Below are 225,240 nucleotides of genomic sequence, written 5' to 3' on the forward strand. Positions count from 1 at the left end.
CCGTCGCGCCCAAACCAAGCCGCAATCGATGGCGACATCTGCCAGGCCAACCAAAGCCCGGTTGCAACCTGCACCAGCAAGGCCGGCATGCCGACTTTTTCATAGCCTTGCTCGAACCTAAGCAAAATGCCGGGATCGCGTGCCTTAAGCGCGCGTGGCAGGACCGTCGTGGCCAGCACAATATGCCCGCCCGTCCAGATAGCCGCGCCCAGAAGATGCAGGGAAAGAATGACATAATGCATGGCGGTCCTCGTGCGTTAATGAAGCCACCTTAGCCATCTTCACGCGGGCTGACTTGATCTAAGCCAAGCCCAGCCCGATATGGACAAACGCCCCGCAGTATGAAAGACGGGCCGCCAAGGAGACACAACCCATGACGACCACCCGTTTCGCCCCGTCGCCCACCGGCTATATCCATGTGGGCAACCTGCGCACCGCGCTTTTTAACTACCTGATCGCCGCCAAGGCGGGCGGGCAGTTCATCCTGCGTCTTGACGACACCGACCCGGAACGGTCGAAACAGGAATATGCCGATGCGATCATGGAAGATCTGGAATGGCTGGGCCTGACATGGGACCGGGTGGAAAAACAGTCCGACCGGCTGGACCGCTATGAAGCCGCCGCGCAGGAACTGCGCGACAAGGGCCGTTTCTATGAGTGTTTTGAGACCCCGACCGAGCTTGACCTGAAGCGCAAAAAGCAGCTCAATATGGGCAAGCCGCCGGTCTATGACCGCTCGGCGCTGACGCTGTCCGAGGACGAAAAAACCGCCCTGCGCGCAGAGCGTGGGCAGGGCCATTGGCGCTTCAAACTGGATCACGCGCGGATCAACTGGACCGACGGCATTCTGGGCGACATCTCGATTGATGCGGCTTCCGTTTCAGACCCGGTGCTGATCCGTGGCGACGGGCAGTTCCTCTATACGCTCGCTTCGGTTTGTGACGATATCGACTTTGGCATCACCCACGTGGTGCGCGGGTCCGATCACGTGACCAACACCGGCACGCAAATCCAGATCATCGAAGCCCTTGGCGGCGCGGTGCCCAGCTTCGCACACCATTCGCTTCTGACCGGTCCGCAGGGCGAGGCGCTGTCCAAACGTCTGGGTACGCTGGCCATTCGCGACCTGCGCGACCAGGGTGTCGAGCCGATGGCGCTCTTGAGCCTTCTGGCGCGGCTGGGGTCCTCGCAGCCCGTTGAACTGCGCAGCTCGCTGGACGAGATCATTGAAGGCTTCGACCTGTCCAGCTTCGGTGCTGCGCCCACAAAATTCGACGTGCAGGACCTGTTCCCGCTGACCGCACGCCATCTGGCATCGCTGCCGCTGTCCGCTGTGCAGTCCAAGCTGGACGAAATCGGCGTGCCCGCGGAACTGGCCGAGGCCTTCTGGTCCGTCGCGCGTGAAAACATCACGACGCTGGCTGATCTTGATGGTTGGTGGGCCCTGTGCCGCGACGGCGCTGCCCCGCTGATCGACGACGAAGACCGCGATTTCATCGCTCAAGCCATGACCCTTTTGCCCGACGCGCCTTATGATGGTGACAGCTGGTCAAACTGGACCACAGCCGTGAAAGAGGCGACGGGCCGCAAAGGCAAGGGCCTGTTCATGCCGCTCAGAAAAGCTGTCACCGGCATGGAACGCGGCCCGGACATGTCATCACTGATGCCTTTGTTGCAGGTCATTCGGGCAAAAGCCTGATCCGCGCAGAAAACCACCAGAAGGCCACGCAACCTGCGTGGCCTTTTTCGTTGCAACGCCGCACAAGTGATGTGCAGGAAGAGCACTGGTGGCACAACCCGTTCTGCGTCATGGTAGGCGGCAGGGAACAGGCGAGGTAACACCCATGGCAGAAGCTCAGGCAAAGTTTCTCGAAGGCAGTCTTTTCAGGCATATCACGGTCATGTCTTTGACCGCATCGGTTGGGTTGATGGCGATCTTCCTTGTGGACCTCGTCGATATGATCTTCATTTCGATGCTGGGCCGGGACGAGCTGGCGGCGGCCGTGGGCTATGCAGGCGGCATCCTGTTCTTCACCTCGTCTTTCGGGATTGGCATGTCGATTGCGGCAGGCGCTCTGGTGGCGCGTGCGCTTGGCGAAGGAGACGCCCAAACCGCCCGCCGCCGCGCCGCGACTGCGCTGTTATACGGTGTGGTGCTTGGGGCTGTTTTCACCGCGGCGGTCTGGGCTTATGCGCCATTTCTGGTCGCGCTTCTTGGCGCGTCTGACAACACGCTGAACCTTGCCACATCCTACCTCAGGATCATCTTGCCCAGCCTGCCTGTACTGATCATCGGCATGGTCGGAGGCGCCATCTTGCGCGCCCATGGGGATGCACGCCGGGCCATGATGGCGACCATTGGTGCGGGCGTCGTGAACGCCATTCTGGACCCGATTTTGATCTTCGGCCTGAACCTTGATCTGACCGGTGCGGCACTCGCATCGGTCGCGGCACGGATCACCATGGCAGCGATGTCCATCTATCCGATCTATCGGTTCTATGGCGGGTTGGACCGCCCCACCCGCGCCGAGTTCCGTCTGGACTTCACCGCCATCGCCACTATCGCCCTGCCCGCCATTCTGACCCAGTTTGCCACCCCCATCGGGCAAGCCTATGTCACCCGGTCCATGGCCGAGTTTGGCGAGGATGCGGTTGCCGGAATGGCCGTGATCGGGCGCCTGGTACCCGTGGCCTTCGGGACGATCTTTGCCCTGTCAGGTGCCATCGGCCCCATCGTCGGACAAAATTTCGGCGCGGGCCGGATTGACCGGGTGCGCGGCGCGATCCGTGATGGTTTGATATTCGTCGCTGTGGTTACTGTTTTGGTCGCGGTGCTGCTGTTTCTTGCGCGCGGCGCGATTGCAGGGCTTTTCAACGCACAGGGCCTGAGCCGCGAGTTGATCTTCCTGTTTTGCGGCCCGCTTGCCTTGGCGTGGTATTTCAACGGTGTGATCTTCGTGACCAATGCAAGCTTCAACAACCTTGGTCACCCGTTCTATTCCACATGGGTGAATTGGGGGCGGCAGACGCTGGGCACCATTCCATTGGTGATGCTGGGCGCGACCTATTGGGGCGCGCCCGGTGTTCTGATCGGACAGGCTGCAGGCGGGCTGGCCTTTGCCGGTGTTGCCCTGTTTCTGTCCGCGCGGGTTCTGCGCAAGGCCGAGGCCGGTCTATGTCCGGGTGCCGCGCATCCGTACCAGCGACAAACGCGTCTCATCTCGCTTTTTCACAACCGCCGATAACCGCGAAAGCCCTTCGTCGACCAGTGCGGTTTCCTCGGCTGTCAGCATCTGCGCGCGCGGGTAAATAGGATCCGCGCGGTCATCCAGAATGGGGGCGTTCCAACCTTCGGTCGTTTCAAAGAAATGGGTCACACCATCCACTCCGAACTCGCGGAAATAGCCCTGCACCACCACGTCGAGATAGCTTAGAAGCACCGGGTTTTCATCGGTGGGCGGATGGTGTTCCCCCGGAGCGATGGCATAGATGGCCGTCTCCAGCGCCGTGCCATCATGGGACAGCTCGGACCCCAATGCGATCCGCGTATAAGCCCGTTCCCGTTCATCTAATGCTGCCCAATCCGCGCCGGGGACCGAGGCAATCAGCCCCTCGATATAGTCGGAACTGTCGGGCACCGCGGTCAGGTAGCACAGCGCACGATGAGGTGATCGCCGCCATGCCCGATGCCACCCCGTCACGCGCGCGGCGCGCGGGTTTTCATAGCTGTGCGTTTGCCGGTTCACCAAAGAACCATAGCCAAAGAAATGCGGGTCGTCGGTCGTATTGCTCATGCCGGCAATCTGCACTTGCATGCCGTTGGGCACAAGCTCTTGCCGCCACGCGCGCGCGGCGCTACGGTCGGACCAAACGCCTGAGGAGTGACCCATATGAAATACACTGAAGAACACGAATGGCTGCGTGAAGAAGATGGCGTTTACGTCGTTGGCATCACCGCGCATGCCGCCGAACAACTGGGCGATGTGGTCTTTCTTGAACTGCCCGAAGTGGGCGACACGGTTTCGAAAGATGACGAGGTTGTGGTGATCGAAAGCGTGAAGGCTGCGTCGGATATTCTCAGCCCGCTGGACGGCGAAATCACCGAAGTAAACGAGACGATGGTAGACGAGCCGGGCAAGGTGAATGATGACCCTGAGGGCGAGGCGTGGCTCTTCAAGATCAAAGCCTCGGACACCAGCCCGCTGGACGATTACATGGACGAAGCAGGGTACAAGGACTTTATCGCCTGATCGTTTTTCAAGGACAGGAAAGGGGCGCGCACCAGACCGGTGCGCGCCCCTTTTATTTGTCCTGCCGTGGGGGTCAGTCCTTTGACCGCTCCAACATGCCAAACAGATCGCGCGGATCGTCGGGATCAGCCAGCATATCCAGCCGGGTGAAGAAGGCTGTGCCCTGAATGGCGTTCGAGATGTAGCGCAGGGCCGAAAAATCCTCGATCGCGAAGCCTACGCTGTCGAAAAGCGTGATTTGCTTGCCTGAGGTGCGCCCTTTGGCCTGTCCGGTGATGACCTTCCACATCTCGGTGATCGGATGATCGTGATCCAGCTGCTGGATTTCACCCTCGACCCATGTCTGTTCGGGGTATTCCACGAAAATATCCGACCGCAGAAGGATGTCGCGATGCAGTTCCGTCTTGCCCGGGCAGTCCCCGCCGATCGCGTTAATATGCACGCCTTCGCCGATCATATTGTCGGTCAGGATCGTGGCATATTGCTTGTCGGCGGTGCAGGTGGTGATAATCTCGGCCCCTTCCATGCTTTCTTCACCCGATGTGCAGGGCACAACGGTCAACCCTTTGCCCGCCAAATTGCGCGCAGCCTTTTCCGTCGCCGCCGGGTCAATGTCATAAAGGCGCACAGTGTCGATGCCGCAGATCGCCTTGAAGGCCAGACACTGAAACTCAGACTGCGCGCCATTGCCGATCATCGCCATGGTGGTTGCGCCCTTCGGGGCCAAATGCTTGGCGACCATCGCGCTGGTGGCGGCGGTGCGTAGCGCAGTCAGCACGGTCATTTCGGACAGAAGCTTTGGATAGCCCGAGTTCACATCGGCCAGCAGGCCAAAGGCGGTCACGGTCTGCAACCCCTCTTTGGTGTTCTTGGGATGGCCGTTCACATATTTAAAGCCATACATCTCGCCATCCGAGGTGGGCATCAGCTCGATCACGCCCACATCCGAGTGGCTGGCCACGCGGGGGGTCTTGTCGAAAAGCTCCCAGCGTTTGAAGTCGTTTTCGATCTCGGCCGCCAGCTCGCGCAGCACGGTTTCAATGCCGATATGGTGCACAAGACCCATCATGTGTTCGACCGACACGAAGGGGACATAGGCAAGTTCAGAAGGAAGAGGGGGCATCTTTGGACCTCAATAGCTGGTGGTGAAACGGTCAAGCACGCGGCGACCAAAGAGGCTCGCCGTCAGGTCGACCATCAGCCGCGCGGTGCGGCCGCGTTCGTCTAGGAAGGGATTCAGTTCGACAAGATCAAGCGAGGTGACCAACCCGCTATCATGCAACATTTCCATGATCAGGTGGGCTTCGCGGAAAGTGGCGCCGCCCGGCACGGTGGTGCCGACAGCGGGCGCAATATCCGGTTCGATGAAATCCACATCCAGACTGACATGCAAAAGCCCACCTGCCTGCGCCACCTCATCCAGAAACGGGCTGAGCAGGCGCACAACGCCGTGTTCATCCATCGCACGCATGTCATGGGCCTGCACGCCCGAGCTTTGCAGAAGCTCGCGCTCGCCGCGATCCACCGAGCGCAGACCCAGCATACACAGTTTGCTAGGATCAAGTTTGGCCGGAAGCGGTTTGCCCAGAAGGTTCGGGAACCCGTCCAGCCCGCAGGCATAGGCCATCGGCATGCCGTGGATATTGCCCGAGGGCGAGGATGCGGGCGTGTTGAAGTCAGAGTGCGCATCCAGCCAGAGCACATATTGCGGCCGTCCCATCTGGGCCGCCGCCGCGACATGGCCGGTGACCGTTCCCAGTGCCAGCGCGTGATCACCGCCCATATAGATCGGCAGCGCATCACCCTGCGCCATATCATACGCGTGGCGGTGCAGACTGCGGGTCCAACCCGCCACTTCGGGCAGAAACTTCAGGTGTTCGTGTTCGGTGGCAATCGCGTCCACCCTGTCGGGATCTGCGTCGCCCAGATCAATGACCTCGTGACCCAGCAGCGCCAGCTCGTCGGCCAACCCAGCCGTGCGATAGGCAGCCGGCCCCATGATGCAACCGCGCCGCCCCGCGCCTTCTTCCATCGGGACACCAAGAAGGTGGATTTTGGTCATGCGGCTTCTCCTTGCAATGAGGCGGTAGGGCGTGGGCTCAGGTGGATACCGGCGATGGTGCAGCGCACCGACCCGCCCGCCATTTCGATGGTCGGTATGTCCAAAGGCAGGATCTTCAAGTGGGCCTCGATCCGCCAGCGCTGCTCGGGCTCCAACGCGTCCACGGCACGCCGCGACATGGCAAGGATGCGTCCGTCACGCCCCTGCAGCTCGATGGCATTGCCCGCAAAATCTGCAATCTGTGCGTGACTGAGCGCAATCACGTCACGCCCGCCGCGCGCCAACCGCTCGTGGATTTCCTCACGGCGGGCCACGTCCAGAATGGTGTCCAGCCCGATCAGTGCCACATCGGTGCCAATGCACATCAGCACATTCGTATGATAGATCGGCAGGCCCGCAGCGTCATGGGCATCAAACACCATCGGCTCATAGTTGAAATGAGTGCAGAAGCGCTCCAGAAGCACTTCACTGGTGCGTTTGGAACGCGCCGCATAGGCCACACGCTCGACGTGATCCAAGACCATTGCGCCGGTACCTTCCAGGAACAGCCCATCCTGCTCAAGCCCGGAATAGTCGATAATGTCCTGCACCCGAAACCGGGTCTTCAACAATTCGAGCACGTCCTGCCGCCGCTCGATCCGGCGGTTTTGGGAATACATTGGATAAACTGCCACATGGCCACCGGGGTGGGTCGAAAACCAATTATTTGGAAACACCGCATCCGGTCGATCGTCGCGGACATCCTCGAACAGGGTCACGTCGACACCGGCCTCACGCAGGGTCTCTACCGCGCCTGTCACCTCGTCATAGGCGCGTCTGGTCATGGCCTCTTCGCTGCCCTTGGGGGCGACGCTCTGAAAGCCGTTGTCCCGCGCGGTTTCCGCGTTGGGACGGAAATGATGCGGTCGAATCATGATCACGGCGGCAGGGGCCTGAAGCGAGGTCTGGGGCATGGGGGTCTGACTTTCCTGTTGCGCGCCCCAGATTAGCATGCGCATGTTTTCACAATGAATGCGCTAGAGTAATAGGTTGCATGCTATTTCTTGTCATTTTGCATAGCTTCATTTATCACCTTGCTATGCATATCTTTGACGATCTCGACCGAAACCTCATCGCCATCCTGCGCGAAGACGGCCGGGCGCCGGTCTCGAAACTGGCAACCATTCTGGGCGTGACCCGTGCCACGGTACAGGCGCGGCTGGACCGGCTTTTGGACAGCGGGGCGGTGCTGGGCTTTACCATCCGTGCGCGCGAGGATCACGGGCCGGACGGGGTTCATGCGATCATGATGATCGAGGTCTCGGGCCGTTCGACATTGGCGGTGATCAAGAAGCTGCGCGGCCTGCCGGAGTTGCGGTCCCTGCATTCCACCAACGGGAAATGGGACCTTGTCGCGCAGCTCACCGCCGAGAACCTACCGGATTTTGACCGGGTGCTGCGCGAAGTTCGCATTGTGGACGGGATCACCAACAGCGAAACGAGTATTTTGCTAAGCACGGTGTGACCCGCCACATCATCCGTAGTTCCATTATAGGTTGACTGTCCGGCGTGCCGGGATCAGGATGTTCAAAGCGTTTCGACTTATTGTTGAGACACAACAATGAGACGAAACGCGCGGACCCTACCAATGTTGTGGGCGTTTCGAAATCAACTTGTGTCTCAAGTTAATCTCGAAACGCTTTAAGCAAATTCTGTTGCGCCCACAGTTGGCCTACACATATTTTTTGGAACTATATCAATGCTTACATTTAGCTACGCTGCTTCTGAAACATCACAAGCAACAATCACTCAGGCACATTTCGGCGCCAATCTCGTTGCCCAATTTGAAAGCCCAGGCGACGCGTTTGGATGGCAAAGCTACGACGAGGTTGCCAATGCAGTGGGTGTCACCACCATTCGTTGGCCCGGTGGCGTTGATGCAGAAAGAAACCACGAAGAAAATGTGCCCATCACAAGTTATACAGGCGCTGGCCAATCCTCAGCCCAAAGCTACCTGAACGATGTGAATACCGATGGTGACACATCATTCCGCGAAGCCGCAAGATTTGCTGCGGAGGATGGCAGGGACGTCACCTTCATTATTCCAACCAATCCTTTGGTGAAAGAAAATGGCTGGCTCAAAAAAGACGCCGAGCTTGCAGAAGCCAAAGAGCAGCTCGCCACCTATCTGGAGCAGGTTCTAACAATCGCGCAAGAGGAAGGGGTGGATATCACTGCTTTTGAGATCGGCAACGAGTATTGGGGCACAGCATGGGCGGGCGCGGGCGCGTATGGTGAGGGTGCCGCCATCGTTGCTGATGTGCTCGATCAAGTGCTTAGCGAACAGATGCCTGCGGTAAGCGATCCCAGTGTTTTGCTCCAAATCTGGGGAGATTTCCCCAACGGAAACACATATGGGCTCGACAATCTGGAAAGCCGCAATGATTCGATGATCAAAGGGTTCGCGGAATGGCAGCAAGGCGACCTTGACCTGATCGACGGCATAGCGGCGCATTACTACTTTCAGCCCGGCAAAGAATATGGTTCCGACGCAGACAGCCATGGCGTTATTGAACATACGTATCAGAATATTTCAGAGCAGATTGCGTTCTTTGATCAGCTGAGAAACGCATGGGAAGCGCACCCCGACGGCCACCCAATGAGCATTCATTTCACCGAGTGGAACGTGTCACATGTTCCTTTGGTCAACAACATCAGCCTGAACGGATCTGATCATGAGCAGGTTGCATTTGGCCTAAAACAGGTTGCTCCGATGCTCGAAATGTTCTCGGCCATGCTGATGATCGGCACAGAAGCCGCCCAGATCTGGTCCGTTCAATACCATGCCGCCGCGCTTCAAGCCGGCGGCAATACGGATCTGACTGTGATGGGTCAGTTCTTTGCACAAGAGCTTACGGCTCTTGAAGGCAAAACCTACGTCGAACTTGCCGGGGGGGACGCCGATCGCGAGCAAAGTTACGATGTCCATATGTTCACGCAGGACGTGGCAGATGCAAAAACCGGGGTGCTGTATCTATCCTCGTTGCAGGAACAAGGACAGACGCAGGCGCTTGACCTTCTGGCGCTTATGGCAATTCCAGGCACTGTCAGTGTTTCGATTCTGGGTGTGGTTGATGCGTCAGATGCAACAATTTCATACAGTGGCTATACGTTCGACGATGTGCCGGATTTCCTGCAACCCGGTGCGACACTGGAAACCAAAGCCATCGCAGACCCCGACATAGATATTTTTGCGGGCACGTTGAACGATATTGTGCTGGACAGCTATGAACTCGCCCGCATCACATTTGACATGTATGAGCACCGCATTGATGGCAGCAATCAGCCCGACGAGCTTTTGCAAGAGCTGGCGACCGACGACATGGTGTTTGGCAAAGACGGCGACGACTGGATCAGAACAGGTGATGGCCGCGACTATGTAAGTGGTGGTGTGGGAGATGATGATATTTTCGGCGGGCTTGGCGAAGACACGCTGTCTGGCGGAGCAGGCAATGACTACATTCGCGGTGGGAACGGGGCCTTCTCTGATCACATATCAGGTGGCGACGGCAACGATCAGCTTTTTGGCGACGGTGGGGACGACGTGCTGGTTGGCGGCGCCGGGGATGATGTCCTGACCGGCGGTGGCGGGGCGGATGTTTTTGTCTTTTCGCCTGACACCTCTGTCGACCAGATTGAGGATTTCGAAATCGGCACCGACAAAATTCTGCTCTCAAACGGCTCGGGTCTTGTGTCACTGCAGCAAGACGGCGCTGACACTCTGGTTTTGCTTGATGGTGCCAGTTTTGCGCGGCTGATTGGGGTCGATGCGGCACAGTTGAGCGAGCAGAGTTTCGAGCAGCAAGACGGCACATATACGTTCGATCTGGGTCCGGATTCTTTGGAGGAACAGCACATCATCGGTTCAGGTGATGGCACGACCAAAGCAACCGGAGCGGATGGCACGATTGACATCTTTTCGATCAAGTCGGGCAGCGGCTTGAAACTGCGGATCCATGGCTTTGAAGATGGCGAAGATCTGATTGACCTGTCAGCGCTTGATGGCGGCGGGGCAGGTGATATTGAGATCTATGACAAGGGAAACTACCAGCAAATCAACTACGCTAAAGAAAAGATCCTGGTCTACGGCGTCCCGAACGAGGCCCTTGATCCGTCAGATTTCATCTTCTCAAACAACGCCACTGAAACACATCAGATCGGCGGCACGTTTGGCTACTCGGCAACGGGGACGCAAGGTGTTGTGGATCGCTTTGAAGTGCATGACAGCGATGCAAACTACCTTAGCATCAACGGATTTACAGACGGAGAGGACATAGTGGACCTAGCGGCTTTCAATCTGAGCGGAACAGAAAGTCTGGCCTTTTATGACAAATCCAATTTCGTACAGGTCAATATTGGTGGCGCGCAGAAACTCAAACTCTACGGCATTGAGTTCGCGCAGCTAGACGCTGACGACTTCCTGATTGCCTAAAGCGTTTCGAGATTAAAGCGTTTCGGTTTTAACCTGAGTCAGGGGAAAACCGAAACGCGGCAAGAGATATCAGCATAGTGGGCGTTTCGGGATAAACATGTGCATCAAGTTTATCCCGAAACGCTTTAATCGGGTCTTTGGCATTGGCCTCATAGGCGGGACAACTTGCCACAACACTTTCCATAGTGTTTTTGTCGGTTATTCTTTACCTCTTCTCGCGGGCGGCATAAAAGGGCGCAAACCGGAGCCACAACATGCGTCACACCCTGCCCGCCGCCCTTCTGATATTGCTGCCTTTATCCTCGCTGCCCTTGGCTGCCGAAACGGCCGGGCCTTGGGGGGAACCGCATCTGAACGCCCTTGCGCGCACCCCGGCGGAAGCCACGCGGGTCGCGACGGTCGTGGCCCCTCCAACAGATTTCGACACATCCTCGGCCTATGAGGCGCGCAGCGCCGGGGCAGCGACGCAAATGAACCCGCCCGCCCGCGCCGCCTTTTCGACGCCCGCGCCGACTCTGCCCCCGGACAAGGCGCTGGATTTCACCCTGGGCGAGGCGATGTTTGAAAAGCTCTGGGTTGTGGCGCCATCGTCAACCATTTCGTCAGACGGGTTGGGGCCGCTTTACAACACGCGCGCCTGCTCCGCCTGCCATATCGGGGATGGCCGCGGCCATGTCAGCGCCACGGGCAGTCAAACCGGTCTGGTGCTGCGACTGTCCCTGCCCGCGCAGGGCATGCAGCCTGAACCGACCTATGGGTTTCAGCTGCAAGATCGCGCCATCACGGGCCATGCCGCCGAGGGCACGCTGTCAATCCACTACGAAGATCAGCCGGTCCGCCTTGGCGACGGCAGCACCGTGATGCTGCGCGCACCAGACTACCGGGCCAACAATCTTTCAGATGGTCCGCTGGCAGACACCACCCTGACCTCGCCCCGCATGGCCCCGCAGATGATCGGGCTTGGGCTTCTGGAAGCCATCCCAGAAGCCGATATCCTTGCGCTGGCGGATCCTGATGATGCCGATGGCGACGGCATTTCCGGGCGCCCGAATTCTGTCTGGTCGCGTGAGTTTGACCAACTGATGCTGGGCCGTTTCGGACATAAGGCCGGCAACCCGACCCTGCGCCAGCAGTCAGCCGATGCGGCGAATGGGGATATCGGCCTGTCCTCGACATTGTTTCCCGCTCATTGGGGCGATTGCACTGTCACGCAAACCAACTGCCGTAAAGAGCGCCACGGCGGCACTGCCAGTCAAGATGGGGTCGAGCTGGGCGACAAGGCGCTCGACGTGTTGACCACATATGTCGCAAATCTTGCGGTACCTGCACGCAGGCAGGCGGACGCCCCGGATGTGTTGCGCGGCAAAGAGCTATTTCATACCGCCGGATGTGCGGCCTGCCATCAGCCCGCATTTGTCACACATCGCCTGCCAGATGACCCGGAACGCAGCTTTCAGCTGATCTGGCCCTATAGCGACATGTTGTTGCATGACATGGGAGAGGGGCTGGCAGATCACCGGCCGGAATGGCAGGCTGACGGGCGTGAATGGCGCACCGCGCCGCTATGGGGTCTTGGCATGACAAAACAGGTCAACGAACGGGCAGGATATCTGCATGACGGGCGCGCCCGCACCCTGCTTGAAGCTGTGTTGTGGCATGGCGGCGAGGCAGAGGCGGCGCGCGAAACGGTGCGCTTGATGAGCACGCCCGACCGCGCCGCGCTGATATCGTTTCTGGAGTCCCTATGATGACGCGTCTCATTGCCATCCTTGCGACCTGCCTTCTGCCCGCGCTTGCCAGCGCACAGGCCGCGCCCGTTGACCACAAGGCGCTGTCAGAGCGTGTGCTGTTGGTATTTGAACACCAGTTCAGCGCATTCCGCGACAGCGCCACGGCGATGAACAATGCCGCCAACGCCTATTGTGACGCAGAAGAAAACGCTGAAATGCACGCACTGCTGTTGGAGAGCTTCCAGGCCACCTATCTCGCCTGGGCACCACTGGATGCATATCAATTCGGACCGATTGAAAGCCGCGCCGCCGCGCTTAAGGTGAACTTCTTTCCTGACAAGAAGAACTTCACCGGGCGCGCCCTGCGCGGGCATCTGAAACGCCCGCTCGAAGAACAGGGGGATGCAGCTGTCGTTGGCGCCTCAAGCGCAGCGCTTCAGGGTCTGCCTGCCATAGAGCGTTTGCTCTATACCGATCTACCAACCTGCCCGACCATTCAGGGGATTGCCGCCAATATGGCGACCATGGCGGGCACGCTTTATGAAGACTGGTTTGCCCCGGACGGTTGGGCCGATCTGGTGCGCCGCGCCGGGCCTGAAAACCCCGTTTACCTGTCGCATCGCGAGTTTAGCCAGCAAGTCTTCACCGCACTTGGGTTTTCGATCCTGCGCATGAAAGAACACCGGCTTGGGCGCCCTTTGGGCAGCTTCGAACGTGCCTTTCCAAAACGGTCCGAGGCCTGGCGGGCCGGGCTGTCCACCGCGTTGATCGCAGCGCAGTTCAGTGGGTTTCAAGACCTCTACACCGAAGGGTTCGCTCCCATCACCCCGCAGGCGATGCTCGACGACATCCTGCCCATCCTTTCTGAAATCGGCACGCGGCTCGGTGCCATCGGCGCCCCTTTGCCTGAGGCGGTCGAAGACCTGTCCATGCGGGTGCGCATTGAAGGATTGCAAACCAAACTAGGGCATCTGGATCTGATCCTGTCGACCGAGTTGGGACCAGAGCTGAAACTTGGCGCGGGCTTCAGCGCTGGCGACGGGGATTGATCAGTGCTGCGGCGTGATTTTCTGAAACAGGTGGCGATCAGCGCCGGCACCGCGGCCGTTCCCCTTTCGGGATGGGCCGCCGCCGGAGCACCGGATTTTGTAACCGCCGCCAACCGCGCCGATAAATCCACATGGCTGATTGGCCTGACACGCGCCGGTGGAGTGACGTTTGAAATCCGCATCCCCGGTCGAGGCCACGCCGCCGCGCTGAACCCCATCAAGGCCGAAGCCATCGCATTTGCCCGCCGGCCGGGCCGGTTTGCGGTGGTCATAGATTGTGCCGAAGGGCGCGAAACCGCGCGGTTGGACAGCCCCGAGGGCCGGCATTTTTACGGCCATGGCGCTTTTTCGGCTGACGGCAATTGGCTCTTCACAACGGAAAACAACTTCGACGCGCCTGCGGGTGTCTTGGGTGTGTGGGATGCATCGGATGGCTACAGACGCGTGGGCGAACTGCCCTCGGGCGGGATTGGTCCGCATGAAATTCTGGCCCACCCCGGAGGTGGTTTCGTCGTCGCCAATGGCGGCATTCAGACCCATCCTGATATGGGTCGTACCAAGCTGAACCTGCCCGACATGCAGACCAACCTAACCTATCTGAATGCCGCCGGTGACATCACCGACCAGGTCGTTTTGTCGGGCGATATGCACCAAAACTCGATCCGCCATATCGCTCTGGACCCTCAAGGCGATGTGATTGCTGCCTTGCAGTGGCAAGGGGCACCGACCAGACGCGTGTCCTTGGTGCTCAGGCATCAGCCCGGTGGCGCTGTGCAGTTCCTGTCACATCCCGACGAGGTGCGCCTTAAGACCTATGCAGGTTCGATCGCCAGTTGCGCCCACACGGGCGAGATCGCGGTCACCGGCCCAAAGGGCAACCAAGTTCTGTACTTTGATGCAGACGGCACCCCGGCGGGCAGCGCATCACATGGCACGGCGGCAGGGGTGGCGCGCGATGCACAGGGCGGGCTGATGATCACGTGTGACGGAGGCCTGATCCACCGGCAAAACGGGCACGAACGGTTTATTCCGGTCGCAGGCAACTGGGCTTGGGACAATCATCTTGTGGCGCTTTAGTCCAGAAACTCCCAGCTTTCGGCCCCGTCAAAACGGCGAATGGTCAGAGCGTCCATGACCTCAAGCGGCGCCATTCGCATATTCACGGCAATCCGGTCCTGATCCGTGTTCTGACCCGGACCCCAATGCGTGATGCAGCCGCATGTCTTGCAAGCGTGGAAGTCGATCATATGATCGCCCCAGCTGTATGTTTTCGTGTGGTCCTGCCCCGTAAGAATTGCGCCCTCATTGGGTGGGCAATGGGCCCAAAGAGCACCATAGCGGCGGCACATGGAACAGTTGCACGAGACAACGAACTTCGGTGCGCTCACCTCGAACGACACCGCGCCACAGTGACACGACCCGTTGATTTTCTCTGCCATAGCTGTCTCCTCTGGATGTCATTCTGACACCTGCGTCCAGAAGAACAAAAAGAAAACACACAGTCAACAGCACAAATAAAAACGGCCCCGCGCGGGGGCCGTTTCAATCTGATTTGATCCGGTCAGCCGTTGACGCGGATCGTTTCGTTTTTCGGGTCATAGGGGCTGTCGACCGTGACCTCGGCGTCATAAAGCCCGCCCATGATCTTGACCTTCAGCTTCTGGCCCGGCACCGCCAATTCCGGCGGCAGATAGCCCATGCCGATCGACTTCTCAAACGCGACCGAATAGCCGCCCGAGGTCAGACGACCCACTTTCTTGCCATCCAGGAACAGCGCCTCGCGGCCCCACGGATCGGCATCATCCGGCCCGTCGATCAAAAGCGTACAGCACTTCACGCGCACACCGGTTGCGACCATGGCGTCCTTGCCGTGGAAGTCCTTTTCCAGATCGATGAAGCGCGGCAGGTCAGCCTCGGCAGGGGTCGCGTCACGGCCCAACTCGGTGCCGAAAGCGCGGTAGGATTTCTCCTGACGCAGCCAGTTTTGCGCCCGCGCGCCAACCAGCTTCATGCCGTGCTTTTCGCCTGCTTTAAGCAGCAAATCCCACAGATAGTTCTGCATCTCGATCGGGTGGTGAAGTTCCCAACCCAACTCGCCGGTATAGGCCACACGGATCGCATTCACCGGGCACATGCCCAACTCGATCTGCTTGGCGGAAAGCCACGGGAACGCTTTGTTGGTCAGCGCGTTTTCCGGGTCTGCATCTACGATGACCTCTTTCAGAACATCACGCGATTTCGGACCTGCGATGGCGAAGACGCCCCACTGGGTGGTCACGTCCTGGATTTCGATGTAGCCGAATTCCTCCATCTTGTCCTCGGCCGCCTTGCGCAGGAAGTCGGCGTCATATTCGGTCCACGCACCGGCAGACACGAGGTAGTAGTTGTTCTCGCCGTTGCGCACGATGGTGTATTCGGTGCGGGTGGTGCCGTGCGAGGTCAGCGCATAGGTCAAGTTGATGCGGCCGACGCGCGGCAGTTTGTTACAGGTGAACCAGTCCAAGAACTGGGTCGCGCCGGGGCCTTTGACCACATGCTTGGTGAAGGCGGTCGCGTCGATCAGGCCAACGCCTTCACGCACGGCTTTCGCTTCGTCGACAGCATATTGCCACCAACCACCACGGCGGAACGAGCGGCTTTCTTCGTCGAAGTTCGACGGAGCATCGACGGGACCGTAATAGTTCGGGCGTTCCCAGCCGTTCACCCAACCAAACTGCGCGCCTTTTTCCTTCTGACGGTCGAAGGCGGGCGAGGTGCGCAGGGGCCGACAGGCCGGGCGCTCTTCATCGGGGTGGTGCAGGATGTAGACATGCTCGTAGCATTCTTCGTTCTTGCGCGCGGCAAACTCGGTGGTCATCCAGCCCGACGAATACCGCTTGGGGTCAAGCGAGGCCATGTCGATCTCGGCTTCGCCATCGACCATCATCTGGGCGAGGTAATAGCCGGTGCCGCCAGCCGCGGTGATCCCGAAGCTGAAGCCTTCGGCCAGCCACATGTTGCGCAGACCGGGGGCCGGGCCGACCAGCGGGTTGCCGTCGGGGGTGTAGCAGATCGGGCCGTTGAAATCGTCTTTCAAACCGCTTTCAGCACAGGACGGCACGCGCTCGGCCATCGCCATGTATTGATCCGCAATCCGGTCCAGATCCAGCGGGAACAGGTCGGCACGGAAGCTGTCCGGTACGCCATGCTCAAAGCGGGCGGGGGCACCGCGTTCATAGATGCCCAAGATCCAGCCACCACGCTCTTCACGGGCATAGCTTTCGTTGTCGGCGTCGCGCACAACGGGGTGCTCGGGGTTGCCCGCTTCGCGCCATTTCACCAGCTCAGGGTCTTTGTCCATGACGATGAACGTGTGCTCGACCGGGATAGCGGGCATCTTGATGCCCAGCATCTTGGCGGTGCGTTGGGCGTGGTTGCCAGATGCGGTCACGACGTGTTCGGCAGTGATCACCACCTTCTCGTCGCTCTCGATCAGGTTGCCGCCCTTTTCCACCATCTTGGTGCAGGTGACTTCCCAGTGGGTGCCGTTCCAGTGGAAGTCGTCCGCCTGCATTTTGCGGTGGATTTCCACGCCACGCTGACGCGCACCTTTGGCCATCGCCTGCGTCACGTCTGCCGGGTTAATGTAGCCATCTTCGGTGTGGTACAGAGCACCCTTCAGGTCGCCGGTTTCGATCAGCGGCCAACGTTCCTTGATCTGCTCGGGCGTCAGGAATTCATAATTGATGCCCACAGTGTCCGCGGTCGAGGCATAGAGCTGGTATTCATCCATACGCTCGTCGGTCTGCGCCATACGCAGGTTGCCCACCACGGCAAAACCGGCGTTCAGACCGGTTTCTTCTTCCAGCGTTTTGTAGAACTTGACCGAGTAGTCGTGGATGTGGGTCGTCGCATAGGACATGTTGAAGAGCGGCAAAAGACCGGCAGCGTGCCAGGTCGAGCCCGAGGTCAGCTCGTCTCGCTCGATCAGCATCACATCATCCCAGCCAGCTTTGGCCAGATGATAGGCGATCGACGTGCCAACGGCACCACCGCCGACGACAAGCGCTTTTACATTGGTTTTCATGGGGCGACTCCCTTGGGAAAAATCTGTTGCATCATAGATGCCGTAAGGCGGGGTCAAGGTCCGAACCTGCCCGACCTTACACAGAATGAAAACGACATGAGCGTCGGATTCAACGCTTTAAGGCCTGCGAAAGCTGGTCCACAGGGATCACGGGCGTGATCAAGGCCTCGACCTCCTTGCGGCGGGGATGGTTGGGCACGAAAAGCGTCATGCACATGTAATCTTCGACCAGAGCGGCCTGTGCCTCGAAGTTGTAAGACAGATAGGCGCCTGCCTCGCGGCCCGGCCAATAATAGGGATCGCCGGGCTGAAAGCTCTCGGCGCCGGACTTGAAGGGCGTATACCCCGTGCGGGCGCGGTTTTGCCATTGCCAGACATGCACCAGCTCATGCGCCATCAATAGCGCGTGTGGCATGGGCAGGCTTTCGGGCCAGCCTTCGAACATATCATCACGATAATAGTCGCGCTTCAGGAACACCTGATTCCACAGAACGAACCCCGCCGGGAAAGTCCATTTGCGGTCGGGTTGGGCGACGCGGTCACACACGGTTTCCGGAATATCGCGCGGGGCGACTTTGGGCGCGTCTTGCGTGACCGGTTCAGGGTTTGGAAGCGGCAAAATCCCAATGCCCGCCCGCACCCGCACCTTATCCGTGTCCAGACTGTCGCCAAACATGGTGCGCGACATTTCGACCTCGGTCGAAGAAAGCGGGCGCGAACAGCCGGCCACCAGCATGAAAGCGGCCAGCCCAAGCGCTATGATGCGAGATGAGCGCACCCCGCTCTAAAGCAAACCCGGCACCACCTGATCGGGCGGGCGATGGCCATCTGCAAAGGTCTTGATGTTGATCAGAACCTTTTCGCCCATTTCGACACGACCTTCGACCGTGGCAGACCCCATATGCGGCAGCGCCACAACGTTGGGCAGATCACGCAGGCGGGGGTTGATCTCGTTTCCATGTTCGTAAACGTCCAGCCCGGCCCCCGCGATATCGCCCGCGCGCAACAGGCGTGTCAGCGCGTTTTCGTCGATCACTTCCCCGCGCGAGGTGTTCACGATCACCGCATCCGGTTTCATCAGCTTCAATCGCCGCGCATTCATCAGGTGGAACGTCGACGGCGTGTGCGGGCAATTGATGGAAATCACATCCATGCGCGCCACCATCTGATCAAGGCTTTCCCAATAGGTGGCTTCCAACTGTTCCTCGATCTGCGGGTGCAGCCGTTTGCGGTTGTGGTAATGCACCTGCATTCCAAAAGCGCGCGCACGGGTGGCGACGGCCTGACCGATGCGGCCCATCCCCAAAATGCCCACGCGGCGCCCCTGGATGCGATGTCCCAGCATCGCCGTGGGGGACCAGCCTTCCCATTTTCCCGAGGCCATCGTGCGAATGCCTTCGGGGAAACGACGGGTCACGGCGAGAATCAGGGCAATGGCCATATCGGCCGTATCATCCGCCGACACGCCCGGCGTGTTCGACACCAGAACCCCGCGTTCTCGTGCAGATCCAACATCGATATGATCCACACCAGCGCCGTAATTCGCGATCAGGCGAAGCCTGTCCCCTGCGCCCGCAAGCATGTTGGCATCAATCTGGTCATTGATCGTTGGCACCAGCACATCGCAGCGTTTCATCGCCTCTGCCAGTTCTGCGCGCGTCATTGGCGTATCATCCGCCCGCAATTCGACATCGAACAATTCCATCATCCGTGTCTCGACAACTTCCGGCAACCGTCGCGTGACGACAACACTCAGACGTTCTGCGGCCATGCCCGCCCTCCCTGTGGCTTTTCTTTTGCGCGTCTCGGTGTCAGAGTGACAAGGAACGAGGCAAGGTACAAGCCCGACCGGATCGCAGACGAAATAAAATTGCGCGAACGATTGGGCAACAGGTGGGAACGAGGGCAGAAATGCTGAAATCCGGCAAAATGGCTTGGAGTGTTTTGGCTGTTGTTGTGGCATTGGGCGCAGGCCCCGCCATAAGCGACACGGACACACCCGAACGGGGGGCGGTGACCAACCTGCCCATTCCGCGTTTCGTGTCCCTGAAGACATCCGAAGGGAATGTGCGGCGCGGCCCGTCGCTCAGGCACCGGATCGACTGGGTCTATAAGCGACGCGGTATGCCGCTTGAAGTCACCGGAGAGTTTGGGCATTGGCGGCAGGTGCGCGACCGGGATGGCGTGGGCGGCTGGGTGCACTATTCGCTCTTGTCCGGAGCCCGCACGGCGATCATCGATGCTGATCTGTCCCCCCTGTTCAACCGCGCCGATGACGCATCTCAGATCAACGCCTATCTCGAGGCGGGCGTGATTGCACGGATTGAAACCTGCGGCATAAGCTGGTGCCGGATCAAAGCGGATGGCATTCGCGGCTGGACCGCAAAAGGCAATCTCTGGGGTGTGAGAGAAAGCGAGGTGATCGACTAGTGTCGCTGCTTGACAACTTGCGCACGAAACCTGCGTCGAGGGGTCGACGGGTCACCGTGCACGGATCACAGGAATGGCTGCGCGCCATCGCCGCTGAAGAACAGGAGTTCTTCTCTAAACTTGCGCCGCATCTTGTTAAGAACGGGGTGCGCATGGACACCGTTTTGGAAGGCAGCAAGGCCGCTGCGGCGGCGTTTGACGATCCGAACTGCCTGAACCTGCTGATCAATCACCCCCCTGCTTATGGCCCGCGCATCTTGCACGTGAACCCCGCGCCGATCCTTGGCTTTTGGCATGTCGACGAAGTTGGCCCGGCCCAACATTCCAGCCTGCGCCTGTCCGAATTTGATCCAACCCATGTCGACGCCGACAAGGCCACCTATTTCTTCAATGGTGTCGCGGGCTACATGATCCGCGAAAATGTTTCCCCGATACGGCAAGCGGATCGGGCACATAACGGGCTACATTCGGCGCGCGCCGTGGTTTTCTGCGGCGCCGATGACGGCACGGTTCCGACCCTGTCCTATCTGAACCATGAAACCATGATCCGCACCTGTGCGGAACAAGACCGTAACGCGTTGATCTATGTGAAGCTGCACGCCGACCAGGGCAAAGAAAACCGCCGTCTGGTTATGGATGTCTGTCGCGACTATCAGAACGTAAAGATATCCGAGGCCAGCCTTCACGACCTGATCGAGGCCTCTGATCTGGTGGTCACGCAAAACGCGCCCGCCGGGTTTGAAGCCTTGATGCACAAACGCCCCGTGATCACCTGTGCGAAATCAAGCTACTGGCATGCGAGCCTGACCGCGCGCAACCGATCGGATCTGAAGCAAGCACTGGAATTCGGCGCGGATCTGATGGCGGATTTCCCGTACGAGAAGTATTTCTTCTGGACCCTCGTCCGGCATGGGCTGGAACCCGCAAAAGACGATTTTGCCAAGCGCGCCTGGGCGCGACTGCGCGACAAGGTGTTATGGTAGTGGCGCCTAAAAGCACAACTTCCACTTGCGCCCTCCCTTGGCGATAGGCTAGCCCGACGCCATGCAGACCAACCGCATCAAACTGAACCTTTCAGCCGGCGTCGCCTCGGCGCTGGTGGCACTGACCCTTGTGGGGCTGAAACTTTGGGCGCTTGGCGAAACGCAAGCTCTCTCTGTCGCCGCCTCGCTGGCCGACAGCGCAATGGACCTGATGGTGTCACTGGGGGCACTGGCGGCGATTTGGTACGCCGCACGCCCCGCCGATGAAGACCACACGTTCGGCCACAGCGCGGCCGAAGATCTGGCCGCACTGGGTCAGAGCCTGTTCATCATGGTGTCCGCAGGCATCATTGCCTGGGCCGCAACCGCCCGTCTTCTGTCTGGTGAGCCCGCCCCGATCATGGCACATGAAAGCGGCATCGCGGTGATGGGTGCCTCTATCGTGCTGACCCTTGGCCTTGTGCTTTGGCAACGCCATGTGGCCGCCCAAACCGGCAACGCGGTGGTCAAGGCCGACAGCCTGCACTATCTGGGCGACCTGATCCCGAACATCGGCGCGATCCTGTCGCTTTGGGCCGCACAATGGTTCGGGATGGAGCAAATCGACAGCGTGGTCGCCATTGGTGCTGCAATCATGCTCGCCGTCGGGGCACTCCGCATCTTCAAGACCGCATGGGACGGGCTGATGGACCGCGCCGCCGACCCGCGCGTGATCGACGGGGTTTCAGAGATTGCGCGCAATCACCCCGGCGTTTACGGATTCCACGACCTGAAAACCCGCCGCTCTGGATCGGTCACATTCATCAACATGCACATCGAACTGGACGGACGCCAAAGCCTTGAGGACGCCCACGCCATCGGCGCCAGCCTGCGCCGCGCCATCCTGCACGCCTTCCCCGGATCAGACGTGATGATCCACAAAGACCCGGTCGGCGTCGAACCACATCCCGACGATCCATCGCGCAAAACGGATGGCTAAAGCGTTTCGGGATAGGCCTGAGACACATGTTTATTCCGAAACGCCTTAAGCCTCTCCCGGCCCTTATTTTCTTGTCATAAATACCTTCGCCGAAGGCCTGAAATCTGCCGAGCGCAGCGAGGCCACCCCCAACCCGACACGCCCACAAAGGGGGCATGTCGGGGCGGGTGCACTCAAGCGTTTCGACTTATTGTTGAAGCACAATAAAAAGGCAAAACGCGCGGGACCTACTGGTGTTGTGGGCGTTTCGAAATCAACTTGTGCCTCAAGTTAATCTCGAAACGCTTTAAGCCAACCCACGCCCTTTCAAAAGTGGCGCCACCCCGGGCATGCGCCCGCGAAACGCCCTGTAAAGCTCTTCAGCATCCACCGACCCGCCCTTCGACAGAATATGCTCTTCAAGCTTCGTCGCCATGTCAGGATCAAACGCGTTCCCAACCTCGATAAACGCTTCAAACGCATCTGCATCCATCACCTCGGACCACATGTAGCTGTAATAGCCCGAAGAATATCCATCCCCGGCAAAGACATGTGCGAAATGCGGCGTTGCGTGACGCATGTTGATCGCCGCTGGCATCTTGATCCGCTGGAGCGTTTCGTCCTGCATCTGCATTGGATCTGCCGGGGCCGTCCCATCGTGGAAATCCAGATCCACGATGGCCGAGGCCAGAAACTCCACCGTCTGAAATCCCGTGTCATGGGTCGACGCCGCCAGCAAGCGGTTCAGCAACGTCTCGGGCATGGCCTCGCCCGTCACGGCGTGGGTGGCAAACCTGCCCAGAACTTCGGGCACTTCCAGCCAATGTTCATAAAGCTGGCTGGGCAGCTCGACGAAATCGCGCGCCACAGAGGTGCCCGAGATGGACGCGTAAGTCACATCCGACAGCATTTGGTGAAGCGCATGACCAAACTCGTGAAACAGCGTGCGCGCATCATCCCACGACAAAAGCCCCGGCTGCCCGTCTTCGGGTTTCGCAAAATTGCAGACATTCACCACAATCGGGCGAATGTTGCCTTCAAGCTTCTGTTGGCTGCGCATCGCCGAACACCATGCCCCTGACCGCTTGGACCCGCGGGCAAAATAATCGCCTATGAAAACAGCCACATGCTGGCCATCTCGCGTGACCTCCCACGCGCGCGCATCCGGGTGGTAAAGCGACACATCCAACGGCGCAAACTCCAGCCCGAACAGGCGCTGCGCCACGTCAAAAGCCGCTGCGATCATCCGATCAAGCTGCAGATACGGCTTGATCTCGGCCTCATCCAGATCATGCTCGACCTCACGCCGGCGCTCTGCATAATAGTGCCAGTCCCAAGGGGCCAGATCCCCGTTATGGCCATCCGCATGCAGCATATCGGTCATCAAATCCGCATCGGCCAGCGCCGCCTCACGCGCGGGTTCCCAAACCTGCATCAACAGCTCACGCACACGTGCGGGTGTGCCGGCCATCTCTGTTTCCAGCTTGAACGCCGCAAAGCTCTCATAGCCCAAAAGACGCGCGCGTTCCTCGCGCAGGGCCAGGGTCTCGGCGGCAATCGCACGATTGTCGGTTTCGCCACCATTGGCCCCACGCGCCACATAGGCGTCATAGGCGCGGCGTCGCAGGTCCCGAAGCGGTGAATGCTGCAGGAACGGCGTGATGACCGACCGCGCCAGGGTGATGGCCGGGCCGTCAAGCCCCTTCTCTGCCCCGGCACCGCGCGCGGCATCGACAACGAACCCGGGCAAGCCTTCCAGATCCGCTTCGCTCAGCGCCATGTGCCAGTCACGTTCATCTGCCAGAAGGTTTTGCGTAAAAGCGGTGCCAAGCTCTGCCAGACGTTCACCCACCGCTTTCAACCGATCCCGATCCGCGCCCTGAAGCTGGGCGCCCGAGCGGACAAACCGGCGACGGGTCAGCATCAGAACCCGCGCCTGCTCTGCGCTGAGGTCAAGGCCATCCCTGTGCCGCCAGAGACTGTCGATCCGCTCGAAGAGCGCCGCGTTCAGCGTCACCTCGGCCGAGAAGGCGGCCAGACGCGGCGCCAGCTTGCGTTGCAGGTCTTCGCGCGCGGGCGTGCTGTCAGCACCTGCCACATTGTAAAACACGCCCAACACCCGGTCGAGCGGCGCATCGGCGCGTTCCAAAGCCTCGATTGTATTGGCGAAATCCGGCGCGTCTTGGCACTGCGCGATGGCGTCTATCGCAGCGCGTGTCTTGGACAGCGCCGCATCAAAGGCGGGCTCGAAATCAGCATCGCTGATCTGGTCGAAAGGCGGCAGGTCGAAGGGTGTGTCCCAAGCGGACAAAAGCGGGTTGGTCATGGGGTCTCCTTTGTCACGACGCTACGCAAGGCGCACGCGGAATGCCAGAGCCTGCCGCAGTTAGTCGAGGTCACGTCGGAACGTATCGCAGGCCTTGTCGCCGATCCGTGCGCTGCCCGTGTGCAAAAAACCGTTCTTTTCCAACACACGCCTCGAGGCCGGGTTGCCTGCCAGCACGCGCGCCTCGATCGCCCAAAGCCCTTGGGCACGTGCTGCCTCCAACACCATGCCAACCGCCTGCGTCGCCAAGCCTTTGCCGCAATGATCTTTACCCAGCCGATAGCCAAGCTGTGCGACGCGCGCGTCAATTCCCGTCAGATTGACCCGACCGATGATCCGCCCACCAAGCTTCAAAAGATACATCAGCTCGCCCGCGGCCACCTGCTCCATGACCACCGCAGACAGGCCTTCCAGCGTCAGATAGCTGTCAGGGCGCGGACCGACATGGGCTTCGAACCACGCCTTGTTCTTCTTTTCAAAGACGAACAGCGACGGGGCATCCAGTTCGGTCAGGCGTTCCAGTGTCAGGTCATCCACAGCCAGCGCATCCTTTGCGACGTTTGGTGCGGATCATGCGGGTGTCCGCATACATCGCGTCATAGATCATCATGCGCCCGCGCAGGCCTTCGCCCGCCCCGGTGATTTCCTTCACTGCTTCGGTTGCCATGATGCCGCCAATGACTGCAGGCAAGGGACCGACAACGCCGGCTTCAGAACAGCTGGGCGCCAGGCCCGCTGCGGGGGCCTCGGGGAAGATGCACTCATAACAGGGCGCGTCGCGCGCGGGGTCAAAGGTCGACACCTGCCCTTCCCATTGAGAGAGCGCGCCGCCGATGACGGGGATACGCAACTGTGCCGCGGCGCGATTCACCAGATAGCGCGTTTCGAAATTGTCCGAACCCTCGATCACCAGATCATAGTCACACAGAACAGTCTCAGCGATGTCAGCAGTCAGACGGCGGTGATAGGGGCGCACCGTGATGGCTGGATTTTGCGCCATCATTGCCGCTTGCGCCGAAAACACTTTGGGCATCCCGATATCTGCATCCCGATGGATCACCTGCCGCTGCAGGTTCGAGTTGTCCACCACGTCATCGTCAATCACGCCGATGGTGCCCACCCCGGCCGCCGCCAGATACAACAAGACCGGAGAGCCAAGCCCGCCAGCGCCAACCACCAGAACACGCGCGTTTTTCAACGCCACCTGCCCCGGACCGCCGATTTCACGCAGCACGATATGGCGGGCATAGCGGTCAAGTTCCGTGTCGGTGAAGGGGCCATCATCCGTGTCGGATTTCGGCGCTTCGGGCACCCGTGCCTTCAGCCATGAAAGCCCGCGCCCATAAAGCGCCGCAAGTGCGATGCCCGCGAAAAACACCGCCCAGATCGCGAAGTTCCCGCCTAGCGCCACGGCAATCGGATTGCCCGCAGGTAAGACGGACAGGCTGAGCAGCACAACCACCGCCAGAAGCCCCGTCAACACCCAGCGCTGCCAGACCGTCAATTGCATCAACCGCCCGCCCAGCCAGATCACCGCCAGTGCCAGAAGAACCCAGAGCATCGACTAGCCACGCCCCGTTGAACCAAACCCACCGGACCCACGCGTCGTTTCGCCCAGCGCGTCAACAAGCGCATAGTCTGCCTGAACCACGGGGGCGATCACCGCCTGCGCGATCCGGTCCCCATGTCCGATGGTGAAAGGCTCCGCCCCCAGATTGATCAAGATCACCCCCAAAGGGCCGCGATAGTCACTGTCAATCGTGCCGGGCGCATTGGCCAGCGTCACGCCATGTTTGGCCGCCAGACCCGAGCGCGGGCGGATCTGCATTTCGAACCCATCGGGGATTTCGACCCGTAGGCCCGTGGGCACAATGCGCCGTTCCATCGGGGCAAGGGTCCAGCCCGCTCCGCGGTCGGCGGCGGGCAGATTGGCGCGCAGGTCTGCCCCCGCAGCCCCTGCTGTTTCATAGCTGGGCAGCGCTACAGAGGTGTCGCTGCCCTCGTCGTGCAAAACCTTGACGACCGGCATCACGCGTTCCCCGTCAGAGCATCCGCGATCCTTGCCGCCAATTGCCGGGCCACGGCGTCTTTGCCCATGCGCGGCCAGGCCTCGGCACCTGCGTCGGAAATCAACGTCACGGCGTTTTCCGCCCCGCCCATGATCCCGGTTTCCGGGCTGACATCATTGGCAACAATCCAGTCGCACTCTTTGCGCGCCCGCTTGGCGGTCGCATTGGCGATCACATCATCGGTTTCAGCCGCGAAGCCAACCACAAGCCCCGGCCGGCCCTTCTTCATCTGGCTGACCATGGCCAGAATGTCCGGGTTCTCGGCAAACTCCAGAACCGGCAGCTTGCCCGATCCGTCTTTCTTGATCTTGCTGTCCGAGGCAGAGGCCACGCGCCAATCCGCCACCGCGGCTGCGAAAACGGCCGCATCCGCGGGCAGCGCGGCCTTGACCGCGTCCAACATCTGTTGCGCGGATTGCACCTTTACCACATTCACGCCGTCGGGCGGGGGCACATCGGCGGGACCGGTCACAAAGGTTACCTCGGCGCCAAGGGCGGCCAAAGCGCGGCCCAGCGCCGTGCCCTGCGCGCCTGATGATCGGTTGGCGATATAGCGCACCGGATCTATCGGTTCATGGGTGGGTCCAGAAGTCACCAGCACATGTTTGCCCTTGAGCGGACCATCCGCCAGCGCTGCTTCGATCGCCGCAACGATTTCCAGCGGTTCGGCCATGCGCCCCGGCCCGTATTCACCGCAAGCCATGTCACCTTCATTCGGGCCCACGAACAACACGCCGTCTTCCGTCAAGGTCGCCACATTGCGCTGGCAGGCGGGGTGCTGCCACATGCGCACATTCATCGACGGCGCCACCAGCACGCGTTTATCCGTGGCCATCAGAAGGGTCGAGGCCAGATCATTGGCCAAACCGCCCGCCATCTTGCCCAGCAGGTCCGCCGTTGCAGGCGCCACCACCACCAGATCGGCGGCGCGGCTGAGTTCAATATGCCCCATCTCGGCCTCGTCGGTCAGGTCGAAAAGCTCGGTATAAACCTTGCGCGCGGCCAGCCCCGAGGCGGACAAGGGCGTCACAAACTCTTGCCCAGCCCGCGTGATCACCGGGGTCACGCTGGCCCCGCGCTCGCGCAGCCGCCGGATCAGGTCCAGAGATTTGAAAGCCGCGATACCGCCGCCAATGATCAGAAGGATATGTTTGCCAGCCAGCATGACCGTCCCCTTTGAAGCGTCTTCAAACAGTTACGGGACCCGCGCCGTGCTTTCAAGCCACGCGCATTGCCTATTCGAATGCGGCGCAAGGGTCCGGCCTGTCCACGGCGGGCGCATCAAGATAGATGTCGAAGCCGCCTTCAGGCAGCACACCTGCTTCTGCTTGCCCGACCGCAACCAGTTTCAGCGATGGCCTTAGCCGTGCCAGATAGGCCGGCACGCCCCAGTCTTTGCGCGCATGGCCGTTGCCGGTGATCACCACGACGGGGCCGCCATGGCTGTCCAGCGCTTCGATCACCTTCGCCGCCAATGTGGCGTCGCGCAGGCGCTGAACCTCGATCATGCCACCAAGGGCCTCTCGCGGCATCGCTTCGCAATGGGCCGCGTATTGAAGGTCAAGTCGCGCGGCATGTTGATCGGCGGGCAGTGGCTGGTCCAGCCCATAGGCCGCAGCATCACCGGTGAAATGCGCCGAAACCCCGTCGGCATAGGTTGCGCGCGCCACTTCCCGAGACACGCCCGCGCCAAGGATAGGTCCGTCATGCGCGGTGAAAATCGGAAGATACATCGCATAGTCAGGCCAGCTCGCGGCCTCCCAGCGCGCCGCGAAACCGGCCTTATCGGCTTGCAAGTCATGGGCCTCCTTGGCGCTCAGCATCTCGATCACCAAGGCAGTCGGGTCCAATGCCGCAACCGCGTTTGCCTGAACCATATGGTGCGTTGGGTTGTCATGCACCTCGCCCAGAAGCACCACATCGGCAGCGCGCATCCGGTCCAGATCAGCCGCGCTCAGCTCTGTCTGCGCCGCCCATGCAGGCGTCGAAAATGCGAACATGATTGCCAGGAAAATCTGTTTCATACCTGAAACCTAGGGGTGCAAGCCGCCGCTCTCAAGCGGTTTGCGCTTGACGGACCCCATGTCGCAGTGCGACCTCACGCCTATGGATATGACCCTTCCTTCGATGACCTTGGTGCTGGGCGGCGCGGCCTCTGGCAAGTCGGATTATGCTGAACGGCTGGTCTGCGCCGCGAGGCGGCCGATGGTGTATATCGCCACCGCAATGGCCCATGATGACGAAATGTCTGACAAGATCAGCCGCCATCAGGTGCGCCGCGGGTCAGGCTGGCGCACGGTCGAAGCGCCCACGGATGTGGTGTCTGCCCTGGCCGGGGTGAGCGCAGAGGAGGTGGTGCTTTTGGACTGCGCAACCATGTGGCTGTCCAATCACATGTTCTCGGATATGGATGTCGAGGCAGCAGAGCGCCTTTTGATCAACGCCATTTCGGACTGCCCCGCCCCGGTTGTCGTCGTCTCGAACGAGGTCGGCGCGGGCATTGTCCCGGAAAACGCGCTTGCACGGCGGTTTCGGCAGGCGCAGGGCGAATTGAACCAACGCCTTGCCGCACGCTCTGATCTGGTGCTGACCGTCATGGCTGGCTTGCCGCTGGCGTTAAAAGGCACGTTGCCCAAGGGGGCACCATGATGACCAGCTGGTGGTGGGTGCGTCACGGGCCGACCCATGCGAAAACCATGGTGGGCTGGCGTGACCTGCCTGCGGACCTGTCCGACCACGCAGCGATTGGCCGGCTCTCTGATCACCTGCCAGAGCACGCGGCGATGATATCGTCCGACCTGATCCGCGCGGCGGCCACCGCCGACGCCATCGCGACCCCGACCCGCCACCGCCTGCCCCATGACACCAATCTACGCGAGTTTCATTTCGGAGATTGGGACGGGCTGGACTGGCAACAGGTTTCCGCACGCGACCCGGAATTGTCGCATGCTTTCTGGGAAGACCCCGGCCACCATACGGCCCCGAATGGAGAAAGCTGGAACCAACTGTCTCATCGCGTGTCAAACGTGGTCGACGGGCTGAATGACGCAGGCCATGCCCATGTGATCGCCGTGGCACATTTCGGCGTGATCCTGACCCAAATCGCCCGCGCCATGCAAACAACACCATACGAAGCGCTTGGGCATAAAATCGACAACCTGTCGGTCACGCGGCTGGACTGGGACGGTGCAGGTTGGCATGTGGGGGCGATCAATCATCTGCCGTGAACAACTTCTTCACAAATGAAGCATTGATTGATGGCTGCAGGCGCAGCAAACATATGCCCATGACTTATGATCTTTATATTGGCGACCAAAGCTTTTCCAGTTGGTCGCTGCGCGGTTGGCTGATGTTTGAGAAATTCGACATTCCCGCGCGTACGCATTTGGCCGGACTTTATTCCGGCACGCTCAAAGAAGACCTCGAAGAGCTGGCGCCTGCCCGCTATGTGCCCGTGATGCGCACACCCGAGGGCGTGGCAATTGGTGATACGCTAGCCATGGGGGAAACACTGGCCGAACGTCACCCCGAAGCCGGCCTGTGGCCCTCGGGCCCGGATGCCCGCGCGCTGGCACGTTGGCTGGTCGCGGAAATGCATTCGGGTTTTGGCGCTTTGCGCGGCGATTGTCCCATGCAGCTTCTGGGTGTTGTGGAAGGTTTTGTTCCCTCGGATGCTGTACGCGCTGACCTCGAGCGGATCGAAACACTTTGGACCCTTGCGTGGGAAAAATTCGGACGCGATAACAGCCCATGGCTGTTTGGCGACTATTCGCTGGCGGATGTGTTCTATGCGCCCGTGGCCGCACGGATTGCCGGGTTTGGTTTGCCAATATCAAAACCGGCCCAAGCCTATATCGCAGCACATCTGGATGATCTTGCCTTTCGGCGCTGGCGTGCAACTGGACTGACCAAAAGCTATGATCCGGTACCCTATATCGACGGCCAGTCGCTCGCCGCATGGCCCGGCCCGACACCCCGCAGGGCAAAGGCCGCCGAAGGCCCGTCGCTCAACACGGACTGCCCCTATTCCGGGGCGCCCGTGACGGATTTTCTGGAGCTGGACGGACAGGTCTGGGGCTTTTGCAACCCAACCTGCCGCGACAAGACCATGAACGATCCGGATGCCTGGCCCGCCTTTGTTGCAATGGTCAACAGGCTCACGCGTTAACCACTTGGTAACCACGTTGCCCCTACCCTGTCCGAAAGACGGGGTAGCGGCACGATGGTTGCACGGATCAATACGGTGGCATTTGACGGGATCGACGCCCGGCTGGTCGAGGTGGAATGCGCCTTCACCCCCGGCCTTCCCAGCTTTGCCATCGTGGGCCTTCCGGACAAAGCCGTAAGCGAGGCCCGCGACCGCGTACGCGCCGCGCTTTCAGCCATGTCCCTGACCCTGCCCGCGCGCAAGATCACGGTAAACCTGTCCCCCGCTGATCTGCCAAAAGAGGGGTCGCATTTCGACCTGCCCATTGCCCTTGCGCTGTTGACCGAAGCGGGCATGCTGACGCCGGAAGACACGGGAAATCTGCTGGCTCTGGGCGAATTGTCACTTGATGGAACATTGCAACCCGTCACCGGCGCCCTGCCCGCCGCCCTGGCGGCCGCCGAACACGAACTTGATCTGGTCTGCCCCAAACCCTGCGGTGCAGAAGCTGCGTGGATCGACACGACCAAAGTGCTCGCCGCCCCTTCACTGGCAAGCGTCCTGGCACATTTCACCGGCCAATCCCCGCTGGAACCAGCACGTACAGGCCGGATCAACAGTCCCCCTCAGACAAAAGACCTGTCCGAGGTTAAGGGGCAAGAACGGGCCAAACGCGCTTTGGAGATTGCCGCCGCGGGACGCCACCATATTCTGATGGTCGGCCCTCCCGGATCAGGTAAATCCATGCTGGCGGCGCGCCTGCCCGGCATCATGCCGCCGCTTACGGCGACCGAGGCGCTGGAGATGTCGATGATACACTCGGTCTCGGGCTTGCTTGAACCGGGTGGGATATCACGCGACCGCCCGTTTCGAACGCCGCATCACACCGCCTCGATGGCCGCGATTGTGGGCGGGGGGCGCGGAGCAAAACCCGGAGAGATCAGTCTGGCGCATACTGGTGTGCTGTTCATGGACGAATTCCCGGAGTTCAGCCGACAGGTTCTGGAAACCCTTCGCCAACCGCTGGAAACCGGTGAGGTCACCGTCGCCCGCGCCAACGCCCATGTACGCTATCCCAGCCGGTTCCTCCTGGTCGCTGCCGCCAATCCCTGTCGGTGCGGGTATTTGACCGACCCGTCGCGGGCCTGCAACAAGGCACCGATCTGTGGTGAGGACTACATGAAGAAGATATCGGGGCCTCTTCTGGACCGGTTCGACTTGCGCCTTGATGTCCCTCCGGTCAGCTTCCAAGACCTCGACCTGCCCGCAAACGGAGAGCGCTCAGACGTGATTGCCCAGCGCGTGGACGCCGCGCGTGCCCGGCAAGAGGCACGATATGCCGACCACAAAGGGGTCACAACAAATTCGGATATCGAAGGTGCGCTGTTGGACGAGGTCGCAACGCCAGATGCGGATGGGCGGGACATTCTGATGCGCGCGGCCGACCGGTTTCACCTGTCTGCGCGGGGATACCACCGTGTTTTGCGGGTGGCACGCACCATTGCGGACCTTGACGGCGCGACACAAGTGGGGCGGCAACATGTGGCCGAAGCGCTCAGCTTTCGCCTTGTGAGCCACCGTGAAGCACTTGCCGGATAAACCCGGCCGCACGCCGCAGCCCTTCCCGTGCTTCGGGCAAACGTCCATCCATGATCACCCAGACATGAGGCGCATCGGGCCATTCATCCAGTACCACCTGCCCGCCGACCTCTTTCAAACGCGCAGCCATACGCAGGCTTTCATCGCGCAGAATTTCCGTCGTTGAAAACTGAAAGAACACGGGCGGCGGCGTCTTGAATTCGTACAGGATTGGGGATGCCGCCGGGTCGCTGGCATTCCCTTCGGCAAGATAGTGATCCAGCACTAGATCGCGCCTTTCAGAAGGCAAAAGCGGATCAGCTGATCTGTTTTCTTCAAAAGACGCCGAGGTAAACCGCAAGTCCACGATGGGCGAAAAGGTGACAATCCCCGCAGGTTTCAATCCGCGTTTTTGTAGCGCGCCCAGCACAGAGAAACACAGCCCGCCCCCGGCGCTGTCACCGCCCAACAGGATGTTTTGCGGGGCGTAGCCTTGCTCCAGCAGCGCTTCAAATGCCGTCAGGCAATCCTCAACGGCTGCGGGAAACCGATTTTCAGGCGCTTTACGATAGTCAGGCGCACATATTTTTGTTCCAGACAGTTTCGACAACCGCGCCAGAAACTTGCGATGCGTGTTAGGGGACCCTGCGACAAACCCACCCCCATGCAGATACAGCAGAACTTTATCAGCAGGCACCGGTCGCGATGCCGGGCTGACCTCGATCCAAAGCGCAGGAATTTTTCCAGCCAGTCGCGTTTCACGATACCAAGTGAAAGGTGGCGCACGAAACAAGACAGAAACCGCGCGTTCCAGCTCGCGCCGCGCCTTGGGCACATCCGTCAGATGCCGCAAACGCGGTTTGACAACCACCCGCATGAAACCACGCGTGATGGCCAGTCGGATGCTCATGCGCGCCGTGCCTCGATCGCTTGCCAGATCTTTTCGGCCACGTTGGTGCCATCGAACCGCTCCAGCTCCTGAATGCCGGTGGGCGAGGTCACGTTGATCTCGGTCAGATAGTCGCCAATCACATCGATGCCGACAAAAACCTGTCCCTTCTCACGCAAGAGCGGCCCAATGGCTGCACAGATTTCACGATCACGCGCGGTGAGGCCAACCTTCTCGGGCCTCCCCCCGACATGCATGTTGGATCGCGTTTCACCCGCAGCTGGCACGCGGTTGATCGCCCCAACTGGTTCGCCATCAACCAAGATGATGCGCTTGTCGCCGTTTGAAACATCAGGCAGGAATTTCTGCGCGATCAGGGGCTCACGGTTGATGCCCGCAAAAAGCTCGTGCAGAGATGCCAGATTGCGGTCGTTGTGATCCAGCCGGAACACACCTGCGCCCCCGTTTCCATAAAGCGGCTTCAGAATAATATCGCCATGCGCCTCTTTGAAAGCCTTCAGCGTTTCCAGATCACGCGCAATCATGGTTGGAGGCGTGAGGTCCTGAAACGCCAGCACAAGTAGCTTTTCGGGGTAATTTCGAACCCAGAAAGGATCGTTCACCACAAGCGTTTCGGGATGGATCATGTCCAGCAAATGCGTGGTGGTGATATACCCCATGTCAAACGGAGGATCCTGCCTGAGCCAGACCACATCCATCGTAGACAAATCCAGATCCTGCATGTCTCCAAGGGTGAAGTGGTTCCCCTGTTCGCGCCGCACTTCCAGCGGCCAACCGCGGGCCTTCACGACACCTTCCTGATAACTCAGTTGGTCGGGCGTATAGTAAAATAACGAATGCCCACGCGCCTGCGCCTCTTCCGCGATGCGGAACGAGCTGTCCGCATTGATATCGATATGATCAATCGGATCCATCTGGATCGCAACCTTCAGGGACATTGCACGCTCCTTTTTTGCTTTCCCCCTAGATGGGGCAGAGCGCGCGTCTGTGCAATGGTCTTCAGAAACCTATGGCGTTTTCGACGATCTGAATCTGTCCCGAAGCATTCACAAGCGCCACGTCAAACCGCGACGGCGTCATCTGTCCGCGCGGTTCGCCACACAGGAATTCACTGGCGGTGCTATATATCCGTTTCAACTGTGCACGGGTCAGTCTTTCGGCGGCCCGCAGAAAGTCACGTGATTTCTTGACCTCGACAAAGACCAATTCGTCCCCGTCACGCACCACCATATCAATCTCACCATAGGTGCCCCGCCAACGTCGCGCAGCGACGACCTGGCCCTGACGCACATAATGTCGCGCAACGCAGTCTTCTGCGGCGAGCCCTGCAAGATATGAGGTTTTTCCGCTCACTTTTCCTCTCCGATGGACAGAGCCGCCTGATAAATCTTTCTTTTGGGCAAGCCGGTGGCTTCTACGACTGCAGCCACCGCATCTTTCAAGGACATATCTGTCATTGCATGTTTCAGCATCGCTTCGAAATCCATGTTGTCCGCATCATTCACACCCGGTCCCAGAACCAGAACAATTTCGCCTTTCAAAGTGACCTCTGACAGTGTTTCTGCAAGGGAACCAACAGTTCCGCGCCGAACCTCTTCAAATCGTTTCGTCAGTTCCCGGCACAGCGCAGCAGGTCTTTCTGCGCCTTCAACAGAGCAGATATCAGATAAGATACGGTTAATGCGCTTGGGGCTCTCATAGATCACCAGCGTGGCTGGGATGGCGAGGATTTCTTTCAACCACTTGATCCGCGCAGATTTTGCCGTTGGTGCAAACCCGGCAAAACAGAACCGGTCCGAGGGCTGTCCGGACAAGCTGAGGGCCGCAATTGCTGCAGAGGCACCGGGCAGAACGGTGACCGGGTGCCCCGCCTCGGCAACGTCGCGCGCCAGCGCATAGCCCGGGTCTGCCACCAGAGGGCTGCCTGCTTCACTGGCATAGGCAACCGATTTGCCGTCTGCGATCAGTTTGATCAGCCCTGCGCGCGCGGAAGCGCCCGAATGATCATGATAGGGAATCAATTTGCGCCCAGACAACGCAATCCCGTGGATATCCATCAATTTGCGCGTGGTACGTGTATCTTCGGCCGCGATCACATCGGCCGAGGCCAGCACATCCATCGCCCTGAGAGTAATGTCACGGGCGTTGCCAATTGGGGTGGCCACCAGATAGAGGCCAGCATCGAGAGGGGTAATAAGGGCTTTCACTCTGGACCTGCCTGTTATGGGGGCTATTATGCCCGTGTCTGCTTGGAGCGCCTGTGCGCCCGCCCGGGAAAGGATTTTTGTATGTTTGCTGTTTTTGCTCGCGCCCGCAAGGCGCTGGGGCCCTTGTTATCACTCGCCGCACTGTCCGCACTGGCGGCCTGTAACGTTTCGGTCCCCCAGGTTGGCCAGAATATCAACACCTCTAAGCCTGTTCCCGTTGCGCTTCTGGTGCCCGGAGGATCCGGCAATGCCAATGACGTACATCTTGCAAAATCCTTGGAAAATGCCGCGCGTCTTGCCGCATCCGAGCTATCAGGCGTGCAGATCGATCTGCGGGTCTACAACACGGCCGGAAATGCGAATCAGGCAGGCGCGATGGCCACTCAGGCCGTGAATGACGGCGCCAAGATCATTCTTGGCCCGGTCTTTGCCCAAAGCGCCAATGCAGCCGGTACCGCGGTCGCAGGCCGCAATGTGAATGTTCTGAGCTTTTCAAACAACCCGGACATCGCCGGCGGCAACGTGTTCATCATGGGCAATACGTTCAAGAACACCGCCAGCCGCATGACCCGCTTTGCCCATCGTCAGGGCAAGGGCAAGATCATGATCGTGCACGGCAACGATCAGGCTGAAGTTCTGGGTCGCAACGCCATTCAGGCGGCAATCTCGAACTCGGGCGCTTCCCTTGCCGGCGCGACCTCGTTTGAGCTTTCCCAAAACGGCATCGTGCAAGCGGCCCCGCAAATCGCTGCTCAGGCGAAAAGTTCAGGCGCACAATCCGTGTTCTTCACCTCGGGCACATCCGGCGCCATGCCGTTTCTGGCAGGCCTGTTGCCTCAGAACGGCCTGAGCCCGGCCAACGTCCAGTTTATCGGTCTGCAGCGTTGGGATATCCCTTCGAACGCGCTGGCACTGCCCGGCCTTCAGGGGGGGTGGTTTGCCCTGCCCGACCCGAATTTGAGCGCGCGTTTCTCGAGCCGCTACCAAGCGAAATACGGCTCTACGCCACACCCGATTGCCGGTCTTGCCTATGACGGTGTTGCCGCCATTGGCGCCCTGGTGCGCGCGGGCAAATCCAATGCGCTGACCTCCACCGCACTCACCCAGCCTCAGGGCTTTGTCGGGGTGAATGGCATTTTCCGCCTGCGCGGGGACGGCACGAACGAGCGCGGCCTTGCAGTCGCCCAAATCCGCAACAATCAGGTCGTGATCATTGACCCTGCACCCAGAAGCTTTGGCGGTGCCGGGTTCTGAGCCAGCCCGGGACACCCCGGCCCACCTGACGACAGACCTGATCTGCCCAGCGCGCGACATCTTTGACGCTGCCGCGCTTTGGGCAGAGCTGTCGGCCGCAACCGAAGATGCGCGCGACGCAGCCGAGGTGCGCAACCTGACCGTAACGGCCCTGCGCGCGGCGATGAAATCCGGGCGCGCGGCCATTGCCGAAGCCCTGGCCGCCACCCCGTTCGACGCCCATGGCGCGACGGCTTCATATTCCCACCTGACGGACGGCATTGTCGCCACGGTGCACCGCATGGCAACCGAGCGCCTGCACCCGCTGCCAACCCCCACCGCATCCGAACGCATCTCGGTCCTGGCGGTCGGAGGTTACGGGCGCGGCGAGATGGCACCACAGTCGGATGTCGACCTGCTGTTCCTGACGCCTTACAAGATCACACCCTGGGCAGAGAGCGTGATCGAAAGCATGCTCTACATGCTTTGGGATTTGCGCCTGAAAGTCGGCCACGCGGCGCGCACGATCGACGACTGCCTGCGCCTTGGGGCCGAGGATATCACAATCCGCACCGCCCTGTTGGAAAGCCGCCCGGTTTGCGGCGATGAACCTCTTGCGCGGGAGCTGGACGATCGGCTTTGGTCTGACCTTTTCAACGGCACGTTGGCCGAATTCATCGAAGCCAAGCTGGCCGAACGGGATACGCGCCACGAAAAGCAGGGGCAGCGCTATGTTGTCGAACCCAATGTGAAAGAAGGCAAAGGGGGTTTGCGCGATCTGCAAACGCTCTTTTGGGTTGCCAAGTATCAGCATCGCGTGAACCACCCGTGGGAACTGGTCTCGAAAGGTGTCTTCACCGAAGAGGAGTTCGACACGTTCCGCGAGGCAGAGAGCTTTCTTTGGGCGGTGCGCTGCCAGTTGCATCTGCTGACCAATCGCCCCTCGGATCAGCTGACATTTGATCTGCAGGTCGAAGTGGCCGACCGGCTGGGATTCGAAGACACCGCTGGCCGCCGCGGGGTCGAACATTTCATGCAGGCTTATTTCCGCCATGCCACTCAGGTGGGTGACCTGACCCGTATCGTGCTGACCGCGCTGGAAGCCCAGCACCTGAAACAGGAACCACGCCTGATGCGGCTGCTAAAGCGCCGCAAAAAGCTGAAACATGGGTTCGTCCAGAAACAGGGGCGCCTTGATGTGGCAGATGAAACCCAGTTTCTGTCCAACAAGCTGAACCTCTTGCGCATCTTCGAAGAGGGGTTGCGCACCGGGATGCTGATCCACCCGAATGCCATGCGTCTGTTGTCTCACAACCTCGACCTGATCGACGACGAAATGCGCAAGGACAAGGAAGCCATCCGCATCTTTCTTGACCTGTTGCTCAAGCACGGCAACCCCGAACGCGCGCTTCGCCGGATGAACGAGCTGGGCGTTCTGGCCGCCTTCATCCCCGAATTTGAACCCATCGTCGCGATGATGCAGTTCAACATGTACCACAGCTATACGGTGGACGAGCACACGATCCAGGTGATCTCTAACTTTGCGCAGATCGAGCGCCACGAGCTGGAAGACGAGCTGCCGATCAGCTCGGAAATCATCGACAAAGGTGTGAACCGCAAGACGCTGATGGTGGCGATGCTGCTGCATGATATCGGCAAAGGCCGACCGCAGGACCACTCCATTCTGGGTGCGCAGATTGCCCGCAAAGTTGCCCCACGCCTTGGCCTGACCACGCGCGAATGCGAGACGGTGGAATGGCTGGTGCGCTATCACCTTCTGATGTCTGACATGGCGCAGAAGCGCGACATCGCTGACCCGCGCACGGTGCAGGACTTTGCCAAGGCCGTGCGCTCGGTCCGGCGGCTGGACCTGCTAACCGTGTTGACCGTTTGTGACATTCGCGGCGTTGGGCCGGACACGTGGAACAACTGGAAAGCCACGCTGATCCGCACGCTGTACAATCAGACCCGCAGGGCTTTGGAAGACGGGATCGAAGCGCTGAGCCGTGAAACCCGCGGCACCGAAGCCAAGCGCGCCTTGCGACAAGCCCTATCGGACTGGAAACCCAAAGACCTGAAGACGGAAACCGCACGGCACTATGATGCCTATTGGCAGGGGCTTCATGTCTCGGCCCATACGGTGTTTGCCCGCATGCTGAAAGACATTGATGTCGACGAGGTGCGCGTCGAGCTGGAACCGGATGAAGACCGTGACGTGACCCGCGCCTATGTGGTGCTGGCCGATCACCCGGGCATCTTCTCACGCCTTGCGGGCGCTTTGTCGGCGGTGGGGGCCAACATCGTGGATGCGCGCACCTATACGTCGAAAGACGGCTATGCGACCGCCTGTTTCTGGCTGCAGGACGCCGAGGGCAGCCCCTATGACGTGGACCGCAAACCGCGGTTGATGCGCATGGTTCACAAGATGCTGAAAGGCGAAGTCATCGCCCATGAGGCCATCGCCGGGCGTGACAAGATCAAGAAGCGCGAACGCGCCTTCAAAGTGCCCACGACCATCACGTTCGACAATGATGGGTCCGAGATTTACACGATCATCGAGGTCGACACCCGCGACCGGCCCGGCCTTCTGTATGACCTCACCCGCACATTGGCCAACACGAATGTCTATATCGCTTCAGCGGTCATCGCGACCTATGGGGAACAGGTTGTGGACAGCTTCTATGTGAAAGACATGTTCGGTTTGAAATTCCACGCTGAACACAAACAAAAACTACTGGAAGACAAGCTGCGCAAGGCGATTGAAAAAGGCGCGGAAAGGGCGCGGGCATAATGGCTTCACGATTGGCGCGCGGCTTTATGACGGTCGGTGGCTGGACCATGGCCAGCCGCATTCTGGGATTTGTCCGCGATATCCTGATCGGCGCCTTTCTGGGCTCAAGCGCCGTGGCCGAGGCCTTCCTGATCGCCTTCTCGCTGCCCAACATGTTTCGCCGTTTCTTTGCGGAAGGCACATTGAACGTGGCCTTCGTGCCGATGTTTGCCAAGAAACACGAAGGCGGCCCGACCGAGCACAAAGCCGCGCTGGAATTTGCCCGCGATGCCTTTTCGGGGCTTGCCTTCATTCTGGTGATTTTCTCGATCGTGGCGCAGATCTTCATGCCGGCCCTTGTCTATGCCATGGCATCCGGCTTTTCAGATGATGGCCGCTTTGACCTGGCCGTCACCTACGGGCGCATCGCCTTTCCGTATATCCTGTTCATCTCGCTGGCCGCGCTGCTGTCTGGCGTGCTGAATGCCACCGGGCGTTTCGTGGCCGCCGCTGCCGCTCCCGTGCTCCTGAATGTGATTTTCATTGCTGCGATGTATCTGGCGCATCTTGGCGGCTATGATATCGGCACGGCGCTGGCCTGGACCGTGCCGGTTGCGGGCATTGCACAGGTGGCACTGGTCTGGGTGGCCGCCAGTCGCGCGGGCTATCGCCTGATCCCCCGCATGCCTCATATGACGCCCGAGTTGAAACGCCTTGCCATCATCGCGGCCCCGGCCGCGCTGGCAGGCGGCGTCACACAGATCAACCTGCTGGTCGGTCGTCAGGTTGCAAGCTTTTATGAAGGCGCGGTGGCGTGGCTCTACTATGCCGACCGGCTTTACCAATTGCCGCTGGGGGTCGTTGGCATCGCCATCGGCATCGTGCTTTTGCCGGAACTGTCGCGCAATCTGCGGGCCGGCGAAACAGTGGCCAGCCGCGAGGCCTTGAGCCGGGCGGGAGAAATGTCATTGGCTCTGACCATCCCGGCAGCCGTCGCGTTGGTGGTCATCCCAACCCAGTTGATCGACGTGCTGTTTCAACGCGGTGCCTTCACCGCATCTGACACAGGCTGGACCGCGCTGGCCACTGCGATCTACGGGATCGGCCTGCCAGCCTTTGTACTGCAAAAAGTCCTGTCATCGGTCTATTTCGCCCGCGAAAACACCCGCACGCCTTTCTATTTTGCCTTGATCGGCATGGTGGTGAATGCAGGTCTTGCCATCGGGCTGAGCTATCATCTGGGCTTCATTGCAGCGGCCATCGGCACCACTTTGGCAGGATGGGTCATCACCGGGCTGACATGGATCGGTGCGGCGCGCATGGGCGAAGAGGCCCGCTTTGACGCGCGTTTCTGGGCACGCCTTCTGCGGATATGTGCGGCCAGCGGCATCATGGGGCTGGCGCTTTGGGGCATGGCTCTGGCGCTTGCGCCGCTCTTTGCTATCTCGGGGTTGAAAGTCGCAGCCCTGACCGTTCTGGTCCTGGGTGGCATCGCCATCTACGCCATCGCAGGTCAAATCCTTGGCGCTTTCCGCCTGTCCGAGGTCAAATCCGCCTTCCGTCGGGGCGGCTAACCCCTTCCCCGGACGTATGCACGCTAGCGCTGGCGCAGCTTGGCCAGAACCCGCGACCAGCCACCCGGACTGACCAGAAAACTCAACCCAAACCCGGCGAGGAACCCGGCGATGTCACTGACCCATGTCAGTCCCGCCCCAAAGAGCAGCCCGAAGATCAACTGAAGCCCCATCAGAAAGGCAATGATGCGAAAGGCGGACAGCTGATTGCCCCCGGTCGCGCCCAATTGCACCCACAGGATGAAACTGTAGGCCCCGATCAGCCCGTAGACCGCCGGGTAGCCGCCAAAGAGCACCACAGAGGTGTCCCAGACAAGCCAGTAGGCCAGCGCACCGGCAATGGCCGAACCGAAGAACACCACAAGGAAAGCGAAGGCCGAAAAGACCTCGCCCACCATTTTTCCCAGTGCCAGAAGGAACACGAGCACAAAAAGCAGATGTGTGAAGCTGAGATGCAGGAACGGATAGGTGAGGAAGCGCGCCATGTCGCGCAGGGGGAAGCGCGCATTTTCAACCATCCAGGCAAAAAGCGGTTCGCGAAAGCCCCAGTCCTCGATCGTGGCGATGCGCCAGCCTGCCGCTTCGGCCCCTCCGACCAGCCCACGGCTGCCCAAAAAGAACACCAGCTCGATCCCCACCAGAAAAACCGACAGCGCAACCACAACAGGGGGCAGGGGATTGACCGGGCTTTCCTCGCGATACTCGCTCATATTCACGCTCTCCTCACGCTTGGGCACCATATTCGAGGCGGTTTCCTTGACGCCCCTTTCCGCTCTAGGTAAGCGACAAAGAACCATTAATCCAGACGGAGTGGAAACATGACCAATCACACACCGCGCGTCTTTTCGGGGATCAAACCCTCGGGCGGGCTGACGCTGGGCAACTACCTTGGGGCCATCAAGCGGTTCGTGGACATGCAGGCACAGGATTTCGAGACCATCTATTGCGTCGTCGACCTGCATGCCATCACCGTCTGGCAAGACCCCGAAGAGCTGCGCGATGCAACCCGCGAAGTGGCCGCAGGCTTTCTGGCAGCGGGCATTGATCCGGCACAGTCGATCCTGTTCAACCAAAGTCAGGTCTCGGCCCATGCCGAGCTGGGTTGGCTTCTGGGCTGCGTGGCACGCGTGGGCTGGATGAACCGCATGACGCAGTTCAAGGACAAGGCCGGAAAGAACGCCGAGAAAGTGTCACTGGGGCTTTACGGCTATCCTGCGCTGATGGCGGCAGATATTCTTTTGTATCACGCCACCCATGTCCCCGTGGGCGAGGATCAAAAGCAGCATGTCGAGCTGACGCGTGATATTGCGACGAAGTTCAACCATGATTTCAAGGCGGAAGACTTCTTCCCGCAGCCCGAGCCGATCATCGAAGGTCCGGCAACACGGGTGATGAACCTGCGCGACGGCACCAAGAAGATGTCGAAGTCGGGCGAAAGCGACATGGAACGCATCAACATGACCGATGATGCGGACAAGATCGCCAAGAAGTTCAAGAAGGCGCGCACGGACCCCGAGCCTTTGCCGGAAACACTGGACGGTTTGAAGGATCGCCCCGAGGCCAAGAACCTTGTCGACATCTATTCGGGCCTGTCCGGTATGACCCCGGAAGCCGTGATCGCGGAATATGCGGGCGCGGGTTGGGGCAAGTTCAAACCAGCCCTGGCTGATCTGGCGGTGGAGAAACTTGCACCGATCTCGACCGAGATGTCACGCCTGATGAGCGACAAGGGCGAGATCGACCGCATTCTGGGCGAAGGCGCTGACAAGGCCCATGCAATCGCCCAGCCGATCCTGGATCAGGCCTATGACATCACGGGCTTCCTGCGCTCGCGCAAGCGCTAAGCGGTATTGGTGGCTCACTTCGTGAGCCTGAGGGGCTTTGCCCCTTGAGTGACCCCCTTGCGGGGTTCACTCTACCCCAAGGTATTTTCCACAAGAAAATAGAGCGGCGGGTCATCGGTGCATGGGATCGTGATTTTGCGTTCATACTTAGCTGAGTTAAGCTGACTTTATGCCAGCGAAGGAGCCAGCCATGACACGCAAAGAATATACCGGGCAAGACATCACCGTGACGTTTGACCTTGGACGCTGCATTCATGCGCGCAACTGTTTCTTGCAGCTGCCCGATGTGTTTGATCCTTCCAAACGTCCATGGGTGCAACCTGACAACGCCAGTCCCGAAGAGGTCGCGGCAATGATCCGCACCTGCCCTTCGGGGGCTTTGGCGTATAAGCGTGCGGATGGCACCGATGAGAAACCGCCGAAAATCAACCGTTTGGCTGTGTTGGAAAATGGGCCCGCCGTTCTTGTGGGCGAGATTTCGGTCGAGGATCAGCCCAGTGAAACACGGGTGGCGCTCTGCCGGTGTGGGTTGTCAAAGAACAAACCCTATTGCGACTACAGCCATGTGGAAGGTGGTTTCACAGCGACGGGCGAGCCTGCGCCGAAAACGCCTGCAGACGCAGAAGGCGTGGGTGGGGTTGCACGGGCGGCGCGAAAGCCTGATGGGCCATTGCTGATCGATGGTAACCTGGAAATCTGTTCAGGCACGGGCAAGCGAATTGCCAAGACTGAAAAGGCATTTCTGTGTCGATGTGGCGCGTCAAAAAACAAACCGTTTTGCGATGGCAGCCATAAGGCTGTCGGCTTCACAGACGGGGAAAGCTAAAGCGTTTCCGGCTATTGCCCGATCACAGCATTAATTGGAAACGCCAAACACCTTACATGTTGCGCGGCGTTTCCAGTACGCCTCGTTTCAACGTGATCTGCAAATGCTTCATACAAAGCCCTGCGCACAGCCGGCTGGCTGCGACGCTTTAGCGATTCAGCCCCAGTTCTTCCGTCAATTTGGCAAGGGTCGCGCGATCCTCTTCCGACCAAACCGCCTTGCGTGACTTGAACAGAGTCGCCTGGCTTTTGTGCACGGGCGGTCCAATTAGAATCTTGAGGTGGTTGGCCCGCAGGGTTTCCCCGGTCGAGGTGATGTCGGCCACGGCCTCAGCCGTTTCGTTCTTGACGGTGCCTTCGGTCGCGCCCTGGCTATCCACAAGCTGATAATCCGCCACACCATGGTCACGCAGGTGGTCACGGATCAAGCGGTGAAATTTTGTAGCGATGCGCAGGCGGAAACCATGGCGCGCCCGGAATGCCGCGGCGACCGCATCCAAGTCATCCAATGTATTCACATCGACCCAGCATTTTGGCACCGCGATGATCAGATCAGCGTGTCCAAAACCCATCAATGCCATCTCGGACACCTTGTCGGCCCATGCCCCCAACTTCTCGCGCACCAGATCAGACCCGGTCACCCCCAGATGAATCCGGCCTGCTGCCAATTCACGCGGGATTTCGCCAGCGGACAGCAAAACAAGCTCCAGTCCTTCGATCCCCTTCACAGCGGCGGCATATTCACGATCTGAGCCGGTTCGGGCCAGCTCAATGCCGCGTGCGCCGAACCAGTCGAAGGTCTTTTCCATCAGACGGCCTTTGGAGGGCACACCCAGTTTCACAGTCATGCCTGTTCTCCTGCGCCAAGTTCCAACAGAAGCTCGGGGCGGATCACGCCGCCCACTGCGGGAATCTCTCCGCTGCCGTTCTGATTGCCCAGAACGCGGGTCAGCGCATCATAGCGCCCGCCGGTTGCGACGGGGGGCAGGTCGGGGCGGGCCTCAGCGTAGAAACCAAAGACGAACCCGTCATAATACTCCATCGAGGTACGGCCATAGCTGCCCTCGAAATCGAGCATATCCACGTCGACGCCACGTTTGGCCAACGCCTCGGCACGCGCTTCCAGCCGGTCGACCGCGTCGGCGATAGCGGGCATGTCTACAGCGATGTCACGCAGGTGCTCCAACACATTCGAGGTGGTTTCGCGCAGCGCCAAAAGATCATCGAGCAGCTCTACCTCCTGCACGGAAATTGGTGCGGCAGAGGCATCTTCACGCAGAGCATCGATCCGTTCGGCAATCTCAGACGCACTGCGCAAACCGATTTGCGGGCCGCTATTCGCCATCGGATCTTCCAGAGCCAACATCGCCTCGCGCCCTTCGGGCAGAGGAGCCCGGCCGGCGAACCGGTCCAAAAGCGCGCGGAAACGGCGTGGTCGCCAGATATGACGCAGAAGGGCGGCCTTGCGGCGTTCGGTAGTCTTCAACCCACGCACGGCAGCCAGAAGCAGACCCATATCGCCCGTCGCGGCCCGCAAGGACAGCGGCTCCAAAGCCTCGCGGATCATCGCAAAAACCTCAGCGTCCGCGTCAATCGGCGCGTCACGGTCAAACACCTCGTAGCCCACCTGGAAATACTCAGCCGCCCGCTGGGCGACCTCTTCCTGCGCGCGAAACACTTCGCCCATATAGGTATAGCGCGCGGGTTCAGCGCCTTCGGCCATATGCATCTGCACCACCGGGACGGTGAAGTCCGGGCGCAGCATCACTTCGCCGCGCATGGGATCATGGCTGGTGAAAGCGCGCGCGCGAATATCCTCGCCATAAAGGTCCAGAAGCGTGCCCGCAGGTTGCAGGATGTCCGCTTCGACCACCTGAGCGCCACGAGCTTCGAAAACGCTTTGCAGACGCGCGGCTTCGGCTCGGATCTTCGCCTTGTCAGCCATCTTCTGCCTCGATGATCTCGCGCACGCGGGCGACCATGTCCGCGCGATCGCATTCGAACTGGCTGGGGCGGGTTTTCCATTCTTCCAGCGTGGCGCTTTCAGCGATCTTCGCCCCCAGAACGAGGTCCTTGATCTGCACTTTGCCCGCATCAAACTCGTCAGAGCCTGCAATCACCGCAACGGGTGAATTGCGCTTGTCGGCGTATTTCAACTGGTTGCCGAAGTTCTTGGGGTTGCCCAAGTAAACCTCGGCACGAATGCCCGCATCGCGCAGTTCGGACACCATGGACTGATAATCCGCCAGCCGCGTTTTATCCATCACGGTGACCACAACCGGCCCAACAGCTTTACCGCCCATGCGGCCTTTGGCGCGAAGCGCGGCCAGCAGGCGATCCACACCGATGGAAATGCCCGTGGCGGGAACAGCCTGCCCGGTGAAGCGCTTGACCAGATCGTCATAGCGGCCCCCACCGGCGACCGAACCGAACTGCCGCGGGCGGCCTTTTTCATCGAGGATTTCAAAGGTCAGCTCGGCCTCGAACACCGGGCCGGTATAGTAGCCAAGACCACGCACGACCGAGGGGTCGATCTCGATCCGATCAGGGCCATAGCCTTGCGCGTCCAGAAGCTCTGCAATCTGTTCCAGCTCGTTGATGCCTTCGGCCCCCACGGCGTTATCCCCCACAGCGGCACGCAGATTGGCAAGCGTCTCGGCGGCTGTGGCCCCCTTTGAGGTCAGGAATGCGATCACGGGTTCAGCCTGATCATCGGACAGGCCAACACCGTCGATATAGGCCCCCGACGCATCCAAACGCCCCTTGCCCAACAGCTCGCGCACGCCAGCCTCGCCCACCTTGTCGAACTTGTCGATGGTGCGCAGAACCGCGTCACGTGTTGGGCCTTCGTCCACGCCCATGACCTCGAGCACGCCGTTCATGACTTTGCGGTTGTTCACCCGCACCAGATAGTCACCGCGCGGGATGCCCACGGTTTCCAGCGTATCGGCCAAAAGCGCGCAAATCTCGGCGTCTGCGGCCATGGACGACGTGCCCACCGTATCCGCATCACATTGATAAAACTGCCGAAAACGCCCCGGACCGGGTTTTTCATTGCGCCAGACCGGCCCCATCGCATAGCGGCGATAGGGTGCCGGCAGATCGTTGCGATGCTGTGCATAGACGCGCGCCAAGGGCGCTGTCATGTCATAGCGCAGCGCCATCCAGCTGTCGTCTTCGTCCTGCCAGGCAAACACGCCCTCGTTGGGGCGGTCCACATCAGGAAGGAACTTGCCCAGCGCCTCGACCGTTTCCACAGCCGAGCTTTCCAGCGCATCAAAGCCATAGCGATGATACACCGCCGCAATCTGGTCGAGCATATGTTTGCGCTCGTCCACTTCCGCTCCGAAATAGTCGCGAAATCCCTTGGGCGTGATTGCCTTGGGGCGGGGCTGCTTTTTCACTTTGGCCATGTCTGGTCCCGGTTCACAATGGTGTCGCGGGCGGTCTAGCGGATGGGGGCGTCAGGGGCAAGGAAAGCCTTTGTAAAAACGCCCCCGGCATCCCTTACGGATACACGATCTTGCAGATAAATTTTGAATAGACCCACCCCGATATCCCATCATACGACCAATCCTGGATATCGCGTTGCACGATCACTTCGCGCCAGCCTTTGGTGGCCACGGGCTCCATCGTGATCAGGAACGTGCCGGGGCCAAGCGTGCGTTTCATCTCGCAGCTGGATGATCCGCAGCTGCGCAACGCCAGAAAATTGTCACCATCCGGGTTCAGGTTGCACACCACATATTGCTCGCCATCATAGGCCAATGCCGCTGTGCTCAACAGGCTCAGACATGCCGCCACAAACGCCGTTTTGAACTGTCTCATTCTTCCCTCCTTTTTGGGGGCAGTCTGAACGAGATCAAAAACAGGGGCTATGACACCGATCAGCTTCGCGCTATCAGGACCACATGTCGCAGGACCGTATTACCCAGCTGGAAGAAACCATCGCGCATCTGACCCTTCTGGTCGATGAGCTGAACGAGGTTGTCACCAAACAGGACGCCGAACTGGCGCGCCTGTCCCATCTGGTGCGCATTCTGACCGAACGCGAAGCCGAGCGGGAACAGGGCAATTCAGGCGGGGTGGTTCTGGGCGACGAACGGCCGCCGCATTACTAGAATGCGGCGGACAACAGTCTAGAAATTACTCGGCATCTTGCATGCGAACATACAGCTTTGGATATGTGAACTTGCTGCCCTCTTCCGGCGCAATACCGCGCGCCAAGCTCGCACCGATTGCTCCGCCGACCAAAAAGCCCACGGTCACCGCCTCTCGCTGTTGAACACTTTTGGGCTCAAGCTTGGTACGCCCAATTGCTCCCGGGGCAACACAAACCACGTCATATGTTGGGGATTTTGTGCTGTAGTCAGGCAAGGCAACCTTCGTAGGCGTGGTGATGGTGAAGGTATCGAATTCACTTTGAAGCGTGCATTTTGCAGGAATGTCCTTGCCATCGTGCTTGGTGTTGGCACTGATTTCGATCAGTCGAGTTGGAGCGGGTGCACCTTGAACCGTTCGGCGAGTCGGTGCCGCGGCCTGTACAGGGGCTTGCGAAGCTGAAACCGTGGCGTCGTTTTCAGGTGAAGTCGACGCGGAAGGAGCGGTCGCTTGATTAGATTGGCACCCTGCCAAAACAAGGCCAGCCGCAACAAACACAAAAAAGGTATTCTTCATTTGGAAATTCTCTTCTTAGACTCAACACTGAGTTGCAATACCTGCGTTACTAAACCTCTTCAACATCGATCACGCCGTTCAGCGACTTTAAAGCCCCTTTGATCTGGGGGTTTAGCGGATAGGGCTGGCCCAAGGTCATTTCGACCTCTCCGGGCAGGCTTGGGTCCATCAGGCAGACTGAAACCTCACCGGGGCGCACGTTTTTGGCCTTGTTTGCCGCATCATTCAAAAGCGAGGCGACCTGTTCCAGCACCGAAGGCTCTTCGAGGTAGAGCTTCAACGCCATGCCGCCCACATCAGACACCACGTTGTCGATGGGCGAGATTGAGCGGGCCAGAAGTTTCAGCTGATCAGCTTCCATCGTGGCCTCAACAGTGACCACCACATTGGCGCCCGTTTCCAGGTAATCGCGACACTTTTCCAACACGTCCGAGAAGATCGTGACCTCATATTGTCCTGTCGGATCAGTCAGTTGCGCGAAGGCAAATCGGTTGCCACGCGCGGATTTGCGTTCCTGCCGCCCGGCGACCGTGCCTGCAATCTTTGCAATGGACGCGCCGCGTTCGGCCTTCTTTTCCAACTCGGCCAGCGACATGACCTGCTTGCGCTTCAGCGCCGCCATATAGTCGTCCAGCGGGTGGCCAGACAGGTAAAAGCCAATCGCTTTCTGCTCTTCCGCCAGCCGTTCACTGGGCAACCAATCCCCGACCGGGGACAGACGCGGTTCGGGCAGATCATCACCCGCCTCGCCAAAGAGCGACACCTGATTGGACGCGCGCTGTTCATGGATCGCGGCGGAGTAGCTGACCAACCCGTCGAGGCTGTCAAATACCCGGCGGCGGTTCTGGTCGAGCTGATCAAAAGCACCGGCGCGGGCCAGCATCTCCATCGGGCGTTTGCCGACGCGTTTCAGGTCCACGCGGCGGGCAAAGTCAAAGAGCGTGGCGAAGGGCTTGTCGACGCCATCCACCTTGCGGCCTTCGACCACCAGCTTCATCGCCTCGACACCTACATTTTTCAGCGCACCCAACCCGTACACCACGCGCCCCTGATCTACGCTGAACATCTCAAGCGATCGGTTCACGCAAGGCGGCACAATCTCGATATCCATCCCGCGCCGCACTTCATTGGCATAGACGGACAGCTTGTCAGTCAGATGGATATCGCAGTTCATCACACCGGCCATGAACTCGACCGGGTGGTTGGCTTTCAACCATGCGGTTTGATAGCTGACCACGGCATAGGCGGCGGCGTGGGATTTGTTGAAACCATAGTTGGCGAACTTTTCCAAAAGGTCGAAAACTTCCGACGCTTTCTTGGCAGGCACACCGTTTTCAGCAGCCCCTTTTTCAAACTTCGGACGTTCGGCGTCCATCGCCTCTTTGATCTTCTTACCCATCGCGCGGCGCAAGAGGTCGGCGCCACCAAGCGAGTAACCCGCCATGACCTGAGCGATCTGCATAACCTGTTCCTGATAGACGATAATGCCTTGAGTTTCTTCAAGAATATGGTCGATCAGAGGGTGGACAGATTCAATCTCTCGCTGCCCGTTCTTGACCTCGCAATAGGTCGGGATGTTCTCCATCGGACCGGGACGATAGAGCGCCACGAGCGCCACGATGTCCTCGATACAGGTGGGTTTCATGCGCCTGAGCGCATCCATCATGCCGGTCGATTCCACCTGGAACACGGCGACGGTTTTCGCGGCGGCATAGAGCTTGTAGGTCGGTTCGTCATCCAGCGGGATGGCGTTGATTTCATTGACCGCACCTTCGGGCGGCTCATAGAGCGCCTCTCCATTCGGCCCCGTATGGAGATCCCGCCCCTGCCCGCGAATCAAATCCACAGCATTCTGAATGACCGTCAGCGTTTTCAGGCCCAGGAAGTCGAACTTGACCAAGCCCGCCTGTTCCACCCACTTCATGTTGAACTGGGTCGCAGGCATGTCGGACCGCGGATCCTGATAGAGCGGCACCAACGCATCGAGCGGCCGGTCCCCGATCACAACGCCCGCCGCGTGTGTCGAGGCGTTGCGCAACAGCCCTTCGATCTGCTGACCATAGGTGAGCAGCCGCTCGACCACTTCTTCGGCCTTGGCTTCTTCGCGCAGACGCGGTTCATCCGCCAAGGCTTTCTCGATCGACACGGGCTTTACGCCTTCAACCGGGATCATCTTGGACAGGCGATCCACCTGCCCGTAAGGCATCTGCAGCACCCGGCCCACGTCGCGCACGGCAGCTTTGGACAAAAGCGCACCAAAAGTGATGATCTGTCCCACTTTGTCGCGGCCATATTTTTCCTGCACATACCGGATCACCTCTTCGCGCCGGTCCATACAGAAGTCGATATCGAAGTCGGGCATCGACACACGTTCGGGGTTCAGGAAACGTTCGAACAGAAGCGAATAGCGCAGGGGATCAAGGTCGGTAATCGTCAGCGCATAGGCCACCAGGCTGCCCGCACCAGACCCCCGCCCCGGCCCCACTGGGATACCCTGATCCTTGCCCCACTTGATGAAGTCGGCAACGATCAGGAAGTAGCCGGGGAAACCCATGCCTTCGATAATGTCGAGTTCAAAATCGAGGCGCTTTTGGTACTCCTCGACGGAAACCGCATGGGGGATCACGGCCAAACGGGCCTGCAGGCCCTCGTTCGCCTGACGGCGCAGCTCGACCACCTCGTCATCTGCAAACTTTGGCAAGATCGGGTCGCGACGATAGGCCATGAAGGCGCAGCGTCGCGCGATTTCCACCGTGTTTTCAATCGCTTCCGGCAAGTCCGCAAAAAGCGTGATCATCTCTTCGGGAGACTTGAAATAGTGCTGCGGTGTCAGGCGGCGGCGGCCGTCCTGTTGGTCGACATAGGCACCTTCCTTGATGCAAATCAGCGCGTCATGCGCTTCATAGAGCTTTTGGGCCGGGAAATAGACATCATTGGTCGCGACCAACGGAATGCCCAGCTTATAGGCCATTTCCACAAAACCACGTTCGGTCAGACGCTCTGGTTCAGTGGGCTGCCCCCCCTCGCCCGGATGCCGCTGAAGCTCGACGTAAAGACGATCCCCAAACGCCGCTTGCAAACGGGTCATCAAGGCCTCTGCCTTTGCAGCCTGCCCGGCCTGAAGGAACCTGCCAACAGGTCCCTCTGCCCCGCCGGTCAACGCAATCAGGCCGCTTGAATGCGCCTCCAGCTCGTCCAGCGTGACCTGCGGTGCGGCGCCAAATTTATCCACGTAAAGACAGGAATTGAGCTTCATCAGATTCTCATATCCGTCTTCATCCTGCGCCAGAAACACCATCGCGGCGGGCGGTTTGGCGTTTTCGCCCGGTGCGGGCGGATCATAGGCCACATCGACCTGACATCCGATGATCGGCTGCACCCCTTCACCCGCCGCCGTGACCGAAAACTCCAATGCGGCAAACATGTTATTCGTGTCAGTGATCGCAACAGCGGGCATGTCATGGGCGGCACAAAGACCGGGCAATTTCTTGACCGGAACCGCGCCCTCAAGAAGCGAATATTGCGTATGGGTGCGAAGGTGAATGAATCGGGGTTGGCTGCTCATTTGTGCACCCTAAACCAGCACCGCGCCCGGTAAAAGATCGCTCTGCCGCGAATGGCGAAATCACCTCGGGGCTTGACCGATGGCCCCTTTCCCGGCTTTGCTAACCCAAACAAAAGACACCCCGCGCGTTTTCTACGCCGCATCGAGGACGCCAAATCCGGGGCCACCAACAGGGTAACGCGGCAGGACGATTTCATGAATATCGCCTTTCTTCTGAACGGAGAGAGCGTGGCGCTGACCGGCGTCGACCCAACACGCACCGCGTTGGATTGGCTGCGAGAGGATCGCGGCCTGACCGGCACGAAAGAAGGATGTAATGAAGGCGATTGCGGCGCCTGTACTGTGATGGTGCAGGATGAAAATGGCGCGCAATCCATGAATGCCTGCATCCTGTTTCTTGGCCAGCTTGACGGCAAAAGCCTTACCACGGTCGAAGCCTTGTCCAATGGGCCGGATTTACACCCGGTGCAAGACGCGCTGATAGCGGAACACGGGTCGCAATGTGGGTTTTGCACACCGGGAATCGCCATGTCCCTGGCCACGGCACATCTGAATGGGGATGCCAATCACGACGATGTTCTGGCCGGAAATCTCTGCCGCTGCACAGGTTATGCCCCAATCATTCGTGCAGCAAACCGGGCGGCAAATGACCCTGTTCCTGACGGTTTCGGCACACCGGAAGGGCCGCCCTTGGCGGACCCTGACGCGAGCAAGGAGGCGGAGGCGGCCAGACCGCGTTCCACCGACGCGCTCGCCCATGCGCTGATGTCCAATCCCCACGCCACGCTGGTCGCGGGTGCGACCGATGTTGGCCTATGGGTCACCAAGGGCTTGAAAGACCTGAACCCCGTGATTTTTCTGGGCGGGATCGAGACGCTCAAACAAGTCGAGATCACCGATAGTCAGATCCATGTTGGCGCCGGTGTCAGCATCGAAATGCTGCGCAGCATTCTGGCCACCGATTTCCCGAATTTCTCGGAAATGCTGCGCCGGTTTGCCTCTTTGCAGGTGCGCAATGCGGCCACGATTGGCGGAAATATCGCCAATGGCTCCCCCATTGGGGACACGCCGCCCCCTTTGATCGCGCTGGGGGCGACCCTGCATCTGCGGCGCGGCGACAACCGCCGTCAGATCGCGCTGGAGGATTTCTTCATCGACTACGGCAAGCAAGACCGCAGGCCCGGCGAGTTCATCGAAGCATTGTCCATTCCGCGCAGAGAAAACGCGCTGAAAGTCTACAAAATTTCGAAACGGTTCGATCAGGATATCTCGGCGGTTTTGGCGGCCATTGATATCACGACTGATGCGAGCGTGATCACTCGAGCGCGACTGGCTTTCGGTGGTATGGCAGGTGTTCCAAAACGCGCCGTTCACGTCGAACGCGCGCTGCAAGGGCGCCCCTGGTCACTGGATACGCTCACCGCAGCATTGCCTGCTTTTTCACAGGATTTCACCCCTTTGTCCGACATGCGGGCCTCTGCGAGTTATCGTCTAAAGTCCTGTGAAAACATGCTGTTGCGGTATTGGCACGAGGCAAATGGTGACACCGTTTCGGTGCTGGAGGTGACGCCATGACCTTGCAAAAACCCGCCGGAAAATCCTTGCCGCATGATGCGGCAGCACTGCACGTAACAGGGGCCGCGCGGTATGTAGATGACATCCCGACACCATCAAACTGCCTGCATCTGGCTTTCGGATTAAGCCATGAGGCGCGCGGCGTCATCACGCGCGCCGATTTCTCCGCCGTGCGCGACGCACCGGGTGTTGTTGCGGTGCTTACGGCGGCTGACTTGCCCCATGCCAACGACGTGTCGCCATCGGTGCATGACGAACCTCTGCTGGCGCAGGGCGAGGTTTTTTATCACGGTCAGCCGATTTTTCTGGTCATCGCCACCAGCCACCTAGCGGCGCGCAAAGCCGCGCGACAGGCCAAGCTGACCATCGACCCGCGTCCTGCCATCCTGACCATCGACGATGCGCTTGATGCAGACAGCCGGTTTGAATCCGGCCCGGTCATCTGGTCCCGCGGCGATGCGGAGGCAATGCTACATACGGCACCGTATGTAATTGAGGGCAGTTTCGAGCTGGGCGGACAAGAACATTTCTACCTAGAAGGTCAGGCCGCCTTGGCCATCCCGCAAGAGGCCGGGGATATGCTGGTGCACAGCTCTACCCAGCATCCAACCGAAATACAGCACAAGGTCGCAGAAGCCATTGGCGCCCCAATGAACGCGGTTCGGGTCGAAACCCGCCGGATGGGCGGCGGGTTTGGGGGTAAGGAAAGTCAGGGCAACGCGTTGGCCGTAGCCTGTGCGATTGCGGCGCAGAAAACCGGACGACCCTGCAAAATGCGGTATGACCGCGATGATGATATGGTCATCACCGGCAAGCGACATGACTTTCGAATGTCCTATCGCGCTGGTGTGGATGACGAAGGGCGGTTGATTGCACTTGATGTGACCCAACTGGCGCGATGCGGCTGGGCGCAGGACCTGTCGCTTCCCGTCGCGGACCGCGCCATGCTGCATGCAGATAACGCCTATTACCTGCCGAATGTGCGGATCGAAAGCCACCGGTTGAAGACCAACACCGCTTCCGCCACGGCGTTCCGGGGGTTTGGCGGCCCGCAAGGCGTGTTCGCGATCGAACGTATTCTGGATCATGTTGCGCAGGTGCGCGGGCTTGACGCTCTGACCGTGCGGCAGGTGAATTTCTACCGTGACGGGCAGACCACCCATTACGGGCAAACAATCGAGGATTTTCACATCCCTGCCATGACCGAAACGCTTCTGGATCAGGCAGATTTCACCAATCGCCGCGCAGAGGTCGAGAAGTTTAATCGCGAAAACCCTATATTAAAGAAAGGCTTGGCCTATTCACCGGTCAAGTTCGGCATCAGCTTCACCCTGACCCATCTGAACCAGGCGGGCGCGCTTGTGCATGTGTATCAGGACGGCTCGATCCACCTGAACCATGGCGGCACCGAAATGGGACAGGGGTTGTTTCAAAAGGTGGCGCAGGTGGCGGCAGCCATGTTCGGCGTGCCGTTGGACATGGTCAAAATCACCGCAACTGACACGGCGAAAGTGCCCAATACCTCGGCCACGGCGGCCTCGTCCGGGTCAGATCTGAACGGCATGGCCGTGCGGGTTGCCTGCGCGACCATACGCGACCGTATTGTATCATTTCTGGCCGATCGCTGGGGCTGTGACCCTGCCTGCATCCGCTTTGAAGACGGTCACGTTCTGGGCGATGAAACCCGCAGCATTTCTTTCGCCGAGGCCGCAAGCTGGGCCTATCAGAACCGCATCTCTCTTTCCGCCACCGGGTTTTACAAGACGCCCAAGATCACATGGGACCGTGTAAAGGGTCAGGGCCGCCCGTTTTTCTATTTTGCCCTTGGCGTGGCACTGACCGAGGTTGTGATCGACACGCTGTCTGGTGAAAACCGAATATTGCGCACCGATATCATCCATGATGCCGGGCAAAGCCTGAACCCGGCACTGGATATTGGGCAGGTCGAAGGGGCTTTTGTGCAAGGCGCTGGCTGGCTGACCACGGAAGAGCTGGTCTGGGACGACAAGGGCGTGCTGCGCACTCATGCGCCCTCTACCTATAAAATCCCCGCCTCATCCGACCGCCCACGCGTTTTCAATGTGGAGCTTTGGAACCGGCCAAACCACGAAGACACGATCTATCGCTCGAAAGCGGTCGGCGAGCCGCCGTTCATGCTGGGCATTTCGGCCTGGCTTGCGCTGGCAGACGCGGTATCGAGCTGCGGCGACCGCTACCACGCGATGAACGCCCCCGCGACCGCCGAAGAAGTGCTGGCTGCCGTAGAAAGGGTGCGCGATGGCGGTTGACCTCACAGCCCTGCGCGCAGCGCTTGAGACCCGCCCTGCCGTGGTGCGGGTGGTGATCGCCGATGCCGCCGGATCGACCCCGCGTGACGTCGGCGCGTCAATGCTTGTTTGGGAAGACGGCCAGTCCGGCACCATCGGCGGGGGCGAGCTGGAGTTTCGTGCCGCAATGTCCGCGCGCGCGCAGCTGAGGACGGGCAACAGCCCCACCATAGAGCGCCTGCCGCTTGGCCCCGCATTGGGGCAATGCTGCGGGGGCGCCGTGACGCTGTTGTCCGAGGTCATGACGCTCGACGATGTTCGCGCGCTTGAAAACAACGTGCTGCACGCCAGACCCATCGATGGGTCCAGTGGCATGCCTTTGGCCATCAAACGACAGATGAAATCGGCACGTAACCAAGGCACACAGCCCCAGGCGGCGCTTGTGCAGGGGTGGATGGTCGAACCCATCGCCCGCCCGACAGATCAGGTCTGGATTTATGGCGCGGGACATGTCGGGCGGTCGCTGGTGGCCACCCTTTCGCCCTTGCCGAACCTACAGATCACATGGGTCGATGTGGCTGCGGATCGCTTTCCAGATGACATCTCAGCCAATGTCACTGCCCTGCCCACAGCGAACCCCGCCACGGCGGTACAGCTTGCACCGGATAACGCCCATCACCTTATTCTGACCTATAGCCACGTCATGGATCTGGAGATCACCCATGCGATTCTATTGCGGGACTTCGCAAGCGCCGGGCTGATCGGATCGGCCACCAAATGGGCGCGTTTTCGAAAACGACTGGCGGCTTTGGGCCATAACAGCACAAAAATTGATCGGATCACCTGCCCAATCGGTGATCCAAGCCTTGGAAAACACCCACAAGCCATTGCTCTGGGGGTCTCGACCGCGCTACTTAAGAGCGTGGCACAAAACAAAAAAACAAATACCACGCATCACGACAGGGGGATGTCATTTGACAGGGGATTTGCGCCAGACTGACGCGCTCATGACGCTTAACGGGCTGACGAAAGCCTATCCGGGCGTTGTGGCAAACGATCAGGTTTCGTTTTCGCTGCTGCCCGGCGAAGTTCACGCCCTGTTGGGCGAAAACGGCGCGGGCAAATCGACTTTGGTCAAGATGATCTATGGGCTGGTGAAGCCCGATGCGGGGCAAATGACCCTGAAGGGCGAGGCCTTCACCCCCGTGAACCCAGCCGCTGCACGCGCCGCGGGTGTCGCCATGGTGTTTCAGCATTTCAGCCTGTTTGATGCACTGTCTGTCGCCGAAAACATCGCGCTTGGCATGGATAATCCGCCCTCTCCGCGTGAGTTATCGGCCCGCATCCGCGAGGTCAGCCAGGCCTATGGGTTGCCTCTGGACCCCGATCGAACCGTGGGTGATCTGTCGGCCGGCGAACGCCAGCGGGTCGAGATCATTCGCTGCCTTTTGCAAAATCCCAAGCTTTTGATCATGGATGAACCGACCAGTGTTCTGACACCACAAGAGGTTGATATTCTTTTCGAAACCCTGCGCAAGCTGACAGCTGAAGGCACCGCGATCCTATATATCTCGCACAAGCTGGAGGAAATCCGCAGCCTGTGTGAACACGCCACGATCCTGCGCCATGGCGTGGTGGTGGACACCTGCGACCCGCGGGAAAAATCAGCCCGCGAGCTGGCCGAGATGATGGTGGGCGATACGCTGCACGTGCCATCGCGCGAACACTGGGAGCCGGGGGAAGAAGCCCTGTCATTGGACGCGGTTTCCATGACCTCTATCAACGAGTTTGGCGTGAACCTGAAAAATGTCAGCCTGAGCGTGCGCAAGGGCGAGGTTCTGGGCATTGGCGGTGTGGCCGGCAACGGGCAGGACGAGCTGCTGGCGGTTTTGTCTGGCGAAGCGCGCGCCAACGCGGGATCGATCAAACTGGCCGGCGCAGAGATCAACACCCTGCCCCCCAATACGCGCCGTGCGCGCGGTCTTCTGACCGCCCCTGAAGAACGGCTGGGTCATTCCGCCGCCCCAAATATGAGCCTGACAGAAAACGCGCTGTTGACTGGTGCGGTTCGCGAAAACCTTGTGGAACGCGGCTTCTTGCGCTGGAGCAAAACCGAAAGCTTCGCCCGCCGCATCATCGAGGCCTTCGATGTGCGCACGCCCGGCACGGACAATGCTGCCGGATCACTGTCTGGCGGAAACCTGCAGAAATTCGTGATCGGACGCGAGGTCTTGCAAGATCCTGACGTGTTGGTGGTGAACCAGCCCACATGGGGGGTGGATGCCGCCGCTGCGGCCTCGATCCGGCAATCCTTGTTGGATTTGGCCCATAAGGGGGCGGCAGTGATCGTGATCAGTCAGGATCTGGACGAGCTGATGGAAATTGCCGACCGCTTCACCGCATTGAACGAGGGCCGCATCGCCCCACCCGTCCCAACCCAAAACCTAAGCGTCGAGGAAATCGGCCTGATGATGGGTGGTGGAGAAGGCGAGGTGGCCGCATGATCCGTCTGGAAAAACGCCCGCAGCCGTCAAAATTCTGGGCCTTCGCAACCCCGGTACTGGCGGTGGTCGCCACAATGATCGCAGGCGGCATCATGTTCTGGATACTGGGCAAGGACCCAATCGAAGCCATCCGCACCATCTTCTGGGACCCGCTATTTCACGAAACCTTCGGGCCTTACTCGCGGCCTCAGCTTCTGGTGAAGGCCGGGCCACTGATCCTGATCGCCATCGGCCTGTCTTTGGGCTTTCGCGCGGGCATCTGGAACATTGGCGCCGAGGGTCAATACATCATGGGTGCCATCTGTGGTGCCGCCGTGGGGCTTGCCTTTTATCCGTCTGAAAGCGTGCTGATTTTCCCGGCCATGGTGCTGGCCGGTGCGCTTGGCGGCTGGGCTTGGGCCATGATCCCCGGTTTTTTGAAAGTGAAATTTGGCACCAACGAAATTCTTGTCAGCCTGATGCTGGTCTATGTGGCCGAGAACATGCTGGCCTCGGTCAGCCAAGGGCTTTTGAAAAATCCCGAAGGCATGGGCTTTCCCGGATCGCGCAACTTCCGCGACTTTCCGGCCGCCTACAACGCCGAGATCATCGAGGGCACCGGCATGCATTGGGGTGTGGCCGCAGCCTTCATTGCGGTGATCCTGTCTTACATCCTTCTGACCCGTCACATGCTGGGCTTTCAGGTGCGCCTGACGGGCGAGGCCCCGCGTGCCGCACGATTTGCCGGTGTCAATCCAACGCGGCTGGTGCTCTTTTGTCTGGGCGCATCTGGCGCGCTGGCCGGGCTTGCGGGGCTGTTTGAGGTTTCTGGCCCGTCAGGTCAGATCACCATCGAGTTCAACGCAGGCTATGGGTTCACCGCGATCATCGTGGCGTTTCTGGGCCGGTTGCACCCCATTGGCATCCTGCTCGCGGGGCTTTTGATGGCACTGACCTATATTGGTGGCGAACTGGCGCAGCTGATGCTGGGCCTGCCCGGTGCGGCCATCCAGATGTTCCAGGGCATGTTGATGTTCTTCCTTCTGGCGATGGACATGCTGTCACATTACCGGCTGCGGCTGAAACGCCCGGCGCAGGCACAATAGGAGCGACGATCATGGATTTTGGACAGATCAACCCGATCCTGCTTCTGGCCTCGCTGATGGTGGCGGCCACGCCGATCTTGCTGGCAGCCATTGGCGAAGCCGTGGTCGAAAAATCAGGCGTTCTGAACCTTGGGGTCGAAGGCATGATGATCACCGGCGCGGTGGTCGGTTTTGCCATTGGCGTGAACACCGGCGCGCCCGCCTTTGGCTTTGTGGCGGCGGCCGTGGCAGGCGCGGCTTTGTCGATGCTTTTTGGCCTGCTGGTGCTCTATCTCAAATCCAATCAGGTGGCGACCGGGCTGGGCCTGACCCTTTTCGGTCTTGGGTTATCGGCGCTGATCGGCAAGCCCTATGAGGGCATCAAAGCGCCCACAATGGCGAAATGGGACATACCGCTTCTGTCCGATATTCCAGTGCTTGGGCCGATCCTCTTCAAACACGATCCGATGGTTTATGTCAGCCTGATCATCGTCGCGGCCACATGGTATGTGCTAACCAAAACACGCGCGGGGTTGATCCTGCGCGGGGTGGGTGAAAACCACGATGCCGCCCACGCGCTTGGCTACAAGGTGAACCGCGTGCGCCTATTGGCCATTGCCTTTGGCGGCGCTTGTGCGGGGCTGGGCGGGGCTTACATCAGCCTTGTGCGTGTGCCCCAATGGGTCGATGGCATGACCGCGGGGGCGGGCTGGATTGCTCTGGCCATCGTTGTTTTCGCCAGCTGGCGTCCGTGGCGCGTGCTGTTGGGCGCCTATCTTTTCGGCGGCATCACCGTCTTGCAGCTGAACCTGCAAGCAGCCGGCATCGCGATCCCGGTCGAGGTTCTGGCAATGAGCCCCTATGTGGTGACAATCCTTGTGCTTGTCGGTATCTCGTTCAAAGGAAACCACGGCGCGCCCGGATCGCTGGGGCGCAGTTTCCATGCAACGCATTAAGGGATGTCTATGACAAAGGCCGAAATCCACGATATTCTCGACGGCCACACCCCGTTTGCGGGTGTGAATGTCGGGCGTGTGATGGATGTTCTGATCCTTTTGTCCGCCATCGCGATTGCTCTGGAAACCATGCCGGAATTGCCTGCGCAACTGCGTGGGCTGCTGTTCAAGTTTGAACTGGCATTGCTGATCATCTTTGCCGCGGAATACGTGCTGCGTCTGGCCACGGCTCCACGTCCTGCGCGTTATGCGTTCAGTTTCTGGGGCATTGTCGACTTCTTGTCCTTCGCCCCTGCCATCGCTTTCCTGACCCCGCAATGGCAGGTGGTGCGCGCCTTCCGTCTGCTGCGCCTTGTGCGGCTTTTGAAGCTGTTTCGCGGCAGCCATGCGATGGAACGCCTTGTGGTTGCCTTCCGTCAGGTGCGCGGCGAGCTTGCCATTTTTGGCGTGATTGCGGGGCTGATGCTCTACGTGTCCGCCGTTGGCATCTATATTTTCGAACATGACGCCCAGCCCGAGGTCTTTTCCTCGATCCCCAACAGCCTGTGGTGGGCGGTGGCAAGCTTTACCACCGTGGGCTATGGCGACATGTTCCCGATCACGCCCGGCGGGCGGATCTTCACCACCTTCGTCCTGTTCATCGGGCTTGGCGTGATCGCCGTGCCCTCGGCCATCGTGACGACGGCGCTTTTGGAAAGTGAAACCAACATCCAGCGCCGCATTCGCGAGGCCCGCGAGAACGGGGAAGACACCAACAACAACGAAACTGCTCAAAACACCAAGGGAGACTGAAATGCGTGTATTGAAAACACTTCTGGCAACCGCCGCTTTGGCCACCGGCCTGGGCACGGCCGCGATGGCCGAAGACAAAACCAAGGTTGGCTTTGTCTATGTCGGCAGCATTGGCGATGGCGGCTGGACCTATGAACATAACAAAAGCCGCCTGGCCGTCGAAGAACATTTCGGCGACAAGGTTGAAACCACCTATGTGGAAAACGTGCCCGAAGGCCCCGACGCAGAACGCGTGATGACCCAGATGGCCCTGTCAGGCCACGACCTGATCTTCACCACCTCGTTTGGCTATATGGACCCGACCATTGCCGTTGCCGCCAAATTCCCGGACGTGAAATTCGAACACGCCACCGGCTATAAACAGGCCGACAACGTGTCGGTCTATTCGGCCCGTTTCTACGAAGGTCGCGCTGTTCAGGGTCACATCGCGGGCAAGATGACCAAGTCGAACATCATCGGCTACATCGCATCCTTCCCGATCCCGGAAGTTATCCGCGGCATCAACTCGGCCTATATCCACGCCAAAAAGGTGAACCCGGATGTGCAGTTCAAGATCATCTGGGCCTACACCTGGTTTGATCCGGCCAAGGAAGCCGACGCGGCCAAGGCTCTGATCGAACAGGGTGCAGACGTGATCCTGCAGCACACCGACTCGACCGCACCGCAGGCTGCCGCCAAAGAGGCCGGCAACGTGATCACCTTCGGCCAGGCTTCGGACATGTCCGACTACGCCCCCTTCCCGCGCGTATCGTCGATCATCGACAACTGGGCACCCTACTACATCGCCCGCACCCAGGCCGTGATGGATGGCACCTGGGAAAGCGTGTCCACCTGGGACGGCATTTCGACCGGCATGGTTGAGATCGGCGAGATTACCGACGCTGTGCCCGCCGATGTGAAAGCCGAAGCCATTGCGCTGCGTGACAGCCTGTCAGACGGCAGCTATCACGCCTTTACCGGCCCGCTGAACAAGCAGGACGGCTCGACCTGGCTGGCTGACGGCGAAACCGCCGATGACGGTACGCTTGCCGGCATGGGCTTCTACGTTGAAGGCATCGAAGGCGAAATTCCGTCGAACTGATCGATCAAAACCTAAGCTGAAAGAGCCCCGCCACCGGTGGGGCTTTTTTTTGCGTGCAGCGCGACGGAAACCCCATTGCATTCCGTTATATGCATATGAGGACAACAAACGGAGCGTAACGATGCGCAAAACAACATTCATTCTGACCACCGCAGCATTGGCGTTCGCCCTTCCCGCCTTGGCTGAAAACCAGCCCGGCGCCCATTTCATCGAGATGTGGGATTTGGACGAGAACGGATCAGTCTCGATCGAAGAGGCACGCGAACGCCGTGGTGATATTTTCACAACCTTCGATGCCGACGACGATGGCGTATTGAGCGCCGAGGACTATGTGATGTTTGACGAGGCGCGCGAGGCCGACATGAAGGAACATGGGATCGGCAAGGGTCAGGGCCAAGGCAAAGGTCAGGGCCAAGGCAAGGGTAAAGGTCAGGGCAAGGGCCATGGTCAAGGAAAAGGGAAAGGCATGGGACAGGGTATGGGCGAACACAGTGCCGCCATGTCCATGACGCGCGAGAACGCGGATCTTGATGGCGACGGGCAGGTAACCCGCGAAGAGTTTCTAGCCGGTGTTGATATCTGGTTTCCCAAACAGGACCGCAACGGTGACGGGGTGATCAGCAAAGAGGATTTCGGGCGAATGTGAGGGCGTCCCTTCGCACTCCGGCTTGGTGAGCCGCCCGAATATCAGGCCCCGCATCAAGCGGGGCCTTTTCCTTTTCCAAATCGCATGTCAGGGTCGCGCCATGACGGAACTGATCTCGATAGATGGCACAGCCTCCTGCCGTTTTGCATTTGGGACGATGCAGTTTGGCGATCAGGCTGATCTGGCTGCATCACGGGCTATGTTTGACGCGTGTATCGAAGCAGGCATCACGCATTTCGACACCGCAAATCTCTATACCGGCGGCGCGGCAGAACAATATCTGGGGCAGTTTATCGCCCCTTTGCGTGCGCGCCTGATCATCGGGACCAAAATCGGTTATGACGCCCCGGATAACGTCGAGGCTCTGCGCAGCCAGTTCGACATGTCACGCGCCCGGCTGGGGCTGGACAGTGTAGACATCCTCTATTTGCATCGCTTCAATCCCAACCTGTCCCTTGAGGCACAGATCGACCTGCTTGCCGAGTTACAGGCCCAAAAACAGACCCGTTATCTTGCCGTGTCCAATTTTGCCGCGTGGCAGGTCATGAAAGCTCAGGCAATCGCGATAAACCTTGGAACCAAAATCGACATCGTCCAACCGATGTACAGCCTTGTGAAGCGCCAGGCCGAGGTTGAGATACTTCCCATGTGCGCCGCCGAGGGCATACTGGCCGTTACGTATTCTCCGCTGGGTGGTGGTCTTTTGACCGGGAAATATGCAGCTGGCGGCACAGGCCGATTGTCCGAAGATCACCGCTACGGCGCGCGCTATGGCTTGGGTTGGATGCACGAAGCGGCCGCGAAGCTGCCGGAAATTGCCGACGCGGTGGGTGTGCATCCCGCGACCCTGGCTGTTGCTTGGGCTGCGAGCCATTCATCACGCCCAGCTCCAATCCTGTCGGCGCGGTCGCTTGAGCAACTCCGCCCCTCGCTGGATGCGTTAAGCATCAAGATGTCGCCCGAAGAGCGGGATCGTCTTACCGCCCTGACCCCAACACCTGCCCCAGCCACAGACAGGATCGAAGAACATGGATGACTTTCTGATCATTGGGGGCGGCATTGCGGGCACCTCGGCGGGGGCGCGTCTGGCGCAGCTTGGCACTGTGCGTGTGCTGGAAGCAGAAGACGCGCTTGCCTATCATGCGTCTGGCCGGTCTGCCGCCCTGTTCGAAGAAAGCTATGGGACTGAGGCGGTCGTTGCGTTGAACCACGCCTCGCGCAGCTTCCATGAAACGGCTCGGGTCCTGTCTCCTCGCGGGTTCATGGTGGTCGGCGCCAAGGGGGGTGAGGCGCAGCTCGCCAGTGATTTGGACAAGATGAAGCTGGACGCCATCAGCATCGGGGATGCCTGCGCGCTGATGCCGATCCTGAACCCGGATGCGCTGTGCGGCGCGGGGTATCACGCGGATGCTTGGGACATCGACACAGACCGTCTTGTGCAGAGCTTCGCGCGGGAAACACGCCAAAACGGCGAGATTGTCACCGGCGCACCTGTCACACGGATTACACGCTTGGGCACCGGCTGGCAGGTCCAAACACCAAAGGGTGATTTCAAAGCGCGCAAGCTTGTAAACGCGGCGGGCGCATGGGTGGATGAAGTTGCCGCCATGGCCGGCGTCGCCCCCGTTGGCATCCGCCCCTTGCGCCGCTCCATGGCGCGTATCCCTGCGCCGGGCGGGTTGGACGTGTCTGGCTGGCCAATGGTGCTGGGCGCAGGAGAGACGTGGTACGCAAAGCCCGACGCGGGCGCACTGATCGTGTCACCTGCGGATGCAGAACCTTCCACCCCACATGACGCGTGGGCGGATGACATGGTTCTGGCCGAGGGGCTGGCGCGCTATCAAGAGATGGTTTCTGAGCCCGTCACCCGCGTGATTTCGAACTGGGCCGGGCTGCGCAGTTTCACACCCGACGGCAATCTTGCCATTGGCCCTGCGCCGGACGATCCAGACTTTATCTGGTTCGCGGGGCAAGGCGGATACGGCATGCAATCCAGCCCTGCCGCATCGCAATTGCTGGCAGATATTCTGGGTGGCAGGCCACCAGAGTTGGACGCCAAGTCTGTTACAAGTCTTAACGTCACGCGGTTCAGTTAACCCAGCAACACGTCCAGATGTTTGACGACGGAGCGGGCCAGCACATCCGGTTCGTATCCGCCTTCCAGCATCGAGACGATCCGGCCTTCGGCAAACTCATCGGCCACACCCTTCAATTCGCGCGTGACCCATTCATAATCCGCATCCGTCAGCTGAACGCTGGACATGTCATCGGCCACATGGGCGTCAAACCCTGCGGAAATGAAGACAAATTCCGGCTTGAAGTCACGCAGATGTGGGATCCAGTGGCCCGAGACAGCCTCGCGAAACTCGGCACTGCCGGCACCGGCGGACAGGGGAATGTCCACGAGGTTGTCGGTCTCTTTCTCGTGCCCCGTGAAGGGGTAGAACGGGTGCTGGAAACTGGAACAGAACAGCACGCGCGGCTCGGCCTTGAAAATCTCTTCGGTGCCATTGCCGTGGTGAACGTCGAAGTCGATGATGGCGACGCGTTCCAGCCCATGCGCCTCAAGCGCGTGGGCCGCGGCCACAGCAATGTTGTTGAACAGACAAAACCCCATCGCCTTATCGCTTTCGGCGTGATGGCCCGGCGGGCGAACCATGCAGAAAATCGGGTTGGCCTCTTTCGACATGACCAGATCAACGCCCAGACACCCCGACCCGGCAGACCGTTCAGCGGCTTTCAGCGTGCCCGGGCTCATCACCGTGTCGCCGTCCACTTCGACACTTTCCATGCCCTGCCCCGGCGCCAGAGCATAGACCCGATCCAGATAGTCGCTGTTATGCACACGTTCCAACTGATCGCGCGTGACCAAGGGCGCATCGTGATGGCGCACCACATAGTCCATACCCGACATGATCAGCTGGTTGTTGATCGCATCCAGCCGCGCCTTGCTTTCCGGGTGCATTGGCCCTGCGTCATGGTCGCGACATTCCCTGTGCGAGATGATGGACAGCATGTGGTTTCCTCCCCCAATCCTTCGTCTGATATTCCGTTACAGCCAGCGTTCGACGATCACCACGTCGCGGTCATCCGGGTCGGGCCGCTGGGTGAAGCCAAGTTCTTTCATCAAGCGCAGCATGGGTTCGTTTTTCTTCAAAACCGTCCCTTCAATCACTTCCAGATCATGATCCTGCGCCGCACTGAACAGACCTTTCATGAGCTTTGTCCCAAGCCCCTGATGCTGGATGCGATCGGACACCACGATGGCAAACTCACAGCTTTTCTGATCCGGGTTGATGACATAGCGCGCCACACCGACCTGCACGTCGCGCCCCTCGATCTCGGCCATGGCAACCAGCGCCATTTCGCGGCGATAGTCGATCTGGGTGAACTGGGCGAGCATCTCAGGGCTCAGCTCGTTCACCGATCCCATAAAGCGCATCTGCTTGGCTTCCTTGGACAAATCGCGCATGAACTCTTGTTCATACTCTGCATCCTCTGGCCGGATCGGACGGATCATCAGCGGCGTGCCGTCCGACAGGAATGTCTCGCGCGCAAGGTGTCGCGGATAGGGGTGAATGGCCATGTGATCATAGCGCCCGTCCTTCGCCGGCGGGCGGGCCACGGAAATGCGCGCATCCACGGCCAGCACCCCATCAGGCCCCGCGAAAAGCGGGTTGATGTCCATCTCGGTCACCTCGGGCAGTTCGCTCAGAATGATCGAGATGCGTTTCAGCACATCGACAAGCGCGCCCCGGTCGACCGGGTCATAGTCCCGAAAACTGTCCAGCGCTTTTGACACGCGCGTTTTGTTAATCAGCCGATCAGACAGAACCGCATTCAAGGGCGGCAGTGCCACGGCGCTATCGCGCATAACCTCGACCATCGTGCCGCCCGCCCCAAACAGGATCGTGGGTCCAAAGACCGGGTCGCGGCTGGCCCCGATCACCAATTCGCGGGCATGACGCAGATCGGCCATGGCCTCGACCGTCACACCGGAAATCCGGGCCTCGGGCAGAGCTTTTTTCACGCTGGCTGTAATCTCGTGATAGGCGCGGGTCACAGTGGCCGCATGCGCCACATTGATGCGCACCCCGCCCACATCGGTCTTGTGCGACACGTCCGGAGACGAGATTTTCATCGCCACCGGGAAGCCCACCGTTTCGGCGGCCACAAGCGCATCTGCGGGCGAGCGCGCCTCGATCGTCATGTTCACCGGAATGTTGAAGGCCCGCAAAAGCGCTTTGCTTTCCGTGTCCGACAGCATCTTGCGCCCCTCGGACAACGCGCTTGCGATGATCATGCGCGCACCGTCCAGATCAAGCCCTTTTTCAAAGGCACGCGCACGCGGCACCTCCAGCGCCAGTTTGCGGTTCTGGTGGTGCTGGGCAAGATAGCTGAAACCTTCCACCGCACGTTCAGGCGTGTCAAAATCAGGCACGCCCGCTTCAGACAACAGATTGCGCGCCTCGACGACCGAGCTTTCCCCCATCCAACAGGCCAGCAGCGGCTTGCGGCGCCGCGCGGGCAAGGCGTCAATCACGGATTTCGCCGCCGCGACCGCGTCGGTCATCGCCTGCGGGGTCAACATCACCAACACGCCATCATTGTCCGGGTCTGCCATCGCGGCCTTGACAGCCGCACCATAGGCGTCCGGGGTGGCATCGCCCAGAATATCGACTGGATTTGCGTGGCTCCAGTAAGGGGGCAAGACCTTGTCGAGCAGTTTTTTCGTGTCCACAGATAAAGGCGGCAAAGACAGCCCCAGATCACCGGCGCGATCTGCCGCCAACACGCCCGCGCCACCACCATTGGTGATGATACACAGCCGGTCACCGGATGTTTTCTTGGTGTTGGCCAAAAGCTCGGCGGCCGCAAACAGCTGTCCCAGCGTGTCCACCCGGACCGCGCCCGCACGCTCCAGCGCGGCATCGAACACCTCGTCTGATCCGATCAACGCGCCTGTATGGGTGTGCGCCGCTTCGGAACTGACCGCATGGCGGCCAGATTTCAGCACAACAACCGGCTTCAACCGCGAAGCGCGTCTGAGGGCTGACATGAAATTGGGGGCGTCCTTGATGCCCTCAATATAGAGCAAAATTGCATCTGTGTGCGGGTCGGTTGCCAGGAAATCCAGCGTGTCGCCAAAGTCGACATCCGTGGAGTTGCCAAGGCTGACCATGGCCGAAAACCCCGAATGATGCGGCGCGGCCCAATCGGCAATGGCGCTGATCAACGCGCCCGATTGCGACACAAGCGCCAGACGCCCTTTCGGCGTTTGCGACCGCAGGAACGTCGCATCAAGCCCTAGCCATGGGCGCACCAAGCCGACGCAGTTCGGCCCCATAAACCGAATGCCGCCTTTGCGCGCAATGGCTTCAACCTGCGCTTCCAGACCCTTGCCGCTGCCATCGCCTTCGCCAAAACCCGCCGACAAAACGATAACAGCTTTCACGCCGGCCTCTGCGCAGTCACGCATGATAGCGGGCACAGTGCGCGCAGGTGTTGCGATCACGGCCAGGTCCACCTCGTCCGGCACATCACCGATGCGCGCATGGCAGGTAGCTTCGCCAATGGCTTTGTATTTGGGATTGATCGGATAAATCGGGCCTTCGAACCCGCGCGAGATCAGGTTGCGATAGGCCATTGCCCCGACAGAGCTGCCCTTCGGGCTGGCCCCGAACATGGCAACAGAATGAGGGTCAAACAGGGGGCTAAGCGGACTTTTGTCCATCGGAAACGTTCCTTCGCGCAAATGTCACCTAGGGTGACGAAAACCTCTCCTCCGCAGCCCTTTCATACCGCCTGCCACGGTGCTGTCTTTGATGTGCCTCAAGCTTTTCGCGAAGGCTCAATCCCCTGCAGGATCGGACAATCCGGGCGGCTGTCCCCCGCGCAGGCCTGTACAAGGGTCGACAGCGTATCACGCATGGCGTTGAGGTCAGCGATCTTCGCCTCGATCTCGTCCAGATGAGCACGGGCAATGCGTTTGACATCAGAACTGGCGCGGGACTGATCCTCGTATAGGGCAAGCAGCGCACGGCAATCCTCAATGGAAAAGCCAAGCGCCCGGGCGCGGGCAAGGAAGGTGAGTTTGTGCAGCTCTGTCTCGCGAAAAACGCGATAACCGTTCAGGTCGCGCATGGGCGTGATCAGCCCGATATCTTCATAATACCGGATGGTTTTTGCGGGCAGTCCGGTGTGCTTTGCCGCGTCGGAAATATTCATGGCCGTTCCTCCAGAACCGGGCGAATGAACCGCAGACGAAGCGCGTTTGTCAGCACCAGAACCGAGGACGCTGCCATCGCCCCTGCCCCCAGCATCGGCGACAAGAGCACGCCCCAAAGCGGATAGAGGACACCGGCAGCCACGGGCACAAGCGCGACGTTGTAGCCGAACGCCCAAAAGAGGTTTTGCCGGATATTGCTCATGGTCCGGCGGCTGATGTCAAACGCGTTCACAACACCCGACAAAGCGCCCGACGATAACACAACGTCGGCGGCTTCGATCGCCACATCCGTCCCGGTGCCGATGGCGATGCCCACATCCGCCTGTGCCAGCGCGGGCGCGTCGTTGATGCCATCACCCACAAAAGCCACCCTCTGGCCCTTGGCTTGCATGTCAGCGATGGTTTGCAACTTCTCGCCGGGGATGACCCCGGCAACCACATGATCAAGACCAAGCTGGTCAGCAATGGCTGCCGCTGTCGCCGGGTCATCGCCAGTGATCATGGCAAGCTTTTTGCCCTCAGCGTGCAAGGCTTGAAGGGCACGCGCCGTATCTGTCTTTACCGGGTCAGCCACGCCAATCAGCGCAGCTAGACGTCCGTCGACAGCAGCAAAGAAAACCGTCTGGCCCTCTCCGCGAAGCGGATCGGCGCGATCCACCAAATCGGACAAAGGCACCCCTTCGCGCGCCATGAACTGCTGCGATCCGATCAACAACCGCTTGCCATCCACCGTGGCAGACAAGCCAAAACCGGTTTCACTTTGAACGGCTTCCACTTTCGCAGGCGTGATGCCCCGTGCTTTTGCCCCGGTCAGAATGGCTTCAGCCAATGGGTGTTCACTTTGGGCTTCAGCCCCTGCGATCATGGCCAGAAGAGTGTTCTCATCTTCGCCTTTGTCCACTTTGAATGAGGTCAGGCTGGGCTTCCCCTCGGTCAGCGTGCCGGTCTTGTCAAAAGCAACTACGTCCACGGACTGCAATGCCTGCAACGCATCCCCCTGCCGGAAAAGAACGCCCAGTTGCGCAGCCCGCCCGGTGCCGACCATGATCGACGTGGGCGTCGCCAAACCCATCGCGCAGGGGCAGGCGATGATTAGAACCGACACCCCTGCGACCAGTGCCAGTCCCAGTGCGGGATTCGGCCCGAACGAAAGCCAGATGGCCACGGTCAGCAGAGCCACCGCGATCACCACAGGCACAAAAACTGCGGTGATCCGGTCGACCAAAGCCTGAATGGGCAGGCGCGCGCCTTGAGCGTCTTCGACCATGCGCACGATCTGGGACAGCATCGTATCGGGGCCAACGGCGGTCACGCGGGCCTTCAGTGCGCCGGTGCCGTTCACGGTGCCTCCGGTGACGGCGCTGCCTGTGGTTTTTGCGACGGGGACAGGCTCGCCGGTGATCATGCTTTCATCGACAAGGCTCTCGCCCTCGGTCACCTCGGCGTCCAGCGGCACGCGTTCGCCGGGGCGGATCACGATGACCTCGCCGGTGATGACCTGCGCGACGGGACGGGTGATCATGCGGCCCTCGACCTCGACGGTCGCTTCGTCCGGGGCCAGTTCAACCAGCGCACGGATCGCTTCGCCGGTGCGGCCCTTGGCGCGGGCCTCCATCCAGCGACCCACTAGGATCAGGGTGACAATGACTGCGGCGGCTTCGAAATAGACATTGGCCGTACCGGGCGGCAAAGCAACGGGGACCAGCATGGAGACGAGCGAGTAAAGATAGGCCGCACTGGCCCCCAAAGCGACCAGCGCGTTCATCTCGGGTGCGCCGTGCGCGAGCGCCGGGATCCCCTTGGCGAAGAACAGGCGACCGGGGCCGAACAGGACCAGCGTCGTCATGATCAACTGAAGCCAATGGGACGTGGCCTGCCCAATATTGTGCATGACCCAATGGTGGAACGGCGGATAGAGATGCCCGCCCATCTCGATCACGAGGACCGGCAGGGTGAGCGCGGCGGCAAGCAGTGCTTTGCGTTTCAACACCCGTGCCTCATCCGCCTTGTTGCGCGGCCCGGTTGTGCTGCTGTCGGCGCGCGGGATCGTCGGGAAACCTGCCTTCGTGATCTTGGCCGACAGCGCCTCGGGCGTAACGGACCCGGTCAAAAAGGTCACGAAGGCGCGTTCAGAGGCCAAGTTCACACGCGCATCCAGCACACCCGGTGTGGCTTTCAGCATCCGCTCGACCCGGCCCACGCAAGCCGCGCAGGACATCGAGAACACGTCCAGAACCACCGTGTCGCGTCGTGCCGGATAGCCCGCGCGATCAAGTGCCGTGGCAAGGCTTTCGGTATTGGCGGGCGCAGCAAAAGACACCCGCGCGGTTTCCGTCGCAAGGTTCACGGGGGCCGTGTCCACGCCCTCGACCGCGTGCAAGGCTCGCTCGGCCCGCCCAACGCAAGACGCGCAGGACAGGTTTTCCAGCTCAAGTGTCAGTGTTTTCAGGGCAGCCATCAGATTCTCCGGTGTGACAGGGTATAGATAGGGATTCCAGTCACTGGAAGGTCAAGGGCAAAGCGGCATTGACGCATGTGATTGCTGCGCTATTCACGGGGGGAAACCGAAAGGAGCCATCATGACCACTTTTCACGTCCCCGATATGAGCTGCGGCCATTGTAAAGCCGCGATCACCGAAGCGCTGGAAGGGCTCGGCAAGGTCACCCTGAAGTTCGACATGCAGGGCCGCGAGGTGCAGGTTGACGGTCTGGCACCCACTGCGGTCATCGACGCATTGGACGAGATCGGTTTTCCCGCCACAGAAAAGTAAAACCCCGGCCGCCTGACTGTCAGGGGCCGGGGCTTTCCCTAGCGTTTGTGGCAGGCCACTTGCTGGCCATTGCCGCGATCCGTGAGCGGAGGTTTGCTTTCGGCACATTCCGGCCCGGCGATCGGGCAACGTGTGCGGAACACACAGCCCGATGGCGGGTTCAAAGGCGATGGCAAATCAGCCTCAAGGATCATCACCTCTTTCGAGGCTTCCGCAGCAGGGTCCGGGATCGGCACGGCAGAGATCAGCGCCTCGGTATAGGGGTGGCCCGGTGACCGATAGAGCTGATCGGCCTCGCTGATCTCGACCACGTTACCAAGATAAAGCACCATCACGCGGGTCGAGATGTGTTTCACCACAGAGAGGTCATGCGCGATGAAGATCAGGCTCAGCCCCATCTCTTCCTGAATTTCCATCAGAAGGTTGATCACCTGCGCCTGAATGGACACGTCCAGCGCGGAAACCGGTTCGTCACAGATGATCAGCTGAGGTTTCACGATCAGCGCGCGCGCGATCCCGATGCGCTGACACTGCCCGCCCGAAAATTCGTGCGGGTAGCGGTTGATCATGTTGGGCAGGATGCCGACGCGATCCAGCACCTCGCGCACCCGGTCTTTCACCTCCTGTGCAGACAGGTTCGGGTGATGGGTTTTCAGAGGTTCCGCCACGATCTGACCAATGGTCATACGCGGGTTCAGCGAGGCCAGTGGATCCTGAAAGATCATCTGCATCTCTTTGCGATGCTCGCGCATATCGCGCTTTTTCAGCTTCAAAAGGTCATCGCCCAACCACAGAACCGTGCCGGCCTCGGCTGGCACCATACGCATGATGGCGCGCGCCAGCGTGGACTTGCCGCAGCCGCTTTCGCCCACAATGCCGAGGGTCTCGCCGGGCATCAGGTCAAAGTCGATCCCATCCACAGCCTTCAGCTTGTCGGTTGGCGTCCAGGGCATCGCGCCCTGACGTTTGATGTCGAACCAGACCTTCAGGTCGCGCACAGACAAAAGAGGAGATTGTACATTCATGACAGCGCCTCCAACGGTTTCAGGCAGGCCCGCCGACGCACTGCGCGGCCCGTGACGCCATCCAGCGTCGGGCGTTCGATGGCGCAGCGGTCATCGGCAAAATCGCAACGCGGCGAGAACGGGCACCCCTTGGGCATGTTCATCATATTGGGCGGGCTGCCGGGAATGGTCGCCAAGGTATCACTTTCGATATCCAGACGCGGCACGGCCTTCAAAAGGCCCATCGTGTAGGGATGGGTCGGCATTTCAAAGAGGCCCGTGGTGGTGCCATATTCCATCTGCTGACCGCCATACATCACAAGCGTTTCCTTGCACGACCCCGCGACGACCCCAAGGTCGTGCGTGATCAGCACAATGGCCATGTTGAACTCTTTTTGCAGATCTTCCAGCAGGGTCATGATCTGCGCCTGCACCGTCACATCCAGCGCCGTTGTCGGCTCATCCGCAACAAGGATATCCGGCTTGCACAGAAGCGACATGGCAATCATCACGCGTTGGCGCATGCCGCCGGAAAACTCGTGCGGATACATGGTCACGCGTTTCTTCGCTTCGGGAATGCGCACCGCATCCAGCATGTCGACCGCCTGTTTCACAGCGGCCGATTTGCTGATCCCCTTGTGGTGGGTCAGCACCTCGGCCATCTGATCCGAGACGCGCAGAAACGGGTTCAGGCAGGTCATCGGGTCCTGAAAGATCATCGCGATACGTTCGGCGCGGATTTTGTTGAGCTGCGCCAGCGGCATGTTCAGGATCTCTTGCCCCTCAAGCTTGACCGATCCCGTGGCCTTCCCGTTCTGGGCCAGTAGCCCCATGATCGCAAAAACCGTCTGACTTTTGCCCGATCCGCTTTCCCCCACAACGCCAAGGGTTTCACCCGCTTCAAGATCAAAGCTGATCTTGTCGACGGCGGTCACAGTGCCATCCTGCGTATCGAAATTGACGCTCAGGTCACGGACTTCAAGTAGTGCCATAACACACGCCTCCCTTAGCGGTCTTTGGGGTCCAGCGCATCGCGCAACCCGTCACCAATGAAAAAGAAACAGAAGATGGTGACCACGAAGAAAAACAGCGGGAAGGCAAGCTGCCAGAGCATCCCGTAATTCATGGTCTTGGTGCCTTCGGACAAAAGCGCACCCCAGCTGGTGAAGGGTTCCTGAACGCCAAGGCCAAGGAACGAGATGAAGCTTTCCGTCAGGATCATCTGCGGCACCAAAAGCGTCGCATAGACCACCACCACGCCCAGAAGGTTGGGCACGATATGGCGGATGATGATGCGCCAGGTGGGCACGCCGATGGCGATGGCCGCTTCGACGAACTCGCGGTTCTTGATCGACAAGGTCTGGCCGCGCACGATGCGGCTCATATCCAGCCAAGCGGTCAGACCGATACCCACGAAGATCATGGTGATCGACCGTCCGGCAACGACCAAAAGCAGGATCAGGACGAACATGTAGGGGATCGACATGAAGATATCGACGAGCCGCATCATGAAGCCGTCCACACGCCCGCCGATGAAGCCCGCGGTCGCCCCGTATATGGTGCCAACGATCACTGCGACCAGCGCGCCGATCACGCCCACGGCAAGCGAAATACGCGAGCCCTGCACAACGCGGTTGTAAAGGTCGCGCCCGTTTTCATCGAAGCCGAAGAAGTGGCCGTTTTCGATCGAGGGCTGACCCACCGTGGCAACATTGCCAAGCACGTCCCAGTCGATGGTTTCAATATCGTACTCGCTGATCGACTGTCCGAAGAAAGCAAAGGCGATGATGGCGATCAGGATCACCACCGAAACCATCGCCGCCTTATTCGCCATGAACCGGCGCCGCGCATCCGCCCAGAGCGAGCGGCCCTTGACGTCCTCGGCCATCCGCTCGGCGATCTCGGCGGTTTTGGGTTGTTGAAAGGGTTGAGCAAGTCTGTCGTTCATTGGTCCACCCCTCACAGCCGGATCTTCGGGTCGATCCACGCGTAGAGGATATCAACCACCATGTTGAACAGGATTGTCATCGACCCCAAAAGGATCGTCAGCCCCATCATCACCGCATAGTCACGGTTGAACGCAGCATTCACATAGAAATAGCCGATGCCCCCGGTGCCAAAAATCTGGTCGATAATGAACGACCCGGTAACCATGCCCACAAAAGCCGGCCCCAGATAGGAGATCACCGGCAAAAGCGACGGCTTCAGCGCATGACGCCAGATGATGACATTGTCAGGCAGGCCTTTGGCCCGCGCCGTGCGGATGAAGTTTGACCGCAAGACTTCCAGCATCGACGACCGCATCAGGCGGGCAATCGAGGCCATATAACTGGTCGAAAGCGCAATCACTGGCATCACGACATGCTGCCATTGGCCGCCATTCCAGCCACCGCCGGGCAACCAGCCCAGCCACAGCGTGAAGATCAGGATCAGGATTGGCGCCATCACGAAGTTTGGCAACACCTGTGCACCGATGGTGACGCCCACGGCAAAGTAATCCAGAACCGAGTTCTGCCGGATGGCCGCCGCCATGCCCAGCGCACCGCCAACGACAATGGCCACAAGGAACGAGATAATCCCGTAGGTCAGTGTGACCGGAAAGCCCTGCGCGATGATGTCATTCACCGAGCGATCTTTGTATTTATAGCTGGGACCAAAGTCGAACTGGGTCACGATGCCCACGACATAATCCCAAAGCTGTTTGTGAATGGGCTGATCCAGCCCGTATTTCGCCTCGATATTGGCCAGCACCTGCGCAGGCAAAGGACGTTCGGATGTGAACGGTCCGCCGGGCGCGGTCTGCATCAGCCAGAAAGAGGCGATCAGAAGAATGATGAGTGTCGGGATCGCAACAGCGAACCTGCGTATGATGAAATTGAGCATCTTTACCCCTGGGAGATGCGGCGTCAGCGGATCCAATACACACGAACCAGACGGACCCAACACAATGCCGGATCGGTCGCCTATGACAGTTTGCCAAGCTCTGTTCGTTGATCTGGATCAGAAACGCGAGATGCGGAAAAGGGCACCGCACGCTGTGTGCGGTGCCCCAGTCTCTGATCAGAACCCGGTTACTTCGCGACCTTATAGAGGTCTTTCGAATACCAGTTCTGCTCTACGTTTTTCACCGGCCAGCTGCCAACAATCGACGGCTGCAGCATGTAGTCTTCGGTGTAGTGGTAGATCGGGATGATCGGCATATCCGCGGCGATGATCTCTTCGACTTTCGAATAGTTCGGCTGCGGATTGTCCATGGTCTTGGCCTCGGCCAGCAGGCTGTCGACCATTTCATTGGCGTATTTGGCGTCGTTATAACCCGATCCCGACTGAACCAGATCCAGGAAGGTCGAAGCTTCGTTATAGTCACCACACCAACCGGCACGGGCGATTTCGTAGTTCTGTTCGCCGCGGGTGTTCAGGAAGGTTTTCCATTCCTGATTTTCCAAGGTGACATTCACGCCAAGCGCCTGCTTCCACATCTGGCTGACGGCCAGGGCCACTTTCTTGTGGCTTTCATCCGTGTTGTAGATCAGCGTGATGTCCAGCGGTGCGTCCTTGCCATAGCCTGCTTCTGCCATCAGCTCGACAGCTTTGGCATTGCGTGCTTCCTGGCTCCAGCCTGCATAGTCCACTTCCGGCACTTCGAAGCCTGCAGTGGTGCCCGGCGTGAAGGTATAGGCCGGGTATTGACCGGCTTGCAAAACCTTCTCGGTGATGATGTCACGGTTGATTGCATAGGACAGAGCCTGACGCACGCGCACGTCTTTCAGGAATTCCGGCGCGTTATCCGAGACGTTGATCGTATAGTAATAGGAACACAGACGGGGGAATACGACGGCCTCGCCCGGATGTGACTGCGACAGCGACGGATACTGACCGGCGGGAATCTCGGTGCGGTCCAGTTCGCCTGCAAGATAACGGGTCAGGGCCACGTTTTCGTCGTTGATCACCAAGGCAACGGTCTTGTCGATGATGGTGTTTTCGTTGTCCCAATACATCTCGTTGCGTTCACGCACCGAACGTTCATTGGCCACATGTTCGGTCAGCTTATACGCGCCGTTCACCACGATATTTTCGGGCTTGATCCAGTCCGCACCATGCTCTTCGATCGCCCATTGCGGCGACGGGAAGGTCGATGTGTGGGTGGTGGTCAAAGCAAAATAGGGCAGCGCGGTTTCCAGCGTCACTTCCAGCGTGTGATCGTCGATGGCTTTCACACCAAGCTCTTCAACCGGCATGTCGCCCGACATCACGCCACCGGCGTTCTTGATCGACATGACCTCCATGTACCACTGGTATTCCGAAGCGGTCTTCGGATCGGCCAGACGACGCCACGCATAGACGAAATCACCAGCGGTGACGGGTTTGCCGTCCGACCATTTGGCATTGTCACGCAATTTGAACGTGTAGACGGTTTTGTCGTCATTGGTGGTGTGGCTGACCGCAACACCCGGCACCAGATTGCCGTCAGCATCCTGGTTGTAGAGCCCTTCGAAAAGGTCACGAACGATCTCGGACCCGGTCACATCCTCAACGATTTGCGGGTCAACAGACGTATGTTCATCCAGCACACGATAGGTAAAGGTCTGATCCTCGGCCAGCTTCTCGCCGGTTTCCGGGTGGGTCATATCTGCGAAAGACGGGCCAGCAAATGCGATGGCCGACCCAAGAAGGGCGGCTTTGATCGAAATGTTCATGAAGTTACTCCCATTATTTTTTGTCAGACGTCAGGCGCGGAAGGAACGCAGTTGCTCGGCAAGAGACTCACCCTCCCAGACACCTATAGATGGAACATCCTATGCGCATCACGAAAGGCGAGACAACAGTTTACGACGCGGCAAAATATCCGACGCAGACTCATGTGATTTCGTCGTTTATACCGGAGTTTGCCGTCAGTATAACCAAACATGTCGTCAAATAGCTTCATGTTTGCGTCACCACTCCTTCCCCAACGACCATTATTGCCAATCGCCACAGCACATGCGAACCTTGGCCAAACCGAACCCAAAGCACTTTCCCCGGGGGGTAAAACCCGTGCACAGCACACAGAACACCACCTCGGAAGAGGCAAAAAACATGTCAAAAACTCAGTTGCCGCAAGTGGCCATTGCGCGCAATCCGGGCATGGAACTGAACCTGGACTGGGTCCGTTCCGTGCAGGCCAACACCTCTGCCATCGAACGGCGGGCCGCAACGTTGGGCACGCGTCGCAGCGTAAAGAAAACGCATCAGGCGGCCTGGCTTTTGAAGGCCATCACCATGATCGACCTGACCACCCTGTCGGGCGATGACACACAAGGCCGGGTGCGGCGCCTGTGCGCGAAGGCCGCCCAGCCGGTCCGGCCCGAAATCATGGCCGCCCTTGGCATGGAGCCGGTCACCACCGGCGCGGTTTGTGTCTATCATGACATGATCGAGACCGCCGTTTCGGCGCTGCGTGACGCCGGGGTCTCCTTGCCGGTCGCGGCTGTTTCAACGGGATTTCCTGCAGGGCTTAGCCCCTATCACCTACGGGTCGAAGAAATTCGAGAAAGCGTGCGCGCCGGGGCCGAGGAGATCGATATCGTGATCTCGCGCCGCCACGTTCTGACCGGAAACTGGCAAGCGCTTTATGACGAAATGAGAGACTTCCGCGCGGCTTGTGGCGATGCCCATGTGAAGGCCATCCTGGCCACGGGCGAGCTGGGATCGCTGCGCAACGTGGCCCGTGCCTCGCTTGTGTGCATGATGGCGGGCGCTGATTTCATCAAAACCTCGACCGGCAAGGAAAGCGTGAATGCCACCCTGCCCGTGAGCCTTGTCATGATCCGCGCTATTCGCGACTACTTTGAGGCCACCGGATATAAGGTCGGGTACAAGCCGGCCGGCGGCATCTCGAAAGCGAAAGATGCCTTGGTTTACCTGTCACTGATCAAAGAAGAGCTGGGCAGCGACTGGCTAACCCCGCATCTCTTCCGCTTTGGCGCCAGTTCGCTGTTGGGCGACATTGAACGCCAGCTGGAACACCACGTGACCGGCAACTATTCCGCCATTTACCGCCACCCGATGGGTTGAGGATACTATCATGACCGTAAAAGATATTTTCGACAGCATGGACTACGGCCTCGCCCCGGAAAGCGCCAAGGAAGCGGAAAGCTGGCTGGCCGAACACGGCGGCGCTTTCGGGCTTTATATCAATGGCCAAATGACCGACGCGGGCGACCTGTTTGACAGTCGCAACCCGGCCACCGGGCAGGTTCTGGCACAGATCACGCAGGCGACGTCCGACGATGTGGATGCTGCCGTGACGGCCGCCCGACGCGCACAGAAAAGCTGGGCTGCCCTGCCCGGCCACGCGCGCGCCAAACGGCTTTATGCGCTGGCGCGGCTGGTGCAGAAACATGCGCGTCTGTTTGCTGTGCTGGAGAGCATGGACAACGGCAAACCCATTCGCGAAAGCCGCGACATCGACATTCCCCTTGTCGCGCGGCACTTCTATTACCACGCGGGTATGGCGCAGCTGCAGGACGCCGAGCTACCCGCCCGCGAGGCGCTTGGCGTCTGCGGCCAGATCATCCCGTGGAACTTCCCGCTTTTGATGCTGGCGTGGAAAATCGCCCCTGCGATCGCCATGGGCAACACGGTGGTGTTGAAGCCTGCCGAATACACCTCGCTGACGGCGCTTTTGTTTGCGCAAATTTGTGACGAAGCGGGGCTGCCCAAAGGTGTGGTGAACATCGTGACGGGCGACGGGCGCGTCGGCGAGGCCATCGTGACCCATGAGGGCATCGACAAGATCGCCTTTACCGGATCAACCGAGGTCGGCCGGGTGATCCGCCGCGCCACCGCAGGCACCGGCAAGTCCCTGACGTTGGAACTGGGCGGCAAGTCACCCTATATCGTCTTTGACGACGCGGATCTTGATTCAGCCGTCGAAGGTCTGGTCGATGCGATCTGGTTCAATCAGGGGCAGGTCTGTTGCGCAGGGTCGCGTCTGATCGTGCAGGAAGGCATCGCGGATCGCTTCTATGCCAAGCTCAAGGCCCGTATGGGCAAACTGCGCATGGGCGACCCGCTGGACAAGTCGATCGACATTGGCGCCGTGGTGGACCCGGTGCAGCACAAGCGCATCACCGAGATGGTCAATGCCGGCGCGCCCGAGGGCGAGCTTTACCAAGCCCCCTGCCCGCTGCCCGATCAGGGATCGTTCTACCCGCCCACGCTGATCACCGGATTGTCCCCGGCCTCAACCCTGATGCAGGAGGAAATCTTCGGGCCGGTGCTGGCCGCCACCACCTTCCGCACCCCATCCGAGGCGGTCGAGATCGCCAACAACACACGTTATGGGCTGGCAGCATCTGTCTGGTCGGAAAACGTTAACCTTGCGCTGGACGTGGCCCCGAAACTGGTGGCCGGTGTGGTGTGGGTGAACGGCACAAACATGTTTGACGCCGCCGCAGGCTTTGGCGGTGTGCGCGAAAGCGGCTTTGGTCGAGAAGGCGGATGGGAAGGCTTGCAGGCCTATACCAAGCCGCGTGGCAAGGCGCAGCCACTCAAACCCATTGCCCCGATGCCTGCGCCGAAAGACGCCAAGATCGACGCTCTGGACCGAACCGCGAAATTCTATGTGGGCGGCAAACAGGCGCGGCCCGATGGTGGCTACAGCCAAGCCATCTGGTCCAAGCAGGGCGCGCTTTTGGGGCATGTTGGATTGGCCAACCGCAAAGACATCCGCAATGCGGTCGAGGCGGCAACAGCCGCGAAGGGCTGGGCGAAAACCACCGGCCACGCCCGCGCGCAAATCCTCTATTATATCGGCGAAAACCTTTCCGCTCGCGCAGAGGAATTCGCCGCGCGCATTGATGCGATGATGGGCGGGCGCCATGGCGCAAAAGAGGTCGAGGCCGCCGTGTCGCGCCTGTTCACCTATGCCGCATGGGCCGACAAGTTCGACGGTTCCGCCAAACCCGTGCCAATGCGCGGCGTCGCTTTGGCCATGAATGAACCTGTAGGGGTGATCGGCGGGTTCTGCCCGGACGATGTCCCTCTTTTGGGTCTCATCTCGCTGATGGCCCCGGCGATTGCCATGGGCAACCGAGTTGTTCTGGCGGCAAGTGAACCCTTCCCTCTGGCCGCAACGGATTTCTATCAGGTGCTGGATACGTCAGACGTCCCGGCAGGTGTGGTCAACATCGTGACCGGCAGCCACGCGGAACTTGCGGCTTCGTTGGCAGGACATCTGGGTGTGGATGCCGTCTGGAGCCATTCCGGCGCCGATATCTCGGCCATCGTGGAAATGGAAAGTGCCGGAAACCTGAAGCGCAGCTGGGTCAATCACGCCCAAACCCGCGATTGGCTTGGGGCCTCGGGCGAGGGTCGCCAGTTCCTCACGCAGGCTACCGAGGTCAAAACCGTCTGGGTGCCTTACGGCGAATAAATCCTACTCAGGCGCGTTCGTTTTACGCGCCTGAGGTCTCGAAATGAGGCGAAATTGCCCAATTTCCCCTAACAACATTCAAATTTTTGACAATATTGCTTGGTATCCAAGATACTCACCAGGCCTGATTGACCTGGTCTGTTTGTTCACGAGGACCGAGAATGCCAACGACGTTCAATGTAATATCTCTTGGGGTTATGCCCTCTATCGACCCGACCGAGGGCAACACCCAGTCGGAAAACGCCGCGGTGTTGGTCGGAACGACCTTCGGCGGCTCAGTCCTAACGACAAGTTGTTTTCACAATATAGCCGCTCAACCAACATATCTTGGCCAATAGCACAGGTTATCCAAGATATAGCGGTGTTACGCACCGCATTCCCAACGCCGTCTTTGTGTATTCACTATAGTGGAGGTTCCAATGGCCCTAGAGAATGTTCTTGTTTACAATTTTGCAAGTGGTGACAACACCTATCCACATAGCGGCACCTTCACGATCGGTGTTGCAGGAAAGGTGACCATCGATGATTCTGATGGAACTGACGATGCAATCTTTGGAGATTTTACACATACCGGTGGGGCAGATGTTCCCGACCAGGATGTATCTGCTTCAACCGTGCCTGGGATCAACGTAGGTGATACGATTGACTTGCGCTATAAGTATACAATCACGGGATCTGACGGATCTAGTGGAACAATCTATTTTGTTGCAACAAACAGTGCTGCCAACTACGGCCCTTTGTTTGTCTCTGATTTCCCACTTACATCAGGTGTTACTTACACTTTCGGCACCTTTAACACGGATGGCGCTGTCCCTTACTCGTCCCTTGTTCCATGCTTCACCAGTGGAACCTCGATCGCTACGATATCAGGTGAGCGTCTCATCGATGAACTGGTAGAAGGCGATTTGGTTCTTACACGCGACAGCGGGTTTCAACCAATTCGGTGGATCGGTCGATGCACGGTGCCAGCTATCGGAAGCAAAGCCCCTATTCATATTGCGGAAGGGGCGCTGCAAAACAACAGGGATCTGCTGGTTTCCCCCAACCATCGAATGCTGTTGGTTGATGCTAAGGCTAACTTGCACTTCGGAGAACAAGAAGTCCTTGTCGCCGCAAAGCACCTAACGAACACAAAAGGTATTTCTCGCCGTCCCGGTGGAATGGTGACCTATGTGCATATTCTGTTCGACCAACATCAAATTGTAGTTGCAAATTCTGCCTACAGCGAGAGCTTCTTCCCTGGTCCCTCCGCACTAAATGCGCTTGAAAAGGAAGTTAGGCAGGAAGTTTTAGGACTATTCCCGGAACTAAGTTCACAATCTGATACCAAATTCCAACAAACAGCGCGGCTGTGCCTGAAGGCCAGAGAAGCAATTTTTCTGCAGAGAGTAGCGGCCTAGCCATAACAAGGTCCAGAGCCTGCGCGCACGATCCCCGGCCCCCTGAAACAGAAAATGCCGCGCTATCCCGCGCGGCATTTCTTGTTTCACCATTAGCACTTAAGACAGGTGCCTAAAGCGTCCTGCCATAAACCTGAATCAAGGGTTGGGGGCAGGACCTGCGAAACACTGATATGTTGTGCAGCACACGACCTTTTCTCTGTCTCAGTCTAAAGGTCGGACGCTTTATTTCCGCCGCCAGCTTCCGATCCAGCGCGAAAACCGCCCGCGGGCCTCGTCAGCGCGCGCATCCACCGCATCCCACGCTTCGCTGGCATCCTCGATCGCGGGATCAATCGAGCGTTCGCGGAACTGCCTCCAAAGTGCCCGCACAAATCCCAACGCAATCGCCAGGAACAGGAAGAAGGCGATGTTGAACCACGGGATGATGGTGACATCAGGCCCGGCAACCGGCCGGATCGCGACGGCATTGGGAAAGGCCGAAATCAGCTCGTTGCGCCATCCATAATGTGTCACCACAGCCCATTTCGGCGCTTCAGGGGTTGAACGCAGATCGTCAACCTCGGTTTGCAGGCTGGCCGTGTCAAACTTGAAGTAAAACGGCCAGGACCAGCCCGTGTCTTCATTGCGATAGACCATGACCTCTTCACCCTCTGTGCGGATGAACCCCAGCAGATAGGTCTTCTTTTTCACGGTCTGAACAAATTGAACGTCGCGATTGATCAACCCACCGGACTGATCATCCGGTTTGGACCAGAAAATCCGGGTCCAATCGCTCAGGTCTTGACGTTCCTGATAGGTGTTCACAACGCGCACAACGTCATGCTGCGGCAATGTGTAATGCAGCAGGCCAAACAGGATCACGGCAATCAGGCTGCGGATAATTAGGCGAAAACGGCGCATGATGAACCTCAGTTAACTAGAATTATAGACAAGAGCACCAGCAGCGCAGGCACGATATAAACAAGCAAGATCAGCTTGGGGCGAAAGCTCTTTTGATAGTCTTCCATCCCTTCGCGCAACCACGCTTCGCGGTCGCTCTCGTCGCCATTGGGGTTTTCCTTATCCCATTGATCTTCCAGCTTCTCCAGCCGGACAGAGCGCGAATAAAGGCTGACCAGAACATAGATGATACTCAGCCCGATGAACCCAAACACGATCAGTCGAAACGCTGCGATCATCTTTGCCTCCCGTTCGTTTTACCCGCATTGACCGCCCCCCATGGGCCGACCATCTCGATCACCTGTTCCCGCGTGCGTCTGCGCGAGGTGGCCGGGACTTTCAACGGGTCTTTGCGCCCGCCAAACAACGCATCACGCGCACCGGCCTTGTTGGCCATATAGTCACGATGCAGGAACTCTGCCACAAATGCGCGCTTTTCAACGGGCCACGTGGCGTAAGAAGCATAGAAAAGCTCTTTGTGGCAGATGAAGAGCTGGCGGAAATCCATCGGGGCAAGCTCTGACAAGAGCCGGTTGATCAGATCGCGATCCGGGTGATCCGGGCGGGCACGCAACGTGTAGAAATAGGCCGGGTGGCGGCTGTCGATCCGGGGCCATTTACCGCCCGCCTCAGCCCAGCGCACCAAGGCGGCCAGCCCGTGAAAAGCGGCAGGCAGATCGCGCCCCATGCGCTGCGCCACATGCCGAAGACTGCGCGAGGACATATCCCCCAGATCAAGCCCAGCCGTGGTCGCCGCATCAACCAGCACAAATTCCATCTTCTGGCGCAATATCCGCGCCCCATCGACGCCGCGCGCTTTCACGATGGGTTCGACCAGCTCGTTCTTGCGCAGGAAACTGGCGATGCGATTGGGCTGGGTCGTGTCGATGAACGGCACATGCGGGAACGTGTCCAGCCGGTCCTTGTTGCCCGAGACGATCACCGCAGGGCTTTCCACATCCCGGAAGATGTAAAGCCCGCCAAAATGCGCGGTCCAGAAATTGCCCTGCTCAAACTCCTGCACACCCAGATCGACCGGAACGCGGGTCACGTCCCCGGTTTCGCGGGCCAGTTCGATCATCTCGCCGATCAGATCATCGTCATACCAGGCATTTTCAACGGTCTGGAACTGGTCGATCTTCTCGGCCAGAAGGCGGGCGTTCTTGACGTGGCTTTGGGTCGTGTCGGCCTCGATCGTGATCTTGCGGATATCGAACAGACGCGACGGGTCCGAGATGTCATAGACCGAGTTCATCAGCTCGCCCGCCACCGCGTCATGGGCCGTGAGCGCGAAAAGCTTCGCCTCGTTATCCGCAATGAACTGCCGAAGGATGCCGCGCGAGGTCGAGAACTTGGCGTCCAGCAACGGCGCTTTCTTCTGGTCCACCGTCAGAATGATGAACTGCCGGTTGCAGCCATTGGGGTTGAGGTAGAGCGGGTCTTTGAATTCTTCGCCGATCTCGGGCGAAAAGCCAGAGATGTCGATGTGGAACTCTTTCAGCGTCGTCTGCTTGCCCGAAAGCCCCTTGAGCGCACGGTTATACCGCTCGATCAGCGCCGGGCTGTCGACCCGGATCAGATTGCCAAACATAAGGCCGCGTTGGATGAGGCGTTTCATTGACAGACCCCCGTCCCAATTGTGCTTAGAGTATCGTAAGCGATAAAGGGCTTCTTTTGGTTATCGACATGCGTATGCACGATAAACATAGCGAAATTTCGGACTCCTGCTTCGCCCTCAATAGGGGGCGAAACCAAGTCCGAATACGAGATTACTTTAAACGACGAATGAGACGATCCATAATCAAGCACTTCACGGTTTGCGTAGTTCTCGTTTCCGAAGAATGGATGAAATACTTTACCTGTGTCTCGATCAACGACAATTGCGGTTTCCATAAGATTGGGGAAAATCACTTCGCCATCAAGCGCGCCGGTTTCCGATTGCCGTACCACATTTTGAAGCTCACAGCGAAATGAATCCGCAAGTGCTGGATTTACTACCGTAAACGCGAGGCCAAACAGGAATGCTGACGCAACTGCCAAGCGATGCGCCCGGCCTGAGGGTGGGTGCGGAACGCGCCCGCCCTGTGGGGCGGGTCGGGCGCGTCGTGGCATTGCCGCGAGATCAAAGGTTGCAACAGAGGAAAGTCCTAAACAGCCTCGGAATAGCGAAGGCGTAGAATTCATGTGCTGAACCTCCGTGTTACTTGCAGATCGATGCCCTTAACGAACCCAACCCAATAGGGCAGTTGCAAGATCAACCCTCCGAAAATCAATACGCTTTCTTCCATTCCTCCAAAGCGATCAGGACTACTGATCAGATAGATAAATGGACCCGCTGCAATCAGCATGTAGAGAAACACACTAACCATCAATGTCATGCACCAAACGATGAGGAATCGGATAGCAGCGAACGCTCCGGGCGGCACGGGCAAATTGCGCTTCATGACCCAAACCACGAAACGACATCCCAAATAGGAAGCGATCACACACCACAGTATGTAAGCGATCTCAAACACTCACTTCCCCTCCAAATACCGCTTCTTCGCCTCTTCCTGACGGCCGAAATCTCGGACCATCGCCTCGATGGCGACCTCGTCGGATTTGTCGGCATAGCGGAACTCTGAATCGGCGTAGCGGTTGACCTCTTGGATCACCATTTCGGTGGTGATGGGCACGCGCAGCTCAGAAATCATGTCTTTCTTGGTGTCATAGTCTTTGACCAAAAAGAGCTCGGGATTTTCCATCCATTCATCGGGCAGTTCAAAGTCCATCGCGCGGACTTTCACCGCGTCGGTGATGTTCTTGATCGAGCGGCCCGTGAAGCGTTCGTCGGCCTCTTGAATACCCTTCAGATAGGTGCCGATCTTGGCGATGTCATCCAGCTCTCCGATCTTGTCATAGACCTTGTCAAAGACGTTCATCAGACCGGTTTCTTGCGGCTTGTTATGCGCCTCGAACGACCGGGCGACGGCAGATTTGATCTCTTGCGCGCCGTAAAGGTCATGCTTGCCCAGCGGGATGTCGTGGTTCTTGCCCATCAAGAGATGCAGGATGTCGATATAGTCCTCGCGCGTTTGGGGACCGTCCACCAAGAAGCGCGCGCCGGCGCGTTGGCGCAGGGCATCGTCCACATTCTCGGGATAGTTCGAGAACATGCCAAAGGTGCAATTCCCGCGCACCACGGTGTTGGCGCCCGCGAAGCTTTCCATCAGAACCGCCGTGACCTCTTGCTGGCCCGCGCTGGACTGCCGATCCCCGCGTTTGCCCGCGATTTGGTCGATATCATCCACGGTGCCAAAACCGATCACATTGGGGTCGAGCACGCCCGTGATAAACGCCTTGGCGTTCTGGCCTGACTTGCCCTGATAGCTGTCGATATTGTCGATGCCGAAGTTCTGATAGCGGAAGGGATAGCCCGCCACCGCGCAGTAATCATTGATCAACCCGGCCATCATCTGGATCAGAGTGGTTTTCCCGGTGCCCGGCTTGCCGTCGCCCATGAAGGTGAAGATGAAACCGCCCAGTTCCGCGAACGGGTTCAATTTGCGGTCGAAATCGTAAGCCATCAGCATTTTACTGAGCTTCATCGCTTGGTATTTGGCGATGTGGTTGCCCACGACCTCGTTTGGCTTTTTGAAGGTCATCGTGATCTTTGATCCGCGATGCGCGCGCGACGGCGTGAAGCCGGAAATGGTCAGGTCATCGGCTTCAACCCGGTAGTTCGCGGACGTGAACGGCCCAAGGTGGCTGGCGGTCTGGGCGCGCAGGGCAACCTTTTCCATCAGCTGTTCGACATAGGCCAGAACGGTTGGGACCAGCTTGTCTTCGGAGGTCACGAAGGTCGCAAGTTCCTGATCCAGCTCCCACAGCGCGCCGTTCAGGGCAAGGGGCGCGTTGTCGGTCAGGATTTCCTCGACCGCGCCAACCTCGACCGGGGTTTCGCTGGCGTGGTCAGCCAACAGATATGATGTTGCGTTTCCGAAGACGTACAGGACGATCAGCGCCTCGGCGGTCAGAAGCTCCGAGAATGCGGCGGATTTGTCCGAGCCCAGACGACCCTCAAGATTGGCACGACGCAGGGCGGCAAGCTCGGTCTGTTCTGCAAACCCCTCGCCCACAGCCAAAGCAATCGCGATGGCGCGGCGCAGCGTGTGCAAAACCGTCGCCTGCAGCGGAGACACCAGCGGGTCATCCCCATCCGAGCCTTCGATCCGCTCCACCAGATGCACCCCTTCGGGCCGTGCGGTGGACCGTGTGACCAGACCCGGCGTGGTCGACCGGAACCGACGTGCCCGCCCGATGCCGGGGCTGCGTTCCGCCTTGGGCGCTTCCTTCGGCTTGGCAATCCGTGGCGTATGATCGAACCCGTCCAGATGCCCCGCAGCTGCAGCATAATGCGCGCGGATTTCCTCTTCGCGAAGCTCCATCAGATCAGCGGGGTGAGACATGAAATACTCCTGAAATCAACGGTAGGACAGAACCCGGCCACCCGGGCTGACAACAAATTTTCGCACGTCCGAAAACCCGGCGGGGTTCTTTTCGGCAAGCACCTGAAAGGGGCGTTCGGGCATGATGATGGCGCGTTCCATGCTGGTCGCACCGATGGTGGAACCCGCCCCGGCAAACGGGTCGAGCGCAAAAATCTCACGTTCCACACGCCCAAACCAACCGGATTTCTCTTCCTTGACGGACGCGCTTTTCAGCTCTTCCACGGTCCAAGCCAGCGCCCAGTCTTCTCCCGGCGGGCTTTTTGCCTGCTCCAATACCTCGCGCAGCGGGCCGGTTTGGCGTGTGAAGGTGTGGCTGTACATCGGCCCCACGTGGAAGCGGCGCAGACGTTTCGGGTGCAGGTCATCGAAATCCTTGTCGAAGCCCGTGGCGATGGTCACCAACTGCAAGCCGGCCATGGATTGCGCCATCAGATGTGACTGCATTTGCGGCCAGCGACGTTCGTCCTTGGGCAGCGCGGTGCGGCCCGTGTCCTCCAGCTCCATCAGATAGATGGTGGGCAGATTCACCTCGCTGTCATAAACCGCCCAATGGGCCAGATAAACGCGGCGGGTGTCGCGGCCTTCGCCCTTGTTGTGACGCCAGATCACATCCGGGTGCATCTGGGGCCAAAAGAGGTCACCGCGCTGAAGTTCCTCGTAATAGAGCCGCTGCGACAAGGCATATTGCAGCTTCTTCGGCACGGTCAGATCGCCGACGATCTGGCTGACCATCTGGCTTTTCAGGTCTTCCGCCGACGCCATACCCTTCAAATGCGAGCCCGCTTGGGCCGCATCCGAGGCCATCTGGAGCAGCTCCGCATGGATCGGAAACCCGCTGTCGCGCCGGTCAAAGGTCAGCGTCTTGCCGCCCAGACCATAAGCCGTTTCTGACATGTGATACTTGTTGGCCAGTGCCTTGAAGCTGAGGCCCAGTTTGATGAGGTAGCGGGCGAGCACGTCGACCTCATCCCGGGTCAACTTGCCCTCGACTTCCATCTGCCCGGCCACACGGGCCAGATGAGCGGTGATCTTCTCGAATTTCGAGAAATAGCGCCGCGTGATCTGCGTGTCCGTCAGCTCGGCATGATCGCGCGGGGCGAAGCCAGCCGAGGCACGCTCTGAGGTTTTGATGTCATTGGACATTGTTGACTTCATCTCTAGGTTTTCTGAACAGCCAAGGGCGATACTCTCTCTGAATTTGTTGGTATTTTTGCCGTATTCCTGCCAGTTCCGACACGGCAAAAACTATCCATAACGCAGTAGCTACCAACAGCAACACATTGCCAAAGTTAGAGCCAAGCCCAAAATACTCGTCTGCCAAGATCACAAAGCCGAGAAACAAGGCTATTCCAACGGAGCCGCGCAAAAGAGTCACCAAAAGCAACCTAACAACTACGCTTCGCTCACTCTTCTCAGTTAACTGCTTCGATGCCTTTGTGTCGTTCGTCATAGCTTCCAATCAAACCGAGGAGGGCGGCGCCTGACCCTGGGTGGGTGCGAAGCGCCCTCCCGTGGGGAGGGTCGGGCGCTGCCCGGTCTATCGACCGGGCGTAGGGCCTCACCCCCCATAAAGATTCTTGTCGTGCTTCTCGACGATCTCGGCGAAGCGGCGGGCGAAGCGTTCGTCGGCTTTGGCCTTCTGCTCCAGCACGTCGCGGGCAAAGACCATCTGGTCTTCGTGGGCTTCCATCATGTCGGCCATACGCTGGTTCGTTGCCGTACCAATCGCGGCCATTGCGGCTTGGGCTTCTTTGTCGGTTTCGACGCCAATTTCGTTGATCCGGTGGGCCACATCCTGCTGCTGCGCGGTCTTCAATGACTTGGTCAGCGCATCATAGAGCACCACGCGTTGCTTGGTGTCTGTTTGCAGCTTGTTGATCAGCACCATCTGCGTCGCGGCCTGGTTTTGCAAGCTGTCGACCCAGGTCTTGCCCTTCTCGATATAGCGCTCCAGCGTCTGCGACTTGGCGAGCTTCACTTGCTCTTCCTGTACCATCTCGTTGTATTGGCTGTTCAGATCGGCCAGCTCGGTTTCCAGCTGCGTGCGTTTGGCGGCGTCCTGTTCATTGGCGATCTTGCCCTCAAGCTCGATGATCTTCGGGTCCATAGCAAGGATGTCAGCGCGCAGGGCTTCCAGCTCGCCTACAGTCACTTCGCGCTCGTCCAGCGTGGTGGACAGATTTGCGCCGACCTTTTCCTTCTGCTCGTTCAGCATGGCCAGCTGCCCTTCAAGAAGGCTCACAATCGAATCCGATTGCGCGATCAGTTCTTGCAACTTGTCGTCGATGGACGCTGTGCGCATCCGTTCCTGACGCATGCTTTCGGATTTCCCTTTCGAGAAGATACCAACAAAGGTTTCCCACCCGGTTTTCGACCGCATCTGATCGAAATCGGACGAAAAACCCGAGGTCACATCATCCAGCCCCATGATCAGCTCGGCGATATTGGCATTCATCGCTTCAGTATGGGCATGCACGTCGTCCAGCGTCGCGTTTTCGATGTCGATCGAAATATCTTCGCCAGTCGCCGCCTTGGCGCGCGCGGTTTCAATCCGTGTGGTCAGTTCGGAAATCTTGGCCTGCGCTTCTTCAACCTGCGCCTGGCTTTCCCGAATCTGCTTATCAAAACTGGACATATGCCCTCCTTCTATCCACCAAATCTTCGGTCGCGTCTTGTTGCCCGCGCGAAGTATGTTAATTGTCATTACATTAGCATTTAGGTTGAGTTTAGCGCGATTTAAAGACCCGTGACAGCGTTTTCACGCAGCTTTACGGTGAAAACCATGCCAGCGCACCGGGGCATTGTGCAGATCAGAAATGCCGCTTAAGTTTTTCACCATGACCGATGAAAAAGACCCCCTGTTGGCCGAAATCGCAAAGCGGCGCGACGATCTGATCTCGCTCACCCAAGACCTGATCCGCATCCCGACATTGAACCCACCGGGGCGCGACTATCGCGCGATTTGTTCCTATATCGCCGAACGCATGGGCGCGCAGGGCTGGGCGGTCGAAATGATCCGCGCCGAGGGCACGCCCGGCGACAGCATCGACTATCCGCGCTGGAACGTGATTTGCCGACACGACGGCGGGGCTCCGGGCGATTGCGTGCACTTTAACAGTCACCACGATGTGGTCGAGGTGGGGCACGGCTGGACCAAGGACCCGTTTGGCGGGGAATTGCAAGACGGTCGCATCTACGGGCGCGGGGCCTGCGACATGAAGGGCGGTCTGGCGGCCTCCATCATCGCGGCCGAGGCCTTTGTGGCGCTCTATCCGAACCACCGGGGCGCGGTAGAAATCAGCGCCACGGCGGATGAGGAAAGCGGTGGCTATGGCGGCGTCGCCTATCTGGCCGAAAAAGGTTATTTCGACCCGGATCGCGTGCAGCATGTGATCATCCCAGAACCCCTGAACAAAGACCGCATCTGTCTGGGCCATCGCGGTGTTTGGTGGGCCGAGATCGAAACCAAGGGGCGCATCGCCCATGGCTCGATGCCATTTCTGGGCGACAGTGCGATCCGGCATATGGGGGCCGTGCTCGAAGAAATGGAACGCCACCTCTTCCCGCTTCTGGCCACCAAACGCACCGAAATGCCCGTGGTGCCCGAAGGGGCCAAGCAGTCCACGCTGAACATCAACTCGATCCATGGTGGAGAGGCGGAACAGGATCCCGGTTTTACCGGCCTGCCGGCGCCTTGCGTCGCCGATCGTTGCCGTATCGTGATCGACCGGCGGTTCTTGATGGAAGAAGACATTGCCGAGGTGAAGGCCGAGGTCAGCCGCATGTTAGAGGCCATCCGCGCCGAGCGCCCCAATTTCGAATATGAAATCCGCGACATGCACGAAGTGATCCCAACGATGACGGATAAGGACGCGCCCGTCGTGACGACGACAGCTGCAGCCATCGAGAAGGTGCTGGGGGCGCAGCCATCCTATGTGGTCAGCCCCGGCACCTATGACCAGAAGCATATCGACCGGATCGGGCGGCTTAAGAATTGCATCGCCTATGGGCCCGGCATTCTGGATCTGGCGCATCAGCCGGACGAATGGGTTGGCGTGCAGGATATGGAAGACAGCGCGGGCGTTATGGCGCTTGTGCTGAAAGAACTGATTGGCTGAGCCAAGGCCGGAATGCTCCCGCCTGAATTTGCGCCTTGCGGCGCGCTTTCCGTTGTGGGTGTCCGCGCGGCACGTGCGCCACATTGCGCACCCTTCTGACCACTCGGGATCACCTCATTTTCTTGTCAAAATACCTTGGGGGAGCCGGCGTTTCCGCCAGAAACGCTGGCGGGGGCAACGCCCCCCCGGGCTCACGAAGCGAGCCACCGAAGGCCCGAGCCACAGGCGAGGCGTCCCTGGCTCAGACCGGAATGTTGTCGATCAGGCGCACATCGCCCAGCACGGCAGCGGCCAGCAGGCGCGCTGGTTGATCAAGGTTCTGAGCCGGTGCCAGCGTCTCGGCGTCCCGCAATTCCAGATACTCGACCTCGCGATAACCCGCGCGTTCGATCTGTGCCTTGGCGCTGTCCAGTACCACGCGCGGCTCTGCACCGCGGCGAATGGCCGTAGCGGCCCGGTCCATCTCGGCTTTCAGCGCCGGGGCGATGGCCCGTTCTTCCGGTGTCAGCCGCACATTGCGCGAAGACATAGCCAGCCCGTCCTCTTCCCGCACGGTCGGGCAGCCGACCACTTCGGTTTCAATGTCCAGATCCTGAGACAGACGGCGCACCAATAGCATCTGCTGATAGTCTTTTTCACCAAAGCAGGCCACATCTGCCCGCGTTTGCAAAAAGAGCTTCGACACCACGGTGGCCACCCCGTCGAAATGGCCGGGGCGATGCGCGCCTTCAAGGTCTTCGGTCAGGCCAGACACGCGCACATTCGTGGCGAAGCCTTCGGGGTAGATCTGGTCCGGCGTCGGCACGTAAAGCGCATCCACGTCATAGGGGGCCAGCTTTGCCGCGTCTTCGTCTTCGGTGCGCGGATAACCATCAAGATCATCTGGGTTATTGAACTGTTTGGGGTTCACAAAGATCGTTACGATCACCCGATCAGCCTGCGCACGCGCCTCTTCCACCAGCGACAGGTGGCCGGCATGAAGCGCGCCCATCGTGGGCACGACTGCTACGCGTTCACCTTTGAAAATCCAGCTGCGCCGCAGGGTGCGCAGGTCATCTTTGCTGCGGACAATCTTCATTTCTTTTTGACCTCGTCGGCAAAGACATGTTCGGGGGCGGGGAAGCTGCGGTCTCGCACCTCTTGGGCATATTTGGCAATGGCTTTTTCACCATCTTCGCCCAGCGTTGCATAGCGTTTGGCGAATTTCGGTTTGAAGGCGGTGAAGAGCCCCAACATGTCATCCACCACCAGAACCTGCCCGTCACATTGTGCCGACGCCCCAATGCCGATGGTGGGAATGCTGAGTTCTGCGGTAATGTCGTTGGCAAGGCTTTCGGGCACTTTTTCAAGCACCACCGAAAACGCCCCCGCCGCCTCGACAGCGCGCGCATCGGCCAGCACCCGGTCGCGGTCCTCGCCGCGACCTTGCACCGCGTAACCGCCCAATGTGTTGATTGCCTGCGGGGTCAGGCCGACATGGGCCATGACCGGGATCGAGCGGCTGGTCAGGAAACAGATGGTCTCCTCCATCGAGACGCCACCTTCCAGTTTCACCGCCGCCGCGCCGGTTTCGCGCATCAACCGGGCTGCGTTGCGAAAGGCTTGTTCAGGGCTTTCTTCATAGGAGCCAAAGGGCATGTCGACGATCATCATCGCCTGGCTAAGCCCGCGTTTCACCGCAGCCCCATGCAGGCACATCATGTCCATCGTTACACCCAGCGTGTCGGGCAACCCATGCACCACCATACCCACGCTGTCGCCCACCAGAACCATGTCGCAATGGGCATCCATCATCTGCGCCGTGGGTGTGGCATAGGCGGTCAGCACCACCAAAGGTGTGGTCCCCTTACGGGCCCGGATATCCGACGGTGTCGGCGTCTTGATTTTGGCCGAGGCGCTCATGGTTTCCCCTCCCTGATCCCTCTCGCTGGGGTGCAATATAATGCTGCGTCGCAGAAAATCAAAGGGGAGATGACGGAACGTTCTTCCCTTGCCTTGCCCGGCTTTCCCGCGTTTCATAGGGATTGTCCCGCATACCGGGTAAGGAGGACCGCCATGACCAACCTGAAACCTACCGCAAAACGCGCCATTGCCGCGTGGCTATTGATGGGCTCGACCGCTTTGGCGGGCACCGATGCAATTACTCTTGGGATGGCGCTTGAGCCCCCAAATCTTGACCCCACCGGGGGCGCCGCCGCCGCGATTGACGAGGTCGTTTATGCCAATATCTACGAAGGCCTGACCCGCTTTGGCCCCGATGGTGCGGTGCTGCCGGGGCTGGCCAGCGCCTGGACTGTGTCAGACGATGGGCTGACCTATACGTTCACCCTGCGCGAGGGGGTCACCTTCCACGATGGCAGCAGCTTTGATGCCGATGACGTGGTTTTCTCGCTGGATCGTGCCCGTGCTGAGGACAGCACCAATGCGCAGAAAGCGCTGTTCAAGGACATCGCATCCGTCGCGGCAACCAGCCCGACCGAGGTCACGGTGACCCTGACCACGCCCAACGGCAACTTCCCTTTCAACATGGCATGGGGCGATGCAGTCATCGTCGCACCTGAAAGCGTCGACACCGCCGCCACCCACCCGGTTGGCACCGGTCCCTTTACCTTTGAAAACTGGGCCAAGGGCGACCATGTGACCATCACGCGCAACGACAACTATTGGGGCGATGCCCCGGCCCTGTCCAAGGCCACATTCAAGTTCATCTCGGACCCAAACGCCGCTTTTGCCGCGATGATGGCAGGCGATGTGGATGCCTTCCCGAACTTCCCGGCACCCGAAACGCTGGCCCAGTTTGACGCCGATCCGCGGTTCAACGTGATCGTCGGCTCGACCGAGGGCGAGACGATCCTGTCCACCAACAACAAATCCGGCGCACTTGCCGACGTCCGCGTGCGCAAGGCCATTGCCCATGCGATCAATCGGCAGGACATCATTGACGGTGCGATGAACGGCTATGGCACCCCGATCGGCACGCATTTCGCGCCGCATAACCCCGATTATGTCGATCTGACAGCAAACTCTGCCTTCGACCCTGAGCTGTCCAAGACCCTGCTGGCCGAGGCAGGTGCAACCGATCTGACCCTGCGCCTGATGCTGCCCCCACCCGCCTATGCCCGTCGCGGTGGTGAAATCATAGCCGCCCAACTGCGCGAAGTTGGGATCAACACCGAGATCTCGAACCTTGAATGGGCGCAATGGATCGAACAAGTGTTCAAGGGCAAGGACTTTGACCTGACCATCGTAAGCCACACGGAACCCGCCGACATCAACATCTATGCGCGCCCGGAATACTATTTTCAGTATGACAATGCTGACTTCCAGGCGCTGATCGAAAAGCTGTCGGTGACCTCAGACCCGGCCATGCGCGCCGAGCTGAACAAAGAGGCCCAGCAGGTCATCGCGGATGACTATGTGAACGGCTACCTGTTCCAGCTGGCCAAAACCGGTGTCGCCAATGCCAAGATCACCGGGCTTTGGGAAAACGCGCCCACGCAGGCGAATGATTTGACTGGGGTCAGCTGGTCGGACTGATCAGGCGCTAGAAAAGCGAAAGGGCGTCCGTGACGGGCGCCCTTTTACGTTTTCGGCTCGTTCGGATTAGGCGTCACGCGGCGTTTCAACACCGTCTCGCGCCAGGTGATATAGGTGACGGAGGCCATGATCATCCCGGCTCCAATCATCACCCACAAATCGACCGGCTCGCCAAACAACAGCGCGCCAATGGCCGCCGCCCAGATGATTTGCAGAAAGGCGACGGGCTGTGTGACCGACACCGGCGCCTCGGCAAAGGCGCGCGACATCGCATAATGTCCTGCCGTGGCAAAAAAGGCGACCAGCACCATCCAGCCCAGTTGCTCCAGATTGACGGGCTGCCAAACGGTCCACGCAATCGGGGCAAGGCCAATGGTCACGGTCACGGACATCATGGCCACCACCTGGGCAGCAGATGCGTCGCGAGACAGGCGCTTGGCAAGCAGGTAAGACGCCCCCAGAAAAATCGCCGCAAAGACCATGGCCAGATGGCCGCTGCCCAGTTCCCTCAACCCCGGACGCAGGACCACCATGACCCCCAGAAACGCCACCCCAACCGCCATCATGCGCCGGATCGAAAACGTCTCGCCCAGAAACAGCGCCGCGCCCAGCATGACATAAATCGGGTTGAGGTAATTCATCGCGGTCACCTCGGCGATGGTGATCTGGGTCATGGCGTAAAACCAACACAGCACCGCGCCCACATGCACGACACCGCGCATGGCGAAAAGCTTCCATATCTGCGCCCCAAAACTGGCGCGTGGCAGGCGCACAAGCGCGGGCATCACGAAGATAAGCCCAAACAGAAACCGCAAGAACGCAGCCTGTGACGACGGCATGGTCTGCCCGACATATTTCACCAACACATTCAGCCCCACAAAGAACAGACCTGCGGCCAGCATCCAAAGGATACCGTGAAGGGGGCGTTGGTCTTGAGGCTGAGCTGTATTCATCCGGCGACATGACCCCAGACGGGCTGCAAGCGCAAGCCTTTGCTTGTGCGGGGTGTGGCAATTTGCGGTCTCTGCGCGCTGGCGGAAATTGCTACCCTGCCCCCGACGTGACGAAGGAGAGCCACCATGCGACTGCCCGCCATCCTGATCACCGCCCTGATGCTGGGCCACAGCGCGCAGGCCGAAGATGTGAGTGCACTGATGCAGGATGTCTGCGCCCATTGCCATGGGGACACGGGCGACGCGTCATCGCGCACCTATCCGCGCCTTGCTGCGCAGAACCGGAACTACATCGAAAAGCAGCTTAAGAACTTTCGCGACGGCAGCCGGGTCAGCGATATCATGAACGGCATGGCCGAGGAGCTGACCGACGCGCAGATCGCAGCGCTTGCCGATTTTTATGCTGCACAACCGGCCGAAAAACACCGGGTGCGCACGTCAAAACGCGCGCTCGAAGCGGTGGGGTACTACATCTATCACGAAGGCAATGAATACACGCAAATCCCCCCCTGCGCCGATTGCCATGGCGCCTTCGCCGCAGGCGACGAAAACCTGCCGCGCCTTGCCGGCCAGCACCGCCATTATGTGATCGAGCAGCTCACCGCCTTCGTCGATGGCACGCGCACCAATGACAGCGCGATCATGCATTCGATCGCCAAGAACCTGACCGAGCTGGAGCTGAACGCCGTGGCGCTTTACGTCAGCGGTTTGGTGGAAGAGTAACACGCAGATAAAAGCCCCAGCCAAAGGCCGGGGCTTTCAAATGTCGCTCAGAGCCTGACGCGCAAAGCTTAAAGCTGCGCCAGAACCTCGTCCGAGGCCTCGAAGTTGGTGGTCACGCGCTGCACGTCGTCATCATCCTCAAGCGCATCCACCAGCTTCATCAGCTTTTGCATGTTCTCAAGATCCAGCTCTGTCGTGATGTTGGGTTGCCAGATCAGCTTGGTCGATTCAGATTCGCCCAGCGCCGCTTCCAACGCAGTGGAAACTTCATTCAAGTCGGTGTCCGCACAGGTGATGCGATGGCTGTTTTCATCGCTTTCACAATCCTCGGCCCCCGCCTCGATGGCGGCCTCCATCACGGCATCTTCGTCGCCGACAGAGGCCGGGTAGATCACCTCGCCCTTGCGATCGAACATGAAGCCCACGGACCCGGTTTCGCCCAGATTGCCGCCGTTCTTCGTGAAGGTCGAGCGCACGGTCGACGCGGTGCGGTTCTTGTTGTCGGTCATGGTTTCGACGATGACGGCAACCCCATTGGGGCCATAACCCTCGTAACGGATTTCGTCATAGTTTTCGGCGTCGCCACCTTGCGATTTCTTGATCGCGCGTTCGATCACATCCTTCGGGACCGACTGCGATTTCGCCTCTTTCACGGCCAGACGCAAACGCGGGTTCTTGTCGGGGTCCGGGTCGCCCATTTTGGCGGCCACGGTGATCTCTTTGGCGAGTTTCGAAAACAGTTTCGAGCGCAGCTTGTCCTGACGACCTTTACGGTGCTGGATGTTTGCCCATTTTGAGTGGCCAGCCATGGCGACCTCCGACTAATTCCTTCGTTCGGGGTTCAATAGCCCATGGGCACGACAAGGGGCAAGGGGGCCGGGCCGGATTGATTACCACCCGTGTCAGGCGCGATCATCCTTGGGTGAGCCCATGACAACGTGAGTGACCAGCTGATGCACTTGCGGAAGCGTGCCCAGCTTATCCGTATGAAACCGCTTGTAGGCGATCAGGTCGCTGGCTTCGACCCGCAGAAGATACTCCACGGTGCCGGTGATGTTGTGACACTCGCGCACCTCGTCAAACCGCGCCACTGCCCGTTCGAACCCTTCCTGCGCTTCTTTGGTGTGATCGTTTAGACCGACAGTCACATAAGCCACAAAACCGATCCCCATCGAGACGGGATCCAGCACCGCGCGATAGCCGGTGATCACACCCTGCCGCTCCAGCTCCTGCACACGCCTCAGGCAGGCCGAGGGCGACAACCCCACCCGATCGGCCAATTCGGTATTGGGCAACCGGCCATCTTGCGATAGCTCATGCAATATTCGCTGATTTATCGGATCAATCTTCGCCATTTGTTGCAGATTTAATCGATTTTCAGGCAAGTTTGCAATCTCATCACGGAAAAGAAGCGCAATAATCAACGAATGTCTGTTGATATTCTTCTTGCGCTTGTCGCCTTCGCCTTTGTCTCGTCCATCACACCGGGGCCCAACAACCTTATGCTCATGGCATCGGGGGCCAATTTCGGCTTTGCGCGTACAATCCCACATATGCTGGGTGTGGCCATTGGTTTCGTTTTCATGGTTGTGCTGGTCGGCGCGGGCCTGATGCAGCTTTTTGACCTCTACCCGGTCAGCTACACAATGCTGAAGGCCGGCAGCGTGGTGTATTTGCTCTGGCTTGCGTGGAAGATCGCGCGCGCCTCTGAGCCCGGCACGGGAAAGGCGGGCGGTTCGCCGATGACATTTCTGCAGGCGTCGGCGTTTCAATGGGTGAATCCCAAAGCCTGGGCGATGGCGCTGACCGCGATCAGCGCCTATGCGCCGACGCGAGATATGGGGGCGGTCTTTCTGGTCGCCGTAATCTTTGGAGCGGTGAACCTGCCATCGGTGTCGACATGGACGATCTTGGGGCAGAAAATTCGCGTGATCCTGACCAACCCAACGCGCCTGAAGGTGTTCAACATCACCATGGCGCTGCTGCTTGTTGCCACGCTTTTCCCCGTAATCTACGGGTGACGCGCCAGCCCCTACGGGGTAAGCCTTGGGCATGACAACAGATCAAATCATTCTCTTTTCGCTGTTCGGCGCCGTGTTCGGCTTGCTGCTTTGGGGCCGCTTTCGCTATGATATCGTGGCCTTTTCCGCCCTTATGCTTGGGGTCGTGCTGGGCGTTGTGCCCACGAAAGAGGCCTTTTCGGGCTTCGGCCACCCCGCCACGCTGGTGGTGGCGCTGGTGTTGGTGGTGTCGGCTGGCCTTGTCCGCTCAGGCGCCGTTTTTCTGATCACCCGCACGCTGGTGGATGCCTCGCGGTCGCTGGGCGCGCATATCGCGCTGATGGGGGCTGTGGGCGGCGTGTTGTCGGCCTTCATGAACAACGTGGCGGCACTGGCCCTGCTGATGCCCGTCGACATTCAAACCGCGCGCAAAGCCGGCCGCCCGGTGAGCCTGAGCCTGATGCCCCTGTCCTTTGCCACCATCCTTGGCGGCATGGTCACGCTGATCGGCACCCCACCCAATATCATCATCGCCTCAATCCGCGAAGACGCCCTTGGCGCGCCGTTTAAAATGTTCGACTTCGCCCCGGTTGGCGGGGTGACGGCCATTGCCGGTCTGATCTTCGTGGCGCTGATCGGGTGGCGGCTGATCCCCCAATCCACAGGTGCCCAGGACGGCGCAGACCCAATGGATGATTTCGGTCACTACGTGGCAGAGCTGACCGTGCCCGACGGCTCCAAACACATTGGCAAACGCCTGAAAGATCTGCTGGAGAGCGCCGAGAAAAATGATGTCGCCATCCTTGGATTGGTGCGTGACGGCAAGCGGCGCTATGGCACGCAGCGCGGCACAAAACTGCAGGCGGACGATGCGCTTGTGCTTGAAGCCACGCCCGAAGCGCTGGATGAATTTCGCACGGCATTGGGCTTGTCTTTCGCCGACGCCCCGCGCGAAGAAAAGCTGAAAGCCGATGGCGAGGGTCTGTCCAAGATCGAGGTCGTGGTGCCCGACAATGCCCGTATCGCAGGGAAGACCGCGCAATCCATTGGCCTGAACTGGCGACAGCGATCCGTGCTTCTGGGCATTTCGCGCTCCGGTAAGACGATCACCCAACAGGTGCGTAAAACGGATGTGCACCCTGGCGACATTCTGCTGCTTTTGGTGCCGCAGGGGGCCGAAGCCGATGTGACGGAATGGCTGGGCTGCCTGCCACTGGCCGAACGCGGGCTGACCGTGACACGAGACGAGAAGGTCTGGCTTGCCATCGGCATGTTTGCCGCCGCGGTGGCCGCGGCCAGTTTCGGGCTGGTCTACCTGCCGGTCGCGCTTGGGCTGGTTGTCGTGGGCTATGTGCTTGCCAAGATCATGCCGGTGAACGAGCTTTACACGCATATCAACTGGCCCGTCGTGGTGCTACTCGGGTCGATGATCCCACTAGGGGCGGCGCTGGAAAACTCAGGCGGCACCGAGTTGATTGCGGGCGCTCTCGTCGGGCTGACCGAAGGCCTGCCGGCATGGGCCGTGCTGACCGTGCTGATGATCGTGACCATGACCCTGTCTGATGTGTTAAACAACACGGCGACCACCATCGTGGCCGCACCGGTCGGCATCCAGATGGCCCACGCGCTTGGCAAGAACCCGGACCCGTTTCTCATGGCGGTGGCCATCGCGGCGTCCTGTGCTTTCCTGACGCCCATCGGCCACAAGAACAACACGTTGATCCTTGGCCCCGGCGGGTATCGCTTTGGCGATTACTGGCGCATGGGGCTGCCGCTGGAAATTCTTGTGGTTGCCGTTTCGATCCCGGCCATTTTGGTTTTCTGGCCGCTTTAAAGCGGCCAGAAGAACGGGATCAGCGCCGAGGCAAGGATGCCAACCGACAGGTTCAGCGGCACACCCACTTTCAGGAAATCTGAGAACTTGTAGCCGCCCGGACCATAGACCAGCGTGTTCGTCTGATAACCAATCGGCGTGGCGAAACTGGCCGAAGCGGCCACCATCACAGCCACCACAAGGGGGCGTGGGTCCAGACCCAGCGCGTTGGCAAGACCAATGGCAATGGGTGTGACAACCACGGCAACGGCGTTGTTTGACACAAGCTCGGTCAGGACCGAGGTCAGCAGGTAAATTGCCCAGATGATCAGGAACGGGGGAAGCTTGCCCAATGCAGGCGCGATGCCTTGCGCAATCAAAGCGACAGCGCCCGAGCTTTCCAACGCAGCCCCAATGCCCAGCATTGAAAAGATCAGCACCAAAAGGCGCCCATCCACGGCGCCAAAGGCCTCGTCCGCATCGATACAGCGCGTGACCAAAACCACGGCCACCGCCAGCACGGCCAACAGGAAAATGGGCGCAACACCAAGGCCCGCCAGCGCAACAAGCGCGATCAGGGCACCGATGGCAATGGGGGCGTGACCACGGCGGAACTCGCGGTCCGACGGGGCTGTGACATCCACAAGGTCCATATCCTGCGCCAGACGCTGAATGTCTTCGGGCGCCCCCTCAAGCAAAAGCGTGTCACCAACGCGCACCACCAACGTATCAAGCTGGCGCCCGATATTCTGGTTCTTGCGGTGCACGGCCAGCGGATACACACCATACCGGCGGCGCAGGCGCATTTTGCCCAGCTGCTTGCCAACCATCTTACAGCCCGGCGAAATCAGAACCTCGACGGTCGAGGTTTCGACTGCCGACACCTGATCCACGCGTTTGAGGCTTTTGTTGCGCTGCAGGCTCAACAGCTCGGTCATTGCCGTACGCAAAACCACGCGGTCACCAACCTGCAATGTCACCCCCGTCAGATCACGACGCAGCGAGGCATCGCCGCGGATCACGTCGATCAGGCGCACGCCTTCACGCTTGAACAGCTGCACCCCTGTCACCTCGCGGCCAATCAGGTTGCTTTCGGGCGGGATCACGGCCTCGGTGAAGAACTTTTTGCGCGACCGGTCCGACAAAAGCGAGGCCATGCTGTCGCGGTCAGGCAGGATTTTTGGCGCGATGAAATAGAGATAGATCATGCCCCATCCGACCAGAACAATGCCCAGCGGCGTGACCTCGAAAATCGAGAAGGGCTCAAGCCCGCCGTCGCGCGCCACACCATCCACAAGCAGGTTGGTCGAAGTGCCGATCAGCGTCAGAGTGCCCCCCAAAATGGCGCCGTAGCTCAGCGGGATCAGCAGTTTTGATGCTGACGTGCCGATTTTTTTCGCCAGCTGAACGAAAACCGGGATCATCACCACCACAACGGGGGTGTTGGACACCACGGCCGAGGACACGACCACAAAGCCCATCAATGCAGACAGCGCTTTGAGCGGACTTTGTTCGGCCTGCTTTTCGGCGATTTGCGTGAACCATTGCAACGCACCGGTGCGCACCAAGGCCCCCATCACGATGAACATCGCAGCAATGGTCCAAGGGGCCGGGTTGGACAGGACGGACAGCGCAGTTTCGTAGTCCAATATGCCGGTGAACAGCATCAGCGACAGGCCTGTGATCGCAACAACTTCGGTCGGAAAGCTTTCGCGCAGAAACATGACGAACATGCCCGCGACGATCAAAAGCGACAGCACCGCCTGTGCGGTCTGGCCCAACTCGAAAATGCCCATGTACAGCCCCTGTCCTGTTCTTTTGTTCAGTTTTGCCCCGCGAACACGCATTGAGCAAGCGTGGTTTTCAAGATGGGGTCACACGGGGGATGAATGTGGGGATGAATGTGGGGCTGCATGTTGAAGGCGGCCGCCGTTGCGCACCATCTCGACGCGGGTGGCGTGACCGGTGCGATCATCGGTCTCGACATAAAGGCCCGACAGGGTGGCTTCACCCTCGGCGGGTGAAAACCGCCCCTTGACCATGCCGGTCACAAACCGGCGCATCGGCTCTTCTTTTTGCATGCCGATCACGCTGTCATAGTCACCGCACATGCCGGCATCGGTCAGGTAAGCCGTGCCTTTTGACAGGATCTGCGCGTCGCCTGTTGGCACATGGGTATGGGTGCCCACGACCACGCTGGCGCGCCCGTCACACCAATGCCCCATGCCCATTTTTTCCGAGGTGGCTTCGCAATGCATGTCGACCAGCGCCGCCTGAACGGCCCCGCCCAACCTGTGCCGTTTGAGCACCTGATCCACGGCTGAAAACGGATCGTCAAAGGCGCGCTTCATGAACACCTGTCCCAACACCTGCGTGACAAGGATCTTGCGACCACGCGCATCGATAAACACGCGGGCCCCGACACCGGGGCAATCTTTGGCAAAATTCAGCGGGCGGATGATGCGTTTTTCAGTCTCGCAATAGCTGAGCATCTCGCGCTGATCAAACGCGTGATCACCCAGGGTGATCACATCGACACCGGCGTCTAGCAGCCCCTTGGCATGGGCCGCATTCAGCCCGTGCCCGCTGGTCGCGTTCTCGCCGTTGGCCACGACGAAATCCAGCTTCCAGTCTTCACGCAGCCCCTTGAGCCGATCCGCCACAGCCCGCCGCCCGGCGCGCCCCATGATATCACCAAGAAAGAGTATTTTCATGCAGGTAGCCCTAGGGCGGTCGCTGCAAAAGGGCAAGACCCTGCGTCGGTTGCGCAGAAAACTGTGGCACCATGATGCAACCTGCGATAGCCAAACCGCATGGCGCCATTTGTACGCATCCTTCTGACCACTGCCCTGTGCCTTGGGATTGTGATCCCCAAGGTCGGATCCGCTGTGCAGATGCTGGTGCTGGGCGAGCTGCAAACCGTGGTTCTTTGTACCGGCGACGGGATGGTGACCATCCAGATCGATGCCGAAGGCAACCCGGTGGAAACTCACGATGAGGCGGAACCAGCCCCGTGCGTTCTGGGCCATATCATTCTGGCCGGACCCGCATATCTGCCCCTGTGGCAGGTTCTGGCACGCAATCACGCACAATCTGCGGGGCTCTTTGAACAAACCCCGCGCACAGAGCCGCCCTTTCGGCTGCGCAAACCGGCCCGTGCGCCGCCACTCCTGACCGTCTGACCAACGCTAAACCTCAGACTTTCAAGGACAAATCAATGACACTTACAAACACCGCGGCCCCGGCCGCGCGCGCGCCCGTTTCGGGTGGCGCCTTCTATCGGCTCGTATGGAAATGGCATTTTCTGGCCGCGCTTTACGTGCTGCCCTTCATGTTGATCCTATCGCTTTCCGGCGGGCTTTACCTTTACAAACCGCAAATCGAAAGCTGGCTCTATGCCGACCGCACCCATGTCGAGGTGACCGGCCCCGCATTAAGCTATGCGGCACAAATCGACGCCCTGACAGAGGCGCAGGGCATGAAGCGCCTGCGCATGGTCACGGTGCATGACGACCCCACGCGATCCACCATGATCGAGTATAACAACGGCGAAAACACCCGCTCGGTCGCCTGGGTTGATCCCTATACGGGCGAGGTTCTGGCTTCGGTCCCGCGCGATCGGCTGTTCATGCGCATGGTCAAGAAGTTCCACGGAGAGCTTCTGGGCGGCAAGATCGGCACGAAATTCGTCGAGCTTGCTGCCCATTGGGCCATCGTGATGATGATCACCGGGATCATCCTGTGGTGGCCGCGCGGGCAGCGCAGCCTGCGCGATGCAGTGGCCTTGCCGCGTTCGCCCGGACGGGCCTGGTGGCGTGAAACGCATATGTTCACCGGCATGCTGGCGGCCGTGTTGATCACGCCGCTTCTGATTTCCGGCCTGCCGTGGACGGATGTCTGGGGCGGTGGCCTGAGCTATGTGCAAAAGCAGACCGGGCAAGAAACGGTGTCGCTACGTTTTGGCGGGCGCAAGCCGAAATCCACAACGGACAGCGGTGACACGATCCCACTGGAGCAGGTGATCGCGCTGGGGTGGGAGCAAGGTCTTGTGTCACCCATCGAGGTGAAGCCGCCCCGCAAACCGGATGCTGCTTACTGGATGCGCTCGGCCTCGCGCCACCGTGCAGAGCAGACCGAGATTCTTGTGGATCAGTATTCCGGCGCGGTTCTGAAGCGCATCGAGTTCAGCGAAAATCCGATTGTCGCCAAGACCGTGTCCTATGGCATCAGCCTGCATCAGGGAGAGCTGTTTGGCCCGCTGAACCTTGCGCTGAACACGCTGGCGGCTGTGCTTGGCGTGGTGCTGGCCGTGTCCGGTTTCGTGGCGTGGTGGAAACGCCGCCCGGCAGGTGAACTGGGCGTGCCGCGCGCACCCGATGCCAGCCTTGGCTGGGGCATGGGGGTGACGGTGATCCTTCTGATGTTCATCCTGCCGCTGATGGGGGCAAGCCTGCTTTTGGCGCTGCTGCTGGACTGGCTGTTGTTCCGTCGCCTCGGCTGGTTCCGCGGCCAAGACGCCCACCCGGCTGAATGAATAACACCGGGCCTGCCCCAAGAGGTGGGCCCGGACACATCAGGCATTAAAACCAGATCACCCCTTCATCGGTCACAATGGCGTCCAAGGGCTGGTCGGTTGGTTCCAGCGGCAGTGCCTCGGCTTCTTGCGCCCCGTAGGCATATCCGATTGCCAAGGTTGGACGCGCCGCGCGCAGGGCTTCGAGCGTACGATCATAGAACCCGCCGCCATAGCCAAGACGGCCACCTTTGCGATCAAACGCCACCAAGGGCACCACAACCACCTCTGGTGTGATGAATTCGAGCGTCGCTGGCACCTGCGCCCCAAAGGGGCCGTCCACCATGTCGCTGTCTGGCCGCCAACCCGCAAATTTCAGCGCTTGCCCTTCGCCCTGAATATAGGGCACGCCGATGGTCGACCACGCGGCCATGGCGGCCATGGCGGGCAGCGGATTGATCTCGGTCCGGATCGGCACATAGCCCGCAATGGGTTTGCCTTTGTGTTCGGTGAGGATGGAAATCAGATGTGCCACGCCCAGCGCCGACCGGGTTTCGGAATGGGCCTCTTTTCGGCGGGCAAAGGCCGCCTTGCGGGCAGCCGCTTTGTGGGCGGTCAGATCGGTCATCGTGTCATCCACTTGGTCGTCAGATCAGCATCATGGCCGCAAGGCCAAGAAAGGCGAAAAAGCCCACGACATCCGTCACAGTGGTGACAAACGCCCCGGACGCCAGTGCGGGGTCAATATCAAGACGCTCCAGCACCACCGGGATTATCACGCCCGCCAGACCCGCGATCACAAGGTTCACGACCATGGCGACGCCGATCACGACACCCAGCAAAGGCGTGCCGAACCAGATCACGCCCACCACGCCCATGACGACCGCAAAGATCACCCCATTGACCAGCCCCACCGCCGCCTCGCGCCGGATCACCCGCCACAGGTTGGCCGAGGTCAGGTCTTTCGTGGCAATCGCGCGCACCGCCACGGTCAACGACTGCGTGCCGGCGTTCCCGCCCATCGAGGCGACGATGGGCATCAAGACCGCCAGCGCCACGAACTGTGCGATCACCTCGTCAAACTGCGCGATGACCAGCGAGGCCAGGATCGAGGTCACAAGGTTTACGGCCAGCCATGGAAAGCGCCGCTTGGTCGTATCGACGATCTTGTCTGACAGCGAGCTTTCCTCGCCCACACCGGCCAGACGCAGAATGTCTTCTTCGTGTTCTTCGTCCAGAATGGCCATGGCATCGTCGATGGTGATCACACCCACAAGGCGCTCATCCGCATCGACCACCGGGGCTGAAATCAGGTGATACTGGTTGAAGGCATAGGCGACCTCGCCCTCGTCCTGCAGGACGGGAATGGAGCGAAAACTGTCTTCCGTGATCTCTGTCATCGCGATTTCACGCGCGCTGCCCATCAGGCGACCCAGCGTGACATAGCCGGTTGGCCTCATGCGTGGATCAACAAGGATCACGTGGTAAAATTGTTCTGGCAGGTCGTCCTGCGCGCGCAGGAAATCAATGGTCTGGCCAACATTCCAGTGATCCGGCGCCACCACCAGCTCGCGCTGCATCAAACGGCCGGCAGAGTCCTCGGGATAGGTCAGTGATTGTTCGACCACCACCCGGTCGTCATCGTCAAGCGCCTGCAGAATTGCCGCCGTCTGCGGGGCGTCCAGATCCTCGATCAGGTCAACGACGTCGTCGGTTTCCAGTTCGCGCACAGCCTCTGCCAGAACCGAAGGCTCCATCGCATCGACCACGTCTTCGCGCAGGCCTTCGTCCAGTTCCGACAGGACCTCGCCGTCGAATTCCGCGCCGTAAAGACGCACAAACACCTCGCGATCATCTTCGGGAAGCTGTTCAACAAGGTCGGCGATGTCGGCGGCGTGAAGCGGGTCCAGAAGCGCGTGAAGGGCGGGCGCGTCTTCGGCTTCCAGCGCCCGGCGCACCGGGCCAAAGGTTTCGCGATCCAGCTCGTAATCCCCTTCTTCGGGCGTGTCATCGAAATGTTGATCATCCAGCATCGCACACCCTCCGCTTTCGGCTCTGCCCGACCATAGGGCAAGGGGGGCGGCATGGGAACCGGGAGAAAGACATTGAACAGGTGAATTTCGCGCCATAGTCTGGTCGGCGGCAATCATGGAGGCACAGGTGGAACTACTTCTTGGACAGGTCCTGCAATTTGACCAATCCCCCTTTGACGCCCCCCCGGAACAAGCCGCGCGTCACACCCCAAAAGGGGCCGTCGCCGTGCAGGACGGAATGATCGTCGAGGTTGGAGACGCAGACGCGCTGCGCCGCAAATATACGAGCGCACAGATCACCGACATGGGTGACGCGCTGTTGTCGCCAGGTTTTGTGGACGCCCATGTTCACTACCCGCAAACCGCGATCATCGCGTCCTGGGGCAAGCGGCTGATTGATTGGTTGAACAGCTACACCTTCCCAGAAGAAAGCCGCTTTGAAGACCCCGATCATGCAATGCAGATTGCCGACACCTATTTCGATCTGGTGACGGCGGCGGGCACCACCACAACGGTCAGCTATTGCACCATTCACCCCGAAAGCGTTGACGCCTATTTCACCGCCGCACAAGCGCGCGGTTTGCGTGCGTTGGGCGGCAAAACCTGTATGGATCGCAATGCACCTGACGCCCTGCGCGACAGCGCACAAAGCGCCTATGACGACAGCAAGGCGCTGATTGGCCGCTGGCACGGGCAGGATCGCTTGTCTTACGTGATCACACCGCGCTTTGCACCGACCTCGACGCCCGAGCAGCTTGACGCATTGGGCAGCCTATGGGCCGAATACCCCGAGCTTCTGATGCAAACGCATATCAGCGAGCAGCACGAAGAGATTGCCTGGGTTGCGGATCTGTTCCCGGAGGCGCGCGACTATCTCGACGTATACGAACGGTTCGGGCTGGCGAAAAAAGGCGCGTTGATGGGGCATGCAATTCACCTGACAGAACGCGAACGCGACCGGTTGAAGGAATTGGATGCGAGTCTGATCCATTGCCCGACATCCAACATGTTCATCGGCTCTGGTCTGTTTGATATGGACGGGCTGATGAAACAGGGGCACCGGGTTGGTTTGGCAACGGATACGGGCGGCGGGTCCAGCTTTTCAATGTTGCGCACAATGGCTGCAGCCTATGAGGTCGGCCAGCTTTCGGGCACAGCCCTGCATCCCGCGCAATTGTGGTGGCTGGCCACGGCAGGGTCTGCCAATGCCCTGCATCTAGGGGATCGAATTGGGCAGCTTGCCCCCGGATTTGAGGCCGACATCATCGCTGTCGATCTTGGCTCGACCCCCGCCATCGCCCAACGCGCAGCCCGGGGGGAAGATATCTGGGAGGTCCTGTTCCCGACCATCATGATGGGGGATGACCGGGCCATCTCTGCGGTCTGGGCCGCGGGGCGCAAGTTGCGGTAAGGGCAAAAACAGGTTCTGCTCATATTCGCTGACGCCCGCGCGCGCGAAGCGCGCGCCACCCCCAACCCTGCGCCTGTCGCAGACAGGTAATGGGGCGGGAGATCAGGCTTTCGAAAGAACGGTCAGGGCCTTTTCATGTATCTGCGCATTGGCAGCCGCGATCACCCGGCCCCCGTTATGCGCAGGTCCGCCTTGCCAATCCGTGACCACACCACCGGCGGCCTCGATCACTGCAAGCGGCCCCTGAATGTCATAGGCATTCAGGCCAGCCTCGACCACAAGATCCACCTGCCCTGACGCCACCAGCCCATAGGCATAGCAGTCCATGCCGTAGCGGGTCAGCTTCACCTGTCTGGACAAGTCCTGAAATGCGGCCCCTTCTTCGGCGCTGCCCACTTCGGGGAAGGTCGTGAACAGGATCGCGTCACCCAGGAGCTCGGTGTCAGAGGTGGCCAAATCCCGCCGCCCCTGCGGCCCATCCAACCAAGCCGCACCAAATCCGCCCATAAAGCGCTCGCCGATATACGGCTGGTCGATCATGCCAAGCTTGGGCCCGGTTTCATCCCCCACCGCAATCAGCACACCCCAAGTGGGCGTGCCCGCAAGAAACGCGCGCGTTCCGTCGATGGGATCAAGTACCCAGACAAGCCCCGACTGCCCCTCTTGGCGGCCATATTCCTCGCCAAAGATGCCATCGTCAGGGCGGCGCGCGGCCAGAACCGCGCGCATGGCGCGTTCGGCAGCGCGGTCAGCCTCGGTCACCGGATCAAAGCCGCTTTCAAGCTTGTTGTCCGCGCCAAGTCCTGCACTGCGAAAGAAAGGAAGAATAGCCGCACGCGCGGCATCCGCCATGGCGCAGGCCACATCTGCCAGCAAACGCTGTTCTTCTGTGCTGATCTTACGGCTCATCTTGCGCTCCTGCCTGTTGCCCAGATAGCGGGTAACAGGCAGGTTGAAACGCGGTCAAGCCCGCTTAAAGCGTGTCGGCGTATTGTTGAGGCACGACAATAAGTCGAAACGCGCGGAATCTACCAATGTCGTGGACGTTTCGAAATTAAGGTGTGATCGGGCTTAATCTCGAAACGCTTTAGGCAGCGTCTGACAAGACGCGCGCCAATTCGAACAAGCGACGACGTTGGTTTTCGGGAATGGCATAATAGCTGCGCACCAGCTCAAGAGCTTCTTTGTCCGCAAGAATGTCACCCGGCACGGATGCTTCCGCCTCTGCCGAGCTGGGCTTATCCAGACCTTCGAAGAAGAAACTGACCGGCACCGAAAGAGCGGCAGCCACATCCCAAAGGCGCGATGCCGAGACACGGTTCATGCCTGTTTCGTATTTCTGGATCTGCTGGAACTTGATTCCAACTTTTTCTGCCAGTTGCTGTTGGGTCATACCAACCATCCAACGGCGATGGCGAATTCGTTTTCCGACATGAACATCCACAGGGTGTTTCATCGACAAGCTCCTCGTTACCACAATCTCTAGCACAAAGAAGAAGCATGTCCGAGGCCACAACCTCAACCTGTCTTTTTAGGCAGAAACTCGCCCAGATAAACTATTTTTATAAATCAAATAATTAGCCGTTTCCGGGCGCCAAACACCAGAGTCGCATAACCGATTGGAGGGGCGGAAAGGTCAACCACAGGCTGTTTCGCTCAATTTGCATTGCAAAATGCAAAGGCCGAAAGCCGACACAACGTGCGGGCGAATCCTGAACAGGTGAATATCAAGACATGTTCACCTTGGCATCCCACCCGTTCTTACCCTAAATCAGTTCAAACGTTTGCTGCGCATCTGACCTGACATGCGCCAAGGACCCGACACATATTGGCCCAGCCCAAAGGAAGATCAGATGAAGTCCTATCGAATCACCTCTTTCGACGAAAAACCTGGCCTGTGTGACGTGCCGGTGCCAACGCCCGGCACAGGTGAAGCCCTGATAGACATCCATGCCTGCGGCCTGAACTTCGCCGATTTGCTGATGATGCGCGGCAAATATCAAGACACACCGACGCCTCCCTTTGCGTTGGGTATGGAACCCGCGGGCATCGTGCGGGCGATTGGGCCACAGACAGATGGCCCCGCGCCCGGCACGCGTGTGGTGGTGTTTTCAGGCCGCGACGGACTGGCCGAACAGGGGGTGTTTTCTGCTGATCGCTGCCTGCCCCTGCCCGACAATATGAGCTTCGAAGAGGCGGCCGCCTTCCAGATCGCCTATGGGACCAGCCATGTTGCGCTGGACTATAAGGCGCGGCTGCAACCCGGAGAGACCTTGCTGGTTCTGGGGGCTGCCGGGGGTGTCGGCCTGACCGCGGTCGAGATCGGCAAGGTGATGGGCGCGCGGGTTATCGCCTGCGCACGCGGCGCCGACAAGCTGCAGGTCTGCCGCGACGCGGGCGCGGACCACGTCATTGACAGCACCTGCGAAGATATCCGCGAGGTCGTGAAATCTCTGGGAGGTGCGGATGTGGTTTACGATGCGGTTGGGGGCGAACAGGGCGAGGCCGCCTTCCGCGCCACCAATCCAGATGGGCGCTTTTTGTATATCGGTTTCGCGTCGGGCGATTTACCGACGTTGAAACCCAATCACATGCTGGTCAAGAACATCACCGCCATCGGGCTTTACTGGGGCGGGTATTTGGCGTTCAAACCCGAAGTTCTGACCGACAGCCTGCGCAGGCTTCTGGACTGGTACAGCGCCGGCAAAATCCGACCGCATGTCAGCCACACCCTGCCACTGGATCGCGCAGACGAGGCCTTGGCCCTGCTGCGCGACCGAAAATCCACGGGCAAGGTTGTGGTCACGATGGACCCCAGCCCTTAAAGTTCGTCAAATGCATGGCGGATCATGTCCAGCAGGTCCTGAACGGCCTGCCCGCCATTGCTTTTTGCTGCGTACATATTGACCCGCGTGACGGCCAGCTCGGGCAGCGCCCCACCGTGGTCAACCACTTCAAGGTAACGCTGTGACGTGCCTTCGATGACCGCGTGAACGGCCAGATCAGCGGACAGAGATGCCTCGATCGTGCGGGTCGAATCGCTTTCCACACCCATTTCCCAAGCAATCCCGGCTTCGTCCAATGCCTCCTGAACGCCCTTGCGGAAGATGCAGTTATGCTCAAAGGCCAGACGCAATGGGCGATCGCGCCACGCTTGACCGCCCGGCGCACCCACCCAGACCAAAGGCAAGGCAGTCAGGGTTTCACCACCTGCGTCCATCTCGTCTTCGGTGGTCAGGATGATATCGCATTCGCCGCGCGCATACATGGATTTCAAACGGCTTGTATATGACGAAATCAGCTGCACGCGCATCCGCGGGTATTCGGCGTGAAATCGGCGCAACACCTTCGGAATCGCCGGATAGACGACATCAGCGGGCACGCCCAGAACCACCTCTCCCTCATAGGCCTGATCGGTCAGACGCGAATAGACCTCGTCATTCAGACGTAAGATCCGACGCGCATAGCCCAGAAGCTGTTCGCCATCCGCCGTCAGAGACACTCCGCGTCCGGAGCGATCCAGAAGCGGACGGCCCAAGCTTTCCTCGAGTCGCTTCAATTGCATCGACACGGCCGATTGCGTCAGGTGCAGCAGCCCCGCCGCGCGCGTCACCCCGCCTGCGTCGGCCACAGTGGCAAAGCTGCGCAGAGCGGTCAGGTCCAGATTTCTCGGCATATCACACCTCGTGATGAATTAACCCAAAAACATTCATTTTACTTATCCAGCCCGACCAAGCATAACGATCACAGAAATTGATGCAATACGCTTCAACCATCGAAATCACGAAGGAGAGTCGAGATGACCGCAGTAACCTGCACCAACGCCCCCGCCGCCAAACGCCACGTCTCGCCCCTAGCTTGGCTGGTACACGTCTGGGAAACACACCGCGAACGCGTGGCCCTGTCGCAGCTGGATTCAAAGCGGCTGGAAGATATTGGCCTGACCGAAGCCCAGGCTCAGCGCGAAGTAAATCGCCCGATCTGGGACGTGCCCGCGCATTGGACCCACTGAACAGGTTCAAGAACCCACGTTTCAACTCTTGAAAATCATGCCACCCTTGCCGATATTACGGCTAAGGGCGGTTTTCATTTGGGAGCGGCCAAAAAATGTTTGCTTGGAGGTCTCAATGGCTGAGTTTGACACGATCCGCACTGGCGTAGGTACGCAGGCCGCGATCGACGAAGGGCTGCGCGCCCATATGAACAAAGTATACGGCACCATGTCCGTTGGTCTTTTGCTGACCTTCGCGGCCGCTTGGGCCGTTGGCAACAACGCCGCGATGATGGAGACGCTGTTCACCGGCTTCACCCGCTATATCGTGATGTTTGCCCCCCTGATCATGGTTTTCGCCTTCGGCGCGATGATCAACCGCCTGTCCGCCGCCGGCGCACAGCTGTTTTTCTATACGTTCTCGGCCGTGATGGGCGTTTCGATCAGCTACATCTTTGTGGTGTTCACCGGCATGTCTATTGCCAACACTTTCCTGATCACCGCCATCGCCTTCGCGGGTCTCAGCCTTTATGGCTACACCACCAAGCGCGACCTTGGACCGATGGGGGCTTTCCTGATCATGGGCCTGATCGGCATCATCATCGCCTCGATCGTGAACATCTTCATCGGCTCGTCGATGGTGCACTTTGCCATTTCGGTGATTGGTGTTCTGATTTTTGCAGGCCTCACCGCCTATGACACGCAAAAGATCAAGACCGACTATATCGCGCATGCACATGCCATGGACAGCGAATGGCTGGCGAAATCCGCGATCATGGGTGCGCTGAACCTGTATCTGGACTTCATCAACCTGTTCATGTTCCTGCTTCAGTTCCTTGGCAATCGCGAGTGATTGAAGCGTATTGAGCTGACGGGGCCGGTCCACGCGACCGGCCCCTTTTTTTTGACCCGGTGACTCATGCTTGTTGTTCTTGAAACCCGTTCAAAACATCTTATCAGCCCACAGCTCACCCCGCAGGCCCTGAAAGCGCGCAAGAACGCGACAAGCCTGTCGGAGCCGCCCGGCCACCGGCATGGGGTTCTTGGATCCGGGCCTGATCTTCACTTGCTGATTGTCGGGGACAGCTCTGCCGCAGGTGTGGGCGCGCCGCGTCAGAGAGAGGCGTTGTCAGGCCAGCTGACGCAGGCATTGGCAGAATCGTATCGGGTCAGCTGGCGTTTGGTGGCGCGCACCGGATCGACCACACGCACCACCTTGCCACTTCTGCGCGCACAGGATGTTCAGGACACGGATGTGGCCCTGGTTGTTCTGGGCGTGAATGACGTGACCAGCCAGATACCCCTGAAACGGCTGCTGCATCACAGGGCAGAGCTATACAGGCGGCTGTTTGAAGACTGGGGCGCGAAACGCGTGATTGCCACCGGCATTCCCCCGATCGACAAGTTTCCGCTTTTGCCCAACCCGCTGCGATGGCTGCTTGGCCTGCAGGCGCGTCGGTTTGACCACGCGCTGGCTCGACAGGCTGCGTCTATGGGCGTCGACTACATGCCCTTTGACGTGCCGCTGACCCCACAGATGATGGCCGAGGACGGCTTTCATCCCGGCCCGAACGCGTATCACCTGATCGGCAAAAAAGTGGCCGCGCAGATTCTGCATCGCTGAAACGAAACAGACCCCAAACGAAAAAGGCCGCACCCGATGGCGCGGCCTTTTCAAATCGAAGTCAGGCGATCTTACTTGATCTTGCCTTCCTTGTATTCAACATGCTTGCGCACAACCGGGTCGTACTTTTTGACAACCATCTTTTCGGTCATGGTGCGGGCATTTTTCTTGGTCACATAGAAGTGGCCGGTATCCGCGGTCGAGTTCAGGCGGATCTTGATCGTGGTCGGCTTCGCCATAACAACAGCTCCTATCGGGCGGGCGCATGCCGCCCGGGTAAATCTCTGGAACCCGCCTTTTAGCGCCATTGGCCCCCGAGTCAACAGCCAAAGGGGAAAAACTATGCGACGGCTGAAGAAAGCCTCAGGCAACCACGCTTTCACAAACGCGAAGGGCTTGCCGCGGGGGCGAAGATATATGCGCGGACGGCCTGTAAGCCGGATTCTGTCCCGGTGTTGCCACCATGGATGACCATTCTTCTAGACCTGCTGTTGCCAACAGGTTCAAGCTGCCAACCCGGATCTGCTTAGGCCAAGACGCCCCTGGGGTTGCCCCCGCGCGATCCCTATTAGGCATTGCTCCCGGTGGGGCTTGCCGTGCCGCCGCTGTTGCCAGAAGCGCGGTGGGCTCTTACCCCACCGTTTCACCATAACCCGCGCAGGCGCAGGCTGTCTGTTCTCTGTGGCGCTATCCCTCGGGTTTCCCCGGCCGGGCGTTACCCGGCACCGTTGTCTTGTGGAGTCCGGACTTTCCTCGCGTCACGCCGAAGCAAGCCTCGACAGTCACCCGCGGTCATCCAGCCATCCGCGCATGACCCGGCTTAGACAGACGGTTTGCAGGCGTCAAGTCGTTCGCGATCTGTCGGGAAAGGCAGTGAAGTCTTCCGAGCAAAGCGGCCCGGTTGCCCATGGGCGGTGACGAAGGCGGACAGCGTTCAGCAGTGTTGCGTCATCGGCGGCGTCGGCATAGCCAGCGGCGATGGCACGGGCACGAAACTCCGCCTCAGTGGGGTGTTTCGGGGGGTGAGCATTGCCTGAAGGGACGCACAGCCCTTGGCGGGCCAGCCTGGCCCAGTCAAACCGAGGCCCCGGATCAGTTTTGCGCCCCGGCGCCATATCGCTATGGCCGATCACGCCCCCAGGCAGGATATCCCAGCGGGTCATGATCGCGGGCAAGAGCGCTTCCAGCGCTGACATTTGCGGCTCCGAGAAAGGAGACGCCCCGTCATTGTCGATCTCGATCCCGATCGAGCGGGAATTGATGTCGTCCAGCCCCCCCCACGTTCCTGCACCCGCGTGCCAAGCGCGCATATCTTCATCCACCAGTTGGAAGAGCCGCCCGTCACGATGGATCAGGTAATGCGCAGAGACTTCAAACTCCGGGGAAGACAGCCGATCCAGCGCCTCCATCGGGTCGGCCATGGCAGTATAATGCAGGACGATCAACGATGGCGTCAGCCCGTCCCGGCGCGGACCAAAATTCGGAGAGGGATGCGGAATGGGCCGCATTTACTCGGTCGAGATGTTCAAATCAGCTGGCGGCAAGGGTTGCGCACTGCTGCCCGTCTGAATGCCCAGCGCCTGCAGGTCGGCGGCACTGACGCCGCTGTCTTCCACCACAGGTTTAGACACGGCACCACCGCGTGCCGCACGGAACGGGGCCGGGTTCCAGCCACAGGCAAAGCCGTCCCCGTCGGGATCAATCCCGTGTTTGTCCCGTTTTGGGCCACCGGCCTCAAGAAAAGCGATCTGTGCAAAGTCAGCCGAGGAATAGCGGGCGCAATTGCGCGCCGCCCGTTTGGCCCCGGACAAGGAGGACCGCGTATAGATCGACTGCCCCACCGCGTTGGTGGTCGACAATGCATATTGCACAACCGACACCGAGCTTCCCTTCGGGCGCTCGGGGACCGCCGTGGGTTGAACTTGCTGATAAGACTGGCGGTACTGTTCCAGCCGCGCCGCATCCCCTTCGATGCTGACACGCGAAGACACCGCGTCAAAACTCTGCTCGTCAGACAGCCCATTTGCCTGTATCGGCGCCGAGGACGCGGGCACGGCATCCAGCGGCTGGCTTTCAACCGAGCTGCCTTCGATCATCGCCGAGAGCGGTTGATTGTCCGCTGGTACCGCCACCGCCCCATCGGGCAGCGATTGCGGCGCGCCGCTGTCTGGAACGGTTGGCGAAGCGCATGCCGCCACAAGGGTCAATAGGGCCAAACCGGGCAGAATGCGCATCTTGTGCTCTCTTACGCTGTGATCATTTCTGTCGTGGGACTTACCACCATTTCGCAGGCTTCGCCACAAAGCCCGCGCGTGCTTCGACCTCATGGGCGATATTCAGCAAATCGCCTTCTTCCCATGGGCGGCCAATCAGCTGCAGGCCAAGCGGCAAGCCTTGGGCATCCATCCCAGCAGGGATCGAGATGCCGGGCAGGCCCGCAAGGTTCACGGTCACGGTGAAGACGTCATTGAGGTACATTTTCACCGGGTCCGCATTTTCCATCTCGCCCAGACCAAAAGCGGCCGAGGGCGTGGCCGGGGTCAGGATCGCATCGACGCCCGTGGCAAACACATCGTCGAAGTCTTTCTTGATCAGCGCACGCACGCGACGGGCGCGGTTGTAATAGGCGTCGTAGAAACCTGCCGACAGCACATAGGTGCCAACCATCACGCGGCGCTGCACCTCGTCACCGAAGCCTTCCGCGCGGGTTTTCTCGTACATCTCGTTGATGCCGTCACCCGCTTCCAGCTTGGCGCGGTGGCCGTATTTCACACCGTCATAGCGGGCAAGGTTCGACGATGCCTCGGCCGGTGCAATCACATAATATGCAGGCAGCGCGTATTTGGTGTGCGGCAGCGAGATATCGACAATCTCGGCCCCTGCATCCCGCAGCATGTCGGCACCATCAGCCCAGAGCTTTTCGATCTCGGCGGGCATGCCGTCCATGTGGTATTCTTTGGGGATACCGATCTTCTTGCCCTTGATGTCACCGGTCAGCATGGCCTCGAAATTCGGCACCGGAATATCGGCGCTGGTCGAATCCTTGGCGTCATGGCCACACATGGCTTCCAGCATGATCGCTGCATCGCGCACCGATTTGGTCATCGGCCCGGCCTGATCCAACGACGAGGCAAAGGCCACGACACCCCAACGCGAACACCGCCCATAGGTGGGCTTGATGCCGGTGATGCCGGTGAAGGCCGCAGGCTGGCGGATCGAGCCGCCCGTATCGGTGCCGGTGGCCGCGAGGCACAGGTCAGCGGCCACAGCCGAGGCCGACCCACCCGATGAACCACCCGGCGTCAGTTGGCGGTCGTCCACTTTCCACGGGTTCACCGCGTTGCCGTAAACCGATGTCTCGTTCGACGAGCCCATGGCAAATTCGTCCATGTTGAGCTTGCCCAGCATGACGGTGCCCGCGTCCAGCAGGTTCTGGCTGACGGTCGATTCGTATTCCGGTGTGAAACCGTCGAGGATTTTTGACGCCGCCTGACTTGGCACACCCTTGGTGCAAAAGAGGTCCTTGATGCCCAGCGGAATGCCGCACATATCGGGCGCATCGCCAGCCTGAAGACGCGCGTCAGCGGCTTTCGCCTGCTCGCGGGCCAGATCAGGCGTGTTGTGCACAAATGCGCCCAGCGCACCGGCGCCTTCTATCTCGGTCAGGCAGGCGTCGGTGATTTCAGCCGAGGTCACGTCGCCCTTGCGCAGCGCATCACGGGCATCAGCAATGGTCAATTTGTTCAGATCAGTCATTATTCCACCACCTTCGGCACGGCAAAGAAGCCTTCGCGCGCGTCAGGCGCGTTGGACAGAATTTTTTCAGGCATATCGCCATCGGTCACCACATCTTCGCGGCGTTTCAGGCGCATGGGCGTGACTGATGTCATCGGCTCGACACCTTCGACATCCACCTCGTTCAACTGCTCGATAAAGCCAAGGATCGCGTTGAAGTTTTCGGCCAGCTCTGGCAAGCGGTCGTCTTCGACCTTGATGCGGGCCAGATGCGCAACCTTGCGCGCGGTTTCGATATCGATCGACATGAGGTCTCTCCGGATGTGTTTCGCCCAGATGCGTTTGGCATGTCGTTTACCCTGCACAGGGAAGACCCGCAAGGGATGCGCGCTGTCAGCTGCGCTTCGCCGCAAAAAAGGACCTGAGCAGCTCTTCCGCCTCGCCTGCCGCGATCCCGTCATAGACCTCGGGCACATGGTGGCATTGCGGATGGCTGAAGATGCGCGGACCTTGGGCGACACCGCCTGATTTTGGGTCCGCCGCCCCATAGTACACCCGCCGGATACGCGCCGCAGAGATCGCGGTGGCGCACATCGGGCAAGGCTCCAGCGTGACGTAGAGGTCATAGCCCGGCAGCCGTTCCGATCCGGCAGCGGCGCAGCCCGCGCGGATCACCAGAATTTCTGCATGCGCGGTGGGGTCTGACAGCTCTCGGGTGCGGTTGCCTGCCTGCGCCACGATCCTGCCATCGGGTGCCACCAGCACCGCGCCCACAGGCACTTCGCCACGCGCGGCGGCGGCGCGGGCTTCAGACAGGGCTGTGTCCATGTGGCTTGTAAACTGGCTCATGCCCCTTCATGCCCGCCAATCAGGCGCTTGCCAAGGCTTCCCCTTTCGCGCGCCCCACGTTATGCGGGGGTATGACGGACAAACCTCTCTCCCCCAAGACCCCGGCCGGCGACCGGATCGCCAAGGTGCTGTCGCGCGCAGGCGTTGCCAGCCGCCGCGAAGCTGAACGCATGATCGAGGCCGGGCGCGTTGCCGTGAACGGCAAGGTGATCGACAGCCCGGCGCTGAACGTGACGGACGCCGACAAAATCGTGGTCGATGGCAAGCCGCTTGCCGAACCCGAACCCCCGCGCATCTGGCTTTACTACAAGCCGATCGGGCTGGTGACATCGGCCCGCGATGAAAAGGGGCGCGAGACGGTATTTGACAAGCTGCCCGAAGAACTGCCCCGCGTGATGAGTGTCGGGCGTCTTGACCTGAACTCCGAAGGCCTGCTGCTCTTGACCAATGACGGCGAGGTGAAGCGGAAGCTTGAGCTGCCCTCCACCGGCTGGACCCGCAAATACCGGGTACGGGTGAAAGGCAAACCGACCGAAGAGATGTTGGCCCCGGTGCGCAAAGGCATCACGGTCGACGGCGAACGGTTTTTGCCGATGACCGTATCTCTGGACCGGCAGCAAGGCGCAAATGCCTGGCTGACCATTTCCCTGCGCGAAGGCAAAAACCGCGAGATTCGCCGCGCCATGGAGGCCATTGGCCTGTCGGTGAACCGCCTGCTGCGCGTCAGCTATGGCCCGTTTCAGCTGGGCGAGTTGAAACCAGGCGAGGTCGAAGAGGTCAAACGCCGCGTGGTGCGTGATCAACTGGGGTTGGACGAGGATAAGAAGACGCCCAGCCGGGCGCGGAAAGCCCCGCCCAAAGGCAATCGCGGAACCTCCCCCAAACAGGGCGCAAAACCCGGGTCCAAACCAACCGCCAAAGGCCAGCGCCCGCAAAAACCGGGTCGCCCTCAGCGTGGCAAGCCCGGGCACAAGCCCAAAAGATAGCCCGCCCCGCGCCCGCGTATGGCGCTAGAACAGCGACCCCTGATCCGGGTCCGCTTTGCCTGACTTTGCGGGCTTTGGCTGTGCAGATTTAGGTTGGGCCGGTTTGGGTTTGGGCGTCGTCTTCACCACATCTTTCGAGGCGTCGCCAAGGGACAACTTACCATCGGCAAACTCAATCTCCAGCGCTTGCGCCTGTGCCGCAGCCGCCTGCGTTGTAACGACGTCGCCGTCCCCACGCACCACCGCATAGCCGCGTTTCAACGTTTCCGTATAGCCCAGCGTCTGGCGCATACGTTCCAGCGCGACCAGCCGATCTTTTTGCCGCGATACAGACGCCAGATAGGCATTGTCCAAGCGCGTTGACACATCTGCCAACACTTGCGCCCGCTGCGCGTTGGCGCTGTGCATGCGCCCGGCATCCAACCGCAGCGCCAGCCGGTCAAATTCTCGCCGCCGCTCTGCCGTGCCGCGCGACAGCCCCGGCCCAAGCCGCGTGGTTGCCGATGCCAACCGGTCGCGCAAAGGGGTCAGCCGCGCGGTCAGAGCACGCGGGCGCAGGCCCGCTGCGGCCTCGGTCAGTTTTACCCGGCGTGTTTGCGTCATCTGGGTCAGGGCGGCGGGCAGTTTCAGCCCCGCCGTGTCCAATCGCTGTCGCGGCCCGTCCAACAGAGCGTCTGCCCGAGGCAGCGCCCGGGCCAGATCACGCAGGCGTTGCCCACGTTGGCCGACCCCCTGTTCCAGCGCACGGGTCAAACGGGTGCCTTGTTCGTCGGTCCAGGCCAAAAGCTCCAACCGCACCGGCACCGCATGCTCGGCGGCTGCTGTGGGGGTCGGCGCGCGCAGGTCCGAGACGAAGTCGATCAGTGTCGTGTCCGTCTCGTGCCCGACCGCTGAAATCAGCGGGATGTCTGATGCCGCTGCGGCCCTCGCCACGATCTCTTCGTTGAAGCCCCAGAGGTCCTCGATCGAGCCACCACCGCGCGCCACGATCAAAAGGTCGGGGCGCGGAAGAGCGCCGCCGGGGGTCAGGCGGTTGAACCCTTCGATGGCGGCGGCCACTTGCGGCGCACAGGCGTCCCCTTGAACGGCCACGGGCCAGATCAGCACCTTGCGCGGGAAACGGTCCCGCAGGCGGTGCAGGATATCGCGGATGACCGCGCCAGAGGGCGAGGTCACAACCCCGATCACCTCGGGCAGATAGGGCAGGCGTTTCTTGCGTTCGGGCGCGAACAAACCTTCTGCCGCAAGCATTTTCTTGCGTTTCTCCAGCATCGCCATCAACGCACCTTCGCCCGCGACGACAACATCATCCACGTTGATCTGGTATTTCGACTGGCTGCCGAACGTGGTGATCTTGCCCGAGACGATGACCTCCATGCCCTCTTCCGGCATGATCGACAGACGGCTGACCTGCCCTTTCCAGCTGACCGCCGCAATCACCGAGCGGTCGTCTTTCACGTCGAAATACAGATGCCCCGAACGCGCCAACATCACCCGGCCCACTTCGCCGCGCACCCGAACCCGTCCAAAAGCGCCCTCGATGGTCTTCTTCACTGCGCCGGAAATTTCCGAAACGGTAAACTCCGGGGCGTTTTCACCCGGCTGGGGATCGTCGATCAGGTCCATCTTAGTCTCCTCCACAGCCGGTCGCGCAACCTGCGTGGTCCCCCGTTTTGATATGCGCGGAAATGGGCTTGCCCGCAATAAGCACGCCAGAAATATAGAACCAGGCGCAGAAAGCGAGGACCAGGCTCATGATGACATAGCTGCTATCGGCGGTCACCAAGCCCGCAGCAACCAGAGCTGCGGCAACCAAAGTCGCAACGGCAATGCGAAAGCGCGATGCGCGCGGTTTGGGCGGCGGGCCCCAGTAACTGTCTGGCGCCGGGCTTTCAAACACCGCATGATACAGCGCTTTCGTGTGATCGAACTGCTCTTCAAATCGAGCACTGTCATCAAAGTGCATACCCGGTTCATGGTGAAGCGGTTTCCCCAGAACCGTTTTGCAAAGCACATCCCAATAGTCTCGCGTATAGGTCATGTGCATATGCCATACTTTGTCGACGATATGGGACGGGGTGACAGGCTTGTCCGACAGCTGCGACAAGAACAGAAATCGGCGATACTCTTCGATGGCCCCTTGTGTGAACGCGTCACTCCAGCCTTCGATTTTTGCGAGTTTACGGGAAAACGGAAGATCAGCACCCGGCGCGTCAAACTGGTGGGCCTGAATGGCTTTCCAAAGGTTTTCACTCTGCATGCTTGTCGTTGCCCTGCCGCTTCTGTATCTCCCTCACAACTAGCATAGGGAGAGCATCCATGAACATCCTCATTCTGGGCAGTGGCGGGCGTGAACATGCGCTGGCATGGGCGGTGATGCAGAACCCGAGATGCGATCGTCTGATCGTGGCGCCCGGCAACGCGGGTATGGCGCAGATTGCCGAATGTGCGACGCTGGACATTGAAGATGGCGGCGCGGTCGCGACGTTCGCGCAGGAAAACACCATCGACTTCGTGATTGTCGGCCCAGAAGCCCCTTTGGCGGCAGGCGTGGCGGATCGTTTACGCGAGGCCGGTGTAAAAGTCTTTGGCCCCTCGGCTGAGGCTGCGAAGCTGGAAGCCTCGAAAAGCTTCACCAAAGAGATTTGCGACGCGGCGAACGCGCCGACCGCCGCCTATGGGCACTTCACCGATGCCGAGGCTGCCAAAGCCTATATCCGCGAGCAAGGCGCGCCGATCGTGGTAAAGGCCGACGGGCTGGCCGCGGGCAAGGGCGTGATTGTTGCGATGGACGTTGAGACCGCGCTGGACGCCATCGATGACATGTTCGGCGGTGCCTTTGGGGGCGCCGGGGCCGAGGTTGTCATTGAAGAGTTCATGGAAGGTGAAGAGGCGTCTTATTTCATCCTTTGTGACGGCAAGACCGCCTTGCCCATTGGCACCGCGCAGGACCACAAGCGCGTGGGTGACGGAGACACCGGGTTGAACACCGGCGGCATGGGCGCCTATTCGCCCGCGCCCGTTCTGACCGACGAAATTGCCGCGCGCGCCATGCGCGAGATCGTGCAACCCACCGTGGACGAAATGGCCAAACGCGGAACGCCCTATCAGGGGGTTCTTTATGCAGGCTTCATGATCAAGGACGGTCAGGCGCGGCTGGTGGAATACAACGTGCGTTTCGGCGACCCGGAATGTCAGGTTCTGATGATGCGGCTGGGTGCTCAGGCGCTGGACCTTATGTTGGCTTGCGCCGAAGAGCGTCTGCATGAGGCGCAGGTGAACTGGGCCGATGATCATGCGATCACGGTCGTGATGGCGGCCAATGGCTATCCCGGGTCTTATGAAAAAGGTTCGGTGATCAAAGGGTTGGATGCTCTGCCCGAAGATTCGAAGAATATGGTGTTTCATGCGGGCACGACTGAGGTGGACGGCAAAATCACAGCATCCGGCGGGCGGGTTTTGAACGTGACGGCGCGCGGAGACAGCCTGCAGGAAGCCCGCGACCGTGCCTATGCGATGATCGACGGTGTGGACTGGCCCGAGGGGTTCAACCGTTCAGACATTGGCTGGCGCGCGCTTTAAAACGTGTCGGCACCTGCTTGGGGCACGTGACGGTTCCGAAACGCTTTAGTCGCAGCCAAGCGCATCCGTCAGGCTGCGCGGACCACTATAGACGCCGATGGGTTCAATTTTAAACGCTCCATCAACAAGGCGCGCCTGCATGATCCGCGACCAGTTGGCGCTGGCCGTGATGACCACGGGGGCAAGGTCTGGGCAGGTGCGAATGCCACCTTCGATCGTCGGACTGCCGTATTTGTGATTGGTCAGCCCACCGACAGACGCGATTTCTGTAAAGCCGTAAGGGGTTTGGTTCGTGTCGACAGATACAAGACGCAAACGGCGCGCAAGATGCGGGCGGTCGACATAGGCAATCTCATCCGCGCCATCCTGGTCGAAATCCGCGATCCCGGCGATGGCCAGCCAACGATGACGGGTGCCGATGGGAGAATTGGCCCCGCGCAGCACCAGACTGTCGTCCTGCCACCCATAGATGCGGATCATCGCGCCGCTATCATCTGCGCTGAAGACGGTCACAACTTCGGGCGTGCCGTCGTTGTCGAAATCATGAAGGCGGGGCGCGGTATCTTCAAAAACGCCGCCGGAAACACGCAGGCGATGGCGGCGGCCATCGGTCAATGTGACCTCGAGCGCACCATATTCACCACCCGGCACTGCGCCATGTCCGTAGCGATCCGTGGGCTCGGCATAAGTCGCGGAGGCAATATCCGCTTGGGCCGGAAAGGCGAGAAGGCAAGCAGCACAGGCCGCGCGCCACAGGCGGTTGGCGTGCATCGCGCGCGCAACAGCTTTTCGAAACACGCGCGACAGGTGACGCGGCGCCCTGCCCCGTGGCATCAGATCTGCTTTTCAGGCAGGTGCACAACCAGACCGTCCATCGCATCCGTCACTTTGACCTGACAGGTCAGGCGCGAGCGGTTGGCGTCGGGTTCAAAAGCGAAATCCAGCATGTCTTCTTCCATGGCGTCTTTGGCGGGCAGTTTTTCCACCCAAGCCTCGTCAACATAGACATGGCAGGTTGAACAGGCGCAGGCGCCACCACAATCAGCTTCGATGCCCGGCACGTTATTGTCGCGCGCGCCTTCCATCACGGTCAGCCCAGAGGCTACGTCAATCACGTGCTTAGTTCCGTTGTGCTCGATATAGGTGATCTTGGCCATTATACGTCTCCCTAGCTGGATCATTGCATCCCTACCCTTGCCAGATAGGTGGACGCAATGCCTTTTGCCACCCCGGCCCGCCAAGACAAACCAATCAGCATCAGCCTTAGCTGATAAGCGGATTTACCACGCCGGGCCGCGCTTCCCACCCGGGGGGCTAGGACGCGGGGAGATTTGCGGTTATCTTCGCGCCGAACCGAGGCAAAAGCCACGAAAGGTGAGGGCGAGCAGAAATGCCTCTCCAGTTGATACGCATCGCCGGATGCGCCGCATGTCTGGCCCTAGCGGGCTGCACGACGCCGCCCAATCTGAGCGACGTCCCAGAAGGTGCGACTCTTGTGGCGCCCGGTCAGGGTCCCGCAGACGCCCGGCCCGGCGCGTGCTACGGCAAGGACACCACACCCGCGACCATCGAAACCGTGACCGAACGCGTCTTGATCCGAGAGGCACAGTTTGCCCCCGGCGGTGGGATTGTGAAGCCAGCGGAATACGCGACGAAAACCCGGCAAGAGATCAAGGGGGGCGGGCAACCATACTTCTTTGAAGTCCCCTGCGCGCATGCGATGACGCCCGAGTTCATCGCCTCGCTTCAGCGCGCGTTACAGGCGCGTGATTTCTATCGTGGCCCCATTACAGGGCGCATGGATCGACGCACGTTGAAAGCCGTGCGGGCCTTTCAGCTGCCCGACTTCAACAGCGACATCCTGACAATGGATACGGCGCGTGCGTTGGGGCTGATCGCAGTAGGACCGGTGCCGCAGCCCTATGCGACCACCCCCGCCCCGGCCTCGCAATTCTGATCTAAAGCGTTTCGGTCTTAACCTGAGACTGGGGAAAGACGAAACGCTTTACACCCGCACACCGACAACACGCCCTTTCGTTTCCGAAGGGCGTGCAATCGCGTAGCGAGTTTTTGAAACTGGTATCTTAGAGGTGCGGTCGCGTCAGATATACGAAGCGATGGTGTCGGCAATCCAGCGTGTGATCGGATCAGCCTGAAGAACCCATGCGCCAACCTGTTCGGCCGTGTTGCCTTCTGCCAGTTTGGCAACGCGATCATTGTAGTTGATTGCACCCGCCTGCATGAAGACGAACCCCTTGAACAGCATGAAGCCAATAAGGGTCAGCAAAAGGCCACGTACCGGAAAGGCGCGGCGCACACGCAGCGACCGTTTCGGCACCAAAAGACCATCGCGTTCGACAAGCTGCACGTATCCGCGCGACAGCTTGCGGTGCTGGCGGTTGATATCTCGGACTCTTTTCTGGAAATCATGTACTTGAGCGTCTGACATCCCAAAAACCTCTCATTGGCCCCCACCAATTCATGGTCACCCTCTGACAATAGGGCAGAAAAGTGTCAAAAGCTAGGAAACCGATTGTTTCCTGCCCAATTTTAGGCGTTTTTGGACAAAATGAGAGTAGTCCAGTCAACAATCTCGTCGCGGCTAACCAGATTGAACCCGTTTTGTGTATAAACTGAAACCACCTCGTCGGCTTGCGGGTTCAGAATCCCCGAAAGAATCGCATAGCCGCCGGGGGCGATATGCGTGGCCATGTCCGGAGCCAGCCCAATCAGAGGGCCTTTCAGGATATTGGCAAACACCAAGTCAAAAGGCGCGGACTGCGCCAGTTCCGGCGCACCGAAACCTGCGGCCTCGACACAGGCGACGCGCCCTTCCAACCCATTGGCAGCCACGTTGGCGCGGGCCACATCCACCGCCACTTCGTCGATGTCACTGGCAATAACGGGATCCGTCCAGACCTGTGCCGCCGCCATCGCCAGCACCGCCGTACCACAACCGATATCCGCCACACTTCTTGGCGCGAACCCTTCGGAAATCAGACGGTCCAGCGCGCGCAAACAGCCCAGCGTGGTGCCGTGATGTCCGGTGCCAAAGGCCATGGCGGCATCAATCAGCAGCCCGATCTTACCCGCGGGCAATTTGTCCACATCATGCGATCCATGCACGAAAAACCGCCCGGCCTCGACCGGGGCGAGTTCGCGTTTCACATGGGCCACCCAGTCGGTTTCGGGCAGTTCGGACACGGTGAAGGGTTTTGCGCCGTGCATGGTGGACAGAAGCGCCAGCCCCGCCTCATCCGGCGTTTCGGTAAAATAGCCTCCCACTTCCCACAATCCACTGTCATCTTCGACCTCGAAGACGCCGACGCCGGTGGGTTCAGGAACAAGCGCTTCCATGGCGGCCCCCAGCGCTTCAGCGGCGGTTTGTCCTTCAAGCGTGGTCAAAGCAGTCCAGGTTGGCATGGCGGTTGTCCCTTTTTCTGTCGCCTTTCGCCTATCGGCGCAGCGGCCTCAGGTCAACCGCCCTGCCCTTAAGCCCCCGTACCAATGGGGCAGGTCACACCTGTGCCGCCAATTCCGCAATACCCGCCCGGGTTCTTCGACAGGTATTGCTGATGATAGGCTTCGGCCGGATAGAACGCGCCGGCCATGGCAATCTCGGTCGTGATGGGGCCAAACCCACGCTCGGCCAGGCGCCGGGCAAACACGTCTGCTGATGCGCGTGCGGCGTCGAGCTGCTCAGACGTGGTGGCATAGATCGCCGAGCGATACTGCGTGCCCATATCATTGCCCTGCCGCATTCCCTGTGTGGGGTCGTGATTTTCCCAAAACACGGTCAGCAGAGAGGCAAAGCTGGTTTTTTGCGGGTCATACACAACGCGCACCACCTCCGTATGTCCGGTCTGCCCGGTACAAAGCTCTTCATATGTCGGGTTGGGGGTGAAGCCCCCGGCATTGCCGACCATGGTCAGCCAGACGCCGGGCTGTTGCCAGAAGATGCGCTCGACACCCCAGTAACATCCCATCCCGAACACGGCGACTTCGTAGCCCTCGGGCACCTCCAGCGACAGCGGGCGACCAAAGACGTGATGGGTGTCTCCAAAGCTCAAGGTTTCGCTGCGACCAGCCAAAGCAGCCTCGCGCCCGACCATCGTTACTTTTTTCCGTCCAAACATCGCGCAATCCTCCGTCCTGTTACCCCTATAAGGTGGTGTTACTGCGCGGGGTGCGCAAGCGGGCGGGAAAACACAGTCTCGTTACCCTTTTCCGGGTGGCGCGGGATCAGCATCGACAGGCCAAGTGAAACCCCTGCCATCGCCGCTGCCAGTCCGAAAACCGCGCCGGGGGACACAACCCAAAGATAGCCAAGCAGCGCGGGCAGGAAGACGGCCGCGATATGGTTGATCGTGAAGGCCACTGCCGCGGTGGGGGCGATGTCCTGCGGGTCGGCGATTTTCTGGAAATAGGTCTTCAGCGCAAAGGCCAGCGCGAAGAACAGGTGGTCCAGCACGTAAAGCACCGCCGCCAACACCACACCCCAGCCGAAGAAATAGATCCCGCCATAGGCCAAGAACACGCCCATCAGCCCGACATATTCGAAGATCAGCGCGCGCCGTTCGCCCCATTTTGCCACGGCTTTGCCCATCAAAGGCGCAAAGAAGATGTTGGCGATGTAGTTGATCAGGAAAAGCGCCGTGACCTCGTGCACTTCAAACCCGAAGCGTTCCACCATCATGAAAGCCGCGAAAACGATGAAAATCTGGCGACGAGCGCCGGCCATGAATTGCAGCGCGTAATACAGCCAATAGCGGCGGCGCAGCACAAACTGCTTCAACTGTGGTTCGGGGCTTTCAAACTGCGGATAGGCGAAGAACGCGAAGATGGCGATGGCCAGCGTCGTGCCGCCCGCGATCATGTAGACAAGGTTGTAGCTGAGGTCGAAGGTCTTCCATGTCAGGACCAACAGCCCATAACTCAAAAGCGCCGCCGCCGAGCCGATGGACATAAGCCAGCCCAACATCTGCGGTGCTTTCTTCTTGTCGATCCATTGCAGCTGCAGCGACTGGTTCACCGTCTCATAATAGTGAAACCCGATCGAGCTGAGCATCGTGACGGTCAAAAGACCACCAAAGCTTGGAAACCACGCGGTGATTGCCGTGGCCGCGCCCAAAAGGCCCAGCGACACGACACCCAGAACTTGCTCGCGAAACAGCATCAAAAGCGCGATGACCCCGATGGCCAGAAAGCCCGGGATCTCGCGCACCGTGTGCAGCCAGCCAATCTCGACACCGGTGAAGCCCGCAGCCTCGATCACGAAGTTATTCAAAAGCGCAGACCACGTGAAAAACGCAATCGGCATGCCCGCCGCCATCAGCATCAAAAGGAAGATGGGCCGCCGCCAGAAGGGCTGCGCGCGGGCCTCGTCAAGGGTCAGGATTTGGTGTCTCATCCCCCCGCCATACGCCTGTTTTCCCCGCTTGGCGAGCGGGAACGCATTCACCCAAGCGGATATGTTCATGATTTATGTCAAGGCGCAGGCGACCTGGGGCGGTCACAATCGCCCGCAATTCAAGGAGGCCCCATGGATATCGTCCCGCTGATCGACCGGATCGGAGAGAACCCGACCGCTGCACTTTTTGGCCTGATCACAGGCATCGTCTTTGGCGTGTCAGCGCAACGTTCGCGCTTTTGCCTGCGCGCGGCGGCGGTGGAATTTGCGCGCCGGATGATGGACAGCTCGGTCGCCGTGTGGCTTTTGACTTTCTCGACTGCGCTTGTCTGGGTGCAGGGGGCTGCCCTTCTGGGCCTGATGCGCACGGAAGACGCACGCATGATGGCGGTCACCGGCAGCTGGTCGGGCGCCATCATCGGCGGGCTTCTCTTTGGCGTTGGCATGGTGCTGGCGCGCGGCTGTTCGGGGCGTCTGTTGGTGCTGGCCGCGACCGGCAACCTGCGCTCTGTCGTCTCGGGCCTGATCTTTGCCGTGGTCGCCCAGATGAGCCTTCATGGCTGGCTGGCCCCCACCCGCGACACGCTTGCCCGCCTGTGGGTGACCGAAGGCGGCGTGAACGTGAACCTTCTGACCGTCTTGGGCGCGCCGGAATGGGGCGGTTTTGCCCTTGGCCTGATCACCGCCGTCTTGGCCATCGTGATCGCCCGCAAATCGGGCATGGGCTACAAGCGACTGGTCTTCGGATCGGGCGTGGGCTTTGCGGTCGCATTGGGCTGGGTGCTGACCTATCAACTGTCGCTGGCCGCGTTCGAACCTGTGTCCGTGACCTCGGCCACCTTCTCAGGCCCCTCTGCCAATACGCTCATGTTCTTCCTCGTCTCAGACCCGGTGCTGGAGTTCGACGTGGGCCTTGTCCCCGGCGTCGTCATCGGGGCCTTCGCCGCCAGTTGGTTGACCGGCGAGTTCAAGTTCCAAGGGTTCGAAGGCGAAGCCAACATGCGTCGTTCGATGACCGGGGCCGTCCTGATGGGCTTCGGCGCCATGCTGGCGGGCGGCTGCGCCATCGGCGCGGGCGTCACAGGCGGCTCCATCTTCGTCGGCACCGCATGGCTTGCGCTTTTGTGCATGTGGATTGGGGCGATGGTGACAGATGCTCTGGTGGATCAGCGCGGGGCTGTTGGGGTGGCGGCGGAGTGAGTTACTGCACGATAATGACACGTGCATGCGAATGTCCGTTTTGAGCCCAAATTACTTGATGCTGCACTTCGTGCCAATGTCCGCTGCCAGATTGAAGGCCGTCAAAATCATCATCTGGAATCGCCACAAATAACAGTCACAGTTCCGTCTGAAGCGGTCTGGATCATGTTGAGAACGCAGTGCGTCGAATTTAGCTCTACCAACAGCAAAGCTGCGCCCATGGTTACAGCGAAGGAGCCGATGAGGAACATTGCGTTTCGGAGAAGCGCATTTGTGGCATCTCTGTTTCCGGTGTGACGCAGAACACGAAAAAGCGAAATGAAACCACCCGTTGCAACGTCCCAAGTTCCGCGCGCAGTAGCATGTGACGTAAAGATCAAGCTCGAAAACGACGCAAAGAACTTAAAGAACCAAAAGACTGTAACCAGCAATCCAAAGATCACCACCATCAAGAGAACGTAGATGAAAGTGGCCACGTCTGCAGGCTCCTAGAGAACTGATCGTGGAATTGGTTGAATCTTATTGGGACAATAATCGCTGGTATTTGCCAAGAGGGCAACAGCCATGCTGAATTTGCGAAGCAGACGTTGGCACATTCGCAGCGAAAGGGCGCTCCGTCCCGCAAAGCAGTCACGCCTCAATAAAAACTCTGCGGATCAATATCCACCGACACCCGCATATCCCCTTTGATCGGAAACTGCGCCAGCCAGCGTTTTAGGGCGGCTTGGATGGGCGCGGTTTTCTCGGCTTTGACCAGCAGGCGCACGCGGTGGCGGCCACGCACGCGGGCGATGGGGGCTGGGGCGGGGCCGAAGAGCTGCGCGCCGATGTGGGTGAGGGGTTCGGAGCGGCGGGCCATCTCGGCGCCAAGGTCAAACACCGCCTGAATGTCGGGCGAGGACAGGACAATCCCCGCCAAACGCCCGTAAGGCGGCACGCCCGCGGCTTGGCGTTCGCCCGCTTCGGCTTTCCAGAACTTTTCTTCCTCACCCGCAAGGATCGCGCGGATCACCGGGTGTTCGGGTTGGAAGGTTTGCAGCAGCGCCACGCCCGGCGTCTCGGCCCGCCCGGCCCGGCCTGCCACCTGCCGGATCAGCTGAAAGGTGCGTTCGGCCGCGCGCAGGTCAGAGCCTTGCAAGCCAAGGTCAGCGTCAATCACGCCCACCAAGGTGAGCTTGGGGAAGTTGTGCCCTTTAGCCACCAGCTGCGTGCCGATGATGATGTCCGCCCCCCCGTCCGCGATCAGCTCGATCTGTGCTTTCAAGGCGCGGGCCGATCCGAACAGGTCCGAGGACAGGACCGCGATGCGGGCATCCGGGAAGGCGGCGGTGACTTCTTCCGCCAGCCGTTCGACACCGGGGCCAACCGGGGCCAGTTTGCCCTCGACCTCACATTCCGGGCAGGCCTCCGGCATCGGTTTCGTCTCGCCGCATTGATGGCAGACGAGGCGTTTTTGGAACCGATGTTCAACCATGCGCGCGTCGCAATGATCGCAGCCGATCTGATGCCCGCAGGCACGGCAGATGGTGACCGGCGCATAGCCACGGCGGTTGATGAACAGAAGCGATTGTTCGCCCTTGGCGATGCGTGCGGTCACGGCGGCTTTCAGCGTGGGCGAGATCCAACTTTGGCTTGGCAGGTCTTCGGCGCGCATATCAATCGCGCGCATGTCGGGCATCACGGCGGGGCCATAGCGGCTGGTCAGCTCGATGCGTTTATACTTCCCGGCTTCGCAATTGGCCCAGGTTTCCAAAGACGGCGTGGCCGAGGCCAAAATCACCTGCGCGTCACAGATAGACGCCCGCATCACCGCCATGTCGCGGGCGGAATAGAGCACCCCGTCTTCCTGCTTGTAGGAACTGTCATGCTCCTCGTCGACGATCACCAGCCCAAGGTCGCGGAAGGGCAGGTAAAGCGCGGATCGTGCGCCGACGACAAGCGAGGCCTCGCCTTGCCCGACCATGCGCCAGCAACGGCGGCGTTCGGTCATGGTCACGCCCGAGTGCCATTCGGCGGGGCGCGCGCCAAAGCGTTCCTCGACCCGTTTCAGGAACTCGGCGGTCAAGGCAATCTCTGGCAAAAGCACCAGAGCCTGACGGCCCTTGCGCAGACAGGCCGCGACGGCTTCCAGATAGACCTCGGTTTTGCCTGCGCCGGTCACGCCGCGCAGAAGGGTTGTGCCATACCGCCCGCCGCGCACGCCGTCGGACAGTTCTTTCGCGGCGGCGGCCTGATCCTCGGTCAGGGTTTTTCCCGGCAAAGACGGGTCCAGACGGGGATAGGGCATATCGCGCGGCGTGTCCTCTTCCCGGATGGCGCCCAGTTTCACCAGACCTTTCACCACGGACCCGCTGACCCCCGCCAGATCGCCCAGCTCCTTTTGGGTGAAGCCAACGCCGGGTTGATCCATCAACACGTCCATCACCTTGGCGCGGGCATCTGTCAGCCGGTTGGGACGATGGCCCGAGGCCTTCAGCACTTTGCGCATCGATGGCGGGTCCGACAGCCCCGGCGCGCGGGTGGCAAGGCGCAGCATCTGGCTCATGGGCGTCAGGGTATAGTCGCCCACGCGGGTCAGGAACTGTGCCATTTCCGATCGCATCGGGGCCACGTCCAGAACACGGTTGACCCTGCGCAGTTTCGAGGCATCAAAGCCCCCCTCGCCCGGCCCCCAGACGACGCCCAGCACCTTGCGCGGGCCAAGCGGCACCTCGACATAGTCGCCCTGCACGCAGCCCCCTTCAGGCGCGCGGTAGGTCAGGATGCGATCCAGTGGCTGGGCGGTCAAAACGCCGACCCTTGCGCCTTCAGGAAACTGCTCAATATCGCTCATTCGGCCGATGTCCTTGTCTTCGATGACACCATAAGGGCTTTCTGCCCGCGCGCCCATGGGGTATGAGAGCGCAAACGCAAACTTCTGCAGGACACGCGCATATGAAATTCTTCGCCGATACCGCCGACATCGACGCCATCAAGGAACTTAATGACCTTGGCATGGTGGATGGTGTGACCACCAACCCCTCGATCATCAAGAAGTCGGGCCGCGACATCATTGATGTGACAAAAGAAATCTGTGACATCGTGGACGGGCCCGTGTCCGCCGAGGTCACCGCGATTGACGCAGAAACCATGATCGCCGAAGGGCGCAAGCTGGCCAAGATCGCCGACAATATCGCGGTGAAAGTGCCGCTGACATGGGATGGGCTGAAAGCCTGTAAAACCCTGTCGGACGACGGCACGATGGTGAATGTGACGCTCTGTTTCTCGGCCAATCAGGCACTTTTGGCGGCGAAAGCGGGGGCGACATTCATTTCGCCCTTCATCGGGCGTCTGGATGATATCAACCTTGATGGCATGGAGCTGATCGAGGACATCCGCACCATCTATGACAACTACATGTTTGATACGCAGATCCTTGCCGCATCGATCCGCAATGTGAACCACATGAAAGACGCCGCCCTTGTGGGCGCCGATGTGGCCACGGCACCGCCCTCGGTCATTCAGGCGATGGCGAAACATGTGCTGACAGACAAAGGTCTGGACGCCTTCTTGGCCGACATCAAGGCCGCCGACATCAAGATCCTGTAAACTCACGGGACAATTGACATGTGACGAGGGGGCCACGGCCCCCTTTTCTCTGCGCTGTTAACGAAAAATAAACCACAAATACGCTCTACCTTGTGTATGATTTGTCAAAACGACAAGAATACATATCCGAGGCAGGACATGAGCGTAGCCCATACGATGGACGATGAATTGCGCGAGCATCTCATCGCACAACCAGAAACTATTCTAGAAGATCCCGACATCATGAATGCGCTGATCGCCGCGAATGAACGCGCGATGGGCGCCAATATCGTGGATCTGCGCGGCATCGCGATGGACCGGATGGAGGCCCGGCTGGACCGGCTGGAGGACACGCATCGGTCCGTGATTGCCGCAGCCTATGAAAACCTTGCCGGGATGAACCTGATCCACCGCGCGGTCTTGCGCATGCTGGACCCCGCCGATTTTGAACTGTTCGTGAAGGACCTTGGCGGCGAAGTCGCCGAAATCCTGCGCGTCGATTGTGTAAGGTTGGTTCTGGAAACGGTTCAGACCGAAAAAGACAGCGCGGTAAACCGGTTGGGTCAGGTGCTGGCCACGGTCGAACCGGGCTTCGTTGACACCTATCTGGGCCATGGGCGCGGCAGCGATCCCCGTCAGGTCTTCCTGCGTCAAATTCAGGAACAAGAGGCCCGTATTTACGGCGAAACCGGGTATTGGATTCGGTCCGAAGCCTGCATCCGCCTTGATCTGGGCAAAGGCCGACTGGCTGGCATGTTGGTTTTGGGGGCCGAAGATCCGCACCAGTTCAAACCCGGACAAGGCACTGACCTTCTGGCATTCTTCGGCGGTGTTTTCGAACGCGCGATGCGCCGCTGGTTGTCGTGACGGCGCCTGACAGCCTGAGCATTTCCGCCGGCGCGCGCGACGCGTTGGCTGGATTTCTTGAGCATAAACGCGCGCTGGACGCAGCATCTGACAACACGATCAAAGCCTATCAGGCAGATATCTCGGGTTTCTTGGCCTTTATGGCTGTGCATCTGGGCGGCGAAGCCGGGCGCGGTGCGCTGGCGCATGTGACCCTGTCGGACATGCGCGCCTGGATGGCGATGGAACGCGACACCGGAAAAAGCGCGCGATCCCTGGCCCGTGCGCTGTCCGCAGTGAAAAGCTTTTACACCTGGCTCAGCGACCGTGACGGGTTTGACGCCACCGCCGTTCTGTCCACCCGCAGCCCAAAATTTGCCAGTAAACTGCCCCGCCCCTTGGCGCCCGATGCCGCGAAAGAGGTGCTCGACACCGCGGCCCTGCAAGCGCGCCACGACTGGGTCGGCGCGCGCGATACGGCTGTGGTGACACTGCTTTATGGTTGCGGCCTTCGGATTTCCGAGGCGCTTGGCCTTACCTGTGCCGACGCCCCCTTGAGCGATGTGCTGCGCATCACCGGCAAAGGCAACAAGGAACGGCTGGTGCCGGTCCTACCTGCGGCGCGCGACGCGGTCGAGGTCTATCGCAGGCTCTCCCCTCACCCCGAAGCGCCCGATGCGCCGCTGTTTCGCGGCGTGCGCGGCGGCAAGCTTGGTGCGCGGCAAGTGCAAAAAGTGATGGAGCAAACACGCCTGCAACTTGGCCTGCCCGCGACCGCCACCCCCCACGCACTGCGCCACAGCTTTGCAACGCACCTGTTGACAGCGGGCGGTGATCTGCGCGCCATCCAAGAGCTTCTGGGCCATGCCAGCTTGTCCACAACCCAGGCCTATACCGCGCTCGATACCACGCGCTTGATCGAGGTCTATGACGCCGCCCATCCCCGCGCGTAACTCGACCTTCGCGCTTTCCCCTTTCCCCCACAGCTCTTTTCCGTCACAAAGCGCAGATGAATATTCAGACCAAAGCCCTTCTTGTGCATCTGCTGACCGCCACCGGCGCTGTCTTTGCCATGCTCGCCATGCTGGCCGCCGTGGACGAAAAATGGGGCCTGATGTTCCTGTGGCTTGTGGTGGCCTTTATCGTGGATGGGATCGACGGCCCGCTGGCGCGCCGCTATCACGTTAAGGTCAATGCACCGCAATATGACGGTGTCCTGATGGACCTGATCATCGACTATCTGACCTATGTGTTCATCCCGGCCTATGCCCTGTTCAAATCGGGCCTGATGCCCGGCTGGACGGGCTGGTTCGCCATCATCGTCATCACCTTCGCCAGCGTTGTCTATTTCGCCGACACGCGCATGAAGACCAAGGACAACAGCTTTTCGGGGTTTCCGGGGTGCTGGAATATGGTGATCCTTGTCCTGTTTGCGACCGAACCGAATTTCTGGGTGATGACAGCCTTGGTGACAGCAATTGCCGTCGCGATGTTCCTGCCACTGAAGTTCATTCACCCCGTGCGCACCGAACGCTGGCGGGCCGTGAGCCTGCCAATGGCTCTGGCCTGGACACTTTTCGCCGGCTGGGCCGCATGGGTCGATTTCCATCCTGAAAGCTGGGCGCATTGGGGTCTGGTCGTGACCTCGATCTATTTACTTGTCGCGGGAATTGCGCAGCAGGTCATCCCTGAGAAAGCGTGAAGTGTTTCGAGATCAAGTTGGATCGCGACTTGATCTAGAAACGCTTTAGCGACCTTCAGCAGCAAGTCATTTTGACCAACGCTCTAGCGCCTCTTCGTCATCCACCTTGGCCGCAACCCAATCCGTGCCGCCATCCTTGGCAAACTCTTTCTTCCAGAAAGGCGCGCGGGACTTCAGGTAATCCATCAAAAACTCGGCGGCTTCGAAAGCGGCCACGCGATGTGCCGAGGCCGTTGCGACCATCATGATCTGGTCCCCTGGTTTGAGCGGACCGTACCTGTGGATCACCAGACAATCTGCCAGCGCCCAGCGTGAAGTGGCCTCGGCCACAATCGCCGTGATCGCCTTTTCGGTCATGCCCGGATAGTGTTCAATTTCCATGCGGTCCAAAGTGCCCGCGTCATCGCGCACGACACCGGTGAAGCTGACAACCGCACCCAAGTCGCTGCGTCCCTGTGCAAACCCTGACAATTCACCACCGGGATCAAACGGTTCTGCCTGCACACGTACAGTCATCTTAGCCGCCTGTCATCGGGGGGAAAAACGCCACCTCGCGCACGCCGTCAAGCGGCGCGTCAAAGTCAGACAGGTCCTGATCCAACGCCACCCGCAACGCCGAAATATCCTGAAAAGCCGCCGCATATCGTGGGTCGCGCGCACGCAGCTCTTCAACCAGATCCATCACCGTCGCAGCCGATGTTTCCACCGTTTCGCGCGGTTCACCGATGCGTTCGCGCACCCATGCGAAATACATGACCTCGATCATCAATCATCCTCTTTCAGGTATGGCAGAGCTTTGCGGAAGTAGTCCCAGCCGGTGATCAGGGTCAAAAGCCCTGCCAGCCAAAGCAGCCAAAGCCCGACACGGCCCGACCAGATCATACCATGGAAATAGGACCGAAGCCCGTTCACATCATCGACCTCTCCGATCAATATCTGTTCAATCATCGCATCGTCCATGCCGAACGATCCCATCACAAGGTGATGTTCGAAAATACCGCGCGAAAACAGGATGGCGATGGCCACCATCTGCGCTGTGGTCTTCCACTTGGCCAGTTTCGTGACCTTCAGCGTGCCCGCCGTGTCGCCCAGAAACTCCCGCAGCCCAGAGACGAAAACCTCGCGAAACAGAATCACGGTCGCAGGCAACACCAGCCACGGGGTCCAATAAACGTCCGAATAACCAACGATCACCATCAGCGCGATCACCACCATCGCCTTGTCGGCAATCGGGTCCAGCATCGCGCCAAGCTTACTTTCCTGTTGCCACTTGCGCGCCAGATAGCCGTCCAGCCAATCTGTTGCCGCGGCCACGAGGAACACGATCAGTGCCAGCCAATCCGCCAACGGGCGCGAGAAATACAGAAACATGATCGCCACGGCGGGGGCTGCAATCAGCCGCCCCATGGTCAGGATATTCGGAAGGGTCCATTTCATGCGCACATCAATACAATGTCAGCCTCGGTCATGGAAGAAGCCATAGATGGTTTCCGCCAGAGTTTCCGAAATTCCGTCCACGGCCTTCAGGTCATCAAGCCCGGCACGGCTAACCGCCTTGGCCGATCCGAAATGCTGCAACAGGGCGCGTTTGCGGCTGGCGCCCACGCCCGGCACTTCGTCCAGCGGGGTCGCGCCTTGGGCCTTGGCGCGTTTGGCACGGTGGGTGCCGATGGCAAACCTGTGGGCTTCGTCGCGCAGTCGCTGGATGAAATAGAGCACCGGATCGTTGCGTTGCAGCGCAAAGGGGCGCTGGCCGCGACGGTGAAATTCCTCTTTGCCATGATCACGATCAACCCCCTTGGCGACCCCGACCATGGGAATATCCGTCACGCCCATTTCCTCCATGATTTCATGCACAGCGCTGACCTGCCCTGCCCCGCCATCAATCAGCAAAAGCTCGGGCCACATGCCCTGTTCACGTTCCGGGTCTTCTTTCAGAAGGCGCTTGAACCGACGGGTCAGCACCTCTTTCATCATGCCGAAATCATCGCCCAGCGTCAGCTCTTCGCCCTTGATGTTGAACTTGCGATACTGGCTTTTCATGTAGCCCTCTGGCCCGGCGACAATCATTGCACCAACCGCATGGGCCCCCTGGATATGGGAGTTGTCATAGACCTCGATCCGGGCGGGAGGCGCATCAAGATCGAAGGCTGCGGCCACACCATCAAGCAGCTTTGCCTGGGTCGCTGTTTCGGCCAGCTTGCGGGCAAGGCTTTCGCGCGCATTGCGTTGTGCGCCCGCGACCAGTTCCGATTTCTCACCGCGCAATGGCACCGAGATTTCGACCTTGCGGCCCAGCTTTTCACTCAGCGCTTCGGCCATCAAATCCTGTTCATCCAAAGGATCGGACAAAAGGATCAGGCGCGGCGGGTCTTTTTGGTCATAGAACTGCCCGACAAAAGCCTGAAGGACTTCGCCCGGTCCAGCCCCCGCGCCCGTGCGCGGATAGAAATCGCGGTTGCCCCAGTTCTGATGCGCCCGGATGAAAAAGACCTGCACGCAGGCCTGCCCACCTTCCATATGAAGTGCAATCACGTCGGCCTCGCCTACCCCGCGCGGGTTGATGCCCTGTGTCTGTTGCACCTGTGTCAGCGCCCGGATGCGATCGCGCAGCACGGCGGCTTTTTCAAACTCCATCGCCTCAGAGGCCACCTGCATCTCCGCCGCAAGGCTTTCCTGCATCTTGGTGGTACGACCAGACAAGAAGTCTTCGGCATCTTTGACAAGGCCTGCGTAACCGTCTTGGTCAATTTTGCCGACACACGGCCCGGCACATCGCTTGATCTGGTAAAGCAGACAGGGGCGCGTGCGCGCATCAAAGGTGGCGTCAGAGCAATTGCGCAGAAGGAACACTTTCTGCAGCTGGTTCAACGTGCGGTTCACCGCGTCGGCACTGGCAAAGGGACCGAAATACTGTCCCTGCTCTTTGCGGGCACCGCGATGCTTTTTGATCTGCGGAAAGTCATGCGCGGTCACGAGAATATTCGGAAAGCTCTTGTCATCGCGCAAGAGCACATTGAAATGCGGCTTCAGCTGCTTGATCAGGTTTTGCTCAAGCAACAGGGCCTCGGTCTCTGTCCGGGTGGTCAGAAACATCATAGATGCGGTCTGGCTGATCATCCGCGCAATGCGCGCCGAATGGCCCGTCGGCTTGGCATAATTCGACACACGTTTTTTCAAACTGCGCGCCTTGCCCACGTAAAGCACCCGTCCCTTGGCATCGAGCATCCGGTACACACCCGGAGAATTATCCAGTGTTTTCAGATAGGACTGGACCACTTCATGCCCGGTTGGAACCGGAACCTGCGTGTCATCCGAGGGTGTCTCTTTACCTGTCATTCAACCAGTCTCTCGATTCTCTCGCTGCCTGCAATCTTATCGTGCCCTGCACAAGTAAAAACATGCCCACAAAATCTGTGGATAACTCTGAGGACATGTTCCGGCCAGCCATAAATTTCCGTTGTTTTCAGCCCGGTTCCACGATCTGCCTAATTTTTAGGCACTTCTGTAGGTCGTTGATTTTTAAGGAAATAAATATGAACAATCTGTAAATTAATGAAATCATTGCGAAATTTCAAAGCTCCCGACGGAAAGCCTTTCACAGGTGCACAACTTGTCGCAATCGCGACCCAAAAACCAGCAGGCCTAGATCAGCTTTCGCCGGGTTGGCCCATGATATCAGGGGTTTGCCAGCCCAGATGTTGCCCACCATCCACGGCAATCATCTGGCCGGTAACAGCCGGCGCATCGAGCAGATAGGACAGCGCCTTGGTGATGTCCTCCGGGTTCGGACCGCGCTTTAGGATCGTGCCTGCACGTTGTCCGTCAAAATGCGCCTGAGATTGGCGTGCGCCGATCAGGGTGGAACCCGGCGCAATCCCGTTTACCCGCACATGGGGCGCAAGGGCCTGAGCTGTCGTGCGCGTCAGCGTCCAGAGGCCGTGTTTGGCGAGGCTGTAGGTCATAAACTCGGGTGTCAGTTTCTGAACACGCTGATCAAGCATGTTCACAACAAGCGCTTGCGGCAGGCTTTCCCCTTGCCCGTCCTGCGTTGCACGCGGTGCCTGTGCGGCGAAAGCCTGCGTCAGGAAAAGCGGCGCGCGCAGATTGGACGACATATGCCGGTCCCAGCTGTCCGCCGTGACCGTGCCAATGCGGTCATAGTCAAAGATCGAGGCGTTGTTGATCAGCACGGAAAGCGGCCCGCCCAAAGCCTCTGACGCGCGACCAATCAGCGCCTCTACCGCGCCCAAATCCAGAAAATCCGCCTGCAAGGTTTCGGCTTTGCGACCAAGTGCGCGGATGGCTTCGGCTGTGTCATGCGCGCCGTCCTCTGACGCGCTGTAATGCACAGCAACATCAAACCCCTGATGCGCCAGTTCCAACGCCATGGCACGCCCCAAGCGCCCACCTGCACCTGTCACCAATGCCCGGCGGATTTCCATCATGCGCCCCCCAGAACCATCAACACATAGACCAGATACAGAACCGTCAGCGCGATCCCCCACGCCCGGCCCATATGCCACCTCAGGAACACGAAGGGCGCCAACAGAAGCGACGCGCCCAGCATCACCCACAGGTCAAACTGCAGGATACCCGGTTCAACCGGGATCGGCCCAACAAGGGACGACAGTCCGATGATGGCCAGAAGGTTGAACATGTTCGACCCGATCACGTTGCCCAGCGCCACATCCGCCTGTTTGCGCAATGCCGCCATCACCGTTGTGGCAAGTTCTGGCAGCGATGTACCCAAAGCCACAAGCGTCAGACCGATCACGGTTTCCGACACCCCAAAATGGCGGGCAATATTGGTCGAGGCATCCACCAGAAGGTCGGCCCCCAGCGGCAAGCCAATCAGACCCAACGCAAGGAACAAGACAACTTTCCACCACGGCATGTCGGGGTCCGCGCCTTCGACCTCTTCATCGTCGTCGCAGTCTTCTTCCAGACCCGCTTTTACCGCACAGCGGTGGCGCATGGCCTCGCGAAAAGCAGACCCCAGGATCAGAGCCAGCGCGGCAAGCAGCACCATGCCCTGCACCCATGTGATCACGCCGCCGCATGTCAGAACGATAAACAGCACAGTGGCCGCCATCATCTGCAGATAGCTTTTGCGGCTGTCACAGGTCTTGGTGGAAAGCCCGGCCATGAATGCCGGCACCCCCAGCACCAAAAGGATATTGGCCGTGTTCGACCCGACCACGTTGCCCATGGCCAGCCCCGGCACGCCTTCCATGATCGAGCTGACCGAAATCAACAATTCGGGCGCAGAAGTGCCAAATGCGACGATGGTCAGCGACACGATCATGGCGGGGACGCCAAGACGCAGCGACATGTTCACAGCTCCTCGCACCAGGCTGTCGCCCGACAGAAGCAGGATCACAAGACCGAGCGCGGCAAAAATCAGATCCAAGGCTCAGCCCTTTCCCTTGCAGTCACAGGAGGATTTCCCCAGCTTATAGCGCCCGCACCGGGGGCATTTCATCGCTTCGATACGGTTTTGGCCGGGATAGCGCAACTTGCCAAACATCGCCAGCACACCCATCGCGACAAGGAACAGAACAACAATCTTGATGACCATATTACAGGCCAAAACGCGCATATTCCGCGCGCTCCTCGATGGTTGTGATCGCATCCGACATAAGCCGCAAACCAAAGCGGCCCAGAACACCGCGCTTGGCGCCATAGACCCGGAACCGAACCTTGTCGCCGTACTTGTCTTTTATCACCGGCACAAGGTGGCCGATCCCGTCAGCCAGCCCTTTTTCAATGGCGGCCCGACCCAGCCAGATATCGCCCGTGAACAGGTCTTCGCCTTCTGGCAGCTTGCCGGCCCGGCGCGTGGTAACCTGTGTTTTGAACGCCGCGTGAATGTCTTCCTGCAGCGCCTTCAGACGCTTCACATCCGCCGGTTTTTCAGGCTGGAACGGGTCCATCATCGATTTGGACTTGCCGGCCGTATGCACCCGACGCTCGACGCCCAGCTTTTCCATCAAACCCGTCAGACCAAAGCCCGCCGAAATCACGCCGATGGACCCAAGGATCGAGCTTTCATCCGCATAGATCTCGTCCGCCGCCGTCGCCAGCCAATAGCCACCCGAGGCTGCTACATCCTCGACAAAGGCATAGACGGGGATCTCTTTCTCGGTCGCCAGACGCCGAATGCGCGCGGCGATCAGGCTGGATTGAACGGGGCTACCGCCGGGCGAGTTGATCACAAGTGCGACAGCAGCCGGTTTGCCTTTGCGAAAGGCGCGTTCGATTGCGGGTGCCAGCGTGGCGTCGTTCAACTGCCCACGTTGGCCAGTGGCAATCACACCCGACAGGCGCAAAACCGACACGCAGAGCGGCTTCTTCAGAAAGGGGATACGGTCAATCATGACGTTCATGTAAAACTCTCATGCCGGTTCAACAAGGGTGATCGGACCGCGCTTTTTCCCATATGCACCGCTGACACACATTAACTGCGCAACTTGTAGCCGGTCCGGAATATCCAGCCAATCGCAGCCAGACATGCCGTCATGAAGATCACGATCGCCGCAATCGACCAGCCCAGCGCCACATCCGCCTGACCAAAGAACGCCCAGCGAAATCCCGAGATCAGGTAAACCACCGGGTTAAACAGGGTGATCGTCTGCCACACGGGCGGCAACATCGAGATTGAATAGAAGGACCCTCCAAGGAAGACGAGCGGCGTGATGACCAGCATCGGAACCAGTTGCAGCTGTTCGAAATTTCCCGCCCAGATGCCAATGATAAAGCCCAAAAGCGCAAAGCTGATGCAGGTCAGGATCAGGAAAAGCATCATCCAAACCGGATGCGCGATCGTCAGATCCACGAAGAAATGCGCCGTGATCAAAATGATGATCCCGATCATGAAGGCTTTCGTCGCCGCCGCGCCGACATAGCCGATGACGATCTCGAAAAACGAGATGGGCGCGGAGAGAAGCTCGTAGACCGTGCCGATGAATTTCGGGAAATATATCCCGAAAGATGCGTTGGACGTGCTTTGCGTCAGCACCGTCAGCATGATCAAGCCGGGCACGATGAAAGCGCCATAGCTGACGCCTTCGACCTGATCGATGCGCGATCCGATGGCCGCGCCAAAGACGATGAAGTAAAGCGATGTCGACAATACAGGAGAGATGACCGACTGCACCAAAGTGCGGAAAGTGCGCGCCATTTCAAAGCGATAGATGGCAGCGATGGCATTCCAATTCATGCGGCATCCTCCTTGACCAGATCGACAAAGATGTCTTCAAGCGAGCTTTGACGCGTGGACAGGTCCGCCAAATGCAACCCCGCTTCGCGCAGATCCGCCAAAAGACCGGTAATCCCTGTGCTGCCCGCTTGCGCGTCATAAGTATAGATCAACCCACCCTCGTCCGAGACAGTGAGCGGGTAGGCAGAGAGCCCCTTTGGCACCTCGTCAATCGGGCGATCCAGCTCGATCAGCAGTTCTTTCTGCCCAAGCCGTTTGATCAGCGCGTCTTTTTCTTCGACCAGCAGGATTTCTCCGTTCGAGATCACCCCGATCCGGTCCGCCATCGCCTCGGCTTCTTCGATGTAGTGGGTGGTCAGAATGACGGTCACACCCGCCTCTTTCAGCTTGCCGACAATCTCCCACATATCCTTGCGCAACTCGACATCCACGCCTGCGGTCGGCTCGTCCAGAAACAGGATTTTCGGATCATGGCACAACGCCTTGGCGATCAGAACACGTCGCTTCATGCCGCCAGACAGCGTCATGATCCGGTTGTCTTTCTTGTCATGCAGGCTCAGGGTCTTCAAAATTTCTTCGATCCGCGCATCATCGCGCGGCTTGCCAAACAGACCGCGCGAAAACCGCACCGAGTTCATCACCGTTTCAAAGGGTTCAAGGTTGATCTCCTGCGGGACAAGTCCAATCAGGTTGCGCGCCGCGCGATAGTCACGTGCATGATCAAATCCACCCACTTCAATCGTGCCGGATGTTGCGGTGGATATTCCGCAAACAATTGAAATCAAAGTTGTTTTCCCGGCTCCATTTGGACCAAGAAGGGCCAGGATTTCCCCTTCTTCAATCTCTAGATTTACACCTTTCAACGCCTCATGACCGCCTTCATAGGTCTTGGTCACGTCCTTAACGCTCAACACAATCGCCATTGATGTCCCCTTGTCTGACCCCGCACGCCCGGCACCGGGCGTTGTTTTTGGGCCGAACTTCTCAAATAAGCAACCCGGCCGCCCCTTCAAGACGCAAGAGCTGAACTTTTGTCTCGACCCCGCCTGCGCCGGAAAACCCAACCAGCTTGCCCCCCGCCCCCATCACCCGATGGCAGGGGATGATGATCGGGATCGGGTTCGCGCCGCAAGCATTCCCCACAGCCTGCGCCGAGTTACCTGTCAGTTTGGCAATCTCGCCATAGGTCAGGGTATCTCCGTAGGGAATGGCGGACATGGCAGCGCACACAGCGCGCTGAAAATCGCTGCCCATGACACGGGTGGGCAGATCGAATTTGGTCAGCGCCCCGTCGAAATAGGCACGCAGTTGGGCTTGGGCTTCGACCAGCATGGGAGTCAGCTCGCCTTCCGGGTCAACATTCCAACGCAGACGCGTAATCGCCCCACCGTCTTCCACAACACCCAAACGCCCGACCGGGCTATCCACCACCGCGATATTCATGCCCGCATGGTGCAAAAGAAAACGCCCCGGCACAATGGCCGGGGCGCTCCGTTTTTTGCGGTTTCGTGTCGGTTAGGACAGCGCGTCGTCACAACGTCCGCAGGTGCCCGCGTGATCGTGGCTGCCCACATCCGGCAGGATTTTCCAGCAGCGCTGGCATTTCTCGCCTGAGGCTTTTTCGAACACCACACCCACGCCTTCGACCTCCGGCACGCGGAAAGCTTCGGCAGGCAGCGGGTCGTTTGTTAGCACGATTTGCGAGGTGATCGAGACATCCGCGAAGTTCACCGACTTGAGCGATCCCAGCACGTCTTCGTCACGCACATGCACAACCGGGGCCGCTTCCAGCGATGCGCCGATCACCTTGTCGCGGCGCTGGATTTCCAGAGCGGCGGTGACGACACGGCGCACTTGACGGATGCCCGACCATTTCGCAGCCAGCGGCTCGTCCAGCCAATCGGCGGGTGTCACCGGGAAGTCGACCAAGTGGACCGAGCTTTCGTCGCCCGGGAAGCGCTCCAGCCACACATCTTCCATCGTGAAGACCAGAACCGGCGCGAGCCATGTGGTCAGGCGGTGGAACAGGATGTCCAACACGGTACGCGCGGCGCGGCGGTTCAGGCTGTCTGCCCCGTCGCAGTAGAGCGCGTCCTTGCGGATGTCGAAATAGAAGCTCGACAGGTCCACTGTGGCGAAGTTGAACACGGCCGAGAACACGCCCTGGAAGTCGAAGGTTTTGTAGCCTTCGCGCACGACATGATCCAGTTCCGCCAGACGGTGCAACACCCAGCGCTCCAACTCGGGCATGTCAGCGACGTCCACACGTTCGGCCTCATCAAACCCATGCAGATTGCCCAGCATGAAACGCATCGTGTTGCGCAGACGGCGATAGCTGTCGGCCACGCCTTTCAGGATTTCCGGCCCGATCCGCTGATCAACCGTGTAATCCGTCTGGGCCACCCAGAGGCGCAGGATGTCGGCGCCATATTGCTTCACGACCTGCTCGGGCACGATGGTGTTGCCCAGAGACTTGGACATTTTCATGCCCTTCTCGTCGAGCGTGAAGCCGTGGGTTACGACGTTCTTGTAAGGCGCACGGCCCTTGGTGCCGCAGGCCTGCAGAAGCGAGGAATGGAACCAGCCGCGGTGTTGGTCGGTGCCCTCCATATAGACATCGGCGATGCCGTCCGGCGTGCCGTCTTCACGGTCACGCAGAACGAAGGAGTGGGTCGAGCCAGAGTCGAACCACACGTCGAGCACGTCGAAGACCTGCTCCCATTCATCGGCATTGTGTTCGTTGCCAAGGAAACGCTCTTTCGCGCCGTCGGCGTACCATGCGTCAGCACCCTCGGCCTCGAACGCCTCGGCGATGCGCGCGTTCACGGCGGGGTCACGCAGAAGGAAGCCTTCGTCGGTCGGCAGCAGTCCTTTTTTCACGAAACAGGTCAGCGGCACACCCCAGGCGCGTTGACGCGACAGAACCCAATCCGGGCGAGCTTCGATCATCGAGTAGAGCCGGTTGCGACCGGTCTGCGGCCACCATTTCACCAGCTGGTCGATCGAGTTCAGGGCGCGTTCACGGATGGTCTTGCCCATCTCGTCCTGCCCGTCGCCAACCTCGCGGTCCACGGATGCAAACCACTGCGGCGTGTTGCGATAGATGATCGGTGCTTTCGACCGCCACGAATGCGGATAGGAGTGCGTCACGCGGCCGCGCGCGATGATGCCGCCGGCTTCGACGAGTTTGGCGATCACGGCGTTGTTGGCTTTGCCTTCCTTGCCCTTACGGTCAAAGACTTGCAGGCCTGCGAAGAACGGGACGTGTGGCAGGAATTCCGATTCCTCGCCCACATTGTGGGTCATGCGGTCGATCCAGTTGCGGGCGACGAAAGCTTCATAGTCGTCGGCACCGTGGCTGGGCGCGGTGTGCACGAAACCCGTGCCCGCGTCATCTGTCACGTGGTCGCCGTCGATCATCGGAACGTCGTAGTCCCAGAAGCCATCGGCACCGTCGGCACCGTTGAACGGGTGCTTACAGATCAGACCAGCCAGCTCGTCCGCGGCCACTTCGCGCAGGCGGGTGAAGTCGGTCACGCGGGATTTTACCAGCGCATCCTCTGCCAGAGCGTCGGCTAGGATGTAGGTCTGACCCGCTGCGGTCCAGCTTTCTTCCTCGGTCGCGTCCACACGGTACAGGCCATAGGCAATCTTGTCGTTATACGCGACGGCCTTGTTCGACGGGATCGTCCACGGGGTCGTGGTCCAGATCACGACACGCGCCTCGGCCAGATCGCCTTCGGCATTGGCAAACGAGAACGGCACCCAGATCGTGTGCGACTTGTGGTCGTGATACTCGATCTCAGCCTCGGCCAGCGCGGTCTTTTCAACCGGCGACCACATCACGGGTTTTGATCCCTGATACAGCGTGCCGTTCATCAGGAACTTCATAAACTCCTCGGCGATCACGCGTTCGGCGTGGAAGTCCATGGTCAGGTAAGGATCAGCCCACTTGCCGGTGATGCCCAGACGCTTGAATTCGTCGCGCTGGATGTCGATCCAGCCTTCGGCGAACTTGCGGCATTCCTGACGGAAGTCGACTACGTCCACGTCGTCCTTGTTCTTGCCCTTCTTGCGGTACTGCTCCTCGATCTTCCATTCGATCGGCAGACCGTGGCAGTCCCAGCCGGGCACGTAACGCGCGTCATGGCCCATCATCTGGTGCGAACGCACGATCATGTCCTTGATCGTCTTGTTCAGCGCGTGGCCGATATGCAGATGGCCGTTCGCGTACGGGGGGCCATCGTGCAGGATGAAGGGTTCGCGGTCGCCAGCGGTCTCACGCAGGCGGTCATAGACGCCGATCTTTTCCCACCGGGCCAGCCATTCAGGCTCGCGCTTGGGCAGGCCAGCGCGCATCGGGAAATCGGTTACGGGAAGGGTCAGCGTGTCTTTATATTCGGGCGTGTCGGCACACATGTGTCCGGTCCTTTTCAGGAAATGTCGTCATTTATCAGGGTGGGGGCGGCGCGGGTCGTCCATGCGCCTTGTCCCGGCGGCTCGTCTGGATCAGAGCGCCGGGCTGATAATTCGAATAATGATGGCCTTCAGATGCATCATGAGGGCGTTATAGGCCTGTGCAGGCGCGGCGTAAAGGCACCTTTGGCGTGCGGGCTGCGCTGAAATGTCCTGCAATCCCTGCTTTGCTCTGCGTGGCGAATTGACTATTTCAGTCAGGTAAGAGGTATCCCATGACACACGCACCCAATCCACTTCGGCTTTTTGACATTTCCCGCGATGAGATCGACGCGGTGTTGACCCGTTTCTATGCCCGCATTCGTCACCACCCCGAACTTGGTCCGATCTTCAACGGGCATGTTGGCGAAAGCGATGCCGAATGGGATGCCCATATTGCCCTGATCGCCCGTTTCTGGCGCGGTGCCATCCTGCGCGAGCCGGGCTACGAGGGCAATCCGATGCGTGCACATATGCAAGCGGGCAATGTCCGCCCCAACCATTTCGATCCATGGATTGCCCTGTTCGAGGAAATCGCAACGGACACTCTGCCCCCCGACACCGCTCGCGCATGGATCGCTTTGGTTCACCGGATCGGGCGCGGGTTGCGCATGGGGGTCGAGGACATGACGCGCCCGTCACATCGCGTGCCCAGCTTGGGCTAAAGCTACCAGAAATCGGGACGGGCCAGCATCACCCAAAATATCGCAATCATCGCGGCGAAGGCAGGCCAGCCGAAGGCAAACCAGATGCGATAGAGCCGGTGATAGGCGTCTGGCAGCGGCCGACCCTGATCGGCAGCTTGCTGTGCCAGGTCACGCAACCGGATCTGAATCCAGACGACGGGCAGCCAGAAAATTCCGACGAATACATAGAGCCCGATTGCCACGACAATCCAGCTGTCCCACAAGCTCCAACCAAGGGACCACGCCAGAAGTGTACCGGTAATCGGCTGTGCAATCGCTGCCGTCGCGGTGAACAACGTGTCCGCCAGCACCACGATCCCCGCAACATGGGCGATCAGTTTCGGGTCGCCACTGCGCTGTGCGATGACCATGAAAAACGCGATCCCCGCACCGGTTCCCATAAGGACCACAGCCCCCATGATATGGGCAAGCCGAAGCAGCAGATCCCACTCCATCAGCGGTCCTCCAGAAGCGGTGACATCAAGGCAATCACCAACATGATTGGCAGGATTTTGACCAGTGGCCCCAAAGGATCCAGCCACAAACCGGGGGTCACCACGCTGGCCGAAATCAGGTAGATCGCGCAGGTAAGAAACATCCCCAACAGTGCCTTTTGCACCCATGGCCGATACAGGATCGCGGCACCGAGCGCCAAGTCCACTGCCGCCCAAAACAGGACCGACAGCTTCGCCATCCACATCGGCCACCCCACGCGGGTCAAAACCTCGGCGGCGGCACCAACCGAGATGATCCCGACCACGCCAGAAAGCATCCAAAAAAGCGACAGGATCGCGATGCCAAGAGGCACGAACCACGCCAGCCGTGCCTTCAGCACATGTAAGCCGCTGCTTTCAAAGCCTGCGAGCGTTTTGTGCAGCGGCGTGACATCGCCAATCAAGGCGCGATATGGGTCTGGGTCGCCGCGCACCCCATCCTTCAGAACCTCAATTGCCGTTGTTCTGAGCGGTGACCGCCATCCAAGCCGACCAAGAGCGTCCGCCAGTTTTCCAATGCCACCCAGCGCCCAACGGGGCGCGGCAATCGTCAGACGCGCTGGCGCAACCCCCAGCCAATGCCGGTGCGCGGCGACGACCTTGGCCAGGCTGTGGGCCTCCGGCTCGACCAGATCCAAAACGGATCGATCGGGCAGACGCCCCGCCAATGCGTGCTGAACGCCAAGCGCCACATCTTTCACCGACACTGTTTGAATAGGCGTGGCCTTCAGGGCCAGGGGCTGCACAAGCGGAAAGGCTGCCAGCTGCCGGATAAGCGCCGTCCCCCCATAGGATTGCGGGGCCAAAACCAGACCGGGGCGCAAAATCACAACCGGACCTCCGCTGCCCAACAAGGCCTGATCGCCAGCAGCCTTGGTACGGAAAAACGCGGTCGACGCCGTGTCTGATACGCCCGCTGCCGAGATCTGAACGATCTGAATGTTTCGCGCTGCCGCGACGCGCGCCAATGCAGAAATCGCGTCGACATGAACGGCCTGCAGATGGTCACGAGGGCCGTCCTGAAGTGCGCCAGCGCAATTTACCACGGCATCCATATCCGCAAGCACATCATGCCAATCCTGTTCGGCACACATCTCGGTCATATCCCGGATGACCCATGGCACATCCGGGAAAGCCTTCAATGCGGCCCGGCTCGACCGCCCCAAACAAGTGACGTCATGGCCTTGCGCCAGCAGATGGCGCGTGACCTCGGCTCCGATCAGGCCATAGGCACCCAGAACCAAAACCCGTTTCATTTGCCAAACAGCCCCGTCAACGCGCGTTTCACGATGCCCGTGACGCTTGGCCGTTTCCCTTCACCGAAGGGCAGAGGGCGGCAAACCTCGAGCGCAGCGACGCCGACACGGGCCGTGAGCGCACCGTTGACCACGCCTTCGCCGAAACGGCGCGAGAGTTTCGACAGCATGCCACCGCCTGCAAGTGATCCCAACATATCGTCGCCAACAGCAACCGCCCCCGTGGCGACCAGATGCGCCATGACCGCGCGGGTCAAACGCCAGCTGCCCAACACGCCCGACCGGCCGCCATAGATCTCGGCCACGCGGCGGATCATGCGGATATTGGCGGTCAGCGCCGTGGCCACATCGGCCAGAGCAATGGGCACGATGGCGGTGACGGTGGCGACCTGGCGCGCCGCGGCCTCGACCTCTTTGATCGCGGCGGCGTCCAGAGGTGCCATCAGTTCGGTCTCGGCAAGGGCGAAGATCGTGTCCGCGTCCAAGAGGTCAGCTTCGCGTTCGTGATACCGGTCCAGCCCCCAACGCATGTCATCTCGACCCTGATACAGTCGTTTCAGGCGGGTCATGACGCCTCGCGCTGCAGCCAGATCATCCTGTGCAAGGGCGGTTTCTGCGGCCTGCTGAAGCGCATCCACGCGGCGCAATCGCGCAAAGGCAATCCATTCGCGCAGCGCGATGATCAACAGCACAAACACGAACCCCGCCACCAAGGCCAAAGCGACATAGCCCAGCACGGGCTGACGTGCGATCAAATCGGTGACAAAACCATGTGCGGCGACCGACAGGACAAAGCCAAGGATCGCCAGCAAAAGCGACCAGAACCAGCGCGCCAGACGTGAAGGCCGACGCCCCGCCACGGCGATCGCGCCCTGCATGGCGGCCCCTGTCGTATCGGGAAGGTGGGTTTCAGGAACGGGCGGGGCTTCGGCCGGGTTTTGCGGCGCTGGACCGTCCAGTTCGATCAGCACGGGGCCGGGTGTCTTGTCGTTCATGCGGCGCGCCTCCAGTCATAGCGGATGTCGGGAAGACCTTCGTCATTGCCTGACCCATCGGTGCGATAGGCCTCGGTGAACCCTTCGCGCAGATAGAACCGCTGGGCAGGTTCATTGCGGGCGAAGGTAAAAAGCGACAACCTCATCTGTGTGGCCTTGGCGCGATCAAGCAGCGCTTTTCCAACCCCAGACCCACGCGCATGCGGGGCAACATAGAGCGCGTGAATCTCGGCCTCATCGCGCGACAGAAACCCTGTCACACGCCCGCCTGAACGCGCGACAGTGGTCCATCCACGTGCCACCAACAGGGCCGCGAAGCCTTTTTCGGACTGGCGGGAATGAACGCGCGGCATCCACGGGGTTGCAGCATTCCAGCCAGACAGGATGTTGGCGATTGCCGGGGCATCTGCAGGCATGGCGGGGGCAAGGATCATAGCCGGTCTCCGATCAGAAACTCGGCGGCCTTGTCGAGCCGGATATGAGGCGGGCCTTCACCGGGGCGCATCAAAATCTCGGCAGGTGCAAAGCGCATGACCTGATAGTCCGCCTCGAGCCAGCGCTCTGCGCCTTTGCGCGCAGGCTTCAAAAGCTGGGACGGGTCTTCGGGAAGGGCGCCGGGGTAAAATGCCGCCGTTTTTCCGCTGTCCAGAAGCCGCCCCCGCACGCAATCAAGCCGCTGCCCGTCATGGTCCATGGTTTCTTCCGTGGTCGTGCGCAAAGCGGCCAGTGACATGGCGGCTGTCTTGGCACCTGCGAAGTCAGCCCGGTCGCGCGCATCGCGCAAAAGCGCTTCGGTGATGGCGGTCAGGCGGGCATGTTGCGTGTGATGCAGGTGATCGGCTTTGGTGGCGGCAAAGAGAATGCGTTCCACACGGCGTTGCATCAAAAGCGTCGACAGCAGGCTGTTGCGACCGGGATTGAAGGCCGTGAGGATTTCAGCCATGGCACCGCGCAGATCCTCCAGTGCGGCGGGGCCTGCGTGAATGGCACCCAACACATCCACCAGCACAACCTGCCGGTCGATCCGGGCAAAATGATCGCGAAAGAAAGGTTTCACAACGCGGGATTTATAGGCCTCAAAGCGCCGATCCATCTCGCGCCAAAGACTGCCGCGCGGGGTCGTATCTGGCTTGGGCAGAGGCGCAAAGGTCAGGGCGGGGCTCCCCGCCATGTCACCGGGCAGCAGAAAACGTCCGGGCGTGCAATCGGAATACCCGTCTTCACGCGCGGCTTTCAGATAGCCCGCAAAACTGGCGGCCAGTCGCTTGGCCTGCATCTCGTCAAGTTTATCGTCGGCCCCGGTGCTGCGCGCCATGGCAAGGTAGTCCTGCGCCTGTGCGCGGCGATCAATCCGGTTCAGTGTCTGCGCAGCCCAATCCGTGTAAGAGACGTCCAGCAGGGCGAGGTCCAAAAGCCACTCCCCCGGATAGTCCACGATATCCAGATGCACCGTGCGCGCGCTGCGCAAGCCCCCCAAAAGCCCGCTGGGCTGTACCCGGAAAGACAGGCGCAGTTCCGAAATCGCGCGGGTGCTGTCCGGCCAATGTGGCGCGGGGCCGGTCATGGCTGACAGATGCGTTTCATAGTCGAACCGCGGCACGGTATCGTCGGGCTGGGGTTGCAAAAAAGCGGTTTCGATCCGGCCATTTGCAGCCGCCATCAGGCCGGGCATGCGGGCACGGTTCATCAGATTGGCGACAAGCGAGGTGATGAAGACCGTTTTGCCCGCGCGTGACAGCCCGGTCACACCCAGGCGGATCACGGGCTCAAAAAGCGCCTCGCTGGTTGCGTCACCGATCGCCTCGATCTGTCGAGAGATGCTATCCGCGATGTCGCCAAGCCCCACAGGAGGTCTCCTTCTTTTCTGCTCAATTGGAAGATAGGGGCACGGTGGCGGTTTCACCAGAGGGGAGGTTTTATGCGGTACTCCCCGTGGAAAGGGGCGCTGCCCCTCGCCGCTTTGCGGCTCACCCCGAGGTATTTTGGACAAGAAAATGGCACAAGGGGAGCTTGTCGCCTGTTGGGCATCGGGTTATGCGAAGCATATGCCAAGATTTGCGTTCAAGATCGAATATCACGGGGCAGGCTATGCCGGCTGGCAGCGCCAGAAAGAGCACCCCTCTGTTCAGGGGGCCATCGAGGCTGCGCTGGAGAAGCTGGAGCCGGGACCTCATACGCTGGCGGCGGCGGGGCGCACGGATGCCGGTGTGCACGGTCTGGCACAGGTGGCGCATATTGATCTGGCCCGTGACTGGGCGCCATTTCGTCTGTCTGAGGCGCTGAACCATCATCTGAGAAAAGCGCGGATTGCGATCAATGATTGCGCCGTTGTTGGGGAGGAGTTTCATGCCCGGTTTTCAGCGCGCGAGCGGCGCTATCTGTTTCGCCTGATTTCCCGCCGGGCCCCGTTGACGCATGAACGCGGCCTTGCCTGGCATGTGAAGCGAAAACTAGATGCAGGTGCCATGCAGGCAGGGGCCGACCGGCTGTTGGGGCAACATGACTTCACCACCTTCCGCTCCACGATCTGTCAGGCCGAAAGCCCGGTGAAGACATTGGACGAATTGCGCGTTGAAGAGGTGGCTTTGCCAACCGGCACTGAATATCGCTTCCATGTGCGGGCACGCTCTTTTTTGCACAATCAGGTGCGCAGCTTCATCGGCACGCTGGAACAGGTGGGCGCGGGATCATGGTCACCCGACGATGTGACCCGCGCGCTGGAGGCCCGTGACAGAACCGCCTGTGGCCCGGTCAGCCCGCCCCAAGGGCTTTATCTTGCGGGGGTCACCTATCCGGATGATCCGTTTGATCCCTCTGCATCGTAAAGCTCAAACGGTGCTTCGGCCACCTGTCGCCCGTTGATCTGCACAATCAGCACATGCGGGCCGGGATACAGTCGGAACGTTGTGGCATTGCCTTTGAAAAGATGACGTTTGGACAGTGCCACGCTTTGCCCGGCTTTCAGATGCGCCTGTTTCAGCTTGAACACTTTGTCGGCGGCTTTGCCATGCGCGCGCTGGAACCGGATCACATAGTCGACGATCACCGGCTCATCACATTCGGCGGTCACGTCGAACGAAACTGTCAGCGCCGTATTGATCGCCACCCTGCGATCCGATGGCTGCAAATCAATCGCGCCAAGCGTTACCTTTGCATCCGGTCGGTATCCCAAAAACTCCAATGCACCCTGATGGCCTTGTTTGATCAATGTGCGGCAGGCGTGGCGGGTGATCCACGCCAGCTCCTTTTCCGACTGCCGGTCTTCGCCCTGCCAGCGGGCCAATGTGTCCACCACCAGATCAGGATGTGTTTTCGCGATATCATTCAAATGGTTGGCAACCGAACGGGTCACAAAACGCGTGGGGTCGCCATAGAGCTGATCCAATAGCGGCATTGCGTCGGTCACATCCCAGCCAATCTTTTGACCCCATGGCAAGTTGGGGCGCGTGCCTTCACTGACCAGCCGCCGCACATGGTAATTGTCATCACGCGCCCAGCTGTGCAGCTGATCCAGCACAAACGACTTATGCCGGATCAAGAACGGGCGCAGCGCGAACTCCATGGAAAACCGGCGCGTCAGAGCATGTAGCAAAGGCAAGGCTGTCTTGGGGTGCTCGATCCCATATGCGGCCACGAATTGCCCAAACCCGTCAAAGATAAATTCGCCAAAATCATCATCCTTGAGGGATGGATCAAGCTCAGGCGGCAAAGCGTCGTGAATGATCTGAGCGGCCGATGAGAAATCCTGAGGCAGATGCCGCCCCAAAGCTTCGGCAATCGAAAACAGACGCGCTTTCAGCTCTAGCTCAGGCAGTTGCGCACTCACCTCCACAACAAAATCGGCGCGCTTGAAATCAGGCATCGCAGCTTCAACCCATCCGGCCAGACGTGCAACTTTCTCTGGATTAACAAGCTGGTCTTTCAAATTCGGATAGTCGGACATATCCACCCCATGTTCACGAAATACCCCCACCTTGACTGCGCATCGCGCCCAACTCAAGCCCCCTGGTGAAAGCTCCTGACACTCTCTGCTGACATGGCGCAGTTGGGGCTTTCCCCTGCCCGCGCGCTCGGCCATAATGCAGGCCACAAAACAAGAATTTTGGGCAGCATTCCATGAGCGAAGACCTTCTGGCCGGACAAGGCCCCGACGACTATGACGCCTCATCCATCGAGGTGCTTGAAGGGTTGGAGCCTGTGCGCCAGCGGCCCGGCATGTATATCGGCGGCACCGATGAGCGCGCGCTGCACCATATGGTCGCCGAAATCCTCGACAACTCGATGGACGAGGCCGTGGCAGGCCATGCCAACCGGATCGAGGTCACGCTGAACGACGACTATTCGGTCTCGATCACCGATAACGGGCGCGGTATTCCGATCGATCCGCACCCGAAATTCCCCGACAAATCCGCGCTTGAGGTTATCCTGTGTACGCTGCACGCGGGCGGCAAGTTCTCGGGCAAGGCCTATCAGACCTCGGGTGGTCTGCACGGGGTTGGCTCGTCGGTGGTGAACGCGCTGTCCGACAGCATGGTCGTGCGGGTGGCCAAAAACAAAGAGATGTTCGAACAGCGCTTTTCGCGCGGCGTGCCACTGGGTCCGGTCGAGAAAATCGGCGCGGCCCCAAACAAGCGCGGCACCGAGGTCACCTTCCACGCGGACGAGGAAATCTTTGGCAAACACCGCTTCAAACCCAAGCGGCTGTTCACGCTGGTGCGCTCGAAGGCCTACCTCTTCTCGGGCGTGGAAATCCGCTGGAAATCCCACATTGATGACGGCGAAACCCCAACGGAAGCCACCTTCCATTTCCCCGGCGGTCTGGCGGATTACCTGAAAGAAACACTGGGCAGCGCATCCGTCTATGCCGAGCAGCCCTTTGCCGGCAAGGTCGAGTTTCGCGAGCGGTTTGGTGAACCGGGCTATGTCGAATGGGCGATCAACTGGACGCCCTCGCGCGATGGCTACATCCAGTCCTACTGTAACACCGTGCCCACGCCCGAAGGTGGCACCCATGTCACCGGCTTCTGGGCCGCGATCCTGAAAGGCATCAAAGCCTATGGCGAGCTGGTGGGCAACAAGAAGGCCGCGAACATCACCCGCGACGACCTGCTGACGGGCGGCTGTGCGTTGGTCAGCTGCTTCATTGCCGACCCGGCCTTTGTCGGCCAGACCAAGGACCGCCTGTCAACCGAGGCCGCCAATAAAATGGTCGAACAATCCGTGCGCGACCATTTCGACAACTGGCTGGCGGCAGATACGAAATCCGCGGGCGCCATTCTGGATTTCCTTGTGCTGCGCGCCGAAGAACGCCTGCGCCGCCGTCAGGAAAAGGAAACGCAACGCAAATCCGCCACCAAGAAGCTGCGCCTGCCCGGCAAGCTGGTGGATTGCTCCGCCACCAACCGCGAAGGCACCGAGCTGTTCATCGTCGAGGGTGACAGCGCGGGCGGATCGGCCAAGATGGCCCGCAACCGCAAGACACAGGCGCTTTTGCCTCTGCGCGGGAAAATCCTGAACGTGCTGGGCGCGGCCAGTTCAAAAATTGGCACCAATGCCGAAATATCGGACCTGACCCAGGCGCTGGGCGTGGGGCTGGGCACCAAGTTCAACGTGGATGATCTGCGCTATGACAAGATCATCATCATGACCGACGCGGATGTGGACGGCGCGCATATCGCCTCGCTGCTGATGACGTTTTTCTTCACCCAAATGCGCCCGATGATCGACGCAGGCCACCTTTACCTGGCCTGCCCGCCGCTCTTTCGCCTGACCCAAGGGGCGCGCCGCGTCTATTGCATCGACGAGGCTGAACGCGACGCACATCTGGAAAAAGGTCTGGGCGGCAAAGGCAAGATTGACGTCAGCCGCTTTAAAGGTCTGGGCGAGATGGACGCGAAAGACCTGAAAGAAACCACGATGGACCCGGCGTCGCGCACGCTGATCCGCGTGACCATCGACGAGGACGAACCCGGCGAAACCGCCACTTTGGTCGAGCAGCTGATGGGCAAAAAACCCGAACTTCGTTTCCAGTATATTCAGGAGAACGCGAAGTTTGTGGAGGAGTTGGATGTTTAGCGAATGAAAACAAAATGGATTTCGATCAAACGCCTAAAAATGCACGAGTTCGATACGACACTTCGTAGAATGAACCCATGCGAACAAAACTGGCTACGAAAGCTGGAGATTCTTTGCGATCTAGAGAACAAAGCAATTCTGCAGCTTGTGAAGTTTTGTGGGCAAATCTTAGCTGCTTATCTGATTGTGACTTCATTGAGGGAAAACAACTTACTTTCCATCTCACTTTTTCAGATTAAGGCCTCCGTTCCGGTTGCCTATTTTCTGTCCGTAACTAGCTTTCTTTTCTTGCTGCTTATCATAGCTTTCAATCAGCTCTCAGTTGCAATGTCTCTCAGAGTTCGACATGGAGCTAAGCTTGCTCTTCCAGGTTTCTCAGTAGAAGTTCTCAGACAGTTGAAAGGATACTCGGAGAATTCTCTCGGTATTCCGCTCTTCTTGAACAGCTTCATCAAAGAAAAATTTCCGATTTCTAATTTCTTGAACACTGCGTTGCTAATGGTCATTTTCTCTTTGTCCATTCCATTTTTCGTTTTTGGTGGCTTTGTTCTAAACGAACAACTGGTCATATCGTTTGATGCAGAAGCCAATATTCTAGAAAGAATTTCATGCGGATTTGGTGCTATTTCGATAACTCTCTCGATGATGTATCTTCTACTGTTCCACATTCCATTTCCCGTCAAAAAGGATGCCAAATCGATACGGTGGGGAGTCCTATGGTATTTGGCACCAGTAGAAGGGCATCCTCGTGAAGCGGAATGGCTTGACGAACCAAATACAAAATAGAAAGCCTCAGCGAGCTACATGGCACGTGCACCGCACGGGCCACGCCCGACCCTCCCCCCGGGAGGGCGTTTTGCAACGTTACGACAAACGTAGCGTTTCAAATGTGGGAAAGTTCAGCAATTCAAACAGGTTCACGACGCCCACCCAGGGTCGAGCGTGGCCCTATGTTGCGCAGGTTACCCCTGCACCCCTTCCAAATACTCCGCCAGCCTGACCAGCGCCGCCGGGGTCGGGGTTTGCACGCCCTTCTCATCCACCCAGACCTCGATCTCGCTGTCCAAGAGCAGGCCAAACTCGGGCATCGGCCCACGTTGCGTGCCTTGGGCGTAGCCGTCGATGGTGGACATGACGAAGCGTGCGGGGAATTTGCCGCCGTGGCGGGCGGTGAGCGTGGTCAGGTCGGGGGCTGCGGGCAGCTCTCCGCCTTTGGCGTCATCGCCGTGGCAGGCGGCGCAGTTCGCGGCATAGATCTCGGCCCCGGTCATTTCGGACAGGTCCACGGTTTTCTCGGTCGAAAACGGGTTCTCCGGCTGGCAGGCAGCCAGAAGGATCAGGGCGAAGGGTAAGGCGCGGAGCATGTGGGTCTCGCTAAGAGATTGCTTTCACATGATTCTAACACGCAGCCGTCTGGGCGCAAGCCCTCAGTCTGACAAGGTCAGCGACGAAACCTCTGCGCTGATCTGGCTGTCGGTATCATCGCTGTCGGCAGACAGGGCGAGCGCCACCAGCGCGGTTGGCTCTGCCCCGAAAGCGCGCCGGTAGTCACGTGCCAGATCGACCTTTTCCGTATGGCTGCCCGTGCCTGAGGGCCGCAGAACAATCGTCTTGCCGCGTGCGCCCAGATAGGGTGATCCCAGCACCGATCCGCGCGCGTGTTTGCCCCCGCGCACATAGACCAGCACGCGGCCCTCGGGGTGGTTCAAGAGTTTGCGCAGGGACCGGCTGCCCTTCAGGCGTTCGGCCTCGGGCTTTGGCAGAAAGGCGAAGTAAAGCGCCAGATTGCGGTCATCGCCCCCTTTGCGTGTCAGGTCGGTGGCGGGCACGGATTGGGTCACCCCCCAGCGCCAACTGGCTTTGCGGGCGGACCAATCCTGAGGGCCAAGGCGGTCATAGATGATCGACACGGCCCCGTCGGCGTCGACCCCCATGGCGCCACCTTTCGGGGTGAAGCTGACTTTCGAGAAGATGGCAAACCAATGGGTGCGCCAATCGCTGAAGTTCACCGGGCCGGCCAAGGCGGTTGTGGCCGTGAAGTTCAGGGCGACGGTCAGGGCGAAGGCAAGGGACAAAAGGCGCATTGGGGGCTCCGGCACAAAGGAAAGCTGCGTCCAGATTGCCCAAATGCGCGGCGCAGGCAATGCACCCTCACGCGAATGTCAGGGCGCGCGAGCGGTCAGAGGATGCGCCCGCCATCCAGCTTCAGCGTGCGGTCCATGCGCGCGGCGAGGTCAAGGTTATGGGTGGCGATCAGCGCGGAAAGCCCCGTATCGCGCACCAGCTCCATCAGCGCCGCGAACACCGTGTCCGACGTGTCAGGATCAAGGTTTCCGGTGGGCTCATCGGCCAACAAAAGCGCCGGGCGATTGGCCAGCGCGCGGCAGAACGCCACCCGCTGCTGTTCCCCGCCAGACAGTTCCGCCGGGCGGTGGCTGGCGCGGGTGTCAACGCCCACGCGGGCCATCAGATCCATCGCGTGATCACGGGCGGCACCTTCGCTGATGCCATTGGCCAGCTGCGGCAGCACGATGTTTTCCAGCGCGGTGAACTCGGGCAGCAGGTGGTGGAACTGATAGACAAAGCCCACCTCATTTCGGCGCGTGGCGGTGCGGCGGCGGTCGGATTGCGCGCCCATCGCCTGCCCGTTGATCGCGACCTCGCCCGCGTCGGCCGTGTCCAGAAGCCCCGCGATGTGCAGAAGTGTCGACTTGCCGGAGCCTGAGGGCGCGACCAGCGCGACAACCTCGCCTTTGGCGATGGACAGCTCTGCCCCGCGCAGCACGCGAATTTCGCCCGGCGTGCCTTCGTTATAGGTTTTGGTGATGCCCGAAAGGCTCAGAACCGTGTCATTCATAGCGCAGCGCCTCTACCGGGTTCATCCGCGCGGCTTTGCGCGCAGGAAAGAGTGTCACGAGGAAGGACAGGGTCAGCGACAGGCCCACCGCCGAAGCCACATCGGCAAAGACCAGTTTCGCAGGCAGGTGATAGATGCCCCGGATCGAAGGATCCCAGACGCCGCCGCCCGCAAAGTAGTTCACGGCCGCAAAGATACTGTCGATGTTCAGGGCGAAGAGGCAGCCCAGTATCACACCCGCAATCGTCCCCACCACGCCGGTCAGCGACCCGCAGATGAAAAATACGCGCAGGATTGACCCTTCGGTCAGGCCCATGGTGCGCAGGATACCAATGTCGCGGCCCTTGTTCTTGACCAGCATGATCAGGCCCGAGGTGATGTTCATCGAGGCGATCAGCACCAGCACCGACAGGATGATGAACATCACATTGTCCTCCATGTCGAGCGCCCGAAGGAAGGCCCCGGACCGATCGCGCCATGTCCAGACGCTGGACGGTTCCTGCACCGCCTCCATGATCGGCATGAGAAGGTCGTCGATGCCCTCCGGGTCCTGAACCATCACCTCGATCTCATCTGCAAAACCTTCACGGTTGAAAAAACTCTGCGCCTCGGCCAGCGGCAGGTAGACACGCGTGCGGTCAATGTCCCAGCGCCCGGCGGTGAAGATATAGGTGACCTCGTAGGCATTCACGCGCGGGCTGGTGCCAAAGGCGGTTTTGATCCCGTTGGGCGAGATGATCTTGATCTTATCGCCAACGCCCACGTTCAGCTCGCCCGCCACACCTGATCCGATGGCGATGCCACGTTCAAAGGCTGACAGGTCGCCCACAAAGCTTTCGGGGCGCGCAATGCGCGGAATGGTCAGAAGGTCCTCATAGGTGATGCCGAACACCTCGACGCCCGCATTGGTCTGCCCGCGATTGGCCATGACCTGCCCCTTCACAAGCGGGGCGGCGCGGGTCACGCCGGGCACGGTGGCGATTTTCTCTGCCCAGCCGTCATAGTCGACAATGCTGCGCACGATCTGGCCATTTTCGTTTACATAGCTCTGGGCAAACACCTCGACATGGGCATTGGCCCCCAGAATGGTGTCAACAAATTCATCGCGAAACCCGGTGCGCACGGCCAGTGTGATGATCAGGGCGGCGACGGCCAGCGTGATGCCCACTAGGCTGATCCAGGTCATTGTGCTGACCCCACCTTCGGCCCGGCGGGCGCGCAGATAGCGCCACGCGATCTGCCATTCAAAGCGGGAAAACGGGGCTGTTCGGCTGGGCACGGCGGCTCCTGACTGGTCAAGTTTCGCGCAAATTGGGGGTTTGGGCGGGTAAGGTCAAGCCGCCTGCCCCCCTTTGGCCCGCTTCCGCCTATTGTGCAAAACCGCGGTAACCTGTGGAGAACCCAAAGTTTTCTGTGGACAAGTCCTGAACGCGCGAAACTTTTCCTTTACAGCGAGTCCCGCATTCGGCACCATATCTAGTAAGGTTTGACGCAAAGAACGCCGAACCTAGTACAGGCATCAAGCTTTAGTGGTCGCCGCGACGCGCAGTCACGATTTCTTAGTCGCCCGACAAAACGAAGCTGACACCAATGGAAGGGCAGAGCCATGGCCGCCACCGAGCAGTACATTGAAAGTGAAGATCTTCACCCGATTGATATTGTTGAAACCATAGCCGAACATCACGCATGGGAATTCGACCGGGTCGCGGACGATCAGATTGCAATGGCGGTGGAAGGGCAATGGCGCACCTATTCAATCACTCTTGCATGGTCGCCTTACGACGAAACGCTCCGGCTGATTTGCACATTCGAGATGGAGCCGCCCGAAGACGCACTCCCTCGTCTTTATGAGGCGCTTAATCGCACCAATGACATGTGCTGGACCGGGGCGTTCACCTACTGGGAAGAGCAGCGTTTGATGGTGTATCGGTATGGGCTTGCTCTGACCGGTGGGCTGTTTGCGGGACCTGAGCAAATCGATCAGCTGATCGCCTCTGCCGTGGCCACGTCCGAACGGTTCTATCCGGCTTTCCAGTTGGTGTCATGGACAGACCGCAGTGTGGAAGACGCGCTTCAGGTGGCCATCGCCGAGGCCTACGGGCGCGCATAAGACAGTTCTGGCAAGTAGAATTGAGAGCCCGGCGGATGCCGGGCTTTTTTTGCTGGCCCACGGGCAGAAACGCGCTATCCATGAGGCGACACATGCACCGGGGGACACATGACACTGGATGATCTGAAAACACGCGGACTTGTTCTGCTGGGCTGCGGGAAGATGGGATCGGCGATGCTTGAAGGCTGGCTGTCGGACGGCGTGCCCGCGACTTCTGTATGGGTGACAGACCCTTTCCCGTCGGATTGGTTGAAATCCCGCGACGGGCTGAACCTGAACACCGATCTGCCCGCTGACCCCGCGATTGTCCTCATCGCGGTGAAGCCCCAGATGATGAGCGAAGCCCTGCCCGCGCTGAAACAGCTTGGCAACGGATCTACCCTGTTCCTTTCCGTCGCCGCAGGGACACCGATTGCCACTTACGAGGCGATGCTGGGCACCGACACGCCGATCATCCGCGCCATGCCCAACACGCCCGCCGCCATCGGGCGTGGCATCACTGCGATTTGCGGCAACGCACAGGCAAGTGCTGCCCATATGGACCTGGCCGAAGCGCTTCTATCTGCCGTGGGTCAGGTGGTGCGGCTGGAGGGCGAACACCAGATGGACGCGGTCACCGCCGTGTCCGGCTCTGGCCCGGCCTATGTGTTCCACCTGATCGAGACGCTGGCGGCCGCAGGCGTAAAACAGGGTCTGTCCGAGGGCCTTGCCATGCAATTGGCCAAAGCCACCGTGGGCGGCGCGGGCGCACTGGCTGAAGAGGCCGACGACGACCCCGCCCAGTTGCGTGTGAACGTGACCAGCCCGGGCGGCACCACCGCCGCTGCCCTGTCTGTCCTGATGGACGAAAACAACGGCTTCCCTGCGCTTTTGACCCGCGCGGTCAAAGCCGCCGCCGACCGTTCCAAGGAGCTTGCAAATGGCTGAAATTACCTTCGACGACTTCATGAAAGTCGACATCCGCAAGGGCACTGTGACCCGCGCCGAACCCTTTCCCGAAGCGCGCAAACCCGCCATCAAGCTCTGGGTCGATTTCGGAGGGGAGCTGGGAGAAAAGAAATCATCCGCCCAGATCACCGCGCATTACGCCCCCGAAAACCTAGTCGGGAAAGAGGTCATGGCCGTGGTGAACTTCCCGCCCCGCCAGATCGGTCCGGTGATGAGCGAAGTTCTGGTGCTGGGCGTGCCCGACCCTAACGGCGAAGTGGTGCTTTTGACCCCCGACAAGTCTGTTCCCAACGGTGCGCGGATGTACTGATGAAACTCTTCATCTCACGCCCACTGCCCAACGCCGTGCTAGATCGCGCCCGCGCGGGCTTTGACGCCACGGTGCGCGAAAAGACAACACCACTGACCCATGATGAAATGGTCACCAGCCTGCGTGACTTCGACATCGTTCTGCCCACTCTGGGTGACCTCTATTCTGCCGATGTATTCAGCGCCGCCGGCCCGATCCGGGCGCGCCTGCTGGCCAATTTCGGTGTGGGCTACAACCACATCGACGTGGATGCCGCAAAAGCCCACGGGCTTCAGGTCTCCAACACGCCGGGTGCAGTCACAGACGCTACCGCGGACACGGCCATGACCCTGATCCTGATGACCGCGCGCCGGGCTGGCGAAGGCGAGCGGATGTTGCGCGCAGGAAACTGGGAAGGCTGGCATCCCACTCAGCTGCTGGGCCAGCATGTTTCGGGCAAAACGGTCGGGATCATCGGCATGGGGCGCATCGGCGAAGCCATCGCACAGCGCTGTCACCACGGATTTGGCATGAAGGTCGTCTTTCACAACCGCTCGCCCAAGACCCCTGATGTGCCCGCCACGCAACTGGGCAGCATCGAGGCCGTGGCCAAAGCGGCCGACATCCTTGTCATCGCGGTGCCGGGCGGGACGGACACGCACCACCTGATCGGGGCAAAGACCCTCGCCGCCATGCCGCCACACGCCATCCTGATCAACATCGCGCGCGGCGAAATCGTCGACGAGGCGGCCCTGATCACGGCGTTGGACACTGGCCAGATCTCAGGCGCAGGTCTGGATGTCTACGAGTTCGAACCGAAGGTGCCTGCCGAACTTATTGCCCGCGAGAATGTCACCCTCCTACCCCACCTTGGCACGGCCACGCTAGAAGTGCGCACGGATATGGGCATGTTGGCCATGGACAATATCGAAGCCTTCGCAAAAGGAGCGCCCCTGCCAACCCCGATCTAGCACATATTTCACGCGCCAACCCGAGCCGCCGCACGGCGAGGTGACATGCGCGCCGAAGGCGCACAATCAGTTGCCAGTGGCCTCGCGCCAGTGGCGGCGGCACAGGGACACATAGGTCTCGTTTCCGCCGATCTGCACCTGATCACCATCGGTCATGACCCGGCCCTGATCGTCCTGCCGCACCACCATCGTGGCCTTCTTGCCGCAATGGCAGATCGTGCGCACTTCGCGCATCTCATCGGCCAGCGCCAACAACGCAGCCGAACCGGGAAACAGCTCGCCCTGAAAATCCACCCGCAGCCCATAGCACATGATCGGCACGCCCAGATCATCCACCGCACGCGCCAGCTGCCAGACCTGATCGCGGCTGAGAAACTGCGCTTCATCGATGAACACACAGGCGCATGGCCCCTCTTCCAGTCGACGCGCGAGCTTTGCAAACAGATCTTCCTCGGTGCCAAACGTATCCGCATCGCAGCCGATGCCGATGCGGCTGCCTATGCGCGCCTCTCCGGCCCGATTGTCAAATTGTGCTGTGATCAGATAGGTTTGCATGCCCCGCTCACGATAGTTGTGACTGGCCTGCAAAAGCAGGGTCGATTTCCCTGCATTCATGGTCGAGTAGTGGAAATAGAGCTTTGCCATAGCATTGGGAATTACGCCGAGAACCCTTTCCATGCAACCAAAAGCAGCGCAGAAAATGGGCAAGAAAGGGCGAGGCAGTGATACCCGAGGTCAGTGGGCGACATGCGCCCTGGGGATGGAACAGACCTCTTTACTCGCTACTCACTTCTGCCTCACAACACGCCACTGACGCGCCCCACCCAATACAAAACGTGGGCCCTTCCTTGCACCGTGCTCGTTACACGCGGCACAACTCGAATTCATCAACTCGTTCTGTAATCAATAAACCAGTTCCCTTAGGCGTGAATTAGTGGGAAAAGGGGGCTGGAATTCCCCCGCGAGGCCGCGCTTCGGCAATAGGCCCGCAAAAGAAGGTATGCGTGAATGGACAGTGTTGGCAGTTATCTGAAGAAGCACACCGAGGCTCTGGTCAAGGATGTGGGTCTGGAGGCCGCGTGCGAACTAACTGGAAAATCCAAGGCGACTCTGGGGCGTTACTATTCTGACAGTGACGAGCATTCTGATCGCTTCATGCCCGTCGATGCTGTGGCTGCTCTGGAAGAAGCCGCCCGCTATCCTCATGTGACCAGCGCTCTGGCGGAACTGCGTGGCATCACCATGTCTTATGACAGCGAGCGTAAAAACGCGCCCGAAGGTGGTGTGAACACAGATGTGATTGCCCTATCGCAGCGGTTTGCCATGCTGATGGCGGAATATCAGCAGTCGATCGAGGATGGCATCATCACCATCAACGAAGCCAAGCGGCTTTTGCGTGAAACACTGGCGCTTCAGCATGTGTTGATCGACATGAAACTGCATCTGGAAGAAGAAGCGGGTTAAGGCCACGGGCCAGACCCGACAGGCCATTTTGCCGGGGACCTGACAAACAGCTTTCCAGCCCCGTGACGCGATGGGCTTTTCATGGCCCCTGCGTCAAATCTGCATGATGCAGATAGTAATCCACCGCATCCTGTACCCGCCGGAACCGGTCACCGCCCAATTTCGTGCCACCAAACCAGCGGGTCACAACGATCACGTGGCCCTCCAGCCCTTCGCGCTCCAGTTTTCGCAAGATCACCATGCCGGCGCCAGCCTCGCCATCGTCTCCTTTGACGCCTCCGCCTTCGGGCAAGACGGCGGCCCAGGTGTTGTGTGTGGCCTTGGCATATCGCTTGTCGCGCGTCAGCTGTTTCAGAAAGGCCTTCACATCCGCACGCGTGCGCACCGGCCCACCAGAGACCGCATATTTCGACCCGCGATCTGTCAGAAATCCACTGAACTGCTGCATGCCCCTCGCCACCTGTTGCGTCTTCACGCTGGCCTTTGGCCCGAAGCGCGCTAAACTGATCTTATGTTTACCATAGAACACGAATTCGATGCGACCGTTGTCACGCTGGTGGATGAAGGTCGCGATCCCCTGAACGAAGACGTGACGATCAACGCGTTTGAAGATTGTGTCACGCTGGAGCAATGGGATCCGCGCACCGATCTGGTGCATAAGATCACCTTGTCACCTTCGCAGCTTGGTGACCTGACCGCTGCGTTGAACTTGCCCGAGGGGATTTATAAAACCAAGGGTCCTAACGACTGAGCGTGCGTGCCACCGCATCTTTCCACGCGCCATAGCGTGCGCTGCGCGTGGCTTGGTCCATTTGCGGTGCAAAGCTGCGCTCGAGCGCCCATGCGGACGCAAACCCCGCCTGATCCGGGTAGATCCCCGCCTGCATGCCCGCCAGCCACGCCACGCCCAGCGCCGTGGTTTCCAGAACGGTCGGACGATCCACCTGAGCGCCGTTGATATCAGCCAGAAACTGCATCGCCCAATCCGACGCCGCCATGCCCCCATCCACGCGCAGAACCGTGTCGCCTTGCCCCTGCATGTCAGCGCGCATCGCCTCCAAAAGGTCACGCGTCTGGAAGCCCACCGCCTCCAACGCTGCGCGGGCAAATTCTTTTGGGCCTGACCCGCGTGTCAGCCCATAGATGGCCCCGCGACAGTCTGCATCCCAATATGGCGCGCCCATACCGGTGAAGGCGGGCACCAAAATGACCTCTTGTGCGGGGTCCGCGCCCTGCGCCAGCGCTGTGGTTTCGGCGGCACTGTCGATAATCCCCAGCCCATCGCGCAGCCATTGCACCGCAGCGCCCGCGATAAAGATCGAGCCCTCCAGCGCATAGGTCACCTTGCCGTCCAGCTGATAGGCAATGGTCGTGAGCAGGCGATTGTCCGAACTCACCGGCACCTCACCCGTGTTCAAAAGCGCAAAGCAACCCGTGCCATAGGTGGATTTCATCATGCCGGGTTCAAAGCAGGCCTGCCCGATGGTCGCGGCCTGCTGGTCCCCCGCCACGCCCAGAATGGGCACCGACGCGCCAAACAGGTTGGTCGAGCCAAAATGCGCGGCGCAATCGCGCACCTCGGGCAGCATCGACATGGGAATGTTCAAACGCGCGCAGATGTCTGCGTCCCACTGACCCGATTTGATGTCATAGAGCATGGTGCGGGCGGCATTTGTGGCGTCGGTGACATGGGATGCCCCACCCGTAAGCCGCCAAATCAGGAAGCTGTCGATGGTGCCAAAGGCCAGCGCACCCGCCTCGGCCCGTGCGCGTGCGCCGTCGACATTGTCCAGAATCCACGCCAGTTTCGTGGCCGAGAAATAGGGGTCCAGCAACAGACCGGTCCGCTCAGTGACCTGCGCCTCGAACCCCTCGGCTTTCAATGCCGCGCACTGCTCCGCGGTGCGGCGATCCTGCCAGACAATCGCGTTATAGACCGGCGCGCCTGTGACCCTGTCCCAGACCAGCGTTGTTTCGCGTTGGTTGGTGATGCCGATGGCGGCGATATCTGCGCCCTGGGCGGCTTCGCGGCAGGTGGTGACAACACTGTCCCAGATCTCTTCGGGATCATGCTCCACCCAGCCCGAGGCGGGGAAATGCTGGGTGAACTCCTGCTGCGCAACGCGGGTCGGGCGCATGTCGCGATCAAACAGGATGGCGCGCGACGAGGTCGTGCCCTGATCAATGGCAAGGATATGGGTCATGATGATCTCCCGGTCGCTTTTATAAAATCGCTAAAGCGTTTCGAGATTAAGTTGGATCACAACTTGATTTCGAAACGCCCACATCATTGATAGGTTCCGCGCGTTTCGACCTATTGTCGCGCCTCAACAATAGGTCGAAACGCTTTAGCATCCCCTCGCGCCTCTGTCACGCCACATGTCACGCCTCTTGGCCCGACAAAGCACTGGGCATAGACTGCGCCCAAGCAAAGGAGCAGGCATGGATATTCTGGACAAGTTGCGCGGTGCCATCGGGGCCGCACATGTATTGACGGGTGCGGATATGGCCCCCTGGGCGCGCGATTGGGTCGGCAAATACGACAGCCACCCGCTGGCGGTGCTGCGCCCCGGCTCCACGAAGGAAGTCAGCCAGATCATGGCGCTGGCGCAGGAACACGCTGTGCACATCGTGCCGGTCTCGGGCAACACCGGCCTGTCGGGCGGCGCGCAGGCCCCCGCGGGCAGCTTGCTTTTGTCGCTTGCCCGGATGAACCGCATTCGCGCGATCAAGCCCGCCGCACGTCTGGCGCTGGTGGATGGGGGCGTGGTGTTGGAGGCTCTGCATGATGCCGTGTCCGAACACGACCTGCGCTTTCCCATGACATTCGGCGCCAAGGGATCGTGCATGATCGCGGGCATGCTGGCCACCAATGCGGGCGGGTCGAATGTGCTGAAATTCGGCAATATGCGCGCGCTGTGTCTGGGCATCGAGGCGGTGTTGCCCGGCGGTGAGGTGCTCGATTTGATGAGCGAGCTGCACAAGGACAATTCCGGATATGACCTGCGCGACCTCTTGATCGGGTCCGAGGGCACATTGGCTGTGATCACCGGCGCGGTCCTGAAACTGGTGCCCGCACCGCGTGCCCGCGCCACGGCAATGATTGCGGTGGACCGGCTGGACACGGCGCTGTCGGTTCTGAACCGCCTGCAAGAAGTCACTGGCGGCGCGGTCGAGGCGTTCGAATACATGCCCGGCCGCTATCTGGAGGCGCTGGCAAACACGCGCCCTGACCTGCGCGCGCCTTTTGAAGATCGCCACCAGATCAACATCCTGACCGAGATTGCATCAAACGCCCCGCGCGACGTGGAACCGGGCGCAGACGGCAGCCAGCCCCTGACCACCTATTTGGAAGAGGTGCTTGTGGGCTTCATGGAGGACGGCACTGTCTTGGACGCCGTGATCGCCCAGAACGACACCCAACGCACCGAGATGTGGGAACGCCGCGAAGCCGCCGCGGAGGTGGTTCTGGGGCGGCAACCGCTCGTTAACAATGACATCGCCCTGCCACTGGACAGGGTAGAGGCGTTTCTGGATCGGATGGGGGATGAGCTTACCAAGCTGGACCCGATTGCGAAGGTGCTAGAGGTTGCCCATCTGGGCGATGGCAACATCCACTACGCGGTTTTCCCCAGCGATGCAGCGCTGTGCGATCCCATAATGGAACGGGTCGAGGATGTGGTGCGCGACATGGGCGGTAGTTTCTCAGCCGAGCACGGGATCGGGCTGTCGAAGCTTCCCTCGATGCAACGGCGCAAAGACCCGGTGGCGCTGACTGTGATGCGTCAGATCAAACAGGCGCTAGATCCGAAAGGGATCATGAACCCGGGCAAGGTGTTGCCTTAGAACACCACCTTTGCATGTGCACAGCGTCAACCGTGCACATACCCAACCTTGCATTGCCGCCCCAACTTGGCCCTACTGGCACGGGTATTGCGACCAAGAGGGAAACATGGAATGTCAAAAGTGATTGCCGACCGAATGACCGCCAATATCGAGGGCGACTTTGTCGTGTTCCTGATCGGGATGCGGGTCAACAAACCGTGGAAGCTGCACAAATGGGTGCCCGCTATCACGGCGATGCCCAAAATGCTGAAAGAACTGTCCAGACAACCCGTGGAAGAGACGGGGTTTCTGGGCCAGACCGGGTTGGGGTTCGGCAATTTGGTGCAGTACTGGCGCAGCTTTGAGCATCTGGAACGATATGCACGGGACCCGGATCAAGAGCATTACCCGGCCTGGATTGCCTTCAACAAAGCGATGAAGGCGGATCGAAGCGATGTGGGCATCTGGCATGAAACCTATTTGGTCAAAGCAGGCCAGTATGAAACGGTCTACTCCGGCATGCCGCCCTTAGGGCTTGGAAAGGCGACAGAGCTTGTCCCCGCGACGGGCAAACGCAGCGAGGCGCGCACCCGGCTGGGGGGCTAGATCACGCGGCCGTTTGGCCTAGTAGCTATACTCGTCGTAAATCCGGCTCAGATCCCCATCCCATTCACCGTGATACTTGCCCAGCAGCTCGCAGGCGGGCGAGCGGCCTTCTTCGATGCATTCCTGAAGCGCGTTCAGGAAGTGGGTTTCATCAGGCACCATGCCACCGCTGCCAACACGGGCGCGGGCTTTCAACCCGCCTTCGGCGATCTTCACCACCTCGCCCGCCAGATCCAGCATGCGGATGCCGTTTACCTCGGCCTGCAGCCCCTCGACCGACGCTGCCACACGCAGTGCCTCGCGGGTTTCAGCGTCCCAGCCCTTGGCCAGATCCCATGCTGCATCGAGGCTTGATTGGTCATACATCAACCCGACCCACAAAGCGGGCAGCGCGCAGAGGCGACGCCACGGGCCACCATCGGCGCCGCGCATCTCCATATATTGTTTGATCCGTGCCTCGGGGAAAATCGTGGTCAGGTGATCGGCCCAGTCGCTCAGTGTCGGCGTTTCACCGGGCAGCGCGGGCAGTTTGCCTTGCATAAAGTCGCGGAACGACTGGCCCAGCGCATCGATATACTCGCCATCGCGATAGACAAAATACATCGGCACATCGAGCGCGTAGTCGACGTAGCGCTCAAACCCCATGCCGTCTTCAAAGACGAAAGGCAGCATGCCGGTGCGTGCGCCATCCAGATCGCGCCAGATGCGCGAGCGCCATGATTTGTGGCCGTTGGGTTTGCCCTCGAAGAACGGAGAATTGGCGAAGAGCGCAGTGGCAACTGGCTGCAGCGCCAGCGCAACACGGAACTTCTGCACCATGTCGGCCTCGGACGCGAAATCGAGGTTCACCTGCACGGTGCAGGTCCGATACATCATCTGTTTGCCGTGGGTGCCGACCTTGTCCATATAGTCGGTCATCAGCTTGTAACGCCCCTTGGGCATCACCGGCATCTCATCATGCGTCCATTCGGGTGCGGCCCCCAGACCGATGAAACGCGCGCCGATTTCATCTGCGATTTCATGCACTTCACGCAGGTGTTCGTTCACCTCGTCGCAGGTCTGATGGATGTTGTCCAAAGGCGCACCGGACAGCTCAAATTGCCCGCCGGGTTCCAACGAGATATTAGCGCCCTCGCGCTCCAACCCAATCAGGTTGCCCGCCTCACGCACCTCGGTCCAGTTATACCGGTCGCGCAGCCCTTCCAGCATTTTCAGGATTGACCGATCCCCGTCATAGGGCAACGGCTTCAGCGTGTCCTTGCAATAACCGAACTTCTCGTGTTCGGTGCCAATCTTCCACGTCTCACGCGGCTTGCAGCCACTTTCCAGAAACTGCGCCAGCTGATCGTGATGGGTGATCGGGCCACCACCGGACTGAGGAATGGACATGTTCGGCTCCTGTAGAAAACGCCCCTAAGGGGCTCCAGTCGTGGGGCAAGCCGCCGCCAGTGTCAATGCAGCTTCGCGACGGCACGCTGCCAGATCACGACAGTGTCATTGGGTGGCGTGTTCACGGCGCGAATGGCCGCGTCGATATGGGCGCCGGACAAAGCCGTGAGCGCGTCAAAGATCGCCTCGGCGCCTGTTGCGCGGGCAGGTATGGTCAAAACCTCGCCAAATTGCCGAAAGCGCCAGACAGGCAGCCCAGCCAGATCTTTCCCAATCTCGATCTGCATCACATCATCAAGCGAGGCAAAACCGCCCCCCATCGGCGCCAGATAGGTCACCTGACGTTCGTCGATTTTCACGACACCGACCCCGCCATGGGCTGATCGAATGCGGGCTCGGCGCAGACCAGACCACAGAATCACGCCGCCGATCGCCGCCAGGGTCACTCCCATCCATTTGACCAAGCCAAGCGCGCCCCATGCCCACCACAGGCCAAGCAGGGCTACCGCCGCGCCCACAAGCGCCTCGCGATAGCGATGCAGCGGCGCATGAAGCTCTGGCCGGATCATCCCCAATCCCCCAGCACCTGCTGCCACATGGTCATGGCGGCAACGGCGGCGGTGTCGGCGCGCAGGATGCGGGGGCCGAGGCTGACGAGGTGGGCGTTCTCCATCGCGTGAAGACGTGCCCGTTCGCGGTCGGAAAACCCGCCTTCCGGGCCGATGAAAATCGCCCAGCGGTGGCCACTTGCAGCGGTCAATGTCTCAGCTGCCCCGACCAGAGCCTCGTCACAGAACATGATCTGACGGTCGTCGGGCCAAGCGTCCAACAGCTTGTCCATGCGCATCAGGTCCACGACCTCGGGCACATAGGTGCCACCGCATTGCTCGGCAGCCTCGACCGCGTGTGCTTGCAAACGGTCACGGCGGATGCGTTCGGAGTTGGTGAACTCGGTCGACATTGGCTGGATCAGGGCTGCGCCCATCTCGGCGGCTTTTTCGACAATGAAATCCGTGCGCGCCTTTTTGATTGGCGCAAAGCACAGCCACAGGTCAGGCGGCATGTGCAAAGGCTTTGACTGCACTTCGCATTCCAAAACGCCTTTGCGCTTCCCGGCTTCGATCACACGGGCGGGATACTCGCCATCGCGCCCGTTGAAGAGCGCCACAAGGTCGCCCACCCCCAGCCGCATCACCCCGAAAAGGTAATGCGCCTGATCGCGATCCAGCGAAACGGTTTGCCCCTGGGCCAAAGGGTGATCTACATAGAGCCGGACTTTTGCCTGTTTCATGAGGGAAACCTATGACCCCCAACGCCGATTTGCCAGACCCGAAAGGGCAGGTTTCCGACGCCTATACGGGCAATTGGGTGGATCACCGCGCGCCCGCATGGTCGCGACCCTATCTCAGGCTCAGCCGGGCAGACCGGCCGATTGGCACCTGGCTTTTGCTGATCCCCTGTTGGTGGGGGCTGCTTCTGGCCGCGGCTCATGACGGAACGTTTGGGATTTATGACTTTTGGATCGCGCTGGGCTGCGCCATCGGGTCTTTCCTGATGCGGGGCGCAGGCTGCACATGGAACGACATCACGGACCGGCATTTTGACGCACAGGTCGAACGCACCAAAAGCCGCCCAATCCCGTCGGGTCAGGTCAGCGTCAGGCAGGCCGTCTTCTGGATGGGGCTGCAGGCGCTGATCTCCTTCGGCATCCTTCTGACCTTCAATAACGCGACTATCCTTCTGGGTATCGCCGCGCTACTGCCGGTCGCCGTCTACCCGTTTGCCAAGCGGTTCACATGGTGGCCGCAGGTGTTTTTGGGCGTGGCTTTCAACTGGGGGGCGCTGGTTGGGTGGACAGCTCATACTGGCCGGTTGGAGTTGCCTGCGGTGCTGCTTTACGGCGCGGGCATCGCCTGGACGCTCTTTTACGATACGATCTATGCCTATCAGGACACCGAAGATGACGCGCTGATCGGGGTGAAATCCACAGCACGCCTGTTCGCAGACAACAGCGCACGCTGGTTGATGTGGTTTCTGATTGCCACTGTGACGCTCTTGGGCGCTGCTGTGATCGCGGCGCTTGCCCCAACTCAGAACCCGCTTTCCATGGTGTTGGCTCTGGGAGGCGTCTGGGCGCTTGGTTGGCATCTGGCATGGCAATTGCGGCAATTGGACACGTCTGATGCGCAAAACTGCCTGATGCTGTTTCGATCAAACCGCAATACGGGCCTGATCCTTGTGCCGTTTCTTGCCATTGCCGCATGGCTTTGATTGCACATTCGCTGGCTTCTCAATAAGAAACCTAAAAGACATCCAAGAGACCCGTTCCGATCATGAACCTTCCCCGGATCTTTGTGGCCCCCGCCATCATCGTCGTGGCCGCCCTGTTGTGCCTGACCGCAGCACGCCTTGCCGTGATCGCGGTGGAAACCCGGTCGCAGGACGCGGTCAAGGACCAGCTTGTGCTGATGGGACATGACTGGGCGACGGTCGAAACTGATGGGTTGCAGGTCGTGCTGTCAGGCACCGCTAAAAACGAGGCCAGCAGATTTCGGGCCCTGTCCGCAGCAGGGGGCGTTGTAGATGCGGCCCGCGTGATCGACAATATGACGGTGCCAGCTGCCGAAGCCATCAAACCGCCTCGTTTCTCGATGGAAATTCTGCGCAATGATGCGGGTATTTCGTTGATCGGCCTGATCCCGGCAGCGACCGACCGCGAGGCGCTGACCGATCAAATCGGCAAGATCGCGCGCGACACGCATGTCACCGACCTGTTGGAGAGCGCTGATTACCCGGTGCCGGACAACTGGGACGACGCCCTCGAATTTGCGCTATATGCACTGAAGACACTGCCGCGTTCCAAAATTTCGATGGCTGCAGACCGGGTGGCGATCACCGCCATTTCCGACAGTGTCGAAGAAAAAACCCGCTGGGAAAAGTCTTTGAAAAAAGAAGCGCCGCGTGCGGTTCTTCTGGCCGTTGATATTTCCGCGCCGCGCCCGGTCATCACCCCCTTCACCTTGCGCTTTCTGATCGACGAGGATGGCGCGCGGTTCGATGCCTGCTCGGCCCATGACAGCGTTGGACGGGCAGAGATTATATCAGCAGCGGTCGAAGCCGGCATGACCGGCAAGGCTGACTGCACCATAGGACTGGGCGTTCCCTCACCGGACTGGCCAGATGCGGTTGTCACAAGCATCAAGGCCCTTGCGACGCTTGAAGGTGGCTCGATCACCTTCTCAGACGCGGATGTCACTTTGGTTGCCCCCGCAACAACGTCGCAGGCCAACTTCGACCGGATCGTCGGCGAGCTGGAAGCCGATCTTCCCGACCTTTATTCGCTGCACGCCATCCTGCCCGAACCGGTGAAGATAGACGGCAGCGGCGAAGGCAGCGGCCCGCCGGAATTTGTCGCAACCCGCAGCCCGGAAGGCCTTGTGCAACTGCGCGGGCGCCTGTCCGATGAAACGCAGCGCAGCGCCACTGACAGCTTTGCCCGCGCGGCCTTCGGTACCGAGAATGTCTATGCTGCCACACGCCTGGATCAGGATTTGCCCGGCAATTGGCCAAGCCGCGTTCTGGCTGCGCTTGAAGCCCTGTCCTTTCTGGTCAGCGGATCGATCGTGGTGCAACCGGAGGTGATCGACATTCGGGGCACAACTGGCGACCCCGACGCCAGCGCAAAAATCTCACGCCTGATGGGGGACAAGCTTGGCGCCTCTGAAGATTTCCGGGTGAATGTGACCTATCAGGAAGAACTTGATCCGACCCATGATTTGCCCAGCCCTCAGGAATGTGCAGGCCAGATCAACGCGCTGCTGGCAGAATCGAAAATCACCTTTGCCCCCGGCTCTGCCAATATCGAGGCCTCTGCCGCAGGCACTATCGACAAGATTGCCGAGGTCATGCGCGGCTGCGCGGATGTTCGCATGGAAATTGCAGGCTACACCGACAGTCAGGGCCGCGAAGAAATGAACCGCTCGCTTTCGCAGAACCGGGCGCAGGCGGTGTTGAACGCCTTGCTGGCACGCCGCATCCTGACATCTAACCTGACGGCGAAGGGCTATGGCGAAGCTGATCCGGTTGCAGATAATGGAACGGAAGACGGGCGCGAGGCCAACCGTCGGATCGAGTTCCACCTGCTGGACCAGCCTCAGCCCGCCAGTGACGCATCAGAAAACGGAGACGGCGACGCCACCGCCCAGACGGAAGCCGCAACGGCGACGGATCAGGGTACGGATGCGGTCACAGAAGCCGATACAAGCGCGGATGAAGCGGCCGAACCCGCACCCGCCGCGGAAGGCGCAGAGGACACTCCGCCAGCAGAGGCAGAACAGGCGGTTGCTGAGTCTGACGCCCCAGATACCGCAGACGCCGCGGGAGCAGCTGCGGAAACGCCGACAGAGGATGACACTGCATCTGAACCCGCGCCCAATGCGCAAGAGGGCGCATCGGATGCGGCAACAGCCCCCGAAAACGCTGAAACACCCAGCGCAGAAGACGCCGCCGCGACGCCCGAGGACCCAGAGAAAACCCCACCGTTTGGCATTCAGGCCCCCGGCGCAGATGACATCCGCCCACTTCCCCGCCCTGAACGTTAAACCAACCCAGATTTGAACAAGGACCAGACCCGATGAACAGAACAGAGTTTATCATCGTCACAGCCATCATCCTCTTCGTGGCGTTCCTCTTGGGCTGGTTCGCGCATTGGCTGGTGCACCGCTTCGTTCAGGTTTCCGGGAACGAAATGAGCGAGCTGGACAAGATGGCGCAGGCCCTGCACGAGGCTGAAGAGACGCGTGATCAGGCGATCACCTACCTACAGTCTCGCGAGGCCGAGATGTCCAACCAGATGCACCAGACCGAAGCCGAATTGCGCGCGGCCATGGATGGGCTGCGCGACGCACGTCACGAGGCCGAAGAGCTGCGCGCCTATATTGAACGCGTGACCCAGCAAAGCTGACCCCGCGTTTCAAATATCCTTCACCAAACGCAGGGCATCATAGATCGCCGCATGGGTATTGCGTGCGGATACGGCATCTCCGATGCGAAACAGCTGAAAGCGCCCCTCCGGGTTGGTCTGAATGGCCTGAACGCGCCCGTTGATCAGCGCGTCTTGGTCGGTCTCTCCCCGGTTTGACGACTGCTCTTTCAGGTCGAAATAGAGGTCATCCAGCGGCAGCGTTCCATAGTTTACCACCACCTGATCATAGGTCGCTTCGCGGGTGAAATCCGAATAATCCGTTCCCAGTGTGACCTTCAACCGATTGCCATCTCGCGCAATGCCAAGAAGCCGTTCGGTCACTGTGAACTTCACGCCCTTGGGCTGAAGCGAGCGCATATAGGGGACAAGGTTCATGGCCATGATATCGGGCGCGAACATGCGGTCCGGGGTCATAACCTCGACATTCGCCCCGGCTTGGGCCGCAATCTCGGCGGCTTGAAGCGCTGGGTGATCACCGCTTTCGTCATAGATCAGAACGTCACCTGCACATTTCACATCCCCGGCAATCACATCCCACGCGCTGATGGCCAGATCCTGATCGGTTTTGGTTTCAAACAGCGTCAGGTTCGGCAAGCCGCCGGTTGCAACAATCACCACATCAGGGTCCAGAGCCAGCACATCCGATGCTTCGGCCCAAGTGTTGAAATGGAATGTCACATCGCGGGCAGCGCATTGGGACATACGCCAGTCGACGATGCCAATCATCTCGCGACGGCGTGGCGTTTGCGCGGCCAGACGCAGCTGCCCACCCGGATCAGGTTGCGCTTCGAACACGGTCACATCGTGCCCACGTTCGGCTGCGACGCGCGCCGCTTCCAACCCAGCAGGCCCAGCGCCCACAACAACAACCTTTCGTTTCTCATCCGCAGGGTCAACCACATGCGGCATCGTCAGCTCACGCCCGGTGGCGGCATTATGCATGCACAGCGCATCGCCGGCCTGATAGATGCGATCCAGACAATAGGTGGCGCCCACGCAAGGCCGGATATCGTCTTCGCGCCCCTCGATGATCTTTCGCACGATATGCGGGTCGGCCATATGCGCACGCGTCATCCCGACCATATCAAGCTGACCCGAGGCGACGGCATGACGTGCCGTGGCCACATCCGCGATGCGCGCAGCGTGGAAGGTGGGCATGCCGACCTCGGCCCGTACACGGCCTGCGAAATCCAGATGCGGCGAAGACGGCGCGCCCTGAATGGGGATCATATCCGTCATCGCCGGGTCGGTGTGAATGCGCCCCCGGTTGATGTTCAGGTAGTCGACCTGCCCGCTATCGCGCAGCATTTTGGCGATCTCCATGCCCATCTCGGGATCAATTCCACCGGTTTCGACCTCGTCCGGGGCAAAGCGCACGCCCACGATAAATTCACGCCCCACGCGGTCGCGCACGGCATCAATGATGTCCAGCGTCAGCTTCATTCGCCCGGCCAGCTCTCCACCATAGGGCCCCTCAAGATGGTTGGTCAGAGGCGAGATGAACTGGTCCAGCAAATGCCCGTGAGTCATAACCTCGACCCCATCCATTCCGCCCGCCTTCATGCGTTCCGCCGCGTCCGCGAAGTCGGAAATGATCCGCGCAATGTCCCAGTCTTCTGCCATCTTGGGGAAGGCCCGGTGCGCCGGTTCCCGATGCGGCGTTGAACACACGGGCGGCAACCAATCACCTTTGTTCCACCCCGTGCGCCGCCCCAAATGGGTCAGCTGGATCATGCAGGCCGCACCGTGTTCGTGCACGGCATCGGTCAGGTTTCTGATCCACGGGACCACCTCGTCCTTATAGGCGAGGATGTTGTTGAAAACCGGAGGGCTGTCCTTTGACACGGCCGCAGACCCAGCCGTCATGGTCATGGCAACCCCTGCCTTGGCACGTTCGGCGTGGTAGGCGGCGTAACGTTCCTTTGGCATGCCGTCTTCTGGATAAGCCGGTTCATGGCTCGTGGTCATGATCCGGTTTCTCAACGTCAGGTGACCCAGTTGATACGGCTGCAATAGGGGATCGTTTGACATCATCCATCCTTTTTGGCTTAGGGCCTACCCGCCCTCATTTTCTTGTCATAAGTACCTTGGGGGAGCGTCGCAGACGCGGGGGCAAAGCCCCCTTCCACCCTCAATACCAGGCGTCTTCCATCGAAGCTTTCTTGCGCGCCACGAAATCCTTCAGCGCCTCATCCGTCGCCGGATCCATCCCCGGCGCCTCGTAGGCGGCAAGCTGGGCTTTCCAGCGCGCATTGGCGCGGGTGGCCATGTCGACCTCGCCCTGCTCGTCCCATGTCTCCCATGGCTGATTGTCATCAAGCGCACTGTCGTAATAGGCGGTCTTGTAGTGGCGCATCGTGTGGGCGGTCGAAAACAGATGTTCGCCCGGTCCCTGCTCGGCCAGTGCCTCAAACGCCAGAGTGTCCTCGTTCACCGTGACCCCGTCCATATAGGCATGCAGCGCCCCGCACAGATCCAAATCCAACATGAACTTCTCGTAGGACATGGATAAAAGCCCATCCAGAAAACCCGCCGAATGCAAAAGGAAATTTGCACCACATTGCACGGCTGACATCATCGACATCATCGCCTGTTGCATGGCCTGCGCATCCGGCAGTTTCGAGGTCGAGAAGTTCCCCGCGCAGCGCAAGGGCAGGTTCAACCGTCGCGCCAGCTGGCCGTAAACCAGACTGCCCACAGCAGGCTCCGCCGTACCAAAAGTCGGAGAGCCAGAGCGCAGAGACATGGAACTCAGGAAGCTCGCCAGCACCACCGGTGCGCCGGGGCGTTCCAGCTGCGCCACAGCGCAAGACACCATGCTTTCGGCCAGACATTGCGCGATGGACCCGGCCATGGTCAGGGGCGACACCGCCCCACCCAACAGGAATGGCAGGTGAATGGACCCCTGCCCCGCCCGTGCATATTCGCGAATGCCCTGCGTGGTCACACCGTCCAGCACCAAGGGGCTTGTGGTGTTGAAATTGCCCATGATCACGCAATTCTTGTCGACAAAATCAGCGCCGAACAGAACCCGGCACATCTCGACACTATCAGCCGCACGTTCAGCCGCGGTGATCGAGCCAAGGAAGGGCCGGTCTGAGAAACGCATATGGGCATAGACCATATCGAGGTGGCGTTTGTTCACGGGAATATCGGTGGGCTCGCACACGGTCCCGCCCGAATGGTGCAGCCACGGGCTCATCTGCCCCAGCTTCACGAAGTTCTGGAAGTCCTCGATGGTGCCGTAGCGTCGCCCCTTGTCCAAATCCATCACGAAGGGGCTGCCATAGGAGGGCGCAAACACCACGTTGTCGCCGCCAATCTCTACATTGTTGGCGGGGTTGCGCGCGTGTTGGGTGAAAACACCCGGTGCGGACTTCAATATCTCGCGGATCATGCCGGGCGCAAATTTGATGTTCCAACGGGTCGGGTCAATTTGCGTGACCTCGCCACCGGCTTTGCGAAACATCTCGACCGTATCCGGGTCATCGCGAAATTCGATGCCGATCTCTGCCATGATGCGCTCAGCTGTTGCTTCGATCTGCTCCAAAGCTTCGTCGCCAAGGATGTCATACGTGGGAATGCCGCGTTTAATATAGGGCCGTTCCAGATGCGGGTTCTGCCCCGGCGATGCGTCACGCACCTGCCGATTGCCGCGGCTGCGCCGTCGCTTTACCGAAGTTTCGCTCATCGCAATGTCCTCCCTGATGCGCCCAGCGCGAGTCACCTTTGACATAAGCGTCAGTGCGTTTGACACATGTGTCAATATCTTTAGAGTGCCCCGCATGATCCAAAAACGACAAAACCGCCCAAGAGCGACCGAAAAAATGTGGTTGGAAGCCGCCCATGCATTGCTGCTGGAAGCGGGGGTGGAGGGCGTAAAGATCATGCCGCTGGCCCAAAGGCTGGGCCTGACCCGCACCGGGTTCTACCACCATTTCCGCGACCGCGAGGCGCTGCTGGACGCAATCATTGCCCGTTGGGAGGATAAGAACACGGGCAACCTTGTGGCCCGCTGCAACGCCTATGCCGAAACCATCTGCGAAGCGGCCCTGAACCTGCAGGACTGCTGGATCAACCCAGACCTTTTCGACGCCTCTTTGGATTTCGCCATTCGAAACTGGGCGCGAACGGATCCTGCCCTGGCGGAAAGGCTCGACCGCGCCGACGCCAGACGCAAGGCAGCTATATCGGGCATGTTCCAACGTTTTGGATATCCCGAAGAAGAAGCCGAGCTGCGCACCTTGGCGATCCTTTATACGCAGGTTGGCTATATCGCCATGGAAGTTCGAGAAGACCCGGAAGAGAGAATCGCCAAAATTCCTGCATATGTTGAGATTTTCACCGGCAGGACACCCACGGCGGGTGAGGTTCAGCGCTTTATGAATAGAAATGGATATTGAATCCAATTTAGACTGGATCACCCACGCCTTACGTGTTCAACTGCGATCGTTGCAATAAAAACGACCGCATAAGGACATGTCATGGCACCCAACATCCTGTTCATCATGTATGACCAGCTGCGCTTTGATTACCTCAGCTGCGCAGGCCACCCGACACTGGACACGCCAAATTTCGACCGGGTGGCGGCGCGCGGCGTGCGGTTTGATCGGGCCTATTGCCAGTCCCCCGTCTGTGGTGCCAGCCGGATGAGCACCTACACCGGGCGCTATGTGTCCTCTCACGGCGCGTCTTTTAACAACTTCCCCCTGAAAGTGGGCGAGATCACAATGGGCGACCACCTGCGCAAGGCGGGCATGGGCTGCTGGCTGATTGGCAAGACCCATATGAAAGCGGATGCCGAGGGCATGGCGCGGCTGGGCCTGTCGCCCGACAGCGTGATCGGTGCGCGGGTCGAGGAATGTGGGTTCGACGTCTGGATCCGCGATGATGGGCTCTGGGCCGAGGGTCCGGCGGGGTTTTATGACCAGAAGCGCTCGCCCTATAACGAATACCTCAAGGCCAAGGGGTATCCGTCGGACAATCCCTGGCATGACAACGCCAATGCGGGCGTGACGGACGAAGGCGACATCGCGTCCGGTTTCCTGATGATGCATGCCGACAAACCCGCCAATATCCGCGAGGAAGACAGCGAAACCCCGTGGCTCACCGCGCGCACCATCGACTTCATCGACGCGCAAAAGGGCAAGGCCCCATGGTGTGCCCATGTCAGTTTCATCAAGCCGCACTGGCCCTATATCGTGCCCGCGCCCTATCACGATATGTATGGGCATAATCACATCAAGCCGGTGGTTCGGTCAGAGGAAGAACGCCGCGACCCGCACCCCGTTTATGGCGCCTATATGGAGGGCGGCATTGGCACCGCCTTTTCCCGCGACGAGGTGCGCGAAACCGTGATCCCCGCCTATATGGGCCTGATCAAGCAATGCGACGACCAGCTTGGGCGGCTGCTGGATTACCTTGAGGACAGCGGACAGGCGGACAATACCGTGATTGTGCTGACCTCGGATCATGGCGACTATATGGGCGATCACTGGATGGGCGAGAAAGACCTGTTCCACGACCCGTCCGTGCGCGTGCCGCTGATCATTGCCGATCCGCGCGCCACGGCCGATGCAACCCGCGGTACAGTGTGTGACAAGCTGGTGGAACAGATCGACCTGGCCGCGACATTCGTCGAGATGGCGGGCGGCACGGTGCCCGACCACATCCTTGAAGGCCGGTCCCTGCTGCCACTCTTGGAAGGGCGCGACGTGGGCTGGCGCGACTATGCGATCAGTGAATATGACTATTCGACCTCGGGCGCTGCGGTGAAGCTGGGGCTGGACCCGAAGGATTGCCGGCTGTTCATGGTCACCACGGATCGCTGGAAAATGATGCATGCCGAGGGCGGCTTCCGCCCGATGCTCTTTGACCTTGAAACCGACCCGGACGAGTTGGTGGATCTGGGTGCCTCAGAAGATCATGTCGAGGTGATCGCCATGCTTTATGACCACCTGCATGACTGGGCGCGCCGCCAATCCCAACGCACCACCGTGTCCGACGATCAGATCATGGCCCGGCGCAAAGGGGGCTCGGGCAAGGTCGGCATCCTGCTGGGCCTTTTTGGCGATGAAGACATCCCCGAAGACTACCTGACCGCTTATTCCGGCAAAGCCACACCGGTCGATAAGGCGTGAAGATGCGGCTGTTTTCGACCAAGAACCGACCGGTGCACCTGGGCCCCTACCCGTTGGAGCGTCTGACCCGTGCGGATCACGCGCCGGGGCTGGACGGATTGGCTTCGCCCACGCCCATCAGCTTTGCCCGGCCCGAGCAACCCGAAAACCTTGTCAACGCCATGGCGCCTTACCAAGCGGCGCTGGACCTGATCAGGGATGGAGATGTGAACGCGGCACGCTCCACTATTCCGAGTGACCCGCAGGAACGCGCCAATCACCTGAGGGCGTTCGGCTATTTCTCGGATGCCTCCATGGTGGGGATCACCCGGGTCACGCCCGCCGACCACCTCCCTGACCCGATCCAAAACCCCGGCATCTCTGACCTGATGCATGCGCTCGACACGCGCGAAGTAAAGACACTCGCCGCTGGGGTTGATGTGTTGATGGCCGAGTTGAAAGACAGTGTGAAACGCCCCGCGCGGGACGTGCGCGACCACAGCCATGCCATTGTCTTCCTTTACGAACACCCCCGTGACCCGCGCGCGGATGAACCCGGCGCGGATTGGATTATCGACGCGCAGGATCAGCGCGCCTGCCTGCTGTCGGCTGAGACCGCCGTGGTCATTGCCAACTACATTCGCCTGCTGGGATTCGACGCCAAGGCCCACACGGGTGCGGCCAGCGACGTGCATATGGCGCGACTTGCGGTGCAGGCGGGACTGGCATGGGCAGAGGGCAAAACCGCCCATGCCCCTTGGCTGGGGACCCGCTTTGGTCTGGCTGTCGTGACCACGGACATGGAACTGGCTTGCGATGCGCCGCTGGGCCCGAAATCCTCGCAGACCGCGCTGAGCGGGCTGCGGTGGCAACTTGGGGTGGACAGCGCCAAATCGGGCCTGAACCGTGACCCCTTTGCGCGCCGTGATTTCACCGATGGTCCGCTACCCTTCGAGCGGCTCAAACGCGTGGACAGCCCGACCTCGTATATCGACGAAGAAAACGTCGCCCGTGTGCCCAAGCGCTCCGACATGTTCGCGCGTTCCCAGTTTGGTGACATGGGCAAACCGCTGCAAGAGCATTCCTCGGGTGGGATGTATGTGAAGAAGGCCGCGCCCAGCTTTGCGCAGCGCCGCGCGCTTGGGGTATTCACGCCCTTGCAGGATGGACCTGTAACGGGTGGCGCGCGTCCCACGGATGCAGACCGCAACGCCGCGGCCATTCGCGCGGCCAGCTATTTCCTTGGCATCGACGCGGCGGGCACCAGCCGCTGCCCGGACTGGACGTGGTATAGCCATGACGCCACAGGGGCCGAGATCACACCGCCCCATGATCAGGCGATATCGATGATTGTCGATCAGGGCTTTGAAACGATGGAGGGCGCGTCGGGTGATGACTGGATCGCCGTCAGCCAATCCATGCGCGCCTATCTGCGGTTTTCGCTGATCGGGGGCGTGATTGCCCAGCAAATCCGCAACCTTGGCTATTCGGCCAAGGCGCATACGGTGATGGATGGCACGGTGCTGCAACCGCCGCTTCTGCTGCTGGCCGGACTGGGCGAGATTGCCCGCATTGGCGACGTGATCCTGCACCCCTATTTGGGGCCGCGCCTGAAGTCGGGCGTGGTGACCACGGATATGCCTCTGGCCCATGACAAGCCGATTGATTTCGGGTTGCAGCGGTTTTGTGACGCCTGCAACAAATGCGCACGCGAATGCCCCTCAGGGGCGATCACCGCCGGGCCAAAGACGATGTTCAACGGCTATGAGATTTGGAAGCCGGACGCGCAGAAATGCACGACATACCGGGTGACCCAGCCCGGAGGGGCCATGTGCGGGCGCTGTATGAAAACCTGCCCATGGAACCTTGAAGGGCTCTTTGCACAGGCACCGCTGCGCTGGGCCGCGACGAACCTGCCGGGGGCCGCGCCGGTGCTGGCGAGGCTTGATGACATGGCAGGCAATGGCGGGCTGAATGACGTCAAGAAATGGTGGTGGGATCTGAAGCTTGGGGCCGATGGCGGCTATCATCCGACGGATACCCCCGTAAACCGCCGGGACCTGTCGCGCGAGATTGATCTGAAGCCCGAAGACCAGACCCTCGCCGCCTATCCCGCCGATCTTGCACCGCCACCCGATCCCTACCCGTTCCCGATGGATCGCGAGGCGGGCATTGCGGCCTATGACGCGATGATTTCAGCCGAAGACTACAAAGCCCGCAAAGCGCGCGGGGATCTGTCGATGGTGCATCGCTATATGGTGCCCGCGGACAGCCCGGTACAGCAATTGGTGCTGTCGAAAGTCGACAAGATGACCGCCGGTGTCACGAAATACGAGCTGTCGTCTTTGGACGGTTCAGACCTGCCCATATGGACTGCGGGGGCGCATTTGGACGTTCTGGTCGCCCCGGACTTCCTGCGGCAATACTCGCTGTCTGGCGATCCCGCTGATCGCAGCCGCTATCAGATTGGCGTGTTGCGCGAAGACGAGGGGCGTGGCGGCTCTGCATTGCTGCACCGCCTTTTCAAAGAAGGTCGCAAGGTCTTCGTGTCGCATCCGATCAACCATTTCGAACTGGTCGAAGATGCGCCCAAAAGCTTCCTGATGGGTGGCGGCATCGGCATCACGCCGATGATCGCCTTTGCCCACCGCCTGCACGCGCTGGGGGCGGATTTCGCGCTGCATTATTCGGCCAGCCGACGTGAAGATGCGGGTTTCCTTGATGACCTTGCCGCCATGCCCTGGGCGGATCGGGTGCATTTTCACTTCTCAAACGAGGGCACGCGGGCGGATTTCGACGCGGTGCTGACGGATGCGCCTGAAGGCGCACATGTCTATGCCTGCGGGGCGGATCGCTTCATGGAGGCCGTGATGGGCGCCGCCGCCCGGCAGGGGGTCCCGGAAGATGCGCGGCATCTGGAATATTTTTCGGCCCCGGAGCAGCCTGACCATGAGAACCACCCGTTCACATTGCGCCTGAAAGACGGGCGGAAGGTTCAAGTCAGCGCCGACGAAACGGCCGCCGAGGCTTTGAATGCCGCCGGGATACATGTGGACGTAAAATGCTCGGACGGCATTTGCGGCGTGTGCAAATGCGGCGTGCTGGCAGGCGCGGTCGATCACCGCGATTTTGTCCTGTCCAACGCCCAGCGCGAAAGCACGATGATCCTGTGTCAAAGCCGGGCGAAAGACGCTGAGGGCGAGATCGCCCTGGATTTGTAAGATCACAAAATCGTCATCTTCGCGGATGATCCATCAGGACCCAAGCGGCGTATTCCCTGTATCAAACAACATGGAGAACGTTATGTTTCGTCGCACATTTATCGCCCTTGTGGCCACCTCTGCCATCAGCGCTCCGGCCTTTGCCGATGGCCATTCAAAAGACATCGTTGATACGGCCGTCGGGGCTGGTAGCTTCACCACTCTTGTGGCCGCCGTTCAGGCAGCCGGGCTGGTTGACACGCTGAAAGGGGATGGCCCTTTCACTGTCTTCGCCCCAACTGACGAGGCCTTCGCAGCCCTTCCCGATGGCACCGTGGACACGCTTTTGATGCCCGAGAACAAAGACAAGCTCGTGTCGATCCTGACCTACCACGTGGTTCCGGGCAAAGTGATGTCGGGCGATCTGTCCGACGGCATGATGGCCGCAACCGCTCAGGGGGCTGAGGTCAAGATTGGCACCATGTCCGGCGTGACCGTTCAGGACGCAAATGTGGTGTCGGCAGATATCGAGGCTTCAAACGGCGTCATTCACGTGATCGACAGCGTGATCATGCCGCCCGAAGGCTAAGACGTCACAGACGTCACGAAGGGAAGGGTCGCAGAGGCGGCCCTTCTTTTTTGCGCAGCCATCAAGATGTCAGGTATTCACTTCCTTGGGCAGGGTGATCACGAAGGACGTGCCTGTCTCGTCCGATCGTTCCAGTTCCAGACTGCCGCCATGCCCACGCACCAGTTCGGCGGCAATGGCCATACCCAGACCCGACCCGCCTTTGCGGTTGGTGCCGGCAAAGGGCTGAAACAAGTGATCGCGCGCTGTCTTGGGCAAACCCGGCCCGGTATCGGCCACGCGAATTTGCCAATCCTTATGCGTCTCGCTGGCTTGCAGCGCGATCTCGCCAGGTTTGCCGGTGGCAACGATGGCCTGTCGCGCGTTGCGCACAAGGTTTGATAGCACGCGGTAGAGTTGCTCGGGATCGGCGCGCAGGGTCAGGCCCATCGGGATATCCTCGGCAAAGGACAGGTCGTGTTCACCCGCCGACAAGCGTTCGCTGTCAAAGATATCGCCAGCCAGGTCGGCCAGGTTCACCCAGCCAAGCGAGGGGGCCGGTTCCTCGGCCTTGCCAAAAGCCAGTGTGTTTTCGCACAGGCTGACGGCCCGGTGGATCGAGTTCACAAGCTTTGGCACCACCCGCTTCACCATCGGGTCTTCGCTGCTTTCCATCCGGTCGGCAAACAACTGCGCGGTGGTCAGCACGTTGCGCAGGTCATGGCTGATCCGCGCCACGGCGCCGCCCAGCTGGGCCAGCCGCTCTTTCTGTTTCAAAGCTCCGGTCAGGTCGGTCTGCAGGCTGCGCAGCGTCAGTTCGGCTTCTCGCAGCTCAGTCACATTGGTGTCGGGCGAGATGATGCGGCGGGCGTCTTCGGGATCGGCAGCATAGGCTTTCATATTGCCAACAACCCCTTTGATCGGGCGCACGATCAGGCTTTGCACGGCAAGGAACAAAAGCAGCGCCGTGATCACAGAAATCACCGCTGATAACGCCAAAACATTCAGCCCATAGTCGATCATCGCCGCGCGCAGCTTGGCTGTCCACATGGTGACCTCGATCACCAGACCGCCGCCGCGCACCGGGTCACCTATGACGCGGATCACCTCGGGTTCGGCATCAAATAGCCGCATCATGGCGTCGCGGATAAGGTCAGTTGCAGACGCATCGCGCAGGTCGAAATCATAGGCCACAGCATCGGGCAACGGCGATGACAACATCAGCTCGCGCATTTCATCGCGGCGCAGCACGACGTTATAGACCTCGGCGTTTTCAAGCAGCTCTGCCTCCAGCTCGGGCGCGATCATATCGTCCGCCAAAAGCGCCAGCGAGGCGATCTGCGCACGTTCAAGTCGGTCTTGCAGATAGTCGGCCCGGAACCGTGCCACTGACGGCACGAAGATCAGCACTTCGGCCAGCATGACAAACAGCGTCGTCAGGATCAGAAATCGGCCAGATAGCGTGTTGAACACAGGTGCGCCCTCGCGTGATCACATCAGGGAATGAATTTCTGCACGAAACCCACAACCCGTTTCACCATAGGACTATCAAAGAGCCTTGGCGAGAAATAGGCCCCTGCCGCCCGTTTGCTGATTTCCGCCATGGTGGGATATGGCGCCACCATGGCCGCGATTTGTCCCATTTTCAAACGGTTCGCCATGGCAAGGGACCACAGGGTGATCATCTCGCCCGCGCCCGGGCCAACAATAGACACACCAACAGGGCGGCCCTTGACGATCATCACCTTGATCAACCCCTTGGCCTGTTGGGTTGCAAGAGCACGGTCATTGCCCGCGAAGTCGAACCGGGCCACTTCCAGATTGTCGCCATGGGCGTCCTTGGCTTGTTCTTCGGTCAAGCCGATCTGCGCCATCTCGGGCGCGGTATAGGTCGCCCACGGGATGTGGTCGGTACGTTGTTTCGACGGCAACCCAAACAGCATAGATCGGATGATCACGCCTGCATGATACCCTGCTACATGGGTAAACTGCAGACCGCCCGCGACGTCTCCAATCGCATAGACTTTTTTGTTGGTGGTGCGCAGGCTGGCGTCGACCTTGATGCCGGTACGGGTGGGTTCAATGCCCGCAGCCGACAAGTTCAACTTGTCGGTATTGGCTTTGCGGCCCACAGCCATCAGAAGATGCGTGCCTTTGAAAATGCGCCCGTCCTTGACCTCGACTTCGATCGCGCCAGCCTGACCGCGAATTTCAGCGGCCAGCGCCTCTTCTTCAATGGCGATGCCCTCGGCCCGCAAGGCTTCGAGCACTTGCGCGGCCATTTCAGGGTCGTCCCTGCCCAGCGCCTTTGCGCCTTCGATCACCGTGACTTCGCAACCCAGACGGCGGTGGGCCTGCGCCATTTCCATGCCGATGGGTCCACCCCCGATGATCAACAGGTGATCAGGGCGTGTCTTCAGCTCGAAAATCGTCTCGTTCGTCTCGTAAGGCACGTTTTCGATGCCCGGAATGGGCGGCACAAAGGGTGACGAGCCGGTCGAAATCACAAAGCGCCGCGCTTCGATGATGTAGTCGCCCGCCTGCACTTCCTTGGGCGAGACGAACGCGCCGTATTCGGTGATCACGCGCACACCCAAGCCTTCAAACCGTTCGACCGAATCATGAGGCTCGATGGTGGCGATGGTCTGGCGCACATGCTCGTGTGCCGCGTCCCATGCCATGCCGGTCTTGCCTGCATGCAAGAGCGCCTTGGATGGCACGCAGCCATAATTCAGGCAATCCCCGCCCATCTTGTGGCCTTCCAAAAGCACCACGGAGGCCCCCATTTGCACGGCCCCCGCCGCGACGGACAGCCCGCCCGAACCTGCGCCGATGATGCAGACATCTGTTTTGATCCGTTCGGCCATGTCAGGCGTCCTTCTTGAAGAGTTTCAGCAACATCGGCAGGGCGGCGAGTGCTGCCAGCCCCAACATGGGCAAGAGGATATGGGGTTCGAAAATGATGCCCAGATCGGGGGTTTCGCCGCGGGCAAAAACCTCGCCCAGTCCGGCCCCGACCGAAGTATAGACCAGCCCGCCGGGAATGATGCCGAGGAAGGTCGAGATGACAAACCGGTGCAATGGCACACCGACCAGCGCCGGGATCAGGTTGGCGACAAAGAAGGGCACGGCGGGCACCAGACGGATCAGGAACAGAACCGACCACTGGTTTTCGTCGATCCCGTCCTTGATGGTTTTCACGGCGCCTTCGCTGCCTTCCATTTTGGCAGCCAACTTCTCGCCCAGACCCCAACGGGCCGCCAGAAAGATCACGGTGGCGCCGATGGTGGCACCGGTCACGTTGAAAAGCACCCCCGGGAACGTTGCAAAAAGGAACCCGCCCGTCAGCGTTGCGATGGTCGCGCCAGGCAGCGAAAAGCCGACAATCACGACATAGGCCGCGATGAACACCCCAACGGTCAGCAGGTAGTTGGCATCCCGGAACGCAAGCAGCGCCTCGCGATTTTGCGCCAAGGTCTCGAAGCTGAGGTAGTCGCGCAGGGTAAACGCGCCGATCACGGCCACGCTAAGGATCGCGATCAAGGGCAGACGGCGCAAAAGCGCGTTCTGTGCGGGTTTCGGGATATCCGCATCCGGTTCAGTCATCATCATCGCTCTTTCCAGGCCATTGGACAAACTTGCGGGCACGCCGCGTTGGGTTTCTGGCAACATGAGCGCAAACACCCCAATTGCCCACCCACCTCACGCTTGCTTGATCAGGGGTGAAGATTTCGCTTACGGATGTAACAAAAGGGGCGAAAATATTTCATCAGGCATTTGACTTGCCCCACAATGCCCCCTATAGACCGGGCTTCGAATGACACACGCTCCGAATCCACCGGGATTGGGAGCATTTACGGAGACGGGCGATGAAACGCACATACCAACCTTCGAACCTGGTTCGCAAACGCCGCCACGGCTTTCGCTCGCGCATGGCTACCAAAGCCGGTCGCAAGATCCTGAACGCCCGCCGCGCACGTGGCCGGAAGTCGCTGAGCGCATAAGCGCTCGGGTCGCAGTCATGTCTGCGCCCAAAGCTGACACATCGAAAACCGCCGAGACCGATGGGTCTGCGGCGGTTTCCGTTTGCGCAGGCAACACCGACACGGACCGCAAGATAGCCGTGATCAAAGAGCGGCGCGACTTTCTTGCCGCCGCCCGCGCCCGACGTGCCCCAGCACCTGCCTTCCTTCTGCAAGCCCGCAAGCGCCGTGATGACGAAGGCGCGCCATGCACCCAGACCCGCATCGGGTTCACCTGTTCTAAAAAGGTTGGCAATGCTGTTGCCCGCAACCGGGCCAAACGTCGCCTTCGGGCCATTGCGCGCGAGGTTTTGCCGGGGCTGGGCAAGGCCGGATGGGACTATGTGCTTATCGGTCGCGCTGAAAAAACGGCCAGCCGGGACTATATGGATCTGAAGGCGGACCTTATCCGTGCCCTGAAACAAATCCATACCCCGCGCAAAACACAATGACGCCAGCCGCTTTCCTTCTGTCTCTGCCCATCCGGGCCTACCGACTGATCTTCAGCCCTTGGGTGGGCTGGAACTGCCGCTATCAACCCACCTGCAGTGCATATGCGCTGGAAGCCTTGCAAGAACACGGCGCGTTCAAGGGCGGCTGGATGGCCGCAAAGCGTATTGCACGGTGCAACCCGTGGGGGTCGTGTGGCTATGATCCGGTGCCGGGCAAAGATCACGATTGTAACACCCACGATTGATACAATCGTGCCCAAGCGGCCACAGGCTGACGCAACCTCTGAGCGAGCATTGAGATTTGCGCCGTTTGCGCTAAAAGGGCGGCATCCGCAACGCTCAAGCAGAAGGAGGCGTTACATGACGAATATCAGCGCTCTCCGCCAAATCTGTGTTGCGGCCTGTTGGGGCACCCACGCCTCGTGACCATCACGTCACGCGCTTAACCGCCCCACTTGGCCCACCTATGGGCCTTCCCAAAGCTGACACCTGACATCCGAACCGGTCGCAATGCGCCCGCTTGTCGGAACAACGTCGGCTTTCTTGCAACCAAACCCAATCTCAAGAGGGCCGGCGTGCTGCCGGTATCCAATCCATGATGGACTCTAATTTACATTCTGAACCCGTTCGGCTGAATGACCTGCTGGACGCTCTGATCAACGACCACGGCGCAATGCCTGTGTTGCGCGCACTTGCCATGCGGCTTGTTGCGCGGCGCATTCGGCGTCCACGGGGTGAGCATATGTCTGATCACCTGCGTCGTGACGTGGGGCTGCCACCCAGCCACCCTCCGCCAGGTTTCCGCGAACCGCGGCTGTGATCGCACCCCGCCCCGGACACTCGGCCCGAACGACGGGCCCGAACGACTGGGGCGGGACAAATAACCGCTTGACCTAAAGCCCAGTTGAGGCCCGACAAACACGTTGAACCCGCGACAGGAGACACTGAAATGACACATGCATTGACCCTTTCACCACGCCGCGATCACGCCACGCGCATGGAAGCCACATTGCGCGGACTGATCGCGCGGCATGGTCGCTGGCGCGTAATCCGCGCAAGCCTTTTTGCCAAACCTATTGGACAGGACCGCGTCGAGGATTTGCCGGATTCCATCCGCAAAGACATCGGCCTGACGTCGCATGACGCAACCTTGCCGTCACAGCGACAACACGTCTGGGAATGACATCGCGGGGGCGTTCGCGCCCTCGCACTCTTGCCCGTTGCCGCATAATCCCCTATGCCGCGCCCATGCTGGACGACCTCGACGATATCCACCCGCTGTTTCACGGCGCGCCCTCGACCACCGAGTTCAAGAAGCTGCGCAAGCGCATCATGCGCAATGTGCGCGAGGCTTTGGATCAATACGGTATGGTCGAACGCGGCGCCAAATGGCTTGTCTGCCTGTCGGGCGGCAAGGACAGCTACACAATGCTGGCCGCTCTTTACGAGTTGAAGTGGCGTGGCGTGTTGCCGGTTGAAATTCTTGCCTGCAACCTCGATCAGGGCCAGCCCGGTTTTCCGGCAACCGTCCTTCCCGAGTTCCTTGAAAAGATGCAGGTCCCCAACCGGATCGAATACGAAGACACCTACTCGATCGTCATGGACAAAATCCCGCAAGGCCGCACCTTTTGCTCGCTCTGCTCACGCCTGCGTCGGGGGAACCTCTATCGCATCGCGCGTGAGGAAGGCTGCTCGGCGGTGGTGCTGGGGCACCATCGCGACGACATTCTGGAAACCTTCTTCATGAACCTCTTTCACGGCGGGCGTTTGGCCACGATGCCGCCAAAACTGGTCAACGAAGAAGGCGATCTGTTCGTATATCGCCCGCTCGCGCATGTGGCCGAAGCCGATTGCGAGAAATTCGCGACCCAGATGAATTATCCGATCATCCCCTGCGATTTGTGCGGATCGCAAGACGGGCTGCAACGCCAGCAGGTCAAGAAAATCATCGACGGATGGGAAGCGAACTTCCCCGGCCGCCGCCAGATCATGTTCAAAGCCCTGATGAACACGCGCCCCAGCCACCTTCTGGACCCGCAACTGTTCGATTTTGCGGGGCTGGAGCGCCAAATCTCGGGTGATCCGAAAAATTCTTGAGGAATTTCGGGCATTTTTTCCATACGCGTTAACGTGTGATTGACCACATGTTCCTAATTTGTCCCGTGACAAAGCTCAAAAAGGAACCTGTGATGGCTGCCGCCCGGGACAAAATTTCACTGCAGACACAAATGCACTCCGTGCTGACCTCACCCATGTTGGCGGCCTTTCTGCCAGCCATAATGGTGATCGCCTATTGGGCCGCCGGTGAAGTGGCTTTGCTTGCCATTGCGATTCTCTTTCCGGGGCTGCAGACATTGGGGGCCAACCTGACGCGCAGGTCCGGAAAGTCTAGTGTCCTCGACAGCACCACAGGTCTGCCCCATCGCAACCGGCTGCTTCACAGCCTCGACATGGGATTCGTGGACCCAAACGCTCCCGAAAAAACCTGCATCGCCCTTGAACTGGATGATTTTCAGACGCTGGTCAGCGAACTAGGGCACAATGCCCGCGATGAAATTCTCGCCGCCACTGCTGACCGTTTGCGTGGCTGCCTTCGCCAAAGCGATCTGGTCTGCCATCTGGGCAACGCTCGCTTCGCTATTTCACTCGACAAAACAAGGCGAGCTGATCTTGAAGCGACACTGCAACTGACCGCCCGCCTGCAAGACGCATGTAGCGAACCCCTTTCCATTGATTCCATGCGCATATTGCCAAGCTGCAGCATCGGTTTTTGCCTGCCATCCCGTGCACCGGAAGCAACAGGAGAGGCATTGCTGACCGCCGCGGAAACCGCTCTTGAAGCCGCCCAGGCTTCCGGCCCGAACGCGGTGCGCGCATTTACCAGCGGCATGTCAGTACGCAAGATCGCCGAAGGTCAATCGGTTCAGGAGTTGATTCGCGCTATGGACGAAGGGCAATTGGTGCCCTGGTTCCAGCCTCAGATTGATACGGATACCGGCCGCGTATCCGGAATCGAAGCCCTGGTCCGGTGGCAACACCCGGAACGTGGGTTGATCGCACCGGGGGCTTTTTTGCCTTTGATCACAAAGGCAAACCTGTCCGAACGCCTGACCGAAATCATGCTTTATGGTTCGCTCAGTGCACTTGTCGAATGGGACCGCGCAGGCTTTGTCGTTCCTGGCATTTCAGTGAATTTCTCGGCGGACGATCTGAACAATCCAAAACTGGTGGAGAAAATCCGCTGGGAACTGGATCGTTTCAATGTTTCCCCTGAACGGCTGACCGTCGAGATTCTAGAAAATGTCGTCGCAGACACCGAACATGACATCACCACCCGCAATATCGCGGCCCTGTCCAAACTCGGGTGCCAAATCGATCTGGATGATTTCGGCACCGGGCACGCCTCGATTTCCGCGATACAACGGTTCGATGTGAACCGCATCAAAATTGACCGCTCTTTCGTGACCCATGTGGATACGGACCGCAATCAACAGAACATGGTTGCAGCTATTTTGACCATGGCCGAGCAACTCAAGGTCGAAACCGTCGCGGAAGGCGTGGAAACCCATGGCGAACACGCCATGCTGGCACAGCTTGGCTGCGGCCATGTGCAAGGGTTCTCAATCGCAAAACCTATGCCGCTGGACCAGACAAGCGCCTGGATCGAAAAATACAGCGCTCAAAGCCAGTTTCTGCCTGCCTTTCCCCGGCAAGCATAAGCCAATGCATCATGAAACTATGCGCATAGGCAGCGGAATTACCTGAAAACTGCTTGACCTTTGCCCACGCGCCCTGTTGAACCACTTTGACCCTAGAAACAAGTGTGGTGCGCGTGATGGACGACCAGAATAAGAACCTGATCCTTGCAACGGTGTTGAGCTTTTTGGTCATTACCGGATGGATGATCATGTTCCCCCCGGCTCAACCTGATCCGGCCGCAATTTCTGATGCGCAACCTGCCGCGCAAACGCAGAGCGATACGGCACCAAGCACCGCTGCCGAAACGACCGCACAAACCACGGTAGATGTCAGCGCCGCGCAAGCGGACATTCCCCGCGTGCAAATCGACACACCCGAGCTGCAAGGTTCGATCTCGCTTCTGGGTGGCCGTATTGATGATTTGAAGCTCAAATCCTATCGCGAAGACCTGTCGCCTGAGAGCGATATCGTCACGCTCCTGCGCCCCGTAGGCGAACGTGAGTCCTACTATGCGCTGTACGGCTGGACACCCGGCGGACAGACCGCTCTGGAAGATGTTCCCGGCCCCAAAACCCTTTGGAGCGTCGAGAGCGGGACAACCCTGTCTCCCGATCAAAGCATTGTATTGCGTTGGGACAATGCCAAGGGCCTGACCTTCCGCAGAGAGATTTCAGTGGATGAGAACTTCATGTTCTCAATCGAACAATCCGTTGAAAACAATTCAGAAAAAACGCACCGAATGGCCCCCTATGGAGTTCTTGCCCGTCACGGGGAGCCCTCCGATCAAAAAGGGTTCTTCATCCTGCATGAAGGTGTCATTCGCCAGATTGATGGTGAGCTGGAAGAAAGCGATTACTCGGATGTTGCCGATCTGGACTATGACGACCGCGAAGGGGCCCGTGCAGATGTTGCCCAAGTGGAAGAAAACGGTTGGGTGGGATTCACCGATCACTACTGGATGACCACATTGGTTCCTGACCCCGGGCAACCTTTCACATCCGTCGTTCGCTATGCCGAAAAGGCGGACATCTACCAAACCCAGATCCGCATGCGCGCAACCGATATTGCTCCGGGTGAAAGCGCCAGCGTAAAAACACATCTTTTCGCAGGCGCCAAAGAATGGGAAACCATCCGCGCCTATCAAAGCGATGACGGCATTCAGAACTTCATCGATTCCATTGATTGGGGTTGGTTCTTCTTCCTGACAAAACCGATCTTTGCCGTTCTGCACTGGCTGAATGCGCTGATCGGCAATATGGGCTGGGCCATTATCGGCCTGACCATCGTCATCAAAGCCATCCTGTTCCCGCTCGCCTATAAATCCTACGTCTCGATGGCAAAGATGAAAGAGCTTCAGCCCGAGATGGAGAAAATCAAGGAACGCGCAGGCGACGACAGGGCGAAGGTCCAGCAAGAGATGATGGCGCTTTACAAAAAAGAAAAGGTGAACCCGGCATCCGGCTGCCTGCCCATCCTGCTGCAAATCCCGATCTTCTTCTCGCTCTACAAGGTGATCTTTGTCACGCTGGAACTGCGCCACGCTCCTTGGATCGGCTGGATCAATGACCTTTCGGCGCCGGATCCGAGCTCTATCCTGAACCTGTTTGGGTTGCTGCCCTATGCAGCTCCTTCTCCGGAAAGCTTCCTGGCGATTATCTCTCTTGGCGTCTTGCCGATCCTGCTTGGCATCTCGATGTGGCTGCAGCAGAAACTGAACCCGGCACCCACAGATGCAACGCAAGCGATGATTTTTGCCTGGATGCCCTGGGTCTTCATGTTCATGCTGGGCGGTTTTGCATCAGGTCTTGTGGTTTACTGGATCGCGAACAACACCATCACATTCATCCAGCAATACACGATCATGCGCAGTCACGGCCACAAACCTGATGTGCTGGGCAACGTCCTGAAAAGCTTCAAGCGAAGCCCGAAAGACGCAAAATGACCGGGACTGTTGCCAGCATCTGGCGACACCCGATCAAGTCGCATGGGCGCGAAGAGCTTCTGCGCGTTCAGGTTGCTGCAGGGCAGTGCCTGCCCTTTGATCGCAAATGGGCGGTTGCACATGACGCGGCCAAACTGGGCGATGGTGCGCAATGGGTGCCTTGCACGAACTTTTCGCGTGGGGCCAAAGCTCCAAAATTGATGGCAATTTCGGCAGCCATGGACGAAGGGTCCAACACGGTTACCCTGACGCACCCGGCCCAGCCCGGCCTGACCATCAACCCGGACCGAGCTGACGACCATGAAAGGTTCCTGAACTGGGTAACGGCCCTGTCGCCGGAAAATCGTGCTCAGCCAGCCCGGCTGGTGACGGTGGGGCGCGGCATGACGGATACGGATTTTGAGAGCGTGTCTTTCATCAATATGGCCTCACACCGCGCGGTCGAGAAGGCGATGGATCGAGAACTTGATCCCACACGCTGGCGCGGCAATTTTCTGATCGAAGGGTTTGCACCCTGGGAAGAACGCAACTGGATCGGCAAGCGGCTCCGCATCGGAGAGGCCGAGTTTGAAGTCCGCGAGCATATCACCCGCTGCCTTGCAACCACGGCGAACCCCGCCACCGGCGAACGTGACGCGGATACATTGGGCGCACTGAAATCAAACTGGGGCCACCAGGATTGCGGCGTCTATGCCGTCGTCACAAAACCGGGCGTGGTGGTGCGCGACGAACCGGTCGAGGTGATCACATGACGCAATTGCCGTTCCCCTTTGCCGAAACGCCCGACGACCTTGCCCGTGAACGTGGCCGCAAGCTTTTCGCCGCCGAAACCGGATTTCTGAAAGGCGTTGTCGCGATGGATGGCCTGCCTGCACCTGACCGGATCGAGGTCTGCTTTGCCGGGCGCTCAAACGTAGGGAAATCCAGCCTGATCAATGCGGTGACAGGTCGCGTGAAGCTGGCCCGCGCATCCAACACCCCCGGCCGCACACAAGAAATCAATTTCTTCACAACCACAAACGGCCCCTATCTTGTCGACCTTCCCGGATATGGCTACGCCAACGCGCCGGTCGCTGTGGTTGAGAAATGGCAGCGACTTTTGAAGGCCTATTTGTCAGGCCGCCAAAACCTGCGTCGGGCCTTTGTCCTGATTGATAGCCGACATGGTGTGAAGAAAGTCGACGAGGAAATCATGTCCCTGCTCGACAGTTCGGCTGTGACCTTTCAGGTGGTGATGACCAAAGCTGACAAGGTGAAGGAAAAGGACCGCGAGAAGGTCTGGACACAGGTGCGCAAAGCGCTGTCCAAACACCCCGCAGCCTATCCCGAGATGATCCTGACATCATCTGAAAAAGGCGATGGGATCGCGACCCTGCGCGCGATCATCGCGGGTCTCGACTGACCGATTTTTGAACGCGGCGTCACACGTGCTGTGCACCATTCACTTCGATCTCGGCACCAGAAATATACGAGCTTTCGTCCGAACACAGGAAATAGATCGCCGAGGCAACCTCTTCGGGTTGGCCCAAACGCTGCAACGGCAGCTTCTCGACGATTTTCTCAGTCCCGGGGGACAGGATGGCGGTCTCGACCTCGCCCGGCGCAATAGCATTCACGCGCACGCCCAAAGGACCAAAGTCATGGGCCATTTCGCGGGTCAAAGCGGCCAGCGCGGCCTTTGATGTTGCATAGGCTGCACCTGCAAAGGGGTGAACGCGCGAACCGGCAATAGAGGTCACGTTGACCACCGCACCCTTTGCCGCTGCCAGTTCTTCGCGCAAGCCGCGTGCCAGAACCACCGACGCAAAGAAATTGACATGGAACACTTTGCCCCAATCCATCAAATCGGTGTTCAGCGTATTCAACCGCGCCCCACCTTCGCCTTTTGGCGAGATGCCCGCGTTGTTCACAAGCGCATCCAACCGTCCGTCCAGCTTTTCCTGGATGGCCCCCACGGCATTGATCGTATCGGCCGGATCGGACAGATCGAGCACCACGTGATTATCAGACCCCCCGCCCCATGGGCATTCATCCGGGAAAGGTTGGCGTGAACAGGTGATCACCCGCCAGCCTTCACGGTTAAACTTGCGGACGGTGGCATGGCCAATGCCCCGGCTGGCACCTGTCAAAAGCAGGGTTTTGCGGTCGTCGCTCATAAAATCCTCGCAGTGGTCGTTGGAAAGTTGCTGGCATTGGCTTGCTCAAGCACCCTAACAGGCGAGGCGGGCGCTGCAATGCCTCTTGGCAGGCCGATCGCAACCGCGTAACACCGTGGGAACGAGGACCAGCATATGAAGACCCAGAACATGAACCGCGATTGGATCGCCACCGCCCGCACTTTGTCTCAGGCTTTGCCCTATCTGCAGCGCTATACAGGCGCGACCGTTGTCATAAAATTCGGCGGCAACGCCATGGGCAGCGACGAAGACATGGCCAGCTTCGCCCGCGACATTGTGTTGATGCGCCATGTTGGCGTGAACCCGGTGGTGGTGCATGGCGGCGGTCCGATGATCAATGCGATGCTGGACAAGCTCAAGATCGAAAGCGAGTTTGTGAACGGAAAGCGCGTGACAGATGCCGCCACGGTAGAGGTGGTGGAAATGGTGCTGTCGGGTCGCGTGAACAAGCGGATCGTGCAGGCCATCAATGCCGAAGGGGGCAAAGCCGTGGGTCTGTCTGGCAAGGATGCCGGGTTGGTGACCTGTGATCAGACAAACCCGGATCTGGGCTTTGTTGGCACGCCCTCCGAGGTGAATGCCACCATCTTGAATGACCTTGCCGCAGCCGAGACCATTCCCGTGATTGCGCCTTTGGGCGCCGGGCGGAATGGCGAGACATTCAACATCAATGGCGACACGATGGCGGGCGCGATTGCCGCCGCGCTGAAGGCCGATCGCCTGCTTCTGCTCACTGATGTCGAAGGGGTTAAAGGGGCCGATGGCGAGGTTTTGACCGAGCTGACGCCATCCCAAATCCGCGAGATGACCGCCTCGGGCGTGATCGCGGGGGGCATGATCCCAAAGACGGAAACAGCCCTCAACGCCATCGAAGGCGGTGTGCGCGCTGTGGTCATTCTGGATGGCCGGGCCCCGAATGCCTGTCTGCTTGAGCTTTATACGGATCACGGCGCGGGGTCGTTGATCCGCGCCTGAGGTTTGTGCCATGCCCCTTTCACCCGCAGCTGAAGATTTCCACCTTTCGGTGGTGGGCATGCTGCACGAAAACGGGGGCACTTTGGTGCTGCTTGGCCCTGATGAGCCTGGGTTCTGGCCAGCCTTTCACAACAGCAATGAAGCTCGTGACGGGCAGCCCGACCCATTGGATCGCTGGTCGAAAAGAGCGATCCGCACGCTTGCACAGCTTTGGGGCGGCGTTCCAGCTTTTCCGTCAGATGGGCCACCCTATCCGCCGTTTCAGGCTTGGGCGCGGGCGTCTGGACAGGCGTGGGACAGCCCCGTTGGAATGCTGGTGCATGATACGGCGGGCCTTTGGATCAGCTATCGTGGGGCGATCCACATTCCTGCGTTGTTGGACTTGCCGGAAGCCGGTCAACAGCCCTGCCTGACATGCGCTGCGCCTTGCCTGACCGCCTGTCCGGTCTCGGCGCTTGGGCCGAGCGGCTATGATGTGCCAGCTTGCAAATCCCACCTGAACGGCGAGGATCGCGCGGACTGCATGGCGCAAGGCTGTGCTGTGCGGCGAGTATGTCCCATCAGCGAAACCTATGGTAGATTGCCCGCGCAATCCGCATTTCATATGAAAGCTTTTAATCCGACATGACCCTGACCCTGATCCTGACCCGGCACGCCAAATCCAGCTGGGGAGATGCCAACCTTGAAGACCATGCGCGTCCTTTGAACAAAAGGGGGCGGGCCTCGGCCAAAGCCATTGGTCGCTGGATCGCAGATCACGGCATAACGCCGCAAGAGGTTCTGTGCTCCGATGCCACCCGCACACGCGAAACATGGGCGCTGGTTGCCGACAAGCTGATCGGCGCCCCCACCGCACAGATGAAAGCCGCGCTTTACCTGTCAGACCCCGAGACCATGCTGGCGCAACTGAAAGCCGCCACAGAGCCGCGCGTCATGATGGTGGCGCATAATCCGGGGTCTGCCTATATGGCGCGCCGGTTGGCGCAAGAACCGCACCCGCACCCGAAATTCCACCACTACCCGACGGCCGCGACATCGGTGATCACTTTCCCAGCAGATCGTTGGTCAGAGGTCTGTTGGGGCAGCGGAACCGTGACGGATTTCGTTGTGCCGCGTGAATTGATTTAAGCCCCTTCCCGCACCCTGATCAGGACCCGGTGCCGTGCCGAAGGGAAAGATACGAGATTGCCAAAATGAAAAGCCCCACCGGATGGCGGGGCTTTTCGTACATTCAGTGACCAGGATCAGAGGATCTGGCTGAGGAACAGTTTGGTGCGTTCCGATTGCGGGTTGTTGAAGAACTCTTCCGGTTCGTTCTGTTCCACAATCTGGCCGGCATCCATGAAGATCACGCGGTTGGCGACCTCTTTGGCGAAGCCCATCTCGTGGGTCACGCAGAGCATGGTCATGCCCTCTTCGGCCAGTTCCACCATGGTTTCCAGCACTTCCTTGATCATCTCAGGGTCAAGTGCCGAGGTGGGTTCGTCAAAGAGCATAATGCGCGGCATCATGCACAGCGAGCGCGCGATGGCCACACGCTGCTGCTGACCACCCGACAACATGCCCGGATATTTGTGGGCCTGTTCGGGGATCTTCACCTTTTCAAGGAAATGCATCGCACGCGCTTCGGCCTCTTTGCGGGGCTCTTTGCGCACCCAGATGGGTGCCAGCGTGCAGTTTTCCAGAATGGTCAGATGCGGGAAGAGGTTGAAGTGCTGAAACACCATCCCCACTTCCGAACGCACTTTATCAACGTTTTTCAGGTCCGAGGTCAGCTCGGTCCCGTCCACGATGATCTGGCCTTCCTGGTGCTCTTCCAGACGGTTGATGCAACGGATCAGGGTGGATTTACCCGAACCTGACGGCCCCGCGATAACGATCCGTTCGCCTTCGTAGACGGTCAGATCAATGTCGCGCAGCACGTGGAACGAGCCATACCACTTGTTCATGTTGCGGATTTCAATTGCCACCTCGTCAGAGACGGCCATCTTGCTGCGATCAGCATGGGTGTCGAGAGTAATCGAAGACATAAAGTCTCTCCTTTAACGGTGGTCTGTACGAAGGCGGCGCTCGAGATACATCGAGTAGCGCGACATCGCGAAGCAGAAGACAAAGAACAGAAGGCCGATAAATCCGTAGATTTCCCAGACCAAACCGTTCCACGCCTGGTCAGCACGAATCGCGTTCGACAGGCCAAGAGGGTCAAGCAGACCGATGATCGACACCAGCACCGTGTCCTTGAACACGCCAATGAAGGTCGACACGATCCCCGGGATCGAGATCTTCAGGGCTTGCGGCATGATGATCAGCCGTTGGGCTTTCCAATAGTCCAGACCCAGCGCATCGGCGGCTTCATACTGGCCACGCGGAAGGGCTGCCAGACCGCCGCGGATCACCTCGGCCATATAGGCTGCGGCGAAGAGCGTCACCATGATCAGCACCCGAAGGATGATGTCAAAGTTCGTGCCCGGCGGCATGAAGATGTTCAGAAGCGTCGAGGCCACGAACAGAAGCGTGATCAGCGGCACCCCGCGAATGAACTCGATAAAGCCCACGCACAACGCTTTGACGATCAGAAGGTCAGACTGACGCCCAAGGGCAAGCACGATGCCAATCGGCAGCGAACAGCCAATGGCCACAACACCGATGGTGATCGACAGCATGAAGCCCCCGAACTTGCGGCTTTCAACGGCCTCAAGACCGATGGGCAGGATCGCATCCATTGCCCCCGCGAACGGGCCCATCAGGAACAACCACCAGCAAATGGCGATCACGACCGACAGGATCAGGCTGGCCAAACTGCCAACGGCAGCCGCCAAGGGACGGTAGGACAGGAACCCGAAGACAAAGCCAAGGGCCGCCCCAACCGGGAACCAGATCGAACCACCCCACAGAAGCCAAGGTGCAATGAAGGGGAAGATCGCCGAGAAGATAAGCGGATTGGGCAGACGTTTGGCCCCGGCTTCGATCTCGGCCGCACGGGCCTCTTTATCTGAGGTCAGCGCCTTGAACCCAATGGCAGCTGCGATGGCCAGAAACACCAGTGCAGCAACCATGCCCAAGGACCCGCCCAGCGACCATGCGCCATAGGCCAGCGACACGGACAGAAGCACCCAGTTCATCCGGCGCGAGATCATGTTGAACAAGACCGGGGTTACCGCCACAAAGAGCAGCAGGAACGCCAGGATCGGACGCCAGCGCAGATCCGAAGTGCCTTCCTCGGAGCCATTGGGATAGAAGCCAAAGAGCAGCTGTTGCCAGCGATCATTGATCACGCCCCAACAGGCGGCGTGATGCCCTTCACCTACGATCTCACGACAGTGGTTTTGCGACGTGCCATTCCAGGTCGGCGCGAAGATCCACGGCAGAATGGCTGCCAGGATCATGTAGATCAACACCAGTGACACCACCGTGAGGATGGAGTTCAGAACCCCGTTGAAAAGGTTCTGGCGCGCCCAACCGACGAACCCAACCGACGATGCGGGCGGGGCGCGTTCAGGCAGCATCTCAGAGCGAACAAAAGACATATCAGGCATATCAGCGCTCCTTCAGCTTCACGGATTCGTTGTACCAGTTCATCACCGCTGAGATGGACAGCGAGATGGTCAGGTAGACGGCCATCAACAACAGAACGGTTTCAAGCTCGCGCCCGGTCTGGTTCATGGTGATGCCCCCCAAGGTCCCCGTGATGTCCATATAGCCCACGGCAATTGCCAAAGAGCTGTTCTTGGTGAGGTTCAGGTAGTTGGAAATAAGCGGCGGAATGATCACCCGCAGCGCTTGCGGCAGGATAACAAGGCTCATGGTGCGGTTCGGGCGAAGCCCCAAGGCACCGGCGGCCTCTGTCTGACCCTTCGAGATGGCCATGATGCCCGCGCGCACAATCTCGGCGATGAAGGCACCGGTATAGAGCGACAGGGCCAGCCATAGCGCGATCAGAGAGTTGCGCATATGGGTGCCACCCTTGAAGTTGAAGCCTTTCAGCTCCGGGTAGCCAAGATGGAAGCCCAGCACCGCCAGCACCACCAGCGTCGGCACGAAGATCACGCCCAAACGCCAGTGCCAGGTCCGCGGACGATCGCCCGTGGCTTCCTGGATCGCATCGGCCCGACGCTTGATCAGCATCGAGGTCAACAGTCCCGCAAGGAACACAGCGCCGATGGCCAGAAGGTCAAGGCTCACGTCAAACCGAAGGCTTGATGCACCGAAAAAGTGGAAGTTGCCCAGCGAGTTCGAAAACAGCGGCTCGGGAATATAGATGCCCCGATTGGTGATAGCCACGCTGTCCCAAAGCGACATGGAGGCCTCGCCCGTTTTGAACGCGCGTGGCCGGGGCAGTGTTTCGATCAGGATCGCCATTGTGAACACGATCCAAAGCAGGACCGGCACGTTGCGGAACATCTCGACATATACAGCCGAAAGGCGCGAGATGATCCAGTTGGGCGACAAGCGCAAAACGCCAACAAACACACCGATGATGGTGGCCGCGACGCAGCCCATGACGGCCACAAGCAAGGTGTTCAAGAGCCCCATAAGCGATGCGCGCAAATGGGTGTCTTGCGAATTATAGTCCAACAGGCGTTGGTTGATGTCATAGCCCGCAGGCTCGGACATGAAGCGGAAGCTTGGCTCTTTGCCAAGGTCCGCAAGGTTTTGCGCGGTGTTCGCGAAAAGCCAGAATACAAGCATCAGAAAGCCGATCAGCGCGACAATCTGAATGGTCATCGAGCGGTAGCGGCTATCATACAGAAGCATGGATAGCCGGAACTGGCCCTGATGAGGGTCGGTCATAGTTGTCATATGAGACATCCCCGTTGCCTCTGGCATTTTGTTTTTGTCGGCTCAAGGCCGTGGCGCCAGAGTGCGTTCAGATGAAAAGGAAAAGGGCGTGGATTATCCACGCCCTTTCCGTGATGTGTTTAGCGGAAGGGAGGCGAGTAGATCAGGCCGCCGTCTTTCCACTGAGCGTTCAGGCCGCGGGCCAGAGCGATCGGTGTGTCTTCACCGATGTTCTTGGCAAACAGCTCGCCATAGTTGCCGCCGGCCATGATGGCGCGTTTGCCCCATTCAGCGTCCAGACCCAGCATCTCGCCCAGGTTGCCTTCGGAACCAAGGATACGAGCCACTTCCGGGTTGTCGGTCGAACCAGCCAGCTCGCCGATATTGGCCGAGGTGATGCCCAGCTCTTCAGCCGAGATCAGCGCGTTCAAAGTCCAGCGCACGATGTCGCCCCACTCGTTGTCGCCGTGACGAACCAGCGGACCCAGCGGCTCTTTCGAGATGATCTCGGGCAGCAGCACGTGGCCTGCCGGATCTTCGAAGGTTGCACGCGTTGCGGCCAGACCCGATGCGTCGGTGGTGTACACGTCGCAGGCGCCAGCAAGGTACTGCTGCTGAGCTTCAGCGTTGGTTTCGATCGGAACCGGCTCGTAGCTCATGTTGTTGGCACGGAAGAAATCGGCCAGGTTCAGTTCGGTGGTGGTACCGGTCTGAATGCAGACGGTTGCGCCGTCCAGATCTTTTGCCGAGCTTACGCCCATGTCTTTCGACACCATGAAGCCCTGACCATCGTAGTAGTTCACGCCTACGAATTCGAACTTCAGGTCAACGTCACGCGACAGCGTCCAGGTGGTGTTGCGCGCCAGCATGTCGATCTCGCCCGAGGCCAGCGCGGTGAAGCGCGTCTTGCCGGTGGTCGGAACAAACTCAACTGCATTGGCGTCGCCAAGAACAGCGGCTGCGACTGCACGGCAGACGCCGACGTCAAAACCATTCCAGGTGCCGTTTGCATCCGGTGCGGCGAAGCCGACAAGACCGGTGGTCACACCGCAGTTCAGCTTGCCGCGTGCCTTGACGTCATCAAGGGTTGCAGCTGCCGCAGCGCTGGCAGCCAAGCCAGCCACAGTCAGTGCGCCGAGAAAAACGGTTTTTTTCATGTTTACCTCTTCCTGATTTTTGCCCGGTATTCGGGCGAATTCTATCAACCCTTTTGGGCTGCTTATATGTCAGCGAAAGGAGACTCCCCTCTCAACATGGAAAGAGTTTGAAAGAATTGATCAGATTTCGTCAAGGGCAACATCGCGGATTCCGATACTTAACCTAGGGTAAAGCAAGAAAATTATCGAAGCCTAACGCTTTGGTTGTATTATGTTTCGCGCTGGCTTGCGGCAAAAAACCACGCTGCCAGTGCGAAGGCGTCGCGCTTTTTCTCTGCTTGCTCATGGGCTTCTTCATCAACGCCCCATTGCTCTTGCTGCCAGGTTTCATCAACGCGCGACAGTTCCCATGCACGAGCCTGATCAAGATGTTTCGCGGCCACCGCGAATCCCAAAACCAAAGATCCTGAGATGGCGACAAGATCATGGAAGGCTGCGAGCTGAAAATGGTCCAGCGCATGTACCTGACGGGTCAGGGATTCGACCGATGCCGCATCCTGCGCGCTATGCATGATTCCCGACACAGGCACCAAATGAGCGCCAAGCGCCTTGGCCGCCCAGTCCAGAACGGGGTCCCAATGTTCCGCCTGTCGGGCGATCAACTCGCGCGGTTCCGTGGCCCGATAACACAGCAAATCGCTGTCACCATAGGCCGCCAACATGTCCGCCACCGCTGCATGTTGAACCGCGACCTTATCAATGGCCGAGTTGGCCATGCGGGTAACGGGCATGCGATTCGGGTCAATCGCGTCTTCCTGCGCCTCCCATTCGGCGGCCATGGCGTCGGCCAGCGCGCGGGTCGGCACCACCAGGGGCACTTTTGCCGGGGTCTTCACCCCACGCCCATCCAGCAGCACCTGAAAGCCTTCATCGGCTTCGGCGACCGTTGTTTCCTTCCAGAACCGTTTTGCTGCCCAGTTGCTCATGCTTTTCCCCATAATTCGTCCAGCGCCGAGGGCAATTGTGCAAACGCATCAATCAAGATGTCCGCACCGGCAGAAACAAGCTCTGCCCTTGGGTGATAGCCCCAAGTCACGCCAATTGTGCGAAACCCCGCAGCCTTTCCCATCTCCATGTCAAAGCTGGTGTCACCGATCATCACCGCATTTCCTGCGTCAGCGCCGGTTTCCGCCAAAGCCCGCTTCAGCATAGAGGGGTGCGGCTTGGAGGGGTGGTCATCCGCCGTTTGGTGGGTCACGAAAAACTTGCGCAGATCATGCGCATCATAGGCATGATCCAACCCGCGTCGTGCCTTGCCCGTGGCCACGCCCAATAGCACTTCGTCTCGCGGATGAAGCGCCTCAAGCGCTGCACGTGCACCGGGATACATAGGCGCGGCCGCCTCGCCCCCTTTTTCGGCTCTGAGCTGAATGAACATGTTTTTGTATTGCTGCGCGGCATGCGCCACATCCGGTTCGGACATCGACGGGACCAACCGCGCGATGGCGTCATGCAGCGACAGACCCACGATCGACAACACCTCGGCGCGGGTGGGCAGTGCGACACCCATCTCGCCAAAGGCACGGTTCATCGCCTCGACGATGAAATCCTGACTGTCGATAAGTGTGCCGTCCACGTCGAATACGGCGAGCTTCAGGGTGGTCATTCAAAGCGCCTCGAACGGGTCATCGGCGGCCAGATCGGGGGTCCAGCCAAAGGTCTCGAAAGTGTCGGCCATATGCGGCGGCAGATCAGCCGTCACGGTCACAGGCTTCTTGGTCACCGGATGTTCAAACGTCATCGAGCGCGCGTGCAGGTGCAGTTTGCGGGAAATGTCGCCGCCAATCATCGCCCCCCAACCGTCGCCCATGTTGTCCTGAGAAGAGCCGCCGTATTTGCCATCACCAATGATCGGGTGACCGATTTCAGCCATATGAGCGCGCAGCTGATGGGTGCGGCCGGTGATCGGCTCCATCGCAACCCACGCGGCACGGCTCGCCACACGGTAAAGGGTGGCATAAAGCGTGTGCGCGCGCTTGGCATCAGGGTAATCGTTCATGGCGCGCGGATGCACGCAGATCATCTTTTCACCCGCCCCGCGCCCGCCACCGGCAGCTTTGTAAAGCCCATAGCGGATCTCGCCCAGATAGGGCGTCGGAACGCCGGCCACCACAGCCCAGTAAATCTTGCGCGTTTCCTTGTGGCGCATCGCCGCCGTCAGGCCAGATGCCGCCGCCTGCGTGCGCGCCAGAAGCAGAACGCCTGAGGTGTCCTTGTCCAGACGATGCACAAGACGGGGCTTTTCCTCGCGCTCAAATTTCAGCGCCTCGGCCAGCCCGTCCACATGACGGGTCTGTTTCGAGCCACCCTGCGTGGGCAGGCCCGGCGGTTTATTGAGGGCAATCACGTGGTCGTCGCGATAGATCACACAGGACTGGATCAACTTCGCATCCGCATCCGACACGCGCGCCTTGGCCTTCGGCTCGGAGCGTTCATCCTTGGTGGTGTGCAAAGGCGGTATGCGCACCTCATCCCCCGGCCCAACACGGGTCGAGGTTTTGACCTTGGCGCCGTTCACCCGAAACTCGCCTTTGCGACAGCCCTTTTCAATGCGCCCCTGACCAGCATGGGGGAACATGCGCTTGACCCAGCGATCAAGTCGTTGCTCGGCCTCGTCCGGGCCAAGGGTGATTATCTGAACGCCGCTCATGCCAACACCATTCGGGCCAGCATAAGACCCGCCATCAAAGCCAAAATCGACACCACAACGGACCCGAGCACATAGCCCATCGCCGCTGCGGCCTGCCCGCGTTCATACAAGGTCACCGCATCCAGCGAAAAGGCCGAGAAGGTTGTGAACCCGCCCAAGATGCCAGTCATCAAAAAAGGTGCGGCAGCCTGCCCTCCCTTTTTGGCCAGCACCACCACAAGCACGCCCATCAAGAACGACCCGACTATGTTCACCATCAGAGTGCCCACAGGGAACCCATGTCCCAAAAGACGTGTGACCGTTGTGTTGGTCAAATAGCGGGCCGAGGCGCCAAGCGCGCCGCCCAATGCAACTTGAAGAAGGGGTGTCATCATGGCGACTGACTGAGGCCAAGCGCCTTTATTGTCAAGCGCTCTGTCAGGCGTCGGGGTGGTCTTTACGCACAGCTTTCCACCCGGTGACCATCGGTTTCACAAGGTTTTCACGCTTCCAGAAGCGATAAAACCCAATCGCGCCCAGATGCAGCACAACCAGCGCCAGCAGCGCCAGCGACAGGCGATAATGCAGCCCCGCGGCCGCGCGCGCCGTGTCATAGCTGACCCAGCTGACCAGCGGGCCGGTGTTGATGAAGTCATCCGCATCAATGAACAGACCCGTCCCAACTTGCGCGAACAATACGCCCAAAAGCGCAAAGACCGACAGGGCGCCTACCGGATTGTGGCCGGGCCAATAGCTGGGGCGGCGTTTGGGCATGGTGGCCACATAGGCCAGCGTCTTTTTAGGGCCAAACAGGAAGTGGCGAAACCGGGCGGGGCGTGACCCGACGAAACCCCACAAAATGCGAAAGACCAGCAAGCCGACCACCGCATAGCCGGCATAAAAATGCAGGGTCATGATGTTGGGCCCAAACCGGCCCAACATCCAGCCGGTCACGACACAGATGACCAGCGCCCAATGGAACAGGCGCAGGGCCGGGTCCCACAGCTTGACGCGTTCAACGCCTTGGGGCAGCTGATCATCCATATGCGTCACCGTGATTTACTTGGCACGGTAGGTGTCATGGCAGCCTTTGCAAGACCCACCCAAGGCACCAAGCGCACCGGCCATCTGATCTTTGCCTGCTCCAGCCACGCCCTGCATCGCTTTCACAGCCGCGACATAGGCCGCACCTTTTTCCTGAACGCCCGCGAAATCTTCCCAGATTTTCGGCAGGGCACGCGTTTTGTCCGAATCCGCGCTTGAGGTGCCGGGCATATAGAGATGCCCCAGATTATAAGAGGTCAACGTGCCCATGTTGTCGGCTGCGGTCTGCGCGGCAGCCGCGTCATAGTCGATCTCGCCCTTCGCCATACCGGCAAGAACACCCATATTGGCGCCCAGAAGCTTGTAAAAGCCCTGTCGCGCTTCGATGGTGTCCTGAACGGGGTCGGCGGCAAGCGCAACTGTCGGAAGGGCAAGGGCGGCGGCGAGAATGGCAAAACGCATATTTTTGGCTCCTATGGCTTGGTCATCGGTTAAGGTTGAGCGTGATACGGCTCAGCTCAACCTTTCCGTCGCAAGAAACCTAGTTTCAAGACACGAATATGTCATCGGCGTTTTCTGCGCAGATTTGCGAAGTAGTCTGTGCGTTTTTTCAGCTCTCGCTCAAAACCGCGTTCGACCGGCACGTAGTAAACACCGCGTTTCATGTCGTCGGGGAAGTAGTTTTGCCCCGAAAAACCGTCCGGTGCATCGTGGTCATAGGCATATCCATCCCCATAGCCCTGCTCCTCCATCAACCGGGTCGGTGCGTTGAGAATATGCTTGGGCGGGGGCGCGGAGCCGGTTTTTTTCGCGGCCTTCATCGCAGCCTTGTAAGCCACGTAGTTTGCGTTGGATTTGGGCGCCAGCGCCAGATAGATCACGGCCTGTGACAGGGCCAGCTCGCCTTCCGGGCTTCCCAAACGCTCGTAGGTTTCCCATGCGTCCAGGCAGACCCGCTGCGCCTGAGGGTCGCCCAGCCCGATATCTTCAACAGCCATACGCACCAGGCGACGGGCCAGAAACCGGGGGTCCTCGCCGCCGTTCAACATCCGGGCAAACCAGTAGAGGGCCGCATCCGGATCAGACCCACGTACAGATTTATGCAAAGCCGAGATCAGGTTGTAATGTTCGTCACCGGATTTGTCGTAAATCGCGGCGCGCTTCATCAGGCGCGAGGACAGCCCTTCGACATCCAGCTTCCCATCGACTTTCCATGCCGTGACCTGCTCAACAAGGTTCAAAAGCGCACGCCCATCGCCATCGGCCATTTCCAAAAGCGCCTCGCGGGCCTCGCCGCTCAGAGGCAGTGCCTTGCCCAATTCCTGTTCGGCACGCTGCACAAGGCGTTCCAGATCGGCCAGCGACAAGCGCGTCAGCACAAGAACCTGCGAGCGTGACAACACAGCTGCGTTCAGCTCAAAAGATGGGTTTTCGGTTGTGGCCCCGACCAGCAGGATGGTGCCATCCTCCATATAGGGAAGAAATCCGTCTTGCTGAGCTTTGTTGAAACGGTGGATTTCATCCACGAACAACAATGTCCCCTGCCCGTTGGCGCGGCGATGCTTGGCCGCCTCGAACACTTTTCGCAATTCGGGCACACCAGAAAAGATGGCGCTGATCTGGACAAAATGCAGATCGGTTTCACGCGCCAAGAGGCGGGCAATGGTGGTCTTGCCCACGCCGGGCGGGCCCCAGAATATCAACGATCCCAAACTGCCAGCCGCCAACATGGTGCCCAAAGGCGCTTCCGGTCCCAACACCTGCTCTTGCCCAATCACCTCGCCAAGGGATTGAGGGCGCAATCTGTCCGCCAAGGGGCGTGGCGCTTCGGCTGCGTGGTCCGTACGGTCTGTGGAACTGTCGAAAAGATCAGGCATGGGATGAAACTATGCGCCTGCCCGGTCGGTGGAAAGGCGAAAACGCGGGATCAGAGCAGGTTGTATTCCTGCGCGCGTTGGATCGCTTCGGCCGTTGTGCGCACGAAAAGCCGATCACGGGCGGATCGAAGGCGCGCCTTAAGCGCACTTTCCGAGATCCCCAAAAGGGCAGCGGCTTCGGCATGACGGCTGCCCTTTGCGATCAAACGCAAAGCCATACGTTGGGCTGATGTCAGCTGCTCGGGGGGCGTGGACTGTTCATGTAGTTGGCGCACGAGTTGATGAATTTGCTCGATCTCTTCGTCACTAAACTCGCGGTCTTCACGGGCGAATCCACCGATCGTGCGCGAGGATGTCGGGCCATGTGCAACACAGATCCCGTAGTTCAGGCCAAACCCGGCCGCTTGCTTCAGAATGCCGTGGGGATCGGGAAGGTCGACATCGCTCCACCGGATCGCCCCTTCATTGCCGAACCCCCAAAACACGGTCGGATCCGCCAGCATATAGCCTTTCTCGGTGTAGATCTCGGTCCAGCGCGGATCATAGGTCTGGATCATGATATGGGCCGACGCATAGCGAATATGAAGCCCAAGCGCATATCCTTTCGGCGCCAGGTCCGTGAGCTTTGCCAGCCCCTGATCCAATCCTGAGTTTTGCACGTGTCCATCCACTTGAAGTCGTCCCAAACCTATCCTTTTAGACAGGGCTACGAATGTCAAACAACCTATGATTGCTTTATGTGCTTTTGAGGCTCAACGGCGCAAAGCGCAACGGTAATATTTGCATTTTGCGATGCGCACAAAAAAAGCCCCGCACCAAACGATGCGGGGCTTCAAAACATCTTGTGGATGAAGCTTACGCTTCTGCGGCCTCAGCAGCTTCTTCAGCTTCAAGACGCGCACGGTCAGCAGACCCTTTGGCATCAACATCGCGGTCAACGAATTCGATGATCGCCATGGGCGCCATGTCACCATAACGGAAACCAGCTTTCAGAACGCGCACATAGCCGCCCTGACGCTCCGCATAGCGCGGGCCGAGAACTTCGAAAAGTTTGGCAACGTGCTGGTCTTGCTTCAGACGTGCAGCAGCCTGACGGCGCGCGTGTACGTCACCGCGTTTGGCCAGCGTGATCATTTTTTCAATGATCGGGCGCAGTTCTTTGGCTTTCGGCAGGGTCGTTTTGATCTGTTCATGTTCGATCAGCGAACCAGCCATGTTGGCGAACATCGCTTTGCGGTGTTCATGGGTGCGATTCAGGCGGCGGTAACCACGAGCGTGACGCATTTTCTTAATCCTTCTTTGGTGCTCTTGAGAGAGCGGTGCTTTGTCTGTGAACCGATGCGTGTCGGTCCCTCTCCTTGGGGCAGGATTGCCCGGATGTTCCCCGCATTAGGCGGGCATTTTGGAGGCCAGTGATCCGGCCCCCGAATTTTTATTGCTCGCATTCCCGAACCGCAAAACCGGTTTCCACTTTTGCTAGGAATGCTTCGAAGATCAGAACTGATCTTCGAATTTCTTGGCGAGCTCTTCGATATTCTCAGGCGGCCATTCCTCGACATCCATGCCAAGGTGCAGACCCATGCCCGAAAGCACTTCTTTGATCTCGTTGAGCGACTTGCGACCGAAGTTCGGGGTGCGGAGCATCTCGGCTTCGGTTTTCTGGATCAGATCGCCGATGTAAACGATGTTGTCGTTCTTCAGGCAGTTTGCCGAACGCACCGACAGTTCCAGCTCGTCCACTTTCTTCAGAAGAAGCGGGTTGAACTCGAGACCATCGTCTTCGTCCTGACGGCCAGCCGCTTCCGGCTCGTCGAAGTTTACGAAGATCGACAGCTGGTCTTGCAGAATGCGCGCAGCGAAGGCCACGGCGTCTTCCGGGGTCACGGACCCATCGGTTTCCAGCTTCAGCGTCAGCTTGTCATAGTCCAGAACCTGACCTTCACGGGTCGGCTGCACGTCATACGACACTTTCTTGACCGGCGAATAGATCGCATCAACCGGGATCAGGCCGATCGGCGCATCTTCCGGTTTGTTCTTGTCAGAAGCGACATAGCCTTTGCCGGTGTTGACGGTCAGTTCCATGAACAGATCCGCGCCGTCATCCAGGTGACAGATCACGTGATCCTTGTTCAGGACCTCGATGCCAGCCGTTTCCGAAATGTCGCCAGCGGTCACAACCATCGGGCCTTTGGCCGAAATCGACAGGCGCTTGGGGCCTTCGACTTCCATGTTGATCGCAACGCCTTTGAGGTTCAGAACGATGTCGGTCACGTCTTCACGCACACCGGCAACCGAGCTGAACTCGTGCAATACGTTGTCGATCTGAACCGACGTGATGGCGGCACCTTGAAGCGAGCTCATCAGCACGCGGCGCAGGGCGTTGCCCAAGGTCAGACCAAAGCCACGCTCCAGCGGTTCGGCGATCACGGTCGCCTGACGTGCGGGGTCATTGCCCGGCTTTACGTCCAGCTGTGTCGGCTTGATCAGTTCTGCCCAGTTCTTGTGGATCATGCGTCCCTCCATACTTGTCCTGTCCCCATGTCCAAAGGGCAGGACGCCCGAGGTTAAAATGACGGAAACCGGGCCACGCGTCCCTGCGCAGCCCGGCCGTAATACTTGCCTTAAACGCGGCGGCGCTTCGGCGGGCGGCAGCCGTTGTGTGCGATCGGGGTCACATCACGGATCGAGGTGATGTTGAAACCGATGGCAGCCAGCGCACGCAGAGCCGATTCACGGCCCGAACCGGGGCCCTGAACTTCAACTTCCAGCGTCTTAACGCCGTGTTCCTGCGCTTTTTTGCCTGCATCTTCAGCCGCCATCTGAGCGGCATAAGGCGTCGACTTACGCGAGCCTTTGAAACCCATGGTGCCAGCCGACGACCACGAAATGGCGTTGCCTTGCACGTCCGAGATCAGGATCTTGGTGTTGTTGAACGAAGAGTTCACGTGAGCAACACCGGATGCGATGTTCTTACGCTCTTTACGCTTGGTACGAGTCTTATCGCGAGCCATTGGTCAAACCCTCCCTTATTTCTTCTTACCGGCAATGGCCTTTGCGGGGCCTTTGCGGGTACGTGCGTTGGTCGAGGTACGCTGACCACGAACGGGAAGGTTGCGACGGTGACGCAGACCGCGGTAGCAGCCCAGGTCCATCAGACGCTTGATGTTCATCTGCACTTCGCGGCGCAGGTCACCTTCAACGGTGTAGGTCGCGTCGATGTGCTCGCGGATGGCCAGAACTTCGGCATCCGACAGTTCGTTCACACGACGGGTCACGTCGATGTTCACGGCTTCGCAGATAGCGGCAGCCGAGGTATGGCCAATACCGGTGATATAGGTCAGGGCGATCGGGACCCGTTTGTGGGTCGGGATGTTTACGCCAGCAATACGTGCCACGTAGTCTTTCCTTTCGTTGCGGTTCCGTAACGCCGGAACCTTTTTTCACAACGGAAGCCCGCCGGATCATTCCAAGCGGGCCGCGCTGAATTCTTTGGTCTGGTACATCTGCGGGAGCGACCCGGCAGACACACCGATTCCCGTAAGGGATGGGGTGACTTAGATGGGTTTAAACAGTTCGTCAACCCATCAGTGCGCCAAGCCTTTTGCACACCCCAGCCTGGCCCAAAAAAACCAAGCGCCACGATCAGACTGCGGCGCTTGGAAATTGCTCTTTAGCGTCTAGATCAGGTGCCAAGTAGCTCGGCAATCTCGCCCTGCACCTCTTCGATGGTGCCCAGACCATTGACCGATTTCAGATCGCCCTTGGCCCAGTAATAGCCGATCAGCGGCGATGTTTTCTTGTAGTATTCCATCAGACGGATCTTCAGGCTTTCCTCGTTATCATCTGCACGCACGGGCTTGCCGGCTTTGCGGGCTTCCTCGGCGCGTCCAACGATGCGGCCAACAAGCACGTCATCATCCACCTGCATCTCGATCACCGCGTCCAGCGACTGGCCGTGCTTCTTCAGAAGCGCGCCAAGCGCGTCCGCCTGAGGCAGCGTGCGGGGGAAACCGTCAAAGATGAAACCGCCGCCAGTGTCGCCTTCCAGCTTTTCTTCGATCAAGCCAATGACGATCTCGTCGGTGACAAGCTCGCCCGCGTCCATGATCGCGGCAACCTTCTTGCCCATCTCGCTGCCCGAGGCCTTGGCTTCGCGCAACATGTCGCCGGTGGAAAGCTGGATCATGCCCCGCTCTTCAACCAGTTTTTCAGCTTGGGTGCCTTTGCCAGCACCGGGCGGTCCAAGAAGAATGATGTTCATCGACGTGACGGAGCCTTTTTGCCGCGCTTCTTACCACGAAGCTGGGACTTCTCGATCAGACCCTCATACTGGTGAGCCAGAAGGTGCGATTGAACTTGCTGGATGGTGTCCATGGTCACCGACACAACGATCAGGACCGAGGTGCCGCCGAAGTAGAACGGGATGGCCAGCTGGGCGCGCAGGATCTCGGGTAACAGGCAGACCGCCGCCAGATAGATCGAACCGAGCGTCAAAAGGCGGGTGACCACATAGTCAAGATACTCGGCCGTTTTCTTGCCGGGGCGAATGCCGGGCACGAAACCATTCTGGTTCTTCAGGTTGTCAGCCACTTCATCGGTCTTGAACGCCACTTCCTTGGTGTAGAAGAAGGTGAAGAAGATGATCATGCCCGAGAAGAACAGAAGATACAGAGGCTGGCCGGGGCCGAAATAGGCCAAGATCGTCGACATGATCGGACCGGCCTGACCCGACGAGAAGGTCGAGATCGTCGTGGGCAGCAGCAGCAGCGCCGAGGCGAAAATCGCCGGGATCACGCCCGCCGGGTTCACCTTGATCGGCAGGTGGCTGGAACCACCGTCATACATTTTCATGCCAACCTGACGGCGCGGGTACTGGATATGCACTTTGCGCAGCGCACGCTCCATGAACACGACGAAAGCAATCACGGCGACGATCATCACCAGAACGCCGATGATCACGGCAGGGCTGATGGCGCCCGAACGACCCGAGGCCAGAAACTGACCCAGAGCGGCGGGAATCTCTGCCACGATGCCGACGAAAATGATCAGCGAGATACCATTGCCGATGCCGCGTGCGGTGATCTGCTCACCCAGCCACATCAGGAACATGGTGCCGCCCACAAGGGTGATCACACAAGCCGCGATGAAGAACCCGCCGGGATTGGTCACAAGGTCCCCTGCCTGCAGCGAGTTGGCCAGGGCAAAGGCCTGACCCGTCGCCAGCAGCACCGTGCCGTAGCGCGTGTACTGGTTGATCTTCTTGCGGCCCTGCTCGCCCTCTTTCTTCAGCTGCTTCAGGGGTTCCCACATGGAACTCAGAAGCTGCACGATGATCGAGGCGGAAATATAGGGCATGATGCCCAGGGCAAAGACACCCATCCGGCTCAGCGCGCCACCGGTGAACATGCCCAGCACGCCGGCGATGCCGGATTGTGCCTGTTCCATGAAGTCACGCAATGCGCCCGCGTCGATCCCGGGGATCGGGATATAAGTGCCGATGCGGTAAATGATCAGAAGCCCGATCGTGAAGAAGATGCGTTGACGCAGCTCGGTCGCCTTGCCGAAGGCACTCCAGCTCATGTTCGACGCCATTTGTTCTGCAGCAGATGCCATGAGGCCCCCTCATTCAAGTAAAACACCGCCGGACCGTTCCCGGCTCCGGCGGCGCTTAAAACGTGATTAGACATGTAAGGGGCGCGCGCGCCCCTCACAAGGTCTTATTCGGCAGCGGCCGGAGCAGCGACGGTCAATTTACCGCCAGCTTTCTCGACAGCTTCAACAGCCGATTTCGACGCACCGGTCACGGTGATGGTGGCTTTGGCGGTCAGTTCGCCTTTGGCCAGCACACGAACACCGTCCAGCTTGCGGCGCACCAGACCCGACGCGACCAGCGTATCTTCGGTGATGTCCTTGGCGTCCAGCTTCTTCTCGTCGATGAACTTCTGGATCAGGCCCAGGTTCACAACAGCGAACTTCTTGCGGTTCGGCTTCGAGAAGCCACGCTTGGGAAGACGCTGGTACAAAGGCATTTGGCCGCCTTCGTAGCCATTGATGGCCACACCCGAACGCGACTTTTGACCCTTGATACCACGGCCACCGGTTTTACCAGTGCCCGAACCGGGACCACGACCAATACGTTTGCGGGGTTTTGTTGCGCCGGGATTGTCGCGCAGTTCATTCAGTTTCATGTCGCTTCTCCTTTGCCGGAACTGACCCCAGAAGCGATACGGGGCCAAACACGGCGTTTCTTGGTTTTGATTCTGTGACGCAATTGGCCACCGGGGGCGTATAGACGACACATAGGACCCGCGCAAGCCTTGCCTGCATCATCGGCGCGGCAAAAGGCCCACAGCGATCCCGCCCAGCACCAGCGCAGAGGCAAGGACGAGGCGCAGGCTCAAATCCTCGCCCAGAAAGATGACCCCGGCAAATATGGCGATCACCGGGACAGATAGCTGCACCAAAGCCCCGGTGCTGGCCGCAAGCTGCGGCAAAACCCGATACCAAAGCGCGTAGCCCAGCCCCGACGTCAGCGCGCCAGACATGATCGCCAGCCCCACGCCCACCACGCCCATCCGCTCGTCACGAAGAAAGGGCAGCACGGCCACCAGCACTAGGGGCGCCGCATAGATGAAATTCCATGTGGTCGCTTCGAGCGGTGCCTCTGCCCGGCGGCCGACCAGAGAATAAACGCCCCAGCCGATGGCCGCGACGATCATCAGGGCAATCGCCAACGGGTCCATCCGCGCATCTGCGCCCGGCCAGACCAGATAGGCCAACCCGCAAAGCGAGACCGCCATGCCAACCCATCTGCGCCCCGGTGGCATATCGCCTCCGATCACCGCGCCTGCAAACATGGTCACCTGCACCACCGCAAAAAGGATCAGCGCGCCAAGCCCCGCATCCAGTGCCAGATAGGCAAAGGAAAACCCGAGCAGATATGCGACGAGCGCAAGCACGGCGACCCAATCCGGGCGCGGGCGCTGCGGCAAGCCGCGGGAGCCAAGCGCCACGAGGCCCCACAAGGTCACCGCCCCCGCGACCACACGGATCAACGCGAACCCCGCCGGGCCGATATGATCCCCGGCCAGACCCGCCCGGTTTAACAGCGAATTGGCCGCAAAGGCGATCATGGTCAGGGTGGTGAGGGCAATCAGGCGCATGCATGTCTTTCAAGCTTTGGTTCAGCCATAGCGCCCGGCGCGCGGCGCTGCCAATCACCATTCCGACAGGACAAAGAAAAACCCCGGCGCGATGGCCGGGGTTTTGATCTGTGAGTGGTTTCTTATTTGTTGCAATCACCCAGGTACTCGGTCCAGGTCGGCACCTTGTCCGAGGTCAGGAACCGGCGGGTAGCGGACTGGGCTGCGATGATCAGATCGGCAATGGCCGAGGCGAGCGGGGTCACAGGTGCGATAAGCGCGTTCATGGTGATGGTCCTTAGCAGGGTAACTTTGTTCGCGCCCTCATAGGAGGGGTTTTGTCAGGGGACCATCGCTGTTTTGGAAAGGCGGGGTTGTGGGCAGTGCATGGGTTACTTTTCTGTTTTGTTAATTTTCTTTTCGACAGGTTTGCGTTTGTTTTCCGGCAACATCAGCCAAAGCTCTTCCTGCTCTCTTGGCCTAGTTACGAGTTGCTCAATGACTTCATTAATTAACCTAAACATCGCTTCTGCAATTGACGGATCGTCATCAACGGAAATTTGCCCCGGATGAACGCTCTCATTTCCGATTATTCTCAGGGAGTGCATAACCTTAACGAGCTGAGGCGAGAGGCCATTGTCAGAAAGATAGTCAATGTCATCGTTGATGTTTGTTCCCTTACCTCCGAGTTCTTTTAAAAGAACTTGAAGAGCCAACCGTAGCATGGCCGCAGCTGAGCGAGGTGAAGTTGAAAAGACAGCTCCCGCTTCATCATATAGCTTTCGAACGTCTCTGGACATATCTTGATTGGCGAAAACTGATGGACCAACTGCTGGAAACACCATTTTGTCCCCCATCCAAAGCGCAATTTCCTCGCAAGAATCACATTTCGAAACATCAAGCTGATAGATCAAATGAGAATATGGATCCTCTCGATGGCGACTTGCCATAATCTTTCCGCTTGCGGCTTCGATGTACTCGGGGAGCTTTTCAAAGTCAGAGAAACGTTCCTTGGGATCTAGCTCCTTTTGCTCCTCATAGACTTTCTTGAGTTCATCTATTCCCCAGCGAGCTGGAGATGCGTCCTTCTTGAGCCATTTCACCATTGTCGCCCCCCAATATTGGTGTGCTAATGCACCACAGTGTGGGCACGAGAAACGAATTTCACCAAACTTTGGGAGAATGTATGTAGCCATTGGAATTGCCCTTTGATTTCTTAAAACAGTTTTATGGTAGTGCTGCGTTTCAACGCACCAAACAAAAACACCCCGGCCATTTCTGACCGGGGTGCTTCAATTCTTCAAGAGAGCGCTGAACTCAGCCCTTCTCTTCCACAATCTCAACCATGTGCGAGATCTTGTTGATCATGCCGCGCACAGCGGGCGTGTCTTCAAGTTCGCGGGTCTTGTGCATCTTGTTCAGGCCCAGGCCGATCAGCGTGGCACGCTGGTCTTGGGGGCGACGGATCGGGGAACCGATCTGTTTTACAACGATGGTTTTAGCCATTGGTCAGATCTCCTTACGCGTCTGCGGCTTCGGCAGCGTCGGCGGCCGGAGCTTCAGATTTTGCGCCCAGAATGTCAGCGACTTTCTTGCCACGACGCTGTGCGATCATGCGCGGGCTGGCTTCTTTGTTCAGACCGTCGATGGTGGCGCGGATCATGTTGTAGGGGTTCTGCGAACCCAGCGACTTCGACACAACGTCCTTGATGCCCAGCATTTCGAACACGGCACGCATCGGACCACCGGCAATGATACCAGTACCTTCCGGGGCGGTGCGCATGATCACCTTGCCGGCACCGTGACGACCTTCGATGTCGTGGTGCAGGGTGCGGCCCTCTTTCAGGGGCACGCGGATCATCTGGCGCTTGGCCTGCTCGGTGGCTTTACGAATGGCCTCGGGGACCTCTTTCGCTTTACCTTTACCAAAGCCAACGCGGCCTTTCTGGTCGCCAACAACGACGAGAGCAGCAAAGCCGAAGCGCTTACCACCCTTGACGGTTTTCGACACACGGTTGATCGCGACCAGGCGATCTGCAAATTCCGGCGCTTCGTCGCGGTCGCGACGGTTCCGGCGGTTCTCACGTTCTGCCATCAGAACATCCTTTCATGGTGGCGCGCTGATGCGCCGTAATACTCGATCCCAGTGGGCAGGATGCCCCCGGATCATCGGAAGGGCAGTGGTCAGACCAATGCCCCTCTCTGGTTTCTTAGAACTTCAAGCCACCTTCACGCGCAGCGTCGGCCAGAGCCTTCACCTTGCCGTGGAAGAGGAAGCCGCCGCGGTCGAAGTAGCATTCTTCGACGCCAGCTTTTTTCGCACGTTCGGCAATCGCGGCGCCCACTTTGGAAGCGGCCTCCACGTTGTTTTTGCCGACAACACCCAGTGCTTTTTCCAGCGACGAAGCGGAAGCCAGGGTCGTGCCCTGAGCGTCGTCGATGATCTGCACCGAAATGTTTTTCGACGAGCGGTGCACCGAAAGGCGCAGCTTGCCAACATTGCGTTTGCGAAGTTTGTTCCGGACGCGCAGGCGGCGCTTGAGGAACAGGGTCCGTTTGCTGTTTGCCATCTGTCTGGTCCTTACTTCTTCTTACCTTCCTTGCGGAAGATATACTCGTCTTTGTATTTGATGCCTTTGCCTTTGTAGGGCTCGGGCTTACGCCATGCGCGGATATTGGCCGCGACCTGGCCGACGAGTTGTTGATCAATGCCTTCAACGATGATTTCGGTCGGCTTCGGAGCGGTCACGGTGACGCCCTCCGGAGCGACGTAGTCAACGTCATGCGACAGGCCAAGGTTCAGCTTCAGGGTGTTGCCCTGCATCTGAGCACGGTAACCAACACCGTTGATTTCCAGCTCTTTCTTGAAGCCGTCGGTGACACCGGTGACCATGTTGCCAACCATTGTGCGGCTCATGCCCCACTGCTGACGGGCACGCTTGGATTTGCCGCGCGGCTCGACAGTGACCTGGTTGTCTTCAATGGCGATGGTGACATCGTCCGTGGCGGTGAACGAAAGGACGCCTTTCGGGCCTTTCACTTCTACGGTCTGACCCGAAAGCGTCGCGGTGACACCTGCGGGCAGCTCGACCGGTTTCTTACCAATACGAGACATTAAGACCTCCTTAGAAGACGGTGCAAAGCACTTCGCCACCAACATTCTGGCTGCGAGCGTTTGCATCGGACATGACGCCTTTAGGGGTCGAAACGATCGACACACCCAGACCCTGACGGACCTGCGGGATGTCTTTCACGCCCATATAGACGCGACGGCCAGGGGTCGAAACCCGCTTGAGTTCGCGGATAACCGGAACACCGTCAAAGTATTTGAGGCTGATTTCGAGGGTGGCGTGACCACGCTCGTCAGTGCCTTTTTCGTAGCCGCGGATGTAGCCTTCGTCGGCCAGGACATCCAGAACCCAGGCGCGCAGCTTGGAAGCGGGGGTCGAAACCACCGATTTCCCGCGCATTTGGGAGTTGCGGATACGGGTGAGCATATCGCCGATAGGATCGTTCATATCTGTCTCTCCCTTACCAGCTCGATTTCACCAGACCGGGGATCTGGCCATTCGAACCAAGTTCCCGCAGTGCGATACGCGACACTTTCAGCTTACGATAGTAAGCATGAGGACGACCGGTCAGCTGGCAGCGGTTGTGCAAGCGTGTGGCCGACGAGTTGCGCGGCAGTTTAGCAAGCTTCAGGCGCGCCTTGAAACGCTCTTCCATCGAGTTGCTTTCGTCGTTTGCGATCTCTTTCAGCGCGGCACGTTTGGCGGCATATTTTTCCACCAGGGCCTGACGCTTCTTCTCGCGTTCGATCATTGCTTTTTTAGCCATGTCTTTTCCTTCCCGCGGATCAGCTGTTGAAGGGCATGTTGAAGTGCTTCAACAGGCTCTTTGCTTCCGCGTCGGTTTCAGCGGTGGTGGCGATCACGATGTCCATGCCCCAGGTCTCGTCAACTTTGTCGAAGTCGATTTCCGGGAAGACGATGTGCTCTTTCAGGCCGGTGGCGTAGTTGCCACGACCGTCGAACGAGGTGCCCGAAACGCCGCGGAAGTCGCGGATACGGGGCATCGCGATGGTGATCAGACGGTCGAGGAATTCATACATCCGCTCGCCGCGCAGGGTCACCTTTGCACCAATGATCATACCTTCACGCAGACGGAACGGAGCGTGCGATTTGCGCGCTTTCGTGCCAACGGCCTGCTGGCCGGCGATTTTGGTCAGATCTTCGATTGCCGACTTGGCTTTCTTCGAGTCCTTCACAGCTTCTGCACCGCAGCCGATGTTCAGGACGATCTTGTCCAGACGGGGGATCTGCATGTCGTTTTTATAGCCGAACTCTTCTTTCAGAGCGGCACGAATGCTGTCTTCGTAAACCGTCTTAAGACGCGGGGTGTAATTTGCGTTATCCAGCATCAGACGGTCTCCCCGGTGGTTTTGGCGTAGCGCACTTTCTTGCCGTCTTCCTCGCGGAAGCCAACGCGGGTGGCTTTGCCGTTTTTGTCCAGCAGGGCCAGGTTCGACAGTTGGATCGGCATCGCTTTCGGGATGCGACCGCCCTGAGCGTTCTGGCTCTGACGAGTGTGGCGGATTGCCATGTTCACGCCGTCAACAACGGCTTTGCCGGCTTTCGGGTCAACGGACGAAATCTCGCCCTGCTTGCCCTTGTCCTTACCGGCCAGAACGACAACCTTGTCGCCTTTTTTCAACTTAGCAGCCATCTTACAGAACCTCCGGAGCCAGCGAGATGATCTTCATGAAGTTCTTCGCGCGCAGTTCGCGAACAACCGGTCCGAAGATACGGGTGCCCACGGGCTCGTTGTTGTTGTTCAGAATAACGGCCGCATTGCGGTCGAAGCGGATGGCGGTGCCGTCTTCACGACGGACCTCTTTGGCGGTGCGCACGACGACGGCCTTACGGACGTCACCTTTCTTCACGCGACCGCGCGGGATGGCTTCCTTGACCGAGACGACGATGATGTCGCCTACGGATGCGTATTTACGCTTGGAACCACCCAGAACCTTGATGCACTGAACACGGCGAGCGCCGCTGTTGTCAGCTACATCCAGATTGGTTTGCATCTGGATCATGTGGTTTCTCCCGACCTTTGGGGCGCCGATGCTTGGCGGAACCCCCAGGGTTTCGACTTGTTAAGTCGTCCGGGAAGGTAAGCAGAACTTAGCCTTCCAGAACTTCCCAACGCTTGGTTTTCGACTTCGGCGCACATTCGATGATGCGGACGGCGTCGCCTGCCTTATAGGCATTCTTCTCATCGTGAGCCCGGTACTTCTTGGACTTACGGATGGTTTTCTTCAGAACCGGGTGGGTGAAGCGGCGTTCAACCGACACGGTAACGGTTTGTTCGTTGGCAGCGCTGGTGACGGTGCCGGACAGGATACGTTTGGGCATTCTCAGAGCTCCTCTTATTCAGCTGCAGCTGCAGCTTGTTCGTTCAGGATGGTTTTCACACGCGCGGCATCGCGGCGGATCTTACGCATCTGAGCGGTGTTTTCGAGGGCGCCGGTGGCCTGCTGAAAACGCAGGTTGAAGCTTTCCTTTTTCAGCTCTGCCAGCTTTTCGCGCAGCTGGTCAGGAGACTGATCACGCAGTTCCTTGGCGTTCATTCGCCTTTTCCTTTCCTTGCACCAGAGAGCTCTTCCCGACTTTGCGGAAGGTCACCCTTAGCCTGGTGGGTTATATGCAATACACACGAATCCCGTTGCCGGGAATCCGCGAGATGTGCGTCTATAGGGTGGTTGGGCCTTGGGGGCAAGGGAAAGTTTGGGGAAATCAAATCTAACAAGGCTACCAATTGGTCAGAGGCGCTCAGGCTGCAAATTTTCCAATTGAACAACCAAAACGAGAAAGCTATTGGCATCGTGCATTAATGTTATTCACGAGGATTTCTAATGATCAAGCAACTAACCTGCGTTTGTGCCGTTCTTTCCATTGCGGGCTGCATGTCGACCGAGCTTTCGCCTGAAACCGAAGCCAAGATCCAGCACCTTGACCCAGAGGCCGCGCAAACCGTCGGGTCTGGAGAACAAAAAATCAATGTAAACATCTCCCCAGACGGCAAAGTCGCGCTGGTCAAAGGTATCCCAGGGGCGGTCACGCTGGCAGAGCTAACGGCCGCGGCGGAGAAGAGGTCCGGCTGCAAGGGCAATCCGCCCGTTAACATCGGGATTCCCATGGAGGCGACCATGACGTCAGCGCACTACGGAATGTTTGGTGGTGCGATCCCGATTTTGCTGAAGTGCTAATCGAGCGGCCTACAGCCTAAACTACAAGCTCATAGACATTGACCCGGAGAGCGCTTCATCGTTTTCTCCGGGTTTTTTGTTGGCCCTCTCGCACTCGGTGCACAATTCCG

Annotated in this window: 227 protein-coding genes and 1 other RNA gene (1 of these 228 only partly in view); 88 read left to right on the forward strand and 140 right to left on the reverse strand. The window is 59.6% G+C overall.

Features of this window, described 5'->3' with window-relative positions; translation table 11 throughout:
• A protein-coding gene (locus ACRY08_RS07975) for a hypothetical protein (protein WP_432449377.1) crosses the window boundary here: on the reverse strand, positions 1 to 242 show its 5' portion. The gene continues 199 nt to the left of window position 1, outside the view; 242 of the gene's 441 nt are visible here — the first part of the coding sequence; the start codon lies at positions 240 to 242; its stop codon lies beyond the left edge, outside the window.
• A gap of 131 nt (positions 243 to 373) precedes the next feature.
• Between ACRY08_RS07975 and gltX the strand changes: the two genes are divergently transcribed.
• Together gltX and ACRY08_RS07985 are read left to right on the forward strand one after the other, a co-directional pair.
• Entirely contained in the window at positions 374 to 1,699 is a 1,326-nt protein-coding gene (gene gltX / locus ACRY08_RS07980) for a glutamate--tRNA ligase (RefSeq protein ID WP_432449378.1), read from the forward strand.
• Between the two features lie 145 nt (positions 1,700 to 1,844).
• Complete coding sequence (locus ACRY08_RS07985; protein WP_432449379.1) at positions 1,845 to 3,245, forward strand: MATE family efflux transporter; 1,401 nt, start codon at positions 1,845 to 1,847, stop codon at positions 3,243 to 3,245.
• Here the strand turns inward: ACRY08_RS07985 and ACRY08_RS07990 are convergent.
• Positions 3,174 to 3,794: a gamma-glutamylcyclotransferase family protein gene (locus tag ACRY08_RS07990; RefSeq protein WP_432449380.1), complete on the reverse strand. Its 621-nt coding sequence runs from the start codon at positions 3,792 to 3,794 to the stop codon at positions 3,174 to 3,176. The genes ACRY08_RS07985 and ACRY08_RS07990 overlap by 72 nt on opposite strands.
• Before the next feature lie 96 nt (positions 3,795 to 3,890).
• Here ACRY08_RS07990 and gcvH point away from each other — a divergent pair, with 96 nt between their 5' ends.
• Positions 3,891 to 4,250 (forward strand): glycine cleavage system protein GcvH, encoded by a 360-nt coding sequence (gene gcvH / locus ACRY08_RS07995; RefSeq protein ID WP_432449381.1) that lies wholly within the window; start codon positions 3,891 to 3,893, stop codon positions 4,248 to 4,250.
• Between the two features lie 73 nt (positions 4,251 to 4,323).
• Here the strand turns inward: gcvH and ACRY08_RS08000 are convergent, their stop codons facing one another.
• From ACRY08_RS08000 to ctlX, 3 genes are read right to left on the reverse strand one after another with little or no spacing between them, the layout of a single operon-like run.
• Entirely contained in the window at positions 4,324 to 5,373 is a 1,050-nt protein-coding gene (locus ACRY08_RS08000; protein WP_432449382.1) for an ornithine cyclodeaminase, read from the reverse strand.
• 9 nt (positions 5,374 to 5,382) lie between these two features.
• A complete protein-coding gene (rocF, locus tag ACRY08_RS08005; RefSeq protein ID WP_432449383.1) occupies positions 5,383 to 6,312 on the reverse strand; it encodes an arginase in 930 nt (309 codons plus the stop codon).
• Positions 6,309 to 7,310 carry a citrulline utilization hydrolase CtlX gene (gene ctlX, locus ACRY08_RS08010; RefSeq protein WP_432449384.1) on the reverse strand — a complete coding sequence of 334 codons (1,002 nt, stop codon included), beginning with the start codon at positions 7,308 to 7,310 and terminating at the stop codon, positions 6,309 to 6,311. The genes rocF and ctlX overlap by 4 nt, the downstream gene beginning before the upstream one ends.
• 80 nt (positions 7,311 to 7,390) lie before the next feature.
• On the opposite strand from ctlX, the gene ACRY08_RS08015 reads away from it, so the two are divergent.
• The 5 genes from ACRY08_RS08015 (at position 7,391) to ACRY08_RS08035 (ending at position 14,639) form a co-directional block, all read left to right on the forward strand.
• Positions 7,391 to 7,816 (forward strand): Lrp/AsnC family transcriptional regulator, encoded by a 426-nt coding sequence (locus ACRY08_RS08015; RefSeq protein WP_432449385.1) that lies wholly within the window; start codon positions 7,391 to 7,393, stop codon positions 7,814 to 7,816.
• 234 nt (positions 7,817 to 8,050) lie between these two features.
• On the forward strand, positions 8,051 to 10,783 hold the full coding sequence (locus ACRY08_RS08020) for a calcium-binding protein (protein WP_432449386.1): 2,733 nt from the start codon (positions 8,051 to 8,053) through the stop codon (positions 10,781 to 10,783).
• A 254-nt stretch (positions 10,784 to 11,037) separates the two neighbouring features.
• The gene (locus tag ACRY08_RS08025; protein WP_432449387.1) at positions 11,038 to 12,531 is read left to right on the forward strand and encodes a di-heme oxidoredictase family protein; all 1,494 of its coding nucleotides are present in this window, start codon (positions 11,038 to 11,040) and stop codon (positions 12,529 to 12,531) included.
• A complete protein-coding gene (locus ACRY08_RS08030) occupies positions 12,528 to 13,562 on the forward strand; it encodes an imelysin family protein (protein WP_432449388.1) in 1,035 nt (344 codons plus the stop codon). Before ACRY08_RS08025 ends, ACRY08_RS08030 begins: the two co-directional genes overlap by 4 nt.
• 3 nt (positions 13,563 to 13,565) lie before the next feature.
• Entirely contained in the window at positions 13,566 to 14,639 is a 1,074-nt protein-coding gene (locus tag ACRY08_RS08035) for a DUF1513 domain-containing protein (RefSeq protein ID WP_432449389.1), read from the forward strand.
• Here ACRY08_RS08035 and ACRY08_RS08040 read toward each other — a convergent pair.
• The 4 genes from ACRY08_RS08040 to ACRY08_RS08055 form a co-directional block, all read right to left on the reverse strand.
• Positions 14,636 to 15,001: a GFA family protein gene (locus ACRY08_RS08040; RefSeq protein ID WP_432449390.1), complete on the reverse strand. Its 366-nt coding sequence runs from the start codon at positions 14,999 to 15,001 to the stop codon at positions 14,636 to 14,638. The two genes, ACRY08_RS08035 and ACRY08_RS08040, sit on opposite strands and share 4 nt — an antisense overlap.
• A gap of 122 nt (positions 15,002 to 15,123) precedes the next feature.
• Complete coding sequence (locus ACRY08_RS08045; RefSeq protein ID WP_432449391.1) at positions 15,124 to 17,628, reverse strand: GcvT family protein; 2,505 nt, start codon at positions 17,626 to 17,628, stop codon at positions 15,124 to 15,126.
• 109 nt (positions 17,629 to 17,737) lie between these two features.
• Complete coding sequence (locus ACRY08_RS08050; RefSeq protein ID WP_432449392.1) at positions 17,738 to 18,406, reverse strand: hypothetical protein; 669 nt, start codon at positions 18,404 to 18,406, stop codon at positions 17,738 to 17,740.
• A 6-nt stretch (positions 18,407 to 18,412) separates the two neighbouring features.
• Positions 18,413 to 19,399, reverse strand: coding sequence for a 2-hydroxyacid dehydrogenase (locus tag ACRY08_RS08055; RefSeq protein WP_432449393.1), 987 nt, complete (start codon positions 19,397 to 19,399; stop codon positions 18,413 to 18,415).
• 158 nt (positions 19,400 to 19,557) lie between these two features.
• Here ACRY08_RS08055 and ACRY08_RS08060 point away from each other — a divergent pair, with 158 nt between their 5' ends.
• The 3 genes from ACRY08_RS08060 to ACRY08_RS08070 all read left to right on the forward strand — a co-directional run bounded on the left by ACRY08_RS08060 (position 19,558) and on the right by ACRY08_RS08070 (position 22,020).
• Positions 19,558 to 20,058, forward strand: coding sequence for an SH3 domain-containing protein (locus ACRY08_RS08060; RefSeq protein WP_432449394.1), 501 nt, complete (start codon positions 19,558 to 19,560; stop codon positions 20,056 to 20,058).
• Between the two features lie 56 nt (positions 20,059 to 20,114).
• A complete protein-coding gene (locus ACRY08_RS08065) occupies positions 20,115 to 21,041 on the forward strand; it encodes a hypothetical protein (protein WP_432449395.1) in 927 nt (308 codons plus the stop codon).
• A 61-nt stretch (positions 21,042 to 21,102) separates the two neighbouring features.
• A complete protein-coding gene (locus ACRY08_RS08070) occupies positions 21,103 to 22,020 on the forward strand; it encodes a cation diffusion facilitator family transporter (RefSeq protein ID WP_432449396.1) in 918 nt (305 codons plus the stop codon).
• Positions 22,021 to 22,306: 286 nt separating this feature from the next.
• On the opposite strand, the gene ACRY08_RS08075 is transcribed toward ACRY08_RS08070, so the two are convergent.
• From ACRY08_RS08075 to ACRY08_RS08100, 6 genes are all read right to left on the reverse strand, one after another.
• The gene (locus tag ACRY08_RS08075; RefSeq protein ID WP_432449397.1) at positions 22,307 to 24,325 is read right to left on the reverse strand and encodes a M3 family metallopeptidase; all 2,019 of its coding nucleotides are present in this window, start codon (positions 24,323 to 24,325) and stop codon (positions 22,307 to 22,309) included.
• Between the two features lie 60 nt (positions 24,326 to 24,385).
• The gene (locus tag ACRY08_RS08080) at positions 24,386 to 24,862 is read right to left on the reverse strand and encodes a GNAT family N-acetyltransferase (protein WP_432449398.1); all 477 of its coding nucleotides are present in this window, start codon (positions 24,860 to 24,862) and stop codon (positions 24,386 to 24,388) included.
• A complete protein-coding gene (locus tag ACRY08_RS08085) occupies positions 24,855 to 25,886 on the reverse strand; it encodes a HesA/MoeB/ThiF family protein (protein ID WP_432449399.1) in 1,032 nt (343 codons plus the stop codon). Before ACRY08_RS08085 ends, ACRY08_RS08080 begins: the two co-directional genes overlap by 8 nt.
• Positions 25,887 to 25,889: 3 nt before the next feature.
• Positions 25,890 to 26,357, reverse strand: a complete 468-nt coding sequence (gene dut, locus ACRY08_RS08090; RefSeq protein WP_432449400.1) for a dUTP diphosphatase — start codon at positions 26,355 to 26,357, stop codon at positions 25,890 to 25,892.
• Entirely contained in the window at positions 26,354 to 27,559 is a 1,206-nt protein-coding gene (coaBC, locus tag ACRY08_RS08095) for a bifunctional phosphopantothenoylcysteine decarboxylase/phosphopantothenate--cysteine ligase CoaBC (RefSeq protein ID WP_432449401.1), read from the reverse strand. Before coaBC ends, dut begins: the two co-directional genes overlap by 4 nt.
• A 70-nt stretch (positions 27,560 to 27,629) precedes the next feature.
• A complete protein-coding gene (locus ACRY08_RS08100) occupies positions 27,630 to 28,418 on the reverse strand; it encodes a ChaN family lipoprotein (protein WP_432449402.1) in 789 nt (262 codons plus the stop codon).
• Between the two features lie 82 nt (positions 28,419 to 28,500).
• Here ACRY08_RS08100 and cobU point away from each other — a divergent pair, with 82 nt between their 5' ends.
• From cobU to ACRY08_RS08120, 4 genes are read left to right on the forward strand one after another with little or no spacing between them, the layout of a single operon-like run.
• Positions 28,501 to 29,043 carry a bifunctional adenosylcobinamide kinase/adenosylcobinamide-phosphate guanylyltransferase gene (gene cobU / locus ACRY08_RS08105; RefSeq protein ID WP_432449403.1) on the forward strand — a complete coding sequence of 181 codons (543 nt, stop codon included), beginning with the start codon at positions 28,501 to 28,503 and terminating at the stop codon, positions 29,041 to 29,043.
• A complete protein-coding gene (locus tag ACRY08_RS08110) occupies positions 29,043 to 29,621 on the forward strand; it encodes a histidine phosphatase family protein (RefSeq protein ID WP_432449621.1) in 579 nt (192 codons plus the stop codon). Before cobU ends, ACRY08_RS08110 begins: the two co-directional genes overlap by 1 nt.
• A gap of 59 nt (positions 29,622 to 29,680) precedes the next feature.
• Positions 29,681 to 30,562, forward strand: a complete 882-nt coding sequence (locus tag ACRY08_RS08115) for a glutathione S-transferase (protein ID WP_432449404.1) — start codon at positions 29,681 to 29,683, stop codon at positions 30,560 to 30,562.
• Positions 30,563 to 30,616: 54 nt separating this feature from the next.
• Positions 30,617 to 32,140 (forward strand): YifB family Mg chelatase-like AAA ATPase, encoded by a 1,524-nt coding sequence (locus tag ACRY08_RS08120; protein ID WP_432449405.1) that lies wholly within the window; start codon positions 30,617 to 30,619, stop codon positions 32,138 to 32,140.
• On the opposite strand, the gene ACRY08_RS08125 is transcribed toward ACRY08_RS08120, so the two are convergent.
• The 4 genes from ACRY08_RS08125 to rsmI form a co-directional block, all read right to left on the reverse strand.
• The gene (locus ACRY08_RS08125; protein ID WP_432449406.1) at positions 32,097 to 33,029 is read right to left on the reverse strand and encodes an alpha/beta hydrolase; all 933 of its coding nucleotides are present in this window, start codon (positions 33,027 to 33,029) and stop codon (positions 32,097 to 32,099) included. The two genes, ACRY08_RS08120 and ACRY08_RS08125, sit on opposite strands and share 44 nt — an antisense overlap.
• Positions 33,026 to 33,967, reverse strand: coding sequence for a glutathione synthase (gshB, locus tag ACRY08_RS08130; protein ID WP_432449407.1), 942 nt, complete (start codon positions 33,965 to 33,967; stop codon positions 33,026 to 33,028). Before gshB ends, ACRY08_RS08125 begins: the two co-directional genes overlap by 4 nt.
• Before the next feature lie 61 nt (positions 33,968 to 34,028).
• The gene (locus ACRY08_RS08135) at positions 34,029 to 34,382 is read right to left on the reverse strand and encodes a YraN family protein (RefSeq protein ID WP_432449408.1); all 354 of its coding nucleotides are present in this window, start codon (positions 34,380 to 34,382) and stop codon (positions 34,029 to 34,031) included.
• Positions 34,379 to 35,236 (reverse strand): 16S rRNA (cytidine(1402)-2'-O)-methyltransferase, encoded by an 858-nt coding sequence (gene rsmI / locus ACRY08_RS08140; protein WP_432449409.1) that lies wholly within the window; start codon positions 35,234 to 35,236, stop codon positions 34,379 to 34,381. Before rsmI ends, ACRY08_RS08135 begins: the two co-directional genes overlap by 4 nt.
• Positions 35,237 to 35,317: 81 nt before the next feature.
• Between rsmI and ACRY08_RS08145 the strand changes: the two genes are divergently transcribed.
• Genes ACRY08_RS08145 through murJ form a run of 3 tightly spaced genes read left to right on the forward strand, consistent with a single transcriptional unit; the run spans position 35,318 to position 40,813 of the window.
• On the forward strand, positions 35,318 to 36,490 hold the full coding sequence (locus ACRY08_RS08145) for a penicillin-binding protein activator (RefSeq protein WP_432449410.1): 1,173 nt from the start codon (positions 35,318 to 35,320) through the stop codon (positions 36,488 to 36,490).
• Positions 36,450 to 39,260: a [protein-PII] uridylyltransferase gene (locus ACRY08_RS08150; RefSeq protein ID WP_432449411.1), complete on the forward strand. Its 2,811-nt coding sequence runs from the start codon at positions 36,450 to 36,452 to the stop codon at positions 39,258 to 39,260. The genes ACRY08_RS08145 and ACRY08_RS08150 overlap by 41 nt, the downstream gene beginning before the upstream one ends.
• On the forward strand, positions 39,260 to 40,813 hold the full coding sequence (gene murJ, locus ACRY08_RS08155) for a murein biosynthesis integral membrane protein MurJ (protein ID WP_432449412.1): 1,554 nt from the start codon (positions 39,260 to 39,262) through the stop codon (positions 40,811 to 40,813). The genes ACRY08_RS08150 and murJ overlap by 1 nt, the downstream gene beginning before the upstream one ends.
• A 23-nt stretch (positions 40,814 to 40,836) precedes the next feature.
• On the opposite strand, the gene ACRY08_RS08160 is transcribed toward murJ, so the two are convergent.
• Positions 40,837 to 41,523 carry a rhomboid family intramembrane serine protease gene (locus ACRY08_RS08160; protein WP_432449413.1) on the reverse strand — a complete coding sequence of 229 codons (687 nt, stop codon included), beginning with the start codon at positions 41,521 to 41,523 and terminating at the stop codon, positions 40,837 to 40,839.
• 108 nt (positions 41,524 to 41,631) lie between these two features.
• On the opposite strand from ACRY08_RS08160, the gene trpS reads away from it, so the two are divergent.
• Positions 41,632 to 42,657, forward strand: coding sequence for a tryptophan--tRNA ligase (gene trpS / locus ACRY08_RS08165; RefSeq protein ID WP_432449414.1), 1,026 nt, complete (start codon positions 41,632 to 41,634; stop codon positions 42,655 to 42,657).
• 190 nt (positions 42,658 to 42,847) lie between these two features.
• Positions 42,848 to 43,483: a CDGSH iron-sulfur domain-containing protein gene (locus ACRY08_RS08170; RefSeq protein WP_432449415.1), complete on the forward strand. Its 636-nt coding sequence runs from the start codon at positions 42,848 to 42,850 to the stop codon at positions 43,481 to 43,483.
• A gap of 148 nt (positions 43,484 to 43,631) precedes the next feature.
• Here the strand turns inward: ACRY08_RS08170 and hisG are convergent, their stop codons facing one another.
• The 4 genes from hisG to ACRY08_RS08190 form a co-directional block, all read right to left on the reverse strand.
• Positions 43,632 to 44,330 (reverse strand): ATP phosphoribosyltransferase, encoded by a 699-nt coding sequence (gene hisG / locus ACRY08_RS08175; protein ID WP_432449416.1) that lies wholly within the window; start codon positions 44,328 to 44,330, stop codon positions 43,632 to 43,634.
• A complete protein-coding gene (locus tag ACRY08_RS08180; RefSeq protein ID WP_432449417.1) occupies positions 44,327 to 45,427 on the reverse strand; it encodes an ATP phosphoribosyltransferase regulatory subunit in 1,101 nt (366 codons plus the stop codon). The genes hisG and ACRY08_RS08180 overlap by 4 nt, the downstream gene beginning before the upstream one ends.
• A complete protein-coding gene (hisS, locus tag ACRY08_RS08185; RefSeq protein ID WP_432449418.1) occupies positions 45,420 to 46,895 on the reverse strand; it encodes a histidine--tRNA ligase in 1,476 nt (491 codons plus the stop codon). Before hisS ends, ACRY08_RS08180 begins: the two co-directional genes overlap by 8 nt.
• A 94-nt stretch (positions 46,896 to 46,989) precedes the next feature.
• Positions 46,990 to 47,310: a hypothetical protein gene (locus ACRY08_RS08190; RefSeq protein WP_432449419.1), complete on the reverse strand. Its 321-nt coding sequence runs from the start codon at positions 47,308 to 47,310 to the stop codon at positions 46,990 to 46,992.
• A gap of 83 nt (positions 47,311 to 47,393) precedes the next feature.
• Between ACRY08_RS08190 and ACRY08_RS08195 the strand changes: the two genes are divergently transcribed.
• The gene (locus ACRY08_RS08195) at positions 47,394 to 47,603 is read left to right on the forward strand and encodes a SlyX family protein (RefSeq protein WP_432449420.1); all 210 of its coding nucleotides are present in this window, start codon (positions 47,394 to 47,396) and stop codon (positions 47,601 to 47,603) included.
• 25 nt (positions 47,604 to 47,628) lie between these two features.
• Here ACRY08_RS08195 and ACRY08_RS08200 read toward each other — a convergent pair whose 3' ends face one another.
• Together ACRY08_RS08200 and dnaE are read right to left on the reverse strand one after the other, a co-directional pair.
• Complete coding sequence (locus ACRY08_RS08200) at positions 47,629 to 48,159, reverse strand: hypothetical protein (RefSeq protein ID WP_432449421.1); 531 nt, start codon at positions 48,157 to 48,159, stop codon at positions 47,629 to 47,631.
• A gap of 49 nt (positions 48,160 to 48,208) precedes the next feature.
• Entirely contained in the window at positions 48,209 to 51,724 is a 3,516-nt protein-coding gene (gene dnaE / locus ACRY08_RS08205) for a DNA polymerase III subunit alpha (RefSeq protein WP_432449422.1), read from the reverse strand.
• A 195-nt stretch (positions 51,725 to 51,919) separates the two neighbouring features.
• Between dnaE and xdhA the strand changes: the two genes are divergently transcribed.
• The 11 genes from xdhA (at position 51,920) to ACRY08_RS08260 (ending at position 64,705) form a co-directional block, all read left to right on the forward strand.
• Positions 51,920 to 53,299, forward strand: coding sequence for a xanthine dehydrogenase small subunit (xdhA, locus tag ACRY08_RS08210; RefSeq protein WP_432449423.1), 1,380 nt, complete (start codon positions 51,920 to 51,922; stop codon positions 53,297 to 53,299).
• Positions 53,296 to 55,587, forward strand: a complete 2,292-nt coding sequence (gene xdhB / locus ACRY08_RS08215; RefSeq protein WP_432449424.1) for a xanthine dehydrogenase molybdopterin binding subunit — start codon at positions 53,296 to 53,298, stop codon at positions 55,585 to 55,587. Before xdhA ends, xdhB begins: the two co-directional genes overlap by 4 nt.
• Entirely contained in the window at positions 55,577 to 56,566 is a 990-nt protein-coding gene (xdhC, locus tag ACRY08_RS08220; protein ID WP_432449425.1) for a xanthine dehydrogenase accessory protein XdhC, read from the forward strand. The genes xdhB and xdhC overlap by 11 nt, the downstream gene beginning before the upstream one ends.
• A gap of 7 nt (positions 56,567 to 56,573) precedes the next feature.
• The gene (locus ACRY08_RS08225; RefSeq protein WP_432449426.1) at positions 56,574 to 58,070 is read left to right on the forward strand and encodes an ABC transporter ATP-binding protein; all 1,497 of its coding nucleotides are present in this window, start codon (positions 56,574 to 56,576) and stop codon (positions 58,068 to 58,070) included.
• Positions 58,067 to 59,155, forward strand: a complete 1,089-nt coding sequence (locus ACRY08_RS08230; RefSeq protein WP_432449427.1) for an ABC transporter permease — start codon at positions 58,067 to 58,069, stop codon at positions 59,153 to 59,155. Before ACRY08_RS08225 ends, ACRY08_RS08230 begins: the two co-directional genes overlap by 4 nt.
• An 11-nt stretch (positions 59,156 to 59,166) precedes the next feature.
• Positions 59,167 to 60,090, forward strand: a complete 924-nt coding sequence (locus ACRY08_RS08235) for an ABC transporter permease (protein WP_432449428.1) — start codon at positions 59,167 to 59,169, stop codon at positions 60,088 to 60,090.
• Positions 60,091 to 60,099: 9 nt separating this feature from the next.
• Positions 60,100 to 60,882, forward strand: a complete 783-nt coding sequence (locus ACRY08_RS08240) for an ion transporter (RefSeq protein WP_432449429.1) — start codon at positions 60,100 to 60,102, stop codon at positions 60,880 to 60,882.
• A 1-nt stretch (position 60,883) separates the two neighbouring features.
• Positions 60,884 to 61,963, forward strand: coding sequence for a BMP family ABC transporter substrate-binding protein (locus ACRY08_RS08245; RefSeq protein WP_432449430.1), 1,080 nt, complete (start codon positions 60,884 to 60,886; stop codon positions 61,961 to 61,963).
• A 121-nt stretch (positions 61,964 to 62,084) separates the two neighbouring features.
• Positions 62,085 to 62,609, forward strand: a complete 525-nt coding sequence (locus ACRY08_RS08250) for an EF-hand domain-containing protein (RefSeq protein WP_432449431.1) — start codon at positions 62,085 to 62,087, stop codon at positions 62,607 to 62,609.
• Between the two features lie 100 nt (positions 62,610 to 62,709).
• The gene (locus tag ACRY08_RS08255; RefSeq protein WP_432449432.1) at positions 62,710 to 63,645 is read left to right on the forward strand and encodes an aldo/keto reductase; all 936 of its coding nucleotides are present in this window, start codon (positions 62,710 to 62,712) and stop codon (positions 63,643 to 63,645) included.
• Positions 63,638 to 64,705 carry an NAD(P)/FAD-dependent oxidoreductase gene (locus ACRY08_RS08260; protein ID WP_432449433.1) on the forward strand — a complete coding sequence of 356 codons (1,068 nt, stop codon included), beginning with the start codon at positions 63,638 to 63,640 and terminating at the stop codon, positions 64,703 to 64,705. The genes ACRY08_RS08255 and ACRY08_RS08260 overlap by 8 nt, the downstream gene beginning before the upstream one ends.
• Here ACRY08_RS08260 and ACRY08_RS08265 read toward each other — a convergent pair.
• The 4 genes from ACRY08_RS08265 to ACRY08_RS08280 all read right to left on the reverse strand — a co-directional run bounded on the left by ACRY08_RS08265 (position 64,702) and on the right by ACRY08_RS08280 (position 71,296).
• Positions 64,702 to 65,625 (reverse strand): histone deacetylase family protein, encoded by a 924-nt coding sequence (locus ACRY08_RS08265; RefSeq protein ID WP_432449434.1) that lies wholly within the window; start codon positions 65,623 to 65,625, stop codon positions 64,702 to 64,704. The genes ACRY08_RS08260 and ACRY08_RS08265 overlap by 4 nt on opposite strands.
• A 36-nt stretch (positions 65,626 to 65,661) precedes the next feature.
• Complete coding sequence (locus tag ACRY08_RS08270) at positions 65,662 to 68,343, reverse strand: GNAT family N-acetyltransferase (protein ID WP_432449435.1); 2,682 nt, start codon at positions 68,341 to 68,343, stop codon at positions 65,662 to 65,664.
• A gap of 98 nt (positions 68,344 to 68,441) precedes the next feature.
• Positions 68,442 to 68,837 carry a Cu(I)-responsive transcriptional regulator gene (cueR, locus tag ACRY08_RS08275; protein WP_432449436.1) on the reverse strand — a complete coding sequence of 132 codons (396 nt, stop codon included), beginning with the start codon at positions 68,835 to 68,837 and terminating at the stop codon, positions 68,442 to 68,444.
• Positions 68,834 to 71,296, reverse strand: coding sequence for a heavy metal translocating P-type ATPase (locus ACRY08_RS08280; protein WP_432449437.1), 2,463 nt, complete (start codon positions 71,294 to 71,296; stop codon positions 68,834 to 68,836). Before ACRY08_RS08280 ends, cueR begins: the two co-directional genes overlap by 4 nt.
• A 121-nt stretch (positions 71,297 to 71,417) precedes the next feature.
• Here ACRY08_RS08280 and ACRY08_RS08285 point away from each other — a divergent pair, with 121 nt between their 5' ends.
• Positions 71,418 to 71,609, forward strand: a complete 192-nt coding sequence (locus tag ACRY08_RS08285) for a heavy-metal-associated domain-containing protein (RefSeq protein WP_432449438.1) — start codon at positions 71,418 to 71,420, stop codon at positions 71,607 to 71,609.
• Positions 71,610 to 71,647: 38 nt separating this feature from the next.
• Here the strand turns inward: ACRY08_RS08285 and oppF are convergent, their stop codons facing one another.
• From oppF to ACRY08_RS08310, 5 genes are all read right to left on the reverse strand, one after another.
• Positions 71,648 to 72,634 carry a murein tripeptide/oligopeptide ABC transporter ATP binding protein OppF gene (gene oppF / locus ACRY08_RS08290; protein ID WP_432449439.1) on the reverse strand — a complete coding sequence of 329 codons (987 nt, stop codon included), beginning with the start codon at positions 72,632 to 72,634 and terminating at the stop codon, positions 71,648 to 71,650.
• Positions 72,631 to 73,605: an oligopeptide/dipeptide ABC transporter ATP-binding protein gene (locus ACRY08_RS08295; protein WP_432449440.1), complete on the reverse strand. Its 975-nt coding sequence runs from the start codon at positions 73,603 to 73,605 to the stop codon at positions 72,631 to 72,633. The genes oppF and ACRY08_RS08295 overlap by 4 nt, the downstream gene beginning before the upstream one ends.
• A gap of 14 nt (positions 73,606 to 73,619) precedes the next feature.
• Positions 73,620 to 74,501 carry an ABC transporter permease subunit gene (locus ACRY08_RS08300; RefSeq protein ID WP_432449622.1) on the reverse strand — a complete coding sequence of 294 codons (882 nt, stop codon included), beginning with the start codon at positions 74,499 to 74,501 and terminating at the stop codon, positions 73,620 to 73,622.
• Positions 74,502 to 74,572: 71 nt separating this feature from the next.
• Complete coding sequence (oppB, locus tag ACRY08_RS08305; RefSeq protein ID WP_432449441.1) at positions 74,573 to 75,496, reverse strand: oligopeptide ABC transporter permease OppB; 924 nt, start codon at positions 75,494 to 75,496, stop codon at positions 74,573 to 74,575.
• A gap of 188 nt (positions 75,497 to 75,684) precedes the next feature.
• Positions 75,685 to 77,310: a peptide ABC transporter substrate-binding protein gene (locus tag ACRY08_RS08310; RefSeq protein ID WP_432449442.1), complete on the reverse strand. Its 1,626-nt coding sequence runs from the start codon at positions 77,308 to 77,310 to the stop codon at positions 75,685 to 75,687.
• Between the two features lie 379 nt (positions 77,311 to 77,689).
• Here ACRY08_RS08310 and deoC point away from each other — a divergent pair, with 379 nt between their 5' ends.
• The 3 genes from deoC (at position 77,690) to ACRY08_RS08325 (ending at position 82,429) form a co-directional block, all read left to right on the forward strand.
• Positions 77,690 to 78,667 (forward strand): deoxyribose-phosphate aldolase, encoded by a 978-nt coding sequence (deoC, locus tag ACRY08_RS08315; protein WP_432449443.1) that lies wholly within the window; start codon positions 77,690 to 77,692, stop codon positions 78,665 to 78,667.
• A gap of 10 nt (positions 78,668 to 78,677) precedes the next feature.
• Positions 78,678 to 81,029, forward strand: a complete 2,352-nt coding sequence (locus ACRY08_RS08320; RefSeq protein ID WP_432449444.1) for an aldehyde dehydrogenase family protein — start codon at positions 78,678 to 78,680, stop codon at positions 81,027 to 81,029.
• A gap of 419 nt (positions 81,030 to 81,448) precedes the next feature.
• Entirely contained in the window at positions 81,449 to 82,429 is a 981-nt protein-coding gene (locus ACRY08_RS08325; RefSeq protein WP_432449445.1) for a Hint domain-containing protein, read from the forward strand.
• A gap of 225 nt (positions 82,430 to 82,654) precedes the next feature.
• On the opposite strand, the gene ACRY08_RS08330 is transcribed toward ACRY08_RS08325, so the two are convergent.
• From ACRY08_RS08330 to ACRY08_RS08370, 9 genes are all read right to left on the reverse strand, one after another.
• Entirely contained in the window at positions 82,655 to 83,332 is a 678-nt protein-coding gene (locus ACRY08_RS08330) for a DUF1523 family protein (protein ID WP_432449446.1), read from the reverse strand.
• Between the two features lie 8 nt (positions 83,333 to 83,340).
• Positions 83,341 to 83,610: a hypothetical protein gene (locus tag ACRY08_RS08335; protein ID WP_432449447.1), complete on the reverse strand. Its 270-nt coding sequence runs from the start codon at positions 83,608 to 83,610 to the stop codon at positions 83,341 to 83,343.
• Positions 83,607 to 84,989, reverse strand: a complete 1,383-nt coding sequence (locus tag ACRY08_RS08340) for a DUF6638 family protein (RefSeq protein ID WP_432449448.1) — start codon at positions 84,987 to 84,989, stop codon at positions 83,607 to 83,609. The genes ACRY08_RS08335 and ACRY08_RS08340 overlap by 4 nt, the downstream gene beginning before the upstream one ends.
• Positions 84,986 to 85,411 carry a hypothetical protein gene (locus tag ACRY08_RS08345; protein ID WP_432449449.1) on the reverse strand — a complete coding sequence of 142 codons (426 nt, stop codon included), beginning with the start codon at positions 85,409 to 85,411 and terminating at the stop codon, positions 84,986 to 84,988. Before ACRY08_RS08345 ends, ACRY08_RS08340 begins: the two co-directional genes overlap by 4 nt.
• A 140-nt stretch (positions 85,412 to 85,551) precedes the next feature.
• Positions 85,552 to 85,887 (reverse strand): hypothetical protein, encoded by a 336-nt coding sequence (locus tag ACRY08_RS08350; RefSeq protein ID WP_432449450.1) that lies wholly within the window; start codon positions 85,885 to 85,887, stop codon positions 85,552 to 85,554.
• The gene (locus tag ACRY08_RS08355) at positions 85,888 to 87,819 is read right to left on the reverse strand and encodes an ATP-binding protein (protein WP_432449451.1); all 1,932 of its coding nucleotides are present in this window, start codon (positions 87,817 to 87,819) and stop codon (positions 85,888 to 85,890) included.
• Positions 87,820 to 87,834: 15 nt separating this feature from the next.
• A complete protein-coding gene (locus ACRY08_RS08360) occupies positions 87,835 to 89,004 on the reverse strand; it encodes a hypothetical protein (RefSeq protein ID WP_432449452.1) in 1,170 nt (389 codons plus the stop codon).
• Positions 88,994 to 89,311, reverse strand: a complete 318-nt coding sequence (locus ACRY08_RS08365) for a hypothetical protein (RefSeq protein ID WP_432449453.1) — start codon at positions 89,309 to 89,311, stop codon at positions 88,994 to 88,996. Before ACRY08_RS08365 ends, ACRY08_RS08360 begins: the two co-directional genes overlap by 11 nt.
• 108 nt (positions 89,312 to 89,419) lie before the next feature.
• Entirely contained in the window at positions 89,420 to 90,496 is a 1,077-nt protein-coding gene (locus ACRY08_RS08370; RefSeq protein WP_432449454.1) for a hypothetical protein, read from the reverse strand.
• Between the two features lie 202 nt (positions 90,497 to 90,698).
• Here ACRY08_RS08370 and ACRY08_RS08375 point away from each other — a divergent pair, with 202 nt between their 5' ends.
• Positions 90,699 to 91,979, forward strand: a complete 1,281-nt coding sequence (locus ACRY08_RS08375) for an acetylornithine deacetylase/succinyl-diaminopimelate desuccinylase family protein (protein ID WP_432449455.1) — start codon at positions 90,699 to 90,701, stop codon at positions 91,977 to 91,979.
• Positions 91,980 to 92,220: 241 nt separating this feature from the next.
• Here the strand turns inward: ACRY08_RS08375 and panC are convergent, their stop codons facing one another.
• Both panC and panB read right to left on the reverse strand, forming a co-directional pair.
• On the reverse strand, positions 92,221 to 93,057 hold the full coding sequence (gene panC, locus ACRY08_RS08380; protein ID WP_432449456.1) for a pantoate--beta-alanine ligase: 837 nt from the start codon (positions 93,055 to 93,057) through the stop codon (positions 92,221 to 92,223).
• Positions 93,054 to 93,881: a 3-methyl-2-oxobutanoate hydroxymethyltransferase gene (panB, locus tag ACRY08_RS08385; protein WP_432449457.1), complete on the reverse strand. Its 828-nt coding sequence runs from the start codon at positions 93,879 to 93,881 to the stop codon at positions 93,054 to 93,056. Before panB ends, panC begins: the two co-directional genes overlap by 4 nt.
• Positions 93,882 to 94,034: 153 nt before the next feature.
• On the opposite strand from panB, the gene ACRY08_RS08390 reads away from it, so the two are divergent.
• The gene (locus ACRY08_RS08390; RefSeq protein ID WP_432449458.1) at positions 94,035 to 95,516 is read left to right on the forward strand and encodes an ABC transporter substrate-binding protein; all 1,482 of its coding nucleotides are present in this window, start codon (positions 94,035 to 94,037) and stop codon (positions 95,514 to 95,516) included.
• Positions 95,517 to 95,560: 44 nt separating this feature from the next.
• Here ACRY08_RS08390 and ACRY08_RS08395 read toward each other — a convergent pair whose 3' ends face one another.
• A complete protein-coding gene (locus ACRY08_RS08395) occupies positions 95,561 to 96,469 on the reverse strand; it encodes a DMT family transporter (protein WP_432449459.1) in 909 nt (302 codons plus the stop codon).
• Positions 96,470 to 96,595: 126 nt separating this feature from the next.
• Between ACRY08_RS08395 and ACRY08_RS08400 the strand changes: the two genes are divergently transcribed.
• Positions 96,596 to 97,192 (forward strand): c-type cytochrome, encoded by a 597-nt coding sequence (locus ACRY08_RS08400; RefSeq protein WP_432449460.1) that lies wholly within the window; start codon positions 96,596 to 96,598, stop codon positions 97,190 to 97,192.
• Positions 97,193 to 97,260: 68 nt separating this feature from the next.
• Here ACRY08_RS08400 and ACRY08_RS08405 read toward each other — a convergent pair whose 3' ends face one another.
• Together ACRY08_RS08405 and ACRY08_RS08410 are read right to left on the reverse strand one after the other, a co-directional pair.
• Positions 97,261 to 98,001: a YebC/PmpR family DNA-binding transcriptional regulator gene (locus ACRY08_RS08405; protein WP_432449461.1), complete on the reverse strand. Its 741-nt coding sequence runs from the start codon at positions 97,999 to 98,001 to the stop codon at positions 97,261 to 97,263.
• Between the two features lie 93 nt (positions 98,002 to 98,094).
• Entirely contained in the window at positions 98,095 to 98,547 is a 453-nt protein-coding gene (locus tag ACRY08_RS08410; RefSeq protein ID WP_432449462.1) for an Lrp/AsnC family transcriptional regulator, read from the reverse strand.
• A 72-nt stretch (positions 98,548 to 98,619) separates the two neighbouring features.
• Between ACRY08_RS08410 and ACRY08_RS08415 the strand changes: the two genes are divergently transcribed.
• Positions 98,620 to 99,213 carry a LysE family translocator gene (locus ACRY08_RS08415; RefSeq protein ID WP_432449463.1) on the forward strand — a complete coding sequence of 198 codons (594 nt, stop codon included), beginning with the start codon at positions 98,620 to 98,622 and terminating at the stop codon, positions 99,211 to 99,213.
• Positions 99,214 to 99,244: 31 nt separating this feature from the next.
• A complete protein-coding gene (locus ACRY08_RS08420; protein WP_432449464.1) occupies positions 99,245 to 101,026 on the forward strand; it encodes an SLC13 family permease in 1,782 nt (593 codons plus the stop codon).
• Here the strand turns inward: ACRY08_RS08420 and ACRY08_RS08425 are convergent.
• Complete coding sequence (locus ACRY08_RS08425) at positions 101,023 to 102,801, reverse strand: SLC13 family permease (protein WP_432449465.1); 1,779 nt, start codon at positions 102,799 to 102,801, stop codon at positions 101,023 to 101,025. The two genes, ACRY08_RS08420 and ACRY08_RS08425, sit on opposite strands and share 4 nt — an antisense overlap.
• Before the next feature lie 78 nt (positions 102,802 to 102,879).
• A complete protein-coding gene (locus ACRY08_RS08430) occupies positions 102,880 to 103,719 on the reverse strand; it encodes a TIGR00282 family metallophosphoesterase (RefSeq protein WP_432449466.1) in 840 nt (279 codons plus the stop codon).
• Positions 103,720 to 103,818: 99 nt separating this feature from the next.
• On the opposite strand from ACRY08_RS08430, the gene ACRY08_RS08435 reads away from it, so the two are divergent.
• Both ACRY08_RS08435 and ACRY08_RS08440 read left to right on the forward strand, forming a co-directional pair.
• Positions 103,819 to 104,187, forward strand: a complete 369-nt coding sequence (locus ACRY08_RS08435) for a hypothetical protein (protein WP_432449467.1) — start codon at positions 103,819 to 103,821, stop codon at positions 104,185 to 104,187.
• A 35-nt stretch (positions 104,188 to 104,222) separates the two neighbouring features.
• Complete coding sequence (locus ACRY08_RS08440) at positions 104,223 to 105,539, forward strand: PepSY-associated TM helix domain-containing protein (protein ID WP_432449468.1); 1,317 nt, start codon at positions 104,223 to 104,225, stop codon at positions 105,537 to 105,539.
• A 46-nt stretch (positions 105,540 to 105,585) separates the two neighbouring features.
• Here ACRY08_RS08440 and ACRY08_RS08445 read toward each other — a convergent pair whose 3' ends face one another.
• Both ACRY08_RS08445 and mgtE read right to left on the reverse strand, forming a co-directional pair.
• A complete protein-coding gene (locus tag ACRY08_RS08445; protein WP_432449469.1) occupies positions 105,586 to 106,146 on the reverse strand; it encodes a 5-formyltetrahydrofolate cyclo-ligase in 561 nt (186 codons plus the stop codon).
• 19 nt (positions 106,147 to 106,165) lie between these two features.
• Positions 106,166 to 107,551 (reverse strand): magnesium transporter, encoded by a 1,386-nt coding sequence (mgtE, locus tag ACRY08_RS08450; protein ID WP_432449470.1) that lies wholly within the window; start codon positions 107,549 to 107,551, stop codon positions 106,166 to 106,168.
• A gap of 115 nt (positions 107,552 to 107,666) precedes the next feature.
• Here mgtE and guaD point away from each other — a divergent pair, with 115 nt between their 5' ends.
• The gene (guaD, locus tag ACRY08_RS08455) at positions 107,667 to 108,962 is read left to right on the forward strand and encodes a guanine deaminase (protein WP_432449471.1); all 1,296 of its coding nucleotides are present in this window, start codon (positions 107,667 to 107,669) and stop codon (positions 108,960 to 108,962) included.
• Positions 108,963 to 109,064: 102 nt separating this feature from the next.
• On the opposite strand, the gene hisN is transcribed toward guaD, so the two are convergent.
• Both hisN and ACRY08_RS08465 read right to left on the reverse strand, forming a co-directional pair.
• Positions 109,065 to 109,871 carry a histidinol-phosphatase gene (gene hisN, locus ACRY08_RS08460; RefSeq protein WP_432449472.1) on the reverse strand — a complete coding sequence of 269 codons (807 nt, stop codon included), beginning with the start codon at positions 109,869 to 109,871 and terminating at the stop codon, positions 109,065 to 109,067.
• Positions 109,872 to 110,049: 178 nt separating this feature from the next.
• Positions 110,050 to 110,418: a helix-turn-helix domain-containing protein gene (locus ACRY08_RS08465; RefSeq protein ID WP_432449473.1), complete on the reverse strand. Its 369-nt coding sequence runs from the start codon at positions 110,416 to 110,418 to the stop codon at positions 110,050 to 110,052.
• A gap of 397 nt (positions 110,419 to 110,815) precedes the next feature.
• On the opposite strand from ACRY08_RS08465, the gene ACRY08_RS08470 reads away from it, so the two are divergent.
• Positions 110,816 to 111,787, forward strand: a complete 972-nt coding sequence (locus tag ACRY08_RS08470) for an NADPH:quinone oxidoreductase family protein (protein ID WP_432449474.1) — start codon at positions 110,816 to 110,818, stop codon at positions 111,785 to 111,787.
• Here ACRY08_RS08470 and ACRY08_RS08475 read toward each other — a convergent pair.
• Positions 111,784 to 112,638, reverse strand: coding sequence for a LysR family transcriptional regulator (locus ACRY08_RS08475; RefSeq protein ID WP_432449475.1), 855 nt, complete (start codon positions 112,636 to 112,638; stop codon positions 111,784 to 111,786). The two genes, ACRY08_RS08470 and ACRY08_RS08475, sit on opposite strands and share 4 nt — an antisense overlap.
• Before the next feature lie 123 nt (positions 112,639 to 112,761).
• On the opposite strand from ACRY08_RS08475, the gene ACRY08_RS08480 reads away from it, so the two are divergent.
• The 3 genes from ACRY08_RS08480 to ACRY08_RS08490 all read left to right on the forward strand — a co-directional run bounded on the left by ACRY08_RS08480 (position 112,762) and on the right by ACRY08_RS08490 (position 114,577).
• Positions 112,762 to 112,974 carry a DUF1127 domain-containing protein gene (locus ACRY08_RS08480; RefSeq protein ID WP_432449476.1) on the forward strand — a complete coding sequence of 71 codons (213 nt, stop codon included), beginning with the start codon at positions 112,762 to 112,764 and terminating at the stop codon, positions 112,972 to 112,974.
• Between the two features lie 115 nt (positions 112,975 to 113,089).
• A complete protein-coding gene (locus ACRY08_RS08485) occupies positions 113,090 to 113,806 on the forward strand; it encodes a Bax inhibitor-1/YccA family protein (protein WP_432449477.1) in 717 nt (238 codons plus the stop codon).
• Positions 113,807 to 113,872: 66 nt separating this feature from the next.
• Positions 113,873 to 114,577 carry an SGNH/GDSL hydrolase family protein gene (locus ACRY08_RS08490; protein WP_432449478.1) on the forward strand — a complete coding sequence of 235 codons (705 nt, stop codon included), beginning with the start codon at positions 113,873 to 113,875 and terminating at the stop codon, positions 114,575 to 114,577.
• A 71-nt stretch (positions 114,578 to 114,648) separates the two neighbouring features.
• Here ACRY08_RS08490 and rpmG read toward each other — a convergent pair whose 3' ends face one another.
• The 7 genes from rpmG to ACRY08_RS08525 all read right to left on the reverse strand — a co-directional run bounded on the left by rpmG (position 114,649) and on the right by ACRY08_RS08525 (position 119,161).
• Positions 114,649 to 114,816 carry a 50S ribosomal protein L33 gene (gene rpmG / locus ACRY08_RS08495; RefSeq protein WP_008034579.1) on the reverse strand — a complete coding sequence of 56 codons (168 nt, stop codon included), beginning with the start codon at positions 114,814 to 114,816 and terminating at the stop codon, positions 114,649 to 114,651.
• 178 nt (positions 114,817 to 114,994) lie between these two features.
• Positions 114,995 to 115,385, reverse strand: an RNA gene (gene rnpB / locus ACRY08_RS08500) — RNase P RNA component class A.
• A 34-nt stretch (positions 115,386 to 115,419) separates the two neighbouring features.
• On the reverse strand, positions 115,420 to 116,085 hold the full coding sequence (locus ACRY08_RS08505) for an N-acetylmuramoyl-L-alanine amidase (protein WP_432449479.1): 666 nt from the start codon (positions 116,083 to 116,085) through the stop codon (positions 115,420 to 115,422).
• A complete protein-coding gene (locus ACRY08_RS08510; RefSeq protein WP_432449480.1) occupies positions 116,086 to 116,811 on the reverse strand; it encodes a hypothetical protein in 726 nt (241 codons plus the stop codon). It lies immediately after the preceding gene.
• A gap of 40 nt (positions 116,812 to 116,851) precedes the next feature.
• On the reverse strand, positions 116,852 to 118,333 hold the full coding sequence (gatA, locus tag ACRY08_RS08515) for an Asp-tRNA(Asn)/Glu-tRNA(Gln) amidotransferase subunit GatA (RefSeq protein ID WP_432449481.1): 1,482 nt from the start codon (positions 118,331 to 118,333) through the stop codon (positions 116,852 to 116,854).
• Positions 118,333 to 118,620 (reverse strand): Asp-tRNA(Asn)/Glu-tRNA(Gln) amidotransferase subunit GatC, encoded by a 288-nt coding sequence (gene gatC, locus ACRY08_RS08520; RefSeq protein WP_163039324.1) that lies wholly within the window; start codon positions 118,618 to 118,620, stop codon positions 118,333 to 118,335. Before gatC ends, gatA begins: the two co-directional genes overlap by 1 nt.
• An 85-nt stretch (positions 118,621 to 118,705) precedes the next feature.
• Positions 118,706 to 119,161, reverse strand: coding sequence for a nucleoside deaminase (locus tag ACRY08_RS08525; RefSeq protein WP_432449482.1), 456 nt, complete (start codon positions 119,159 to 119,161; stop codon positions 118,706 to 118,708).
• A 71-nt stretch (positions 119,162 to 119,232) separates the two neighbouring features.
• On the opposite strand from ACRY08_RS08525, the gene ACRY08_RS08530 reads away from it, so the two are divergent.
• A complete protein-coding gene (locus tag ACRY08_RS08530) occupies positions 119,233 to 120,147 on the forward strand; it encodes a pseudouridine synthase (protein WP_432449483.1) in 915 nt (304 codons plus the stop codon).
• A gap of 24 nt (positions 120,148 to 120,171) precedes the next feature.
• Here ACRY08_RS08530 and xseA read toward each other — a convergent pair whose 3' ends face one another.
• Both xseA and ACRY08_RS08540 read right to left on the reverse strand, forming a co-directional pair.
• Complete coding sequence (gene xseA / locus ACRY08_RS08535; protein ID WP_432449484.1) at positions 120,172 to 121,773, reverse strand: exodeoxyribonuclease VII large subunit; 1,602 nt, start codon at positions 121,771 to 121,773, stop codon at positions 120,172 to 120,174.
• Position 121,774: 1 nt separating this feature from the next.
• Positions 121,775 to 122,407 carry a glycine-rich domain-containing protein gene (locus ACRY08_RS08540; protein WP_432449485.1) on the reverse strand — a complete coding sequence of 211 codons (633 nt, stop codon included), beginning with the start codon at positions 122,405 to 122,407 and terminating at the stop codon, positions 121,775 to 121,777.
• A 59-nt stretch (positions 122,408 to 122,466) separates the two neighbouring features.
• On the opposite strand from ACRY08_RS08540, the gene purD reads away from it, so the two are divergent.
• Positions 122,467 to 123,729, forward strand: coding sequence for a phosphoribosylamine--glycine ligase (gene purD, locus ACRY08_RS08545; protein WP_432449486.1), 1,263 nt, complete (start codon positions 122,467 to 122,469; stop codon positions 123,727 to 123,729).
• A gap of 45 nt (positions 123,730 to 123,774) precedes the next feature.
• Here the strand turns inward: purD and ACRY08_RS08550 are convergent, their stop codons facing one another.
• Positions 123,775 to 124,563: an FG-GAP repeat domain-containing protein gene (locus ACRY08_RS08550; RefSeq protein ID WP_432449487.1), complete on the reverse strand. Its 789-nt coding sequence runs from the start codon at positions 124,561 to 124,563 to the stop codon at positions 123,775 to 123,777.
• Entirely contained in the window at positions 124,563 to 124,886 is a 324-nt protein-coding gene (locus ACRY08_RS08555) for a 2Fe-2S iron-sulfur cluster-binding protein (protein ID WP_432449488.1), read from the reverse strand. The genes ACRY08_RS08550 and ACRY08_RS08555 overlap by 1 nt, the downstream gene beginning before the upstream one ends.
• Before the next feature lie 233 nt (positions 124,887 to 125,119).
• On the opposite strand from ACRY08_RS08555, the gene ACRY08_RS08560 reads away from it, so the two are divergent.
• Positions 125,120 to 125,686, forward strand: coding sequence for a peptidoglycan-binding domain-containing protein (locus tag ACRY08_RS08560; RefSeq protein WP_432449489.1), 567 nt, complete (start codon positions 125,120 to 125,122; stop codon positions 125,684 to 125,686).
• A gap of 144 nt (positions 125,687 to 125,830) precedes the next feature.
• Here the strand turns inward: ACRY08_RS08560 and ACRY08_RS08565 are convergent, their stop codons facing one another.
• The 4 genes from ACRY08_RS08565 to ACRY08_RS08580 form a co-directional block, all read right to left on the reverse strand.
• Positions 125,831 to 126,178 carry a hypothetical protein gene (locus tag ACRY08_RS08565; protein ID WP_432449490.1) on the reverse strand — a complete coding sequence of 116 codons (348 nt, stop codon included), beginning with the start codon at positions 126,176 to 126,178 and terminating at the stop codon, positions 125,831 to 125,833.
• 101 nt (positions 126,179 to 126,279) lie between these two features.
• A complete protein-coding gene (locus tag ACRY08_RS08570) occupies positions 126,280 to 127,152 on the reverse strand; it encodes a 50S ribosomal protein L11 methyltransferase (RefSeq protein ID WP_432449491.1) in 873 nt (290 codons plus the stop codon).
• A 68-nt stretch (positions 127,153 to 127,220) separates the two neighbouring features.
• Complete coding sequence (msrA, locus tag ACRY08_RS08575) at positions 127,221 to 127,865, reverse strand: peptide-methionine (S)-S-oxide reductase MsrA (protein WP_432449492.1); 645 nt, start codon at positions 127,863 to 127,865, stop codon at positions 127,221 to 127,223.
• Positions 127,866 to 127,903: 38 nt separating this feature from the next.
• Positions 127,904 to 129,139, reverse strand: a complete 1,236-nt coding sequence (locus ACRY08_RS08580; RefSeq protein WP_432449493.1) for an MFS transporter — start codon at positions 129,137 to 129,139, stop codon at positions 127,904 to 127,906.
• A 132-nt stretch (positions 129,140 to 129,271) separates the two neighbouring features.
• On the opposite strand from ACRY08_RS08580, the gene ACRY08_RS08585 reads away from it, so the two are divergent.
• The gene (locus ACRY08_RS08585) at positions 129,272 to 130,339 is read left to right on the forward strand and encodes a YeeE/YedE family protein (RefSeq protein WP_432449494.1); all 1,068 of its coding nucleotides are present in this window, start codon (positions 129,272 to 129,274) and stop codon (positions 130,337 to 130,339) included.
• Positions 130,340 to 130,449: 110 nt separating this feature from the next.
• On the opposite strand, the gene ACRY08_RS08590 is transcribed toward ACRY08_RS08585, so the two are convergent.
• Positions 130,450 to 130,815 (reverse strand): hypothetical protein, encoded by a 366-nt coding sequence (locus tag ACRY08_RS08590; RefSeq protein ID WP_432449495.1) that lies wholly within the window; start codon positions 130,813 to 130,815, stop codon positions 130,450 to 130,452.
• Between the two features lie 161 nt (positions 130,816 to 130,976).
• Entirely contained in the window at positions 130,977 to 133,172 is a 2,196-nt protein-coding gene (locus ACRY08_RS08595; RefSeq protein ID WP_432449496.1) for a primosomal protein N', read from the reverse strand.
• A 101-nt stretch (positions 133,173 to 133,273) separates the two neighbouring features.
• Here ACRY08_RS08595 and fsa point away from each other — a divergent pair, with 101 nt between their 5' ends.
• The 4 genes from fsa (at position 133,274) to ACRY08_RS08615 (ending at position 136,454) form a co-directional block, all read left to right on the forward strand.
• Positions 133,274 to 133,927 (forward strand): fructose-6-phosphate aldolase, encoded by a 654-nt coding sequence (gene fsa, locus ACRY08_RS08600; protein ID WP_432449497.1) that lies wholly within the window; start codon positions 133,274 to 133,276, stop codon positions 133,925 to 133,927.
• Positions 133,928 to 134,065: 138 nt separating this feature from the next.
• Positions 134,066 to 134,773, forward strand: a complete 708-nt coding sequence (locus ACRY08_RS08605; RefSeq protein ID WP_432449498.1) for a DUF484 family protein — start codon at positions 134,066 to 134,068, stop codon at positions 134,771 to 134,773.
• Positions 134,770 to 135,705: a tyrosine recombinase XerC gene (locus tag ACRY08_RS08610; protein ID WP_432449499.1), complete on the forward strand. Its 936-nt coding sequence runs from the start codon at positions 134,770 to 134,772 to the stop codon at positions 135,703 to 135,705. The genes ACRY08_RS08605 and ACRY08_RS08610 overlap by 4 nt, the downstream gene beginning before the upstream one ends.
• 56 nt (positions 135,706 to 135,761) lie before the next feature.
• Complete coding sequence (locus ACRY08_RS08615; RefSeq protein ID WP_432449500.1) at positions 135,762 to 136,454, forward strand: CDP-alcohol phosphatidyltransferase family protein; 693 nt, start codon at positions 135,762 to 135,764, stop codon at positions 136,452 to 136,454.
• A 66-nt stretch (positions 136,455 to 136,520) separates the two neighbouring features.
• On the opposite strand, the gene ACRY08_RS08620 is transcribed toward ACRY08_RS08615, so the two are convergent.
• The 12 genes from ACRY08_RS08620 to ileS all read right to left on the reverse strand — a co-directional run bounded on the left by ACRY08_RS08620 (position 136,521) and on the right by ileS (position 148,095).
• Positions 136,521 to 136,970 (reverse strand): molybdenum cofactor biosynthesis protein MoaE, encoded by a 450-nt coding sequence (locus tag ACRY08_RS08620; protein ID WP_432449501.1) that lies wholly within the window; start codon positions 136,968 to 136,970, stop codon positions 136,521 to 136,523.
• A gap of 1 nt (position 136,971) precedes the next feature.
• Positions 136,972 to 137,220 (reverse strand): molybdopterin converting factor subunit 1, encoded by a 249-nt coding sequence (gene moaD, locus ACRY08_RS08625; RefSeq protein ID WP_432449502.1) that lies wholly within the window; start codon positions 137,218 to 137,220, stop codon positions 136,972 to 136,974.
• Complete coding sequence (gene pgsA / locus ACRY08_RS08630) at positions 137,220 to 137,891, reverse strand: CDP-diacylglycerol--glycerol-3-phosphate 3-phosphatidyltransferase (RefSeq protein ID WP_432449503.1); 672 nt, start codon at positions 137,889 to 137,891, stop codon at positions 137,220 to 137,222. Before pgsA ends, moaD begins: the two co-directional genes overlap by 1 nt.
• 18 nt (positions 137,892 to 137,909) lie before the next feature.
• Complete coding sequence (gene uvrC / locus ACRY08_RS08635; RefSeq protein WP_432449504.1) at positions 137,910 to 139,793, reverse strand: excinuclease ABC subunit UvrC; 1,884 nt, start codon at positions 139,791 to 139,793, stop codon at positions 137,910 to 137,912.
• Between the two features lie 311 nt (positions 139,794 to 140,104).
• The gene (locus ACRY08_RS08640) at positions 140,105 to 140,902 is read right to left on the reverse strand and encodes an SDR family oxidoreductase (protein WP_432449505.1); all 798 of its coding nucleotides are present in this window, start codon (positions 140,900 to 140,902) and stop codon (positions 140,105 to 140,107) included.
• Positions 140,899 to 141,867: a calcium/sodium antiporter gene (locus tag ACRY08_RS08645; protein WP_432449506.1), complete on the reverse strand. Its 969-nt coding sequence runs from the start codon at positions 141,865 to 141,867 to the stop codon at positions 140,899 to 140,901. The genes ACRY08_RS08640 and ACRY08_RS08645 overlap by 4 nt, the downstream gene beginning before the upstream one ends.
• Positions 141,868 to 141,870: 3 nt before the next feature.
• The gene (locus ACRY08_RS08650) at positions 141,871 to 142,035 is read right to left on the reverse strand and encodes a hypothetical protein (RefSeq protein ID WP_432449507.1); all 165 of its coding nucleotides are present in this window, start codon (positions 142,033 to 142,035) and stop codon (positions 141,871 to 141,873) included.
• Position 142,036: 1 nt separating this feature from the next.
• Entirely contained in the window at positions 142,037 to 142,834 is a 798-nt protein-coding gene (locus tag ACRY08_RS08655; RefSeq protein ID WP_432449508.1) for a S49 family peptidase, read from the reverse strand.
• A gap of 80 nt (positions 142,835 to 142,914) precedes the next feature.
• Positions 142,915 to 143,676 (reverse strand): ABC transporter permease, encoded by a 762-nt coding sequence (locus tag ACRY08_RS08660; RefSeq protein ID WP_432449509.1) that lies wholly within the window; start codon positions 143,674 to 143,676, stop codon positions 142,915 to 142,917.
• Positions 143,673 to 144,599: an ABC transporter ATP-binding protein gene (locus tag ACRY08_RS08665; RefSeq protein ID WP_432449510.1), complete on the reverse strand. Its 927-nt coding sequence runs from the start codon at positions 144,597 to 144,599 to the stop codon at positions 143,673 to 143,675. The genes ACRY08_RS08660 and ACRY08_RS08665 overlap by 4 nt, the downstream gene beginning before the upstream one ends.
• A 61-nt stretch (positions 144,600 to 144,660) precedes the next feature.
• Positions 144,661 to 145,119: a methylated-DNA--[protein]-cysteine S-methyltransferase gene (locus ACRY08_RS08670; protein WP_432449511.1), complete on the reverse strand. Its 459-nt coding sequence runs from the start codon at positions 145,117 to 145,119 to the stop codon at positions 144,661 to 144,663.
• 72 nt (positions 145,120 to 145,191) lie between these two features.
• Complete coding sequence (ileS, locus tag ACRY08_RS08675) at positions 145,192 to 148,095, reverse strand: isoleucine--tRNA ligase (protein WP_432449512.1); 2,904 nt, start codon at positions 148,093 to 148,095, stop codon at positions 145,192 to 145,194.
• A 272-nt stretch (positions 148,096 to 148,367) separates the two neighbouring features.
• Between ileS and ACRY08_RS08680 the strand changes: the two genes are divergently transcribed.
• On the forward strand, positions 148,368 to 148,796 hold the full coding sequence (locus ACRY08_RS08680) for a group III truncated hemoglobin (RefSeq protein ID WP_432449513.1): 429 nt from the start codon (positions 148,368 to 148,370) through the stop codon (positions 148,794 to 148,796).
• A gap of 2 nt (positions 148,797 to 148,798) precedes the next feature.
• On the opposite strand, the gene ACRY08_RS08685 is transcribed toward ACRY08_RS08680, so the two are convergent.
• The 5 genes from ACRY08_RS08685 to ACRY08_RS08705 are packed head-to-tail and all read right to left on the reverse strand — an operon-like array spanning position 148,799 to position 153,408.
• Positions 148,799 to 149,272 (reverse strand): DUF2269 family protein, encoded by a 474-nt coding sequence (locus ACRY08_RS08685; RefSeq protein WP_432449514.1) that lies wholly within the window; start codon positions 149,270 to 149,272, stop codon positions 148,799 to 148,801.
• On the reverse strand, positions 149,272 to 150,567 hold the full coding sequence (locus ACRY08_RS08690) for an SDR family oxidoreductase (RefSeq protein WP_432449515.1): 1,296 nt from the start codon (positions 150,565 to 150,567) through the stop codon (positions 149,272 to 149,274). Before ACRY08_RS08690 ends, ACRY08_RS08685 begins: the two co-directional genes overlap by 1 nt.
• On the reverse strand, positions 150,564 to 151,562 hold the full coding sequence (locus ACRY08_RS08695) for a YcjF family protein (RefSeq protein WP_432449516.1): 999 nt from the start codon (positions 151,560 to 151,562) through the stop codon (positions 150,564 to 150,566). Before ACRY08_RS08695 ends, ACRY08_RS08690 begins: the two co-directional genes overlap by 4 nt.
• Complete coding sequence (locus ACRY08_RS08700) at positions 151,559 to 151,996, reverse strand: GNAT family N-acetyltransferase (RefSeq protein ID WP_432449517.1); 438 nt, start codon at positions 151,994 to 151,996, stop codon at positions 151,559 to 151,561. Before ACRY08_RS08700 ends, ACRY08_RS08695 begins: the two co-directional genes overlap by 4 nt.
• Positions 151,993 to 153,408, reverse strand: coding sequence for a YcjX family protein (locus tag ACRY08_RS08705; RefSeq protein ID WP_432449518.1), 1,416 nt, complete (start codon positions 153,406 to 153,408; stop codon positions 151,993 to 151,995). The genes ACRY08_RS08700 and ACRY08_RS08705 overlap by 4 nt, the downstream gene beginning before the upstream one ends.
• A gap of 199 nt (positions 153,409 to 153,607) precedes the next feature.
• Here ACRY08_RS08705 and truA point away from each other — a divergent pair, with 199 nt between their 5' ends.
• The gene (gene truA, locus ACRY08_RS08710; RefSeq protein WP_432449519.1) at positions 153,608 to 154,387 is read left to right on the forward strand and encodes a tRNA pseudouridine(38-40) synthase TruA; all 780 of its coding nucleotides are present in this window, start codon (positions 153,608 to 153,610) and stop codon (positions 154,385 to 154,387) included.
• On the opposite strand, the gene ACRY08_RS08715 is transcribed toward truA, so the two are convergent.
• Positions 154,351 to 155,505, reverse strand: a complete 1,155-nt coding sequence (locus ACRY08_RS08715) for a DNA alkylation repair protein (RefSeq protein ID WP_432449520.1) — start codon at positions 155,503 to 155,505, stop codon at positions 154,351 to 154,353. The genes truA and ACRY08_RS08715 overlap by 37 nt on opposite strands.
• Before the next feature lie 173 nt (positions 155,506 to 155,678).
• Here ACRY08_RS08715 and parE point away from each other — a divergent pair, with 173 nt between their 5' ends.
• Positions 155,679 to 157,637 (forward strand): DNA topoisomerase IV subunit B, encoded by a 1,959-nt coding sequence (parE, locus tag ACRY08_RS08720; protein WP_432449521.1) that lies wholly within the window; start codon positions 155,679 to 155,681, stop codon positions 157,635 to 157,637.
• 3 nt (positions 157,638 to 157,640) lie between these two features.
• Positions 157,641 to 158,423, forward strand: a complete 783-nt coding sequence (locus ACRY08_RS08725) for a hypothetical protein (protein ID WP_432449522.1) — start codon at positions 157,641 to 157,643, stop codon at positions 158,421 to 158,423.
• Between the two features lie 176 nt (positions 158,424 to 158,599).
• Here the strand turns inward: ACRY08_RS08725 and ACRY08_RS08730 are convergent, their stop codons facing one another.
• The 4 genes from ACRY08_RS08730 to ACRY08_RS08745 form a co-directional block, all read right to left on the reverse strand.
• Entirely contained in the window at positions 158,600 to 159,001 is a 402-nt protein-coding gene (locus ACRY08_RS08730; RefSeq protein ID WP_432449523.1) for a c-type cytochrome, read from the reverse strand.
• 63 nt (positions 159,002 to 159,064) lie between these two features.
• Positions 159,065 to 159,721, reverse strand: a complete 657-nt coding sequence (locus ACRY08_RS08735) for a DUF3047 domain-containing protein (protein WP_432449524.1) — start codon at positions 159,719 to 159,721, stop codon at positions 159,065 to 159,067.
• A gap of 95 nt (positions 159,722 to 159,816) precedes the next feature.
• Positions 159,817 to 160,494 carry an ABC transporter ATP-binding protein gene (locus ACRY08_RS08740; RefSeq protein WP_432449525.1) on the reverse strand — a complete coding sequence of 226 codons (678 nt, stop codon included), beginning with the start codon at positions 160,492 to 160,494 and terminating at the stop codon, positions 159,817 to 159,819.
• Positions 160,487 to 161,773, reverse strand: coding sequence for a lipoprotein-releasing ABC transporter permease subunit (locus tag ACRY08_RS08745; RefSeq protein WP_432449526.1), 1,287 nt, complete (start codon positions 161,771 to 161,773; stop codon positions 160,487 to 160,489). The genes ACRY08_RS08740 and ACRY08_RS08745 overlap by 8 nt, the downstream gene beginning before the upstream one ends.
• A 327-nt stretch (positions 161,774 to 162,100) precedes the next feature.
• Between ACRY08_RS08745 and ACRY08_RS08750 the strand changes: the two genes are divergently transcribed.
• The 4 genes from ACRY08_RS08750 to ACRY08_RS08765 all read left to right on the forward strand — a co-directional run bounded on the left by ACRY08_RS08750 (position 162,101) and on the right by ACRY08_RS08765 (position 164,812).
• Complete coding sequence (locus ACRY08_RS08750; protein ID WP_432449527.1) at positions 162,101 to 162,604, forward strand: YbjN domain-containing protein; 504 nt, start codon at positions 162,101 to 162,103, stop codon at positions 162,602 to 162,604.
• Between the two features lie 108 nt (positions 162,605 to 162,712).
• Positions 162,713 to 163,531: a pyrroline-5-carboxylate reductase gene (gene proC / locus ACRY08_RS08755; RefSeq protein ID WP_432449528.1), complete on the forward strand. Its 819-nt coding sequence runs from the start codon at positions 162,713 to 162,715 to the stop codon at positions 163,529 to 163,531.
• Complete coding sequence (locus ACRY08_RS08760) at positions 163,524 to 163,862, forward strand: tRNA-binding protein (protein ID WP_432449529.1); 339 nt, start codon at positions 163,524 to 163,526, stop codon at positions 163,860 to 163,862. The genes proC and ACRY08_RS08760 overlap by 8 nt, the downstream gene beginning before the upstream one ends.
• Positions 163,862 to 164,812, forward strand: coding sequence for a 2-hydroxyacid dehydrogenase (locus ACRY08_RS08765; RefSeq protein WP_432449530.1), 951 nt, complete (start codon positions 163,862 to 163,864; stop codon positions 164,810 to 164,812). The genes ACRY08_RS08760 and ACRY08_RS08765 overlap by 1 nt, the downstream gene beginning before the upstream one ends.
• Before the next feature lie 66 nt (positions 164,813 to 164,878).
• Here the strand turns inward: ACRY08_RS08765 and ACRY08_RS08770 are convergent, their stop codons facing one another.
• Positions 164,879 to 165,457 carry a thymidine kinase gene (locus ACRY08_RS08770; protein ID WP_432449531.1) on the reverse strand — a complete coding sequence of 193 codons (579 nt, stop codon included), beginning with the start codon at positions 165,455 to 165,457 and terminating at the stop codon, positions 164,879 to 164,881.
• Positions 165,458 to 165,820: 363 nt separating this feature from the next.
• Here ACRY08_RS08770 and ACRY08_RS08775 point away from each other — a divergent pair, with 363 nt between their 5' ends.
• Positions 165,821 to 166,276, forward strand: a complete 456-nt coding sequence (locus ACRY08_RS08775) for a hypothetical protein (RefSeq protein WP_432449532.1) — start codon at positions 165,821 to 165,823, stop codon at positions 166,274 to 166,276.
• A gap of 79 nt (positions 166,277 to 166,355) precedes the next feature.
• Here the strand turns inward: ACRY08_RS08775 and ACRY08_RS08780 are convergent, their stop codons facing one another.
• A complete protein-coding gene (locus ACRY08_RS08780) occupies positions 166,356 to 166,724 on the reverse strand; it encodes a YigZ family protein (RefSeq protein WP_432449533.1) in 369 nt (122 codons plus the stop codon).
• A 63-nt stretch (positions 166,725 to 166,787) separates the two neighbouring features.
• Here ACRY08_RS08780 and ACRY08_RS08785 point away from each other — a divergent pair, with 63 nt between their 5' ends.
• On the forward strand, positions 166,788 to 167,027 hold the full coding sequence (locus ACRY08_RS08785; protein ID WP_432449534.1) for a hypothetical protein: 240 nt from the start codon (positions 166,788 to 166,790) through the stop codon (positions 167,025 to 167,027).
• Here the strand turns inward: ACRY08_RS08785 and glpK are convergent.
• On the reverse strand, positions 167,017 to 168,480 hold the full coding sequence (gene glpK / locus ACRY08_RS08790) for a glycerol kinase GlpK (RefSeq protein ID WP_432449535.1): 1,464 nt from the start codon (positions 168,478 to 168,480) through the stop codon (positions 167,017 to 167,019). The two genes, ACRY08_RS08785 and glpK, sit on opposite strands and share 11 nt — an antisense overlap.
• Before the next feature lie 238 nt (positions 168,481 to 168,718).
• Between glpK and ACRY08_RS08795 the strand changes: the two genes are divergently transcribed.
• Together ACRY08_RS08795 and ACRY08_RS08800 are read left to right on the forward strand one after the other, a co-directional pair.
• Positions 168,719 to 170,122, forward strand: a complete 1,404-nt coding sequence (locus tag ACRY08_RS08795; protein WP_432449536.1) for an FAD-binding oxidoreductase — start codon at positions 168,719 to 168,721, stop codon at positions 170,120 to 170,122.
• 111 nt (positions 170,123 to 170,233) lie between these two features.
• Positions 170,234 to 170,707 (forward strand): DUF4188 domain-containing protein, encoded by a 474-nt coding sequence (locus ACRY08_RS08800; RefSeq protein WP_432449537.1) that lies wholly within the window; start codon positions 170,234 to 170,236, stop codon positions 170,705 to 170,707.
• An 18-nt stretch (positions 170,708 to 170,725) separates the two neighbouring features.
• Here ACRY08_RS08800 and ACRY08_RS08805 read toward each other — a convergent pair whose 3' ends face one another.
• From ACRY08_RS08805 to ACRY08_RS08815, 3 genes are all read right to left on the reverse strand, one after another.
• Positions 170,726 to 172,096, reverse strand: a complete 1,371-nt coding sequence (locus ACRY08_RS08805) for a glutamate--cysteine ligase (protein WP_432449538.1) — start codon at positions 172,094 to 172,096, stop codon at positions 170,726 to 170,728.
• Positions 172,097 to 172,158: 62 nt separating this feature from the next.
• On the reverse strand, positions 172,159 to 172,665 hold the full coding sequence (locus ACRY08_RS08810) for a hypothetical protein (RefSeq protein ID WP_432449539.1): 507 nt from the start codon (positions 172,663 to 172,665) through the stop codon (positions 172,159 to 172,161).
• Positions 172,662 to 173,387 carry a 16S rRNA (uracil(1498)-N(3))-methyltransferase gene (locus ACRY08_RS08815; RefSeq protein ID WP_432449540.1) on the reverse strand — a complete coding sequence of 242 codons (726 nt, stop codon included), beginning with the start codon at positions 173,385 to 173,387 and terminating at the stop codon, positions 172,662 to 172,664. Before ACRY08_RS08815 ends, ACRY08_RS08810 begins: the two co-directional genes overlap by 4 nt.
• Positions 173,388 to 173,398: 11 nt before the next feature.
• On the opposite strand from ACRY08_RS08815, the gene ubiA reads away from it, so the two are divergent.
• The 3 genes from ubiA (at position 173,399) to ACRY08_RS08830 (ending at position 177,059) form a co-directional block, all read left to right on the forward strand.
• Positions 173,399 to 174,367, forward strand: coding sequence for a 4-hydroxybenzoate octaprenyltransferase (ubiA, locus tag ACRY08_RS08820; protein ID WP_432449541.1), 969 nt, complete (start codon positions 173,399 to 173,401; stop codon positions 174,365 to 174,367).
• Between the two features lie 62 nt (positions 174,368 to 174,429).
• Positions 174,430 to 176,697, forward strand: coding sequence for an OmpA family protein (locus ACRY08_RS08825; protein ID WP_432449542.1), 2,268 nt, complete (start codon positions 174,430 to 174,432; stop codon positions 176,695 to 176,697).
• A 32-nt stretch (positions 176,698 to 176,729) separates the two neighbouring features.
• Complete coding sequence (locus ACRY08_RS08830) at positions 176,730 to 177,059, forward strand: hypothetical protein (RefSeq protein ID WP_432449543.1); 330 nt, start codon at positions 176,730 to 176,732, stop codon at positions 177,057 to 177,059.
• A 9-nt stretch (positions 177,060 to 177,068) separates the two neighbouring features.
• Here the strand turns inward: ACRY08_RS08830 and ACRY08_RS08835 are convergent, their stop codons facing one another.
• Both ACRY08_RS08835 and ACRY08_RS08840 read right to left on the reverse strand, forming a co-directional pair.
• Entirely contained in the window at positions 177,069 to 179,111 is a 2,043-nt protein-coding gene (locus ACRY08_RS08835; protein WP_432449544.1) for an FAD-dependent oxidoreductase, read from the reverse strand.
• A 100-nt stretch (positions 179,112 to 179,211) separates the two neighbouring features.
• Positions 179,212 to 180,771, reverse strand: coding sequence for a trimethylamine methyltransferase family protein (locus ACRY08_RS08840; RefSeq protein WP_432449545.1), 1,560 nt, complete (start codon positions 180,769 to 180,771; stop codon positions 179,212 to 179,214).
• 94 nt (positions 180,772 to 180,865) lie between these two features.
• Between ACRY08_RS08840 and ACRY08_RS08845 the strand changes: the two genes are divergently transcribed.
• The 4 genes from ACRY08_RS08845 (at position 180,866) to ACRY08_RS08860 (ending at position 186,988) form a co-directional block, all read left to right on the forward strand.
• Positions 180,866 to 181,483: a TetR/AcrR family transcriptional regulator gene (locus ACRY08_RS08845; protein ID WP_432449546.1), complete on the forward strand. Its 618-nt coding sequence runs from the start codon at positions 180,866 to 180,868 to the stop codon at positions 181,481 to 181,483.
• An 81-nt stretch (positions 181,484 to 181,564) separates the two neighbouring features.
• Positions 181,565 to 183,220, forward strand: a complete 1,656-nt coding sequence (locus tag ACRY08_RS08850) for a sulfatase-like hydrolase/transferase (RefSeq protein ID WP_432449547.1) — start codon at positions 181,565 to 181,567, stop codon at positions 183,218 to 183,220.
• A gap of 2 nt (positions 183,221 to 183,222) precedes the next feature.
• The gene (locus ACRY08_RS08855) at positions 183,223 to 186,420 is read left to right on the forward strand and encodes a 2Fe-2S iron-sulfur cluster-binding protein (protein WP_432449548.1); all 3,198 of its coding nucleotides are present in this window, start codon (positions 183,223 to 183,225) and stop codon (positions 186,418 to 186,420) included.
• An 82-nt stretch (positions 186,421 to 186,502) separates the two neighbouring features.
• Positions 186,503 to 186,988 carry a fasciclin domain-containing protein gene (locus tag ACRY08_RS08860; protein ID WP_432449549.1) on the forward strand — a complete coding sequence of 162 codons (486 nt, stop codon included), beginning with the start codon at positions 186,503 to 186,505 and terminating at the stop codon, positions 186,986 to 186,988.
• A 69-nt stretch (positions 186,989 to 187,057) separates the two neighbouring features.
• Here the strand turns inward: ACRY08_RS08860 and ACRY08_RS08865 are convergent, their stop codons facing one another.
• From ACRY08_RS08865 to ACRY08_RS08875, 3 genes are read right to left on the reverse strand one after another with little or no spacing between them, the layout of a single operon-like run.
• Complete coding sequence (locus ACRY08_RS08865; protein ID WP_432449550.1) at positions 187,058 to 188,440, reverse strand: sensor histidine kinase; 1,383 nt, start codon at positions 188,438 to 188,440, stop codon at positions 187,058 to 187,060.
• A 23-nt stretch (positions 188,441 to 188,463) separates the two neighbouring features.
• Positions 188,464 to 189,834: a dihydrolipoyl dehydrogenase family protein gene (locus ACRY08_RS08870; protein ID WP_432449551.1), complete on the reverse strand. Its 1,371-nt coding sequence runs from the start codon at positions 189,832 to 189,834 to the stop codon at positions 188,464 to 188,466.
• Position 189,835: 1 nt separating this feature from the next.
• The gene (locus tag ACRY08_RS08875) at positions 189,836 to 190,576 is read right to left on the reverse strand and encodes a TVP38/TMEM64 family protein (protein WP_432449623.1); all 741 of its coding nucleotides are present in this window, start codon (positions 190,574 to 190,576) and stop codon (positions 189,836 to 189,838) included.
• 260 nt (positions 190,577 to 190,836) lie between these two features.
• Here ACRY08_RS08875 and rpmH point away from each other — a divergent pair, with 260 nt between their 5' ends.
• The 9 genes from rpmH to yihA all read left to right on the forward strand — a co-directional run bounded on the left by rpmH (position 190,837) and on the right by yihA (position 198,484).
• Complete coding sequence (gene rpmH / locus ACRY08_RS08880) at positions 190,837 to 190,971, forward strand: 50S ribosomal protein L34 (protein ID WP_048599009.1); 135 nt, start codon at positions 190,837 to 190,839, stop codon at positions 190,969 to 190,971.
• 17 nt (positions 190,972 to 190,988) lie between these two features.
• Complete coding sequence (rnpA, locus tag ACRY08_RS08885) at positions 190,989 to 191,441, forward strand: ribonuclease P protein component (protein ID WP_432449552.1); 453 nt, start codon at positions 190,989 to 190,991, stop codon at positions 191,439 to 191,441.
• Positions 191,438 to 191,686: a membrane protein insertion efficiency factor YidD gene (gene yidD, locus ACRY08_RS08890; protein WP_432449553.1), complete on the forward strand. Its 249-nt coding sequence runs from the start codon at positions 191,438 to 191,440 to the stop codon at positions 191,684 to 191,686. The genes rnpA and yidD overlap by 4 nt, the downstream gene beginning before the upstream one ends.
• A gap of 704 nt (positions 191,687 to 192,390) precedes the next feature.
• Positions 192,391 to 192,624: a hypothetical protein gene (locus ACRY08_RS08895; RefSeq protein ID WP_432449554.1), complete on the forward strand. Its 234-nt coding sequence runs from the start codon at positions 192,391 to 192,393 to the stop codon at positions 192,622 to 192,624.
• 65 nt (positions 192,625 to 192,689) lie between these two features.
• Positions 192,690 to 193,538, forward strand: coding sequence for a tRNA 2-thiocytidine(32) synthetase TtcA (ttcA, locus tag ACRY08_RS08900; RefSeq protein WP_432449555.1), 849 nt, complete (start codon positions 192,690 to 192,692; stop codon positions 193,536 to 193,538).
• Positions 193,539 to 193,630: 92 nt separating this feature from the next.
• Positions 193,631 to 195,160 (forward strand): putative bifunctional diguanylate cyclase/phosphodiesterase, encoded by a 1,530-nt coding sequence (locus ACRY08_RS08905; RefSeq protein WP_432449556.1) that lies wholly within the window; start codon positions 193,631 to 193,633, stop codon positions 195,158 to 195,160.
• Between the two features lie 116 nt (positions 195,161 to 195,276).
• A complete protein-coding gene (gene yidC, locus ACRY08_RS08910) occupies positions 195,277 to 197,082 on the forward strand; it encodes a membrane protein insertase YidC (protein ID WP_432449624.1) in 1,806 nt (601 codons plus the stop codon).
• Positions 197,079 to 197,834 carry an MOSC domain-containing protein gene (locus tag ACRY08_RS08915; RefSeq protein WP_432449557.1) on the forward strand — a complete coding sequence of 252 codons (756 nt, stop codon included), beginning with the start codon at positions 197,079 to 197,081 and terminating at the stop codon, positions 197,832 to 197,834. Before yidC ends, ACRY08_RS08915 begins: the two co-directional genes overlap by 4 nt.
• Entirely contained in the window at positions 197,831 to 198,484 is a 654-nt protein-coding gene (yihA, locus tag ACRY08_RS08920; protein WP_432449558.1) for a ribosome biogenesis GTP-binding protein YihA/YsxC, read from the forward strand. The genes ACRY08_RS08915 and yihA overlap by 4 nt, the downstream gene beginning before the upstream one ends.
• Before the next feature lie 19 nt (positions 198,485 to 198,503).
• On the opposite strand, the gene ACRY08_RS08925 is transcribed toward yihA, so the two are convergent.
• A complete protein-coding gene (locus ACRY08_RS08925) occupies positions 198,504 to 199,238 on the reverse strand; it encodes an SDR family NAD(P)-dependent oxidoreductase (RefSeq protein WP_432449559.1) in 735 nt (244 codons plus the stop codon).
• Between the two features lie 135 nt (positions 199,239 to 199,373).
• Here ACRY08_RS08925 and argB point away from each other — a divergent pair, with 135 nt between their 5' ends.
• The 3 genes from argB to ACRY08_RS08940 are packed head-to-tail and all read left to right on the forward strand — an operon-like array spanning position 199,374 to position 201,362.
• Complete coding sequence (gene argB, locus ACRY08_RS08930; RefSeq protein WP_432449560.1) at positions 199,374 to 200,234, forward strand: acetylglutamate kinase; 861 nt, start codon at positions 199,374 to 199,376, stop codon at positions 200,232 to 200,234.
• Positions 200,235 to 200,244: 10 nt separating this feature from the next.
• Entirely contained in the window at positions 200,245 to 200,862 is a 618-nt protein-coding gene (locus ACRY08_RS08935; RefSeq protein ID WP_432449561.1) for a ferredoxin, read from the forward strand.
• Positions 200,859 to 201,362, forward strand: a complete 504-nt coding sequence (locus ACRY08_RS08940) for a SixA phosphatase family protein (RefSeq protein WP_432449562.1) — start codon at positions 200,859 to 200,861, stop codon at positions 201,360 to 201,362. The genes ACRY08_RS08935 and ACRY08_RS08940 overlap by 4 nt, the downstream gene beginning before the upstream one ends.
• Positions 201,363 to 201,478: 116 nt before the next feature.
• Here ACRY08_RS08940 and ACRY08_RS08945 read toward each other — a convergent pair whose 3' ends face one another.
• The 33 genes from ACRY08_RS08945 to rpmC form a co-directional block, all read right to left on the reverse strand.
• Complete coding sequence (locus tag ACRY08_RS08945) at positions 201,479 to 202,222, reverse strand: amino acid ABC transporter ATP-binding protein (protein WP_432449625.1); 744 nt, start codon at positions 202,220 to 202,222, stop codon at positions 201,479 to 201,481.
• Between the two features lie 54 nt (positions 202,223 to 202,276).
• Positions 202,277 to 203,770 carry an amino acid ABC transporter permease gene (locus ACRY08_RS08950; RefSeq protein WP_432449563.1) on the reverse strand — a complete coding sequence of 498 codons (1,494 nt, stop codon included), beginning with the start codon at positions 203,768 to 203,770 and terminating at the stop codon, positions 202,277 to 202,279.
• 1 nt (position 203,771) lies between these two features.
• Positions 203,772 to 205,034: an amino acid ABC transporter permease gene (locus ACRY08_RS08955; protein WP_432449564.1), complete on the reverse strand. Its 1,263-nt coding sequence runs from the start codon at positions 205,032 to 205,034 to the stop codon at positions 203,772 to 203,774.
• Positions 205,035 to 205,153: 119 nt separating this feature from the next.
• The gene (locus ACRY08_RS08960) at positions 205,154 to 206,170 is read right to left on the reverse strand and encodes an amino acid ABC transporter substrate-binding protein (RefSeq protein WP_432449565.1); all 1,017 of its coding nucleotides are present in this window, start codon (positions 206,168 to 206,170) and stop codon (positions 205,154 to 205,156) included.
• Positions 206,171 to 206,379: 209 nt separating this feature from the next.
• Positions 206,380 to 207,096, reverse strand: a complete 717-nt coding sequence (locus ACRY08_RS08965; RefSeq protein WP_432449566.1) for an ATP12 family chaperone protein — start codon at positions 207,094 to 207,096, stop codon at positions 206,380 to 206,382.
• The gene (locus ACRY08_RS08970; RefSeq protein ID WP_432449567.1) at positions 207,093 to 207,776 is read right to left on the reverse strand and encodes an HAD-IA family hydrolase; all 684 of its coding nucleotides are present in this window, start codon (positions 207,774 to 207,776) and stop codon (positions 207,093 to 207,095) included. Before ACRY08_RS08970 ends, ACRY08_RS08965 begins: the two co-directional genes overlap by 4 nt.
• Positions 207,777 to 208,820, reverse strand: a complete 1,044-nt coding sequence (locus ACRY08_RS08975; RefSeq protein ID WP_432449568.1) for an RluA family pseudouridine synthase — start codon at positions 208,818 to 208,820, stop codon at positions 207,777 to 207,779.
• Positions 208,817 to 209,194: a fluoride efflux transporter CrcB gene (crcB, locus tag ACRY08_RS08980; RefSeq protein ID WP_432449569.1), complete on the reverse strand. Its 378-nt coding sequence runs from the start codon at positions 209,192 to 209,194 to the stop codon at positions 208,817 to 208,819. Before crcB ends, ACRY08_RS08975 begins: the two co-directional genes overlap by 4 nt.
• 43 nt (positions 209,195 to 209,237) lie before the next feature.
• Complete coding sequence (locus ACRY08_RS08985) at positions 209,238 to 209,843, reverse strand: cytochrome b/b6 domain-containing protein (protein WP_432449570.1); 606 nt, start codon at positions 209,841 to 209,843, stop codon at positions 209,238 to 209,240.
• A 15-nt stretch (positions 209,844 to 209,858) separates the two neighbouring features.
• The gene (locus tag ACRY08_RS08990; protein ID WP_432449571.1) at positions 209,859 to 210,305 is read right to left on the reverse strand and encodes a c-type cytochrome; all 447 of its coding nucleotides are present in this window, start codon (positions 210,303 to 210,305) and stop codon (positions 209,859 to 209,861) included.
• Between the two features lie 101 nt (positions 210,306 to 210,406).
• Entirely contained in the window at positions 210,407 to 211,720 is a 1,314-nt protein-coding gene (locus ACRY08_RS08995; protein WP_432449572.1) for a replication-associated recombination protein A, read from the reverse strand.
• 50 nt (positions 211,721 to 211,770) lie between these two features.
• Positions 211,771 to 212,379 (reverse strand): autoinducer binding domain-containing protein, encoded by a 609-nt coding sequence (locus ACRY08_RS09000; protein ID WP_432449573.1) that lies wholly within the window; start codon positions 212,377 to 212,379, stop codon positions 211,771 to 211,773.
• Between the two features lie 196 nt (positions 212,380 to 212,575).
• Positions 212,576 to 213,004: a 50S ribosomal protein L17 gene (gene rplQ, locus ACRY08_RS09005; RefSeq protein ID WP_432449574.1), complete on the reverse strand. Its 429-nt coding sequence runs from the start codon at positions 213,002 to 213,004 to the stop codon at positions 212,576 to 212,578.
• Between the two features lie 210 nt (positions 213,005 to 213,214).
• The gene (locus ACRY08_RS09010) at positions 213,215 to 214,231 is read right to left on the reverse strand and encodes a DNA-directed RNA polymerase subunit alpha (RefSeq protein WP_432449575.1); all 1,017 of its coding nucleotides are present in this window, start codon (positions 214,229 to 214,231) and stop codon (positions 213,215 to 213,217) included.
• A 110-nt stretch (positions 214,232 to 214,341) separates the two neighbouring features.
• The gene (rpsK, locus tag ACRY08_RS09015) at positions 214,342 to 214,731 is read right to left on the reverse strand and encodes a 30S ribosomal protein S11 (protein WP_108857342.1); all 390 of its coding nucleotides are present in this window, start codon (positions 214,729 to 214,731) and stop codon (positions 214,342 to 214,344) included.
• Positions 214,732 to 214,746: 15 nt separating this feature from the next.
• On the reverse strand, positions 214,747 to 215,115 hold the full coding sequence (gene rpsM, locus ACRY08_RS09020) for a 30S ribosomal protein S13 (protein ID WP_108857343.1): 369 nt from the start codon (positions 215,113 to 215,115) through the stop codon (positions 214,747 to 214,749).
• Positions 215,116 to 215,402: 287 nt separating this feature from the next.
• Entirely contained in the window at positions 215,403 to 215,981 is a 579-nt protein-coding gene (locus ACRY08_RS09025) for an adenylate kinase (RefSeq protein WP_432449576.1), read from the reverse strand.
• Complete coding sequence (gene secY, locus ACRY08_RS09030; RefSeq protein WP_432449577.1) at positions 215,978 to 217,333, reverse strand: preprotein translocase subunit SecY; 1,356 nt, start codon at positions 217,331 to 217,333, stop codon at positions 215,978 to 215,980. Before secY ends, ACRY08_RS09025 begins: the two co-directional genes overlap by 4 nt.
• A 104-nt stretch (positions 217,334 to 217,437) precedes the next feature.
• A complete protein-coding gene (gene rplO, locus ACRY08_RS09035) occupies positions 217,438 to 217,908 on the reverse strand; it encodes a 50S ribosomal protein L15 (protein WP_432449578.1) in 471 nt (156 codons plus the stop codon).
• A 138-nt stretch (positions 217,909 to 218,046) separates the two neighbouring features.
• Positions 218,047 to 218,883, reverse strand: a complete 837-nt coding sequence (locus ACRY08_RS09040) for a DMT family transporter (protein ID WP_432449579.1) — start codon at positions 218,881 to 218,883, stop codon at positions 218,047 to 218,049.
• Between the two features lie 122 nt (positions 218,884 to 219,005).
• The gene (locus ACRY08_RS09045) at positions 219,006 to 219,149 is read right to left on the reverse strand and encodes a hypothetical protein (protein ID WP_432449580.1); all 144 of its coding nucleotides are present in this window, start codon (positions 219,147 to 219,149) and stop codon (positions 219,006 to 219,008) included.
• 105 nt (positions 219,150 to 219,254) lie between these two features.
• Positions 219,255 to 220,058, reverse strand: a complete 804-nt coding sequence (locus ACRY08_RS09050; protein WP_432449581.1) for a DUF4145 domain-containing protein — start codon at positions 220,056 to 220,058, stop codon at positions 219,255 to 219,257.
• A 121-nt stretch (positions 220,059 to 220,179) separates the two neighbouring features.
• Entirely contained in the window at positions 220,180 to 220,368 is a 189-nt protein-coding gene (gene rpmD, locus ACRY08_RS09055) for a 50S ribosomal protein L30 (protein WP_432449582.1), read from the reverse strand.
• A gap of 13 nt (positions 220,369 to 220,381) precedes the next feature.
• Positions 220,382 to 220,957: a 30S ribosomal protein S5 gene (gene rpsE / locus ACRY08_RS09060; protein WP_432449583.1), complete on the reverse strand. Its 576-nt coding sequence runs from the start codon at positions 220,955 to 220,957 to the stop codon at positions 220,382 to 220,384.
• A gap of 115 nt (positions 220,958 to 221,072) precedes the next feature.
• Positions 221,073 to 221,432, reverse strand: coding sequence for a 50S ribosomal protein L18 (gene rplR, locus ACRY08_RS09065; protein ID WP_432449584.1), 360 nt, complete (start codon positions 221,430 to 221,432; stop codon positions 221,073 to 221,075).
• Positions 221,433 to 221,443: 11 nt separating this feature from the next.
• Positions 221,444 to 221,977 carry a 50S ribosomal protein L6 gene (gene rplF / locus ACRY08_RS09070; RefSeq protein ID WP_432449585.1) on the reverse strand — a complete coding sequence of 178 codons (534 nt, stop codon included), beginning with the start codon at positions 221,975 to 221,977 and terminating at the stop codon, positions 221,444 to 221,446.
• Between the two features lie 10 nt (positions 221,978 to 221,987).
• Positions 221,988 to 222,380 carry a 30S ribosomal protein S8 gene (gene rpsH / locus ACRY08_RS09075; protein ID WP_432449586.1) on the reverse strand — a complete coding sequence of 131 codons (393 nt, stop codon included), beginning with the start codon at positions 222,378 to 222,380 and terminating at the stop codon, positions 221,988 to 221,990.
• A gap of 13 nt (positions 222,381 to 222,393) precedes the next feature.
• Positions 222,394 to 222,699 carry a 30S ribosomal protein S14 gene (gene rpsN, locus ACRY08_RS09080; RefSeq protein ID WP_432449587.1) on the reverse strand — a complete coding sequence of 102 codons (306 nt, stop codon included), beginning with the start codon at positions 222,697 to 222,699 and terminating at the stop codon, positions 222,394 to 222,396.
• Between the two features lie 19 nt (positions 222,700 to 222,718).
• On the reverse strand, positions 222,719 to 223,282 hold the full coding sequence (rplE, locus tag ACRY08_RS09085) for a 50S ribosomal protein L5 (protein WP_432449588.1): 564 nt from the start codon (positions 223,280 to 223,282) through the stop codon (positions 222,719 to 222,721).
• The gene (rplX, locus tag ACRY08_RS09090) at positions 223,282 to 223,587 is read right to left on the reverse strand and encodes a 50S ribosomal protein L24 (RefSeq protein ID WP_432449589.1); all 306 of its coding nucleotides are present in this window, start codon (positions 223,585 to 223,587) and stop codon (positions 223,282 to 223,284) included. Before rplX ends, rplE begins: the two co-directional genes overlap by 1 nt.
• A gap of 1 nt (position 223,588) precedes the next feature.
• Positions 223,589 to 223,957 carry a 50S ribosomal protein L14 gene (gene rplN / locus ACRY08_RS09095; RefSeq protein WP_005621870.1) on the reverse strand — a complete coding sequence of 123 codons (369 nt, stop codon included), beginning with the start codon at positions 223,955 to 223,957 and terminating at the stop codon, positions 223,589 to 223,591.
• A gap of 88 nt (positions 223,958 to 224,045) precedes the next feature.
• The gene (gene rpsQ / locus ACRY08_RS09100) at positions 224,046 to 224,276 is read right to left on the reverse strand and encodes a 30S ribosomal protein S17 (protein ID WP_432449590.1); all 231 of its coding nucleotides are present in this window, start codon (positions 224,274 to 224,276) and stop codon (positions 224,046 to 224,048) included.
• Positions 224,277 to 224,290: 14 nt separating this feature from the next.
• Positions 224,291 to 224,491: a 50S ribosomal protein L29 gene (rpmC, locus tag ACRY08_RS09105; protein WP_432449591.1), complete on the reverse strand. Its 201-nt coding sequence runs from the start codon at positions 224,489 to 224,491 to the stop codon at positions 224,291 to 224,293.
• Positions 224,492 to 224,776: 285 nt separating this feature from the next.
• Here rpmC and ACRY08_RS09110 point away from each other — a divergent pair, with 285 nt between their 5' ends.
• Positions 224,777 to 225,130 carry a hypothetical protein gene (locus ACRY08_RS09110; protein ID WP_432449592.1) on the forward strand — a complete coding sequence of 118 codons (354 nt, stop codon included), beginning with the start codon at positions 224,777 to 224,779 and terminating at the stop codon, positions 225,128 to 225,130.
• Positions 225,131 to 225,240 lie beyond the last annotated feature (110 nt).

It is taken from the genome of Aliiroseovarius marinus (assembly GCF_050881025.1).
Classification (GTDB): domain Bacteria; phylum Pseudomonadota; class Alphaproteobacteria; order Rhodobacterales; family Rhodobacteraceae; genus Aliiroseovarius; species Aliiroseovarius marinus_A.

Coding starts and splice junctions, on each gene's coding strand:
- yidD (WP_432449553.1), top strand. CDS start 191,438: ATGACGCCAGCCGCTTTCCTTCTGTCTCTGCCCATCCGGGCCTACCGA.
- rplQ (WP_432449574.1), bottom strand. CDS start 213,004: ATGCGTCACGCTCGTGGTTACCGCCGCCTGAATCGCACCCATGAACAC.
- ACRY08_RS08395 (WP_432449459.1), bottom strand. CDS start 96,469: ATGAATACAGCTCAGCCTCAAGACCAACGCCCCCTTCACGGTATCCTT.
- ACRY08_RS08125 (WP_432449406.1), bottom strand. CDS start 33,029: ATGAGCATCCGACTGGCCATCACGCGTGGTTTCATGCGGGTGGTTGTC.
- ACRY08_RS08025 (WP_432449387.1), top strand. CDS start 11,038: ATGCGTCACACCCTGCCCGCCGCCCTTCTGATATTGCTGCCTTTATCC.
- rplN (WP_005621870.1), bottom strand. CDS start 223,957: ATGATCCAGATGCAAACCAATCTGGATGTAGCTGACAACAGCGGCGCT.
- pgsA (WP_432449503.1), bottom strand. CDS start 137,891: ATGAAATGGACCCTTCCGAATATCCTGACCATGGGGCGGCTGATTGCA.
- oppB (WP_432449441.1), bottom strand. CDS start 75,496: ATGCTCAATTTCATCATACGCAGGTTCGCTGTTGCGATCCCGACACTC.
- ACRY08_RS08325 (WP_432449445.1), top strand. CDS start 81,449: ATGGCCCTAGAGAATGTTCTTGTTTACAATTTTGCAAGTGGTGACAAC.
- ACRY08_RS08555 (WP_432449488.1), bottom strand. CDS start 124,886: ATGGCCAAGATCACCTATATCGAGCACAACGGAACTAAGCACGTGATT.
- trpS (WP_432449414.1), top strand. CDS start 41,632: ATGACCAATCACACACCGCGCGTCTTTTCGGGGATCAAACCCTCGGGC.
- ACRY08_RS08935 (WP_432449561.1), top strand. CDS start 200,245: ATGCCCCTTTCACCCGCAGCTGAAGATTTCCACCTTTCGGTGGTGGGC.
- ACRY08_RS08615 (WP_432449500.1), top strand. CDS start 135,762: ATGAATATTCAGACCAAAGCCCTTCTTGTGCATCTGCTGACCGCCACC.
- ACRY08_RS08655 (WP_432449508.1), bottom strand. CDS start 142,834: ATGATTGACCGTATCCCCTTTCTGAAGAAGCCGCTCTGCGTGTCGGTT.
- gatA (WP_432449481.1), bottom strand. CDS start 118,333: ATGACTGATCTGAACAAATTGACCATTGCTGATGCCCGTGATGCGCTG.
- ACRY08_RS08560 (WP_432449489.1), top strand. CDS start 125,120: ATGCCTCTCCAGTTGATACGCATCGCCGGATGCGCCGCATGTCTGGCC.
- ACRY08_RS08540 (WP_432449485.1), bottom strand. CDS start 122,407: ATGCAGAGTGAAAACCTTTGGAAAGCCATTCAGGCCCACCAGTTTGAC.
- ACRY08_RS08660 (WP_432449509.1), bottom strand. CDS start 143,676: ATGAATTGGAATGCCATCGCTGCCATCTATCGCTTTGAAATGGCGCGC.
- ACRY08_RS08915 (WP_432449557.1), top strand. CDS start 197,079: ATGACCGGGACTGTTGCCAGCATCTGGCGACACCCGATCAAGTCGCAT.
- ACRY08_RS08665 (WP_432449510.1), bottom strand. CDS start 144,599: ATGGCGATTGTGTTGAGCGTTAAGGACGTGACCAAGACCTATGAAGGC.
- ACRY08_RS08015 (WP_432449385.1), top strand. CDS start 7,391: ATGCATATCTTTGACGATCTCGACCGAAACCTCATCGCCATCCTGCGC.
- ACRY08_RS08925 (WP_432449559.1), bottom strand. CDS start 199,238: ATGAGCGACGACCGCAAAACCCTGCTTTTGACAGGTGCCAGCCGGGGC.
- ACRY08_RS08975 (WP_432449568.1), bottom strand. CDS start 208,820: ATGAGCGGCGTTCAGATAATCACCCTTGGCCCGGACGAGGCCGAGCAA.
- uvrC (WP_432449504.1), bottom strand. CDS start 139,793: ATGACAGGTAAAGAGACACCCTCGGATGACACGCAGGTTCCGGTTCCA.
- ACRY08_RS09025 (WP_432449576.1), bottom strand. CDS start 215,981: ATGAACATCATTCTTCTTGGACCGCCCGGTGCTGGCAAAGGCACCCAA.
- ACRY08_RS08860 (WP_432449549.1), top strand. CDS start 186,503: ATGTTTCGTCGCACATTTATCGCCCTTGTGGCCACCTCTGCCATCAGC.
- ACRY08_RS08225 (WP_432449426.1), top strand. CDS start 56,574: ATGACGCTTAACGGGCTGACGAAAGCCTATCCGGGCGTTGTGGCAAAC.
- parE (WP_432449521.1), top strand. CDS start 155,679: ATGAGCGAAGACCTTCTGGCCGGACAAGGCCCCGACGACTATGACGCC.
- ACRY08_RS08940 (WP_432449562.1), top strand. CDS start 200,859: ATGACCCTGACCCTGATCCTGACCCGGCACGCCAAATCCAGCTGGGGA.
- ACRY08_RS08285 (WP_432449438.1), top strand. CDS start 71,418: ATGACCACTTTTCACGTCCCCGATATGAGCTGCGGCCATTGTAAAGCC.
- ACRY08_RS08965 (WP_432449566.1), bottom strand. CDS start 207,096: ATGAGCAACTGGGCAGCAAAACGGTTCTGGAAGGAAACAACGGTCGCC.
- ACRY08_RS08295 (WP_432449440.1), bottom strand. CDS start 73,605: ATGGCACTACTTGAAGTCCGTGACCTGAGCGTCAATTTCGATACGCAG.
- murJ (WP_432449412.1), top strand. CDS start 39,260: ATGGCTTCACGATTGGCGCGCGGCTTTATGACGGTCGGTGGCTGGACC.
- rpmG (WP_008034579.1), bottom strand. CDS start 114,816: ATGGCGAAGCCGACCACGATCAAGATCCGCCTGAACTCGACCGCGGAT.
- ACRY08_RS08085 (WP_432449399.1), bottom strand. CDS start 25,886: ATGCTCTGGGTTCTTCTGGCACTGGCGGTGATCTGGCTGGGCGGGCGG.
- rpmC (WP_432449591.1), bottom strand. CDS start 224,491: ATGAACGCCAAGGAACTGCGTGATCAGTCTCCTGACCAGCTGCGCGAA.
- ACRY08_RS08120 (WP_432449405.1), top strand. CDS start 30,617: ATGGTTGCACGGATCAATACGGTGGCATTTGACGGGATCGACGCCCGG.
- xdhA (WP_432449423.1), top strand. CDS start 51,920: ATGAATATCGCCTTTCTTCTGAACGGAGAGAGCGTGGCGCTGACCGGC.
- ACRY08_RS08825 (WP_432449542.1), top strand. CDS start 174,430: ATGAACCTTCCCCGGATCTTTGTGGCCCCCGCCATCATCGTCGTGGCC.
- ACRY08_RS08955 (WP_432449564.1), bottom strand. CDS start 205,034: ATGACAACTATGACCGACCCTCATCAGGGCCAGTTCCGGCTATCCATG.
- xseA (WP_432449484.1), bottom strand. CDS start 121,773: ATGGACCTGATCGACGATCCCCAGCCGGGTGAAAACGCCCCGGAGTTT.
- gatC (WP_163039324.1), bottom strand. CDS start 118,620: ATGTCGATCGATATCGAAACCGCGCGCAAGGTTGCGCATCTGGCCCGC.
- ACRY08_RS08550 (WP_432449487.1), bottom strand. CDS start 124,563: ATGCCACGGGGCAGGGCGCCGCGTCACCTGTCGCGCGTGTTTCGAAAA.
- ACRY08_RS08670 (WP_432449511.1), bottom strand. CDS start 145,119: ATGAATATCGCGGTGGTGGATAGCCCGGTCGGGCGTTTGGGTGTTGTG.
- ACRY08_RS08505 (WP_432449479.1), bottom strand. CDS start 116,085: ATGCGGCCCATTCCGCATCCCTCTCCGAATTTTGGTCCGCGCCGGGAC.
- ACRY08_RS08475 (WP_432449475.1), bottom strand. CDS start 112,638: ATGCCGAGAAATCTGGACCTGACCGCTCTGCGCAGCTTTGCCACTGTG.
- ACRY08_RS08440 (WP_432449468.1), top strand. CDS start 104,223: ATGACACTTACAAACACCGCGGCCCCGGCCGCGCGCGCGCCCGTTTCG.
- ACRY08_RS08680 (WP_432449513.1), top strand. CDS start 148,368: ATGACACACGCACCCAATCCACTTCGGCTTTTTGACATTTCCCGCGAT.
- ctlX (WP_432449384.1), bottom strand. CDS start 7,310: ATGCGCATGCTAATCTGGGGCGCGCAACAGGAAAGTCAGACCCCCATG.
- ACRY08_RS08375 (WP_432449455.1), top strand. CDS start 90,699: ATGACCGATGAAAAAGACCCCCTGTTGGCCGAAATCGCAAAGCGGCGC.
- ACRY08_RS08970 (WP_432449567.1), bottom strand. CDS start 207,776: ATGACCACCCTGAAGCTCGCCGTATTCGACGTGGACGGCACACTTATC.
- ACRY08_RS08530 (WP_432449483.1), top strand. CDS start 119,233: ATGACGGACAAACCTCTCTCCCCCAAGACCCCGGCCGGCGACCGGATC.
- rpmD (WP_432449582.1), bottom strand. CDS start 220,368: ATGGCTAAAACCATCGTTGTAAAACAGATCGGTTCCCCGATCCGTCGC.
- ACRY08_RS08580 (WP_432449493.1), bottom strand. CDS start 129,139: ATGAGACACCAAATCCTGACCCTTGACGAGGCCCGCGCGCAGCCCTTC.
- ACRY08_RS08640 (WP_432449505.1), bottom strand. CDS start 140,902: ATGATGGAAATCCGCCGGGCATTGGTGACAGGTGCAGGTGGGCGCTTG.
- ACRY08_RS08245 (WP_432449430.1), top strand. CDS start 60,884: ATGCGTGTATTGAAAACACTTCTGGCAACCGCCGCTTTGGCCACCGGC.
- ACRY08_RS08070 (WP_432449396.1), top strand. CDS start 21,103: ATGCAGACCAACCGCATCAAACTGAACCTTTCAGCCGGCGTCGCCTCG.
- ACRY08_RS09050 (WP_432449581.1), bottom strand. CDS start 220,058: ATGGCTACATACATTCTCCCAAAGTTTGGTGAAATTCGTTTCTCGTGC.
- ACRY08_RS08100 (WP_432449402.1), bottom strand. CDS start 28,418: ATGAAACAGATTTTCCTGGCAATCATGTTCGCATTTTCGACGCCTGCA.
- argB (WP_432449560.1), top strand. CDS start 199,374: ATGAAGACCCAGAACATGAACCGCGATTGGATCGCCACCGCCCGCACT.
- ACRY08_RS08465 (WP_432449473.1), bottom strand. CDS start 110,418: ATGAAACACCCTGTGGATGTTCATGTCGGAAAACGAATTCGCCATCGC.
- ACRY08_RS08255 (WP_432449432.1), top strand. CDS start 62,710: ATGACGGAACTGATCTCGATAGATGGCACAGCCTCCTGCCGTTTTGCA.
- ACRY08_RS08360 (WP_432449452.1), bottom strand. CDS start 89,004: ATGTCCAATGACATCAAAACCTCAGAGCGTGCCTCGGCTGGCTTCGCC.
- cobU (WP_432449403.1), top strand. CDS start 28,501: ATGGATATGACCCTTCCTTCGATGACCTTGGTGCTGGGCGGCGCGGCC.
- ACRY08_RS09045 (WP_432449580.1), bottom strand. CDS start 219,149: ATGAACGCGCTTATCGCACCTGTGACCCCGCTCGCCTCGGCCATTGCC.
- ACRY08_RS08110 (WP_432449621.1), top strand. CDS start 29,043: ATGACCAGCTGGTGGTGGGTGCGTCACGGGCCGACCCATGCGAAAACC.
- ACRY08_RS08405 (WP_432449461.1), bottom strand. CDS start 98,001: ATGGCTGGCCACTCAAAATGGGCAAACATCCAGCACCGTAAAGGTCGT.
- ACRY08_RS08030 (WP_432449388.1), top strand. CDS start 12,528: ATGATGACGCGTCTCATTGCCATCCTTGCGACCTGCCTTCTGCCCGCG.
- ACRY08_RS08815 (WP_432449540.1), bottom strand. CDS start 173,387: ATGAAACAGGCAAAAGTCCGGCTCTATGTAGATCACCCTTTGGCCCAG.
- ACRY08_RS08420 (WP_432449464.1), top strand. CDS start 99,245: ATGACAACAGATCAAATCATTCTCTTTTCGCTGTTCGGCGCCGTGTTC.
- ACRY08_RS08730 (WP_432449523.1), bottom strand. CDS start 159,001: ATGCTCCGCGCCTTACCCTTCGCCCTGATCCTTCTGGCTGCCTGCCAG.
- crcB (WP_432449569.1), bottom strand. CDS start 209,194: ATGATGACACCCCTTCTTCAAGTTGCATTGGGCGGCGCGCTTGGCGCC.
- ACRY08_RS08795 (WP_432449536.1), top strand. CDS start 168,719: ATGGATATTCTGGACAAGTTGCGCGGTGCCATCGGGGCCGCACATGTA.
- ACRY08_RS08490 (WP_432449478.1), top strand. CDS start 113,873: ATGCTTGTTGTTCTTGAAACCCGTTCAAAACATCTTATCAGCCCACAG.
- ACRY08_RS08695 (WP_432449516.1), bottom strand. CDS start 151,562: ATGAACGACAAGACACCCGGCCCCGTGCTGATCGAACTGGACGGTCCA.
- ACRY08_RS08480 (WP_432449476.1), top strand. CDS start 112,762: ATGACCGCAGTAACCTGCACCAACGCCCCCGCCGCCAAACGCCACGTC.
- hisN (WP_432449472.1), bottom strand. CDS start 109,871: ATGAGCCGTAAGATCAGCACAGAAGAACAGCGTTTGCTGGCAGATGTG.
- ACRY08_RS08180 (WP_432449417.1), bottom strand. CDS start 45,427: ATGGCTGACAAGGCGAAGATCCGAGCCGAAGCCGCGCGTCTGCAAAGC.
- ACRY08_RS08850 (WP_432449547.1), top strand. CDS start 181,565: ATGGCACCCAACATCCTGTTCATCATGTATGACCAGCTGCGCTTTGAT.
- ACRY08_RS08400 (WP_432449460.1), top strand. CDS start 96,596: ATGCGACTGCCCGCCATCCTGATCACCGCCCTGATGCTGGGCCACAGC.
- ACRY08_RS08875 (WP_432449623.1), bottom strand. CDS start 190,576: ATGATGACTGAACCGGATGCGGATATCCCGAAACCCGCACAGAACGCG.
- ACRY08_RS08735 (WP_432449524.1), bottom strand. CDS start 159,721: ATGCGCCTTTTGTCCCTTGCCTTCGCCCTGACCGTCGCCCTGAACTTC.
- ACRY08_RS08235 (WP_432449428.1), top strand. CDS start 59,167: ATGGATTTTGGACAGATCAACCCGATCCTGCTTCTGGCCTCGCTGATG.
- ACRY08_RS08765 (WP_432449530.1), top strand. CDS start 163,862: ATGAAACTCTTCATCTCACGCCCACTGCCCAACGCCGTGCTAGATCGC.
- fsa (WP_432449497.1), top strand. CDS start 133,274: ATGAAATTCTTCGCCGATACCGCCGACATCGACGCCATCAAGGAACTT.
- ACRY08_RS08620 (WP_432449501.1), bottom strand. CDS start 136,970: ATGACTGTACGTGTGCAGGCAGAACCGTTTGATCCCGGTGGTGAATTG.
- rpsK (WP_108857342.1), bottom strand. CDS start 214,731: ATGGCTCGCGATAAGACTCGTACCAAGCGTAAAGAGCGTAAGAACATC.
- purD (WP_432449486.1), top strand. CDS start 122,467: ATGAACATCCTCATTCTGGGCAGTGGCGGGCGTGAACATGCGCTGGCA.
- ACRY08_RS08740 (WP_432449525.1), bottom strand. CDS start 160,494: ATGAATGACACGGTTCTGAGCCTTTCGGGCATCACCAAAACCTATAAC.
- ACRY08_RS08470 (WP_432449474.1), top strand. CDS start 110,816: ATGAAGTCCTATCGAATCACCTCTTTCGACGAAAAACCTGGCCTGTGT.
- ACRY08_RS08990 (WP_432449571.1), bottom strand. CDS start 210,305: ATGCGTTTTGCCATTCTCGCCGCCGCCCTTGCCCTTCCGACAGTTGCG.
- ACRY08_RS08985 (WP_432449570.1), bottom strand. CDS start 209,843: ATGGATGATCAGCTGCCCCAAGGCGTTGAACGCGTCAAGCTGTGGGAC.
- ACRY08_RS08300 (WP_432449622.1), bottom strand. CDS start 74,501: ATGGCCGAGGACGTCAAGGGCCGCTCGCTCTGGGCGGATGCGCGGCGC.
- ACRY08_RS08870 (WP_432449551.1), bottom strand. CDS start 189,834: ATGGCCGAACGGATCAAAACAGATGTCTGCATCATCGGCGCAGGTTCG.
- rplF (WP_432449585.1), bottom strand. CDS start 221,977: ATGTCTCGTATTGGTAAGAAACCGGTCGAGCTGCCCGCAGGTGTCACC.
- ACRY08_RS08960 (WP_432449565.1), bottom strand. CDS start 206,170: ATGAAAAAAACCGTTTTTCTCGGCGCACTGACTGTGGCTGGCTTGGCT.
- ACRY08_RS08040 (WP_432449390.1), bottom strand. CDS start 15,001: ATGGCAGAGAAAATCAACGGGTCGTGTCACTGTGGCGCGGTGTCGTTC.
- ACRY08_RS08995 (WP_432449572.1), bottom strand. CDS start 211,720: ATGCCTGATCTTTTCGACAGTTCCACAGACCGTACGGACCACGCAGCC.
- ACRY08_RS08270 (WP_432449435.1), bottom strand. CDS start 68,343: ATGGACAAAAGTCCGCTTAGCCCCCTGTTTGACCCTCATTCTGTTGCC.
- ACRY08_RS08785 (WP_432449534.1), top strand. CDS start 166,788: ATGTTTACCATAGAACACGAATTCGATGCGACCGTTGTCACGCTGGTG.
- msrA (WP_432449492.1), bottom strand. CDS start 127,865: ATGTTTGGACGGAAAAAAGTAACGATGGTCGGGCGCGAGGCTGCTTTG.
- ACRY08_RS08800 (WP_432449537.1), top strand. CDS start 170,234: ATGTCAAAAGTGATTGCCGACCGAATGACCGCCAATATCGAGGGCGAC.
- rpmH (WP_048599009.1), top strand. CDS start 190,837: ATGAAACGCACATACCAACCTTCGAACCTGGTTCGCAAACGCCGCCAC.
- ACRY08_RS08830 (WP_432449543.1), top strand. CDS start 176,730: ATGAACAGAACAGAGTTTATCATCGTCACAGCCATCATCCTCTTCGTG.
- ACRY08_RS08250 (WP_432449431.1), top strand. CDS start 62,085: ATGCGCAAAACAACATTCATTCTGACCACCGCAGCATTGGCGTTCGCC.
- ACRY08_RS08055 (WP_432449393.1), bottom strand. CDS start 19,399: ATGGCCGCAGAACGTCTGAGTGTTGTCGTCACGCGACGGTTGCCGGAA.
- ACRY08_RS08810 (WP_432449539.1), bottom strand. CDS start 172,665: ATGATCCGGCCAGAGCTTCATGCGCCGCTGCATCGCTATCGCGAGGCG.
- ACRY08_RS08435 (WP_432449467.1), top strand. CDS start 103,819: ATGGCGCCATTTGTACGCATCCTTCTGACCACTGCCCTGTGCCTTGGG.
- ACRY08_RS08170 (WP_432449415.1), top strand. CDS start 42,848: ATGACACGCAAAGAATATACCGGGCAAGACATCACCGTGACGTTTGAC.
- ttcA (WP_432449555.1), top strand. CDS start 192,690: ATGCTGGACGACCTCGACGATATCCACCCGCTGTTTCACGGCGCGCCC.
- ACRY08_RS08310 (WP_432449442.1), bottom strand. CDS start 77,310: ATGAACATTTCGATCAAAGCCGCCCTTCTTGGGTCGGCCATCGCATTT.
- ACRY08_RS08410 (WP_432449462.1), bottom strand. CDS start 98,547: ATGGCGAAGATTGATCCGATAAATCAGCGAATATTGCATGAGCTATCG.
- ACRY08_RS08340 (WP_432449448.1), bottom strand. CDS start 84,989: ATGAAACGCCTCATCCAACGCGGCCTTATGTTTGGCAATCTGATCCGG.
- hisG (WP_432449416.1), bottom strand. CDS start 44,330: ATGACTGTGAAACTGGGTGTGCCCTCCAAAGGCCGTCTGATGGAAAAG.
- ACRY08_RS08805 (WP_432449538.1), bottom strand. CDS start 172,096: ATGTCCATTCCTCAGTCCGGTGGTGGCCCGATCACCCATCACGATCAG.
- ACRY08_RS08715 (WP_432449520.1), bottom strand. CDS start 155,505: ATGTCCGACTATCCGAATTTGAAAGACCAGCTTGTTAATCCAGAGAAA.
- panC (WP_432449456.1), bottom strand. CDS start 93,057: ATGAAGATTGTCCGCAGCAAAGATGACCTGCGCACCCTGCGGCGCAGC.
- ACRY08_RS08425 (WP_432449465.1), bottom strand. CDS start 102,801: ATGGGCATTTTCGAGTTGGGCCAGACCGCACAGGCGGTGCTGTCGCTT.
- ACRY08_RS08000 (WP_432449382.1), bottom strand. CDS start 5,373: ATGCCCCCTCTTCCTTCTGAACTTGCCTATGTCCCCTTCGTGTCGGTC.
- dnaE (WP_432449422.1), bottom strand. CDS start 51,724: ATGAGCAGCCAACCCCGATTCATTCACCTTCGCACCCATACGCAATAT.
- ACRY08_RS09110 (WP_432449592.1), top strand. CDS start 224,777: ATGATCAAGCAACTAACCTGCGTTTGTGCCGTTCTTTCCATTGCGGGC.
- ACRY08_RS08280 (WP_432449437.1), bottom strand. CDS start 71,296: ATGGCTGCCCTGAAAACACTGACACTTGAGCTGGAAAACCTGTCCTGC.
- ACRY08_RS08895 (WP_432449554.1), top strand. CDS start 192,391: ATGACACATGCATTGACCCTTTCACCACGCCGCGATCACGCCACGCGC.
- ACRY08_RS08565 (WP_432449490.1), bottom strand. CDS start 126,178: ATGTCAGACGCTCAAGTACATGATTTCCAGAAAAGAGTCCGAGATATC.
- ACRY08_RS08115 (WP_432449404.1), top strand. CDS start 29,681: ATGACTTATGATCTTTATATTGGCGACCAAAGCTTTTCCAGTTGGTCG.
- ACRY08_RS08570 (WP_432449491.1), bottom strand. CDS start 127,152: ATGCCAACCTGGACTGCTTTGACCACGCTTGAAGGACAAACCGCCGCT.
- ACRY08_RS08485 (WP_432449477.1), top strand. CDS start 113,090: ATGGCTGAGTTTGACACGATCCGCACTGGCGTAGGTACGCAGGCCGCG.
- proC (WP_432449528.1), top strand. CDS start 162,713: ATGACACTGGATGATCTGAAAACACGCGGACTTGTTCTGCTGGGCTGC.
- ACRY08_RS08780 (WP_432449533.1), bottom strand. CDS start 166,724: ATGCAGCAGTTCAGTGGATTTCTGACAGATCGCGGGTCGAAATATGCG.
- ACRY08_RS08445 (WP_432449469.1), bottom strand. CDS start 106,146: ATGACCGATCTGACCGCCCACAAAGCGGCTGCCCGCAAGGCGGCCTTT.
- panB (WP_432449457.1), bottom strand. CDS start 93,881: ATGAGCGCCTCGGCCAAAATCAAGACGCCGACACCGTCGGATATCCGG.
- ACRY08_RS08525 (WP_432449482.1), bottom strand. CDS start 119,161: ATGAGCCAGTTTACAAGCCACATGGACACAGCCCTGTCTGAAGCCCGC.
- ACRY08_RS08750 (WP_432449527.1), top strand. CDS start 162,101: ATGGCCGCCACCGAGCAGTACATTGAAAGTGAAGATCTTCACCCGATT.
- rplO (WP_432449578.1), bottom strand. CDS start 217,908: ATGAAACTGAATGAACTGCGCGACAATCCCGGCGCAACAAAACCCCGC.
- rpsH (WP_432449586.1), bottom strand. CDS start 222,380: ATGAACGATCCTATCGGCGATATGCTCACCCGTATCCGCAACTCCCAA.
- ACRY08_RS08335 (WP_432449447.1), bottom strand. CDS start 83,610: ATGATCGCAGCGTTTCGACTGATCGTGTTTGGGTTCATCGGGCTGAGT.
- ACRY08_RS07990 (WP_432449380.1), bottom strand. CDS start 3,794: ATGAGCAATACGACCGACGACCCGCATTTCTTTGGCTATGGTTCTTTG.
- ACRY08_RS08775 (WP_432449532.1), top strand. CDS start 165,821: ATGGACAGTGTTGGCAGTTATCTGAAGAAGCACACCGAGGCTCTGGTC.
- ACRY08_RS08190 (WP_432449419.1), bottom strand. CDS start 47,310: ATGAGACAGTTCAAAACGGCGTTTGTGGCGGCATGTCTGAGCCTGTTG.
- rplR (WP_432449584.1), bottom strand. CDS start 221,432: ATGGCAAACAGCAAACGGACCCTGTTCCTCAAGCGCCGCCTGCGCGTC.
- rpsN (WP_432449587.1), bottom strand. CDS start 222,699: ATGGCTAAAAAAGCAATGATCGAACGCGAGAAGAAGCGTCAGGCCCTG.
- ACRY08_RS08145 (WP_432449410.1), top strand. CDS start 35,318: ATGTTTGCTGTTTTTGCTCGCGCCCGCAAGGCGCTGGGGCCCTTGTTA.
- ACRY08_RS08195 (WP_432449420.1), top strand. CDS start 47,394: ATGTCGCAGGACCGTATTACCCAGCTGGAAGAAACCATCGCGCATCTG.
- yidC (WP_432449624.1), top strand. CDS start 195,277: ATGGACGACCAGAATAAGAACCTGATCCTTGCAACGGTGTTGAGCTTT.
- ACRY08_RS08365 (WP_432449453.1), bottom strand. CDS start 89,311: ATGACGAACGACACAAAGGCATCGAAGCAGTTAACTGAGAAGAGTGAG.
- ACRY08_RS08595 (WP_432449496.1), bottom strand. CDS start 133,172: ATGAGCGATATTGAGCAGTTTCCTGAAGGCGCAAGGGTCGGCGTTTTG.
- ACRY08_RS08020 (WP_432449386.1), top strand. CDS start 8,051: ATGCTTACATTTAGCTACGCTGCTTCTGAAACATCACAAGCAACAATC.
- ACRY08_RS08945 (WP_432449625.1), bottom strand. CDS start 202,222: ATGGCCGTCTCTGACGAGGTGGCAATTGAAATCCGCAACATGAACAAG.
- ACRY08_RS08650 (WP_432449507.1), bottom strand. CDS start 142,035: ATGGTCATCAAGATTGTTGTTCTGTTCCTTGTCGCGATGGGTGTGCTG.
- rplX (WP_432449589.1), bottom strand. CDS start 223,587: ATGGCTGCTAAGTTGAAAAAAGGCGACAAGGTTGTCGTTCTGGCCGGT.
- ACRY08_RS08510 (WP_432449480.1), bottom strand. CDS start 116,811: ATGCGCATTCTGCCCGGTTTGGCCCTATTGACCCTTGTGGCGGCATGC.
- ACRY08_RS08240 (WP_432449429.1), top strand. CDS start 60,100: ATGACAAAGGCCGAAATCCACGATATTCTCGACGGCCACACCCCGTTT.
- ACRY08_RS08430 (WP_432449466.1), bottom strand. CDS start 103,719: ATGAAAATACTCTTTCTTGGTGATATCATGGGGCGCGCCGGGCGGCGG.
- gcvH (WP_432449381.1), top strand. CDS start 3,891: ATGAAATACACTGAAGAACACGAATGGCTGCGTGAAGAAGATGGCGTT.
- ACRY08_RS08840 (WP_432449545.1), bottom strand. CDS start 180,771: ATGAGCGAAACTTCGGTAAAGCGACGGCGCAGCCGCGGCAATCGGCAG.
- ACRY08_RS08950 (WP_432449563.1), bottom strand. CDS start 203,770: ATGCCTGATATGTCTTTTGTTCGCTCTGAGATGCTGCCTGAACGCGCC.
- ACRY08_RS08075 (WP_432449397.1), bottom strand. CDS start 24,325: ATGACCAACCCGCTTTTGTCCGCTTGGGACACACCCTTCGACCTGCCG.
- ACRY08_RS08835 (WP_432449544.1), bottom strand. CDS start 179,111: ATGTCAAACGATCCCCTATTGCAGCCGTATCAACTGGGTCACCTGACG.
- ACRY08_RS08415 (WP_432449463.1), top strand. CDS start 98,620: ATGTCTGTTGATATTCTTCTTGCGCTTGTCGCCTTCGCCTTTGTCTCG.
- rplE (WP_432449588.1), bottom strand. CDS start 223,282: ATGCTGGATAACGCAAATTACACCCCGCGTCTTAAGACGGTTTACGAA.
- rocF (WP_432449383.1), bottom strand. CDS start 6,312: ATGACCAAAATCCACCTTCTTGGTGTCCCGATGGAAGAAGGCGCGGGG.
- ACRY08_RS08045 (WP_432449391.1), bottom strand. CDS start 17,628: ATGAAAACCAATGTAAAAGCGCTTGTCGTCGGCGGTGGTGCCGTTGGC.
- ACRY08_RS08700 (WP_432449517.1), bottom strand. CDS start 151,996: ATGATCCTTGCCCCCGCCATGCCTGCAGATGCCCCGGCAATCGCCAAC.
- secY (WP_432449577.1), bottom strand. CDS start 217,333: ATGGCATCTGCTGCAGAACAAATGGCGTCGAACATGAGCTGGAGTGCC.
- ACRY08_RS08605 (WP_432449498.1), top strand. CDS start 134,066: ATGAGCGTAGCCCATACGATGGACGATGAATTGCGCGAGCATCTCATC.
- ACRY08_RS08265 (WP_432449434.1), bottom strand. CDS start 65,625: ATGCTGTCCATCATCTCGCACAGGGAATGTCGCGACCATGACGCAGGG.
- ACRY08_RS07985 (WP_432449379.1), top strand. CDS start 1,845: ATGGCAGAAGCTCAGGCAAAGTTTCTCGAAGGCAGTCTTTTCAGGCAT.
- yihA (WP_432449558.1), top strand. CDS start 197,831: ATGACGCAATTGCCGTTCCCCTTTGCCGAAACGCCCGACGACCTTGCC.
- ACRY08_RS08370 (WP_432449454.1), bottom strand. CDS start 90,496: ATGTCCAGTTTTGATAAGCAGATTCGGGAAAGCCAGGCGCAGGTTGAA.
- ACRY08_RS08200 (WP_432449421.1), bottom strand. CDS start 48,159: ATGAAGAATACCTTTTTTGTGTTTGTTGCGGCTGGCCTTGTTTTGGCA.
- ACRY08_RS09010 (WP_432449575.1), bottom strand. CDS start 214,231: ATGATCCACAAGAACTGGGCAGAACTGATCAAGCCGACACAGCTGGAC.
- moaD (WP_432449502.1), bottom strand. CDS start 137,220: ATGATCGAGGTCATGTATTTCGCATGGGTGCGCGAACGCATCGGTGAA.
- ACRY08_RS08770 (WP_432449531.1), bottom strand. CDS start 165,457: ATGGCAAAGCTCTATTTCCACTACTCGACCATGAATGCAGGGAAATCG.
- rpsQ (WP_432449590.1), bottom strand. CDS start 224,276: ATGCCCAAACGTATCCTGTCCGGCACCGTCACCAGCGCTGCCAACGAA.
- ACRY08_RS08855 (WP_432449548.1), top strand. CDS start 183,223: ATGCGGCTGTTTTCGACCAAGAACCGACCGGTGCACCTGGGCCCCTAC.
- xdhB (WP_432449424.1), top strand. CDS start 53,296: ATGACCTTGCAAAAACCCGCCGGAAAATCCTTGCCGCATGATGCGGCA.
- ACRY08_RS08355 (WP_432449451.1), bottom strand. CDS start 87,819: ATGTCTCACCCCGCTGATCTGATGGAGCTTCGCGAAGAGGAAATCCGC.
- ubiA (WP_432449541.1), top strand. CDS start 173,399: ATGACCCCCAACGCCGATTTGCCAGACCCGAAAGGGCAGGTTTCCGAC.
- ACRY08_RS08760 (WP_432449529.1), top strand. CDS start 163,524: ATGGCTGAAATTACCTTCGACGACTTCATGAAAGTCGACATCCGCAAG.
- ACRY08_RS09040 (WP_432449579.1), bottom strand. CDS start 218,883: ATGCGCCTGATTGCCCTCACCACCCTGACCATGATCGCCTTTGCGGCC.
- ACRY08_RS08725 (WP_432449522.1), top strand. CDS start 157,641: ATGAAAACAAAATGGATTTCGATCAAACGCCTAAAAATGCACGAGTTC.
- ACRY08_RS08845 (WP_432449546.1), top strand. CDS start 180,866: ATGATCCAAAAACGACAAAACCGCCCAAGAGCGACCGAAAAAATGTGG.
- xdhC (WP_432449425.1), top strand. CDS start 55,577: ATGGCGGTTGACCTCACAGCCCTGCGCGCAGCGCTTGAGACCCGCCCT.
- ACRY08_RS08585 (WP_432449494.1), top strand. CDS start 129,272: ATGGATATCGTCCCGCTGATCGACCGGATCGGAGAGAACCCGACCGCT.
- ACRY08_RS08320 (WP_432449444.1), top strand. CDS start 78,678: ATGACCGTAAAAGATATTTTCGACAGCATGGACTACGGCCTCGCCCCG.
- guaD (WP_432449471.1), top strand. CDS start 107,667: ATGGAGGCACAGGTGGAACTACTTCTTGGACAGGTCCTGCAATTTGAC.
- rnpA (WP_432449552.1), top strand. CDS start 190,989: ATGTCTGCGCCCAAAGCTGACACATCGAAAACCGCCGAGACCGATGGG.
- ileS (WP_432449512.1), bottom strand. CDS start 148,095: ATGTGTGCCGACACGCCCGAATATAAAGACACGCTGACCCTTCCCGTA.
- ACRY08_RS08685 (WP_432449514.1), bottom strand. CDS start 149,272: ATGGAGTGGGATCTGCTGCTTCGGCTTGCCCATATCATGGGGGCTGTG.
- gltX (WP_432449378.1), top strand. CDS start 374: ATGACGACCACCCGTTTCGCCCCGTCGCCCACCGGCTATATCCATGTG.
- glpK (WP_432449535.1), bottom strand. CDS start 168,480: ATGACCCATATCCTTGCCATTGATCAGGGCACGACCTCGTCGCGCGCC.
- ACRY08_RS08390 (WP_432449458.1), top strand. CDS start 94,035: ATGACCAACCTGAAACCTACCGCAAAACGCGCCATTGCCGCGTGGCTA.
- ACRY08_RS08160 (WP_432449413.1), bottom strand. CDS start 41,523: ATGAGCGAGTATCGCGAGGAAAGCCCGGTCAATCCCCTGCCCCCTGTT.
- oppF (WP_432449439.1), bottom strand. CDS start 72,634: ATGAATGTACAATCTCCTCTTTTGTCTGTGCGCGACCTGAAGGTCTGG.
- hisS (WP_432449418.1), bottom strand. CDS start 46,895: ATGGCCAAAGTGAAAAAGCAGCCCCGCCCCAAGGCAATCACGCCCAAG.
- ACRY08_RS08330 (WP_432449446.1), bottom strand. CDS start 83,332: ATGCGCCGTTTTCGCCTAATTATCCGCAGCCTGATTGCCGTGATCCTG.
- ACRY08_RS08230 (WP_432449427.1), top strand. CDS start 58,067: ATGATCCGTCTGGAAAAACGCCCGCAGCCGTCAAAATTCTGGGCCTTC.
- coaBC (WP_432449401.1), bottom strand. CDS start 27,559: ATGCTGGCTGGCAAACATATCCTTCTGATCATTGGCGGCGGTATCGCG.
- gshB (WP_432449407.1), bottom strand. CDS start 33,967: ATGTCCCTGAAGGTTGCGATCCAGATGGATCCGATTGATCATATCGAT.
- ACRY08_RS08060 (WP_432449394.1), top strand. CDS start 19,558: ATGGCTTGGAGTGTTTTGGCTGTTGTTGTGGCATTGGGCGCAGGCCCC.
- ACRY08_RS08260 (WP_432449433.1), top strand. CDS start 63,638: ATGGATGACTTTCTGATCATTGGGGGCGGCATTGCGGGCACCTCGGCG.
- ACRY08_RS08905 (WP_432449556.1), top strand. CDS start 193,631: ATGGCTGCCGCCCGGGACAAAATTTCACTGCAGACACAAATGCACTCC.
- mgtE (WP_432449470.1), bottom strand. CDS start 107,551: ATGCTGGATGATCAACATTTCGATGACACGCCCGAAGAAGGGGATTAC.
- ACRY08_RS08690 (WP_432449515.1), bottom strand. CDS start 150,567: ATGAAACGGGTTTTGGTTCTGGGTGCCTATGGCCTGATCGGAGCCGAG.
- cueR (WP_432449436.1), bottom strand. CDS start 68,837: ATGAATATTTCCGACGCGGCAAAGCACACCGGACTGCCCGCAAAAACC.
- rpsE (WP_432449583.1), bottom strand. CDS start 220,957: ATGGCAGAACGTGAGAACCGCCGGAACCGTCGCGACCGCGACGAAGCG.
- deoC (WP_432449443.1), top strand. CDS start 77,690: ATGTCAAAAACTCAGTTGCCGCAAGTGGCCATTGCGCGCAATCCGGGC.
- truA (WP_432449519.1), top strand. CDS start 153,608: ATGCCAAGATTTGCGTTCAAGATCGAATATCACGGGGCAGGCTATGCC.